The 230,686-nt window shown below is 59.6% G+C and carries 203 protein-coding genes and 4 pseudogenes (1 of these 207 cut by a window edge); 116 read left to right on the top strand and 91 right to left on the bottom strand.

The features are described 5' to 3' along the window. The 13 genes in view from ACSQ8V_RS29815 to ACSQ8V_RS29755 are tightly spaced (at most 52 nt apart) and all read left to right on the top strand, a layout consistent with a single transcriptional unit that may run on beyond the window. A protein-coding gene (locus ACSQ8V_RS29815; protein ID WP_436208170.1) for a recombinase-like helix-turn-helix domain-containing protein crosses the window boundary here: on the top strand, window positions 1-137 show its 3' portion. Its footprint begins 190 nt before the window's first position; the window shows 137 of its 327 coding nt (coding positions 191-327); its start codon lies beyond the left edge, outside the window; the stop codon is at window positions 135-137. Window positions 138-168: 31 nt separating this feature from the next. Then, window positions 169-1,239: an aromatic ring-hydroxylating dioxygenase subunit alpha gene (locus tag ACSQ8V_RS29810; protein ID WP_436208169.1), complete on the top strand. Its 1,071-nt coding sequence runs from the start codon at window positions 169-171 to the stop codon at window positions 1,237-1,239. Further along, window positions 1,232-1,987 carry an SDR family oxidoreductase gene (locus tag ACSQ8V_RS29805; protein ID WP_436208168.1) on the top strand — a complete coding sequence of 252 codons (756 nt, stop codon included), beginning with the start codon at window positions 1,232-1,234 and terminating at the stop codon, window positions 1,985-1,987. Before ACSQ8V_RS29810 ends, ACSQ8V_RS29805 begins: the two co-directional genes overlap by 8 nt. 52 nt (window positions 1,988-2,039) lie before the next feature. Continuing rightward, window positions 2,040-2,567: a cupin domain-containing protein gene (locus ACSQ8V_RS29800; protein WP_436185362.1), complete on the top strand. Its 528-nt coding sequence runs from the start codon at window positions 2,040-2,042 to the stop codon at window positions 2,565-2,567. A gap of 4 nt (window positions 2,568-2,571) precedes the next feature. Then, complete coding sequence (locus ACSQ8V_RS29795; RefSeq protein WP_436208167.1) at window positions 2,572-3,450, top strand: alpha/beta fold hydrolase; 879 nt, start codon at window positions 2,572-2,574, stop codon at window positions 3,448-3,450. Continuing rightward, window positions 3,447-4,310, top strand: a complete 864-nt coding sequence (locus ACSQ8V_RS29790) for an IclR family transcriptional regulator (RefSeq protein WP_436185360.1) — start codon at window positions 3,447-3,449, stop codon at window positions 4,308-4,310. The genes ACSQ8V_RS29795 and ACSQ8V_RS29790 overlap by 4 nt, the downstream gene beginning before the upstream one ends. Continuing rightward, the gene (locus ACSQ8V_RS29785; protein ID WP_436208166.1) at window positions 4,307-5,104 is read left to right on the top strand and encodes an SDR family oxidoreductase; all 798 of its coding nucleotides are present in this window, start codon (window positions 4,307-4,309) and stop codon (window positions 5,102-5,104) included. The genes ACSQ8V_RS29790 and ACSQ8V_RS29785 overlap by 4 nt, the downstream gene beginning before the upstream one ends. Beyond that, entirely contained in the window at window positions 5,097-6,764 is a 1,668-nt protein-coding gene (locus tag ACSQ8V_RS29780) for a thiamine pyrophosphate-binding protein (RefSeq protein WP_436208165.1), read from the top strand. The genes ACSQ8V_RS29785 and ACSQ8V_RS29780 overlap by 8 nt, the downstream gene beginning before the upstream one ends. After that, window positions 6,757-7,581: an aspartate dehydrogenase gene (locus tag ACSQ8V_RS29775; RefSeq protein WP_436208164.1), complete on the top strand. Its 825-nt coding sequence runs from the start codon at window positions 6,757-6,759 to the stop codon at window positions 7,579-7,581. Before ACSQ8V_RS29780 ends, ACSQ8V_RS29775 begins: the two co-directional genes overlap by 8 nt. Window positions 7,582-7,601: 20 nt before the next feature. Continuing rightward, window positions 7,602-9,092 (top strand): aldehyde dehydrogenase, encoded by a 1,491-nt coding sequence (locus ACSQ8V_RS29770; RefSeq protein WP_436208163.1) that lies wholly within the window; start codon window positions 7,602-7,604, stop codon window positions 9,090-9,092. Window positions 9,093-9,102: 10 nt separating this feature from the next. Further along, complete coding sequence (locus ACSQ8V_RS29765; RefSeq protein ID WP_436208162.1) at window positions 9,103-10,068, top strand: VOC family protein; 966 nt, start codon at window positions 9,103-9,105, stop codon at window positions 10,066-10,068. Then, the gene (locus tag ACSQ8V_RS29760; protein WP_436208161.1) at window positions 10,061-11,290 is read left to right on the top strand and encodes an NAD(P)/FAD-dependent oxidoreductase; all 1,230 of its coding nucleotides are present in this window, start codon (window positions 10,061-10,063) and stop codon (window positions 11,288-11,290) included. The genes ACSQ8V_RS29765 and ACSQ8V_RS29760 overlap by 8 nt, the downstream gene beginning before the upstream one ends. Window positions 11,291-11,324: 34 nt before the next feature. Further along, window positions 11,325-12,740, top strand: a complete 1,416-nt coding sequence (locus tag ACSQ8V_RS29755) for an MFS transporter (RefSeq protein WP_436208160.1) — start codon at window positions 11,325-11,327, stop codon at window positions 12,738-12,740. Window positions 12,741-12,821: 81 nt separating this feature from the next. Here the strand turns inward: ACSQ8V_RS29755 and ACSQ8V_RS29750 are convergent, their stop codons facing one another. The 8 genes from ACSQ8V_RS29750 to ACSQ8V_RS29715 all read right to left on the bottom strand — a co-directional run bounded on the left by ACSQ8V_RS29750 (window position 12,822) and on the right by ACSQ8V_RS29715 (window position 21,285). After that, window positions 12,822-13,343, bottom strand: coding sequence for an NADH-quinone oxidoreductase subunit B family protein (locus ACSQ8V_RS29750; RefSeq protein WP_436208159.1), 522 nt, complete (start codon window positions 13,341-13,343; stop codon window positions 12,822-12,824). After that, window positions 13,343-14,893 (bottom strand): NADH-quinone oxidoreductase subunit C, encoded by a 1,551-nt coding sequence (locus ACSQ8V_RS29745; protein ID WP_436208158.1) that lies wholly within the window; start codon window positions 14,891-14,893, stop codon window positions 13,343-13,345. Before ACSQ8V_RS29745 ends, ACSQ8V_RS29750 begins: the two co-directional genes overlap by 1 nt. Window positions 14,894-14,896: 3 nt before the next feature. Continuing rightward, complete coding sequence (locus ACSQ8V_RS29740) at window positions 14,897-16,357, bottom strand: hydrogenase 4 subunit F (protein ID WP_436208157.1); 1,461 nt, start codon at window positions 16,355-16,357, stop codon at window positions 14,897-14,899. After that, window positions 16,350-17,009 carry a formate hydrogenlyase gene (locus ACSQ8V_RS29735; RefSeq protein ID WP_213764928.1) on the bottom strand — a complete coding sequence of 220 codons (660 nt, stop codon included), beginning with the start codon at window positions 17,007-17,009 and terminating at the stop codon, window positions 16,350-16,352. The genes ACSQ8V_RS29740 and ACSQ8V_RS29735 overlap by 8 nt, the downstream gene beginning before the upstream one ends. After that, window positions 17,010-17,960 (bottom strand): respiratory chain complex I subunit 1 family protein, encoded by a 951-nt coding sequence (locus tag ACSQ8V_RS29730; RefSeq protein WP_213764929.1) that lies wholly within the window; start codon window positions 17,958-17,960, stop codon window positions 17,010-17,012. Continuing rightward, window positions 17,957-19,966: a hydrogenase 4 subunit B gene (gene hyfB / locus ACSQ8V_RS29725; protein WP_213764930.1), complete on the bottom strand. Its 2,010-nt coding sequence runs from the start codon at window positions 19,964-19,966 to the stop codon at window positions 17,957-17,959. The genes ACSQ8V_RS29730 and hyfB overlap by 4 nt, the downstream gene beginning before the upstream one ends. A gap of 20 nt (window positions 19,967-19,986) precedes the next feature. After that, window positions 19,987-20,682, bottom strand: a complete 696-nt coding sequence (locus ACSQ8V_RS29720) for a fused MFS/spermidine synthase (RefSeq protein ID WP_436209213.1) — start codon at window positions 20,680-20,682, stop codon at window positions 19,987-19,989. A gap of 207 nt (window positions 20,683-20,889) precedes the next feature. Then, the gene (locus tag ACSQ8V_RS29715) at window positions 20,890-21,285 is read right to left on the bottom strand and encodes a hypothetical protein (protein WP_213764932.1); all 396 of its coding nucleotides are present in this window, start codon (window positions 21,283-21,285) and stop codon (window positions 20,890-20,892) included. Between the two features lie 419 nt (window positions 21,286-21,704). On the opposite strand from ACSQ8V_RS29715, the gene ACSQ8V_RS29710 reads away from it, so the two are divergent. The 8 genes and pseudogenes from ACSQ8V_RS29710 to ACSQ8V_RS29675 all read left to right on the top strand — a co-directional run. Then, window positions 21,705-22,466: a YoaK family protein gene (locus ACSQ8V_RS29710; protein ID WP_436185347.1), complete on the top strand. Its 762-nt coding sequence runs from the start codon at window positions 21,705-21,707 to the stop codon at window positions 22,464-22,466. 281 nt (window positions 22,467-22,747) lie between these two features. After that, window positions 22,748-23,194 (top strand): hypothetical protein, encoded by a 447-nt coding sequence (locus ACSQ8V_RS29705; protein WP_213764988.1) that lies wholly within the window; start codon window positions 22,748-22,750, stop codon window positions 23,192-23,194. Window positions 23,195-23,251: 57 nt separating this feature from the next. Beyond that, window positions 23,252-23,515: an HPr family phosphocarrier protein gene (locus tag ACSQ8V_RS29700; RefSeq protein ID WP_436185346.1), complete on the top strand. Its 264-nt coding sequence runs from the start codon at window positions 23,252-23,254 to the stop codon at window positions 23,513-23,515. 65 nt (window positions 23,516-23,580) lie between these two features. Continuing rightward, complete coding sequence (locus tag ACSQ8V_RS29695; protein ID WP_213764935.1) at window positions 23,581-24,363, top strand: fused MFS/spermidine synthase; 783 nt, start codon at window positions 23,581-23,583, stop codon at window positions 24,361-24,363. 340 nt (window positions 24,364-24,703) lie between these two features. After that, window positions 24,704-24,901: a ribbon-helix-helix protein, CopG family gene (locus ACSQ8V_RS29690; protein ID WP_213764989.1), complete on the top strand. Its 198-nt coding sequence runs from the start codon at window positions 24,704-24,706 to the stop codon at window positions 24,899-24,901. 908 nt (window positions 24,902-25,809) lie between these two features. After that, window positions 25,810-26,118, top strand: a complete 309-nt coding sequence (locus tag ACSQ8V_RS29685) for a hypothetical protein (protein WP_436186495.1) — start codon at window positions 25,810-25,812, stop codon at window positions 26,116-26,118. Then, window positions 26,063-26,329: pseudogene (locus ACSQ8V_RS29680) on the top strand (M20/M25/M40 family metallo-hydrolase); the annotation flags it as partial. The gene ACSQ8V_RS29685 and the pseudogene ACSQ8V_RS29680, both read left to right, overlap by 56 nt. A 97-nt stretch (window positions 26,330-26,426) precedes the next feature. Beyond that, window positions 26,427-26,558: pseudogene (locus tag ACSQ8V_RS29675) on the top strand (transposase domain-containing protein); the annotation flags it as partial. 51 nt (window positions 26,559-26,609) lie between these two features. Here ACSQ8V_RS29675 and ACSQ8V_RS29670 read toward each other — a convergent pair. Further along, window positions 26,610-27,512 (bottom strand): annotated as a pseudogene (locus tag ACSQ8V_RS29670) (LysR family transcriptional regulator); the annotation flags it as partial. A 188-nt stretch (window positions 27,513-27,700) separates the two neighbouring features. Here ACSQ8V_RS29670 and ACSQ8V_RS29665 point away from each other — a divergent pair. Then, complete coding sequence (locus ACSQ8V_RS29665) at window positions 27,701-28,516, top strand: alpha/beta hydrolase (protein ID WP_436208156.1); 816 nt, start codon at window positions 27,701-27,703, stop codon at window positions 28,514-28,516. Window positions 28,517-28,757: 241 nt separating this feature from the next. On the opposite strand, the gene ACSQ8V_RS29660 is transcribed toward ACSQ8V_RS29665, so the two are convergent. The 3 genes from ACSQ8V_RS29660 to ACSQ8V_RS29650 all read right to left on the bottom strand — a co-directional run bounded on the left by ACSQ8V_RS29660 (window position 28,758) and on the right by ACSQ8V_RS29650 (window position 32,126). Beyond that, window positions 28,758-29,357, bottom strand: a complete 600-nt coding sequence (locus tag ACSQ8V_RS29660) for a TetR/AcrR family transcriptional regulator (RefSeq protein ID WP_213764939.1) — start codon at window positions 29,355-29,357, stop codon at window positions 28,758-28,760. A gap of 765 nt (window positions 29,358-30,122) precedes the next feature. Further along, window positions 30,123-31,226 (bottom strand): porin, encoded by a 1,104-nt coding sequence (locus ACSQ8V_RS29655; protein WP_213764940.1) that lies wholly within the window; start codon window positions 31,224-31,226, stop codon window positions 30,123-30,125. Between the two features lie 438 nt (window positions 31,227-31,664). Beyond that, window positions 31,665-32,126, bottom strand: coding sequence for a MarR family winged helix-turn-helix transcriptional regulator (locus ACSQ8V_RS29650; protein WP_213764941.1), 462 nt, complete (start codon window positions 32,124-32,126; stop codon window positions 31,665-31,667). A gap of 1,178 nt (window positions 32,127-33,304) precedes the next feature. Between ACSQ8V_RS29650 and ACSQ8V_RS29645 the strand changes: the two genes are divergently transcribed. Genes ACSQ8V_RS29645 through ACSQ8V_RS29635 form a run of 3 tightly spaced genes read left to right on the top strand, consistent with a single transcriptional unit; the run spans window position 33,305 to window position 39,182 of the window. Beyond that, the gene (locus tag ACSQ8V_RS29645; protein WP_436209212.1) at window positions 33,305-34,435 is read left to right on the top strand and encodes an efflux RND transporter periplasmic adaptor subunit; all 1,131 of its coding nucleotides are present in this window, start codon (window positions 33,305-33,307) and stop codon (window positions 34,433-34,435) included. A gap of 14 nt (window positions 34,436-34,449) precedes the next feature. Further along, the gene (locus ACSQ8V_RS29640; RefSeq protein ID WP_213764943.1) at window positions 34,450-37,584 is read left to right on the top strand and encodes an efflux RND transporter permease subunit; all 3,135 of its coding nucleotides are present in this window, start codon (window positions 34,450-34,452) and stop codon (window positions 37,582-37,584) included. After that, window positions 37,581-39,182, top strand: coding sequence for an efflux transporter outer membrane subunit (locus tag ACSQ8V_RS29635; RefSeq protein WP_436208155.1), 1,602 nt, complete (start codon window positions 37,581-37,583; stop codon window positions 39,180-39,182). The genes ACSQ8V_RS29640 and ACSQ8V_RS29635 overlap by 4 nt, the downstream gene beginning before the upstream one ends. Before the next feature lie 128 nt (window positions 39,183-39,310). Here the strand turns inward: ACSQ8V_RS29635 and ACSQ8V_RS29630 are convergent, their stop codons facing one another. Then, window positions 39,311-39,886 (bottom strand): TetR/AcrR family transcriptional regulator, encoded by a 576-nt coding sequence (locus tag ACSQ8V_RS29630; RefSeq protein WP_436185338.1) that lies wholly within the window; start codon window positions 39,884-39,886, stop codon window positions 39,311-39,313. Between the two features lie 501 nt (window positions 39,887-40,387). Here ACSQ8V_RS29630 and ACSQ8V_RS29625 point away from each other — a divergent pair. After that, a complete protein-coding gene (locus ACSQ8V_RS29625; RefSeq protein WP_213764947.1) occupies window positions 40,388-40,690 on the top strand; it encodes a hypothetical protein in 303 nt (100 codons plus the stop codon). Window positions 40,691-40,707: 17 nt separating this feature from the next. Here the strand turns inward: ACSQ8V_RS29625 and ACSQ8V_RS29620 are convergent, their stop codons facing one another. After that, a complete protein-coding gene (locus ACSQ8V_RS29620) occupies window positions 40,708-40,920 on the bottom strand; it encodes a hypothetical protein (protein ID WP_436208154.1) in 213 nt (70 codons plus the stop codon). A gap of 106 nt (window positions 40,921-41,026) precedes the next feature. On the opposite strand from ACSQ8V_RS29620, the gene ACSQ8V_RS29615 reads away from it, so the two are divergent. The 5 genes from ACSQ8V_RS29615 (at window position 41,027) to cynS (ending at window position 44,681) form a co-directional block, all read left to right on the top strand. Then, window positions 41,027-41,641 (top strand): hypothetical protein, encoded by a 615-nt coding sequence (locus ACSQ8V_RS29615; protein WP_436208153.1) that lies wholly within the window; start codon window positions 41,027-41,029, stop codon window positions 41,639-41,641. A gap of 425 nt (window positions 41,642-42,066) precedes the next feature. Continuing rightward, complete coding sequence (locus tag ACSQ8V_RS29610; protein ID WP_436185334.1) at window positions 42,067-42,657, top strand: TetR family transcriptional regulator C-terminal domain-containing protein; 591 nt, start codon at window positions 42,067-42,069, stop codon at window positions 42,655-42,657. A gap of 101 nt (window positions 42,658-42,758) precedes the next feature. Then, a complete protein-coding gene (locus ACSQ8V_RS29605) occupies window positions 42,759-43,487 on the top strand; it encodes a cysteine hydrolase family protein (protein WP_436208152.1) in 729 nt (242 codons plus the stop codon). A gap of 277 nt (window positions 43,488-43,764) precedes the next feature. Continuing rightward, the gene (locus ACSQ8V_RS29600) at window positions 43,765-44,193 is read left to right on the top strand and encodes a hypothetical protein (RefSeq protein WP_436208151.1); all 429 of its coding nucleotides are present in this window, start codon (window positions 43,765-43,767) and stop codon (window positions 44,191-44,193) included. A 17-nt stretch (window positions 44,194-44,210) separates the two neighbouring features. Next, window positions 44,211-44,681: a cyanase gene (gene cynS / locus ACSQ8V_RS29595; protein ID WP_213764952.1), complete on the top strand. Its 471-nt coding sequence runs from the start codon at window positions 44,211-44,213 to the stop codon at window positions 44,679-44,681. A 416-nt stretch (window positions 44,682-45,097) separates the two neighbouring features. On the opposite strand, the gene ACSQ8V_RS29590 is transcribed toward cynS, so the two are convergent. Continuing rightward, entirely contained in the window at window positions 45,098-46,069 is a 972-nt protein-coding gene (locus ACSQ8V_RS29590; protein ID WP_436208150.1) for an alpha/beta fold hydrolase, read from the bottom strand. A 62-nt stretch (window positions 46,070-46,131) separates the two neighbouring features. Beyond that, on the bottom strand, window positions 46,132-46,800 hold the full coding sequence (locus ACSQ8V_RS29585) for a glutathione S-transferase family protein (protein WP_436185330.1): 669 nt from the start codon (window positions 46,798-46,800) through the stop codon (window positions 46,132-46,134). Between the two features lie 143 nt (window positions 46,801-46,943). Between ACSQ8V_RS29585 and ACSQ8V_RS29580 the strand changes: the two genes are divergently transcribed. Continuing rightward, window positions 46,944-47,552 carry a TetR/AcrR family transcriptional regulator gene (locus ACSQ8V_RS29580; RefSeq protein ID WP_436185329.1) on the top strand — a complete coding sequence of 203 codons (609 nt, stop codon included), beginning with the start codon at window positions 46,944-46,946 and terminating at the stop codon, window positions 47,550-47,552. A 79-nt stretch (window positions 47,553-47,631) separates the two neighbouring features. Here the strand turns inward: ACSQ8V_RS29580 and ACSQ8V_RS29575 are convergent, their stop codons facing one another. Then, window positions 47,632-48,519, bottom strand: coding sequence for an NmrA family NAD(P)-binding protein (locus tag ACSQ8V_RS29575; RefSeq protein ID WP_436208149.1), 888 nt, complete (start codon window positions 48,517-48,519; stop codon window positions 47,632-47,634). 172 nt (window positions 48,520-48,691) lie between these two features. Then, window positions 48,692-49,441 carry an SDR family NAD(P)-dependent oxidoreductase gene (locus ACSQ8V_RS29570; RefSeq protein ID WP_213764991.1) on the bottom strand — a complete coding sequence of 250 codons (750 nt, stop codon included), beginning with the start codon at window positions 49,439-49,441 and terminating at the stop codon, window positions 48,692-48,694. 223 nt (window positions 49,442-49,664) lie between these two features. On the opposite strand from ACSQ8V_RS29570, the gene ACSQ8V_RS29565 reads away from it, so the two are divergent. Next, a complete protein-coding gene (locus ACSQ8V_RS29565; protein ID WP_436208148.1) occupies window positions 49,665-50,279 on the top strand; it encodes a TetR/AcrR family transcriptional regulator in 615 nt (204 codons plus the stop codon). A gap of 378 nt (window positions 50,280-50,657) precedes the next feature. Here ACSQ8V_RS29565 and ACSQ8V_RS29560 read toward each other — a convergent pair whose 3' ends face one another. From ACSQ8V_RS29560 to ACSQ8V_RS29545, 4 genes are all read right to left on the bottom strand, one after another. Then, window positions 50,658-51,503 carry an NmrA family NAD(P)-binding protein gene (locus ACSQ8V_RS29560; RefSeq protein WP_436208147.1) on the bottom strand — a complete coding sequence of 282 codons (846 nt, stop codon included), beginning with the start codon at window positions 51,501-51,503 and terminating at the stop codon, window positions 50,658-50,660. Window positions 51,504-51,576: 73 nt separating this feature from the next. Continuing rightward, window positions 51,577-52,515, bottom strand: a complete 939-nt coding sequence (locus tag ACSQ8V_RS29555) for a quinone oxidoreductase family protein (protein ID WP_436208146.1) — start codon at window positions 52,513-52,515, stop codon at window positions 51,577-51,579. Window positions 52,516-52,614: 99 nt separating this feature from the next. After that, window positions 52,615-53,154 (bottom strand): hypothetical protein, encoded by a 540-nt coding sequence (locus ACSQ8V_RS29550; protein WP_436208145.1) that lies wholly within the window; start codon window positions 53,152-53,154, stop codon window positions 52,615-52,617. 294 nt (window positions 53,155-53,448) lie between these two features. Then, complete coding sequence (locus ACSQ8V_RS29545) at window positions 53,449-54,345, bottom strand: LysR family transcriptional regulator (protein WP_213764961.1); 897 nt, start codon at window positions 54,343-54,345, stop codon at window positions 53,449-53,451. Between the two features lie 143 nt (window positions 54,346-54,488). On the opposite strand from ACSQ8V_RS29545, the gene ACSQ8V_RS29540 reads away from it, so the two are divergent. Then, window positions 54,489-55,622, top strand: coding sequence for an NADH:flavin oxidoreductase (locus ACSQ8V_RS29540; protein ID WP_436208144.1), 1,134 nt, complete (start codon window positions 54,489-54,491; stop codon window positions 55,620-55,622). Window positions 55,623-56,016: 394 nt separating this feature from the next. On the opposite strand, the gene ACSQ8V_RS29535 is transcribed toward ACSQ8V_RS29540, so the two are convergent. The 5 genes from ACSQ8V_RS29535 to ACSQ8V_RS29515 form a co-directional block, all read right to left on the bottom strand. After that, on the bottom strand, window positions 56,017-57,033 hold the full coding sequence (locus ACSQ8V_RS29535; protein ID WP_436208143.1) for a zinc-binding alcohol dehydrogenase family protein: 1,017 nt from the start codon (window positions 57,031-57,033) through the stop codon (window positions 56,017-56,019). Between the two features lie 45 nt (window positions 57,034-57,078). Beyond that, window positions 57,079-57,978 (bottom strand): LysR family transcriptional regulator, encoded by a 900-nt coding sequence (locus ACSQ8V_RS29530; RefSeq protein WP_436208142.1) that lies wholly within the window; start codon window positions 57,976-57,978, stop codon window positions 57,079-57,081. Between the two features lie 256 nt (window positions 57,979-58,234). Next, window positions 58,235-58,966 (bottom strand): glutathione S-transferase family protein, encoded by a 732-nt coding sequence (locus tag ACSQ8V_RS29525; protein WP_213764964.1) that lies wholly within the window; start codon window positions 58,964-58,966, stop codon window positions 58,235-58,237. Between the two features lie 1,140 nt (window positions 58,967-60,106). After that, complete coding sequence (locus tag ACSQ8V_RS29520; protein WP_436208141.1) at window positions 60,107-60,358, bottom strand: hypothetical protein; 252 nt, start codon at window positions 60,356-60,358, stop codon at window positions 60,107-60,109. A 117-nt stretch (window positions 60,359-60,475) separates the two neighbouring features. Then, on the bottom strand, window positions 60,476-61,357 hold the full coding sequence (locus ACSQ8V_RS29515; RefSeq protein ID WP_436208140.1) for an NmrA family NAD(P)-binding protein: 882 nt from the start codon (window positions 61,355-61,357) through the stop codon (window positions 60,476-60,478). Window positions 61,358-61,999: 642 nt separating this feature from the next. Here ACSQ8V_RS29515 and ACSQ8V_RS29510 point away from each other — a divergent pair. The 10 genes from ACSQ8V_RS29510 (at window position 62,000) to ACSQ8V_RS29465 (ending at window position 72,808) form a co-directional block, all read left to right on the top strand. Then, window positions 62,000-64,333 (top strand): bifunctional salicylyl-CoA 5-hydroxylase/oxidoreductase, encoded by a 2,334-nt coding sequence (locus tag ACSQ8V_RS29510; protein WP_436208139.1) that lies wholly within the window; start codon window positions 62,000-62,002, stop codon window positions 64,331-64,333. After that, a complete protein-coding gene (locus ACSQ8V_RS29505; protein WP_436208138.1) occupies window positions 64,330-65,112 on the top strand; it encodes an SDR family NAD(P)-dependent oxidoreductase in 783 nt (260 codons plus the stop codon). Before ACSQ8V_RS29510 ends, ACSQ8V_RS29505 begins: the two co-directional genes overlap by 4 nt. After that, window positions 65,040-65,648 carry a MarR family winged helix-turn-helix transcriptional regulator gene (locus tag ACSQ8V_RS29500; protein ID WP_436208137.1) on the top strand — a complete coding sequence of 203 codons (609 nt, stop codon included), beginning with the start codon at window positions 65,040-65,042 and terminating at the stop codon, window positions 65,646-65,648. The genes ACSQ8V_RS29505 and ACSQ8V_RS29500 overlap by 73 nt, the downstream gene beginning before the upstream one ends. A 34-nt stretch (window positions 65,649-65,682) precedes the next feature. Then, the gene (locus ACSQ8V_RS29495) at window positions 65,683-66,531 is read left to right on the top strand and encodes an enoyl-CoA hydratase family protein (protein ID WP_436208136.1); all 849 of its coding nucleotides are present in this window, start codon (window positions 65,683-65,685) and stop codon (window positions 66,529-66,531) included. Window position 66,532: 1 nt separating this feature from the next. Continuing rightward, the gene (locus ACSQ8V_RS29490) at window positions 66,533-67,738 is read left to right on the top strand and encodes an acyl-CoA dehydrogenase family protein (RefSeq protein WP_436208135.1); all 1,206 of its coding nucleotides are present in this window, start codon (window positions 66,533-66,535) and stop codon (window positions 67,736-67,738) included. Next, window positions 67,735-68,202, top strand: a complete 468-nt coding sequence (locus tag ACSQ8V_RS29485; RefSeq protein WP_436208134.1) for an acyl-CoA thioesterase — start codon at window positions 67,735-67,737, stop codon at window positions 68,200-68,202. Before ACSQ8V_RS29490 ends, ACSQ8V_RS29485 begins: the two co-directional genes overlap by 4 nt. Next, window positions 68,199-68,594 carry a RidA family protein gene (locus ACSQ8V_RS29480; protein ID WP_436208133.1) on the top strand — a complete coding sequence of 132 codons (396 nt, stop codon included), beginning with the start codon at window positions 68,199-68,201 and terminating at the stop codon, window positions 68,592-68,594. Before ACSQ8V_RS29485 ends, ACSQ8V_RS29480 begins: the two co-directional genes overlap by 4 nt. Before the next feature lie 48 nt (window positions 68,595-68,642). Next, on the top strand, window positions 68,643-70,301 hold the full coding sequence (locus ACSQ8V_RS29475) for an AMP-binding protein (RefSeq protein WP_436208132.1): 1,659 nt from the start codon (window positions 68,643-68,645) through the stop codon (window positions 70,299-70,301). A gap of 157 nt (window positions 70,302-70,458) precedes the next feature. Next, complete coding sequence (locus ACSQ8V_RS29470) at window positions 70,459-70,596, top strand: hypothetical protein (protein WP_436208131.1); 138 nt, start codon at window positions 70,459-70,461, stop codon at window positions 70,594-70,596. Window positions 70,597-70,873: 277 nt separating this feature from the next. Continuing rightward, entirely contained in the window at window positions 70,874-72,808 is a 1,935-nt protein-coding gene (locus ACSQ8V_RS29465) for an SMP-30/gluconolactonase/LRE family protein (RefSeq protein ID WP_436208130.1), read from the top strand. 34 nt (window positions 72,809-72,842) lie between these two features. Here ACSQ8V_RS29465 and ACSQ8V_RS29460 read toward each other — a convergent pair whose 3' ends face one another. Next, entirely contained in the window at window positions 72,843-73,973 is a 1,131-nt protein-coding gene (locus ACSQ8V_RS29460) for an MBL fold metallo-hydrolase (protein ID WP_436208129.1), read from the bottom strand. An 84-nt stretch (window positions 73,974-74,057) separates the two neighbouring features. Between ACSQ8V_RS29460 and ACSQ8V_RS29455 the strand changes: the two genes are divergently transcribed. Together ACSQ8V_RS29455 and ACSQ8V_RS29450 are read left to right on the top strand one after the other, a co-directional pair. After that, window positions 74,058-74,672 carry a TetR/AcrR family transcriptional regulator gene (locus tag ACSQ8V_RS29455; protein WP_213764977.1) on the top strand — a complete coding sequence of 205 codons (615 nt, stop codon included), beginning with the start codon at window positions 74,058-74,060 and terminating at the stop codon, window positions 74,670-74,672. Between the two features lie 201 nt (window positions 74,673-74,873). After that, window positions 74,874-75,092, top strand: a complete 219-nt coding sequence (locus ACSQ8V_RS29450; protein ID WP_213764978.1) for a hypothetical protein — start codon at window positions 74,874-74,876, stop codon at window positions 75,090-75,092. A 159-nt stretch (window positions 75,093-75,251) separates the two neighbouring features. Here ACSQ8V_RS29450 and pstS read toward each other — a convergent pair whose 3' ends face one another. Both pstS and ACSQ8V_RS29440 read right to left on the bottom strand, forming a co-directional pair. Then, window positions 75,252-76,343, bottom strand: a complete 1,092-nt coding sequence (gene pstS, locus ACSQ8V_RS29445) for a phosphate ABC transporter substrate-binding protein PstS (RefSeq protein WP_436208128.1) — start codon at window positions 76,341-76,343, stop codon at window positions 75,252-75,254. Between the two features lie 82 nt (window positions 76,344-76,425). Further along, on the bottom strand, window positions 76,426-77,913 hold the full coding sequence (locus tag ACSQ8V_RS29440) for an MFS transporter (RefSeq protein ID WP_436208127.1): 1,488 nt from the start codon (window positions 77,911-77,913) through the stop codon (window positions 76,426-76,428). 1,456 nt (window positions 77,914-79,369) lie between these two features. Here ACSQ8V_RS29440 and ACSQ8V_RS29435 point away from each other — a divergent pair. Further along, complete coding sequence (locus ACSQ8V_RS29435; RefSeq protein ID WP_436208126.1) at window positions 79,370-80,608, top strand: hypothetical protein; 1,239 nt, start codon at window positions 79,370-79,372, stop codon at window positions 80,606-80,608. Between the two features lie 473 nt (window positions 80,609-81,081). On the opposite strand, the gene ACSQ8V_RS29430 is transcribed toward ACSQ8V_RS29435, so the two are convergent. Further along, window positions 81,082-81,345 (bottom strand): hypothetical protein, encoded by a 264-nt coding sequence (locus ACSQ8V_RS29430; RefSeq protein ID WP_436208125.1) that lies wholly within the window; start codon window positions 81,343-81,345, stop codon window positions 81,082-81,084. A 186-nt stretch (window positions 81,346-81,531) separates the two neighbouring features. Further along, on the bottom strand, window positions 81,532-82,428 hold the full coding sequence (locus ACSQ8V_RS29425; RefSeq protein ID WP_436209211.1) for an SDR family oxidoreductase: 897 nt from the start codon (window positions 82,426-82,428) through the stop codon (window positions 81,532-81,534). A 98-nt stretch (window positions 82,429-82,526) separates the two neighbouring features. Here ACSQ8V_RS29425 and ACSQ8V_RS29420 point away from each other — a divergent pair, with 98 nt between their 5' ends. From ACSQ8V_RS29420 to ACSQ8V_RS29410, 3 genes are all read left to right on the top strand, one after another. Then, window positions 82,527-83,393 (top strand): helix-turn-helix transcriptional regulator, encoded by an 867-nt coding sequence (locus ACSQ8V_RS29420; RefSeq protein ID WP_436208124.1) that lies wholly within the window; start codon window positions 82,527-82,529, stop codon window positions 83,391-83,393. A gap of 121 nt (window positions 83,394-83,514) precedes the next feature. Next, entirely contained in the window at window positions 83,515-83,901 is a 387-nt protein-coding gene (locus tag ACSQ8V_RS29415) for an ester cyclase (protein WP_213767825.1), read from the top strand. A gap of 694 nt (window positions 83,902-84,595) precedes the next feature. Further along, the gene (locus ACSQ8V_RS29410) at window positions 84,596-85,342 is read left to right on the top strand and encodes a glucose 1-dehydrogenase (protein ID WP_436185298.1); all 747 of its coding nucleotides are present in this window, start codon (window positions 84,596-84,598) and stop codon (window positions 85,340-85,342) included. A gap of 142 nt (window positions 85,343-85,484) precedes the next feature. Here ACSQ8V_RS29410 and ACSQ8V_RS29405 read toward each other — a convergent pair whose 3' ends face one another. Then, window positions 85,485-85,676: a hypothetical protein gene (locus ACSQ8V_RS29405; RefSeq protein ID WP_436185297.1), complete on the bottom strand. Its 192-nt coding sequence runs from the start codon at window positions 85,674-85,676 to the stop codon at window positions 85,485-85,487. 201 nt (window positions 85,677-85,877) lie between these two features. Between ACSQ8V_RS29405 and ACSQ8V_RS29400 the strand changes: the two genes are divergently transcribed. The 5 genes from ACSQ8V_RS29400 to ACSQ8V_RS29380 all read left to right on the top strand — a co-directional run bounded on the left by ACSQ8V_RS29400 (window position 85,878) and on the right by ACSQ8V_RS29380 (window position 92,448). After that, window positions 85,878-87,719, top strand: coding sequence for an ABC transporter transmembrane domain-containing protein (locus tag ACSQ8V_RS29400; protein ID WP_436208123.1), 1,842 nt, complete (start codon window positions 85,878-85,880; stop codon window positions 87,717-87,719). An 80-nt stretch (window positions 87,720-87,799) separates the two neighbouring features. Beyond that, on the top strand, window positions 87,800-88,285 hold the full coding sequence (locus ACSQ8V_RS29395; RefSeq protein WP_436208122.1) for an ASCH domain-containing protein: 486 nt from the start codon (window positions 87,800-87,802) through the stop codon (window positions 88,283-88,285). A 482-nt stretch (window positions 88,286-88,767) separates the two neighbouring features. Beyond that, window positions 88,768-90,189 (top strand): hopanoid biosynthesis associated radical SAM protein HpnJ, encoded by a 1,422-nt coding sequence (hpnJ, locus tag ACSQ8V_RS29390; protein WP_436208121.1) that lies wholly within the window; start codon window positions 88,768-88,770, stop codon window positions 90,187-90,189. Then, window positions 90,186-91,346, top strand: coding sequence for a bacteriohopanetetrol glucosamine biosynthesis glycosyltransferase HpnI (gene hpnI, locus ACSQ8V_RS29385; RefSeq protein WP_436208120.1), 1,161 nt, complete (start codon window positions 90,186-90,188; stop codon window positions 91,344-91,346). Before hpnJ ends, hpnI (ACSQ8V_RS29385) begins: the two co-directional genes overlap by 4 nt. Before the next feature lie 103 nt (window positions 91,347-91,449). After that, entirely contained in the window at window positions 91,450-92,448 is a 999-nt protein-coding gene (locus ACSQ8V_RS29380) for a flippase-like domain-containing protein (RefSeq protein ID WP_436209210.1), read from the top strand. Window positions 92,449-92,469: 21 nt separating this feature from the next. On the opposite strand, the gene ACSQ8V_RS29375 is transcribed toward ACSQ8V_RS29380, so the two are convergent. The 3 genes from ACSQ8V_RS29375 to ACSQ8V_RS29365 all read right to left on the bottom strand — a co-directional run bounded on the left by ACSQ8V_RS29375 (window position 92,470) and on the right by ACSQ8V_RS29365 (window position 94,850). Continuing rightward, window positions 92,470-93,870, bottom strand: a complete 1,401-nt coding sequence (locus tag ACSQ8V_RS29375) for an ATP-binding protein (RefSeq protein ID WP_213767832.1) — start codon at window positions 93,868-93,870, stop codon at window positions 92,470-92,472. Continuing rightward, complete coding sequence (locus ACSQ8V_RS29370) at window positions 93,870-94,529, bottom strand: response regulator (protein ID WP_436208119.1); 660 nt, start codon at window positions 94,527-94,529, stop codon at window positions 93,870-93,872. Before ACSQ8V_RS29370 ends, ACSQ8V_RS29375 begins: the two co-directional genes overlap by 1 nt. A 177-nt stretch (window positions 94,530-94,706) precedes the next feature. Next, window positions 94,707-94,850: a hypothetical protein gene (locus tag ACSQ8V_RS29365; protein WP_436185293.1), complete on the bottom strand. Its 144-nt coding sequence runs from the start codon at window positions 94,848-94,850 to the stop codon at window positions 94,707-94,709. A gap of 11 nt (window positions 94,851-94,861) precedes the next feature. Here ACSQ8V_RS29365 and ACSQ8V_RS29360 point away from each other — a divergent pair, with 11 nt between their 5' ends. From ACSQ8V_RS29360 to adeC, 6 genes are all read left to right on the top strand, one after another. Further along, a complete protein-coding gene (locus ACSQ8V_RS29360; RefSeq protein WP_213767835.1) occupies window positions 94,862-95,212 on the top strand; it encodes a hypothetical protein in 351 nt (116 codons plus the stop codon). A 12-nt stretch (window positions 95,213-95,224) separates the two neighbouring features. Beyond that, window positions 95,225-96,496 carry a bacteriohopanetetrol glucosamine biosynthesis glycosyltransferase HpnI gene (gene hpnI / locus ACSQ8V_RS29355; protein WP_436208118.1) on the top strand — a complete coding sequence of 424 codons (1,272 nt, stop codon included), beginning with the start codon at window positions 95,225-95,227 and terminating at the stop codon, window positions 96,494-96,496. Further along, window positions 96,486-97,316, top strand: a complete 831-nt coding sequence (gene hpnK / locus ACSQ8V_RS29350; protein ID WP_436209209.1) for a hopanoid biosynthesis-associated protein HpnK — start codon at window positions 96,486-96,488, stop codon at window positions 97,314-97,316. The genes hpnI (ACSQ8V_RS29355) and hpnK overlap by 11 nt, the downstream gene beginning before the upstream one ends. Before the next feature lie 485 nt (window positions 97,317-97,801). Beyond that, window positions 97,802-98,959 (top strand): efflux RND transporter periplasmic adaptor subunit, encoded by a 1,158-nt coding sequence (locus tag ACSQ8V_RS29345; RefSeq protein ID WP_436208117.1) that lies wholly within the window; start codon window positions 97,802-97,804, stop codon window positions 98,957-98,959. Window positions 98,960-99,000: 41 nt separating this feature from the next. After that, entirely contained in the window at window positions 99,001-102,147 is a 3,147-nt protein-coding gene (locus ACSQ8V_RS29340; RefSeq protein WP_436208116.1) for an efflux RND transporter permease subunit, read from the top strand. Beyond that, on the top strand, window positions 102,144-103,592 hold the full coding sequence (adeC, locus tag ACSQ8V_RS29335; RefSeq protein WP_436208115.1) for an AdeC/AdeK/OprM family multidrug efflux complex outer membrane factor: 1,449 nt from the start codon (window positions 102,144-102,146) through the stop codon (window positions 103,590-103,592). Before ACSQ8V_RS29340 ends, adeC begins: the two co-directional genes overlap by 4 nt. Window positions 103,593-103,663: 71 nt before the next feature. Here the strand turns inward: adeC and ACSQ8V_RS29330 are convergent, their stop codons facing one another. Further along, window positions 103,664-104,698 carry a zinc-dependent alcohol dehydrogenase family protein gene (locus ACSQ8V_RS29330; RefSeq protein WP_436208114.1) on the bottom strand — a complete coding sequence of 345 codons (1,035 nt, stop codon included), beginning with the start codon at window positions 104,696-104,698 and terminating at the stop codon, window positions 103,664-103,666. Between the two features lie 327 nt (window positions 104,699-105,025). Here ACSQ8V_RS29330 and ACSQ8V_RS29325 point away from each other — a divergent pair, with 327 nt between their 5' ends. The 4 genes from ACSQ8V_RS29325 (at window position 105,026) to ACSQ8V_RS29310 (ending at window position 108,870) form a co-directional block, all read left to right on the top strand. After that, window positions 105,026-105,955: a LysR family transcriptional regulator gene (locus tag ACSQ8V_RS29325; RefSeq protein WP_436208113.1), complete on the top strand. Its 930-nt coding sequence runs from the start codon at window positions 105,026-105,028 to the stop codon at window positions 105,953-105,955. Between the two features lie 189 nt (window positions 105,956-106,144). Next, window positions 106,145-107,716, top strand: coding sequence for an MFS transporter (locus ACSQ8V_RS29320; protein WP_436208112.1), 1,572 nt, complete (start codon window positions 106,145-106,147; stop codon window positions 107,714-107,716). A 500-nt stretch (window positions 107,717-108,216) separates the two neighbouring features. Further along, on the top strand, window positions 108,217-108,399 hold the full coding sequence (locus ACSQ8V_RS29315) for a hypothetical protein (protein WP_436208111.1): 183 nt from the start codon (window positions 108,217-108,219) through the stop codon (window positions 108,397-108,399). Window positions 108,400-108,627: 228 nt separating this feature from the next. After that, entirely contained in the window at window positions 108,628-108,870 is a 243-nt protein-coding gene (locus ACSQ8V_RS29310; protein WP_436208110.1) for a hypothetical protein, read from the top strand. Between the two features lie 213 nt (window positions 108,871-109,083). Here the strand turns inward: ACSQ8V_RS29310 and ACSQ8V_RS29305 are convergent, their stop codons facing one another. From ACSQ8V_RS29305 to ACSQ8V_RS29255, 11 genes are all read right to left on the bottom strand, one after another. Next, window positions 109,084-110,118: a LysR family transcriptional regulator gene (locus tag ACSQ8V_RS29305; protein WP_436208109.1), complete on the bottom strand. Its 1,035-nt coding sequence runs from the start codon at window positions 110,116-110,118 to the stop codon at window positions 109,084-109,086. A gap of 29 nt (window positions 110,119-110,147) precedes the next feature. Next, window positions 110,148-110,846: a gamma-glutamylcyclotransferase gene (locus ACSQ8V_RS29300; protein WP_436208108.1), complete on the bottom strand. Its 699-nt coding sequence runs from the start codon at window positions 110,844-110,846 to the stop codon at window positions 110,148-110,150. A gap of 551 nt (window positions 110,847-111,397) precedes the next feature. After that, window positions 111,398-111,958, bottom strand: coding sequence for a DUF3331 domain-containing protein (locus ACSQ8V_RS29295; protein ID WP_436208107.1), 561 nt, complete (start codon window positions 111,956-111,958; stop codon window positions 111,398-111,400). A 572-nt stretch (window positions 111,959-112,530) separates the two neighbouring features. Further along, window positions 112,531-113,829, bottom strand: a complete 1,299-nt coding sequence (locus ACSQ8V_RS29290; RefSeq protein WP_436208106.1) for a cation:proton antiporter — start codon at window positions 113,827-113,829, stop codon at window positions 112,531-112,533. A 350-nt stretch (window positions 113,830-114,179) separates the two neighbouring features. After that, window positions 114,180-115,010, bottom strand: coding sequence for an alpha/beta hydrolase (locus ACSQ8V_RS29285; RefSeq protein WP_436208105.1), 831 nt, complete (start codon window positions 115,008-115,010; stop codon window positions 114,180-114,182). Continuing rightward, entirely contained in the window at window positions 115,007-116,293 is a 1,287-nt protein-coding gene (locus ACSQ8V_RS29280; protein WP_436208104.1) for an amidohydrolase family protein, read from the bottom strand. The genes ACSQ8V_RS29285 and ACSQ8V_RS29280 overlap by 4 nt, the downstream gene beginning before the upstream one ends. A 115-nt stretch (window positions 116,294-116,408) precedes the next feature. Then, window positions 116,409-117,578, bottom strand: coding sequence for a Gfo/Idh/MocA family protein (locus ACSQ8V_RS29275; RefSeq protein ID WP_436208103.1), 1,170 nt, complete (start codon window positions 117,576-117,578; stop codon window positions 116,409-116,411). After that, a complete protein-coding gene (locus ACSQ8V_RS29270; protein WP_436208102.1) occupies window positions 117,571-118,353 on the bottom strand; it encodes a sugar phosphate isomerase/epimerase family protein in 783 nt (260 codons plus the stop codon). Before ACSQ8V_RS29270 ends, ACSQ8V_RS29275 begins: the two co-directional genes overlap by 8 nt. A gap of 57 nt (window positions 118,354-118,410) precedes the next feature. Next, entirely contained in the window at window positions 118,411-119,280 is an 870-nt protein-coding gene (locus ACSQ8V_RS29265) for a carbohydrate ABC transporter permease (RefSeq protein ID WP_436208101.1), read from the bottom strand. Then, on the bottom strand, window positions 119,277-120,221 hold the full coding sequence (locus ACSQ8V_RS29260; protein WP_436185273.1) for a carbohydrate ABC transporter permease: 945 nt from the start codon (window positions 120,219-120,221) through the stop codon (window positions 119,277-119,279). The genes ACSQ8V_RS29265 and ACSQ8V_RS29260 overlap by 4 nt, the downstream gene beginning before the upstream one ends. 134 nt (window positions 120,222-120,355) lie before the next feature. Continuing rightward, complete coding sequence (locus tag ACSQ8V_RS29255; protein ID WP_436185272.1) at window positions 120,356-121,651, bottom strand: ABC transporter substrate-binding protein; 1,296 nt, start codon at window positions 121,649-121,651, stop codon at window positions 120,356-120,358. Window positions 121,652-121,970: 319 nt separating this feature from the next. Between ACSQ8V_RS29255 and ACSQ8V_RS29250 the strand changes: the two genes are divergently transcribed. The 5 genes from ACSQ8V_RS29250 to catA all read left to right on the top strand — a co-directional run bounded on the left by ACSQ8V_RS29250 (window position 121,971) and on the right by catA (window position 127,218). Continuing rightward, on the top strand, window positions 121,971-123,875 hold the full coding sequence (locus ACSQ8V_RS29250) for a PAS domain S-box protein (protein ID WP_436208100.1): 1,905 nt from the start codon (window positions 121,971-121,973) through the stop codon (window positions 123,873-123,875). Next, a complete protein-coding gene (locus tag ACSQ8V_RS29245; protein ID WP_436185270.1) occupies window positions 123,876-124,487 on the top strand; it encodes a response regulator transcription factor in 612 nt (203 codons plus the stop codon). A 66-nt stretch (window positions 124,488-124,553) separates the two neighbouring features. After that, complete coding sequence (locus ACSQ8V_RS29240; protein WP_436208099.1) at window positions 124,554-124,940, top strand: response regulator transcription factor; 387 nt, start codon at window positions 124,554-124,556, stop codon at window positions 124,938-124,940. A 182-nt stretch (window positions 124,941-125,122) separates the two neighbouring features. Then, window positions 125,123-126,244 carry a muconate/chloromuconate family cycloisomerase gene (locus tag ACSQ8V_RS29235; RefSeq protein WP_436208098.1) on the top strand — a complete coding sequence of 374 codons (1,122 nt, stop codon included), beginning with the start codon at window positions 125,123-125,125 and terminating at the stop codon, window positions 126,242-126,244. A 65-nt stretch (window positions 126,245-126,309) separates the two neighbouring features. After that, the gene (gene catA / locus ACSQ8V_RS29230; protein ID WP_436208097.1) at window positions 126,310-127,218 is read left to right on the top strand and encodes a catechol 1,2-dioxygenase; all 909 of its coding nucleotides are present in this window, start codon (window positions 126,310-126,312) and stop codon (window positions 127,216-127,218) included. Between the two features lie 164 nt (window positions 127,219-127,382). Here the strand turns inward: catA and ACSQ8V_RS29225 are convergent, their stop codons facing one another. The 3 genes from ACSQ8V_RS29225 to ACSQ8V_RS29215 all read right to left on the bottom strand — a co-directional run bounded on the left by ACSQ8V_RS29225 (window position 127,383) and on the right by ACSQ8V_RS29215 (window position 130,065). Beyond that, a complete protein-coding gene (locus ACSQ8V_RS29225; protein ID WP_436208096.1) occupies window positions 127,383-128,348 on the bottom strand; it encodes an anti-sigma factor family protein in 966 nt (321 codons plus the stop codon). A gap of 251 nt (window positions 128,349-128,599) precedes the next feature. Beyond that, window positions 128,600-129,523, bottom strand: a complete 924-nt coding sequence (locus ACSQ8V_RS29220) for an anti-sigma factor family protein (protein WP_436208095.1) — start codon at window positions 129,521-129,523, stop codon at window positions 128,600-128,602. Continuing rightward, on the bottom strand, window positions 129,520-130,065 hold the full coding sequence (locus ACSQ8V_RS29215; RefSeq protein WP_436208094.1) for an RNA polymerase sigma factor: 546 nt from the start codon (window positions 130,063-130,065) through the stop codon (window positions 129,520-129,522). The genes ACSQ8V_RS29220 and ACSQ8V_RS29215 overlap by 4 nt, the downstream gene beginning before the upstream one ends. 707 nt (window positions 130,066-130,772) lie before the next feature. Between ACSQ8V_RS29215 and ACSQ8V_RS29210 the strand changes: the two genes are divergently transcribed. Next, complete coding sequence (locus tag ACSQ8V_RS29210; protein WP_436208093.1) at window positions 130,773-131,471, top strand: response regulator transcription factor; 699 nt, start codon at window positions 130,773-130,775, stop codon at window positions 131,469-131,471. 39 nt (window positions 131,472-131,510) lie between these two features. Here the strand turns inward: ACSQ8V_RS29210 and ACSQ8V_RS29205 are convergent, their stop codons facing one another. Continuing rightward, entirely contained in the window at window positions 131,511-132,554 is a 1,044-nt protein-coding gene (locus tag ACSQ8V_RS29205; protein ID WP_436208092.1) for a DUF1839 family protein, read from the bottom strand. Window positions 132,555-132,583: 29 nt separating this feature from the next. Continuing rightward, window positions 132,584-133,666: a hybrid sensor histidine kinase/response regulator gene (locus tag ACSQ8V_RS29200; protein WP_436208091.1), complete on the bottom strand. Its 1,083-nt coding sequence runs from the start codon at window positions 133,664-133,666 to the stop codon at window positions 132,584-132,586. A gap of 784 nt (window positions 133,667-134,450) precedes the next feature. Between ACSQ8V_RS29200 and ACSQ8V_RS29195 the strand changes: the two genes are divergently transcribed. From ACSQ8V_RS29195 to ACSQ8V_RS29185, 3 genes are read left to right on the top strand one after another with little or no spacing between them, the layout of a single operon-like run. Further along, a complete protein-coding gene (locus tag ACSQ8V_RS29195) occupies window positions 134,451-134,963 on the top strand; it encodes a YfiR family protein (protein WP_436208090.1) in 513 nt (170 codons plus the stop codon). Continuing rightward, window positions 134,960-136,237 (top strand): diguanylate cyclase, encoded by a 1,278-nt coding sequence (locus tag ACSQ8V_RS29190; RefSeq protein WP_436208089.1) that lies wholly within the window; start codon window positions 134,960-134,962, stop codon window positions 136,235-136,237. The genes ACSQ8V_RS29195 and ACSQ8V_RS29190 overlap by 4 nt, the downstream gene beginning before the upstream one ends. Before the next feature lie 5 nt (window positions 136,238-136,242). Beyond that, window positions 136,243-136,761, top strand: coding sequence for an OmpA family protein (locus ACSQ8V_RS29185; protein WP_436208088.1), 519 nt, complete (start codon window positions 136,243-136,245; stop codon window positions 136,759-136,761). A gap of 316 nt (window positions 136,762-137,077) precedes the next feature. Here the strand turns inward: ACSQ8V_RS29185 and ACSQ8V_RS29180 are convergent, their stop codons facing one another. The 12 genes and pseudogenes from ACSQ8V_RS29180 to ACSQ8V_RS29125 all read right to left on the bottom strand — a co-directional run bounded on the left by ACSQ8V_RS29180 (window position 137,078) and on the right by ACSQ8V_RS29125 (window position 150,916). Further along, entirely contained in the window at window positions 137,078-138,343 is a 1,266-nt protein-coding gene (locus ACSQ8V_RS29180) for an aromatic ring-hydroxylating oxygenase subunit alpha (protein ID WP_436208087.1), read from the bottom strand. Window positions 138,344-138,501: 158 nt separating this feature from the next. Continuing rightward, complete coding sequence (locus ACSQ8V_RS29175; RefSeq protein ID WP_436185259.1) at window positions 138,502-139,407, bottom strand: LysR substrate-binding domain-containing protein; 906 nt, start codon at window positions 139,405-139,407, stop codon at window positions 138,502-138,504. A 190-nt stretch (window positions 139,408-139,597) separates the two neighbouring features. Next, on the bottom strand, window positions 139,598-140,461 hold the full coding sequence (locus tag ACSQ8V_RS29170; RefSeq protein WP_436185258.1) for a cytochrome c oxidase assembly protein: 864 nt from the start codon (window positions 140,459-140,461) through the stop codon (window positions 139,598-139,600). Window positions 140,462-140,669: 208 nt separating this feature from the next. Beyond that, a complete protein-coding gene (locus tag ACSQ8V_RS29165; protein WP_213763823.1) occupies window positions 140,670-141,635 on the bottom strand; it encodes a sterol desaturase family protein in 966 nt (321 codons plus the stop codon). An 8-nt stretch (window positions 141,636-141,643) separates the two neighbouring features. Beyond that, entirely contained in the window at window positions 141,644-142,660 is a 1,017-nt protein-coding gene (locus tag ACSQ8V_RS29160; protein ID WP_436208086.1) for a YncE family protein, read from the bottom strand. A 332-nt stretch (window positions 142,661-142,992) separates the two neighbouring features. Further along, window positions 142,993-143,350, bottom strand: a pseudogene (locus ACSQ8V_RS29155) (ParB-like protein); the annotation flags it as partial. 431 nt (window positions 143,351-143,781) lie between these two features. Next, window positions 143,782-144,546 carry an ABC transporter substrate-binding protein gene (locus tag ACSQ8V_RS29150; RefSeq protein WP_436208085.1) on the bottom strand — a complete coding sequence of 255 codons (765 nt, stop codon included), beginning with the start codon at window positions 144,544-144,546 and terminating at the stop codon, window positions 143,782-143,784. Between the two features lie 167 nt (window positions 144,547-144,713). Next, window positions 144,714-145,877, bottom strand: coding sequence for a porin (locus tag ACSQ8V_RS29145; RefSeq protein WP_436208084.1), 1,164 nt, complete (start codon window positions 145,875-145,877; stop codon window positions 144,714-144,716). A 140-nt stretch (window positions 145,878-146,017) separates the two neighbouring features. Continuing rightward, window positions 146,018-147,304 carry an erythromycin esterase family protein gene (locus ACSQ8V_RS29140; RefSeq protein ID WP_436208083.1) on the bottom strand — a complete coding sequence of 429 codons (1,287 nt, stop codon included), beginning with the start codon at window positions 147,302-147,304 and terminating at the stop codon, window positions 146,018-146,020. Between the two features lie 108 nt (window positions 147,305-147,412). Next, complete coding sequence (locus ACSQ8V_RS29135) at window positions 147,413-148,204, bottom strand: SDR family NAD(P)-dependent oxidoreductase (protein WP_436208082.1); 792 nt, start codon at window positions 148,202-148,204, stop codon at window positions 147,413-147,415. An 81-nt stretch (window positions 148,205-148,285) separates the two neighbouring features. Further along, entirely contained in the window at window positions 148,286-149,269 is a 984-nt protein-coding gene (locus ACSQ8V_RS29130) for a tripartite tricarboxylate transporter substrate binding protein (RefSeq protein ID WP_436208081.1), read from the bottom strand. 138 nt (window positions 149,270-149,407) lie between these two features. Then, window positions 149,408-150,916 (bottom strand): MmgE/PrpD family protein, encoded by a 1,509-nt coding sequence (locus tag ACSQ8V_RS29125; RefSeq protein ID WP_436208080.1) that lies wholly within the window; start codon window positions 150,914-150,916, stop codon window positions 149,408-149,410. A gap of 323 nt (window positions 150,917-151,239) precedes the next feature. On the opposite strand from ACSQ8V_RS29125, the gene ACSQ8V_RS29120 reads away from it, so the two are divergent. The 3 genes from ACSQ8V_RS29120 to ACSQ8V_RS29110 all read left to right on the top strand — a co-directional run bounded on the left by ACSQ8V_RS29120 (window position 151,240) and on the right by ACSQ8V_RS29110 (window position 154,335). Further along, on the top strand, window positions 151,240-152,049 hold the full coding sequence (locus ACSQ8V_RS29120) for an alpha/beta fold hydrolase (protein ID WP_436208079.1): 810 nt from the start codon (window positions 151,240-151,242) through the stop codon (window positions 152,047-152,049). Between the two features lie 240 nt (window positions 152,050-152,289). Next, the gene (locus ACSQ8V_RS29115; protein ID WP_436208078.1) at window positions 152,290-152,757 is read left to right on the top strand and encodes a tripartite tricarboxylate transporter TctB family protein; all 468 of its coding nucleotides are present in this window, start codon (window positions 152,290-152,292) and stop codon (window positions 152,755-152,757) included. 3 nt (window positions 152,758-152,760) lie between these two features. Next, window positions 152,761-154,335: a tripartite tricarboxylate transporter permease gene (locus ACSQ8V_RS29110; protein ID WP_436208077.1), complete on the top strand. Its 1,575-nt coding sequence runs from the start codon at window positions 152,761-152,763 to the stop codon at window positions 154,333-154,335. A gap of 35 nt (window positions 154,336-154,370) precedes the next feature. On the opposite strand, the gene ACSQ8V_RS29105 is transcribed toward ACSQ8V_RS29110, so the two are convergent. The 4 genes from ACSQ8V_RS29105 to ACSQ8V_RS29090 all read right to left on the bottom strand — a co-directional run bounded on the left by ACSQ8V_RS29105 (window position 154,371) and on the right by ACSQ8V_RS29090 (window position 157,560). Continuing rightward, window positions 154,371-155,234, bottom strand: coding sequence for a GntR family transcriptional regulator (locus ACSQ8V_RS29105; RefSeq protein WP_436208076.1), 864 nt, complete (start codon window positions 155,232-155,234; stop codon window positions 154,371-154,373). 391 nt (window positions 155,235-155,625) lie between these two features. Next, window positions 155,626-156,231: a hypothetical protein gene (locus ACSQ8V_RS29100; protein ID WP_436208075.1), complete on the bottom strand. Its 606-nt coding sequence runs from the start codon at window positions 156,229-156,231 to the stop codon at window positions 155,626-155,628. Window positions 156,232-156,597: 366 nt separating this feature from the next. Then, window positions 156,598-157,062, bottom strand: coding sequence for a hypothetical protein (locus ACSQ8V_RS29095; protein WP_436208074.1), 465 nt, complete (start codon window positions 157,060-157,062; stop codon window positions 156,598-156,600). A 45-nt stretch (window positions 157,063-157,107) separates the two neighbouring features. Next, on the bottom strand, window positions 157,108-157,560 hold the full coding sequence (locus tag ACSQ8V_RS29090; protein ID WP_436208073.1) for a zinc-finger-containing protein: 453 nt from the start codon (window positions 157,558-157,560) through the stop codon (window positions 157,108-157,110). A 402-nt stretch (window positions 157,561-157,962) separates the two neighbouring features. Between ACSQ8V_RS29090 and xdhA the strand changes: the two genes are divergently transcribed. The 3 genes from xdhA to xdhC are packed head-to-tail and all read left to right on the top strand — an operon-like array spanning window position 157,963 to window position 162,472. Continuing rightward, window positions 157,963-159,468, top strand: coding sequence for a xanthine dehydrogenase small subunit (gene xdhA / locus ACSQ8V_RS29085; RefSeq protein ID WP_436208072.1), 1,506 nt, complete (start codon window positions 157,963-157,965; stop codon window positions 159,466-159,468). Between the two features lie 27 nt (window positions 159,469-159,495). After that, on the top strand, window positions 159,496-161,880 hold the full coding sequence (gene xdhB, locus ACSQ8V_RS29080) for a xanthine dehydrogenase molybdopterin binding subunit (RefSeq protein ID WP_436208071.1): 2,385 nt from the start codon (window positions 159,496-159,498) through the stop codon (window positions 161,878-161,880). 19 nt (window positions 161,881-161,899) lie between these two features. Then, window positions 161,900-162,472, top strand: coding sequence for a xanthine dehydrogenase accessory protein XdhC (gene xdhC / locus ACSQ8V_RS29075; protein WP_436209208.1), 573 nt, complete (start codon window positions 161,900-161,902; stop codon window positions 162,470-162,472). Window positions 162,473-162,561: 89 nt separating this feature from the next. On the opposite strand, the gene ACSQ8V_RS29070 is transcribed toward xdhC, so the two are convergent. Beyond that, window positions 162,562-163,791 (bottom strand): lipase family protein, encoded by a 1,230-nt coding sequence (locus ACSQ8V_RS29070; protein WP_436208070.1) that lies wholly within the window; start codon window positions 163,789-163,791, stop codon window positions 162,562-162,564. A 410-nt stretch (window positions 163,792-164,201) separates the two neighbouring features. Here ACSQ8V_RS29070 and ACSQ8V_RS29065 point away from each other — a divergent pair, with 410 nt between their 5' ends. Then, a complete protein-coding gene (locus ACSQ8V_RS29065) occupies window positions 164,202-165,419 on the top strand; it encodes an acyl-CoA dehydrogenase family protein (protein ID WP_436208069.1) in 1,218 nt (405 codons plus the stop codon). Between the two features lie 140 nt (window positions 165,420-165,559). Next, complete coding sequence (locus ACSQ8V_RS29060) at window positions 165,560-165,904, top strand: DUF3088 domain-containing protein (protein ID WP_436208068.1); 345 nt, start codon at window positions 165,560-165,562, stop codon at window positions 165,902-165,904. A gap of 79 nt (window positions 165,905-165,983) precedes the next feature. On the opposite strand, the gene ACSQ8V_RS29055 is transcribed toward ACSQ8V_RS29060, so the two are convergent. Continuing rightward, a complete protein-coding gene (locus ACSQ8V_RS29055; RefSeq protein ID WP_436208067.1) occupies window positions 165,984-169,589 on the bottom strand; it encodes an ABC transporter ATP-binding protein in 3,606 nt (1,201 codons plus the stop codon). A gap of 98 nt (window positions 169,590-169,687) precedes the next feature. Here ACSQ8V_RS29055 and ACSQ8V_RS29050 point away from each other — a divergent pair, with 98 nt between their 5' ends. Continuing rightward, complete coding sequence (locus ACSQ8V_RS29050; RefSeq protein ID WP_436185246.1) at window positions 169,688-170,635, top strand: LysR substrate-binding domain-containing protein; 948 nt, start codon at window positions 169,688-169,690, stop codon at window positions 170,633-170,635. 24 nt (window positions 170,636-170,659) lie between these two features. On the opposite strand, the gene ACSQ8V_RS29045 is transcribed toward ACSQ8V_RS29050, so the two are convergent. The 6 genes from ACSQ8V_RS29045 to ACSQ8V_RS29020 all read right to left on the bottom strand — a co-directional run bounded on the left by ACSQ8V_RS29045 (window position 170,660) and on the right by ACSQ8V_RS29020 (window position 178,800). Then, window positions 170,660-171,907, bottom strand: coding sequence for an acyl-CoA dehydrogenase family protein (locus ACSQ8V_RS29045; protein WP_436208066.1), 1,248 nt, complete (start codon window positions 171,905-171,907; stop codon window positions 170,660-170,662). 166 nt (window positions 171,908-172,073) lie between these two features. After that, window positions 172,074-173,468, bottom strand: a complete 1,395-nt coding sequence (locus ACSQ8V_RS29040; protein ID WP_436185244.1) for an LLM class flavin-dependent oxidoreductase — start codon at window positions 173,466-173,468, stop codon at window positions 172,074-172,076. Next, on the bottom strand, window positions 173,465-175,192 hold the full coding sequence (locus ACSQ8V_RS29035) for a dipeptide ABC transporter ATP-binding protein (protein WP_436208065.1): 1,728 nt from the start codon (window positions 175,190-175,192) through the stop codon (window positions 173,465-173,467). The genes ACSQ8V_RS29040 and ACSQ8V_RS29035 overlap by 4 nt, the downstream gene beginning before the upstream one ends. Window positions 175,193-175,244: 52 nt before the next feature. Next, the gene (locus ACSQ8V_RS29030) at window positions 175,245-176,153 is read right to left on the bottom strand and encodes an ABC transporter permease (protein WP_436185242.1); all 909 of its coding nucleotides are present in this window, start codon (window positions 176,151-176,153) and stop codon (window positions 175,245-175,247) included. A gap of 26 nt (window positions 176,154-176,179) precedes the next feature. Then, window positions 176,180-177,127, bottom strand: coding sequence for an ABC transporter permease (locus ACSQ8V_RS29025; RefSeq protein WP_436185241.1), 948 nt, complete (start codon window positions 177,125-177,127; stop codon window positions 176,180-176,182). Continuing rightward, window positions 177,124-178,800 (bottom strand): ABC transporter substrate-binding protein, encoded by a 1,677-nt coding sequence (locus ACSQ8V_RS29020; RefSeq protein ID WP_436208064.1) that lies wholly within the window; start codon window positions 178,798-178,800, stop codon window positions 177,124-177,126. The genes ACSQ8V_RS29025 and ACSQ8V_RS29020 overlap by 4 nt, the downstream gene beginning before the upstream one ends. Before the next feature lie 307 nt (window positions 178,801-179,107). Between ACSQ8V_RS29020 and ACSQ8V_RS29015 the strand changes: the two genes are divergently transcribed. From ACSQ8V_RS29015 to ACSQ8V_RS28950, 14 genes are all read left to right on the top strand, one after another. After that, the gene (locus ACSQ8V_RS29015; protein WP_436185239.1) at window positions 179,108-179,884 is read left to right on the top strand and encodes a GntR family transcriptional regulator; all 777 of its coding nucleotides are present in this window, start codon (window positions 179,108-179,110) and stop codon (window positions 179,882-179,884) included. Next, window positions 179,881-181,632, top strand: coding sequence for a fumarate reductase/succinate dehydrogenase flavoprotein subunit (locus ACSQ8V_RS29010; RefSeq protein ID WP_436185238.1), 1,752 nt, complete (start codon window positions 179,881-179,883; stop codon window positions 181,630-181,632). The genes ACSQ8V_RS29015 and ACSQ8V_RS29010 overlap by 4 nt, the downstream gene beginning before the upstream one ends. 11 nt (window positions 181,633-181,643) lie before the next feature. Next, the gene (locus ACSQ8V_RS29005; RefSeq protein ID WP_213763804.1) at window positions 181,644-181,889 is read left to right on the top strand and encodes a 4Fe-4S dicluster domain-containing protein; all 246 of its coding nucleotides are present in this window, start codon (window positions 181,644-181,646) and stop codon (window positions 181,887-181,889) included. Window positions 181,890-181,938: 49 nt separating this feature from the next. Then, on the top strand, window positions 181,939-183,375 hold the full coding sequence (locus ACSQ8V_RS29000) for an ABC transporter substrate-binding protein (RefSeq protein ID WP_436185237.1): 1,437 nt from the start codon (window positions 181,939-181,941) through the stop codon (window positions 183,373-183,375). Between the two features lie 38 nt (window positions 183,376-183,413). Then, the gene (locus tag ACSQ8V_RS28995; protein ID WP_436185236.1) at window positions 183,414-184,274 is read left to right on the top strand and encodes an ABC transporter permease; all 861 of its coding nucleotides are present in this window, start codon (window positions 183,414-183,416) and stop codon (window positions 184,272-184,274) included. Further along, a complete protein-coding gene (locus ACSQ8V_RS28990) occupies window positions 184,271-185,068 on the top strand; it encodes an ABC transporter ATP-binding protein (protein ID WP_436208063.1) in 798 nt (265 codons plus the stop codon). Before ACSQ8V_RS28995 ends, ACSQ8V_RS28990 begins: the two co-directional genes overlap by 4 nt. 65 nt (window positions 185,069-185,133) lie before the next feature. Then, window positions 185,134-186,129 carry a HEAT repeat domain-containing protein gene (locus ACSQ8V_RS28985; RefSeq protein WP_436208062.1) on the top strand — a complete coding sequence of 332 codons (996 nt, stop codon included), beginning with the start codon at window positions 185,134-185,136 and terminating at the stop codon, window positions 186,127-186,129. Next, window positions 186,126-186,416 carry a gamma-butyrobetaine hydroxylase-like domain-containing protein gene (locus tag ACSQ8V_RS28980; RefSeq protein WP_436185233.1) on the top strand — a complete coding sequence of 97 codons (291 nt, stop codon included), beginning with the start codon at window positions 186,126-186,128 and terminating at the stop codon, window positions 186,414-186,416. The genes ACSQ8V_RS28985 and ACSQ8V_RS28980 overlap by 4 nt, the downstream gene beginning before the upstream one ends. Then, a complete protein-coding gene (locus tag ACSQ8V_RS28975; RefSeq protein WP_436208061.1) occupies window positions 186,413-187,321 on the top strand; it encodes an ABC transporter ATP-binding protein in 909 nt (302 codons plus the stop codon). Before ACSQ8V_RS28980 ends, ACSQ8V_RS28975 begins: the two co-directional genes overlap by 4 nt. A 90-nt stretch (window positions 187,322-187,411) precedes the next feature. After that, window positions 187,412-188,395: an ABC transporter substrate-binding protein gene (locus ACSQ8V_RS28970; protein ID WP_436208060.1), complete on the top strand. Its 984-nt coding sequence runs from the start codon at window positions 187,412-187,414 to the stop codon at window positions 188,393-188,395. A 16-nt stretch (window positions 188,396-188,411) separates the two neighbouring features. Beyond that, complete coding sequence (locus tag ACSQ8V_RS28965) at window positions 188,412-189,161, top strand: ABC transporter permease (RefSeq protein ID WP_213763797.1); 750 nt, start codon at window positions 188,412-188,414, stop codon at window positions 189,159-189,161. Between the two features lie 21 nt (window positions 189,162-189,182). Next, on the top strand, window positions 189,183-190,580 hold the full coding sequence (locus ACSQ8V_RS28960) for an allophanate hydrolase (RefSeq protein ID WP_436208059.1): 1,398 nt from the start codon (window positions 189,183-189,185) through the stop codon (window positions 190,578-190,580). Between the two features lie 283 nt (window positions 190,581-190,863). Continuing rightward, entirely contained in the window at window positions 190,864-191,790 is a 927-nt protein-coding gene (locus ACSQ8V_RS28955) for a family 2A encapsulin nanocompartment shell protein (protein ID WP_213763795.1), read from the top strand. Beyond that, window positions 191,765-193,798 carry a family 2A encapsulin nanocompartment cargo protein cysteine desulfurase gene (locus ACSQ8V_RS28950; RefSeq protein WP_436208058.1) on the top strand — a complete coding sequence of 678 codons (2,034 nt, stop codon included), beginning with the start codon at window positions 191,765-191,767 and terminating at the stop codon, window positions 193,796-193,798. Before ACSQ8V_RS28955 ends, ACSQ8V_RS28950 begins: the two co-directional genes overlap by 26 nt. Window positions 193,799-193,882: 84 nt before the next feature. Here the strand turns inward: ACSQ8V_RS28950 and ACSQ8V_RS28945 are convergent, their stop codons facing one another. The 3 genes from ACSQ8V_RS28945 to ACSQ8V_RS28935 form a co-directional block, all read right to left on the bottom strand. After that, window positions 193,883-194,671 (bottom strand): MetQ/NlpA family ABC transporter substrate-binding protein, encoded by a 789-nt coding sequence (locus ACSQ8V_RS28945; RefSeq protein WP_436209207.1) that lies wholly within the window; start codon window positions 194,669-194,671, stop codon window positions 193,883-193,885. A 186-nt stretch (window positions 194,672-194,857) separates the two neighbouring features. After that, on the bottom strand, window positions 194,858-195,067 hold the full coding sequence (locus ACSQ8V_RS28940) for a dodecin (protein WP_213763793.1): 210 nt from the start codon (window positions 195,065-195,067) through the stop codon (window positions 194,858-194,860). Window positions 195,068-195,102: 35 nt separating this feature from the next. Continuing rightward, window positions 195,103-195,699, bottom strand: a complete 597-nt coding sequence (locus tag ACSQ8V_RS28935) for a nitroreductase family protein (protein WP_436208057.1) — start codon at window positions 195,697-195,699, stop codon at window positions 195,103-195,105. 386 nt (window positions 195,700-196,085) lie between these two features. On the opposite strand from ACSQ8V_RS28935, the gene ACSQ8V_RS28930 reads away from it, so the two are divergent. Beyond that, window positions 196,086-197,150 (top strand): LLM class flavin-dependent oxidoreductase, encoded by a 1,065-nt coding sequence (locus tag ACSQ8V_RS28930; RefSeq protein WP_213763791.1) that lies wholly within the window; start codon window positions 196,086-196,088, stop codon window positions 197,148-197,150. A 53-nt stretch (window positions 197,151-197,203) separates the two neighbouring features. On the opposite strand, the gene ACSQ8V_RS28925 is transcribed toward ACSQ8V_RS28930, so the two are convergent. Genes ACSQ8V_RS28925 through ACSQ8V_RS28910 form a run of 4 tightly spaced genes read right to left on the bottom strand, consistent with a single transcriptional unit; the run spans window position 197,204 to window position 201,605 of the window. Further along, the gene (locus ACSQ8V_RS28925) at window positions 197,204-197,848 is read right to left on the bottom strand and encodes a DUF2894 domain-containing protein (protein ID WP_436208056.1); all 645 of its coding nucleotides are present in this window, start codon (window positions 197,846-197,848) and stop codon (window positions 197,204-197,206) included. Then, the gene (locus tag ACSQ8V_RS28920; protein ID WP_213763789.1) at window positions 197,841-198,488 is read right to left on the bottom strand and encodes an OmpA family protein; all 648 of its coding nucleotides are present in this window, start codon (window positions 198,486-198,488) and stop codon (window positions 197,841-197,843) included. Before ACSQ8V_RS28920 ends, ACSQ8V_RS28925 begins: the two co-directional genes overlap by 8 nt. Beyond that, window positions 198,485-200,851: a DUF802 domain-containing protein gene (locus tag ACSQ8V_RS28915; RefSeq protein ID WP_436208055.1), complete on the bottom strand. Its 2,367-nt coding sequence runs from the start codon at window positions 200,849-200,851 to the stop codon at window positions 198,485-198,487. Before ACSQ8V_RS28915 ends, ACSQ8V_RS28920 begins: the two co-directional genes overlap by 4 nt. A 10-nt stretch (window positions 200,852-200,861) precedes the next feature. Continuing rightward, window positions 200,862-201,605 carry a DUF3348 domain-containing protein gene (locus tag ACSQ8V_RS28910; protein WP_436208054.1) on the bottom strand — a complete coding sequence of 248 codons (744 nt, stop codon included), beginning with the start codon at window positions 201,603-201,605 and terminating at the stop codon, window positions 200,862-200,864. 296 nt (window positions 201,606-201,901) lie between these two features. On the opposite strand from ACSQ8V_RS28910, the gene ACSQ8V_RS28905 reads away from it, so the two are divergent. Next, complete coding sequence (locus ACSQ8V_RS28905) at window positions 201,902-203,824, top strand: PAS domain S-box protein (RefSeq protein WP_436208053.1); 1,923 nt, start codon at window positions 201,902-201,904, stop codon at window positions 203,822-203,824. Window positions 203,825-203,886: 62 nt separating this feature from the next. On the opposite strand, the gene ACSQ8V_RS28900 is transcribed toward ACSQ8V_RS28905, so the two are convergent. From ACSQ8V_RS28900 to ACSQ8V_RS28890, 3 genes are all read right to left on the bottom strand, one after another. Then, window positions 203,887-205,719: a pyrrolo-quinoline quinone gene (locus tag ACSQ8V_RS28900; protein ID WP_436208052.1), complete on the bottom strand. Its 1,833-nt coding sequence runs from the start codon at window positions 205,717-205,719 to the stop codon at window positions 203,887-203,889. Between the two features lie 555 nt (window positions 205,720-206,274). Further along, the gene (locus ACSQ8V_RS28895) at window positions 206,275-207,138 is read right to left on the bottom strand and encodes a hypothetical protein (RefSeq protein WP_436208051.1); all 864 of its coding nucleotides are present in this window, start codon (window positions 207,136-207,138) and stop codon (window positions 206,275-206,277) included. Between the two features lie 55 nt (window positions 207,139-207,193). After that, window positions 207,194-209,467, bottom strand: coding sequence for an alpha/beta hydrolase domain-containing protein (locus ACSQ8V_RS28890; protein ID WP_436208050.1), 2,274 nt, complete (start codon window positions 209,465-209,467; stop codon window positions 207,194-207,196). 349 nt (window positions 209,468-209,816) lie between these two features. Here ACSQ8V_RS28890 and ACSQ8V_RS28885 point away from each other — a divergent pair, with 349 nt between their 5' ends. Both ACSQ8V_RS28885 and ACSQ8V_RS28880 read left to right on the top strand, forming a co-directional pair. Continuing rightward, window positions 209,817-210,482 (top strand): GntR family transcriptional regulator, encoded by a 666-nt coding sequence (locus ACSQ8V_RS28885; protein ID WP_213763784.1) that lies wholly within the window; start codon window positions 209,817-209,819, stop codon window positions 210,480-210,482. A gap of 120 nt (window positions 210,483-210,602) precedes the next feature. Then, on the top strand, window positions 210,603-210,788 hold the full coding sequence (locus ACSQ8V_RS28880; protein WP_436208049.1) for a hypothetical protein: 186 nt from the start codon (window positions 210,603-210,605) through the stop codon (window positions 210,786-210,788). Window positions 210,789-210,798: 10 nt separating this feature from the next. Here the strand turns inward: ACSQ8V_RS28880 and ACSQ8V_RS28875 are convergent, their stop codons facing one another. From ACSQ8V_RS28875 to ACSQ8V_RS28865, 3 genes are all read right to left on the bottom strand, one after another. Next, window positions 210,799-211,740: an alpha/beta fold hydrolase gene (locus ACSQ8V_RS28875; RefSeq protein WP_436208048.1), complete on the bottom strand. Its 942-nt coding sequence runs from the start codon at window positions 211,738-211,740 to the stop codon at window positions 210,799-210,801. A gap of 140 nt (window positions 211,741-211,880) precedes the next feature. After that, window positions 211,881-212,438: a TetR/AcrR family transcriptional regulator gene (locus tag ACSQ8V_RS28870; protein WP_436208047.1), complete on the bottom strand. Its 558-nt coding sequence runs from the start codon at window positions 212,436-212,438 to the stop codon at window positions 211,881-211,883. A gap of 222 nt (window positions 212,439-212,660) precedes the next feature. Beyond that, window positions 212,661-213,260 carry a LysE family translocator gene (locus ACSQ8V_RS28865; RefSeq protein WP_436208046.1) on the bottom strand — a complete coding sequence of 200 codons (600 nt, stop codon included), beginning with the start codon at window positions 213,258-213,260 and terminating at the stop codon, window positions 212,661-212,663. A gap of 851 nt (window positions 213,261-214,111) precedes the next feature. On the opposite strand from ACSQ8V_RS28865, the gene ACSQ8V_RS28860 reads away from it, so the two are divergent. From ACSQ8V_RS28860 to ACSQ8V_RS28850, 3 genes are read left to right on the top strand one after another with little or no spacing between them, the layout of a single operon-like run. Next, window positions 214,112-216,175, top strand: coding sequence for a TonB-dependent siderophore receptor (locus ACSQ8V_RS28860; protein ID WP_436208045.1), 2,064 nt, complete (start codon window positions 214,112-214,114; stop codon window positions 216,173-216,175). Window positions 216,176-216,213: 38 nt separating this feature from the next. Next, window positions 216,214-216,711: a PepSY-associated TM helix domain-containing protein gene (locus ACSQ8V_RS28855; protein WP_436208044.1), complete on the top strand. Its 498-nt coding sequence runs from the start codon at window positions 216,214-216,216 to the stop codon at window positions 216,709-216,711. A 4-nt stretch (window positions 216,712-216,715) separates the two neighbouring features. After that, entirely contained in the window at window positions 216,716-216,904 is a 189-nt protein-coding gene (locus ACSQ8V_RS28850; protein WP_436208043.1) for a hypothetical protein, read from the top strand. 17 nt (window positions 216,905-216,921) lie between these two features. On the opposite strand, the gene ACSQ8V_RS28845 is transcribed toward ACSQ8V_RS28850, so the two are convergent. After that, on the bottom strand, window positions 216,922-217,605 hold the full coding sequence (locus tag ACSQ8V_RS28845) for a class I SAM-dependent methyltransferase (RefSeq protein WP_436208042.1): 684 nt from the start codon (window positions 217,603-217,605) through the stop codon (window positions 216,922-216,924). Window positions 217,606-217,864: 259 nt separating this feature from the next. Between ACSQ8V_RS28845 and ACSQ8V_RS28840 the strand changes: the two genes are divergently transcribed. The 12 genes from ACSQ8V_RS28840 to derI all read left to right on the top strand — a co-directional run bounded on the left by ACSQ8V_RS28840 (window position 217,865) and on the right by derI (window position 230,497). Beyond that, window positions 217,865-218,842, top strand: coding sequence for a sugar-binding transcriptional regulator (locus ACSQ8V_RS28840; protein ID WP_213763778.1), 978 nt, complete (start codon window positions 217,865-217,867; stop codon window positions 218,840-218,842). Further along, on the top strand, window positions 218,842-220,470 hold the full coding sequence (locus ACSQ8V_RS28835; protein WP_436208041.1) for an FGGY family carbohydrate kinase: 1,629 nt from the start codon (window positions 218,842-218,844) through the stop codon (window positions 220,468-220,470). The genes ACSQ8V_RS28840 and ACSQ8V_RS28835 overlap by 1 nt, the downstream gene beginning before the upstream one ends. Next, window positions 220,467-221,978, top strand: coding sequence for a glycerol-3-phosphate dehydrogenase (locus tag ACSQ8V_RS28830; RefSeq protein WP_436208040.1), 1,512 nt, complete (start codon window positions 220,467-220,469; stop codon window positions 221,976-221,978). The genes ACSQ8V_RS28835 and ACSQ8V_RS28830 overlap by 4 nt, the downstream gene beginning before the upstream one ends. 49 nt (window positions 221,979-222,027) lie before the next feature. Then, a complete protein-coding gene (locus ACSQ8V_RS28825; RefSeq protein ID WP_436208039.1) occupies window positions 222,028-222,960 on the top strand; it encodes a sugar phosphate isomerase/epimerase family protein in 933 nt (310 codons plus the stop codon). 26 nt (window positions 222,961-222,986) lie between these two features. Next, window positions 222,987-224,012, top strand: coding sequence for a dihydroxyacetone kinase subunit DhaK (locus tag ACSQ8V_RS28820; RefSeq protein WP_436208038.1), 1,026 nt, complete (start codon window positions 222,987-222,989; stop codon window positions 224,010-224,012). After that, on the top strand, window positions 223,996-224,640 hold the full coding sequence (dhaL, locus tag ACSQ8V_RS28815) for a dihydroxyacetone kinase subunit DhaL (protein ID WP_436208037.1): 645 nt from the start codon (window positions 223,996-223,998) through the stop codon (window positions 224,638-224,640). The genes ACSQ8V_RS28820 and dhaL overlap by 17 nt, the downstream gene beginning before the upstream one ends. A 117-nt stretch (window positions 224,641-224,757) precedes the next feature. Continuing rightward, entirely contained in the window at window positions 224,758-225,414 is a 657-nt protein-coding gene (locus tag ACSQ8V_RS28810; protein WP_436208036.1) for a DUF2291 family protein, read from the top strand. After that, a complete protein-coding gene (locus ACSQ8V_RS28805; protein ID WP_436208035.1) occupies window positions 225,411-226,961 on the top strand; it encodes a sugar ABC transporter ATP-binding protein in 1,551 nt (516 codons plus the stop codon). Before ACSQ8V_RS28810 ends, ACSQ8V_RS28805 begins: the two co-directional genes overlap by 4 nt. A 26-nt stretch (window positions 226,962-226,987) precedes the next feature. Beyond that, entirely contained in the window at window positions 226,988-228,085 is a 1,098-nt protein-coding gene (locus tag ACSQ8V_RS28800) for an ABC transporter permease (protein ID WP_213763770.1), read from the top strand. Between the two features lie 24 nt (window positions 228,086-228,109). Next, a complete protein-coding gene (locus ACSQ8V_RS28795) occupies window positions 228,110-229,111 on the top strand; it encodes a D-ribose ABC transporter substrate-binding protein (RefSeq protein ID WP_436208034.1) in 1,002 nt (333 codons plus the stop codon). Window positions 229,112-229,241: 130 nt separating this feature from the next. Next, window positions 229,242-230,003 (top strand): triose-phosphate isomerase, encoded by a 762-nt coding sequence (locus ACSQ8V_RS28790; protein WP_436208033.1) that lies wholly within the window; start codon window positions 229,242-229,244, stop codon window positions 230,001-230,003. 41 nt (window positions 230,004-230,044) lie between these two features. Next, entirely contained in the window at window positions 230,045-230,497 is a 453-nt protein-coding gene (gene derI / locus ACSQ8V_RS28785; RefSeq protein ID WP_213763768.1) for a D-erythrulose-4-phosphate isomerase, read from the top strand. Window positions 230,498-230,686: the final 189 nt, after the last annotated feature.

Raw genomic sequence — 230,686 nt, 5'->3', positions numbered from 1 at the left:
AACGCGTGTTCGATGCAGGCGCGGTCGAGCTCGATCAGGTTGCCGACGGCTTGAACGGTATCGGCTTTCGCACGCCCGAAGGTGCTGCGTGGACCGGAGAGCGGCTCGCCGCCGAGTTCCGCACGCTGGCCGATTGAACGCCGCCCCTATCAATATCAGGAGTATTGAATGACGTCCCCCAATACAAATAACGTGGCCGTTGAGATCGAACCGGTTCAGGCGTATCTCGATCGAGGCTTGCGTAATTACTGGTACCCCGTCGCGCCGAGCTGGCAAGTGGCGAACGCGCCGATCGGCCTGACGCGCCTGGGCGATCAGATCGTGCTGTGGCGCGACAACGAAGGCCACGTTCATGCGCTTGAAGATCGTTGCCCGCATCGCGGCGCGCGTCTGTCGCTTGGATGGAATCTCGGCGGCAGCGTGGCGTGCTGGTATCACGGTATCGAGGTGGATGGCAGCGGTACTGTGCAGAAGGTGCCAGCCGTGTCCGCGTGTCCGCTTGAAGGGCAGAAGTGCGTGAAGTCGTATCCGGCGCAAGAACATGCGGGCGCGATTTTTCTCTGGTTCGGCGACGACGCCAACAAGGAACCCGCACCGCTGCAATTGCCGGAGGAACTGGTTGGCGAGGAATACGCGAGCTTCCTGTGCATGTCGCACTGGAAGTGCAATTACCAGTACGCAATCGACAACGTCATGGACCCGATGCATGGCGCATATCTGCACGCCACGTCCCACTCCATGGCCGATGGCGACAAGCAGGCCGACATGCGTGTGCGCAAGACGGAGACCGGTTTGATGTTCGAAAAGGTCGGCCAGCGCGACGTGAATTTCGACTGGGTCGAGATCGGTGAAACGGGTTGTCTGTGGATGCGTCTTGCGATTCCGTACAAGAAGAAGTTCGGTCCGGGCGGCAACTTTGGAATCATCGGCTTCGCGGTTCCTGTCGATGAAAACCATTGCCAGGTCTATTTCTGGCGTACCCGCAAGGTCTCGGGCTGGCAGCGTGATGCGTGGAAATTCATGTATCGCAATCGTCTTGAAGGGTTGCACTGGGCGGTGCTGGAACAGGACAGATACGTACTCGAAAGCATGGCGCCGAACGCGCGTGACCACGAGTTTCTGTATCAGCACGATGTTGGCATGACGCGCGTGCGCCGCCTGTTCAAGCAACGCGCGCAACAACATCTTGCCGCGCTCGATGCGCTGAAAGCGCAACAGCCGGAGCACGGTCATGCGTGACGCGCTCGCCGGACGCCGCATTCTTGTCACCGGCGGCGCGCGCGGATTAGGCGCTGCGTTCGTCACGTCGCTGGCTCAAGCCGGTGCGCGCGTGGCGTTTGGCGACGTGCTGGAAGACGAAGGCCGGACGCTTGCGAAGACACTGAGCGAAGCGGGTCATCGCGTGGACTTCGTGCCGCTCGATCTGAACGATCCAGTGAGCATTCAGGCGTGCGTTGCGACGAGCGCCGAATTGATGGGCGGCATCGATGGGCTTATCAATAATGCGGCGATCACGAATTCGGGCGGCAAGAGCGCCGACGAACTGAGCACCGCGACGTGGGACGCCGTCATGAACGTCAACGTTCGCGGAACCTGGCTCATTAGTGTTGCAGCCATGCCGCATCTGCGTGACTCAGGGCGGGGCAGCATCGTGAATATTGCTTCCGATACGGCCTTGTGGGGCGCGCCTAAATTGCTCGCCTATGTGGCGAGCAAGGGCGCCGTCATCGCGATGACCCGGACGCTTGCCCGCGAGTTCGGCGCGCATGGCATCACGGTGAACGCCATTGCGCCCGGGCTGACCGAAGTCGAGGCGACCGCCTACGTGCCGGCCGAACGCCACGAGTATTACCTCAAGGGCCGCGCGCTCAATCGTGCGCAGGTTCCCGATGACGTCAACGGCCCCGTCCTGTTTCTCTTGTCCGATGCAGCGCGCTTCGTCACCGGCCAGCTATTGCCGGTGAACGGCGGCTTCGTCATGAACTGATTCAGTCACTCACTCAGGCAGTAACGAACTCAACACCTTGAAGGAGCAATCAATGGCCGATACGGATATCGAACGCAAGTCGTGGGAACAGCCGGAAGAAGCGAGCTTTGCCCAATGGATGGACTCACGCGTCGCACGTCTTGAAACGCGCAAGTACGACTGGGACGCACTGAAGTTCCAGGCGGATTACGACCCGAAGTATCGCCGGGCGCAGATGCGTTATGTCGGGACGGGCGGCACCGGGGTAGCGAAGGACGTGAACACGGTTCCGGCCGGCGGCTTCACGTTCTCCACCATGGTCATTCCGGCCGGCAACATCGGCCCGAGCCATATTCATATGGACGTCGAAGAAATTTTCTTCGTGATTCGCGGAAAGATGAAAGTGGTGTGCGAGAAGGACGGCGAGTCGTGGGAAACGGTTGTCGGCGAGCGTGACCTGATCTCGGTGCCGCCGGGCGTGTATCGCACGGAAATCAATATTGGCGATGAAGACGCGCTCATGTGCGTGATGCTCGGCGCGGCCAAGCCGATCACGCCGACGTATCCGCCCGATTCTCCGCTGGCCAAGCTGAAGCGTTAAGCCGATGACATCGTCTGCTTTCACACTTACTCACGCTGACGCGCTGGTTCGTTTCCCCGAGCAACGCGTTGATACCGCGCAACGCACGATCGGTTATCGCGAGGCGGGTGACAAAGGTGACAAGCACCTGAGCGCCATGCCGATCGTGATGCTGCACGGTATTGGCTCGGGCGCGGCATCCTGGGTGCGCCAGTTGGAGACGCTGGGAAACGCACATCAGGTGTTTGCGTGGGACGCGCCGGGGTATGGAAAGTCGAGCCACGTTGAGCCTGCATCACCTGTGGCATCGGACTATGCAGACGCGTTGAGCGACTGGCTCGATGCACTCGGGATCGAGCGCTGCGTCCTCGTGGGCCATTCGCTCGGCTCACTCATCGCGGGTTCGTTCGCGGCCCGCGAGGCGGTGCGCGTAGCAGGACTATTGCTGTTGTCGCCGGCAGCGGGATACGGCGCGGCACCGGCGCACGTACGTGAAGAGAAGCGTGATGCGCGCCTTGCGATGCTCGCTGAACTCGGGCCGCAGGGCTTGGCTGAAAAGCGCAGCGCGAACATGGTGTCGGCCGGTGCGGACGATGAAGCGCGAGAGTGGGTGCGATGGAACATGGCGCGTATCAACCCGGCCGGCTACGCACAGGCGACGCATCTTCTCGCCAACGCGGATCTGGCGTCTGACCTGACGCACTACAACGGCCGCATAGCGGTCGCGGTTGGCGCCGAAGACACGATCACACCGCCCGCTGCCTGCGAACAGATCGCGAAAGCCGCCAACGTCGGCCTGCAAGTGATTCCGGGTGCGGGTCATGCGGGCTATATCGAAGCGCCGGTGCGCTACAGCGCCTTGATCGAGGCGTTCAGCGCGCAATGTATGGGAGCTACGCAATGACACTCGGGACCCTCGCCAGAACGGCTGACGACGCTGAGAAGGACGATGGCAATTACATCGTGCCGGGACTCGAACGCGGCTTGAAGATCCTGGCCGAATTCTCACCGCGCGAGCCGGTGCTCGGTGCGCCGGAATTATCGAAACGCCTGAAGATTCCGCGCACAACCGTATTCCGGCTGTTGCAGACGCTTGAATCGCTGGGCTTCCTCGAACGGGCGGACAAGGATCGCAACTACAGACTGGGCGTTGCAGTATTGCGGTTGGGTTTCGAGTATCTCAGCTCGCTGGAATTGACCGATCTTGGCTTGCCGATCATCGAAGCGTTGCGCACCTCGACCGGGCTCACGAGCCACATCCTGATTCGCGATGGCCGCGACGTCGTGTTCGTGGCGAAGGCCCAAAGCCAGGAGCCGATTTTCAGTTCGGTCAAGGTCAATGTCGGTACGCGGTTGCCTGCCCACGCGACCACGCACGGTCACGTGCTGATGGGAGATCTTTCCCTCGATGAACTGCGTGCGTTGTATCCCGAGCCCGTGCTCGATCGCTTTACGCGGCTCACGCCGGAAACGGTCGAGGCGCTGTACGACATGGTTCGCGCTGATGCCGAGCGCGGTTATGCGATCAGCCAGTCATCGTTTGAGCGCGGCATATCTGTTGTCACGGCGCCGGTGCGCAACGACACGGGCCGCATTGTCGCGGTAATCACGACCACGATTCCACGGCCGGAAATCGATGCAACGCTGCTGGACACCGGCCTGGTGGACAAGGTGCGTCATGCAGCGGCCGAGTTGTCTTCGCGCCTGAACTACCGGCCGGGTACGCAAAGCCAATATCTGAAATCGCTAGGACTGAAATCATGATCCAGATCGACCTCACCGGCCAGGTGGCCGTGATCACCGGCGGCTCGTCGGGCATCGGCCTGGCGACAGCGGAACTGTTCCTGCGCGCCGGGGCATCGGTGGCAATTTGCGGACGTCACGCCACGCGGCTCGAAGCTGCGAAAGCACAGTTGAGCAGTCAGTTCTCCGATGCTCAATTGCTCACTGTGCAATGCGACGTGCTCGATGCACAGGATGTCGAAGCATTTGCCACGAAGGTATCTGAACGTTTCGGCCGCGCCGACATGCTGCTGAACAATGCAGGTCAGGGCCGCGTGTCCACCTTCGCCGATACCACCGACGAAGCCTGGCGCGATGAACTCGACCTCAAGTATTTCAGCATCATTCGTCCGACTCGCGCGTTCCTGCCGATGCTGCGCGACGCACCGGCGCCGTCAATTGTCTGCGTGAATTCGCTGCTTGCGCTGCAACCCGAGCCGCATATGGTCGCGACATCGTCGGCACGCGCCGGGGTGTTGAGTCTCGTCAAGTCGCTCGCTACCGAACTCGCGCCTCAGCGCATTCGCGTCAATTCGATCCTGATCGGCATCGTGGAGTCGGGTCAATGGCGGCGTCGGCACGCGGCTCAGGCGCAGGACGGTCAGAGCTGGGAAGCATGGACGGCTGAACTGGCACGCAAGAAAAACATTCCGCTTGGCCGCTTCGGACGTCCCGAAGAAGCGGCGCAGGCACTCTTTTATCTGGCCACGAACCTGTCGTCCTATACGACGGGGAGCCATATCGATGTTTCCGGAGGGTTTGCACGTCATGTCTAACACCACTACCGTTGGCGAAGTGATCGCCGCTTTTCTCGAACAATGCGACGTTCGCACGGCCTTTGGCGTGATCTCGATCCACAACATGCCCATCCTCGATGCCATTGGTACGCGCGGCAAGATTCGCTACGTCGGCGCACGCGGCGAAGCCGGCGCGCTCAACATGGCCGATGGCCTCGCGCGTGTTTCCGGAGGCCTCGGCGTTGCGTTTACATCGACGGGAACGGCCGCCGGCAACGCAGCCGGTGCGATGGTCGAAGCACTGACGGCGGGCACCGCGCTCCTGCATATCACCGGCCAGATCGAGACGCAATTTCTCGATCAGGACCTGGCTTACATTCACGAAGCGCCGGACCAGCTTTCCATGCTGGCATCGATTTCCAAAGCGGCGTTTCGCGTGCGCTCGGTCGACACCGCGCTCGCCACCGTGCGTGAGGCCGTGCGCGTCGCGTTCACCGCGCCGAGCGGACCGGTGAGCGTCGAGATTCCCATCGATATCCAGGCGGCTGAAATCGAATGGCCGGCCGATCTCGCCGCCCCTCACGTGAGCACGCTCACGCATGACAGCGCGCGTGTCGAACAACTGGCCCAGGCGCTGATGCGCGCGAAGCGTCCGTTGCTGTGGCTTGGCGGCGGCACGCGGCACGCACGCCATGCTGTGGACCGGCTTGTTGCGCTGGGGTTTGGCGTGGTGACGAGCGTGCAGGGACGCGGCGTGGTCCCGGAAGATCACCCGGCCACGCTCGGCGCGTTCAATGTGCATCCGGCCGTGGAGAGCTTCTACAAAACCTGCGACGCCATGCTTGTGGTCGGTTCACGTCTGCGCGGCAATGAGACGCTCAAGTACAAGCTGGCGTTGCCGACACCGTTGTATCGGATCGATGCCGATGCGTGCTCTGACAACCGCGGCTATAAGAACGAACTGTTCGTGCATGGCGATTCGCTGTCCATCCTCGATGAACTCGCGACGCGCCTTGAAGGCCATTTGAAAATTGATCCGTCATTCGCCGGCGATCTGGCGGCCGCGCGCGAAACCGCGATAGCCGATGTGGCCAAGGGCCTGGGCCCGTACAAGCGTCTCGTGGAATCACTGCAACGCGTGATCGGCCGCGATTACAACTGGGTGCGCGACGTCACGATTTCCAACAGCACGTGGGGCAATCGCCTCCTGAAAGTCTTCGAGCCGCGCTCGGGCGTGCATGCGCTGGGCGGCGGCATCGGTCAGGGGATGCAGATGGCGATCGGCGCGGCGCTGGCTCACCCGGCTAAGAAAACTATATGTCTCGTCGGTGACGGCGGCTTGATGGTGAACGTCGGTGAACTCGTGACGGCCGTGCAGGAAGACGCGAACGTGATGATCGTGCTGATGAACGACCAGTGCTATGGCGTGATCCGCAACATCCAGGACGCGCAATACGGCGGCCGGCGCATGTTCGTAGATCTGCATCAACCCGATTTCGCACAGTTCTGTGCAAGCTTCGGCATGACCCACCACCGTATTACCTCGCTGGATCGGGCGGAAGAAATCATCCGTCAAGGCTATGAGAAAACCGGCCCCGTGATGATCGAGGTGGACATGGTGTCCGTGGGTTCGTTTGCGACGGCGTTCGCCGGTCCGCCGGTCAAGAAGGAAGAGCCGAAGGAGCCTGAATATGCGTGACGCCCATGGCCACACCGTACCCGTCGATGTCGCGATGATCGGTTTCGGCGCGATCGGCTCGGCGGTGTATCGCGCGATGGCGTCCGATCCGATCGTGCGCGTGTCGCATGTGATCGTGCCGTCGCGCCACGCGGCGGAAGTGCGCGCGCAAGTCGGCCGGGACGTCGACGTTGTGTCGTCCGTCGATGCGCTCAGCCGCCGTCCGCACTTCGCGCTGGAATGCGCGGGACATGGCGCGCTGCTCGATCACGTGGTGCCGCTGCTGAAAGCGGGGACGGACTGCGCGGTGGCATCGATTGGTGCGTTATCGGACGGGCTGCTGCTTGATGCATTGTCGAGCGCCGCCGATGAAGGCGAGGCCACGCTGACGCTGTTGTCCGGGGCTATCGGCGGCGTCGATGCGCTGGCTGCCGCCCGCGAAGGCGGCCTTGACGAAGTGCTGTACACGGGCCGCAAGCCCCCCTCGGGCTGGCTCGGCACGCCGGCGGAAGACTTGTTCGATCTGTTGAACATGACTGAAGAACGCGTGATTTTCGAAGGCAGTGCGCGTGATGCGGCGCGTCTCTATCCGAAGAACGCGAACGTTGCGGCGACCATCGCGCTGGCCGGTCTCGGTCTGGATCAGACCATCGTGCGGCTTATCGCGGACCCGCGCGTGGAACGCAACGTGCATCGAATCGTGGCGCGGGGCGCGTTTGGCGAGATGTCGCTGGAAATGTGCGGCAAGCCGCTTCCTGACAATCCCAAGACGTCCGCGCTGACGGCGTTCAGCGCGATCCGTGCCCTGCGCAACCGTGCAGCGCGCTGCGTAATTTGATTGACCCGAAGGACACTTTAATGAACTCTCCCGAATCCAGTCTTCTTGTATCGAGCGACATCCTGATCGGCGGCGAATGGCGCGCCGGTCGCGGCACGGCTTACACGAGCCTGTACCCGGCCGACCAGTCGATCAACGCCGAGATCAGCGCCGCCAACGCGGACGACGCCCGCGAGGCCGTCGAAGCGGCCGATGCGGCCTGGCGCAAGTCGAACTGGGCGGGGTTGAAACCGCATCAGCGCGCGGCCGTGCTGCATCGCATTGCTGACCTGATCACCGCGCGCCATGAAGCGCTCGCGCAACTGCAACGCCGCGACAACGGCAAGCCGATCACCGAGACGCGCGGACTGGTCACGAGCGCGGCCAACACGTTCCGCTATTTCGCCGCGTGCGTCGAGACGCTTGAAGAATCGCTCACGCCTTCGCGCGGTGACTTCATGACGATAAGCGTGCATGAACCGCTCGGCGTCGTGGCGGCAATCACGCCGTGGAATTCCCCCATCGCTTCCGATGCGCAAAAGCTCGCACCGGCGCTGGCCGCCGGCAACGCAGTCATTTTGAAGCCCGCTGAGGTGACGCCACTGGCTTCGCTGGCGCTTGCCCGCATCTGCGAAGAGGCCGGCGTGCCCAAGGGCGTGCTGAGCGTTCTGCCGGGCAAGGGATCGATTGTCGGCGACGCGCTGGTGCGCCATCCGCTGGTCAGGAAGATCGCGTTCACCGGCGGTACGGAAGTGGGGCGCGGGATCGCGCGGCTGGCGGCGGACAAGCTGATGCCAGTCTCTCTGGAACTGGGCGGCAAATCGCCGACCATCGTTTTCGCCGATGCCGATATCGACCACGCCGTGAATGGCGTGCTGTACGGCATCTTCAGTTCATCGGGCGAGTCGTGCATCGCGGGTTCGCGCCTGTTCGTGCAGCGCTCGATCTACGACACGTTCGTCACGCGCCTGGTGCAAGGCGCGAAACGCCTGCGCGTGGGCGACCCGTCGCGCGAGGATACGCAGATGGGGCCGCTCATCACGGGCCAGCATCGCGAGTCGGTCGAGCGCTACGTGGCGCTCGGACTGGAAGAGGGCGGCAAGCTGCTGTGCGGCGGAGAACGTCCCGCAGGCGAGAACCGCGAACAAGGCTTCTTCTACTCGCCCACGATCCTCGACGGCCTGACCAACGAGGCGCGCATCTGCCAGGAAGAAATCTTCGGGCCGGTCCTCGTCGTGCTGCCTTTCGACGACGAAGCGTCGCTCATGCGCGAAGCCAACGACAGCGTCTTCGGGCTCGCAGCCGGCATCTGGACGAACGACTACAAACGCGCATGGCGAGTGGGCCGCGCGCTGGAAACCGGCACCGTCTGGATCAACACATACAAGCAATTTTCGATTTCGACGCCATTCGGCGGCTGGAAGGACAGCGGCATGGGACGCGAAAAGGGCCACCTCGGTATTCGCGAATACATGCAGCAGAAGAGCCTTTACTGGGGCATGAACGACGCTCCGCTGCCGTGGGCCAACTAGGAAACGAGTCATGACTATTCTTGGCATTGAACAGGTCACCTACGGCGTGACCGACCTCGCAACGTGCAGGACATTTTTCAGCGACTGGGGCCTGAAAGAAGTCGCGCACGACGAAACCCACGCGCGTTTCGAAGCGCAGAACGGCTGCACGATCATGGTCGTCGATGCAAACGATCCAGCGCTCCCACCCGCTTTCGAACCGGGTCCGACGCTGCGCGAAGTGACATGGGGTGTCGCGAGCGTTGCGGAACTCGACGCTTTGCGCGGGAAGTTCGCGGGTCAACCGGGTCACTTCGAAACCAGCGATGCGGTGGGTTGCATCGACCCGAACGGCATGGCTATCCGCGTTGAAGTCACGCGCAAGCGCACGCTTGATATCAAGGGTTCGCCCTCGAATGTGTGGGGTCAGGATCTGCGCATCAATACGCCGAGCCCCGTGTATGAACGCGCGGAACCTATCGAAGTTGGTCACGTCGTGTTCTTCACGAATTGCGTAGCCGAACAGGAAAAGTTCTATCACGACCTGCTTGGCTTCGAGACGTCGGACCGCTATCCGGGGCGCGGCGCGTTCATGCGTTGCGCGCCGCACGGCGGACATCACGACCTGTTCCTGTTGCAACTCCCCGACGGCAAGCGTGGACTGAATCACGTCGCGTTCACCGTGCGCGATATCCATGAAGTCTTCGGCGGGGGCCTGCATATCAGCCGATGCGGCTGGACGACGCAACTCGGGCCCGGCAGGCATCCGGTGTCGTCCGCGTACTTCTGGTACTTCCAGAATCCCGCTGGCGGATTGATCGAGTACTACGCCGATGAAGACGTGCTCACGCCCGACTGGCAGCCGCGCGATTTCGAACCCGGTCCGACGGTGTTCGCGGAATGGGCGGTCGACGGCGGTCTCGACGGCAACACGCGCCGGCAAAAGAACGCGAAGGCACCAGAAGGGAAGTTCATGACGGAGCGTAAAAATGGCTGACGATCTGGCATTGAGCGAGCTGCATACGGTTGTGGTGATCGGCGGCGGGCAGGCGGCGGGATGGATCGTCAAGACGCTGCGCAAGGACGGTTTCACGGGGCGCCTCGTGATGATCGCCGACGAGATTCACTTGCCGTACGAGCGGCCGCCGCTCTCGAAAGCGGTGCTCTCCGGTGACGCCGATATCGACACGGTTCATCTGGTTTCATCCGATGACTTCGCGGCGCTGAACGTAGAAGCATGGCAGCCGGATCGCGCCGTGGCGATCGATCGCGAACGACGGATCGTGCGTACATCGCGGGGCCGCGAGGTACGGTACGACCGGTTGGTGATTGCGACCGGCGGTGCTGCGCGGCGCTTGCCGGAATCGCTTGTGAGGACATCGCACATCGCCTATCTGCGTACGCTCGACGACGCCGTGTCGCTTGGCGCGAGACTGCGAAAGAGTGCACGCGTGCTCGTGATCGGCGGCGGCTGGATCGGCCTCGAGGTGGCGGCGACGGCGCGCAAGCTGGGCGTGGAGGTGACCGTCATTGAAGGTGCGGCGCGTCTGTGCGGCCGTTCGTTGCCGCAAACGGTGTCGGATTTCCTGTTGGCGTTGCATCGCTCGAATGGTGTCGATGTAAGGCTCGATGCGTTGCTCGTCGCGCTGGACGATCACGAGCAAGGGGTGCGCGCCTCGTTCGCGGACGGCAGCACGCTCGATGCGGATTTCGCGGTCGCGGGGATTGGCCTGGCGCCTCATACGGTGCTTGCACAAGAGGTGGGGCTCGATGTGAACGACGGCATCGTGGTCGATGAATTCGGGGCAACATCCGACCCGCTCATCTTCGCTTGCGGCGATGTCTCGAACCATCCGAACGCGTGGCTCAAGCGTCGCGTGAGGCTTGAATCATGGGCTAACGCGCAAAATCAGGCGATAGCAACCGCACGCGCGCTGATGGGCACGCGCGAGCCCTATGCGGAAATTCCGTGGTTCTGGTCCGACCAATACGACGTGAACCTGCAGATCCTCGGCGACATTCCCGCTGGTATCGAACCGGTCATACGCGGCGACCTGAACGCGCGCCGCGCGAGTCTTTTCTTTCTGGAAGCGGGCGTTATCCGCGGCGTGATTTCAATCAACATGCCGCGCGACCTGAAGCTCGCGCGCAAGTGGATGAGCCAGGGCCGCGAGATCGACGTCGCGACCCTCGCCGATACGAGCAAGGCGCTCGCTTAACCCCATGGACGGCATACGAGGACGAGGTACAGACATGAGAACGTTTGGCAATACGTTAGGCAATACGATTGCAGCGCAGGGCGGGGCCGGTGCCCCGGGGGCGCTTACCGCCGGTTCGATCATCGCGCGGATCGAGCGTCTGCCGACCAACCCGATGCAGGTGCGCGCGCGCTTCCTGATCGGCGCGGCGACTTTCTTCGATGGCTTCGATGTCATCACCATCGCGACCACGCTGCCGCTGCTGATCCAGAAGTGGGGTCTTACGCCAGGACAGATCGGATTCCTGATTGCTTCGGGTTCGATCGGTCAGTTGATCGGGGCATTCCTCTTTCCGGCGCTGGCCGAACGTTTCGGTCGCGTGCGCTCGATTGCATGGAGTTCCGGGATCATCGGTGTCACGAGCATTGCCTGCGGATTCGCACCGACGTTTGCCGTTTTCGTCGCGCTGCGGATTGCGCAAGGGCTAGGGCTGGGCGGCGAATTGCCGGTCGCGGCAACCTATATCAACGAGATCACGCGGGCTCACGGCCGGGGACGTTTCGTTCTGCTGTATGAAATCGTGTTCCCGATAGGGTTGCTGGCATCGAATGCACTGGGTGCCTGGATCGTGCCGCGCTTTGGCTGGGAGGCAATGTATATCATTGGTGGCGTGCCTCTGCTCCTGTTCTTCGCGCTGCGCAAGATCGTGCCTGAATCGCCGCGCTGGCTGGCATCGAAAGATCGTATGCACGACGCCGACCACGCGCTCAAGGCGTTCGAAGCAACGGTCAAGGGGCCGTTGCCGCCGCTGTCGGCCACGACCGAGTTTGACGCGATGGCGCATCGTCATCCCAAGCGTCGGGCACGTGATGTCTTCGGGGCTGCTTATATCAAGCGTACGATCGCGGTCGCGTTGCTGTGGATGACCTGCGGCGTCATTCAGTATGGCCTGTCGACCTGGCTGCCGACGATCTACAAGACCGTCTATCACTCGCCCCTGCAACTGGCGTTGAATCTGGCCGTGGCGGCGTCGCTCCTTGGCGTGGTGGGGTCCGTGATCTGTGCGCTGATAGTGGATAAGGTGGGCCGCAAACCGGTCATCAACGTGTCGTTCGTGTTGTGCGCGGTTTCACTGGCGCTCGCCGGTGTGTTCCACAACGAATCGGTGTACGTGGTCGCGGCATGCTGCGCGTTTGCCATCGGGTTCATGTCGTGCGGATTCATCACGGCATACGTCTATACGCCCGAACTGTATCCGACCAGCATCCGTGCGTTCGGTTGCGGCGTAGCCGGCGCGTGGTTGAAGCTGGCGGCCATCTTCGCCCCCGCGATGGTTGGCAAGACGCTCGTCGGCGGTCATCTCGACACGGCTTTGTACCTGCTCGCGATCGTGCCGATGCTGGCCGCGGTAGCGGTTCATTTTCTGGGCGTCGAGACGAAAGGGCGAGTCCTCGAACAGCTTGAGGTATGAGCCCGTAGATGACGCAGTTTGCCGGTCCAGCGCATGAAGCCCATGCCCACGACCACGGTCAGCGCACCTCGCCGGTGGAGATCATGGAGAAAGGTCTTTCACGCGAAGCGCGGTGAGAATGCCCCTCAGGATATCGATGGGAGGCGGGGGGCAGCCCGGGATCGTGACGTCGATGGGAAGCAGAGTCGAGAGCGGTCCGCACACCGCGTAGCTTTCCCTGAAGATGCCGCCCGTGCATGCGCATTCGCCGACCGCGACGACCAGCTTGGGATGCGGCGTTGCTTCGTATGCCCGCCACACCGCTTCCTTCATGTTCAGCGTGAGCGGTCCGGTGACCAGCAGCATGTCGGCATGACGGGGACTGGCAACGAACTTGATTCCCAGGCCTTCGATGTTGTAGTACGGATTGCTAAGCGCATTGATCTCCAGTTCGCAGCCGTTGCAGGAGCCCGCGTCGATCTCGCGAATGCACAGCGCGCGGCCTAGCACGTCGAGGATTTCCTGCTGGATGCGATGGCCCTCGGTACGCCATGCGTCATCGCCCTCGGGCACGCGTTGAGTGGGCGCGTTGGTCCTGGCGATCTGTTTGAGAAGTTGCCACATTACAGGTCGTGTCCCGCGTAGTTCAGATTGAACGACTTGTTGATCAGCGGGAAATCAGGAACGATATTCCCGATGATCGCATGCTCCAGTGCCGGCCAGTTCTGCCACGACGGGTCATGGCAATGGCAGCGCGTAATGGTGCCGCCCGCGCCGGTTTCGAGTGCGACAAAAACATCGCCACGCCAGCCTTCGATCCAGCCCACCCCGCAGGATGGTGAACCGTCGTGTTCGATCCGTGTAACGATGTCGCCGTCCGGCAGATTGCTCAGGAGGGTCCGGATCAGCCGGATGGACTCGTAGATCTCGTTGAACCGGACAGCGACCCGGGCCGTCACATCACCCCGATCGTCGCTGACCATTTGCACCTGAACCTCACGGTATGGCGCGTACGGGTGATCAACTCGCACATCGATCTTCCGGCCGCTTGCACGCCCGACCAGCCCACATACATCGAAGTGCTGCGCTACCTTCGCAGAGAGAATGCCCGCACCCGCGAAACGATCCTGCAGTCCCGACTGGTCGTCGTAAATGGTTTGCATGACACGAACCTGCGCGTCAACCTGGTCGCACTGCGTCGACATCGCGGTGATGAAGCGCGGCTCGAGGTCCGTTGCAATACCTCCGGGCACGATTCGATCCATCAGGTAACGATGTCCAAAAGCCCGGTCGTTCATGCGCAGCCAGTCTTCCTTCAGGCGCGAAAACTGGGCGAGGCCGTACGCAAACCCGGCGTCGTTGCCAAGCGCTCCGAGATCGCCCAGATGGTTGGCGATGCGCTCACGCTCGAGCAACATCGCCCGCAGCCACAGCGCGCGCGAAGAAACGCGGACGTCGAGCGCTTGCTCCACGGCCATGCAAAACGCCCATGAGAAGGCGACCGTGGTGTCTCCAGCGATCCGTCCCGCCAGACGATGCCCGAGCAGCAGCGGCGTGCGCTCGAACAGCCGCTCGATGCCCCGGTGCGCATAGCCCAACCGTTCCTCAAGTCGCAGCACTTTTTCGCCGACGACCGAGAAGCGGAAGTGTCCCGGCTCGATCACGCCTGCGTGGATCGGCCCCACCGCAATCTCGTGGACGCCGTCTCCGGCGACCGGCACGAACGGATAGTCCGCTTCCCGCGACTCAAACCGTTCGGTACCGGAGGACAATTTTTGTAGCGGATAGTAGTCGGCCGGCCAGTTGCCATGGTTCAGCCACGGCCGGATATCGTCGGCGCCGATCGCCCGCAGCCCCAGCAGATCGTAGACAGCCCGTTGCATGCGTGCCGCGCACGGAAAGACGGCCGACAAATCCGGGTATCCGTCCCCGTCGCCTACGGGCAGTTGAAGCCACAGGACGCCGTCTTCCAGCGCGTAAGCGGCAGAGATCACGAATGCGCCCGCAGCCTGTTCGGCGCCCCACACGGAGATCAGCCGCCCGCCCGCCTCGCGTACCGTCCCGGCGGTGCGGGTCCACGTGCCGGCATCGATTCGCGCCAGAAAAGCCGAAGACTTGTCCGCCAATGCAGACAGGCGGACCTGATTCGGAAACTCGAATGCCTCGATGCGCATGTGTTACCCCGCGATCATGGCCGCCGCTTGCCTATACCACGTCGCAAGATACGGCGGAATGTAGAGCCCCAGCATCAGGGCGATGCCGAGATGGACGAACACCGGCAGCAATGCCGGCGAGTGTTCAAGCGTCTTGGCCGTAGTTTCCCCGAACACCATGCCCTGCACGCGCACGAAGATGGCCGCGAACGCCACGGCAAGCGCGAGCAGCAGGAAGGGCGTGGCCCATGGCAGCGTGCTCATCGCGGTGGTCAGGATCAGGAACTCGCTCGCGAACACGCCGAATGGCGGCATGCCCAAAATGGCGAGCGCGCCCAGCATCATGCCCCACCCGACGGTTGGGCTCACGCGCAACAATCCCCGGATGTCGTCGATCGTCTGCGTACCGGCCTTTTGAACCGCGTGTCCGACGGTGAAGAAAATGGCCGATTTGACAAGCGAATGAACCGTCATGTGCAGCAGACCCGCAAAGGTCGCGATGGGACCACCCAGCCCGAAAGCGAACGTCATCAGGCCCATGTGTTCGATCGATGAATACGAAAAGAGCCGCTTGACGTCCTTCTGCCGGAACATGGAAAAGGTCGCGACGAGCACCGAGACCAGCCCGAAGCCGATCAGCAGGCGCCCGGGCAAGCCGTTCTGAAGTGCGCCATCCGCGAGCACCTTGCAGCGCAACACCGCATAGAGCGCGACGTTGAGCAGCAAACCAGACAGCACGGCGGAAATGGGCGTCGGGCCTTCGGCATGCGCATCGGGCAGCCAGTTGTGCATGGGCACCAGGCCGACCTTCGTGCCGTAGCCGATCAGCAGGAACACGAACGCGAGTGACATGATGGTCGGATCGAGGCTTCCCTTGACCGCGTTCAGACTGGTCCAGAGCAGCGCATCGTTGCCGCCGAGTTGCCGGCTCGCGGCAAGGTAGAGAAGAATCGTGCCGAACAGCGCCTGCGCAATGCCGACGCCGCACAGGATGAAGTATTTCCACGCGGCTTCGAGGCTTGCTGCAGTCCGGTACACGCTGACCAGCAGCACGGTCGCGAGCGTGGCGGCTTCCATGGCGACCCAGAGTATCCCCATGTTGTTGGTGAGCAGCGCGAGCAGCATCGCGAAGATGAACAGTTGGTACATGCTGTGATAGAGCCGCATGCGCCCACCGGTCATCTTGCCGCGGTCACGCTCGATCCGCATGTATGGCCTCGAAAAAATCGAGGTGGTCCAGCCAACGAAGGCCGTGAGCGTGACCAGGAACACATTGAGCGGATCGACGAAGAAGAGCTTGCCTAGCGCGAAAGCCGGCCCGTGCGCCACGGTTTGCACGGCGAGCAGCATGGCGGCCGTGAATGTCAGGAAACTGAACCCGACGTTGAGGTTCGGCGCGAAATGGTGCTGTCCGCCAAGCGCGAGACATCCGCCTGCAACCAGCGGGATGCCGAGAACCAGCAGCAGGACGTAGGCATCAGTCATCTTTGAGTTTTTCGAGGTGATGAATGTCGAGGCTGTCGAACTGCTCGCGAATCTGGAACATGAATACGCCGAGGATCAGGATGCCCACCAGCACGTCTAACCCGATACCGAGTTCGACGATCATCGGCATGCCGTTGGTGGCAGCCGCGGCGGCAAAGAACAGGCCGTTTTCCATCGACAGGAAACCGATCACCTGAGGGATCGCCCTTGCGCGCGTAATCATCATCATGAACGACAACAACACGCAGGCGAGTGCAATGCCAAGTGTGCCGCGCGCAACCGACGAGGCAAGCTGACTGATGGGCGACGCCACGTTGAATGCGATGATGACGAGCACAATGCCTATCAGCAGGGTGGCGGGAATATTGAGGAGCGGCTCGACGTCCGTCTTCACGTTCAGACGCCGCACCAGCCTGTAAAGTATCGAGGGAATCACGCCCACCTTGAGCAACAGGGTCAGCGCAGCGGAGATATAGAGGTGCGTATCGGCCGTGATGAACCCCAATATCAGGTTGGCTGAAACAAGCGTCAGGCCCTGCAGCGTATAGAGGTGAATCAACGACTGCATCCGGCGCTGGCTGAGCATCGCAAACGACAGCAGCAACAGGATGGCGGCCAGGAAGTTGATGATCTGCGTGGCGAAGCCGTGCATTCATGCCCCCAGCAGAAAGTGAACGAGCATCCCGATCACCGCCAGGAGGAAAGCCGTCGTGAGAAATTCCGGCACGCGGAAAATGCGCATCTTCGCATTGCTCGCCTCGATCACCGCGAGCACGATGCCGCCAACAAACAGCTTGATGAAAAGCACCGGTATTGCAAGAAGCAGGGCGAGCGGATTGCCCGCTTCGGCAATCCCCCACGGGATGAACAAGGCCAGGCCAATGCAGGAATACGCGAATAACTTGAGGCTCGCGGCCCATTCCAGCAGCGCGAGGTGCCTGCCCGAGTACTCAAGAATCAGCGCCTCGTGGATCATCGTCAGTTCAAGATGCGTGGTCGGGTTATCGACTGGAAGCCGGGCGTTTTCGGCAAGCGACACCATCGTGAATGCGATCCCCGCGAACGCGAGGCTCGGATAGATCGCCAACTCGCGGTGACTGAGCGTTGCCACGATGCTGGTCAGCAAGGTGGACTGCGTGAGCAAGGACGCCGAAAACAACACCATCAACAATGCCGGCTCCGCGAGGAACCCGACCAGCATCTCGCGGCGCGCGCCGAGCGTGCCGAACGCGGTGCCGACGTCCATCGCAGCCAGCGAGATCCAGACCCGCGCCAGTGCGAAAAGGCCCACCAGGGCGATGGCATCGGCGGCCGGCGACAGCGGCAGGTCCGTTGAAAGCGTCGGCACGATCGCGCATGCGAGCGTCATGCACGCCCAGACAATATAGGGCGCGCCGCGGAACACGGGACTTGCGTGCTCCGCCACGACGGACTCCTTGTTGAACAGCTTGTGCAGCATCCGGTAGGGTTGCCAGATGCTCGGCGCCCGCCGGTTCTGCAACCGTGCGCGACACATGTTGACCCAACCCGTCAGCAAGGGCGCGGCCGCGAGTGCAAGCACGATCTCGAGTCCCTGCGAGAGCAGTCCGGAGGGCGTGATCATCGTCTCACCAGGATCAGCAGGACAATCAGCACGAGGAAGCTATGCATCAGATAGACCGCGATGCGGCCCGCCTGCAGCAACCCGGCGAGTGCAGCAACGCGCTTGACCAACCGCGCCACAGGCTCATAGATCAGGGTCCACGTGCGATCTGTCACGGTGACGCTATACACGGGGTGCGTGTCGAACGGCGAAGGGAGTTGCCGATCGATCTTGAACAACGGCGTGAAGATCTCGCGGATCGGCTGTCCGAACCCTTCGGCCGTGTCCTGCATGCGTGCGTTCACGAACGGGTAGCCGCACGCCCAGGGTATGGCCCGACGCAGGCGCCCGTGGTAGAGACGGCGGACCAGCAGCCACGCGAGCCCGCAACAGGCGAAGAAGAACAGCAAAAACACCACCGGCATGTAACTGGCCCGGTCTACGCCAGTGGGCGCCAGCAGCAGCCAGCCATTTTTCGCGACAGTTTGTCCGATGCCGGCACCGACCAGCATCTGCGTGACGCGATCCAGAACGATCACGAACTGTACCGGCAGCAGACCTAGCAGCATGCATATTGCCGCGAGCCACACGAAGCCCACCCGCTCCCACGGGCTCGCATCCCGTGCGTCGCTCAGCTTCGCCTCGCGGGGCTGACCGAGAAAGATGATGCCGAAGAACTTGACCATCGTATAACCCGCAAGCGCGGCCACCAGCGCGATTAGCGCGGCAACGAGCGGCACTACCATGTTCAGGAACGAGTTCGGCAAGCCTGGGGTAAACAGAAAGCTTTGCAGCAGCAACCATTCGGAGACGAAGCCGCTCAATGGCGGCAGGCCCGCACTGGCAAACACACCCACGAGGACCACCCACGCGGTCCACGGCATGAACCGGATCAGGCCGCCCAGGTGTCCGAGATTGCGTTCGCCCGTTGCGTGGAGCACTGAACCGGTCCCGAGGAACAACAGGCTCTTGAACGTCGCGTGACTGGCGATCTGATACAGCAGCGCCGTCAACGACAGGGCTGCCAGCGCGTTCATGCCATACGCGCGAAACAGGATCGCGAGTCCCATGCTGACGAACATCAGACCGATGTTGTCGATGGACGAGTAGGCGAGCAGCCGCTTCATGTCCGTCTGGACGGTGCTGAACACCACTCCGAACAAGGCGGTGAAGAGGCCGAGCGCCAGCATGAACGCACCCCACCACCACAGTTGGACGTGCAGCAGATCGAACACTGTGCGAAGCAGGCCGTAGAGGCCGGCCTTCAGCACGAAGCCGCTCATGAGGGCAGACACGGGCGACGGCGCTGCGGGATGCGCCTCGGGCAACCAGACATGGAGCGGAAAAATCCCCGCCTTCGCGCCGAAGCCGAACAGTGCCAGCAGGAACGCGACGGAAGCCCAGAACACATCCAGATGCTGGAGCCGCATGTTGGCGAACGTATAGTCGCCCGTGTTTGCCTGCAGCAGCCCGAAGCACAACAGCAATGCCAGCGCGCCGACGTGCGAAATCAGGAAGTACAGGTAGGCTGCCCGGCGAATCTCGGCTATGCGGTGATTGGTCATCACCAGGAAGGTGGCCGACAGCGTCAATGTCTCCCACGCAACCATGAAGCAATACGCATCGTCGGCCAGCAGCACGACCGCCAGACTCGCGAGGCACACGTGATACTCAAAACACAGCAACCCGGGCGGAGTGCCCTCGCCCTTGCGGAAATAGCCGGCGGAGAACGCGCTCACGCCTGTGCTCACCACGCCTAGTACGGCCACGAAATACGACGACAGACCGTCAAGCCTTAAATGAAATGGCAGGTTCGGCAACCCGAGCGGCAGGATGGCTTCCTGGGGACCCGCGAAAACGCCAGCCACGCCCAGTACGCACAGCAGCAGGCCGAACACCGCACCGACAGGAAACAGGCCGTGCGCCACCACACGTGTGCGGCGCAGATTGGCCAGCCCCAGCACCCCAACGACCAGCCAGCCCGCGACTACCAGCAGCACATAATGGATGATCAGCAAGTGTTCCATTGGCGTTCTCTCCGGTGCTGTCAAATGTCTTGTCTAACAGTTGCCTTGTCGGACGAAGGGTGTCGTGAGGTTGGCTCACCGCGATGGTGGCGTTCCATTTTTTTGACATACCGGTACAGGTCAAGTCCCATCGATATCGTGATGGCTTCCGCGCGAGCGTAGAGGTCAAGCCATCCTGGCACGTTTGCCTGCTTCACGCCTATGGCGATGGTGTTGCCTTCGCGTCGCGCCATGGTGCGAAACAGCTTTCCGTTGCAGGCACCACGTATCCGGCCGAGGTAGGTGGTGAGCTGCGGGTCGCTGTTCAGCAGGTTGGCCACGAGCACACCTTCGTTACGCAGGGCGCTGTAGCAGGAATCGTAAAAGTACTGGCTCGACAGGCCGGCGGGCAGGCCAAACGCGTCGAAGCCGTCGAGCAGGATCACATCGGCGACGTCAACCTTGTCCGAGAGGTACTCGACCGCGTCGGCGTGCACGATCTGGAATCTTTCTGAATCAGGCGGAATGAAAAAGGATTCGCGTAACGCAATCACTCTCTCGTCGATTTCAACGGTGGTCACGCGTGCCGACGGAAACTTATGGAAGCAGTATTTGGACAGTGATCCTCCGCCGAGACCCACGATCAGAATGTCCTTGGGGTCGGACTGAAAGAGCTGGAATGACATCATGGCCCGCGTATAAGCGAGGTCGAGTTCCAGCGGATTACCTCTGCGCATTGAGCTTTGTATGCTGAAAGCGTCGAAACACAGCGACCGCGTGCATGGTTCATCGCGTACCACGGGCTTTCCAAACGTTTCTCCCCACTGCTCGGCGAGGGCATGCCTGAGTTGATTGTGATCGGCTGACAATCCAATGTTCTCCTGAAACTGCGCGACCGGTTGCCCGAACCGGCGTGGTGCCGCGACCGGTGAGCCGCGACAGTCTTAGTGGATTTCCCCATGCCGGACCGGCGTGGGGAGTGTCCCCGTTACCCGGCGATTTTCGAAACACGACACCGCATGAGCGAGCATACGCGCTGCGTTTTCGAAGAGTGCGTCCGGTTCCAGCATCACCGCTGCTTCAGCGATGCGCTTTTGCGTGATGGCAATGGCAATCACCAGCGCCACGGTATGGAAGCTCGCGTGCGCCAGTTTCAGTTGCAGAAGTTCGGGAGCGTCGTCCCACCGTTGGGCGTCTTCGTGAATCCAGCGTCCGAGCGCGCAGCATCGTTCGTTGCCAAATGCGGACGCGACAAGCCTCACGCGCTTGTGCATTCCCATTCCGTTACGCAACGAGACGCCCGCTATCCAGTGTTCTTCAAGCGTGTCGCCAAGCGACATGGCACTTCTCCTCAAAATGGCGCGCGGGGCGACCGGGATTCTGTCGCCTGCCGGGTTTCGTCCTCCTGCCACCACGAACCGCGTTGACGCTGCGCTGTTGCCGCCGCGTATGCAACCATGGCGGCACGCGCGCCGCTCACCGTCTGGAGGGGGTGTTCGCCCGGGGGATCAAGTTACCAGTTGATGATAATTGCGTTATCATCCTAGCAGCTTTATTGACCCGATTCCACACGTGATGCGCACGTGACGCGCACATGATGAACTGTCGGCATTCGCGAAGAACTCGCCGGCTTCGTTCGAGGCGTCGGGAACGCAGGGTTGCGCCCTGCATGTGGAATTTTGGAAAACCAGCTTGTTGCACCGGTCCTTGTTTGCGCCGAAGCGCGCTTCGGACCCGCGAACACACGAGTCGATACCTGATGCCAGCACACTATTTCCGGACCTTGACGGGAAAGCATCGCAGCACTGACGCCAACAGGCAGCTTGGCTTTTCGCTCGCGTTCGTGGCAGGTGCGACCAACGCTGGCGGCTATCTCGCGGTCAAGCAATACACGTCCCATATGAGCGGGGTGGTATCTGCAATTGCTGACCAGACTGCACTGGGGGACCTTTCACTCGTGCTTGCGGGCGCCGGATCGCTGATCTCGTTCCTGCTCGGTGCCGCCTGTTCCGCGGTACTTGTCAATTGGGGAGGGCGCAGGCGGTTGAACAGCCAGTACGCATCACCCTTGTTGATCGAAGCTGGCCTGCTCCTGTGTTTCGGGCTGCTCGGCAGTCACCTGGCCCTGTGGGAACCTCTGTTCGTGCCCACGACGGTCGTGCTGCTCTGCTTCATCATGGGGTTGCAAAACGCGCTGATCACGAAGCTGTCCGGTGCGGAAATCCGGACCACCCACATGACGGGCATCGTGACGGATATCGGCATCGAACTCGGCAAGCTCTTCTACTGGAATTCTTCCAGGGTCGACGCCACCACGCCTTCCGTACTCGCGAATCGGGCGAAGCTGAAAGTGCTGGGGACGATGCTGACCATGTTCTTCATCGGGGGTGTCACGGGCGCGATGGGGTTCAAGCACATCGGATACGCGGCAACGATTCCCCTGGCAGGACTGTTAACCGTGCTGGCGATCGTGCCGTTGATCGACGATCTGCGCGGCCAGATCTACCGGCTTGACCGCTAGTACGGCAGTTATAAATGGGCAGATGAAGGAACTGGATGCACGAACGCGCACGTTCAGTGCTGACTGAAGGTGCGCCGATCCACTCCTCGCTTGTGCCAGTTCGCTGACGAGGTGGAGAGCGAGTTACAGTCGGTGATGCACATACCATGATAATACGATCATCATTTACTTACGCTACAATACCAATGACGGAAATCAACTGGACTGCTTCCAGTTGATCGAACCTGAATGATCAGATTGAGCGAAGTAGAGCGTTCACGGTGCCTGAGGGGAAGATCGACGTGATTGATGCGAGTGTTCCGTTGTTGTCCCATGACTACACGCACCTGTTTTTACGGGAGGTGACGGGCCGTCGCGGACTGATCGTTATTGGCGTGGGCAAGACAGGCGAGCGTGGATTCCAGATGCTGTACAGATTCTCTGATATCTGCGACCGCCTGGAAAAACGCGGGGTCAACGTCATTTTTGTCTATCGGAAGGAATCGGCGCGCCATGTTCAGGATGCGCCTTCGTTATTCGGCGCGCGATGCAGGCAAAGGCCCTGTCTGTTCCTGGACGATGATGGTCTATTCTTTCGCGGTCCGCCTCACCCAAAATCGCTTCGCGCGTTATATCTGGATCCGGAAATGCGACGACTTGATACGGCCGACATCGCCTTGCGGGACGAAACGTGGGACCCATTGCTGCGCGCCTTTTTTGCGCAGGTTGTCGCGCGTTCCATGCATTGAGCACAACCGGGAGGGGCGCCGCGCCCTGAGTCACGGATCAGGCACGAGGGGAACGGGTTGGTCGAGGCATTGATTCAGGTAGGCGGGCGATCGGGATTGAACGGGCGCGGGTCAGCAAGGCTTGCTACGACTGCCGCCCGGTTTTTGAGCGATATCGTCTGCATGGCGAACGGCCGCTCCGTCAACGCCAAGGATGTTATGTCGGTCATGTCGCTGCGGGCGAAGCCAGGCGCGCATGTGCGTATCCTGGCAACGGGTCCCGACGAAGTAGAGGCTCTTGAGGCGCTTTCGGCCATTCTGCGTGCGCAGGAATCCTCCTGATCTGATCCAGGCAAGACACTACGTGCGCGTCCGTAGATCGGCCTCGCAACCACTCGCGCTCAAATATGTCCAAGAAAAGAAAGATAAATCTGAACAAGCCGGTGGTCATACAGAACGAACAGGTTGTTTCGCTGTACTTCGATGCGCGTGGGGTCCAGAGCACCATGCTGCGGCATGATCCTTATGCCCTTGCGCTGGGTTATACGCGCACCATGATGGGTTTCCTGTTGTTCCGGCCGTCCCCGCGGCGTATCTCGATGATCGGTCTGGGCGGCGGTTCGCTGGCTAAATATTGCTATCGTCATTTGCCGGACACGGCTATTACCGCTGTCGAAATCAATCCGCAGGTAATCGCGCTGCGCGACCAGTTTCATGTGCCTCGTGACGATGAACGCTTCAGGGTGGTTTGTGCCGATGGTGCGAAGTACGTGACTGTGCTGGTTCCCGGTCATCAGCCCGACGTGCTGCTGATTGATGGCTTCAATGCCGATGGCTTGCCGGCCGAACTGGGTAGCAAGACGTTCTATGAAGCCTGTCGTCGACGGTTGAGCGATGACGGTATTCTGGTGGCCAATCTGGTAACGGACGAACCGGACTTCCACCGCTATTTACGCGCGCTCAAGGACGTCTTCGATAACGCGGTGACCTTGGCGCCGTCGGAGGGCAGTCAACACAATGTCACCGTCTTTGCATGGAAGGGTAGCGCCGACGGACTTCCTTCGCTTGCAGTCATGCTTGATCGGGCGCGTGGGCTGGCGACCGGACACGGAGTGAACCTTCATGCCACGGCCACGCGCATCGAATACGGCAAGCGATTTAACTGGAACAGATACGAGCAGACGTGTTGATCGTATTCGCCTGCATTGCGCGGATATCGGCACGCGCACGTTTCCGGCCTTTTGATCAGCCGCATTCTCAAGCAAGGAAGAGGACAGCGGGGTGTGGTAACGAAAGCAGTGCCGTGACTCATTATGGGAAGAGGTATCCGTCTGGAGACGAGGACGAGGTAGTCTCCTGATTACCCAGGCCGGACAGGATGTCTGCACGCGAGGGCAGAGCTTCAGGGTGCTGCCGCCACGTGTTGTTGGCGCCAGCAGATCGAGCGCTGAGCGCTTCTGGCGGCACGAAGATGACTCGGGTCAGGCGATGTATTATAATTCGATTAACATATCTGGACTTCGCCCTGTCATGGAAACAAAAAGCGCTCGACTCACGATTCTGATCGATCCTGTGAAGAAGGAGGCATTCGAAAAACTGTGCGCTGCGCAGGATTTGACGCCCTCACAGGTGGTGCGGCAACTGATTCGCGAATACCTTGAGCAGCACGGTGTCACCTACAAGACAAAGAGCGCCGTTGGTGCGCGCCCACGCCGGAAAACGGCCTGAGGTACATCGGCTTCAGGCTATGACGTGATCCGGTTGAGAAGTTACCGTCCGTTCGTACTGAATGCCGCCGGGTACTCCTTCATGCGGTTACCTTTGCGGCATGCAGGTAAATTACATGTCTTCGTTAAAGCCAGTGCGCGCGTGAACGCGAGCGTCAGATGTGCGGCTTCCTGTTCCCTGAAGGCACGTAGGCGGTCCTATTGAGCTTCGGCGTGGCGGCGCCTCGCGGGGCTCACCCAAGGTCGGTGCGGTTGTCGATCAAGCGCAAGTCCTTTCTGTTATTGCGCGGCTTGCCCCCTAACGTATCAAAGACGGAATACAAGGTATCCGTCTACGAGTTAGCAACCATCTCCGATAAGCGCCGCAGCCGGTGTGTCTCACTGCGCAGCGACTTCTACCTCCGTGGCTATAACACCATCCCATGGCGTTTCGGTGACCATGGCGCTTATATTGACGCATTCATTTGCGACTCTTCGACTTGATCGGCCACAGTTACCTTCGTCGTCAAGGAACAAGGTGAGGAACGTCGGCGGTCGACAAATTGCCATGTTGATACCATGATAATATCGTTATCATAGCGCCCGTATACAGATGCGATGTTCCTGTTACGTGGTTGTGCATTTCCACGAGGTACCAGGTACGGGTCGCTGTTCTTCGGATGGGAATTTTGGCTCTACGAAATGCACGGGAAGCGTGAGGGCGAACCGGCATGTCATGTGATGACGCAGAGCGTCGTTCCGAGCCCCAGTCGACATATACCTTGGAGACACCGCCGTTTGTCGAGTAGCTCTGTTCATCAGGTATGGCCAACCGTCGTCGTCTTGCGCGACCGGCATGCTGATTACGAGCAGGTACGAATGGTCTCATTGTCCATTGCATCTCAATGATTTATCAGAGAGAACAAATCGATGGAATACGTCTACAAGTTTTATCTATCGGACGCACACGGCGTTTCTTCAGAAATTCCTTTTCGTGAGGTTGCCCTTCCCGAACCGCTTGAGCAAATCCATGTCGGAAAATCGGTAGAGCTTCCGGACGTGGGTGACGGAGTTGCTCACTGCCAATTCAGGATCACGCGCGTCGAGTCTGATGCTACGGTCACGAAGGTTCCAATGACGCTGGCGGTCCGCGTCGAAGTTGTGAGGCTTCATCAGACGAGTGGTGAGTTTCACGCCGGCATGCGTCAGCTTCGTGCGACGCGCGGCGAGGGCGCTTGATCTTCCTCATGCCGACATTGTGTCGGGCACCGGACATGATGCCTGCCATCTTGCTCGCATCGTTCCCACGGGGATGATTTTTAAACCGTGCGTGGACGGAACCAGTCATAACGAAGCCGAGTCAATTACGCCGTCCGGGGCGAATGTGTTGCTGCAGGCCGTGTGCTGCAAAGTGCCGGACCCGTTGGCGTGCCAGTGTGATGTTCAATGATTCACCAGAGCATCCGGCCCGAGGATTGGTTCGACACACGAGGCCGGCTTTTTATCTCACTGGTCTCTTGGTGCCGGCATTCGTACAGGCCTTGTATCTGAATGACATCGATCCGCGTGCCTACCGGGACTATGTGCTAACTCACATCGCTGACCACGAAATCAATCGCATCGACGAGTTCCTGCCTTCGCAGAGGCAAGGCGGTCAGCGATGGGGATTTGCTACGTGAGCCCGCGCGTCCGCTTTGAGAAATCACGTTGCGCGAATCGTCATTCCCCTCGGCCATCAGTGGACACTGCTCAAAGAGGGCTGTGAGCCACTCAACGAAGACACGTACCTTTCCTGCTAAATGCCGATTGTGGGGATAAACCACTGCAATTGGCATTGAACGCGGCTTCCATCGCGGCAGTACTTCAACTAACGCACCGGAAAGCAAATGCGTTGCAACCATAAAGCGTGGGGCCTGAATCAAACCGCAACCTTCCAGGCAGCAAAGCACGGCCGCTTCCGCATCGTTCACATATAGAGTGCCAGGAACCTTGACTTCGATCGTCTCGCGATCGATCGTGAAGTTCATATGTGAGACTCGACCTGTAAGGCTGGAGAAGTACTGGATTCCGTGGTGTTTTTCGGCTTCGGCCAGCTTGATTGGTAACCCAAATTGGCCAATGTACGCCGGACTCGCAACGGTTACGGTCTGAAGGTTCCCTAAGCGCCGCGAGACAAGACTGGAATCTTGGAGTTGTCCTACGCGGACGGCGCAGTCTACGCCTTCTTGAATGAGATCGACCTGTCTGTCACCGAATCCGATCATCAAATCAATGTCCGGATATTTTTCGCGGAATGCTGCTATCTTCGGAATTACGATTAGCTTCCCGATCGAGCCGGGCATATCAACGCGCAACTTGCCACGCGGGCCTTTACCCGAATGAGCCAACGCTTCCTCCGTCTCGCTGATGTCAGCCAAAATTCGAAGACAGCGCTCATAGTAATCGGCTCCTTCCGGGGTGAGACTGAGGCGCCTGGTTGTCCGGTGCATGAGTCGAACCTGGAGATGTGCTTCCAAATTCTTGATGATGGTTGTCGCAGACGCATGCGGCAGTTCAAGCGCGTCAGCCGCTCGCGAGAATCCGTTAAGCTCTACCACCTTGGTAAAAACCTGCATCGCTTGTAAGCGGTCCATATCTATTTCCTCAACGCTGGAGAGTTGCTCCGGCATCCTTGCTGCACGTCAACGGCCTCGAAGCTCGGCAATTGTTCGACGCAGCCGAATTATGATCTGGATTATAACCATTTATCAGATTCGCGTATTCGGGCAAAATAGGCACGTTGAAATCCCGGAGGGCCGGCGCGCCGCGTCTCTCAAAACTTATGAAGTCGAAGCTGGACGGCGCGCTATGTGTCGAGGAAGAAGTCATTGCGGGTCATGTTCAAACCTTAACGCTTAGAAGCTATCGGCCTTCGTCCAATGGCAGACAGCTTCCCGTTATCCTCTATTTTCACGGTGGAGGGTTCGTACGCGGAACGCTTGAAGATGGCGACGCAGCAGCTTCTCATATCGCCCGGACCACACCTGCCTGGGTAGTCTCGGTCGGCTATTCCTTGTCACCCGCGTTTCCATTTCCGGCAGCGCTGGAAGACGGCATCCGAGCGGCTCGCTGGGCCGTTGCCAATGCTCGCGCGATGGGGGCCAACGGGCGGCGCATCGGGATTTGTGGGCATGACGCTGGCGGTAATCTGGCAACCTGCATTGCTGCCATGGCGCGCGATCGCGAATCAATAGAGTTTCTCGCGCAGGCACTTATTGCGCCTCTTCTCGATCCAAGCATGACCAGGATCGCCCGTAGCCACGACCTTGCGGGGGCGGACTTTGCAGCACAAGAATATTCACGGTGCTATCGCGCTTACTTGCCGTACGTATCGTTACTGATGCATCCGTACGCGGCACCCATTGAATCACTTCGGCTTTCGGGTCTTCCCCCTGCATTAATTGCAAGCGCCGAAAATGACCGCTTACGTGTCGAGGCAGAGAAGTATGGAAGCGAGCTCATTGCAGCGGGTGTGCCAACAGAGGTGACGAGGTATAAGAGCGCGTCGCACGATTCCTTGGCTAGCCACCCTGGGGCGCTAACCGATATTGGCATGTTCTTTCGCAAGCGGCTTACAACACTAGTTCTTAAGTCTTGATTTTCGTGTGCCGGCGTCGCGGCGTGGCTGCCAAGCAGCAGTGAGATCCAAGCGGCGAAGCGTAACGCCCAAACGAGGGACTGCGCTCTCTTATCGCACACTCAACTGAGCCGCTAAGCAGATGAGGCGCGGCGTCCATCGAGGCGCCGCTCAGCCGTATTCTTGGAAGGGTGACGCGCTGACCTGTAGCACGCGCTAAGCTCTCAGGCGGCTGCCCTCACGCTCGTGGCGGAAAATGTGGCTACGATGCTTCGGCCATTTGGCGCAAATTTACTTTTGGCAATGAATAAAGGTCAATGAGCTCACTCGCTACGCCTTCGAGTATCTCTGCGGATAGGTTTTCATCCGAAATCGCACGTGATACCGAGATGGCGCCCATGCAAGCGCTGAAAAGAACCATCGCTTTTGCTCTGCGGCGAGCAGCGAGGGCCGGGGGGAGCATTTTTTCCAAAACGTCGAACACCCGGCTCACGCGGGCTGTGTAGGCCTCACGCGTCGCAACGTTGCTTCTTGCTACATCGTTCACAAGGGAGGACAGCGGGCAGCTTCTCGACACATTGTTACGATGACTTTCGGAAAGATATCCGCTGATACATCTGCTCAGACTGACAGTCGCGGCGCCCTCCCACGTGTCAAGGTCTTTGAACGCGAGGGACAGTGCCTCAATGACGAGGTCATCCCGCGAAGCAAAATGTTTGTAGAAGCCGCCGACCGTCAGGCCTGCCTCTTTCATGATGTCGGCCACGCTGATGCCTTCAATACCTAATTCCCGAAAGCGACGAGCGGCCACATCTACGATTTTCGCATGTGTTGCAAGTTTCTCAGCCTGAGAATGTCCCATGTCTTTCGCCGTAGTTCCTGAAAATCTAAATCATTATCATAATCCTGTTGTCAAGGAAAAGATAGCTATCGACTAGATAGTTTCCCCCGAGATCCCGAAGTCTCGGGTTGCTGAACCAATGATCAAGCTCTGGAAATTTGTTTGTATTCTCGGCACTGGCGAATAGCGGTGACGGCCGTCATTTCTTCTCGGCGTTGTCGCGCCGGAACGTTCTATCCGTAGTCAGGGATCCCAACTGCGTCTCGACAATGTCACAGCGCGTCAAAGGACCGCAAACGAGGAGATACGGCGTGGAAGTCAAATTGGCATTCTGGATAAAATGAATAATCCATAACGCCGTAAAGAGATACGTCACCTGCTGGCATCGAGTCCATCGTAAGCCCAGACTGGACGATAAATTTTAAGGCGCAGTTCAGAGATGTGGCGCAAAACAACCCTACGTGAGACGGAAAGAAAATTTGTTCGGCCGCGCCGTCAGCGAGAGACCCTTCACGAACAAAGAAGCCTTGCGCGAATTTTCGGATGACGCGGCACCCGGCATTGCCGTGGAATCCGCGATTTCGCCGAGCGGGTTTGTCGCAATGCGACATGGACTATTCAAAATTTTATTCTTGTCGCTCCCGGCACCATGCGCTTTGAATCGTGCCTGGAAAACTGATCTTTTCACAAATCTCGAGCGTACTGGCATCTTGCGAATGGAAGCAGACCACCAGCGAAAAAAGGGGCCCTTATAAAGGCCCCCTTTGCCGTCAGAACGCTTCGGTTTCAGAACAAATGTTGGATACCAGCATACGCCCCTGACTGAGAGTGTCCAGGCAATGGGTTGTCTGTGCCGGTGGTTGACCCGTAGGAGTTCGAGTTGAGTCCAAAGTTAGCGTGCGAGCTGTTTCGTGCAGTTGCAATCTGCAAATCGAGCAATGTCCGCTTCGAAAGATTGTAAGTGCCGCCAACCGTGTAGATGGTGGCATTGCCACCACCGTTGTTTGCGTTCACGTGGTACGCGGCTGCAATGAGCGCCGCCGCTGGCGTCGCTTGCCAGGTTACTCCGCCCCATTCCTGTTTCGTCGTTGTTATGCCGCCGGAATTCGCGCCGCTGCTTGAATGCGCCTGTTGGTAGGTCGCTTGCAGTTTAAACTGTCCCAGGAACACGTTGATGCCGCCAAAGTATTCGCGTGAATAGTTAAACACGTCGTCTAACGTTCCATTTGCGGCATCTCTCCACTCGTCATAGATTCCGCGAAGCTGGAAAAAAGGATTCGTATAGGTCAGTTGGATACCGTCTGCGCGACCCTGGGCCGTGGTGCCATTGCCGTTCCAACTTGTTGCGTTGGAGAGCGCATATTGGCCAAAGACATCAAAGCCAGCAATGTTGGGCGACTGATACGAAATGTTGTTGCTCGAATGGTTCCAGTTACGCCCGCGAACGAGTGATGCAGACGACCAATTGCTTTGGCCAAAGGGATCAAAATCCCAAACACCATTTGATATAAACAGCTCTTTGCCTAACAAGGCTGTACCGAAGACGTCGTTAGATATCCCGATGGTGGCGAATCGGTCGAACAGCCCGTTGTTGGACGGCCCTTGTCCGTTCACGGTGTTGAAGGACCCCTCGAGATGAAAGAGAACTTTGTTGCCACCACCAATATCCTCGACGCCTTTCATGCCCCAAAGACTGGTCCCCCAGTCTCCACTTTCAGCACGAAACCTGCTGCTTGAACCTGTCGGCGCTCCGTTGTTGGGGCCAGTTGGTGCGCCGTTTAGGTATTCCAAGCCAGCGTCGATCCGGCCGTACAAGGTTACGCTACTTTGAGCATGGGCCACTGTGCCGGCCAGGAGCGCGGTTACGCCAGCTAAGATATGTTTTTTCAAGTCTCCTCCATTCACCTTTGTGAGACGAGACTCAACGGCGGAATTATGTTCGCGCTCGGGTCGAGTACTCGCACTAGTCCAAATTAACATCTCGTTTTACATACAAGTTTGGCGTCCTAACACTTGCACGTTTCTCTATATCGCAACTTCACCTTATGCGATGGGAAGACATACCGTTGCCGAAATAGTTAACGTACTGCAAGGAGTTAGGACACGGTGGATTATATATAAACTCCAGATGAACGGGGGACGTCGCAGGTTTTTAATGACTTGTGGCTGTGTTGCAACATACCGTTATCAATTGGAACGGCAGGCTAAACGTTAGCTGCAAACGTCACTTTGTCACTCTGGCTTGAGTGATGCAGGCAGGAAGCACATGCATCGTTAGCATGGGTCGCCGCCAAGCTTCTAAGGAGCGTTTTCGGTCGCGTAAATTTCTTAAGCTGATTCCGTGGAGTGATTTGCGGCATGCGCGAATTGGTCCACGATTGCATTAAGAACATCGAGCCGTGGCTCTCCTGCTGTGGCGTCGAGCCAAAGCGGAAGGGCGGCGTCCAAGACTTGCCGACCGTTTTGAGTCAGCGACAAGCGGCGCTTTCGGTCGCTTGATTCATAACTACCGGTGATCAGCGACTTTCGAGCGAGAATACTGTATTGGGCCGAGACCTGCGGATGGTCTATCCCGATCTCATCGGCGACGTCTTTTACTGTTGGCGGCTCGTCCCTGTAAAGAAGGCTAAGAAGACAAAATTGTGCTGGCGTTATCTTTGCTGGTTTAAGTGCAGAGCTAAGGCGACTGGTAGCCGCCCTCATTGCTCGCTGAGCTGCTACGTGTGCAACGCTCAACAACTTGGCTTTAGCAAGCAACGCGGCGTTATCGGAGATCATCTGGGTTGACATAGTGTGCCTCAAATGTGTCGTCGGCAATTACGCTCATTCTACGCATAGCCCATGTTTGATAGATGACTGTTGAAGCGGATGGTCGACTTATCGCGCACTGGATTCAGGCAAGCGTGTGGGAAGTGCTGTCGCATACTGAACAATCTTTCGGTTTTTTTGTTCGGCTAACCAACTGTAGTCCGAAACATGTGTTGCTTTGGATTCGAGAGCGACACGCGCATCTGCTTGATCTGCGTTGCTCTGGACAGTGAGGGGAGTGGTACCGGCTTTGGCCGATGCGGTCCCGACGGCTTCAGCATGGGCCAAGCAGGTAAAAAACAACAAAGCCACGAGAGACGTTGGTATGAAGGCGCGCATGTTTGTCGGATATCCAGAAACGAAGTTCGCAGACGTGCCGGGCACCAATCCAGCTAGCTGGCCTTGACCGGCAATGTTCGCTGACTTTAAGAGATGCCAGGAAGAAGATAAAGTCGGGTAAAGCGAATAGTCTCATTGCTCAAGACGAACAATCGCTTGTCGACTAAGATCTGCCTCGAAATTCTTTGGCTCTGGATGCTTCTTCGTGCGCCGATGCGGCAAATGGTTGCCGGCTCTAAGCGAGTGTTCCATAACCGCGTGCGCTTGAAGTCAACCCAAAGACCGGCAGTATTTGCGTCGGTCGTCGCAACTTTTTATGGTCGCGCAGACCAAGTCATCGCCGTCGGTCTTCAACCACTCTCGACTACTTAATTTCTTGCTTTGGATGCGGCTGCCCAAGCTTGGGCTGTGAGCGGCAACTGCGCTTCGGGCGCGATTCTACGGCACATGAAGGTATTGCGCTTAGATGCCACGGTATCCGCCCTCGTCGGATTTTCAGCGGTCAATCGATCCGCAAAAAAATGTTGACCTATTAGATGCTACGTGTCATCTTTGCAAAAATCTGGAGTCTGATCGTAATCCATTCGATTTCTGGTCAGCGCGTTAGCACGAAGTGGCCAATCGCTGGCAACGCTGGCAATCGGCTAGCGCCGTCGTGGCCTCATGTGTAACTTCAACCGAATAAGCAACCGAAATTTTAAGGACTTACGAGAGTGGATACAAAGACGAAATTGGAGAATGCGGAGGTCCGGAACGGGTCCCGGTCGAGTACTCGCGGACGCGCACCAAAGAAATCTGTCCTGGTTATCGCGTTGGCAGTCGTGGTCATCGGTGTTGGATGGTTTGTGCACTCGCGCGGTAGCAACGCTGCCGCAGCCAGCGCCAGTCCGCCTCTTGCGCAGGTGACTGTTAGCAAACCGATAGTGCACGACCTCGATACGCGCATTGGGTTTCTCGGTCAGTTTTCTGCGGTTGACCAGGTTGAGCTTCGCGCGCAAGTGGGCGGCACTCTTACTGGCATTTACTTCAAGGATGGGGATGTCGTCCACAAAGGCGATCCGCTTTTTTCAATCGATCCAGTCCCATATGAGATCAAGCTAGCGCAAGCGAAGGCTCAACTGGAAACAGCAAGCGCGCGGGTCGACTTGGCAAATCACGAATTTAGCAGGGCGCAAGAGCTTCAACGTAACGACGCTGGAACGGTTGAAAACGTTGAGCAGAAGACCTCTGAAAGACTTGCCGCACAAGCGGCGGTAGACAACGCCAAAGCGCAGATTCGTGATGCCGAGTTCGATCTTGCGCACTGCCGCGTCGCCGCTCCGTTCACGGGGCGCATCGGCAATCACCTTGTTTCGGTCGGCAATCTGGTGGCCGGAAGCCGCGCGGCGACGAGCCCCACTACGCTGCTTGCTACGCTCGTCTCGCTCGATCCAATCCATTTGGATTTCGATATGAGTGAGGCTGACTTCCAGCTATTTTCGAAGTATCAACAACTGTCGAAAGGAACATCCGCCGATAAGGTTCAGTTCGCTTTGGGTACCGAGCCGACGTTCGAACGGCAGGGCGTCCTCGATTTCATTAATAACGTGCTAGATCGTTCGAGCGGCACCATCCACGCTCGAGCAACCGTGCCTAACCGCGACCTTGCCTTGACACCCGGGGAATTCGCGCGGGTGAGAGTGATCGTCGCTCAAGCCACCCCGACACTTCTGGTTCCAGACGCCTCGGTCTTGCCGGATCAATCACAGCACGCTGTCTTTACGGTTTCGGCTGATGGTGTCGTCACTCCGAAACGGGTTGAGATAGGAGATATTCGTGGTGGTTTGCGTGTCATACGTTCTGGGCTGAACTCGGACGACCGGGTGATTGTGGGCGGCCTTCCTTTCGCGACACCCGGAGCCAAAGTGGCTCCGCAGGACGGCAAGATTAGCTACGCCGCAGGCCAGGAATAGGAACCACCCGAACCATGCGCATCGCACATTTCTTTATCGACCGGCCGCGTTTTGCGACGGTCGTGAGCAGTTTTCTTACGCTGATCGGGCTTGGCGCAATGTTTGTGCTTCCGATTGCGCAATATCCGGAAATCGTTCCGCCAACAGTACAAGTCACGACGTCCTACCCTGGCGCGTCGGCAGACACTATTGCTCGTACAGTCGCAACGCCGCTCGAGCAACAGATTAACGGCGTTGAAAACATGATTTACATGGGTAGCCAGTCAACCGGCGATGGAAGATTGACCGTTACGGTTACGTTTCGCATTGGCACCGATCTGAATGTCGCGCAGATGTTGACGCAGAATCGCGTTCAGGATGCGTTGCCGCGGCTGCCGGAGGACGTACAGCGCTTGGGTGTTCAGGTTCGAAAGTCAACCCCAAGCATCCTTATGGCGATTCACCTCTATTCGCCGGACAAGACTCGAGACACGCTTTATCTCTCCAACTACGCGACGTTGCACGTAAAGGATGCGCTCGCCAGGCTTGAGGGTGTGGGAGATGTGCAGTTCCAGGGCGCACGCGAATACGCTATGCGCATCTGGCTCGATCCCGATAAAGTCGCTGCCAACAACCTGAATGCTGGCGAAGTGCTCAATGCATTGCGTGCTCAAAATCTGCAGGTGTCCGCCGGGGTTCTGAACCAACCTCCAACACATGGTAACGAGGCTTACCAGATCAACGTGGAGGCGTTGGGTCGGCTGTCCACCCCTGCTGAATTCGACGATATCGTGGTCAAGTCCGATAGTCAGGGACGGGTCACGCGCGTGCGCGACATCGGCCGCGTCGAGATCGGCGCAGCCGATTATGGGTCGACGGCGTTCATGGATCGCAGCGACGCTTCTTCGCTTCTAATCTACGCCCAACCAGGTGCAAATTCGCTTGCGGTCGAAGGCGAAGTTTTGTCGACTATGAAAGGCCTTGAGCACGATTTTCCCCAGGGCCTTGGCTATAAGATTATCTACGATCCGACGATCTTCATCGGCAAGTCAGTCGATGAAGTTATTACTACAATTTTTGTCGCCATCTTGCTTGTAGTCGGTGTCGTTTTCATATTCCTCCAGAATTGGCGAGCGACCATTATTCCGGTGGTTGCGATTCCCGTTTCGTTGCTCGGGTCTTTCATCGTTCTCTACGCATTCGGTATATCGCTGAACAACCTCTCACTGTTTGGATTGGTTTTGGCCGTCGGGATTGTGGTCGACGATGCGATCGTCGTGGTAGAAAACGTCGAACGCAACATTCGCTCTGGCATGTCGCCAACCGAGGCGGCGCACAGAACGATGGACGAGGTGGGTGGAGCGCTGCTGTCTATCGCGCTGACGCTGTGCGCAGTGTTTGTGCCTTCAGCTTTTCTGAGTGGGATATCGGGCCTCTTTTTCCGGCAATTCGCGGTTACGATTGCGGCCTCCACGATCATTTCGTGCTTTGTCTCGCTTACTCTGAGTCCAGCGCTGTGTGCCGTGCTCTTTAAGGAGCATGTCTCTCACGCCTTGCACACAAATGCTGCGCAGCGTTTCTTGCACCGCGGCTTTGATAAATTCAACAGAGGGTTCGACAAGCTTTCGTTCGGGTACGGAAAACTTACTCGTCGATTGGTGCGCGGCTTAACGGTCGTTCTTATTATCTACCTGGCCCTGATTGGCATAACGGCCATGGAATTTGCGCGCACGCCTACGGGTTTCATCCCGGAGCAAGACCAAGGGTATCTGATCAACATTGTTCAGCTCCCGGCCGGTTCGTCGCTGGACCGTACGGAGCAGGTGGTTCGGCGAGCGATTGACATCGCGCTTACAACCCGCGGTGTGGAGCACGTTGCTCCGTTTGTTGGCCTGGACGCGACCACCTCTACCGTGGCCTCGAACTCTGGAACAGTATTTTCGGGACTTCCATCGCTCTACAACCACTCTATTTCTGGTGTGACGGCCGCTACAGTGTTGGCAGACCTTCGCCAAAGGCTATCGGTAATCAAGGATGCCTATGTGTTGACGATCCCGCCGCCGCCTGTTCAAGGCCTGGGTAGCGCGGGTGGATTCAAGATGATGCTCGAGGATCGCGGTGGCCTGGGATCTGAAGCGCTTGTGCGTGCTGCGAACGCTCTCGTTGCTGCGGCAAGAAAAGATCCCGATTTCGCCGGCGCATTTACTTTGTTCAACGCGGGGTCGCCCTCGATTTATGCGAATGTCGATCGAGTGAAAGCTGAGAAGGTTGGACTGACGCCAACAGACGTCTTTTCGGCCATGCAGGTCTACCTTGGTTCGCAGTATGTGAACGACTTCAACTACCTTGGTCGGACGTATCAGGTCGTTGTCCAGGCTGATGATCGATTCAGGCACAACGCTGAGGACATTACTCGCCTTAAAGCGCGTAACCAGGCCGGGGAAATGGTTCCGATCGGGAGCGTCGCGACGATGGAAAGCAGGACCATTCCGTATCGTGTTCCGCGCTACAACCTGTATCCCGCTGCAGAGGTTCAAGGGGTTGCGGCGCCTGGGGTTGCCACTGGCACGGCCCTTAAGCGCATGGAAGAGCTCGCTCAACAGGTTCTTCCGCAAGGAATCAGCTTCGAATGGACCGACTTGGCATTCCAGCAGCAACAACGTGGCACTCCTACTCTGCTCGTCTTCGGTGCGGCTGCACTCTTCGTGTTCCTTGTCCTCGTGGCGCAATATGAAAGCTGGAAGCTGCCGCTGGCGATTGTCCTGATCGTGCCGATGTGTATCCTTGCGTCGGTGACGGGCTTGATTACGCGAGGTATGCCGATCGATATCCTGGCGCAGATAGGATTCGTCGTGCTTGTAGGACTGGCGGCGAAAAACGCGATTCTGATTGTGGAATTTGCTCGCCAGAAAGAAGGCGAGGGCTCGTCTCCAGTGGAAGCCGCAGTGCATGCTGCGCGCACCCGCCTGCGCCCGATCTTGATGACATCTTTCGCTTTTATTCTCGGAGTAGCGCCGCTCGCGTTCGCAACGGGGGCGGGGGCGGAAATGAGGCAGTCGCTTGGTACCGCAGTGCTGTTCGGAATGCTTGGGGTGACTTGCTTTGGTCTACTGTTCACGCCGGCGTTCTACATCTTGGTAGGAAAGTTTGGCCGTAAGGAGAGCGTATGACGAACATTTTCGCCCACGCCGACCGCGTCAGTGGCTCTACAGGCACGCCACTGTCGGCTGATTCCTCGCAAAACGGTCCTCAGAGGAAGTCAAAGGAATCGGACAATTCGCCTGGTGCTTTGAGGGGTATTTCGGCAGGCATTGTCTTAAGCCTCGTCTTGGCCGGTTGCGCAGTAGGTCCTGACTATGTCCCGCCCAACTCGCAGTTCGTACCGTTTCATAGTCATATTGCGACGGCGGGACCACAGGCTCCATTACCAGCGCCGCAGCTCGACGTGTGGTGGACGGGATTCAACGATCCGATGCTAACAACCGTTGTTCAGCGGGCATTGGCGCAAAATCTGGATCTTGCCGCGGCGATTGGCCGTGTTCAACAGGCCCGCGCCGCAGCTGCCGGAGCAGGCGCTAATCTGTTGCCTACTGTCGACCTGAACGCGAGCGGGACAGCTGAACATCAGAGTCTGCAAAGCCCATTCGGAACGCTTGCCAAGACTTTTCCGGGCTACAGTCGAGATCAGAAGGAGTACAACATTGGTCCTGCTGCAAGCTGGGAAATCGATCTCGCTGGTGGACTGCGACGAAGTGCCTCCGCTGCCAGGGAGGAGGCGCAAGCGGCGGAGGCTGAGCAGCTCGGTACCCGCATTACCGTTGCGGCTGATGCGGCTGACGCCTATATACAAATTCGGGGTTTTCAGGCTCGATTAGCCGTTGCGCAAGACCAGATCGACACCGATTCGCACCTATTGGACTTGGTCAAAGTTCGCCGTCGCCTAGGTGCGGCGGAAGATCGGGAAACGGCGCAGGCGGAAGCGCTCTTCAAGCAAGCAAGGGCGACAGTTCCGCTGCTGAAAACTTCGTTGGAAGCACAACTTAATCGCTTGGACGTGTTGATGGGAGTTCAACCAGGAACATACGCGAAGGAGCTGGCTCAGCCGAGCGCAATTCCAAGTGTCCCTTCCATTGCAGACACCGACCAACCGCTCGATGTTCTGCGCCGTCGTCCTGACATCATTGCGGCTGAACGGAGGCTAGCGGCGTCAAACGATCGGATAGGTGCTGCCATATCGGACTATTATCCAAAAATATCGCTTTCGGGAGCGTTGGGATTTGATAGTGTGAGCACTAATCATCTGTTCTCTGCGCAGTCGTTTCAGCCCATTGGAACAGGGGCGTTGCGCTGGCGTTTATTTGACTTTGGAAAGGTCGATGCTGAAGTTGCACAGGCGCGCGGTGTGAATGTGGAGGCACTCGCTCAATACCGGCAGGCAGCGTTGAAAGCGACAGAAGATGTTGAGGACGCGTTTACGAGCCTTTCTCAGACTGAAGCACGACGGGTGGAGTTGCAGGACGAAGTCACTGCGTTGGAACGTGCACGAGCTCTATCAGAGCGTGCCTATAAAGCTGGCGCTATTACGCTCACCGACGTTTTGGATGCAGACCGACAACTTTTGGTGGCCCGTGACGATCTTGACAGCACAAAGGCTGATTCAGCGCGTGCAGCCGTGACGACATATCGCGCTCTAGGCGGTGGGTGGGACCTTTCGTCGGCGGGTGGAGTTGTGGCCACGGCTGCGACGGAACAAAAAGCGGCTAACTGACGCGCGACTGCGACGCTGATGCTGGCGTTGTAGTCTTTGATGCGAGATCTGACGTTGCTATGAAACTTGCCAATGCTGGCTGACGTTCAACCAGTATTGGCTCCGGCATCTGTGCGCTGACCTTTTGGTCAGTTGCGCTTTGAGAGATGTTTTTTCGTTTGTTGAAGGATGGTTGCCGACAAACTCGGGTCGTTGACCATTCTCGCAACTGTGACCGCGCCGATAAGCGTGGCCAATATCACCAAAGCTTCCTTTTTCGCTGCCGCAGGAGATCGGTCTTCTAAGTGCGCGGAGAAAATCCCGACAAGCTTCAAGAAGCCAGCGGTGGACGCTTCCCGCAACTCGTCACTACCGCGGGCCATCTCGCTACCGAGGGCGACAAAAGGGCAACCACTGCCCGGATTATCGCGATGCTCCAAAGAAAGATAATCTGAGATCGCACTGTCCAGTGCCCGCGTACGTGTTGAGTTCGACAGGGAGCAAATCATTGTTTCTGCAAATGAACCAGAAGCGACCACGATCGATTCCTCGACCAGGTTCTCCTTGGAAGAAAAATGCTTATAAAAACCACCGTGTGTTAAACCTGCGGCGGCCATAAGATCAGCAAGGCCTGTGTTTCCAATGCCATTTCGTCGAAACTCGCCAGCAGCAGCATCAACGATGCGTTGGCGCGTTTCAGCGGTCTCCCGTCTTGATTTTCTCATATCACCTTCCTTTCGCTAGAACGACAAACACACTTTCTATCGTAGAGCTTAATAAATATGTGATTACATGTCCAGAAACATCTTAATTCCTTGGACACCGACGTTCACGTGAACGTCGCAGGCACGCGAGCCATCATGTCGACACATTGGCATTGTCACCCGTTGCGCAATACTCGTTGCCCTTCTATGGCCAGGTAGCCAAACGAATGGCCCGCACCAGGAACTCAGCATGTGTCGCGCTCGGCGTTGAGGCGAGGCGGTGCGAGCCGGCCATCCATTCCTTCAATACGTCTTTCACGTACTTCGGGTTACCAATGGCGTACGCCGCTCCAGACCCGAGTAGCCCAGCGGGCAGGATACTAGGGTCGGTCATTTGACCGATACCGCTGCCGCGGCGCGGCTGCGATCATTAAGGCCAATCCACCCCCTGGGCGAGATGGCGAGACTTCGGTTTCTCCACCGTGTCATAACGCGACCCGCCCAACATCCTGAATACGCCCTATGAAACGCAACTTCATCACCCCACTCCTGTTCATCAGCACCAATCTTGCTGCGACCGCACTTGCTGTTGTGACGGCACTGCTATCGACAACGGCTGCTGCAAGCGGTTTCGGTCCGCAGCCTTCGTACCAGCCGATAGTGGGTGCGCCTGCGTCACAGCGCGGTCCGAGCGTCCAAACCCTGGCAGCGAAACCGTATGTCGCGGTCATCAATGCAGACGCTGATGGGGGCACATATGACACCTACGTGGAGTCGGGCGGCCCTGCACAGACGGACAACCAGCAACTCCTCGATACGCGCTGACAGTCCCGCAACCCAATCTAAATGTCGTCGTCAGTGAGGTAGCTTTGACCCAGGTCACTATTCATCCAGTGTGGGTCCGCATTTTTCACCAGGTCAATGCCGCTGCCGTTATCGCTTTGTGCTTGAGCGACCGGCAGATGTACGACGCGCGCATCGTTCACTAAGATTCGGATACCTACCAAACTGGGATAAAAAAACCAGAAGCACGTCGGCGCCATCACGGCGACCAATGAATTCTCCGGCGGCTATTTGGAAAACCCGGGATACAACTGGTTCGGCGGTTACTTAGCCGCGAGCCGATGATTTTTTAACCGCAACAAACCATACGGATCACCTATGTCCACTCGCCTCAAACTCGTTGTTTCCTTTGTCGCGCTGACGCTCGCTGGCGCTGCAGTCGCTCAATCTCCCGCCAACAAGCCCGAACGGATCCGGGGCGAAATTTTGGCTTTCTCGGGTAGTACCTTACAGGTACACCGTCGCAGCGGCGACACCGTCACCATTGAAGTGAAGGAGTCGACCGGTCTGAACGCTGTGAAGGCGATCCAGCTTTCGGATATCAAGCCCGGCTCATACGTGGGCGCGGCGGCGATGCCAGCCGTGGACGGCAAGCTGACTGCGAAGGAGGTCCTGGTGTTTCCGGAAGCCGCACGGGGTACAGGAGAGGGCCACTACGCGTGGGATCTTGGCGCGAACAGTTCGATGACGAACGCCAATGTGGATACCGTTGTGCAAAGTACTAGCGGACGAGATCTGAAGCTCTCGTACAAGGGCGGCAGCAACACCATCAACGTGCCGCTCAATGTTCCGGTCGTGACGCTCGTTCCCGCTACACGCGACGATTTGACGACGGGCAAGAAAGTGTTCGTCGTGGCAACTCCCGGGAAAAACGGAGCTTACGACGGGAATCTGGTCGTGGTCGAGAAGGACGGCGTGACGCCCCCGATGTAAATCCGCCCGGTGACGCGATGGCTTCCGGTGTCAGTCTCGGGGTTGCTTCACGCCCGGGCTGCGGAGAGGTGATCGCGTTGTCGCAGGACCTGAGACGTATGGCGCTCATGCGAAGACATCTGTTGGAGAATGTTCCGCGCTTGCAAACATATCCAAATGCTTTCCCGCAAGGGCTTTGAGGTCGTTTAATAATCCATTTGTCCTCGCAGAGGAAGACATTCGATGGCACAGGAACCGCTCGAGATAGTGTTGAGTCACTCCGCTTCCCATGGTGACCGCGCCGTGACGCTGTATCCTGGGTGGTACTTCCTGATTCGCTTATGCGGCAAGGCGCATCTACATTGAAAAACTTCCGGTTGCGGGCTTGACCTTTAATAGATGACCGGTTATCTTGCTAAATTGTTACTCGCCCGAAGATAATTGCAATGCCCAGACCCGCTAATCCCGAAGTGCGTTCCCGCTTGTTGTTGATCGGACGCACTGTAGTCCATGACCGCGGCTTCAACGGGTCCGGGGTCCAGGACATTACGGCCGCAGCAGGCGTGCCCAAGGGTTCGTTCTACAATTATTTTGATAGTAAGGAATCCTTTGCGGCCGAGATTATCGAGGATTACTGGGAGTCCATTGAACGGCGGCACGGCCCCATTCTCTACGACGCACGCCTCAAGCCGCTGGTACGTATCGACCGGTTTTTCAAGGGGTTGTCGCAGGATCACCGCGAACATGGCTTTACGCTTGGCTGCCTGATCGGCAATCTGTCGCTCGAACTGGCCAATGGCAGTGACGAAACACGCGCCAAACTGGCCGACGTGCTTGATAGGTGGGAAAAGGCGCTGGCGGCGTGCCTGCGTGAAGCACAAGAGCGAAGCGAGCTGAACGGCGATACCGATCCTGATCAACTTGCGGCAATCATGATCGAGGCCTATGAAGGCGCGGTCATGCGAGGGAAGGTTGAGCAAAATGGCAATGCGTTCAAGCGGTTCGAGAACTTGGTTTTGCCCCGGCTAATTAGTTAATTTTTTTGCTTTTTTAATAGACGACTGGTCATTTATTAACCAGAGCCGACTCCTTTAGACGGGGCCGGTCCTTCCGCAGTAATCGCCAGATAGAGGGCATCATGAGCAACGAAAGCCAACCAGCGCAAGTCAACGCACATCGCTATGCGGATCCGGTCAACCCGGCGCTGCCGCCAAGCGACTTTAAACTCGACCTATCGCGAGCAGCTTTAGTCGTAGTCGATCCCCAGAATGATTTCCTGAGTCCTGGCGGCGCGAGTTGGGCGTTGTTCGGCGAAAGCATTGTGGAGAACAACACCGTCTCAAACATTGGGCGGCTCTTCAAGGCATCAAAGGAAGCGAGCCTCACCGTCGCTGTGTCACCACATTATTACTATCCATGCGATCATGAATGGCACTTCGGTGGCCCCGTGGAAAAAGTGATGCACAACATCTGCATGTTCGATCGTAAAGGGCCGAATACGCTGGAAGGGTTTGACGGCTCAGGTGCCGATTTCCTCGATGAATACAAGCAATACATCCTGGACGGCAAGACGATTATCGCGTCACCCCACAAGATCTACGGCCCGGAGACGAACGACCTGGCTTTGCAATTGCGAAAAAAGGGCGTGACGCAAATCATTCTCGCGGGCATGGCCGCGAACCTGTGCATCGAGTCGCACTTGCGCGAGCTCATCGAGCAGGGGTTTGAAGTAGCGGTAGTGCGCGACGCGACTGCGGGCCCGCGTCTGCCTGAAGGTGATGGCTACCTCGCCGCGATCATCAATTATCGCTTCCTCGCTCACGCGCTTTGGACCACGGACCATACCGTCGAACAATTATCGAGCTGATGTCCGGAACCGCCGGAGGAAACTGCCATGCGCGGTGTCATTGAAGGTTGCCTGCGTTCTTGGCAGGACGAGTTTCCAAAGCGCTCAGCGCTTTTCAACGGTCTGCCATGCAGTCAGGCAGCACAGGTTTTGTTCATCGCATGCTCGGATAGCCGCGTGGTTCCGGAGTTTTGACGCAGCGTCGGCCGGGAGACTTGTTCGTCATTCGTAACGCAGGAAATATTGTTCCGTCGGACGGAGCGGGTCCGGGTGTGCATCGACTTCGGTCGAGTACGCCATGGACTCGCTGGGAGTGTGCGACAACGCGATCGGCGGCCATTGGGATTGCGGGGCCATTTCCGCCATTGCCACACGCACGTGTCTGGACCACATGGCCGCCGTGGCGAACTGGTTGCAATATACCGGGTCAAGCGGGGTCATCAATGCCGCGCGGACTCATGCCTTGGCGGCGGACCGGCTTCACGCGTTGACCCCTTCAGAATGTCGTTGCGCAGTTCCCAAACATCGAGACCATCCTTGCTTGCATCGCGCTGGCTCTTCCGCAACGAAAGTTGTCGCTTCACGCCCGGCTCTATGGCATTTGGTCTGGAGATATCGACGCGCTGAATTCATGTGGGAACCGTATCGCTTACCGAGCATGCCCGGGTCTATGCCAGAACCCGCCATTCGAAGGTATCAGGAAGCCCGGTCGGACAGTGTATTTTAACTTCGAAGGAAATCGTCATGTTGCAGTCTGAAGTTTCCCGGGATGCACGTCTTGCATTGACGGACGTCATTTTGAAAGCAAAGGCCCTTAAAGACCTGTCATTTGCACAACTCACCGAGGGGACGAACCTCAGCCTCGTTTTTGTCACCGCCGCGCTGCTTGGCCAGCATCCGCTTCCAAAGGAGGCCGCACAGGTGGTGGGCACTCGCCTGGATCTTGAGCCGGACGCAGTGGCTCTACTTCAGACTGTGCCGTTGCGAGGAACTCTGGAGGCCGGTGTGCCAACGGACCCGACTATCTATCGCTTCCATGAAATGGTGCAGGTTTATGGGTCGACCCTGAAGGCTCTGGTCCACGAACAATTCGGAGATGGCATCATCAGCGCGGTCAATTTCACACTCGATATCAAGAAGGTCGAGGATCCAGAGGGCGGTTCGCGGGCAGTCATCATACTCGATGGCAAGTTTCTGCCCTTCAAGCCGTTTTAGGCCGCTTTGGAATACGGTATCCGGTTTGGGCTGGGCGGCCCTGGTCCCCGTGTACTCACCACGACCGCTTCGATTTCCGCGCGGCCACCGTGACTTTGTCATCGAGACAATGCGCGGACTTGCGTAAGCTTTCCCAGGGCGCCTCGGCATAGCGCTTGGGCTGGCGATTTGCGATGAACAACCGAGCGGGCAGGGTGAGCGATGCAATAGCTAGCGTGCAGAGCGGAAGCTTCGACACAGGAATTCCGGACATGACTGTGCAATCAATGCATGTGGTTGACCCGCTGATTGCGATAGTGCCGGCCGCGGCTAAAAAACGGCGCTTGGCCTGGATGTAAGCGGAGCAAAAAGTGTTGAAGCCCATACCGCGAAGTGAGGCGGTATGGGACGCGACTACCGTGTGGACACGGAGCTGCTTACTTTGGCTGGTTCAAGAAGGCGGTAACTTCCTTCAGGAACAGATCGGGATATTGATAGAGCGAGCCGTGATTCGAGTCCGGGTAGATGATCAACTGGGCATCCGGCAGGTTCTGCTGCAGGGTGTAGGAGTTGATCGTGTAGTGGACGATGTCGTTGCTGCCAGCTACCACCAGGACCGGTTGCTTGATCGCCTTGAGATAAGCACTGGAATCCGCGCTCGGGGCACCCCAAGCCGCAAACGCGGCCACTTGCGCAGGAGCCACCTTGGCGTCGATAGCGGCATCCCTATCCACTGTGCGTGCATGGATTCGCGTCAGGAATGCACGTCCGGCAGCTTGCGACGCATCCGACTGGGTGAAGAAGACGTCGAGCAACAAATCGTCCTGCGGCGTACGCTTCTTCGCCAGGAATCCCTGGAACTCCGGAGTCAGCGTCGCCATGCCTGCACCGCCTCGCGGTCCGCTTCCCACCAGCACGACACGACGAACCAGATCAGGTTGTTCGATGGTTACTTCCTGCGCGACGAGACTTCCCATCGAGAAGCCCAGCAAATCGGCCTTCGTAATGCCAAGCGCATGAATGAAAGCGATTGCCTGCTTTGCCATCGCTTCGATCGTGCCGGGCACTTCGCCGCCGGAGCTGCCAACACCGGCGTTGTCGAAGAGGATCACGTCACGGTCGTGTGCGAATCCATCGATGACCTTCGGGTCCCAACTATCCAGGTTGCCCACGAAGTGCTGGAAGAACACCAGCGGAACACCGCCACGTTTTCCGAATCGGCGATAGGCGAGACGCGTGCCGCCGGCATCGATGAACTGGGTTGGGGCTGTTTGAAACGTGTATGACGTGCCGCTTACCGGCGCGGTCCCGGCGCTCGCGGCGCTCGCGGGAGTGAGATAAAAAGCCGTTGCGAACGCAGCCACGATAAGGCCCAGACGAAAGCCGGACGTCTTGCTGAAATGCTTCATGGTGGTTTTTCCAGATACGGTGGGATAGCAAGGCCCCGGGTACGCAAGGGCGTTGCAATGTGTCAGGCCGGCAGTTCCATCACTTGTCCGCTTCGATTCTTCACGCTCGGCCGCTCCGATATCTTTGCCTGCCACGCAGACAAGGCCGAACAATCGTCTGGGATCGCAATGCCTGCGGCGCCGGCGTGCATGAGCGCGGCATAGACCGTGATGTCGGCCATCGAGAAATCATCGCCGGCCACGTAAGGAGTTGCCTTAAGAACCTCATTGAAGTACTTCATGCCGCGCACGAACTTCTCATTGTGCCGCTCGCCCCATTCCTTCCTGTGCGCCCATTCAGGGCTCTTGTAGGCTTCCAGGCGCGCACCAAGTCCCGGCGTTGCATGGTGAAAGTAAATGCCAACAGCATCGATGAGTTGATCGTCAGCCCGTTTCTGCATCATGTGAATGACCGCTTTTTCCTTCGGGGTCCTGCCTGTGAGCGTTGGGTTCCCATCCAGGTTGTCGAAATACTCGGTGATCGCGACGCCTTCCGAGATGAACGTGCCGTCGTCGAGTTCGAGAACGGGAACCGTGCCTGCCGGGTTGATGGCGAGAAATGCGCTTTGCTTGTGCTCGGCCGCAAACAGATCCACCTTCACGAATTCGATTTGGGAATCCAGTCCTTTCTCGGCGAGGACGATACGAATGCGGGCCGGATTCGGGAAGCCAGGGGTGTCGTAAATTTTCATGATCAGTTCCTTCTTGTTATCTATCGATAGCTAAGGCGTGGGGCGAAGCATGCGGCGCTAAGATCACGATGTCAAGAACTATCGATCGATAGATAAGCAGCACGATTGTGCTTATCTATCGATAGGAATATACTTGATAAAACTTGCTTCTAAACAGCACTGCTATTGGTAGACGAAGGCTTTTGATGACCACTCCAGACACCAAAGAACGAATCATGAGTGTGGCGCGGCTCATGGTGCAGGCGCACGGCTACAACGCACTAAGCTTTCGTGAAATCGGAAAAGAAGTAGGCGTGTCCAGCGCGAGCATCCATCACCACTTTCCCACCAAAGGCGATCTTGGCGCTGCGCTGGCGCAACGCTATACAGACGACGGAAGTGCTGCACTCGAAAAATTGCTGGCCAGTTCCAAAGATGCTCACAAATGCATGACCGGTTACACGGGCATCTTTCGCTCGGCGTTGCTCAATGACAATCGGATGTGCCTGGTTGGACTCATGTCCGCCGAGTACGACGACTTGCCCGCAGAGGTGCGAGCAGAGGTCGACCGATTCACTAACGTCAACGTCAAATGGTTGACTGAAATCCTCTCGCTTCGAAAGTCGAAAGCAGGAAAGGATGCAATTCAACATCAGGCGCTTGCGATCTTCGCCGCTATCGAAGGCGCTCAACTTGTCGCGAGAGGGCGGGGTGACATCGCAATGTTCGACCGCGCAGTGACGGCATACCGGGCGGCTGGACTGTTCCCTTGATGCTCCCTTAACCTCGCTTATTCACGCAGCTAAAGTTCACGCCCGGCAAGCGGTTATTCAAGCCGGTTCCTACGATCGTCTAAGCGTGTGATTGGTTGACAGGAGTGAGTACGCTTGGGAGGAATTGCGCGGCTGTCAGGGGCTTTCTGCCAATCAGGCGCTCAAGGTCTCCTGTTATCTCGGCAAACTCCCCGGCGGCAACGGCGGTAAACCATTCGGAAAGAAAGGCGGCAACGAAATCAGGCATACCCGCTGCAGTGCGTGCGGCAATGAATGCGGCAGGCGTGACGTCGGCATACGGCAGGCTTTTTCCCGCGATAGTCGACACGATCGCTGCGATGTCGCCCATTGACACGGCTTCGCTGCCGCCGAGCGTATAGGTGCGGCCCTCGTGACCGGTTCCCGCCAGCACGACTGCTGCAGCTTCGGCCAACTCGGCGCGGGCGGCGAGCGCGGCGAGCGCAGATCCCGCCGGTGCGCGAACGCCGTTCACGAATACGTCATCGCCCAACATAAGCGGGAGTGCGTCGAGGTACAAAGAGTTGCGTAGCAATGTCACCACCATGCTGGACGCGGCCAGCGCTTTTTCGGTCACCTGTTCCCACTCCGTTACCTGCGACATCACAAATTCCGAGTGTTCAGGACGTTGCACACCGATGTAATGGATATGGCGCACGCCTGCGCTTTCAGCCGCATCGACAACGTTACGATGTTGAGTGATCGCATCCGAGAAGGCTGTGGTGGAGACGAACATCAGCTTGTCGACGCCCTTGAAAGCGGATTCGAGCGACGCCAGGTCTTGATAGTCTCCCTGTCGAATCTCGACACCATATGACGCAAGCGTGCCTGCGGCCGATGGATCGCGCACGAGTACTGCGATTGACTTTTCCGGCACACGTTTCAGCAGTTGTTTGACAATTCCATGTCCAAGCTGACCCGTTGCGCCCGTGATCAGGAAGTCTTTCATGTTGGAGTCCTATCTATGATGTGAGTAACGATCCTGCTCATTTCTGTCAGATGGGCGGAGACGAACCCTCGCGAAGATGCCCGGGTCGATGGCTGTTTTGACTAAAGGCGGAAGCGTTGAGGAGGTAGGCGGCGCTGCGCGCGTGATGCGTCCATTCCGCCCCGGGGAATGTTCAAACCTGAGCCATTCCTCCATCGACAAACAACTCTGTCCCGGTGACATAGCTGCTGTCGGTTGAAGCGAGAAACAGCACCGCTTTCGCGATTTCCTCGGGGGAACCGAGACGCCCGAGAGGCACTATTTGTGCGAAGCTGTCCTTGCGCTGCTGGCCTTCGGGGCTATCGCCCAGAAGCTCGCGCAGGCCGGCTGTATCAATAGGACCCGGACTCACTGCATTGACGCGTATCTTGCGATCCTTGAGGTCGGTCGCCCAGGTCCGGGCAAATGAACGGATGGCAGCTTTTGTAGCCGCGTAGGCGGTGTTTGCCGCCAGCCCTTTGCTTCCCACAATCGAACTGGTCAAGACGATGGCGCTGCCATCGGGCATTAGCGGTAGTGCCTTTTGCACGCTAAAAAACAGTCCCTTGACGTTCCCGTCGAACATGCGGTCGTAGTGCGCTTCATCAACCTGACCGAACGGTGCGAACTCCGCTGCGCCTGCATTGGCGAACACGATGTCGAGCCGGCCGGTTTCCTGCTTGATCTGGACGAAGAGCCGGTCAAGATCGCTCAGGATCGCGACGTCGCCTTGTACCGCGGTAACGCCGGCACCAATTTCTTTCACCGTTTCGTCCAGTTTTTCCTGTCGCCGGCCCGTGACATAGACGTGTGCGCCCTCTGCTACAAAAAGCTTGGCCGTTGCCAATCCAATTCCACTTGTCCCGCCAGTGACCAGTGCGATCTTGCCGTCCAGTTTCCCCATGATGTCGCTCCGTTTCTGTGTTGGTTGGATCGATTCTGCCGAGCGGTGAAGGTGACGGCTGCGCATCGCCCAGCAGCTGTAAAGCGATGAAATGGTGCTCTTCGCCATGGTCGTCGTTGACCTCGATTTGGCCTTGACGCCACTTATTCATGTTGGTCAACATGATAATGTTCTAACTAATCAGGTTAGTCAACATGTATATTGGCGTTTTCGGAGGCGTCGCATGAAGGTCAGTCGTGAGCAGGTGGCGAAGAACCGCCTTAACATTCTTGAAGCTGCCAGCCGGCTTTTCAGCGAGCGTGGATTCGATGCCGTTACTATCGTCGACGTCATGAAAGACGCCGGGCTCACGCACGGCGGCTTCTATGGTTACTTCGGTTCAAAGGACGAACTGATCGCCGAGGCTAGCGCGTTCTCCTTGAAGCGCCAGGAAGAGGTCAAAGCCGATACGTTTGAAGACTATTGCGCGGGGTATTTGAGTGCATACCATCGACAGCATCGTGCTGGCGGATGCACCTTCGCGGCGCTAGCGAGTGAGGCGGTTCGTCAGGCGCCCGCAGTGCGCCATGAAATGACCGAGAGCCTCAGGCGGATGATCGAGGTGATTGCTGAGCTGGCGCCTGGAGAAGACGCTGAGGGGCGCCGCCGCACTGCCATCTCCGGATTCTCCGCGATGCTGGGCGGGTTGATCCTGTCTCGCATGGTCGACGATATATCGTTCTCCGACGAACTGCTTGAAGCGAATCGCGAGGTGCTGGACGCGATCGCTATGGACGGCAACGATCAGTTGGGCGCGGCGAAATCGAAGAAGAAGGGCGTGCGTTCATCGAGCCGTTAGCCGGATGTGTCGGCGAACTGCAGATTATTGGGAGTTCAACCGCGAGCATAAGCCGATCCGATTTTCCCCTTCACAATGACCGTTTTCATTTTGAACACAAGCTGCGCTACTGGTTGAGCCCCCATTGCACATGCGGGCTCGTCTCGATGACCTCTCATCCGTGGCGTTCATGGAGTGACACGATCCGCGTCAGCACGCTGCCCAACACGTTCGCAGCCGCGGCTTTAAACCGACTTCACTCCGCCATAGCCTGGTTTCCTTCGTCACGTCTGAAACTAGCGCTAGCGCTGTGCCCGTCGTGCACTCTGTCAGAACGCAGGAATGGGCAAAGTTCTTCCGAGATCCACGCCGAATTGATCCGCAGGCCCTAAATGAACGTCAAATCAGCTTCAGGAATTGCCTGAAGCTGATGGGATCACGTCCGAGGATCTGCTTCACAGTGTCAGTCACTGCCGCCGTCGCGTAGTTGCGAAACGCCCGGTAGAGAGTCAAACCGTATTCGACAGTTTCCGGCGCGAGGCCACGCGATTTATATGCAGCGGTAAGCTCTTCCTCGCTGATGGGCGTGTAAGAAATCGTGCGTCCCATGTTTTCTGTGAGAAGGCGAGCGACTTCCCAGTGGTCGAGGGCTTCGGGGCCCGTGACAAGGTATTCCCCGGTTAATCCCTGTACCAACGCCTCGGCAACGAATGCTCCAACGTCCGCGGCCGCGACAAACGACGACTTGGCATCTCCAACCGCCAGTGTGATGTTGCCACGCTCTACCATCGGAGCATTAAAGCCGGTGACGAAATTGTCCATGAAAAAGCCAGCTCGTACGAAGGTGTGCTTCAGGCCTGAATTAACGATTTGAAGCTCGACCTTTCGTATCGGCAGGTCTACCAGACTTTGCCCCGAGAATGCCGCGAGATAATTTCCGGACATGTAGGCAAGATGGCCGACGTCACGATCTGCTGCGGCGTCAATAATCGCCCCGAGTTTTTTGTGTACTTCTCCGTCCAGGGGCGGACCAATGAGGACGACATCGTTAATGTCTTTGAAGAGAGTATCGAAATCTGTCGTGGTGTTGTTAGCATCATAAGCCCGCGTCTCGACATCCCTGGAAAGCTTCAGATTTTTTGGATCGCGCGCCGTTGCAACGACATTGAATCCTTTGTTCAGCAAGGACTCGACCGTATTACGGCCGGCATTTCCTCCTGCTGCGGTGACTAGAACAGTTCGCATATTTGCCTTTGTTTCTGTTGCCCGATACGGGAGTTGATATGAAGTCTGGTGAAAGGCACAGGCGCCCGCAAGATCAAGCGTCTATCCAGGGCTTTAACACAATTTTGCCCGTTGAACGTCTCGCCTCCATGGTTCTGTGAGCTTCGGCGGCCCCACTCAATGGCAGGCGACTGGCCAACTGCACATTGAGCTTGCCGGAAACAACCAGTTCTATCAGGGCGTTGAATGCGTCGATTGATTGTCGGGGGCGTGCGGCAAACCACTGTCCCACATAATATCCAGTGACCGTTTGATTCTGAGTGAGCAGCGCTCGCGGAGCCAGCGTCGCTGGTTCGCGACTCGCGCTGCCATAGATGACCAGGCGTCCGAACGGCGCCAGTGCGGATAAGCTTTGCTGGAATGCCTTACCTCCGGCCATGTCCAGTACAACGTCCGCGCCTTTACCACTAGTGACCTGCTTTACCTGTTCGGCCCAATCGTCTACGGTGTAGTCAACCGTATGACTCGCGCCGCGCTCCATCAGTAGTTCACGTCGTTCGGCCGTGCTCGCACCTGCGATCACATTAGAGGCGCCAAAGATCCTGGCCAATTGGAGTGCATATGATCCGACTCCGCCAAGGGCGCCAGGTATAAAGACACTTTCACCCGGCTGCAATTGGGCTGCTTCCTTGAGGACTTGGTAAGCGGTGACGCCCGCGACTACCAGCGTACAGGCAATGTCGAGATCGAAGCTCGACGGAAGGGGCATGACTTGAGCTCGATCAGCTACCGCGAATTGAGCGTAACCTCCTTTTCCGCCGCCTCCAAGTAAAGCAAAAACGCGGTCTCCGATTGCCAGATCGTGTACTTCAGATCCCAGTGCTTCCACGAAGCCAGCCACTTCGCCTCCGAGAATTGCCGGCAGGGGCGTGGGCACAGGATAGGGATCGTTTCGACGGCGCACTATGTCTGCATAGTTGACACTAACAGCCTCTACCCGGATCAAGATTTGATTGGGTGCAGGGACAGGCACAGGCACTTCTTCAACGCTGAGTACATCTGGCGTTCCATACGAGTGAATAACGACGGCCTTAATAACGGTTCTCCGATAGGCAGATGAAGGGAGTTTCGCCTACGGCTTGGCTGCGGGAGGGATCGGCAAAGCGATGTCGGTTGCCATTCGCCATCCATCAGGTGTCCTGACCCACTCCAGAATCATCAGAAACGGCTTCGGTACCGGAGTTTGGCCGGCGTATCCGACTGTGATCTGAACTGGCACGTATGTCTGTGCCACGTCCTTGGACAGAGCAACTATTTTCTCCGAAGCGTAGTCGGGATCTATACGGAAGGCACCTTTGAATAATTCACCGAAATGTAAGACTACGGTGTCCTTGCTCCAAAAGCCGGCCCATCCGCCCTCGGCTTGCGTGGCCGTCTTTGCAACAAAAAGAGTAGATGGGGAATCCCATAAAAGATCGCTCACCGCGTGGAGATCATGGTGATTCTCTTTATCAATGAGTGTTTTGTAGAGGTCTCGTATTGAGACGGAGTCTTGGCTGTCAATCATCATTGTGTACTGCGTCGAAACCTCATGTGCCGCCCGCGTGGGACTGGTAAGCAAGAAGCCTGACAGGGTCGCGGCCCCCAAAAAAACACGCATGAGCTTGGACACTCTGAATTCCCTAAGAAATTGCTATTACCTCGACGACTGCAAGGAGCGCAGAACAAAGGGGAATCGTAGTGATGGCATACACGCGTATCAAGCGCAATTCGTGCAAGACGTTCGTGTCAAGCCGGGGGCAATCCCGCTTGATCGTTGTCTCACGAAGCGAGTGGCGCGGAGCAATCGGATTGAGCGAGGCGCAAGGGACGGTGCAGCCGGCGTACCATGCGTCCTGGATGCTTCAGGGCGCCTATGACGTGATCGTGCGATGTTCTCGACCGGGACCATGATCAACGGGCTGACTCACCGCGATGCGTTAAAAGCATCAGTGAACCATTCAATAAATACGCGCAGCTTGCTTGGTAAATGACGGTTCTGTTGATAGATCAAGCTGACTGTACGAGTGGGGGCGCGAAACCCGGAGAGTATTTCCTTCAGTGCACCGCTGCGAATGAACGGCAAAAGCGTATAGTCGGATCCGCTGACAATGCCGAGACCTGCTATGCCGCATGCAAGATATGCATCAGCGTCGTTAACAGCGATTTTCCCGCGGACGGTGACTGACTCCAACGTTTCGTCTACCATGAAATCCCACTCGCGGAGGCGGGCCCCGTTGTTCCAGACGTAGTTCACAACAATGTGGTTGCCGAGTTCTTTCGGTGTTTTCGGCTCGCCGAATTTCTCGATATAGGCGGGTGATGCGCACGTAATTCTGGAGACTTCACCAATATGCTTGGCAACCAGCAATAAGTCTTGCAGGGGACCGACGCGGATTGCGCAATCAACGGCTTCCTCGACGAGGTCCACGCGTCGATCGGACATCAACAGTTCGATGTCAATGTCAGGAAATTGCTCGAAAAAAGAGGGCAGCGCTGGAATCAAAACCCCTTTTGCCAACGAAGCGGGCAAGCTTATCTTCAATCGGCCTTGTGGCGTGCGGCGCGCGTCCGACGCGGCGGCGTCCATGTCTTCCACTTCACTGAGTACTCGAATACAACGCTCGTAATACGCCATTCCTTCGTCTGTGGCGCTTACGTTACGCGTTGTTCGATTCAGCAGCTTGACGCGGAGATGAGATTCGAGCGCCTGCACCATCCTGGACGCAACCCCCGCCGTCACTTGCAAGCTCTCCGCGGCTCGAGCGAAGCTTGACATCTCCACCACACGCGTAAACACCTTCATCGAAAACAGCCGGTCCATCGGATTCCTTTGGTTCGGGCGATGATTTTTTCAATCAACTATGTGCGATTTGACAATGTGATATCGGCAGAAAGTTGCTGAATCATTTCTCAGGGGCAGTCCTATTATGAGGGCTCGCGCTCCAATTTTTTTGGGGAATCGCAGTGGTGCTTTCGGCCAGCCCGACTTACCCTCATATCGAAAAAATGATCCCGCATCTCCTGAAACCATGGTCCTGCAAGACACTATCACTCGAAAACCGGATAGTGATGGCGCCGATGACGCGAAAGAAAAGTCCTCAAGGTGTTCCTGGACCCGACGTTGCGGCTTATTATCGCCGTCGCGCTGAGGGCGGAGTTGGACTTATCATCACAGAGGGAACGACCGTCGACCGGCAAGCCGCCTCTTTTGACTCTAACATTCCCAACATACACGATCCGGTCAGCATTGCTGGCTGGAAAAACGTCGTCTCCGAAGTCCACGCAGCGGGCGGAAAAATCTTCGTTCAATTATGGCACGCGGGCTCGTTAAGACCGATGGGGAGCGGCCCCAATCCCGACGCCCGTTCAGAAGGTCCGAGCGCTACAACGGAGCATATTGACGCGATGTCGGACGAAGCTATCGCGGACACTGTCGAATCGTTCGGCCGGGCTGCGGCTACAGCGCGGCAAATAGGCTTCGATGGGGTCGAAATTCACGCAGCGCATGGTTACCTGATTGATCAATTCCTATGGAGCGAGAGCAACCGCCGCACGGATCGATATGGTGGAACAGCGCAAGGGCGAACGAGGTTTGCAAGCGAGATCGTTAAGGCGGTCCGTGCGTCTGTTGGTCCGGGCTACGTCATTTCTTTGCGAATTTCGCAATGGAAGCTTCAGGACTACGATGCAAAAGTTGCTAGTAATCCAAAGGAACTTGAAGCGATTCTCACACCACTGGCGGATGCTGGCATAGATATCTTCCACGGCTCAGCGCGCCGATTTTGGGACCCGGCATTTTCCGGATCGGATTTAAGCCTTGCCGGTTGGACCAGAGAAATTACTGGCTTGCCGTCAATCACGGTCGGATCAGTCGGGCTTGAAGGGGGAGACGTAATAGGCGCGTTACGCGGCGGTCCGGATCGAGCCACGGCCGCGTCCCTGGCTGATGTTGAGCGTCGCATGGCCATGGGAGAATTTGATCTTGTTGCCGTTGGGAGGGCGTTGCTAGTCGATCCACTCTGGTTGCAAAAGGTCCGCGACAACCGCTTGGAAAGTTTATCGCCATTCGACCGAAGTGCTTTGTTAACGCTAGCTTGAGCAAAGCAAAAGAATACCCACCGTGCAGGCACGCCTGGCAAAACTGTCCCTGGCTCGTATTGGCTTAAGGCTCAACGGGTTATGGGCGGTAATGGCGCAGTTGACTGTCACGCTAATGTATCTTCACTTCCCCTGCTTGCAACTGGGGTCTTGTCCATTGTGACGGCGGTCCAGATTTACATTGCCCGTTCTCTCACCCGTAAAAACACATGAGAACGCAGCCGCGTTTCTTCCCGGAAGAAGGACACGTGTCTCAGGTCAGATGGATCACCCGCGTCGGTAGAACTTCCTTCTCCGAGTGCACAACGAACCTTCGCCCAAGCCACAGGTAATGATCGGAGTACGAATCATTAAAAGAGGGCGCCGCGCTACGGCCGTGCCGCGGGTTTCCCTTCTAGAAACCTGCCAGTGTGAGCTTCCCGATTACCCGTCCTTTCTCGAGAAGACGGTGCGCTTCTCTCACATTTTTGGCGTTGATCAACCCGAGATTGCACCCCAAGGTCGTTCCGATCGCTGTCGCATCAACCAGGTCAGCAATCGTCGAAAGGATGACGTGCTGAGCTATCATGTCCGATGTGCAAAAGGATGAGCGCGTAAACATCGATTCCCAATGGAACGAAACGCTTTTCGCCTTAAGCAATTCAACTGGAAGCGGCCGCTCGTTTTCGACAATCGAGCAAATGGCGCCCTGCGGTTTGATGATATTGGCAGCGGTAGAAAAATGCCTGTCGATGCTGTTGAGAATAAGTACGTAATCAACTGCGTCTATGCCGAGCGCTACCAATTGCGCCAGCATGTCACCGAAGTGATTGATCACGTGATCCGCGCCGAGTTTTTTTACCCAGTTGCCTGATTCCGGCCGCGAGGCTGTTGCGATTACCTCTAACCGCGCGACTTTCTTAGCGAGCTGAATAGCGATCGAACCGACTCCGCCGGCGCCCCCTATCACCAGCACTGATTTGCCGGAGTCCCCTCCGCTTGTGGACACTCCCAGCCGCGAGAACAGCGCCTCCCAGGCTGTGATTGAAGTTAGCGGGAGTGCCGCTGCCATTGAAAAATCCAGGGATTTCGGCTTCTTGCCGACGATGCGCTCATCGACCAGATGGTATTCGCTGTTTGAACCTTGACGTGTGATGCTACCTGCATAAAACACAGCATCGCCCGGGCGAAACAGCGTTACTTTCGAGCCTACCGCTTCTACTACGCCAGATGCGTCCCAGCCGAGCACTCGCGGCGTCTTCTCAACCTGATCCTTGGGAGAGCGAACCTTTGTATCAATCGGGTTTATGCCAATAGCCTCGATCTTGACGAGCAGGTCGTGACCGTCGGCATCTGGTTTTTCGAGCTCGACATCGATCAGCGATTCGGGATCAGAGATCGCCAGATAACGCATTAGTGCGACTGCTTTCATTGTTTGTTGCCTCTCACCTATCGTGATACGAGTGCGGCATTGGCATTAGTCCAATTCGTCGAACATCTCGACGAGCCAGTCTATGAAAATCCGCAGACGCTGACTAAGGTGGCGGTTGCGTGGATACACGACGTGATATGGATAGGGTGGCGGTTGCCACCTTTCGAGGAATGGGACCAGTTGGCCCGTTGCTATGTAGGGCCGAACCTTGAAAGAAAAGATGTGAATGACACCGACTCCAGCCAGACCGGCCGCAAGATGGGCATTGCCCTCATTCACACTTAAAAATGCGTTGGGTTGTACTTCAGTCGCCTCAGCGCCTGTGCCGAACGGTGATGGTACGATGCGCCCCGTTCGTGGTGAGACGTATCGCACGAGCGTATGGTTTTGCTCAAGATCTTCGATATTGGAGGGTGTCCCGTGGCGCTTCACATATTCAGGTGAAGCGCACGTCGTCCAGCTCGCGCGGCCAACTTCTCGTGCCACGAGCGATTCGTCGTGCATCGGGCCGCCTCGAATGGCGCAGTCAATGCCATCCTGAATCATGTCGGTCAAGCTGTCGCGAACGCATAGATCTACTTCAACGTTTGGATACTTCTCATGGAACCGGGAAAGGGCCGGTATGACAAAGCTGCTTGCTAGTGAGGCGCTTATCCCGATCCTGATCTTTCCCGCGGGGTTAGCATTTTGCACCGCAAACGAATTATTGATTTCGTCCAGCGCCTGGATGATAGGCAGCGTACTGTCGTAATAGTGAGCGCCTTCTGGCGTCACTGCGACAATGCGCGTTGTCCGCCGCAGGAGCTTGATTCGCAATTCCGCTTCAAGCTCCTGAATCATTTTGCTTGCGGTTGCCAGAGGAATCCCTAGCGAGTCCGCCGCTTTTGTGAATCCGCCTGTCTCGACTACCCTCGCGAAGACCCGAATCGCCATCAAGTTGTTCAACGGTATCCTCCGACGAAGGTTGCCCTCTGTTTCACTCTCGGCGCGAGCAGGAATATCCACAGCTTGACCGTCAAACATGCTGTGAGTATTGCCCGCCCGGGTTACAGATGACCTGAATGTCCGGTCAACCGGGCAGGAACCAGCTAGATTTTGACTAGCATACTTGAAAAGGCGACGCGTTCACCTTGGTTGTTTAGAACTACTGGCGCCACCGCGACACCCTGGCAGGTTCGTCTCTATGCTTTGAGCCGCCGCATCAGCTCGCGGACGATGCGGCGGCTTTGGCATTAAGATAAGCCAGCAGTGGTTCGAGGCGTGGAAGATCTTCGGCAAGGAGATCCTTGCCGCTACGGTTTTTGATGCCTGGACGCTCGTCCAACCTGGCTCGCCACTCCACCAGGGCGGTATGGTCCGCCGGAACCGTCAATCCTGCGTAATCCCCGTGCATCAAGGCGGCCCAAACAGTGATATCCGCGACGGAAAACTGATCGCCTGCGACGTAGGGTTGAGTTTGCAGGACGCTGTCAAAATATTTCATTCCCGCTATCGCCCGTTCCCCGTGTTTGTCGCCCCATTGTTTGCGGAAAGCCCAGTCTGCACTCTTGAAGGCTTCGTTGGCTTTGCCGAGTCCCGGCGTCGAGTGGTGAAAAAATACCCCTATGCCATCGATCAACTGATGGTCCGCGCGCTTTTGCATCATGTGGATCACCGCTTTTTCCCGAGGCGTGCGTCCGGTGAGGATCGGGTTCCCGTCGAGGTTGTCGAGATACTCTGTGATTGCAATACACTCGCCGATAAACGTGCCGTCGTCGAGCTCAAGAACGGGAACTGTCGAGGTCGGATTCTTCTCGCGGAACGGACCTTTTTGATGCTCTGCATCGTAGAGTTTCACGCGAACAAACTCCACCTGGGAGTCCATTCCCTTTTCCGCTAACACGATGCGAATGCGAGCCGGGTTGGGGAAACCTGTGATGTCATGGATCTTCATTAAAACCACCTTTTAAATGGGTCTGTCGGCAAAAAAGTTTTTGGACGGTGAGGCGATGACCGAACAGGAGCCGCGTCCATTGCGGCAACGCCGATTGCGCAACGCTCGACTCAAGGAGATGAGAGCCAGCTTGACTTGCATGCCTCGACTCTCAGCGGCACGAAGCCGGATTTCATAAAGATGAGGATGCCGAATTACATGGTCACTCATTTGAATGATGTATGTACGCGGTGAGTCAGATATTCAGCGCTAGCATGCATCGCGTCCGGGCATATATCGCGAGGCCGAACGAAGTGTAGGCGCGCGTTGAAACAAAATAAACGCGGTATTCTGGAAACATTATCCACGGTGGTGGATAGTCGAAATGCCGGTTCAACGAGCATGCGGACCTGGAGAACATCTTCATGCGCTTCAGGCGAGCAAGGCTGCTGAACTTGCGGTTCCCAAATCAGCAGGGGTGTTTAGCAAACGGTTGGCGCGGCCGAATTTCCGGGTCAACGGACGTTAAGATTAGCGGGGCTTGAATCAATGCGCAGCAAGTACCTGGTTGTGCAGGCGAGTTCGTGACTGCGGGGCGGCGCCGCCTGCGTCCAAATGACTTGAGGTTGCACAGCGATAGTATTTAGCCTATTTTTCCTTTGATCCGGGTGCAGCATGTTCGGCCCCAGCAGCTTGTATTCGGTACTTGCGCTAAATCTCATCGCGAGCCTACTGATGATTCGTCTTACGACGATGTTGCTTACAATCGGGCGCGGGGAAGGTAGCGGAACGAAAGGGCTCATATCGAGCGTGTCATCGGCAGTCGGACGACCGTTGATGTGGGTGCCAGCCCTGAAAAATTGACGTTCAATTGCTCAGTTCAGGTTTCCTTCTTCGCAAGCGATGTACTCAATTTGCTGGATAAAGCCACGCCCGAGGCCTCCATGCTGTGCCGAAGTGGTGGCAGCCGGCAAGGGGCACGCGCTATCAGCCGCGGTACCATGCGTCGACGCCTGATCACGCATGGAACCGCGGCGTGAATCCCGAAGATCCAAAGAAGAGCGGCATGGACGCTCGGCTGTTCAACTCCTTCAACCGATCTCAGATCGATCAGAGCGGAGACTGGCCCGTTCCACGTGCTGGCGGACAGATATCATCGCTTTACGAATTCAGATCCGTCGAGAAAGCGAGCTCCTTTTGTGAACGCAGAAGTGCAAGACGTTCGATCAGTGAAGCCTCAATATGCTGATACGCATCGCTTCCCAGTACCAGTCTCCGTGGAGCCGGCTTGAGTTCGCAGGAAGCAATCATTGCTTGCGCCATCTTGACCGGATCACCGATGAGAATCTTTTCGCCATGAAGCGCAATCGCGCGACGGAAATCGCCTACGGGCGTGTCCTCATGGATTTTCATGGGAGTGGTGTCGGACAAGGAGGGCTGGCAGGCGTCTCGCTTGCTTGGCGCGCTGCTCGAACTGACAATTCGGCGATCGCTATTTGCGCCACGGCCTTTCTGCATACGTGACAAAACTTACTGCTCGAATACATGACGGTGTGCCTTCACGAAGTCGCCAACGGTTTGGGGAGCTTGTCCGGTGATCTCGCCGATGACACCGTCCACGCCGGCAAAAATTCCGTTCTGGTAATCGATGGCGATCGCGAGGAAGTGCTGGATCAAAAATTCCGGCAGAGCGTATTTCTTCAAATGCTCGCGATATTGTTCGATGGTCGACGGACTGTAGGTGATCTTGCGGCCGAGCACCTTGCCGACCTCATCGGCAATCTCTTGTTGGCTAAGCTCGACGGGCCCGAACAGCGGATAGGTCTTCCCGATATGGCTGGACGGTTGTGTGAGGACGATGGCGATCAGGCGAGCCTGATCCTCGGCAGCGATGGGGGCATGGCGCCCGCTACCGTACGGCAGCGTGATCTTGCCTTCCTGCACGATCTGATCGCGCACCCACGGAAAAACCAGCCATTCGGAGAAGAACGTCGGGCGAATGTGGACGGTTGGCACGCCAGACCAGTCGAGTACACGTTCCGCGATCCAATGATCGCGCGCAGCGTGACTCTCCGAATCTCGCCGGGCGGAAATTTGCGACATTTCGACCACAATTTCGACACCTGCGCGCTGCGCAGCGTCCGCAAAATACGCGGTCGCCTGGATGTAGCCCGGATGCACGGGATAGCACAAGTACGCACCCGTCACGCCGTCCATCGCGCGCAAAACGTCGTCATGCTCGAGAAGATCACCGACGATGACCTCGGCGCCTTCATCCCGCAGCGTTGTGCTCCGCTCGTCTTCCTGATGCACAAGAGCCCGAACCGCATGTCCGTCCTTGAGAAGATGACGAATGGTGTGGACGCCCGTTTTACCGGTGGCACCGGTGATGAGGTATTTACGTTGCTGCATGGTTAATTCTCCAATTAAGGGTACGCGCACGGGTCACACGTGCAGGGGATTGTTAACACCGATATTCGATTCACCGTGGTCAGAAATTCACTTTGGTATGTCGTAAAGTGCATATGCACTTTATGAGTCGAATGATCTCATCGAGGTGTTGCTTGAGTCCTGCAGGACCGGTAATGAAGCGGCGGGGTCTGCAATGATTCGGAACATCGTGACGGTGGGTAGTTGCGACCCCGGATTCGTCACGGCCTTTCGCGCTCCGTGATCCTATTTCATATGGATTATTGTCATAATCCATATGAAAGTCAACGAGTCCTTGAAATTCCATCGTGGCGTAGGTTTCCTGGTATTCGATTTTCCCAAGAACGTTCGTTCGCGCGCCTCGGTCGTCCGGCGCGACGGAAGCCGCCGTGAAGCTACAGGATGCGATGCTGATCCATTACGTGGGTTGGCAGCCGTGCCGCGGACGGCGCCAATCCAACCACTCCCCATTGCGAAGACGTTTGACCCTTCTCATTTTCCGCCGACACCTTTAATTTTTGCGATCAAACCGTCGGGAGAATGATCGGCTTCTTTTATGAATTTACTTGACACCTAAACTATCGAGGCTTAAATTAAAACTGACTCTTCAGCCTGGAGCGCACTATGCGCATCGTTTGTATTGGTGGCGGCCCCGCGGGTCTGTACTTTGGCTTGCTGATGAAGAAGCAAAATCCCGCTCACGACGTGACGGTAGTGGAGCGCAATCGCCCCTACGACACCTTCGGCTGGGGCGTGGTGTTCTCCGACCAGACGCTCGGCAACCTGCGTCGTGCGGACGAGGCGAGCGCGGCCGCCATTCTCGATGCGTTCAACCACTGGGACGACATCGACATCCATATCAACGGCCGCACTCAGCGCTCGTCCGGACACGGTTTCTGCGGCATTGGCCGTAAGCGCCTGTTGAACATTCTTCAGGAGCGGGCGGAGGAACTTGGCGTAAAGCTGGTGTTTGAAACACAGGTCGCGAGTGACGAAGCGTATGAAGCCGACCTCATCATTGCGTGCGACGGCGCCAACAGCGTCGTGCGCACGAAGTACGCGGCCACCTATAAACCTGACATCGATCTGCGCGACTGCCGCTTCGTCTGGCTTGGCACGGACAAGCTGTTCGATGCCTTCACATTCGCGTTCGAGAAGACCGAGTTCGGCTGGTTCCAGGCGCATGCGTATCGTTTCGACGACCACATGTCCACGTTTATCGTGGAGGCGCCTGAGCGGGTCTGGCGTGCAGCCGGCCTGGACGAAATGAGCAAGGAAGACGGCATCGCATTTTGCGAGCGGCTCTTCGCCAGGTATCTCGACGGTCATGCGCTCAAGTCCAACGCACACCATTTGCGCGGCTCCTCGCAGTGGATCCGGTTTCCGCGCATCGTGAACGAAACGTGGGTGCATGACCGCGCGAATAGCGATGGCAGCGTGACGCCGATTGTGCTGATGGGCGATGCCGCGCACACGGCGCACTTCTCGATTGGCTCTGGCACCAAGCTCGCGCTTGAAGATGCGATCGAACTGACGAATAGCATCGCGGCGCATCCGGGCGATCTGCCGGCCGCCCTTGATCACTACACTGACGTACGCAGCGGTGATGTCCTGCGCATCCAGAACGCCGCGCGCAACTCTACGGAGTGGTTCGAAAACGTGGACCGGTACGCGTCCTTCGAGCCGGAGCAATTCGCTTATTCCCTGCTCACGCGCTCGCAGCGCATCTCCCATGAAAACCTGCGTTCACGCGACGCCGCGTATCTTGCCGAGTTTGAAAACTGGATCGCAAAGCGTTCGGGGCTTGATATAGACAGCGGCAGCAAGCGCTCCGTCCCGCCGATGTTCACACCCTTCACCGTACGCGGCGTGACGCTGAAGAACCGCGTGGTGGTTTCTCCCATGGCCCAGTACTCGGCTGTCGATGGCATCGCGGGGGACTACCATCTGATGCATCTCGGCGCCCGCGCCATGGGCGGCGCTGCACTGGTGATGACGGAGATGACCTGCGTTTCTCCCGAGGGTCGCATCACGCCCGGTTGCCCCGGTTTGTACAACAGCATGCAACGCGACGCGTGGCGGCGCATTGTCGACTTCGTGCATCGTGAGAGCGATGCGAAGATCGGCATCCAGTTGGGTCATGCTGGCGCGAAGGCATCGACGCGCGTGAGTTGGGAAGGGATAGACAAGCCGCTTGAAGAGGGCAACTGGCCAATCGTGTCGGCGTCGCGGCAGCAGTATTTGAAAGGCATCAGTCAATGGTCGCGCGCAGCCACCGCCGACGATCTGCACGAGATCAAGGCGCAGTTCGTGCGGTCGACCGAGCTTGCCGCAGACGCTGGTTTCGATTGGCTTGAACTGCACTGCGCGCACGGTTATCTGCTGTCCGGTTTCCTCTCCCCGCTCACGAATCAACGCGACGATGAATATGGCGGTTCGTCCGCGAACCGTCTGCGTTTTCCGATCGAAGTATTCAATGCGATCCGCGCAGCGTGGCCCAAGGACAAGCCCATTTCCGTGCGCATTTCGGCGCACGACTGGGTGGATGGCGGCATCACGCCCGACGACGCCGTGCTGATCGCGCGAGCATTCAAGGAAGCAGGTGCGGACATGATCGACGTATCGTCGGGACAGGTGAGCAAGGAAGAGAAGCCGGTCTATGGCCGCATGTTCCAGACGCCTTTCTCGGATCGCGTGCGCAACGAAGCAGGCATTGCGACCATCGCGGTCGGGGCGATCTCGGAAGCAGATCACGTGAACAGCATCATTGCAGCGGGCCGCGCCGACCTCTGCGCCGTCGCGCGTCCGCATCTTGCCAATCCTTCGTGGACACTCGATCAGGCCGCGAAGCTTGGTTATGTCGATATCACCTGGCCGAAGCAGTATTACGCCGCGAAGTCGCAGCTCGAGCGCAGCTATGAACGTGAGCGCGCGCAGCGTGCGGAGGGCGAAGCATGAACACGGGCACTTATGCGCTCGACGGCCAGCACGCAGTCGTCACAGGCGGTGGGAGCGGTATTGGCGCTGCCATCGCGCATGCGTTGGTAACAGCCGGCGCGCAGGTCACGCTGATGGGCCGGGATGCGGCGCGGCTCGCGTATCAGGCTGAAGTCCTGAGCGAAGCCGGAGTCGTGCATGTGCAGAGCGTCGATGTCACGTCCGCCGATTCGGTCGCTACGGCGTTTGCTGCTGCGCGCGAGCATGGTTTTATCGACATCCTCGTGAACAATGCGGGCCAAGCCGAAGCCGCGCCGTTTGCGAAGACGGATCTGGCGCTGTGGAAACGCATGCTCGACGTGAATCTGACCGGTGTGTTTCTCTGCACGCAAGAGGTCTTGCCAGGAATGCTCGAACGCCGCAGCGGGCGCATTGTCAACGTAGCGAGTACCGCGGGCCAAGTAGGTTACGCCTACGTTGCCGCGTATTGCGCAGCCAAGCATGGCGTGATCGGCATGACGCGCTCACTTGCGCTAGAAGTTGCCACGCGTGGTGTGACTGTCAACGCCGTGTGTCCCGGTTTTACCGAAACCGGACTGCTCGAACAGTCGATCGAAAAGATCGTTGCGCAGACCGGACGTAGCGAGGACGAAGCACGCGAAGCACTGCTGCGATCCAATCCGCAACGTCGCTTCGTGACGCCTGATGAAGTCGCCAGTTCCGCGTTATGGCTCTGCTTGCCGGAGTCGCGATCGATCACCGGCCAGACCATTTCTATTTCAGGTGGAGAAGTAATGTGAACAAGCCCGCTGCCCGCACGGTTAAACCCGCCGCGCCCGAAAAGGCCAAGGCCGCCGGTAACGTTGTCGACCTTGAGATGAGCACGGGCGTAGACAGCCACATGGGACTGCGCTTGTGGCTGCGCATGCTGACCACCACAAATCTTGTGCAGGCCGAGCTGCGCCGCCGCCTGCGCGCCGAATTCGATACCACGTTGCCGCGCTTCGACCTGATGGCGCAACTCGAACGCCATCCCGAAGGCCTGAAGATGAACGAGCTTTCGCGACGGCTGATGGTCACCGGCGGCAACGTGACTGGGCTCACCGACCAGTTGGAGAAGGAAGGTTTTGTGGTGCGCGATACCGATCCGAACGACCGCCGTTCGTTTGCAGTGCGCCTCACTGCCCATGGCCGCGAATCGTTCGATCGCATGGCGCGTGCGCATGAGCAATGGGTCGTCGAATTGTTCGGCGGACTGCCGCTTGCTGACAAGGCGCGCATGCACCAGAAGCTGGGCAAGCTCAAGCAGCACTTGCGCGAGCGCACGGATTCGTGAAGCCTGGCAAAGCACACAGATACGGAGATAGTCGATGAACGACAACACCGCCGCGCTTTTTGCCGGCAACCGCACGACCCTTGGCGACTATCGCGCGCAGCATTTTGGCTGGACGGTAGAGCAAGGCGTGGGGACGATCACCCTTGACCGGCCCGAGCGCAAGAATCCGCTGACGTTCGAATCGTATGCGGAGTTGCGCGACCTGTTCCGCCAGCTCGCTTACGCCACCGACGTAAAGAGCATCGTGATCCACGGCGCCGGAGGCAACTTCTGCTCGGGTGGCGACGTGCACGACATCATCGCGCCGCTCGTCGACTTGCCCATGCCCGAGTTGCTCATGTTCACGCGCATGACGGGAGACCTCGTCAAAGCGATGCGGCATTGCCCGCAACCGATTGTCGCGGCTGTCGATGGCATCTGCGCCGGAGCAGGGGCGATCCTGGCGATGGCTTCGGATATGCGGCTAGGCACCGCGCGCAGCAAGCTTGCGTTCCTGTTCACCCGTGTGGGACTGGCGGGTTGCGACATGGGCGCGTGTGCGATCCTGCCGCGCATCATCGGTCAGGGAAGAGCGGCTGAACTGCTTTTCACCGGACGTTCGGCAAGCGGCGATGAGGGTTTCGCGTGGGGCTTCTATAACCGTCTATGTGAGCCCGACGAGGTTCTGCGTGAAGCTCAATTGCTCGCCATCGATCTTGCCTCGGGGCCGACCTTCGCCCACGGCATCACGAAGAAGATGTTGCATCAGGAGTGGAGTATGAGCATCGACGACGCGATCGAATCCGAAGCACAGGCGCAGGCAATCTGCATGGCGACCAACGATTTCGGCCGCGCGTATCGCGCATTCGCTGCGAAGACGCGGCCCGTGTTCGAGGGAGATTGAGTTGGCCAATCCTCAAACAACATCCGACGCTTTCCACGAAGCCCTCGCGTGGCCGTTCTTCGAAGCAAGGCATCGCGAACTCGGTGTACGCATTGACGCATGGGCGGCGGAACACCTGGCAGACACTCATGCCGACCATGCGAACGTCGATGCGATCTGCCGCCGTCTCGTACGTGAACTCGGTGAGGCAGGGTGGTTGCGTTATGGCATAGGCGGCACCGCTTACGGCGGACACGGTGACACCATCGACACGCGCGCTGTTTGCCTGCTGCGCGAAACGCTTGCTCGTCACAGCGGCCTTGCCGACTTCGCGCTTGCGATGCAGGGACTCGGATCGGGCGCAATTTCGCTCGGCGGCAACGAAGCGCAAAAGCAGCGTTATCTGCCGCGCGTGGCGAGCGGCGAGGCAATCGCGGCGTTTGCGCTGACTGAACCCGATGCAGGCTCGGACGTCGCGGCGCTCGCGCTAAGCGCTCGTGAAGACGGCGATTCATACGTGCTCGATGGCGAGAAGACCTGGATCTCGAATGGTGGCATCGCGGACTTTTACGTGGTGTTCGCCCGTACCGGTGAGGCGGCGGGCGCGCGTGGCATCAGCGCGTTTATCGTCGATGCGGATACGCCGGGACTGCGCATTGCCGAACGGCTCGATGTGATCGCGCCGCATCCGCTAGCGCGCCTTTCTTTCGAAAACGCTCGCGTGCCGCGTACCGCTTTACTTGGCAATCGCGGCGAAGGTTTTAAGCTTGCGATGCGCACACTCGATATCTTTCGCACATCGGTTGCAGCCGCGTCGCTTGGCTTTGCGCGGCGAGCGATGAGCGAAGGTATTGAACGCGCCGCATCGCGCAAGATGTTCGGGCAGACGTTGGGCGACTTTCAATTGACGCAGGCGAAGCTGGCGCAAATGGCGCTCACCATCGACAGCTCCGCGTTGCTGGTTTATCGGGCTGCGTGGCTGCGCGATCAGGGCAAGTCCGTTACGCGTGAAGCTGCATTAGCGAAGTGGCACGCGAGCGAGGGCGCGCAGCAGGTTATCGATGCAGCCGTGCAATTGTGGGGCGGTAGCGGCGTGCAAAGCGGTGCTGTGGTGGAGCAACTGTATCGGGAGATTCGTGCGTTGCGCATCTACGAGGGCGCGACCGAAGTGCAGCAGTTGATTGTCGGGCGAGACCTGCTCAAGGCTCATGCCGTGAGGAACGCATGACGGAATCATCGAGCCATTTCGAGCGGCCCGTGCGTATTCGCTTTTCGCATTGCGATCCCGCTGGCATCGTATTTTTTCCGCAGTATCTCGTGATGACCAATGCGCTGGTAGAGGACTGGTTCAACGAGGCACTCGACATTGACTATGCCGCGATGATCGGCACGCGCCGCGTCGGCTTGCCGATCGTGAAGCTCGATTGCACGTTTTCAAAGCCGAGCCGGATGGGCGACACGCTCATGCTGTCGCTGACGCTTGAACGTATAGGCGCTCGTTCTGTCGGGATTGTGATTGACGCGCAGTCGCATGGCGAAACGCGCTTTCTTGCGCGTCAGGTGCTTGTGACAACGTCGCTTGAGTCTGGGGCGTCGATCGATATCCCCGATGACGTTCGCGCCGCGCTGACACGCTTCAACCCCGCAGCGCTTGCGGAAGTAAGAGAACAGACAAAGGAGACACGTTCGTGAAAAAAGCATTGCTCCCACCCGGCTGGGTCAAGCCGCGCGGATACGCGAACGGTGTTGCCGCGCGTGGCACGCAGGTCTTCATAGCAGGACAGATCGGCTGGGACGCGCAAGGGCGCTTCCAGAGCAGCGAATTCGCGGCGCAAGCGCATCAGGCGCTGGCCAACATAGTCGCGGTGCTCGACGCCGCGGGAGGGCGCCCGGAGCATCTCGTGCGGCTGACCTGGTACGTGACCGACAAGCGCGAATACCTCGCCGCGTTAAGGGACGTGGGGAGCGCATTTCGAGAACTGATCGGCAACTACGACATTGCAATGAGCGCCGTGCAGGTGGTCGCGCTCATTGAAGACGAAGCCAAGGTGGAGATCGAAGCCACCGCCGTTATTCCAGATTAACAACTGTCGCTTATTTCGTCGCTTATCTCGTCGCTTTCGGAGCTCACCATGGAACCTTCGGCTCACGTCGATACGTTTTCTCGCGACAACTTGCCGCCGCCCGGCGAGTGGCCGCAGTTTCTGCTCGACAACCCCGACGTCTCCTATCCGGCGCGTCTGAATTGCGCAGTCGAATTGCTCGACCGGATAATCGATGATCATCCGGAACGTGGGCAGGGCGCACGGCCCGCGATCTGGTCGGACGTCGATGGTACTGCGCACGCGACCACGTACAGCGAATTGCGCACGCGCGTGAACCAGGCAGCGCATGTGCTGACCGGAGTGATGGGGCTGGTGCCGGGCAACCGCATTTTGCTGCGCGGACCGAATACGCTGCACATGGCAATCGCATGGCTTGCGTCCTTGAAGGCGGGTCTCGTGGTGGTGCCTACCATGCCGCTTCTGCGCGCCAAGGAACTGAAGCAGATTATCGACAAGGCTCAGGTTTCAGCCGCCTTATGCGACGCACGACTGGTCGATGAACTCGCGCAATGCAGCGACCCCGCCAACGCGTACTTTTGCGAAAGCCTGCTGAAAACAAGGCTCTTTCATGACGATGGCCCCGATTCCGTCGATACGATCGCCTTGCTTCAACCCACCGAGTACACGGCAGTGGACACCGCTGCCGACGACGTCTGCCTGATCGCATTTACCAGCGGCACGACGGGAATGCCGAAGGGTTGCATGCATTTTCATCGCGATGTGCTTGCGATGTGCGACTTGTTTCCGCGCCATATTCTCAAGCCCACCGCCGACGATATATTCTGCGGCACGCCTCCGCTAGCGTTCACCTTCGGGCTGGGTGGCTTGCTGTGTTTTCCGTTGCGCGCGGGGGCATCGTCGGTATTGATCGAGAAGTTGACGCCGGAGACGCTGCTGCAAGTGGTCGAGCGTTTTCGCGCAACGATCATGTTCACGGCGCCGACGTTCTATCGGCAAATGGCGGGCGTCGCGTCGCGTTTCGATTTGTCGAGCCTTGGAAAAAGCGTCTCGGCTGGCGAAGCGTTGCCGGATGCCACGCGCAAGCTCTGGCGGCAGGCCACGGGTTTGCAAATGATCGATGGAATTGGCAGCACTGAAATGATCCATATTTTTGTGTCGTGCGCCGAGGGACAGACGCGCGACCGGGCGATCGGGCGCGCGGTGCCGGGCTACGTGGTGCAGGCAGTGGACAACAACATGCAGTCTGTTCCGGTTGGCGAGGTCGGAATGCTCGCGGTAAAAGGGCCGACCGGGTGCCGCTATCTAAGCGACCCGCGGCAGCTTAGTTTCGTCCGCGATGGGTGGAACCTTCCGGGTGATTCGGTTCGTATCGATGCCGATGGTTACGTCTTTTATCAGTCCCGCGCCGACGACATGATCATCTCGGCCGGCTATAACATTTCCGGTCCTGAAGTGGAAAGCGCGCTGCTGTTGCATGAAGCGGTGGCGGAGTGCGGGGTCGTTAGCGTGGCCGATGACGAGCGCGGGCAAATTGCCAAGGCGTTCGTGGTTCTTCGTGCTGGATTTGTAGCGAGCGACGCGCTGGTGGTGCAGCTACAAACCTTCGTGAAGGAAGAGATCGCACCGTACAAATATCCGCGCGCGATTGAATTTGTCGATGCCTTGCCTCGCACCGAGACCGGCAAGCTGAAGCGGTTTGCGTTGCGCGCACTGGCGGGGTCTTGATGTGAACACGTAGCTTTCGTTGATGCCCGATCTCGACTGCGGGTGGAGAGATCGGGCCGCTTGCTGGCGGTCCGGCTCGACGCCGAATGCATGATCCCTCCTCGTACGCGCAATCACTTACGTTGATCAAATGCTCGACGCCGAAGGCGCTTGGCCTATGAACATATTTCCGGCAAGTAATTGCATCGGTCAATTCGTCACGCATGGCGCACCCATCATAGTGGTGTTTCGGGCGGCCGTGGCGCATTCATCCATCGCCAATGCCATTACATTAAAGCGCGCCATTTATTTTTGATTTTTTATTGACGGCTTTTCAGCTATTTTCGATTTGCGATCAGTTATCGCAGTATTGCCTCACGATGAGTAAAAAATTACTATCGGACGGTTTTCGGGAAAATCTGCCCTTTTTAAAGCATAAAGGTCACATGGCATATGCGCTGTAGAACTGCATCGATCGTAAGCAACAAAATCCTCCGCTGAACGCGCGCGACGAACCCATGTGAGGTCCGGCCCAAGGGGATTTCATTGCCGCGCATCCTCCACGCTGGATGACCATCAGGAGACCATTGTTCATGTTGAGAAAACGCATTCGTGCCGCATTTGTTGCCGCTGTGCTGATCGCGGCAATTACGCCGGAGTGTCAGGCGCAATACACCACTGACTGGATAGCGAACACGTATGGAACGAATTCCACCTATGTCGGCAATGGTGCTCGTTCCATATGGGTAGCGCCCGAGGGAATTATTTATACCGCTTCCCTGTGGGACGAAAACGAAGGCGGCGTCGCCATATATGGCAACCGCAAAAACATGGGTTCCATCGGTTTGCACAACGAGTTCCAGGGCAGCGCCATTACGGGCAATGCAACTTCAATCTTTGCTGCCTTGCAATACGACAGGACTATCGGCAGTGGCTGGGTAGGGCGATATAACCGAACCAGTAAAACACGCGATCTCTCCATCCCCGTCAGTGCGACAACGACCCAGACCCGCGGCGATGTCGTTACCGGACTAGCAACATCCGGCTCTCTCCTTTATGCGAGTGATTTCCCGGGAAATCGCGTGCGGGTCTTCACCACCGACGGCGTCTGGCAGAGCGATATCAATGTGGCCGCGCCCGGCGCGCTCGCCTTGGACAGCGCCGGCAATGTCTGGGTCGCGCAAGAGAATGCCGGCGCGATTGTCGAATTCAGCCCGGCCGGCGCAGCGTTGAACACGATCCAGATGCCACCCACGTCCCGTCCGAGCGCGCTGTATTTCGACGCAACGGCTGGACAGCTTTTAGTCGGCGATGAAGGGCCGGACATGAACATCAAGATCTACCAGATCGCGGGCGTTTCAACCCAGCCAACCCAGGTCGGCACGTTCGGCATTCAGGGCGGATATCTCGACACCACGACTGGAATCAAAGGCCAGGTCGGGGACAGGCGCTTCACCCGCGTTGCGGGCATCGGCAAGGACTCCGCCGGCAACCTGTATGTCCTCAACAACCCGTGGGGTGGAACCTGGGATCTCGGCCGCAACGGCAATAGCGACATCTACGCCTACGACAGCTCAGGCATTCTGCGATGGAAGCTTCAGGCACTGAACTTTGAAGGCAACGGCGCACCGGACCCCGCTACAGATGGCGCGTATTTCTACGGAGGCTTCAACGTCTACACGGGCACTGCCGGCGGAACGTTCGTGGCGAACACCGTCGATCCGATTGACTACCCGTCCGATCCACGAATCGACATCAACGACACCCAGCGCGGCGAGCACTTCGCGCAAATCGCTACCGTCGGCGCAAACCGGATCCTTGTGGCAGCCGGCCAGAATCCGGGGATCTTTTATTTCTTTCACTTCAACGCGGCCAATGGTTACATCGCCATACCGGACGGGTCGCTGCCTGGCACGGCGTTCAATGCGACCGCATTGATCACGGGAGGATTCAGTCTCGACAGCAATGGAAACGTCTGGGCCGGCCCGGACCGGACGAACCGCATCTATTACTACCCGCTGACCGGCTTTGATGCCGACGGTAAACCGAGCTGGGGAGCAGGCATTGCATACGCCACGCCGAGGACCATCCTGCCATTGACGCGGATCATCTATCTTGCCGATAGCGACACCATGATCCTCGCGCAAGGCATAGTCGGGAGCACGGACTGGACCTCGATAGGAACGCGTGTCGAGGTGTATCACGGTTGGCTCGCAGGCAACCAGCGCTCGCCGAATCCGGTGATCAACCTCACCAGCGCCAATCCGAAATCGATCACGGCAGCCGGCAACTATCTGTTCGTCGGCTACGTAAACACCGCGCCCAACATCGACGCCTTCAATCTCGCCACGGGGAGCCTGGACACTACATTCACCAATAGCAGCCCCACGACAGTGGACGTGGGCAACAACGTTGATTCGATGTACGGCCTGAGGTCATACCTGCGATCGACCGGTGAGTACGTGGTCACGAAGGACAACTATAACAATTCGAGCATCATTGTTTATCGTTGGACCCCGGGGTCATAGCCGGAATCGCTGATTGCAGCGCTTACGTCAATAGTTAGCCCTGCGAATTTGCCTGGTCCGTGCGGCAGGAGAACCATCGGCGCAGCGTCCTGGGCGCTTGCACAACCTCTGTCACCTCGCGCCACCACCGCTGACCGCGGTGTGGCGCGGCCAGATCGAGCCGTTCTCCCATGCGCGGCGTCGCGAGCAAAATGCCTCTTGCCGCGGCGAGCCCCATCACGCGCTCGAACGGCTCTTGCCAGCGATGCATCGCCAGATCGAACGTGCCATTGTGAATTGGCATCAGCCAGTGGCCGCGCAGATCGACGTGGGCCTGGACGGTTTCGTCGGGCTGCATGTGCACGTATGGCCATTGGGCGTCGTAGGCGCCCGTTTCGACCAGCGTTATATCGAACGGACCCAGTCGTTCGCCAATCGTCCTGAAACCGTCAAAGTAGCCCGTGTCGCCGCTGAAGAACACGCGCAGATCGTCGTCGACGATGACCCACGAGGCCCACAAGGTACTGTTGCCATCGAAAAGACTGCGGCCGGAGAAATGCTGGGAAGGTGTTGCCGTGAACGCGAGACCGTCGATCTCCACACCCTGCCACCAGTCGAACTGACGCACCTTCGACGCGTCGATACCCCACTCGATCAGCCGGTCACCCACGCCCAGCGGCGTCAGGAACACGCTTGTCGTGCTGGCGAGGGCGAGCACCGTCTCGCGGTCCAGGTGGTCGTAGTGGTCGTGAGACAGAATCACGCCGCGCAGCGGCGGCAAGTCTGCGAGCGCGATGGGCGGCGCATGAAAGCGTTTTGGACCAAACCGCCGGAACGGCGACGCACGTTCGGCGAAGACAGGGTCGGTCAGCCAGAACTGCCCGCGCAACTTGAGCAGCATGGTTGAATGTCCGAGGCGATACAAGCTGCGGTCCGGCGCCGCGTCAAGCTGTTCACGCGTCAGCGCATCGACGGGCAGGGTGCTTGCAGGCACAGTGCCGTCCGGTTTATGGAACAACACATTCCACACGATGCTCAGGGTCTTACGGATTCCTTCCACGGGACGAGGCTTGACATTACGGAAGCGCTCGCCGTCGTGCTGAGTTGACGAGTCAAATGATTCACGGCCGCGTTGCGCTGCTGTGAATCCCAAAGCGCGGCGGATAGAACCGGTGAACGATGTCATGTAGTGGCGTCCCGATACAGAAAGTAGACTATGCAGTGTAGTTTATCGTAGAAAAAAGTAAACTGCCTGGTGTAAAATTTATTGATGAATGCTACTGCCAACCTGCTACGCCTGACCGATCGCAAGCGCGCCGCCGTGATCGCTGCGGCTATTGAAGAATTTCTCGCAGCGGGTTTCGATGCAACCAGCATGGACCGCATCGCAGCCCGCGCGGGTGTGTCGAAGCGGACGGTCTACAACCATTTTCCCAGCAAGGAAGTGCTGTTCGCGGCCATCTTGCGGCAGTTGTGGGACTCGAGTGACGCGGGAGAAGCGCCCGCTTATTCCGGCTCTCAGCCGTTGCGCGCGCAGTTGCTCCAGCTGCTGTTGAAAAAGCTGAGTCTTTTGAACGACGAGGCATTCCTGTCGCTCGCGCGCGTGGCGATCGCGGCAGGCATTCATTCGCCGGAGCGCGCGCGCGACATGGTGGCCCGCATGGGGGAGCGCGAAGAAGACCTGACCGTGTGGATACGCGCAGCCACTGCCGATGGCCGGCTCAAGACATCGGACCCCGTGTTCGCGTCGCTGCAGTTGCAGGGTCTCGTCAAAGCGTTTGCTTTCTGGCCGCAGGTGACGATGGGGCAGCGTCCTCTCAGCAAGCAGGAACAAAAGCAGGTAGCGGAATCCGCCGCCGATATGTTTCTTGCACGCTACGCATAATGGGTGCGCGACGAGCGTAACGGCTGAGGTTTTCCTTGGTTGCCGGCTTTGTCGATTGCTACCGAACACGCCTCGCAATCTTCAGTTGCAGTGCCTTGGCGATTCCGTGACGGGTTCATGCAAGTGACACCGCATTTCACTATCGTGGTGATGCTCACTCCTATTGTGGATTGGGCCCCGTTGCAGATACTGGAGACTTCCATGAGCGATCAACACGAAGTTCATCACCATCATCACGAAGCAGCCAAGCACCTCGATTCGGCCGCGAAGCATCATCGCGAAGCAGCCAAGCACGCAGAGGCTGGCGACCACGAGGCTGCGAGCCACCATGCTCACCTGGCGCATGGTCACGGGCTGCACGCCGGCGAGCACGCTGAACACGCAGCCAAGAAAGCGGTGCACTTGCACAGCGGTCACTGATTGATCCAGTTGTTCCGGGCAACGCACTCTGTTCGAGCGCGTCGCCCGGATGCCGGCACTTTTCTTATGACGGATGACTGCATACAGTGCGCCGCGATTTGATAACGGAACTACAAACCGCGTTGCCGCATCCGGTAGAATATTTCGCTTATCTGACGCTTACTTGATTGACTGAACCTGCGCCTGGCTCAACTCCCAGGTATGCGGCGGCAGCGGAATAAAGTGGACCGTATCGAGGTACGCCTCATTGGTCTCGGACGGTACGATCGACCACAGCAAGAACCTGCGCAGCGCCGCCGCAGTGGTGGCGTCAGGCTGTTTCGTCGAAACGACCGCGTACTCGTAATTGACGAGCGGGTAGGCGCCCGATGCCGGCGCGAACACAAGGCTCAGACGTTCGTCAGCCGGCGTGCGCGGGCCGAGTGAAGCGGCGCCTGCCGTGATCGTGTCTTTGCTCGGCATAACAAATTCGCCTGCGCCATTCTTGAGTGCGGCGGTGCCGAGATGCGCCGCGGCCAGCGTGTCAGTAAAACTGACGCCGACATAACCGATCGAGTAGGGCGTCGTTTGCAGCGCCTTCACCATGCCCGAGTTTCCCGTTGCAGTAGCACTGCCCGACACGGCCGGCCATGAGATTGACGTGCCATATCCCAGGTTGCTTTCCCAGTTTGGCGTCGAGAACGACAGGAACTGGGTGAACACGAAAGTGTCTCCGGAGCCTTCGGCCCGATGGATCGGCACGATCGGATGATGCGGTAACGCTACGCTCGGGTTGAGCGCGGCGATCTGCGGCGCATCCCAGTTGCGAATCTCGCCTGTGTAGATGGCGGCGAGCACTGGGCCGTCCAGCTTGAGGTGAGTCGCGTTGAGGCCGGGCACGTTGTAGTTGACCGTCTGCGCGGCAATGGCCAGCGGCACGTTGATGATCTGCGGGTGTTGCCGCATCTCGGCATCGGACATATAGGCGTCGGACGCACCGATCTGTACCTTGCCCGCCAGCACCTGCTGAATACCGGCCTCCGAGCCAGTCTCGCCGACGGTAATGTGGATGCCGGGATGCGACTTCGTGTATTCAGCCACCCAGGTTGTGAAGAGCGGATACATCAGGGTCGAGCCGGTTTCGCTCAATGTCAGGTCCTGTGCATTGACCGATGTGCTCGCCATCAGGCTGAACGCAGCCATGCACAGCGGCAGGGCTGCGAACCGGTGCGAGCGCCGCCGCCGTGCCGGGTTTTTATAATGCTTAGTCATGCACGTCTCCGTCGCGATACGGGGAAATACCGGGAAACTATTTTTTGCGTAGGGAACATCGTGTCGGTCTGTGAGCGCGCGCTTATCGTCCAATGTCGTCAAGGCTCACGCCGTTAGTTTCGATGCGAAATAACCAGGTCACCACGGCGCCAAGAATGGATGTGCCCACGAGAATGTAGAGAAGCGGACCGGTGCCAATGCCCGTGAGCAGAATGGGGAAAAGGAATGCGGTCGCGACCGCGCCGATCTTGCCGACGGCTGCCGCGAATCCGGCGCCGGTGCCGCGAATGGCCGTCGGAAACACTTCGCCTGCCAGGAGATAGGTCTGTGCGTTCGGACCCAGGTTGGTCATGAAATTGAAGAGCATGAAGCCGGCAAAAATCACGACAGTCTTGGTCGAACCTTCAAAACTATCGGAGAACGAAGCAATCAGAAGGCCCGCCGCGCAGCCGATGAAACCGACCACTTGCAGCCAGATCCGTCCGACCTTGTCCGCGAAGATGACCGCGAAAATGATGCCGACAATCAGCAGCATGGTGATGAGGGCAGAGCCCTTGGCGGCGAGTATGTCGTTCAGTATCAGGTCGCTGATGCTGCGAACGTGATCCGGCTTGCTGCCGAACGCCGCTGCGAGAATGGTCGGCGTGAAAATGCCGATCCCGTACGTGCCGAGATCCTGCAGGAACCACGGTACCGAGGCCAGGATCGTCGCTCGCAGGTTGCGCCGCGCGATCAGCGCGGCGAAGCTCTGTTTGCCGCCGTGGCCCGTGGCGGCCATTTCCATTTCGCGCGACAACGCAATACTTGTCGGGTACTGCGGGGTGCGCACCAGTAATCGCTGCGCCGCGGCTTCCGCGCGGTCGACCGCACCGCGAATATGCAGCCAACTGGGGCTTTCCGTGATGTAGAAGCGGCCGATGGTCACCGCCAGCGCCGGGATGATCGCCGTGCCGTACATCCAGCGCCACGAATCGAGGGTCGGGATGGTCGACAGGACCAGGAAGCCCACCGCCGTGCCGCCGAGCGCGCCCAACGCCTGGAAGCCGAACGCCGCCAGCACAAGCTTGCCTCGACTGCTGCTGGGGATGCTTTCGGAGATGATCATGTGCGCGGTCGGGTAGTCGCAGCCGAGCGCCACGCCAAGTCCGAACAGGCAGATCACGAGCGAGATGAAATTGGTGCAAAGAACGAGCAGCACCAGGAACGCCACGAAAATGATCATCTCCACGATGAACATCCGCTTACGCCCGAAGTAGTCGGACATGCCTCCGAGACCGACCGCTCCGACCAGGATGCCCATGAGACTGGCGGCGCTGATGAAGCCGTTCTGTGCCGCGCTGATGCCGAACTCGCGCGAGATCAGCGGGAGCGCCACGCCCGTCATGAAAACGACGAATCCTTCAAAGAATTTTCCGGCTGCCGCCAGCGCCCAGATGCGCCATTGCATCGCGGTCATGGGTACTGACGCGAGATGCGTTCCGTCAGGCCACATGGGGTGTTCGTCGATGTACTGCTGGACTGACTTCACACCGTTGCTCTGCGACCTGTCGGAATCTGCCACATCATGCATAACTCACTCCTGGTGCGATTGCGGCTATTGCGATGGCGATAACACGCGGAGGTTTAATCAGCCCCGAGCGTATTCGCTTGGCCTGGCGTGCCTTTTACGGCGCGTGAATCTGGAATCGTGTTGGCTGATACAACGCGTCTCGTTCGATGGCCGAACCGAATTCTTCGCAGAGAATTTGCGGTGCCAGATCGCCATCGTGACGGCGATAGGTGTCGGGCGCATGACAAGAACGGACCGAGGGCTGTCCGCGTTTATAAGCTTGCGGTCAGTAAGGCGGAAAGGCGGATGCGTTCGCGGCTTTGTCGTCGATGAGAACATGGGCGCGTCCCTTGCCGATGTCGTGGAAGCTTGCTTGCCCGAGGGCTCCTTGGCGCTTTAAACGCGCTTGTTGAGCGATGAGGATCGGGGTTGTTCGCTACTCGCTACCCGGGGTAATCGATACGTCGGACTTGGCGAAATATGCTTCTGATACGAGGTATTTATCGGGTTAATCTGTTTGTAAGGATTCCCGCCAAGCAATCTATCTTGCGGGTGTAATAAAACAGCGGCGATCCACAACGAGCAACGCAAGCACAGAATTGCAGCGCTTTCAATTTGTAAGTTATCCATAGCGTTGCATCTTTACGGAGCAGCCTTGACCGATACAGTTCCAGGTCAGCGGCGCGAACGCGGGTGACCTGTGTCGGGAAATGGAATTAGTTAGACTAGCGCGCAGTTAGATAGACACGAAAGTACGGAATTGACTGGACTGCCCGGAATCGGCCGTCGTAGCGACTTATGCGTGCGGCGGCCCGAGAAGTCGTGGGAAGGAAGTGAAAGGCTCTTGACGACCCGAAGCGGCTGGTCAGCCGAGCCGGTCACTCAAGCGCGTGGGAATTTGCCTATTCTTGAATGGCCGGTATCGGAGAAGACGAACGGGTGCAGTCGAACCGCTTTGCCGTTCGATCCAGCGCCAGCACAAACGGGGGCTCTCCGTGTGCCTAGTAACTACACGATCAAACACAGCGGCGTGACTTAAAAGTGATCTTCCGCACAGTCGAGTCCTTATTGCGGCGGCAGCATAAAGGTTCTTGTGTATCACGCAATGAAGCTTTCAATATCCTTTGAGGACATCCACATGCGGGTAATCGGGCGGTTGCAGATTGCGATATCGATTCTCCCGCTATGTGTGGCCGTTCAGGCCATCGCGCAAGGAGCACCTCAACCGGACCTTTCTGGAAACGATCCGCATTGGAAGATAATTGCGACCGGAGACTGCTGGCTTTACGACCCCAGTCCTCATGCTGGGTCAAGGGTCGAGTGGAGCGGCCAGTGCGTTAGCAGAGTCGCTTCGGGGCATGGCACAGAGACCTGGAAAAACTACTTGGGTAACGTAACCCAACTTGTAGACCTAACGCTTGTTAACGGTGTCGGCCAGGGTTCAAGCCAAATAACCATACCCGTACCTGGCGTCTCCATGGAGGAAATAAAAGTACCATTGATCAATGGAGAGGCCACGGGGCAGGGAACGATGACTATCTTTCGAAATGGCAAACTATTTCAAGAGTACGCGGGAGGATTTGTTGACGGTAAAAGGAGTGGCCAAGGCCGACTCACCACTTACGACCCAGGCGGGGCCGTAGTTTCCAATGCAAGTCTCCTGTGGGCCAATGACCAGCCCGCTAACCCAGACGGCGACGATGGCAAATCTGATGCGCGCACGTCCACTCCAAGCTCACCCGTGACGCCCCAAGACCCGGCCCGCTCAATTGTGGTTACCAAGTCCGACGGCTCCGGCTCATCTACCGCTTTGGTTCAAACCCCTCCCGTGAATACCATGGGGAAGCCCCAGAGTACGGTTGGTAACCTAGATCCGCTGAGGCGTACTGAATATGCCGATATCAGAGATCACTTTGAGAGGGGTGCTTTGACAATATGGTACGGAAGTGGACAAGATTACAATTACGAGTTTTCTGGTGATCCGACTGCCAGCAAGTTTGAGACAAAAATTCGCGTTGCCGATGGGTTTCTTTCGCGATCACAGGACGATAGGCGCAATAATCAATTCGCATGGAAAACAGATCTAGCGAAACTGCACGACTTAAAGGCGGCGCGCATCTGGTACAAGATGGCATTTGATCAACTGAGGCAGGAGCATCCAGAGATAGATCCCTCGGTCTACCCCAATCGAACTGGGCTCTCCGACAACTCGTACGGCGTGATGTATTTGGGATACTCGCGCTTCGAACGAACGCCTAATGATTCCGCTATCGAATCCATAGAGGAGAGCCTGCCGCGGGCACAAACTTATGCTCCGGCTCCCGCTCCGGGTAGAGTCACAAATGCAAAAACTGCAGAGCGCGCCGAGGCGTACTTGGTGACATGCAGTGGCTTCAATCAACGCTTGCTATTTTTGAATACAGGACCGAGCTCGTTCGCGGCGGAAGTTTCCGACATCGCATATCCGGTCGCTGCAGGCAAATCATCTGCGGGTGACGCTCTCATAAACCTGGCAGGGCGATTCGGCGTAAACAACTCACGTGCGACAGATCTCTATAGCCAATCTCACACGACCGGTCAGGTTCGTAGACTTGTTCAGGCCGGTGTCGACCAGGCTGACAACATCGCGTCGAATCGTGACCGTGACGGAGCCGTCCAGTACATAAAACAATGCGACAAGATTGGAAAGGACCTCGCGACGGCGATGGATTGGTAGTCGCTCAAGAGCCGATTGCACAGTTATTTGGTGAATGGAGCGCTCCCCGCAACGTTGGCCCGAGCCCTCGCTCCCGCGAGAAATTAGGCGCGCCCGGACAAAGGACTTCTTAAGCGAGCTATGGCACATTGGCTCGCGAACCGCTGTTGCACTTCCTTATCCGAATGTCCGTTGGCATCTATAAGACCTGCCACGATTGTCGAGCGCGCTCAACGACCGCTCGAGGCCGTCTACGCCTATTGATTTTTTCAGCGATCGGCCATTCGGAAATGGCCTGACGACGGGTGATTTGGACGACCGGTTGGATCCGTACCGCTGACGCGACGCTGCTGCACGGCGATTAAACGACCGCTTGTAAAGTGGAGCCGCCACATGAATGTCATGGCAACGCATCGAACGAAGGTCGCTTTCTGGCCGGCAAGCGCCTGATGGCGATCCGCGTCCCCTGAAGCACCACGGGCGAACCGAGCGGACTACGCAGTCGCGGCCGTGACGATTGGTTGGTAATATCCGGTGGTAGATGGCGAAAGAACCCGTACGTCATCGAATCCTACCTGCGAGGCGAGAGACGCCACTTCGTCAGGCGTGATAGCCCGATAGTGGCCGACGAAATGGCTCGATTGCCAGCCGTGGTCACTTGTCTGGCAAGCGATGTACAAGTGAGCTGAGTAACGCCGGTCGTCGTGCCAGTCCCAGACCTGATGCACGATGCGGCGAAGGCCGTTGTCCACGAACATGGCTGGCCCTATCATGCTTGGGCGTTGAATCAGCAACTCGCCATAGTCCCTTAAGCTAATAAACGTCTTTCCGCCTGTTCGTAGACTCCTTCCCCGGCCGTCCTTTCCGATCGAGGGCTTGACCCGTTCAGCAAGCTCAACATCAGACAGCTTCTTGCGACCGGCAATGCGTTCCTGCGTCGAACGTCAGGGATGCGCGTAATAGCCCGGCTGATCGATGTCGGTGAGAAGGTCTGGACCGGTCGGCGCCCAATCCAGCACGGCGCGGGTCCGATCGCTTGATGTCGGCAGGTCCGCGCTCGCGAACATCGCGAACCACCCGAAATGCGCCGCTGCTTCGTCGTGGGACTTGGCGACCACTGGCAGGCCGAGCCGGCGGCCGATCACCTCGGCGATAGCCTTGAACGGCACGCCTTCCTCCGCGATCGCATGATACGGGCCGTCGATAGCGCCGTGCTCGAGCGCGAGCCGGAAGACGCGGGCGGCATCGAAGCGATGCACTGCGGGCCAGCGGTTCAGGCCATCCCTCACATAAGCCGACACGCCTTTCTCGCGGGCGATTCGGATGAGGATGGGGACAAACCCGTGGTCTCCCTCACCGTGGACGGACGGCGGTAGCCGCACGGCGGTCGCACGTATGCCGCGGTCCGCGAGGGTCTGCGCCGCCGCCTCCGACGCGCGGGGAAAGTCGCCGGACGGCGCACGAGGCCGATCCTCCTCGGTCGCCGTGCGGCCATTGCTCAGGAACGCCGTGCCGGACGTGACGAACAACGGGCGCTCGCTGCCTTCGAGCACACTGCCGAGAACCTCGATCGCGCGCCGGTCCTCCTCGGCGCTATCGGCAAATCGGGAGAAATCGTGATTGAAGGCGGTGTGAATGATCCCGTCGGCGCTCGCCGCTCCTCGACGCAGGCAGTCGAAGTCGGTAAGCGATCCATGAACCGCCTCGGCGCCGGCAGAGGCGAGCGTGGCCGCGCCTTCCTCCGAACGCGTGAGACCCACGACCTGATGGCCGTTCGCGAGCAGTTCGCGGACGACAGCGGAGCCGACGAAGCCGGTGGCTCCCGTGACAAAGACGCGCATTTGATGCTCTCCCAAGTGATCGAGAGATCAATGTACGAGGCAAAATCATCCTGTTAAAGTGGTGACATTATCCAGGTATACCTCTTAACAGGTTGCACATGGCCCACGCGAACGAGAGTAAGAGCGAGAGCGCGAACGACAATCGGCTCGGCAATTATCTGAAGAACAGGCGCACGAAGCTCGATCCCGCGACTTTCGGCTTTTCAGGTAGCCGGCGGCGCACGGCGGGACTGCGCCGTGAAGAGGTTGCGCAGCGCGCCAATATCAGTGCGGCCTGGTACACGTGGCTGGAGCAGGGGCGCGGCGGCAATCCATCGGCGGATGTGCTGGAGCGCATCGCGACGGCACTGATGCTGACCGAGGTGGAGCGCGAACACATATTCCTGCTCGGCCTCGGCCATCAACCCGAAGTCCGCTATCGGGGCAGCGACGCGATCACGCCGCGACTGCAGCGCCTGCTCGAGGCGCTGCCCGATAGCCCGGCTATCGTCAGGACGGCGACATGGGACGTGGTTGCCTGGAATCGCGCGGCCGCGGCTGTGCTCACCGACTACGGCTCCCTGCCGCCCGAACAACGCAACATCCTGCGCATGATCTTCTGCGATCCCCGCGTGCGAGCCGCGCAGTTCGATTGGGAAAGCGTGGCCCGCTTCGTGGTGAGCGCCTTCCGGATCGATGCCGCACGCGCAGGCGCTGATGCCGAGGTGGCGCCGCTCGTCGACGAACTGTGCCGGTCAAGCCCCGAGTTCGCCGCCATGTGGCGGGACAATGAGGTGCAGACCTATGGCGAAGGGGTCAAGCATCTGCGCCACCCTGTGCTTGGGCCGATCTCGCTGGAATATTCTTCCTTCGCGGTCGACGGGCGGCCGGATCTTCAGATGATCGTCTACAACCCGGCGACACCGGCCGATCAGGAACGGATCAGATCCCTGATCGAGGGAACGCGGAAAATCGCTGCGGAGTGAACCCGATGCCGCTTCGATTGTGGGCAAATCATCAGCCTGTATGACGATGTGAACGGCTGACGTGGAACTTGAACTCGTCCCGCTTTGCAGCAGGGACCTTGTAAAAGGACAGGCAATTGCCATGAATAAAATCGACCTCTCCAACGTCTATCGAGACTACATTGCCTGCCTGAATAAGCAGGACTGGCTGCAGCTGGAACAGTTCGTTCATGACGACGTGTACTACAACGATCGGCGGATTGGCTTATCAGGTTATCGTGCGATGCTTGAGAGAGACTTTAGTGAAATTCCAGACCTTTATTTCAAAATTCATCTGCTGATTTCCGATCCGCCTTGTGTCGCCAGCCGGCTGGAATTCGTCTGTACACCAAAGGGAAAATTTCTTGGCCTCCCTGTAAACGGCAAGAGAGTTTCCTTTACGGAGAATGTGTTCTATCAATTCCGGGAGGGAAAGATCGAGCAGGTATGGTCAGTTATAGATAAAGCGGCTATCGAAGCTCAGCTTTAGTGCGGCGGCTGACGTGCTAGTCGCTCTTATCTTTCCGCCCAGGGCGATCTGATCGATCTGCTTTGCCGCGCAATACGTGTGATACGCGCAATACGTGTGATACGTGTGATACGTGTGATACGTGTGATACGTGTGATACGTGTGATACGTGTGATACGTGTGATACGTGTGATACGTGTGATACGTGTGATACGTGTGATACGTGTGATACGCTGCGACCGGGGCGCTGGAGTTCGCGACCTCTGCCGGATCGTCTATTTCGCTGCAGCGATGCGCGACAACGGCGGCACGGTGATTTCAAAGATCTTGGCGGCCCTGCTGATTTCGCGCTCATCGATGACTGGCCGCCTGGTTCGGGACCGTCGCTGGCCTGGCAGGTCATCGAGATCGCGGCGTCACAGCTCAGGATCGGCGGCTTCTTGTGATGAACGACAACGGCGAGCCGGACTACGTCGAATTCATTCGAGATCTTTCCAACGGCTTTCTGTCCGTCAAGTTGTCCCTCGAAGGCGGGCCGGAACGACCGGTCAAAATATGCTGAGCTTCAATTGTTCGTCAAATCCCTCCAGTCAATTCGTTTTGCGCCGCTTTATCGCGGCCGAAGAGATGTCTACATTTGCACGAGCGCAAATCGATTGGTCCCAGAAACCGCCAGTCATTTTCCACGGTACTCAATCTCTTCAAGGAAACGATCATGAGCAAGCTCACAGGTAAGGTAGCCGTCGTCACGGGCGCGTCCAAGGGTATTGGCGCCGCTATTGCCAAGGCACTCGCAGCGGAGGGAGCTTCAGTAGTCGTCAACTATGCAAGCAGCAAGGCGGGCGCCGATGCCGTCGTTGCAGCCATTACTGCGGCCGATGGCCGGGCAGTCGCCGTCGGCGGCGATGTTTCGAAGGCAGCGGACGCGAAAGGCATTATCAACGCGGCCATCGAAACATTTGGACGCCTCGACATCCTGGTCAACAATTCGGGAGTCTACGAATTCTCGACGATCGAAGAGATCACCGAAGAACACTTCCACAAACAGTTCAATACCAACGTACTAGGCGTGTTGCTTACCACGCAGGCCGCCGTGGGCCATCTGGGCGAGGGGGCCAGCATCATCAATGTCAGTTCGGTCGTCACCCGCATTACGCCGCCGGCAAGTGCTGTCTATAGCGGCACGAAAGGCGCGGTCGACGCAATTACCGGCGTGCTTGCGCGCGAACTCGGGCCACGCAAAATTCGCGTGAATTCGATTAATCCCGGCGTCGTGGTGACCGAGGGTACCCACAGCGCAGGGATAATCGGGTCCGACCTAGATGCGTGGGCGCTCACCCAGACTCCGCTTGGCCGATTGGGGCAGCCGGATGACATCGCGTCGATCGCAGTGTTTCTGGCGTCGGATGACTCGCGCTGGATGACGGGCGAAAATGTTGTCGCAAGTGGCGGCATGCGCTGATCTGGACGGGTGATTGTGCCCGGCGCGGACCCGCTGTGGTCCCGTCGGGTGCCAAACGCTGCGGCTGGCCGGGCTCGGGGGAGTGAGATCGATTCCAAATCGGCGTCGCGACCGGCACATCTCCTGTTGTCGAGCCGTCGCTCTAGCGACGGCCGCTGCGGCCCCACACGTAGCGTACCCAACGTTGCCACCTGTTCTTCGGCGGCGCGGTGGCGTTGCGCGTTGCCTGCTCTTCGCGGTCGCGCTTGACGCTCTTCTGAACCTGTTCATGGATCTGGCGTAACGTGAGGCCGCCGGGGCCCTTCAGTTTGTCGGGATCGGGATTGTCTGTCATGAGAATGGCTTGTTCCTGATGGGTCCACTTGATCTTGATACAGATGGGCAGTCGCGACAAGCACGTGGCAGGCAGTTAGCCCTGAACGATACGTAGCGTACGCCGAAGCGCTCATCGATCAGCGCGAGGCTCTGACTAGTCCGTCTTCGAATCTGCAGTACTGGCACAATCGGGAAGACCTTCGATCCACTTGGAATCCTGATGCCAGACGCTGTCTCGCCTTCGCCGCCTTCGCGAGCTATAGGTCCCCTGTTTGCGCTGTTTCCGTTCCTGCGCCCTTATGCCGGGCGATGGGCGCTCGCGTTCCTGGCGCTGATAACGTCGGCGGGGGCCACACTGGCGTTGCCGGTGGCGTTCAAATACCTGATCGACCGTGGCTTCGCGGCTGGCGACCGGGCGCATATTGATCGCTATTTTCTCGCACTCTTCGTTGTTTCGCTGATACTGGCCGGCGCCACGGCGCTGCGCTTCTACCTCGTGTCCTGGCTGGGTGAGCGGGTCACGGCTGACCTGCGGCGCGCGGTCTACGACCACGTGCTGGGGATGAGTCCGCAGTTCTTCGAGACCACGCAGACGGGAGAGGTGCTGTCGCGGCTCACCGCCGACACCACCTTGATCCAGACGGTGGTAGGCACCAGCCTGTCGTTGGGATTGCGCAATTTCTTCCTGCTTACCGGCGGCGTGGCAATGCTGGCGGTGACCAGCCCGGTGCTATCGGCCTACATTATTGCCACGCTGGTTGTGGTGGTCGCGCCAATCGTCATCTTCGGCCGGCGCGTGCGGCGGCTTTCGCGCGCGAGTCAGGACAAGGTAGCGAACGCGAGCGCGGTGGCGGGCGAGGTGCTCAACGCCATGCCGACCGTGCAGTCTTATACGCAAGAGCCCTTTGAGTCGCGGCGATTTGGCGGCGCGGTAGAACTGGCCTTCGAAACAGCACTCAAGCGCATTCGGGCGCGCGCCTGGTTGACCGCCGTGGTGATCGTGCTGGTGTTCACTGCCATTGTGTTCGTGCTTTGGCTCGGGGCGCAGGCGGTTCTGGCCGGGCGAATGACTGCTGGCCAGTTGTCCCAGTTCATCCTCTACGCGGTGTTTACGGCCGGCGCGGTGGGGGCAGTCGCCGAAGTGTGGGGTGATCTGCAACGGGCCGCCGGCGCCACCGAGCGGTTACTGCAACTGCTGTCTGCGCGCTCCCCGGTTGTTGCGGCCGAGACGACCGTGCCGCTGCCGACGCGCGGCGAGGGTATCCGCTTCGATAACGTCAGCTTCTCGTATCCGTCTCGCCCCGGTGTCGCTGCGCTTTCCAGCCTCTCACTCGATGTCCGCTCGGGCGAGCATGTTGCGTTGGTTGGACCGTCCGGGGCCGGCAAGACCACCTTGTTCCAACTGCTGCTGCGTTTTTACGATCCGCAGACCGGCGCCATTCTGATCAACGGCGTGCCTACGCGGCAAGTGCCGCTTGTCGAGTTGCGTAGGGAAATTGGGGTAGTGCTGCAGGAATCGGTGATCTTTTCCGGCAGCGTGCTCGATAACATCCGCTACGGCGCGCCCGAAGCCACGCTCGCGCAAGTGCAGCGGGCTGCCGGGATGGCCGCTGCGGCGGGATTTATTGAAGAGCTGCCGCAAGGTTACGACACGTTTCTGGGCGAGCGCGGTGTGCGACTCTCTGGCGGACAGCGCCAGCGCATTGCGATTGCCCGTGCGATTCTGAAAGATCCGCCCATCCTGCTGCTGGACGAGGCCACCAGCGCGCTCGATGCAGCAAGCGAACGGCTGGTGCAAAAGGCATTGGACAATGCCGCGCAGAACCGCACCACGCTGGTCATTGCGCATCGCCTGGCTACGGTGCAGCAGGCGGACCGCATTGTCGTGATGGAACAAGGCCGCATTATTGCGCAAGGCCGTCACGCGGAGCTCCTTCTGAGTTCGCCGCTCTATGCGCAGCTTGCTGCCCTGCAGTTCGGTGAGCATCAAGGGCAGACGGGACGAAGCGGTGGTGTGCTCGATCTACAACCGTCCGCAAAGGGTGGCGCGAATCATCGATAATCACGAGCCAATGCCTCGTTCCGGTTGGACATTCACCGCCAATTCCCAACTTCGGCAGTGCGACTTGAAATTGTGAAGATATGAACTTGATCATCAGGCAGCTCGTCGAGGAATTGCACGAACACGGTATCTACCTGCCAGATGGCGATGTTCGGATCGGCAGTTTTGGCGATTCCGAGGCGCTATCAAATGAGCTCATCCTACTTATCGCGGCCGGCATAAAACGAGCGACCTGCAGTTTGCTGTGGTCTTGGGAATTCGAGGACGACGCGTTGCCAAAAGCCGGGGACATCGAGATTGTTCTTGATTGGCATAGCCGACCCGCGCTAGTTCGGCGAGCAGCGACCGTAGAGATCGTTCCGTTTGCGCGCGTAAGCGCCGGATTTGCGGCTAGTGAAGGTGAAGGGGATCTTTCCCTATCGTATTGGCAGACGGAGCACTGGCGTTTCTTCTCTGAGGAGTGTCTTCGGATCGGACGCGTAGCGGATGAGTCGATGCCTCTCGTGTGCGAGACGTTCGACGTACTTCATGTATTGAGCGGGTTCAAGTCGAAGGTCAGTGACTAAAGGTGTGTAACCGGCATTGGCTGCAAGAGGGAGTTCACCACTGGAGCGAATATTGTTAGCAGTACGAGATAGTGACCGGCGTCCTTGGATGCGATGAGGCTTCGGTTACAAGGCATCCTGGAATCGCATGAATCACCCTTGAAATTGAAACCGCCATATCTATATTGGAAGATTATCGCCTCCATACCTTCAAGGTATAAAGTTCCCCCCGTTTTCCGGACCCTGCCACAGGGTCTTAGTTCGCTGGAAAAATATCCCATAGAAATTCCAAACGGGCTGGCAATTGCATCGCTGGACGGCGGTGTCAAAAACGAGTTGGGAGAGGCAAATCAAAGTCGCCGCGTTGGCCGATCGATTACTTAAGGTTTCCTTCAGCTTTGCTCCGTACTATTTGCGCGTCCGCTTGTTTTCTCACGAGCAAATAGTTCCGATGTTTTCCGCTAGAAAACTGAAAGCGTCCATACAGGTTCGCTGGAGCGTTAATGAAAACCTTGTTCTTGCAGGCGCCGTCCTATGACGGCTTCGATGGCGGCGCAGGTTCGCGCTATCAGGCGAAGCGCGAAGTCCGCTCGTTCTGGTATCCGACATGGCTCGCACAACCTGCCGCGCTCGTTCCCAATAGCCGTGTTCTCGACGCTCCCGCTGACGGACTGTCCGTTGATGCATCGCTCGACATCGCGCAGCAATATGACCTGGTGATCATTCACACCAGTACGCCATCGTTTCCGACCGACGCCCTGTTTGCCGAAGACCTGAAGAAGCGCAAGCCTTCCGTGCGGGTCGGCATGGTCGGCGCGAAAGTCGCGGTCGATCCGCACAATTCGCTGACCGCCAGCGAAGCGATCGATTTTGTTTGCCGTGAGGAATTCGATTTCACATGCCAGGAAGTGGCCGAGGGAAAGCCGCTCGCGCAGATCAAAGGCTTGAGCTATCGCGCCGCGGACGGTTCGATCGAGCATAACGAAGCGCGCCCGATCCTTGAAAATATGGACGAGTTGCCGTTTGTCGCGCCTGTTTACAAACGCGATCTGAAAATCGACAACTACTTCATCGGCTATCTGAAGCATCCGTACGTGTCGATCTACACGGGCCGCGGCTGCCGCTCGAAGTGCACCTTCTGCCTGTGGCCGCAAACGGTGGGCGGGCATCGCTACCGCACGCGCTCAGTCGAGAACGTGCTCGAAGAAGTAAAGTGGATTCGCGACAACCTGCCTGAAGTCAAGGAGATCATGTTCGACGACGACACCTTCACCGACTTCAAGCCGCGTGTCGAGGAAATCGCCCGTGGTCTTGGGAAATTGGGTGTGACGTGGTCGTGCAACGCGAAGGCGAACGTGCCGTACGCCACGCTCAAGATCATGAAGGAAAACGGCTTGCGGCTCCTGCTTGTGGGCTATGAATCCGGCGACGATCAGATTCTCCTGAACATCAAGAAGGGCTTGCGCACGGATATTGCGCGGCGCTTCACCGAAGACTGCCGCAAGCTCGGCATCAAGATTCACGGCACCTTCATTCTCGGCCTGCCGGGCGAGACGCAGGACACGATCCGCAAGACCATCGAGTACGCGAAAGAGATCAATCCGCATACTATCCAGGTCTCGCTCGCCGCGCCGTATCCTGGCACGACGCTCTACAACCAGGCGGTGGAGAACGGCTGGCTCGAAGAGAACAAGGTCATCAATCTCGTCAGCAAGTCAGGCGTGCAGCTCGCGGCGATCGGTTATCCGCATCTGTCGCGCGACGATATCTATCATCAACTCGAAAACTTCTATAAGCGCTTCTATTTCCGTCCGTCAAAGATCTGGGAAATTCTGCGTGAGATGCTCACGAGCTGGGACATGATGAAACGGCGCCTGCGTGAAGGCGTCGAATTTTTCCGCTTCCTGCGCGCCCACCAAGCGTGAGCGCCGTGCATCTGCTCGCCGTCACGCTTGCCTGGGCGTGTGCGGCGGGTGCGGTTTTCGGCATCGCCTATACGGTGCTGGCCGGTGCGCTGATCGGCCGGTTCTTCGCGAGAGCGGTGTCCGAGCCGACCAGTTTTCCGCCGGTCACGATCGTCAAACCGCTGCACGGCAGCGAGTGGGCGTTGCTCGCTAATCTGTCGAGCTTCTGCCGGCAGGACTATTCGGGCCCTGTGCAATTCCTGTTCGGCGTGCACGATTCAACCGATCCCGCCTTGCAAACCGTCGAGGATCTGCGGCGATTGCATCCGGAAGCGGACATCACCGTGGTTGCCGATGCGCGCCTGTACGGTCCGAACCGAAAGATCAGCAACATCCTCAATATGCTGCCGCAGGCCCGGCATGACCTGCTGGTGTTCGCCGACAGCGACGTGAGCGTCGGGCCGGATTATCTGCGCAATGTAATCGGCGAATTACAGAAGCCCGGCGTCGGTCTCGTCACCTGCGTGTATCGCGGTGCGCCCGATCCCGGTTTCTGGCCGCGCCTGTCGGCCAAGGCCACCAACTACCAATTCCTGCCCGGCGTGGTGACGGGACTCGCGCTTGGTCTCGCGCGTCCCTGCTTTGGGCAGACCATCGCGATGCGACGCGATACCCTTGAAAAAATCGGCGGGTTCACACCGTTCGTGAAGCATCTGGCCGAGGACCATGCAATCGGCGAAGCCGTGCGGATGATCGGCGAGAAGGTGGTGATTCCGCCGTTCACGATCGCGCATGCCTGCGTGGAATCGAGTGCGACGCAACTGATCGCGCACGAACTGCGCTGGAGCCGCACGATTCGCAGCATCGATCCGCTCGGCCATCTCGGCTCGGCGCTGATTTATCCGCTGGCTTTCGCACTGCTCGCCATCGCCTTCTCGGGCGGCGCGCTGTGGTCGTGGCCGCTTGCGCTGGTCGCGGTATGCGCCCGGCTCGTGCTGAAACTGCAGTCGGATCGCGCGTTACAGCAGGCACATGGTGACCTGTGGCTGTTGCCGTTATGGGATATCGTATCGTTTTCGATTTTCCTGGCGAGCTTCTGGTCGTCGCGTGTGATCTGGCGAGGCTTCAGTTTCAAAGTGGACGGTGACGGCCTGCTGTCGGCGGCGCAGGACGAATGACGGATGAGCGGCAGGACAGGTCGGCCATGACGCGCAGGTTTTTCGAAGCAGCTATTAAAAGCAGGGCAATGCGTATGAGGCGCGCGCACGAGGTGTCCACGTGATGAAGCATCTCGGTCGCGCAGCCGCGCTCGCCGGCTTGCTGGTGTCGCTCTGGCTGGTCTGGCTGGACAATCCCGGCGCCGTGCTCGGCGCGCTGCGCGCGGCCGGCGCGGGACTCCTGCTGGCGGCGTTCGCGCACGTGCTGCCGATGCTCGCCAATGCCTGCGACTGGCGTTCACTGATTCGCGGCGGGAATCGTCCCGGTGTCCTCGCTATGCTGCACCTCGTGTGGGTGCGTGAATCGGTGAATAGCATGCTGCCGGTAGCGCGTATCGGCGGCGAAGTGGTCTCGTTTCGAATGCTCAAGCGCTGGGGCGTGCGGCCGTCGACAGCGGTGGGCAGCATCATCGTCGATATGCAGCTCACGGTGATCAGCCAGTTGCTCTTCACGATGGTCGGCATTGGCTTTCTGTTCGCGCACGCCCATTCCGGCACGCTGCGGCTCGCCAGTCAGCTCGCATGGGGCGTGGTGGTGCTCACGCCGCTGCTGGTGCTGTTCGCGCTCGTGCAGCACGCCAGTCCATTCGAGCGCATCACGCGTGCGCTCAATCATATGACGAGCGGCAAGCTGGCGGCGTTGGTCGGACAGTCGGCACAGGTCGATCAGGCCATCAAGGAGATCTGGCGCAGACGCGCGGTTGTGTTGCGCTATCTATTTTTCTGGCAACCGCTGCAGTGTTTCCTGACGGCGCTTGAAATCTGGCTGGCGCTCTACTTCCTTGGCGCACCGGTGAGCCTGACCGAGGCGGTGGTGATCGAATCGCTGATTCAGGCGGTGAGCAGCGCGGCGTTCTTCGTGCCGGGCGGCCTCGGTGTGCAGGAGGGAGGTTTCATCGTGATTGGCGGCGCGTTGGGGCTCGATCCTTCGATCTGCCTGGCGCTGGCCGGCGCCAGGCGAATTCGTGATCTGTTGATCTTCGTGCCGGGACTCTTCGCCTGGCAGTTTGCCGAGTCGTCGAATCGCGCGTCCGGACAGTCGGAACGGGCTGAGAGCCGCTAGACCCGGCTTTCATAGCGCGCGTCAGCCCGCTTCGACATAGGCAGGAAACGACAGTTGAACTGCAAGCCCTCTTCCGCCGATACCCGCGCCGATATGCAGGCTTGCATCGAAATGCTCCGCGATCCGCGCGACGATCGAGAGTCCTAGCCCGCTGCCCGAAGCCTGCGTGCCGGTCGCGCGAAAAAACCGGTTCGTCAGATGGGCGAGATCGCCTTGCGCGACGCCAGGGCCGTCGTCGCGCACGGTGAGTTGCACGCGGTCATCCGCATGGTGCACGTCCACCTCGATCCGGCCTCCGGTGCCTCCATACTTGATCGCGTTATCGAGCAGATTGTCGAGCAGGATGCCGAGCAGCACCGGCTCGGCATTGATCTCGGCGTGCAGGTCGCCCGCCAGCGTCACGCGAATATCCCTCTGCTGCGCATTGCGCTCGTTGGCCAGCAGCGCATCCTTCGCGATCGCCGCCGGCTTGAGCGGCTCGGCCGGCATTTTCTCTTGCGCGTCCAGGCGCGCGAGCAGCAACAATTGCTCCGCGAGCCGCGCGCTCCGATCGACGCCTTGCACCACGCGCTGCATCGCCAGTTGCCGTAGTGCGGCGTCCGGCTCGGCCAATGCGACTTGCGCCTGCACCTTGATCGCAGCGAGCGGCGTTTTCAGTTCATGCGCGGCGTCGGCGGTAAACGCGCGTTCGCGCTCAACCGAGTGCCGCAAGCGCGACAGCACGAGGTTGATCGCATCCACCAGCGGCCGCACCTCGGTCGGCACCCGGCCGATATCGACCGGCTCCAGCCGGTTGATATCGCGTACGCGGATGGCGCCCGAGAGGGTCTTGAGCGGCGCGAGGCTCCAGCCGATGCTGAACCAAACCAGCAGTGCAAGAACCGGCAGCGCGAGAAGGGTGGGCCGCGCGATTCGGCTCGCCACGCCGCTTACCAGATCGCTGCGCGTATTGGCCGGCTCGAAAACACGCACCGTGTGCCCGAGCGCGGTATCGCGCAAGGTGAACGTATGCCACAACTGACCGCCCAGCGTCATGTCCTGGGTGCCGCTGAGCGGAGGCACCGGCAGATCCTGCGCCTGTAACGTACGCAATTGCGGGCTGCCGGCCAGCACGGCGCCGTTCGCGCTACGGACCTGGAATAGCGCGTCACGCGGAAGCGCGTCGTCATCGTCACTGTCGCTCGCGCCGGGTTCGCCGCCTTTCTCTTCTTCCCGCACGTCGATGCGGGCATTGGCCAGCGTGGTCAGATTGCGCTGATCGAGCAGCGCGAGGATTTGCGCCAACTCCGCGAGCCGCGCCTCTTCCCATTCGCCAATTTCGTGTTTGGCCTGACGATAGCTCGACACCAGCGCGATGCCCCAGATCAGCACGATGCTGGCGAGAACCAGCAGAACAAGACGTCGGCGTATCGATGGCGACATTACGCTTTCTCCACCACGTAGCCGAGATTGCGCACGGTTCTGATCAGTTTGGCGCCGAGTTTTTTGCGGAGGTTGGACACATGCACCTCGATTGCGTTGCTTTCGATTTCTTCCTGCCATCCATACAAGCTCTCTTCGAGACTCGAGCGCGACTGAGGATTGCCCAGGTGCGTCAGCAACTGCATCAGGATGGCCCATTCCCGTGAGGTCAGGGACACGCGCGTAGTGCCGACTTCAACGGTTTGCGCTGCCGGATTGACCGTCAGATCACGATAGCGAATGACCTCCACACTGCGCCCTTGGGCACGGCGCAGCACGGCCCGGCAACGCGCGATCAGTTCAGTAAGGTCGAAGGGCTTGCTGAGGTAGTCGTCGGCACCGGCTTCCAGGCCGCCAACGCGGTCAGCCACCATATTTCTGGCTGTCAGCACCAGCACGGGGAGGTCCTTGCCCGCATCGCGAAGCCGTTTCAGGACCTCCATGCCCGATACCTTGGGTAAGCCGAGATCCAGTATCACGAGCGCATAGTTGGTGGTAGTGAGGGCCAGGTCGGCCTCGTGGCCGTCGCGTGCCCAGTCGACGGTGAAGCCGGCTTGACGCAGCCCCGCTTCAACACCGTAGCCAATCAGTTCGTCGTCTTCTACGAGGAGTACGCGCATGGGTCAAGGACTCCTTCACATCATTAATGTCGGCCGCCGGTTGGCGCGGACTTTGTAACGGCTACCGGGCCGCATTCGCAGTGTAACCATAGTGGTCACCAGCAGCCGAGTACCGCCGTGCCGCTTAAGGTTTCCTTCAGCTTGGATCGATAGTATCGCTCCTGACAGCACACGCTCTCACGTGACCTGCATGGCGCGAAGCAACGCCAGGTTACTGGAGACCCGCCGTTCGAATGTCAGTGCATCGACTCGACGCACAGCTTGCGGTTTTTGCAGATGAATCGCGCCGAAATACAGGTGCATGTCATCCTGAAAGGTCACGAGACTACGCCATGAAACCGGTCACCGTCGACATACTGCGAGCCCATCTGATGGCCGCTTCACTCACGGCAATGGGCGCCGAGGCGCTCATATTGCTGGTGTTGCTGGTCCTGCCGGTTTCTGAAGAGACCTTCAGCTCCACGCCGTTCAGGCTGCTCGCGCTGGCGCTGATCGTCAGCGGCGTGATCGTGATTCGGCGCCTGGCGCATGCAGCGTTCGAGCAGGCGGTGCAGCGTCGTTACGTCACAACCCATCTCGCGCTCTCGCGGCCTGTATCGGTGACGACCCGTTGTCCGCGGCGCGGGCTTGTCATTCTTCATCTGCGATTGACGGGCAGACCGTTCGTATTAGCCAGCCACTGACGGAACCCTGCGATGGCGGCGCACACGCTGAGTGCATATGAATGGGTGTTGTTAGCCGGCTGCGGTATCGCTTCGCTCTACGTGATGGCAGCCGCCTTAGCCATGCCGTTCTTTGCGATGCGGCGTGCCGGTGCCGCCACGAGCGCTGCGCATCCGGCGGCTGCCGAAGCCACTGCACATCTGTTTGCGCCTGTCGGCGTCAGCGTACTTAAACCGCTTTGCGGCGCTGAGCCGCGTCTCTACGAAAATCTCCAGACCTTTTGCGTCCAGCAGTATCCGCACTTTCAATTGGTGCTCGGCGTATCCTCATCCGATGATCCGGCCGTTGCCGTGGTGCGCCGATTGCAAGTCGCCTATCCAATGCACGACATCGAGCTCGCCATCGACACCCGCGTGCATGGCAGCAACCTCAAGGTCAGCAATCTCATCAACATGGCGGAGCGGGCTCGACACGAGGTGATTGTGATTGCCGATAGCGATATCGCCGTAGAAGCCGACTATCTTGACACCGTGGCCGCGCCCCTCGTCGACTTGAGTATTGGGGTGGTCACCTGTCTTTACGTGGCGCAAGGCGTCGGTGGCTTCTGGCCACGTGTAGGCGCATTGTTTATCAACGAGTGGTTCGCGCCGTCGGTGCGGGTCGCTCACGCGGTCGGTTCACGTCGCTTTGGGTTTGGGGCGACGCTGGCTTTGCGCCGCGCGACGCTCGAGCGTATTGGCGGATTCGAAGCGTTGAAAAACTGTCTCGCCGATGACTATCGGCTCGCGCAGCACGTACGCGGCCTCGGATTGCGCACAGTGCTCTCGCGCGTGATCGTGACCACCGACGTCATCGAACCGAGTTTCCGGGCCTTGTGGCAGCGTGAAACGCGCTGGTTGCGCACGATCCGCTCGGTGAATCCGCTGGGCTTCGCCTTTTTGTTTATCACCTTCCCATCGCCCTGGCTGCTGGCGGGAGCCTGGCTCACAGGCAGCCTCCTGACGGGTCCGCCCGGCGACGTGGACCCGTGGCCGGCGCTCGCGAGCGCCACCGTGACGGCGTGCGGTAGCGTCGCGCGCGTGCTGCTGCATCTGCGCGCCGCGCGTCACGAGCACGCCTTCTGGCGAGACCTACTCCTCGTGCCGCTTCGCGATATCTTGCTGGCCTTGCAATGGCTCGCGGCGGTGTTCGGCTCGCATGTTGTGTGGCGCGGCGCACGCGTACCCGTGACGGAGTCCGTATCGGCGAGGCAAAGCACGGCGTTAGCCGCGCTGGATGTGATTGAAACTTCCGATGGTGGATAAGGTGCCCGGCCTGATCATTACCGCGGACGATTTCGGCCTGCATTCGCGCGTCAATCTTGCGGTCGAGCAGGCGCACCGGCATGGCGTGCTGACGGCGGCCAGCCTGATGGTCGGTGCGCCTGCCGCGGCCGATGCGATAGCGCGTGCCCGGTATTTGCCGCAATTGCGGGTCGGCCTGCATGTTGTCCTGGCCGATGGCAACGCGATCATGCCGCGTGCGGACATTCCGGCGTTGCTCGACAAGCATGGACGCTTCGGCAGCAACATGGCGCGCGACGGTGTGCGTTTTTTCTTTTCGCCGCAGGTACGCAGGCAATTGGCCCGGGAGATTCGCGCACAGTTCGACGCGTTTGCGAAGACGGGTTTGACGCTCGATCATGTCAACACGCACAAGCATTTTCATTTGCATCCGACGGTGCTCGGGTTGATTCTGGAAATCGGGCGCGACTATGGAATGCATGCAATGCGGCTGCCGTTCGAAATGGGCGCGCCGCTGTGGATGAAACCATGGATCGCGATGATGCGAGTCCGGCTCGCGCGTGCGGGAATTGCGCATAACGATTATGTGGTGGGCATCGCGAGGAGCGGGAATATGGATAAGGCGGCGTTGCTGGCCGCCCTTAATGCATTGCCGCGCGGCGTGGTCGAGATTTATTGTCATCCCGCGGTCGATGGGGATTGTCCGTTAAGCGAGGGGATGCAGTTTTATCGTCATGCGGATGAATTGCAGGCGTTGCTGTCATCGTGCGTCAAGACAGCGATCCATGCCACCGCTGTCCGTGTTGGCGGATTCTCCGATGTGCTGCGCAGGCCACCTTGACGATCGGCTTTTCGTTCCGTAGCAGTCAATCACCCTCAGCGATATTGATCCCCTGTGACTCATTGTCAGGTGCCCCGTTTCTAACGGTCAGCGCACCGACGATCCGCCGCGCCGACCCGTCATTCTTTCAATTTGTTATTATTTTGAAATATTTAAGTAGGACAATTGCAGGAAAACTCTCAAACCGGGGATAAAATCGCCCCTCAAGAACGGTTGATCCGTGCGCTCTCCGGCGTACCGCGACGGCTGTAAAAGAACGGCACGCCTTTGCGCGGCGTCTCTTTTTATCTTCGAGCTTCCCTGAAATTCATTCTGGTTTCGTCCCATGCGGTAGTTCGTGCTCAACCAGTGACCCAAGCCGACCGGCAGGCGTGCCTGCTGCCGGCGCCCCTGTCTAACGCGTCGGATGACCCGTGCGAGCGCCCTTGTGGACGGTCCGGGTGCTGGACGTATTCCGCAGTCTTTCAATCATCTAGGAAATCGCAATGCAACGATCGCGTAGCACGCGTGCTTTGATTCCGGGCATGTTGGGCATTGCCCTCGTCACGCTTGCCGGATGCGGCAAACAAGAACAAGCCGCGAAGGCAGCGCCGCCGCAGCAAGTCAGCGTCGTCACCGTGGCGTCCGAGCCGGTCGTCATCGAATCCGTGCTGCCGGGCCGTACCGCGGCGTTCCGCTCGGCTGAAGTCCGGCCGCAGGTCGATGGAATCATCCAGCAGCGCCTGTTCAAGGAAGGCAGCGAGGTCAAGCAGGGGCAGCAGTTGTATCAGATCGACCCGGCAACCTACGACGCCACCTACAAAAGCGCGCAAGCCACGCTGGAATCGAGCAAGCTGCTTGCGCAACGCTACGGCAAGCTGGTTGCCGACGAAGCGGTCAGCAAGCAGGCCGCCGCGGAAGCCAAGGCGTCCTGGCTACAGGCGCAAGCGGCCATGGAGCGCGCCGAGATCAACCTGCGCTACACCAGGGTGCTCGCGCCGATCTCCGGCCGTGTGGGACGCTCGAACGTGACCGAGGGCGCGCTCGCGGTCAACGGCCAGTCCACGGCGTTTGCGACCGTGCAGCAGATCGACCCGATCTATGTGGATGTCACCCAGCCTTCGGCTACGCTGCTGCGCCTGCGCGCGGAACTCGCCGCGGGCAAGCTCGAAAACGCGGGTAACAACGCCGCCAGGGTCACCCTGAGACTGGAAGACGGCAGTGTGTACCCCGTCGCGGGCCGGCTTGAATTCTCCGAAGTGTCGGTTGACCAGAGCACGGGCTCGGTCACGCTGCGCGCCGTGTTCCCTAACCCGAACCATGTACTGCTGCCGGGCATGTTCGTGCATGCGCGTTTGAGCGAAGGCGTGAAATCCAACGCGATTCTGGCGCCGCAAGTCGGCGTGACGCGCGACCTGAAGGGGCAGCCCACCGCGCTCGTGGTCAATGAGAAAGACGAAGTCGAGATGCGTTCGCTGACGACTGATCGCGTGATTGGCGACAAATGGCTGGTCACCTCGGGCCTGAACGCCGGCGACCGGATCATTGTCGACGGCTTGCAGTTCGTCCGTCCGGGCGCCAAGGTCAATCCGGTTCCGGCAGCAAGCCCGGCAACTGCGGTTACCCCGTCGGCAAGCGACGCCGCGTCCGTCACCAAATCGTGATGGCGCGCGCTAACCGGCCAGATCGGGGATAAGGATTCTTCATGTCAAAATTTTTCATCAACCGTCCCATTTTTGCCTGGGTGATCGCGCTGGTCATCATGCTGGCGGGCGTGCTGGCGATCCGCTCGCTGCCGATCAACCAGTATCCGGCCATCGCGCCGCCGACCATCGCGATTTCGGTCAATTACCCGGGCGCGTCGGCTGAGACGGTGCAGGACACGGTCGTGCAAGTGATCGAGCAACAGCTCAATGGTCTCGACCGCTTGCGTTATATCTCGTCGGAAAGCAACTCCGACGGCAGCATGACCATTACCGCGACGTTCGAGCAAGGCACCAATCCGGATACCGCGCAGGTTCAGGTTCAGAACAAGCTGGCGCTTGCCGCGCCGCTTTTGCCACAAGAGGTGCAGCAGCAGGGCATCCGCGTGACGAAGTCGGTTCGCAACTTCCTCGTGATCGTGGGCCTGGTGTCAACGGATCCGAAAGTCGCGCGCGAGGATCTGGCGAACTACATTGTGTCGAACATTCAGGACCCGCTTTCGCGCACTTACGGCGTGGGCGATTTCCAGGTGTTCGGGTCGCAGTACGCCATGCGCGTCTGGATGGATCCGGCCAGGCTGCAAAGCTATCAGCTGACGCCCATCGACGTGAGCAACGCCATCAAGGCGCAGAACGTTCAGATTGCGTCCGGCCAGCTCGGCGGTCTGCCTGCTGTCAGCGGACAGCAGCTCAACGCTTCAGTGATCGGCAAGACACGTCTGCAAACGAGCGAGCAGTTCGGCAACGTGCTGCTGAAGGTGAATCCGGACGGCTCGCAAGTGCGCCTGAAAGACGTCGCCCGTGTGGGACTCGGCGGGCAGGATTACAACATCAACGCACAATACAACGGCCAGCCGGCATCGGGCATTGCGGTGCGTCTGGCAAGCGGCGCCAACGCGCTGCAAACGGTCAAGGCGATCCGCGCGACGCTCGACGAATTGCAGCCGTTCTTTCCGGCTGGCATGAAGGTGGTGTACCCGTACGACACCACGCCGGTGATCGCGGGTTCCATTCACGAAGTGATCAAGACGCTGCTGGAAGCGGTCGTCCTGGTGTTCCTCGTGATGTACCTGTTCCTGCAGAATATTCGCGCGACGCTGATCCCGACCATCGCCGTGCCGGTGGTGTTGCTCGGCACGTTCGGCGTGCTCGCGGCGTTCGGTTACTCGATCAACACGCTGACCATGTTCGGCATGGTGCTGGCAATCGGCTTGCTGGTTGATGACGCCATCGTGGTGGTGGAAAACGTCGAGCGCGTGATGGCGGAGGAAGGGCTTTCGCCACGCCAGGCGGCATTGAAGTCGATGGGGCAGATTCAGGGCGCGCTGGTGGGCATTGCCATGGTGCTGTCGGCGGTGTTCCTGCCCATGGCGTTCTTCGGCGGCTCCACGGGCGTGATCTATCGCCAATTCTCGATCACCATTGTCTCTTCGATGGTGCTCTCGGTCCTCGTCGCACTCGTGCTCACGCCGGCGCTGTGCGCGACCATGCTCAAGCCGATCGACAAGGGCGAGCACGGCGAGCATAAGCGCGGCTTTTTTGGCTGGTTCAACCGCAAGTTCAACTCGACCACGCGCAGCTACGAGCGCGGTGTGAAGGGCATCTTGCAGCGTCGCGTGCGCTTTCTCGTGCTGTACGTCGCGATTGTCGCGCTGATGGCCTTCCTGTTCACGCGCATCCCGACTTCGTTTCTGCCGGAAGAAGATCAGGGCGTGTTGTACGCCCAAGTGCAAACGCCGCCGGGCGCAACCGCCGAGCGCACGCAGAAGGTGCTCGACCAGATGCGCGACTACTTGCTGAAAGAAGAGGGCGACGTCGTCGATTCGCTCTTCACGGTGAACGGCTTCAACTTTGCCGGACGCGGTCAGAATTCGGGTCTTGCCTTTATCCTGATGAAGCCGTGGGCCGAACGCACCGGCGCCCACAGCAGCGTGTTCGATCTCACCGCGCGCGCTCAGGCCAAGTTCGGGGCGTTCCGCGATTCCATGGCGTTTGCATTCGCGCCGCCCGCCGTGCAGGAACTCGGCAATGCGACCGGCTTCGATTTGTATTTGCAGGACCGTGCCGGCCTCGGCCACGTTGCGCTCATGAACGCTCGCGACAAGTTCCTGACGCTGGCGTCGAAGAGTCCGGTGCTCCAGCGCGTGCGTCCGAACGGTCTTAACGATCAGCCGCAATACCTGCTCGATATCGACGACGAAAAAGCGCGCGCGCTCGGCGTTTCGCTGGCGGATATCAACAACACGGTGTCGATTGCGTGGGGTTCGAGCTACGTCAATGACTTTATTGACCGTGGCCGCGTGAAGCGCGTCTATTTGCAGGGCCAGCCCGATTCGCGGATGAATCCGGACGACATCGACAAATGGTTCGTGCGCAACGAGAAGGGCGCGATGGTGCCGTTCTCGGCGTTCGCCACCGGCCGTTGGGGCTACGGTTCGCCGAAGCTTCAGCGCTTTAACGGCGTGCCGGCGGTGGAAGTGCTCGGCGAAGCGGCAGTGGGCCGCAGCTCGGGCGACGCCATGAAAGCCGTCGAAGAAATCATGAAGGAAATGCCGACCGGTATTGGCTACGCGTGGACCGGCTTGTCGTACGAAGAGCGTTTGTCCGGCTCGCAAGCGCCCGCGCTTTATGCGCTCTCGTTGCTGGTGGTGTTCCTCTGTCTCGCCGCGCTTTACGAGAGCTGGTCGATTCCGTTCTCGGTCATGCTGGTCGTGCCGCTGGGCGTGATTGGCGCGCTGATCGCGACGCTGTCGCGCGGCCTGTCGAACGATGTGTTCTTCCAGGTGGGACTGCTCACGACCATCGGTTTGTCGGCGAAGAACGCCATTTTGATTGTTGAGTTCGCGAAGGAATTGCACGACCAGGGCAAGGGTCTTGTGGAATCCGCGGTCGAGGCGTGCCGCATGCGGCTGCGTCCGATCGTGATGACCTCGCTCGCGTTCGTGCTCGGCGTGCTGCCGCTCGCGATCTCCACCGGCGCGGGCGCAGGCAGCCAGCATGCGATCGGCACGGGTGTGATTGGCGGCATGGTGACCGCCACGGTCCTCGCTATTTTCTGGGTGCCGCTGTTCTTCGTGGCGGTCGGTTCGCTGTTCAAGCGCAAGCCGAGTGCCGGCGAAAGCCCCATCAAATCGGAAGCGCTCCAATGAAAAAACACGTTATTAGCGTAGCCGCTTCGGCGTGCTTCCTGGCGCTCGCCGGTTGCAGCCTGATTCCCCGGTACGAGCGTCCGGCGGCTCCCGTCGATGCCGCTTATCCGCAGGGTGCGGCGTACGATTCGGCCGGTGTCAGTATCCAGACGCTGCCGGCCGCCGACCTTGGCTGGCGCGAGTTCTTCGCCGATCCGCGCTTGCGCCGGCTGATCGAAACCGCGCTTGCCAACAACCGCGATCTTCGCGTGGCCGCGCTCAACGTCGACGCTTACCGCGCGCAGTACCGCATTCAGCGCGCAGATTTGTTCCCCGAGGTCGACGCGGGGGCCTCCGGTTCGCGCCAGAGCGTGCCGGCAAGCGTGTCGCCCGCCGGACAGCGCGCGATCAGCAGCAACTATGGCGTATCGCTTGGCACCACGGCATGGGAACTGGACTTGTTCGGCCGTGTGCGCAGCCTGAGCACGGCCACGCTGGAAAACTACTTCGGCAGCCAGGAGGCCATGCGCAGTGCGCGAATTGCGCTGGTCGCAAGCGTGGCCGATGCCTATCTGACCCTGCGCGCCGACGAAGCACTCTTGCAACTGACGCGGGACACGCTCGACGCCTACGCGCACACGTATCGCCTGACCCAGCGCAGTTATGAGGAAGGCGTGGCGTCGCGGATCGATGTGCGCCAGTCGCAAACCAGCGTCGAGACCGCTCGCGCCAGTCTGGCACGCTACACGCGGCAGGTCGCGCAAGACCGGAATGCGCTGTTGCCGTTGCTCGGCACGAGTTCCCTGCCGGCCGATTTGCCGGCCGGTCTGGACCTCGATCAGCCGATGATCGCGGCCTTTCCCGCCGGCGTGCCGTCGGAACTGTTGCAAAGCCGCCCGGACATCCTGGCGGCCGAGCATCAGCTTTTGTCGGCGAATGCGAACATTGGCGCGGCGCGGGCCGCGTTCTTTCCGAGCATCAGCCTGACCGCGTCGGCGGGCACGGCGAGCAACCAGCTTTCCGGCCTGTTCGACGCAGGGTCGGGCACCTGGTTGTTCCAGCCGCATATCAATTTGCCACTGTTCACGGCCGGCAGCTTGCAGGCGAGCCTGGACTACGCGCGAATCCAGAAGGACATAAACGTGGCGCGCTACGAGCGTTCGATCCAGACGGCGTTCCGCGAAGTCGCGGACGGACTTGCCGCACGCGGGACATTCGGCGAGCAGTTGCAAGCGCAAATGCGCCTTGTCGATGCTACCCAGGACTACTACACACTCGCGGAGAAACGCTACCGCACAGGTGTGGACAATTACCTGACGTTGCTCGACGCCCAACGCCAGTTGTTCAGCGCAAAGCAGGTTTTGATTGGCGACCGGCTCAACCAGTTGAGCAGCGAAGTGAATCTGTATAAAGCGCTTGGCGGAGGATGGAAGGACGCAGCAGTGGCGGCAACGCCGGCCTTGTAGGGCTGCATTCCGGCCGCTTCCGAGCAACAATGAACGGCGCGGCGCGGAGTTCTCCCCGCGCCGCGCCGTTTTCAATTCATGTATGCTTCGCGGACTTTCACGACGATCTTGCCGAAGGCGCCGCGCTTCAGGTGGGCGAAGGCTTCCTTGACTTCGGAGAACGAGTACGACGCGTCGATGACTGGCTTGAGCCCGCGCACGTCGACTGCGCGGATCAAATCTTCGAGTACACGACGTGGACCCACTGCAATCGCAACAATCGAAACACGGCTGCCAAGCATCGGCATGATGGGCAAGGTCACCGAATCCGACTCCAGCAGGCCAATGACCGAGATGCGGCCGCCGGGAGCCACAGCCTGAAGCGAACGGCCGAGATTATCGCCGCCAGCCATCTCAAGGATATGCTCGGCTCCGCGACCGTCTGTCAGCCGGCGTACTTCGTTTTGCCAGTCAGGATGCGTATTGCGGTTGATGCCGTGCGTTGCACCCAGTTCCTTGGCGCGTGCAATCTTGCTGTCGCTGGTAGTCGTCACGATGACGTGTGCGCCGTTCGCCGCGGCAATCTGGATCGCAAAGAGTGACACCCCACCCGTGCCCTGAACGACGACCGTCTGACCCGCGTGCAGATTACCTTCCTCGATAAGCGCCATCCAGGCGGTCAGTGCTGCCACCGGTAGAGTGCTTGCCTCTTCCGGGGTCATCGACTTCGGAGCGAGTACGCACCACTCGGCAGGCGTCGCAACATACTCGGCCAGCATGCCTGGAATCGGGCCGCCTTGCGTGGGCGAATCCGCCCACGACAACGGCGCGCCATCGACCCAATTCGCGATATAGGTCGAGATGACCTTGTCGCCCACCGAGAAACGCGTGACACCTTCGCCGAGTGCAACAACGCGGCCCGTCATGTCGGAGGCCGGGGTAAACGGAAAGTTGAGGTCCGAGCCCATGCCATCTGCAGCGACCACCAGATCACGATAATTCAGCGAAACCGCTTCGACCTCGACGAGGATTTCTCCAGCCTTGGGGGTAGGGCGTGCGACTGTATTCAGCGCGAGCTTGTCAACGCCGTAGGCGGGGATTTCCCAGCGCTTCATGGTTTCGGACATCAGAGGTACTCCGGAGTAGTCAGGGGAGGGGTATGGGCTGGAGGCGTTAGCTTCACGCCCATACGTAAAGATCGTAAAGATCAAAGTGGCTGCAATGTATCTGTCGGCACCCCTTAGATAAATGCACTAAAGTCGAATTGATTTTTCGTCTCCATCTGACAAAGGAGTGCGCTCCATACACTTGAACCACCAAACGCTGAGCAGGGAATTGTCCGGCGGCGACGGACAATCAATTCTCCAACGCTCGCTTTTACCGGTCTGCGTAAGGCTTTAAACTACGCGTGCCCCGCTGTCTCCTTCGCGGGCAACATCAACAAGGAGAAGACAATGGTCCAGCGTGCCGATGCCTCGGTAGCCGAAATATCTTCATTTGAGGCGGTGGTGCGCACTGGAAGCTTTACGGGAGCGGCTGAACTTCTGGGCATCAGCAAGTCGAGCGTTGGCAAGAATATCCAGCGTCTTGAAGAACGTCTTGCGACACGGCTCTTCCAACGAACGACCCGCGCCGTCAGGCTCACCGCGGACGGAGAAACCTATCTGCGTGCGACGCAGGTCGCCTTGCGCAGCCTTCGCGAAGCGGAGCAGGAGATTGCCGCGAGCAAGGATGAAATAGCCGGGCGCGTGAGGCTCAACCTGCCCGCCTCGTTTGGAAGACTATTCTTTCCGGCCTTGCATGCGCTGCGCCGCCGGTATCCCAAGCTGACGCTCGACCTCGCGTTCAGCGACCGCATGTCCGACCCTGTTGCAGACGGCTGGGACATCGTGGTCCGGGTGGGAGAGCTGTCAGCGACCAGCGATATGGTCGTGCGCAAGCTGTGCGACACGCGCTTTGGTCTCTACGCTTCACCCGGCTATATTGCGGAACGCGGAGAGTTGAAGTCTGTAGCGGACCTGGATGACCACGACGCCATCATCTTTCGGGGGTCGTCGGGGCGTCTGAATCCCTGGATGCTGAACGACGGCGGTTATGTGCGGCACATCTCTCCTGACGCGGCGATCGTCCTGGAAGACGGGGAGGTGCTTATTGACGCTCTGGTCAACGGAATGGGTATTTCGCAACTCCTTGACCGGATAGCGCAGCCACACGTGGAGGCGGGACGGTTGCGACACCTCCTTCCTGACGCCGACGTCGATGGTCCGCCGGTTCACGCGCTCATTCCTTCTGGCCAGAAGATGGCGTCCAGAACGCGCGTCGTGCTGAACGATCTTGCCGACGACGTGAAGCGTACCTTCGAGCAGAAGCCGAAACATCAGTGAGGTTTGTCGTCGTGGAGCAGCAGGTTTCCGGCCGCAGAAGCTCCACTTGATTGTCAGCCTGACGGAGACGGTCTGGCCACGACAGCGCGGTTTATCTGAAGAGCAATGCATCGCACAATGGCGCCGCTATCTCGCCTCGCACGAACGTCCAGTGGCGTTTAGCGTACCCATCTTCAGATACGGCTCTCAATGAACCCTGCACTCTCACACGTCGCCTCACGTCGCGACAAGCTGCTGATTCTGTTCACCGTGTGCCTCGCTGCGGTCCTGCTGCCGCTTGCACTATCCGGCGGTGCGGTGGCGACCCCCGCCATTGGGCGCGATTTGGGCGGAAGCCCGGCGTCCCTGACCTGGGTCACGAATGCCTACATGCTCAGCTTTGGCAGTCTGTTGATGGCAGCCGGCGCACTGGCCGATCAGTTCGGGCGCAAGCGTCTCTTCGTCATTGGACTGGGCGGCTTCATCGTCAGCTCCTTTGCAATCAGCCTTGCCCCTTCGGTTTTCTGGCTCGACATCCTGCGCGCCATACAAGGGATTGTGTCCGCAGCGTCGCTCGCGGCGGGCTCTGCGGCATTAGCCCAGGAGTTCGACGGGCATGCGCGAACCCGAGCGTTCAGCATGCTTGGCACGAGCTTCGGGATTGGACTCGCATTTGGTCCGCTCATGGCCGGGACGCTCATTGAATACTTCGGGTGGCGCTCTCTCTTCATCACGACGGGTGCGATCGCGGCGGTTGCCTTCATGTTCGGCGTGCCGCGCATGCGCGAGTCGCGCGATCCGAATGCTGCGGGACTCGATTACCCGGGCACCATCACTTTCAGCGCGACGCTCGTGCTCTTCACGACTGCCATCATCCAGGCGCCGGAGAGCGGCTGGGGCAGTCCGCTGATTGTCGGCTTGCTCGCGGCTTCCGTGGTGACGCTGGTGGCTTTCATCATGGTTGAGACTCGTGCCCGACGCCCGATGCTCGACCTGAGCCTCTTCAAATACGTGCGCTTCATCGGTGTGCAGATCCTGCCACTCGGCACCTGCTACAGCTATATCTTGCTGGTGGTCATGCTGCCGCTCCGGCTCATCGGCGCTGAAGGCATGAGCGAAATGGATTCGGGCCTGTTGATGATTGCACTCTCGGCACCCATGCTGGTGGTCCCGATTGCAGTCGCATCGCTCACGCGCTGGGCCTCCCCGGGTGTGCTGTCCGGCCTCGGTTTCCTGATTGCCGCAGCAGGTCTTTACTGGCTGAGCCTGGTTGACTTCAGCGCATCGAAGACAGCACTGCTAATGCCCATGCTCATCATTGGTATTGGCACGGGTATGCCGTGGGGCCTGATGGATGGCCTGTCCGTAAGTGTGGTACCGAATGACCGGGCAGGCATGGCCTCCGGCATCTTCGGCACGACCCGCGTCGCCGGAGAAGGCACGGGACTCGCGATTGGCACCGCAATCCTTGCTGCGCTCGCCAATACGAGCCTCGCGCATCGGGTGCCAGAAGGTGGGCCGGAACTGAGCGCACGGGTGGCCGAAGCTGCGCAGCGGCTGACCAATGGCGACATCGCGGCGGCTGCTGCCGCGCTTCCGGAAGTCAGTCGTCATGCGCTCTCGTTGAGCTATGCCGACGCGTTCGTCGGACTGCTTCACGTGCTGATCGTCATCACGCTGCTTTCTGCTTTCGCGACGTTCGCGTTCCTCAGCCGGACCCGCACGCAGGGCGATGGTTTCGAGCGGGATGAAAAGGGTGTTGAGGCCGCAACGAGTGCCTGAGCTAGTCACAGGACCCGCAGCATTTTCTGTAATCCGACAAATGGCTTTTGATCCTGATCGCCCGCCAGGTGAATCTGAGCGGGCGATAACGCGGTTGATGGGTACATGATCTGGAACGGTTGAGCTCATATACCTTGCGCCGTGAGCCATGCCTGCCACTGCAGCTATCAGACTCGACGTCTTGTATGGCCCATGCCAGCGGTTTGTGCCACCTCGGTGACTGTATAAAGCCGCACGCGAGCCCACACCCCTCAATTCCTACGCCATAACTCCGCAGTCAGCGCTGCGCACTGCTGCCGGTCAAGCGCCGTGATTGTTCGACGGCAAAGAGAAATCAATTCGTTAAACTGATCTTTATCCGATGAGGCAGTGTGATTAAGCTTGTGTTGTCTGGCGGCGAGTTGCCTCCAGAAGCCAACTGAAGGTCATGCCATGACCACGCACTCATGCCGGGGCTTTTCGAGTGGCCGGAGGTTCTGGATATCTTCATGGAGAGAAGAATGGCTATTGCATTGATCGTAGTCGGTTTCCTCGTTACCCTTGTCGGTGGCCCGAGTTTCGTTGACCATGCGTCCAAAACCCAGGTAACGAAGCTTCTGCAGGAAGAGCAATCGTCGCAGCAGGGCGCAACACTCACACCCGCCCCGGCAGTTTCCGTGCGGAACGGCAGCAGCACCTCGTAAGCGAAGGAAGTCGGATTGTTGGCTCCCGTAGCAGGCGCGAGCGTCATTACTCCAGTTTCCCGCGCGAAAATAGCCGCGCTGAAACAGCAACGGCATCGGAGTGACCCGGCAAGACGACAAGCTCGCTCGGCAACAGTCACTGTCGATACAGCGTCAAAGCTGCCGCGTACCCGTTGAATCCTGCGTAGCGGTACCCGCCGGGCTCACCACGACCTGAACAAATTCATCATGGAACATTCTTTATTGGCATTTGGCAAGGCTGCGGGCGGCTTCACCACAACGCCCAAACTCATCGATCACGAAGAGTGCTTCGTCTGCGGCTCGATCGATGTGTCTATCGCGGGTCAGGATCACGCGTCGCGCCTGGAATTCGTGCCCGGCGAGCGCGCGAAGGCGGCCGGCGGCGATATGGTGGCGCCCTCGATCGTCGTCGAGTGCCATAGCTGCGGTGTGACATACACGCTCGGCTAGCCGACGAATATGGCTCATCGTCTTGCACATGTCCAGTATTCCTAATGTTCGAGATGTCCAGTGTTGCTTTCATTGCAGTGCCTTAGCGCGTACGCGCCAACAGGAAAAATTAATCTATTTTCGATGTTGGCATCGTCCACCTAAGCACCGCGAAGATAAATCAAGTGGGTTCGGCAAGACAATTCGATCATATCGAATTGTCCGGGGGGATTCTTATTCGAAGGCGCTCGTGACCATGTCTCGGGCATGGAGATCAGAAAGCCTTGTTGGTCCGGCAGACGACGTGCCCCCAATCGAATGCAAAACGCTGACCGGTAGCTGAAGGTCGCCGGACGGGGTCACGCCCTTGCGCAGCAACTGGCATCGTTCGAAGAGCTCAGCAATCCACTCGACGAAGACGCGCACCTGCGGCGAAAGATGGCGGTTTGCGGGGTATACCGCGGAGACTGGAAAAGGCTGGCGGCGCCACTTTGGCAGAACCTCGATCAGTGCGCCTGACGCAAGATGCGGCAGCGCGAGAAAGTGCGGGACCTGGATTAATCCGTGCCCCTGCAGGCCGCATTGGAGGTAGGCATCTCCATCGTTTGCAGCGAGCTTTGAGCGCATCCTGATTTCAACCGGTTTGCCGCCCACCACGAAGTCCATCTCAACTATCCGGCCGTTGCGGCTCGAAAAATAGTTCACCGCGCAATGGTCTTTGAGGTCATTGAGTGCGAGAGGCACACCATGCTGTGCGAGATAGGACGGGCTTGCGACTGTAACGAACTCTGACACGCCGACGCGGCGTGCGACCAGCGTCGAATCCTGTAGTGGACCCATGCGGATCGCACAGTCGACGCCGTCCTGTACAAGGTCGACCGCCTTGTCACCAACGCCCAGCATCAGGTCGATGTCAGGGTATCGCGCGTGGAACTCGCTGATCGCGGGGACGACCATCAACCTGCCCAGCGACCCCGGCAGTTCCACTTTGAGCTTTCCTCTCGGCGCACCGATACTGGAAAATGAGTTTTCGGAGTCTTCAACGTCCGCAAGAATGCGAGAGCAGCGATCATAGTAGGCGGCGCCGTCCGGCGTGAGGCTGATACGCCGGGTCGTGCGGTTGAGCAGGCGAACCTTCAGATAAGCCTCAAGGTTCTGGACGATGGTCGTCACCGAGGAGCGTGTCATGTCGAGACCGTCGGCGGCGCCGGAGAAGCTATTGCTGTCGACCACGCGAGTGAACACGTGCATTGCCTGAAGTTTATCCATGGTTACTCACTTGGACTGCAAGCCGCGACTCACGCCGTGGCATTGGGCGCACCCTGGGAATCGTGACGCGGGTGCTGATGGAAGCGTTTGAGTTCGCCGGCTAGTGCTTCGATATATCTGTCATGCAGCCCGCACTGCGAAAGCGAGTCATACAGTCTGAAGACATACTCGGCATTACTGCCGATTTGCCCGGTCGCAGCGGCAATCAGGGGCGCGACGGCGCTGATGCATGAATCCGTCCTGTACTGCTCGCCTGCCGTATTCGCGACGAAGGCGATGGCGTGAGTGTGGATGCCGCATTCGAGTGTGACAGGCGCCCACGTCGGACGATAAGAGCCGAGCACCATCTCGCGAATCCAGACCGCCTTGAGATCCTCGCGCATGGTGTTGGGCGTGAGCCTCAATGCGAGGCCCGTTGTGTGTCCGCCGGCCTCGAGCGCAAGCATCCTTCCCGGCATCTCCGGGCTGCCTCTACCGATGGTCATCGACAGGCAGAAACTACGATGCCACTCATGCAGAGTCGCCACGTCCCTGCGATCGAAATCCACCATCGGATTCCACATGAGTGAGCCGTACGCGAAAATCCACACGTCATTGTTCACGCATGCCGGCTGCTCCTTCAGAGTCTCGGCGAGCGAGGCTTCGATTCGCTCCGACGTCCAGAGGTTCGGCAGTGACCGGAACTTCTCCAGGTAGGCGCCCGAGTCAAGCGCCTGTCTTGTCAGCATCGTTATTCCGTTCCAGGTGGGTGCGCCGCGGCCCCAAAAAGGGGCGCAGCATGGCTACGCGTGCCATGGCTGCGCAAGTATGCTGCGCGCGCGTCTGGAGATAAACCCGTCGTTTGGAAACGCATTGACCACTAAAAGCTGACAATTCTGTAGCGCATCATTCCTTGAAGGCTCTATCGCATCGCGAGGTGGAGAACATAAGAAAACCTCCGACGGCTGGCAGCCTCTGAGGCTGAATTAAATGCGGCTGCCACAGAAGGAAAGCATGCGTGTCCGGTGGGTGAAATAAGTTTTCTCATTGCACGGAACGATCGCATTTGCCAGATTGACCCCTGCACGACATCAGGCGAGAGTCGTAACTCGAGTGTCGGTATCGACTTACGGGTTCGTCGGGAGCACCGGATAATGCCATGGCGTTCGACGGTACCTATTCCAACGGACGCATGCTAGCCGGAAGGCCGGCTAGCCCATGGCACCGCAAAACGGGCCAGTCGCTGCTTCGCTGTCCCGGGAGTTGGCCACACCCCGGGACAGCGAGTCGTTACGCCCGTTCACCCGTCGCCTACCTTCCGAAGTGCGGACGCTCGAATCATCGCGTCACCATTGAGGGGCTGGACCAGGCCTCGGGTCCTGGGCTTGTATACCGAATCACCTCTGCTAATGTGTTCTCCCGACAGCGCGCACTGGCCAGAGTGGCGTGCAAGAGCAGGGGACCAAACCTGCTCTTCATAGTTGCAAAGCGTTGGGTCGTGCCAGGAGACGACCACGAGATTGTTAGCCAGGTATTCGAGGACGTTTACGGTAAAGCTCCGGGCGTCGGGGTCGTATGCGGGCTGTCTCGCCGACAGATGCTTCAATTGGAGACATGCGAGTTCCTCACGGAACTCTTCCGGAACGGCGGCGAAGTGCAGGAGTGCAGACAGCGTGCGTGCCCACGGGTCCGTACCAGCCGGCAGCGCACCGCCGAAAGCCGGACGACGATGCCCGACTCGGCCAGGGCCGGCCGTGTATGACTGTGGAGGGCACGCAGGCTGGAGGCTGGCAGGAGTGTGCACCGAGGCTGTCTCTAAAAGAGGCTCCTCGCAAGCATGGCAGGGTTCATTTTTTAACATCACTTCCTCTCATCAGGTAATAGTCGAAGCGGTTATCGAACACCATGAGAAAAAGCCACAGCGGCTATTGACGGCAGACTTTGGAAAAGGCCATGGTTCGCCGGTAGACACTCTTGTTGAGCGAGGAAACGAAGGTACACGCGATATAGGCGTTACAGCCCACGAATAACCAGCTATGCAGAACGTGTGACACGGAGAATTCCTTTTAGACGGTGATGCGTTAAAGGAAAATGGTCAGGAGAAGCGGCAAGCAGGGGAAGGCAAGCCGATCGCGATTCTGCACAGGGGACGGTGAACGGTGTGCGGGATATATCACCTGGTCATCCGGAGCGCATGGGCCGCAATGACTGAAGCGTAGATGGAGCGAGGGGGGGAAGCTATTCTACGGTTGGGTGTAGTGATGCTTCCATAGGGTGTCTTCGATATACGACCGTATAACATAGGTGCCAGGCAGACTGAAGCGCATACGGCCGTATCCAGGGGGAAACGATTAACAGATACTTCACCACCCATATACGGACGTATATACCGGAGAGTGGATGCGGAGGGATTGCCAGGTTCATCATGCCGTTTCAGACGTTTCGCGGTCGCGAACTCGTACCGCTAGCCGTCGTTTCGCGCTTTGCCGATGTCCCGCTGCATCCCGTGAGGTGCCTAACCAGCGAACCGAGAGTGGTAGCCTGTACGAGTAAGCTGAAAACGACTACCAGGTAGGTGACACCTATAAGCATTTCTCGCCCGGGAAACTCTGGAAGCGATAGAGCCAATGCAATAGAGATACCTCCGCGCAGGCCACCCCAAGTCATGATTTTCACCGAATGGGGATTGACTTCGCGGAAGCTGCGCAGCGTTGCTAGCGGTATTGCCACGCTGATGGCACGTGCCACCAATACAATAGGGATTGTGGCCAGAGCTACCCAGAAGACTTTAATCTCGAACGAAACTGCAATGACCTGTAGCCCGATAAGTGCAAACAGGACAAGGTTCAATAATTCATCGAGGAGACCCCAGAAACCAAACAGATGTTCACGTGTCCGCGCCGACATGGCACGTTTGGAGTTTTGATTTCCAACTACAAGACCCATGACTACCATCGCTAGTGGCGCGGAAACATGCAAAAATTCAGACAGGCTGTATCCCGCGGTCGCGAGCGCAAGGGTCACCACGATCTGGACCGCGTAACTCTCGAGGGCGCGCAGCATTCGAAAGCCACCGTAACCAAGGACCAACCCTACAATTGCGGCACCTCCTACCTCACGAACGAGAGTGGTTGCGGCGTGCGTAGCCGAGAATTCCGTTGCCCCTGTCGCCAGACCAACAAGTGTGACGAACGCAACAACGCCGGTCCCGTCATTGAATAGAGACTCACCCGCTATTTTTATCTTGAGGCTCTCGGGCGCACCGGCGTTCTTGAGAACGCTCATGACTGCAATTGGGTCTGTCGGTGAGATGAGAGCGCCGAAGACAAGACTCCATAACCAGCCAACGGGATGCCCAAGAGTAAAGGTAAGCAGATGAAACCCTGTACCGACTGCGACCGTGGAAATGAGGACGCCGGCGGTGGCGAGCAGGAAGACAGGCAGCTTCACTGTGCGCATCTTCGATAAGTCGACGTGAAGGGCGCTCGCGAACAGAAGGAAACTGAGCAGACCGTGGAAGACCACGTCCGAAAAGTCAATGTTACCTACAAGTCGTCTTGCCTTCGAAACGAAATCGGGGTTCCCGTAGCTTGCGACGAGGAAGCAGAGACTGACTAGAAGACCGACCGCGGTAATGCCAAGCGTATCAGGGAGTTTCAGGAATCTCTGGTTTATCAGACCGAAGATCGCGATAAGGGTTAGCAGAACGCCAACCGCTTGGAACATCGTCATTCACGAGTCTCCGTGTGCCCGGTACGCCGCGTATCCGGGGCTTGGGCTACAAGCTGTCGATAAAAATGACACAGCGCCGTGCTGTGCTCGATGACCCTGAACGTCAGGAGAAGGTACAGCATGTCCGTCGCCAGGCACCGCCGACGCTTAGGCCACGCGTTACGCGGCCCTGGAGATAGCATTTGTCGAGCGCAAGGATACTCAAACAGCGGCCACAGAAAAACTCCCCGGCAGCGAAAACACATGTCGTTTCCATCGAACAATATTTCTCGGTGGGTGGATTATGGAACGTGCAAACCTCTACAAGTCCGTTATCTCGGTGCCAGGCACACGTTCAATGAATCGAAGTATCAGCCGCCCGTCTCGCAGCCCTGAATGCAGGCGGTCAGCAGGTCGGCCATGGGCGTTCCGGGGGTTCCCAGCGTACGCACGATCGACATGTGATTTTCGTCGCGGATAGACAGATACCGATCCGGATCGAGTTGGCGGGCCTGATCGTGAAAGGGTGCTGTCTCATGCTCGCCAACGACCAGCAGGGGCATTTTGGCAGGTTCGAAACTGGCATTGAGGGGAGACCAGCCAAAGAGCTCATCTTTCGTCAGGCGGAGTTCAGGCTGGAGAAAACTGCTGGCGACGCAGCGCAGATCGTATAGACCTGAAACGAGCAATAGCGACTGTATTTGCACCGGCCATTTGACGTCATCTAGCGGGCCGTGGGAGACGAGATAACTTGCCAGATGTGCGCCCGCCGAGTGTCCGCTTGCGCTGAGCCGGCCGGGCGAGCCGCCGAGACGCTCGGCATGAGTGACAAGCCAGCGCGCGGCATCGCGCACCTGCCCAACCAGCCGGCCCATGCGGTTCATCGGAAGGTGCGAGTAGTCGACGATTGCCGCAATGGCGCCTGCGTCCAAAATGCTGTCGGCGACAAACGAATAGTCTTTGCGTGAGAATGCGCGCCAATAGCCCCCGTGTACGAACATATGAATAGGATGAGGGCCCAGGCCGGACGGGAAAAAGAGATCCATGCGCTCGCTATCGGCCGTGCCGTAAGAAACGTCGATCAGGGACCGCCGCGTTCGCCGGGTCAGCTCGCTGGCGACACGGTAGTCTTCCAGGAACGCGTCGAAGCCGGCGACATGTGCGCGGATGTTCAGCGGGTCTGGAGAGGCTTCGACTATCACCGGTCAGGCACGGAGAAGAGAAGGGCGCTCGACGAGGGACGCGACGACGCATGCACGATCCCGTCCTTCATGATCATCGACAGACGCTCGGTCCCGACGAGTACCGTCGGATCGTGCAAGGGGTTTCCATCGACCAGCAGGATGTCAGCCAATGCCCCCGCCCGCAGAACGCCGAGTTCACCACCGTAGCCCATCAACTCGCCACCCACCGCAGTCGCGCTTCTTAGCGCCTCGGCGGGGGTATAGCCGAAAAGGTTGATCAGGTGGCCGATATCTCGCGCATTCTGGCCCATCGGGGTCAAGGTGAACCCGTAGTCACCACCGATCACGACGCGAATACCACGTCGGCGCATTTCCTTGTAAGTCGCGACTGTGTGCTCCATCTTGCGTGGCAACTGCATCCGTTGCGCGGTTTCCCGTGATAGTCCGACGCGCTCCCCCTCATACAGCGCGTTGTGCAGCAGGCCGACGGCCGGCCCGACGAACACCCGGTCTTTCACACTCTCGAGCATGTCGAGGGCTTCCTCGTCCGCGAAGTCACAGTGGTAAATGCAATCGACGCCTGCCCGCACCGCCCGTTTAACCGATTCGGCCGCGCGACTGTGGCACGCAACCAACTTCCCCCAGTCATGCGCAACCTCGACACCGGCGCGAAGTTCTGCCTCCGTCATTGAAACCACTTCCGCGCGGGCATGACTGACAAACTCATCACCCGAAACGCAAAATTTGATGTTGTCGACACCCTCGCGACAGCACAGTCGCACGGCCTTGCGAATCTCGTCTTCGCCATCTGCAACGAGACCGAAGCTCTCGGCGTGGATATGTTGCTTGCGCTCGTCACCCAGGCCGCCCGTGACGGTAATTTCCGGTCCGGCTGCCCGATATCGGGGCCCCGCGAGAAAACCATCGGCAATTTCCTGCCGGACGACCACGTCGAGCCGCAACTTCGCGGACGCGGCCGAAAAACACGAGGTAAAGCCGTGTTCGAGAAGCAGCGTCGCGTTTCTGCATGTACCGAGCAGGTGCTCTTCCGGGGGTATCTCACCGAGATCCTGATTGCGTGCAGGACCCACAAAACTCAGATGACAGTGACCGTCGATCATGCCCGGCATCATGAATCGACCGCCGCCGTCGACGACATGCGCGGCACGCGCGGGCTCGATCTTTCCTTGCCCCTCGGCAACCGCGGCGATTCGATTTCCTTCGACGAGCACTTCGCCGTCGAACGGGACATCCCGGATGCCGTCCCAGACGATGACATTGCGAAACAGGTAGGCGCTCATGCTTGCCTCAACGGTGAAAGGCGCGGTGAAGGGCGCGATGACTGTCATCGCGCGAAAAGAATTGCATCGGGTTTTCGATGATTACAAGTGCGTGGCAGCCACGCGCCTGCGAACGCTAATTTCCGACGATCCGGGCGATGTCCTCTTCCGAGGGCATCCGCGGGAGGGACACGTCTGCCGTCGAGAGCGTCACCGGATGTCGTTCCCGGGCGGAGACCAGGATGCTCTCCATGGCATCCAGCACATGCAGAACCAGCGTGGGCGACGTGAAGGGCTCACGATCCGTGCGCACGGCGTCTATCAGGTCCGCTGCCCCGGCCATCCGATAGTTTGTGAGCACGATCTCGCGGTCCAGCTTGTACTTGTCTTTCACTTTCCAGTGAGGCGCGCCTAGTAGAGACTGTGATGAATCAAACGGAGTCTCGTGTCCGTTCCTGTCGCGAACAATAGCTGTGCCGCCGAACATATTCGGATCGGGAACCACGAGCGTTCCTTCCGTGCCGTAGATCTCGATGGGCGCGCCGCGACCGTGGTGCCACACATCCCAGCTCATCGAGAGACTCGCCGTTACGCCGGAGCTAAATTCGAGCAGCGCATGGTAAGTCGTCGGGGTCCCGACCTGTATCACCTGGCCATGATTCCGCCCGTGCGCCGTGACGGTACGTTCTGCGAAGCCGGTGGACGAGATTGCACTGACTGATCGTAATGGGCCGAGCATGCAGACGAGCGCAGCGATGTAGTAGGGGCCAATATCGAAGACGGGGCCGCCGCCCGGCTGGAAATAGTTTTTCGGCGCGGGATGCCAGTGCTCCATGCCGTGCGTCATGAAGACGGCGGATGCAGAAACGATCTCGCCGATGGCCCCATCGCCCAAGAGTTGCCGGCACTTCCGGTGCGCGGCGCCTAGCAGTGTGTCTGGCGCGCCTGCCAGCTTGCAGCCGTACTTTCGCGCGGAATCGACGATACGCTTTGCTTCTTCGAGCGTAACGCCGAGCGGCTTTTCGCTATAGACATGTTTTCCCGCTGCGAAGGCCCGTTCAGATATTTCGGCGTGCGCCGCGGGTGGTGTCAGGTTGACCAGGAACTCGACGTCGTCTCTGCTCAGTAGGGTGTCCAGGTTCATGCCTGGGATTCCGAACTGATCGGAGCGGGCTTTGAGGTTGACGGGATCGTTGTCCACGAGCGCTGCAACCTCGATTGTTGGAAACGCGAGAGATGACGACATATACATGTCGAGCACGTCCCCGCAGCCGATGATGCCGATTTTCGTGCGCCCGTTAGTCATTGCGTTTCGCACCTTTCGAGACGACAAAATCGTGCGCGCGCTGCGCGACGCGGCGCCAGTCAGCCGGGTTGTCGTGCTCGACGACGAGATGATCGGCGGGCGTGGTGGCGAACAGGGGCCAGAGTGCATCCCAGTCCACAATTCCGTCGCCGGGGGGCGTCCAGCCTCCCTCGCTGGACGTACCCGGAGGAGCGGTGTCTTTCAATTGAATCGCGAGAATCCGGGGAGCATATTTCTTTAGCTCTGCGTAAGGATTGGCCCATGCACGTGTCACCCAAGCAAAATCGATTTCAAAACCGACATTCTCTCCGGCCGCTTCGAGCATCAAATCGATCGGCCGGGAACCATCGTCGAGGGGCCGATATTCGAAGTCGTGGTTGTGCCAGGCAACGCGGAGGTTGTTGGCCTGCGCCAGTTCGGCGCCTTTTGCGAGCTGCTCGCCGATTCGGCGCCATCCGTCCGCGTCGAAGGGGCGCTCTTCCGGCACGACGTAAGGCGGGATCATCAGCGGTGAATCCCCCAAGGTGTGCGCGATGTCGATATACCTCATCGGCTCTTCGATAAGGCCCTTCAACGGCATATGAAAACCAAGGCACTCGAGCCCTGCATTGTCGATGCGCTTGCGGAACCCTTTGGCGTCGGTGGCGAAGTCTGGCAGCCAGGGTTCGACCGCGTCATAGCCCATGGCGGCAAGTCCTTCAAGCACATCGTCTTGCGGTGGAAAGTTTCGAGTGGAATACAGCTGAAACGAAAGCTTGTAGGTGGATGGCGTCATGGTGTTGCAATGTCCTGTTTCGGTGATTGAGAAGCGATATAGGTCGATACACGGCGGTCATTTCACGGCGCCCGCGGTTAGTCCCCGCTGCCAATACCGCTGCATGAAGACGAAGACAAGGATGGTTGGCAGGACGCTGATCGTCGCGCCGGTCAGGATGATGGTAAAGAGCGTCTCGCCGCCACTGGCGTTGTGTGCGATGGAGTACCAGTTCGAAAGCCCGACCGTGATCGGCAGGTACTGTGTCGAGTTCAGCACGACGAGCGGCAGGAAGTAGTTGTTCCAGGTCTGTACGAACGACAACAGGAAGACGGTAATCAGGCCGGGCGCCATGAGCCGAAGGGCAATCTTCGAAAAAATCACGAATTCGCTCGCGCCGTCAATACGCGCGGCCTCAAGCAACTCGGTCGGCACGCTTTGCTCGATGTAGACGCGCATCAGGAAAACCCCGGGGACGTACAGCATCATCGGAAGGATGACCGCCCAGGGCGTATCGACCATGCCCACCTTCGCCAGCATCAGAAAGATTGGGATCGCGAGCACCGTCTGCGGCACCATCAGAGCGCCGAGGATCAGGTTGTAAAGTGCATCACGGCCGCGAAACTTGAACTTGGCAAAGGCATAAGCCGCCATGGCGCAAAGTAAGGTAGCGCCAGACGCGCACACGGTTGAATAAAGGAGCGTGTTGCCCAGCCATCGAAAATAGATGCCGCCGTCGTACGCGGCCAGGTCTCGCAAGTTCTGCAGCAGGTGAAATTCGCCGAACGAGAGGCCGAAGGTCGTGTACAACTCGCGAGCGTTTTTCGTCGAGGCAATCAGGAGATAGACGATCGGAAAAATCGAATACACCAGCACGCCGCACATCAGTAGCGTGTTCAGGCGCCGGTAGCGGTAGAAGCTTGCCGTTTGGTAGCCAGCCATTGTCATTGCGATTTTCCTTTTTTGCGGCTGCTCAGCCAGAGGAACAGGTAAGACAAAAGACCGGTTATGAGCGCAATCAGAAAGGAGACGGCACCTGCGTAGTTGTACTGTTGACTACGGAACGCCAGGGAGTACGAGAAAATGTTCGGCGTGAAATTGCTGGTGATGACATCGCGCGCCTCGGGCTGCAACAGGAACGGCTCGTTGAACAGTTGCACGGTGCCGATGATCGAAAACAGAAGTGCCGTGATGACGGCGTCACGGATGAGCGGTAATTTGATGTATAGGGCGGCGGTCCACCGGTTCGCTCCGTCGAGCGCGGCGGCCTCCATCAGGTCCTCTGGAACAGCCTGAAGTGCCGCGTGAAAGATGATGAAGTTGTAGCCAAGGTATTGCCACACCGAGATATTGGCTATGGACGTCACGATGTTGCCGCTGCTGAGGAGGTCAGGTGGCCGAATACCGACCATCTGGCATAGCTGCGTGATCAATCCGTAATTGGGCCCATAGAGGTATCCCCAAACCAGGGTCGCTATGACGCCCGGAATAGCGTAGGGAATGAAAATGCCCACTCGAAAGATAGACGCTCCATGAACCATATCGCTGTCGAGGATCAGCGCAGACAGCAGTGCAGCCCCTATCAGGATCGGTACCATCCAGACGCCGAAGTGCAAGACGTTGAGCACCCCCTCCCAGAAACGTGAATCGTTCAGCGCGCGGACGTAATTTTCCAGGCCGACGAAATGTTGACCGCCGACGATGCCCGTCTTGAAGAGACTCAGGTACCCCGCGTAGAGTGCGGGAAAAATAATGAAGCAAAGAAAGAACAACAAGAATGGAAGTGCGAACAGGTAAGGGGCAAGCCTCAGCTTATCGAAGCGTGCCTTTATAAGGTGGCGACGCGCCGGCGCTTCGTGTGCCATATGCTTTTGAACACCTGTGTTCATCAATGACCGCTCCTTGCATCTGGCTACCGAGATCTGCCGGGTCTTGAAGTGATGCAGTTCCAGCCTGGCGAGATGTCATCCGAAGAGCCGATTCCGCGTGATGTCAGGCAAGGCGGAATCGCGTGTTTCGCCCGCTAAGCTCGAACGGTGAAACCCTGATCCTTCGCATACGCTACAACCCGGTCCTGAATCCGGTCGAACGCTTTCGACAGGGTGCGCGCGCCTTTCGCGGCCTGTGGCAATTCGTCGTTCATCACCTGCTGGACATAGTCTTCGAATGGAGAAAACCTGTAAGGCACGGTCATCTCGCCGATGGCCGCGAAGTTCACTTCATTGACCTTTTGATTGCCGCACATGGGCTGCTCGATCTCGCGGATGCCTGGGTCGCTGATCAGTTTGCGAGTGGATGGTGTGAGAAATTGTTCGCGGACATAGAGTTCGGTGGGTGCTCGGTTGGACATCATGTACCTGATGACTTCGAGCGACTCCTTCGGATGCTTCGTTCCTGAAAACACGCCAAACATCGATCCGCCGAAAGCAGTACTCAGGGTGTTCTGTGCCGAGAGGTGAGGCATCTTGGCGACGCGCCATTTGCCAAAGCTCTTGTTTGCATTGGTGCGGGCGTAGTTAGGGAACCAGCAGCCGGCCATGACCTGCAAATAGCGGCCGGTATCGAGCGCCTGAAAAAAATCGGCCGTCGAATCCGGTTCGGTGCTCACGAGCTTGGCATCGATCAAGCGTTGCCAGTAGTCCGAGAACGACTTGGAAGGTGCGCCATTCAGGTTGATCGAGATCTTGTCGCCATCGATCTCGAAGCCCCGGGCGCCGCGTTGCCAGATCATGCCCGTGGTCCATCCCGCGCTCGTAAGGAACATGTTGGTCAGATACTGGTTGCTCGATTTTGTCCGTACCTTTTCCGCGGCCGCGGCGAATTCGTCCCAGGTGGTTGGCGCGTTGATTCCCCAGTCACCCAGAATGTCCGCGCGGTACATCTGGATCATCGGCGCTACGTCGAGCGGCAACCCGAGCGTCTTGCCGTTCACGGTGCACTGCGAGATCGCGCTGGGCACGAATTGCCCACGAACATCGGCGACGTCCTGTGTGATATCGAGGAAAGCGTTGACTGTATTCAGGGCTGGCAAATGGGCATATTCGAGCATCGCAATGTCAGGGCCGCCGCTATGGGCGGCGAGTGCGTTGCGCAGCTTCAGGGACTGGTCCGCACTATTGGTGACCGGTGCGGTCACCACGCGAATGCGGCTTTGTGATTTGTTGAACAGATCGACTTGATCCGAAAACTTGGGAATCCACTGCCAGATGACAATCTCCACCGGCGCCTGCGCGCGGACCGCGGCAGGAAGACTTGCAGCGAGGGGAACGGCGAGCGAGCTGCCGACGGCTTTCAAGAAGTGACGACGATCTACCGACATATTCTTCCTTTGTCTCACGGTGAATTGGGTCGCCTCGCAGTTCGCGCAAGCGCCTCTTTATGATCCCGATAACCGGCATGCCTGTTTGTTGCGGTGCAATTGTCCCGCGTGCATCGCTGAGGCTTTGCCGGGCGTCTCCTGACGGGTTCATGCCGATAATAGCCACCCTGCGTACCCCTCGCTATCACATGTTTCTATGTCAGTAAAAACACCAAGGCCACAATGCTCGACTCACCTGCATGGCTAAACGATGATGGCAGGAAGCGGTGTTCGACACGCTGCCGCCATAGCTTGCAACCGGGCTCCTTCGATCTTTGCGATGCCATTTCCTCATCTGTCACCGGGCTTCATGTCTTGCGCAGCCTTTGTATTCGGCTTGCTCGTTTCGGGCGTCGCCGGCTTGTGCTTGCACGTCATTTTGCGGCGCACAAAGCCCGACGAGCGTCTGCGACATCTACTGGACGGCGCTCCGATCGGCATCCTGTCGGTCGACACGCTCGGACGGATAACCGAAGCCAACTCGGCAATAGAACGCCTGTTTGACTTTAGTCGTGCCGAGTTGCTGGGCGAACCTGTCTGGTCAATTATTCCCAAGGCGCATCTGGAGCCGTCTGCCGCGTTGCAGGTGTCCGCGGTTCGGCGTGACGGCACGCGTTTTCTCGTCGAGTTTGGCTTTACTCCGGCCCATGAAGGGCGACGCAGATCAGGAACGATCTTCGTCCGGGACCTCAGCCGGCAGAATGCGGCTCGCGAGGCGCTGGTGGCCAGCAATGAAAAATTGAGCTTGATACTTCAAATGCTCCCCGGCTTCGTGTGGAGTGAGCGCGCCGGTGGAGAACTCGATTATCTGAATCAGCAAGGCCCCTATCTGGACGCTCTAGGCGCCGAAGCGCCGTTTGACTGGAATAGCATGGTCCATCCGGATGACGTGGCGCTCAAGCGCCACGCGCTTGAAGAAATGATGCAAACAGGTGAGCCGTGTGAATATGAGTTCCGTCTCCTTGGCGATGACGGCACCTATCGCTGGTACCAGGCTCGCACCGACGCGCTTCACGACGGACGGGGTACGGTCGTTCGATGCTATGGGCTAGCGTGGGATATCGATACACGTAAGCGCGTGGAGGCCGCCCTGGAGGCGAACGAGCGCGAACTTCGCCTGATGGTGGAAACCATCCCCGGAATGGTGACGGTCAACGACGGGAAAGGTCAACTGGAATACGCCAACAAGCGCCTGCTGGATTTTGTAGGCCGGAGTTTCCAGCAACTCTACGACCGCGGATGGCCCATCCTTCATCCGGACGATATGGAGAAAGATGCCGGGGAATGGCGGCGATGCGTAGAGGCGGGCGCCCCAATGGAGGCCACCTACCGGTTGCGCCGCTACGACGGGGAATATCGCTGGTTCGAGGTGCGTGTCCAGCCTCTCCACGATGAGCGTGGCGACGTTGCAAGGTGGTACGGCCTGTTCGTTGATGTCGATGACCGGCGCAAAGCAGAGGAAGCCTTGAGGACGGCGCAATCACGCATTTCTCGCGCGACGAAAATTGCTACGGTGGCCGAACTTTCTGCCTCGATTGCCCATGAGGTGAACCAGCCGCTGGCGGCGATCGTTACGAACGGTCATGCGTGCCAGAGCTGGTTATCAAGCGACCCGCCGAATCTCGAGCGAGCGCGCCAGGCTGCGGAGCGGGTGGTCAGAGACGGCAACTCGGCGGCGGACGTGGTGAGCAGAATACGCGCGCTGTTCAGGCAGACCGCGCCATCGAAGGCCGCGCTTGATCTCAATGTGCTCGTTTCCGAGGTGCTCCGGCTGTTTGAGGACGACCTGGCTCGCAAATCGATCACAGTCGTGTCGGAGTTACTTTATCCTCTGCCGCACGTGTGGGCCGATGGACCGCAAATCCAGCAGATCATCATCAACCTGATCAACAATGCAATCGAATCGATGGAGGGCGTGGGCCTGTCGCAGCGGCAGATCGCCGTTCGGACGTGGTCCGGCCCGGACGAGCGCGCGTGTGTGCAGGTCAGTGATGGAGGGCGCGGCGTCGAAGACGTGGAGAGAATATTCGAACCTTTTTTTTCGACCAAGGAGAGCGGAATGGGGATGGGGCTTTCGATCTGCAGGTCGATTGTCGAGGCACATGGCGGCCAGCTATGGGCGTCGAGCCGTCAGCCTCATGGCACCGCACTGGAGTTCTTCATTCCCCTTGAGGTGCATGGGTAAATGAGCCAGCCCGATCAAATTGTTTATGTGGTCGATGACGATCGTCGCATTCGCGAAGCGTTGTCCGATTTGCTGTTGTCGCTCAATATCGCATCGATTGCCTTTCCGTCCGCCGTGGAATATTTCGAGTACGACCGCGCGGACATTCCGGCATGCCTCATTCTCGACGTACAGCTTCCGGGCGCCAACGGGCTGGACCTGCATGCCAGGCTGATCGAGGGCGACCATCCTCCGGTTATATTCATTACCGGTTTCGGAGACATTCCGTCATCCGTTCGTGCGATCAAGGCTGGGGCGGTCGATTTCCTCGCCAAACCGTTCAGTCAAAGCAGTTTGATGCAAGCGGTCGAGACGGCATTCGAACAAGATAGGAACGCTCGCCGTCACCGCGCGGAAATGGGCGATGTGCGTGGGCGTTTCGCTACGCTCACTCCGCGCGAGCGGGAAGTGCTGCAACTGGTGGTGAGCGGCTTGTTGAACAAGCAGGCGGCTTCACAGTTGGGAATCAGCGAAGTCACCCTTCAGATGCATCGAGGTCAGGTCATGCGCAAGATGGCGGCGGGTTCGCTTGCTGAACTCGTCAAGATTGCTGGGCGGCTCGGTATATCGTGATACACGGTCTCGGCACGAGGGGTGCCCGGCAACGCACGTTCGACAAACGCGAGCGGGACATTAAACATGGATGAGCTGAGGCGGCGTGTCGTATCGGTTGTCGACGACGACTACCGGGTACTCGAGTCTCTCGAAAGCCTGTTGGCTTCTTCGGGGTTCGTGGTTCGCCTGTTTACCTCGGCAGAAGACTTCATGCGCGACTTTGAATCGCTTGCCCCGGATTGTCTTATTTCCGATATCGACATGCCGGGTCTGAGCGGTGTCGAGTTGCGCAGACGCGTGCGTGAACTCCGACCCACGATGCCTGTGATTTTCATCACGGGACGCTACAGGGTCGAGGATTTCGCAGTGGAGCTCAAAGAGGATACCCACCTCTTTTTCACGAAACCCTTCGACGGGCAGAGGTTGCTGGATACGGTGAGGAAGGCGGTGGACGACACGACTGGCGACTAGGCGCATCTGCCCATGACTGCGCTGGAACCGGGAGGCACGTTCGGTTCCTTGTGACGGCTTTATCACTTGTCACTTGGAAGAATACGGGTTTCATACCTTCAGGGTATGAAAGTAGTCGGAAGCGGTGTTGGACTTCCCGGTTCGTTTGTTTCTACCATGTGTGCTTCGGGAGGAGACACACAATGGCAACAGCGGTAAGAATAGAAAGCGTGGAAACGCTGCTGGTTGATGTCCCGACTATCCGGCCCCACCGGCTGTCGGTCGCGACCATGAACTGCCAGACCCTGGTGCTGGTCCGGATTCGCTGCTCGGACGGTATAAGCGGCGTGGGCGAGGGCACGACCATCGGCGGTCTCGCGTATGGCGAAGAGAGTCCCGAGAGCATCAAGGTCAATATCGACACCTACTTCGCACCCTTGCTCAAAGGCCTGGATGCAACGCGGCCCGGTGCGGCCATGGCGAAGCTGCGCAAGCTGTTTCAGGGCAATCGGTTTGCGAAATGCGCGGTGGAAACGGCGCTCTTCGACGCCCAGGCTCAACGGATCGGCGTGCCGCTGTCGGAGTTGTTCGGCGGCCGGGTGACGGACTCGGTTGAAGTCGCATGGACGCTTGCCAGCGGCGATACACGGCGTGATATCGATGAAGCCGAGCAGATGCTCGACCTGCGGCGGCATCGCGTGTTCAAGCTGAAGATTGGTTCGGGAGCGGTGGCCGACGATGTAGCGCACGTCGTGGCGATCAAGAAAGCGCTCGGTGAGCGTGGCGACGTTCGCGTGGATGTGAACCAGGCATGGAGCGAGTCGGACGCTATCTGGGCGTTGCCGCGCTTCGCCGATGCCGGCGTCGATCTGGTCGAGCAACCCATCGCCGCCACGAACTACGCCGGCCTCAAACGGCTTACCGGCCTGGCTCGCGTGCCAATCATGGCTGACGAAGCGCTGCATGGCCCCACCGATGCATTCGCACTGGCGAGCAGCCGTTGTGCCGATGTCTTCGCCGTCAAGATTGCCCAGTCCGGTGGACTGCTGGGCGCGGCCAGCGTCGCAGCGATAGCGCTTGCGGCGCATATTGATTTGTATGGCGGCACGATGCTGGAGGGGGCGATCGGCACGATTGCATCGGCGCAACTATTCAGCACGTTCAGCACGTTGAAGTGGGGGACGGAGTTGTTCGGCCCGCTCTTGCTGACTGAGGAAATTCTCACTGAGCCCCTGCGTTATGAAGACTTTTCGCTGCATCTTCCGCAAGGTCCCGGTCTGGGCATCACCCTCGATTGGGAACGTATCGAACGGTTGCGGCGTTGACCTTAATGATCCTGCAGTAGTCCGCATCAACGAACACCGACATCACATAAAACACGGAGACAAAAATGAACCATCAAGCTATCGACGTGCTGCTCAAGACCATTAACGACAGCGCAACCAGCGAAGGCAATGCGCGCACGAAGGCGATCGTGAATCGCGTTATGCGAGACCTGTTTTATACGATTGAAGATCTCGATGTGCAGCCCGACGAGTTCTGGACCGCGCTCAACTATCTTGGCGAAGCGGGCAAGAGCGGAGAGCTCGGACTGCTTGCTGCGGGCCTGGGCTTCGAGCATTTCCTCGACTTGAGGATGGACGAGGCGGAAGCGAAGGCCGGTATAGAAGGCGGCACGCCGCGCACGATCGAAGGCCCGTTGTATGTAGCCGGCGCGCCGGAGTCGGTCGGGCATGCGCGTCTGGATGACGGCACCGATCCGGGCGAAACGCTCGTGATGCGCGGTCGCGTGATTGGCGAAGATGGCGCACCACTGAAGGATGCGCTGGTTGAGGTATGGCACGCGAATCATCTGGGTAACTATTCATATTTCGACGCGTCGCAACCGGCATTCAATCTGCGTCGAACGATTCGTACCGATAGCGCGGGTAACTATAGCTTTACGAGTGTCGTGCCGGTCGGCTACAGCGTGCCGCCCGCGGGCAAGACCCAGCAATTACTCGATCAGTTGGGTCGCCATGGTCATCGTCCGGCGCATATTCACTTCTTTATCTCAGCGCCGGGTTATCGCAAGCTGACGACGCAGATCAATATTGATGGTGATCCGTATCTATGGGACGACTTCGCGTTTGCCACGCGCGATGGTCTTGTACCCGAGCTTAAGAGGGCGGAAGGGGCGCAAGGCAAACCGTATGGCGTGGAGGGTCAGTTTGTGCTGATCGATTTCGACTTCACACTGTTCAAGCAGCGCGATGATGTGAAGAGCACGGAGGTTGAGCGCGTGCGCGCGGGGGCCTGATAGCGGGAGAGGCGAGGCTACACACCTTGATGCCTGGTTCGCTGTTCACCGCTGCAATGCGGTGCAGCGAACGCTTTACGTTTAGATGACCTCATACGTGACGCTAAGTGCCGGATGCGCCGGTAAAAGACGGGTCCGATCAACAGAACAGCCAGACAATCAATTTATTCCACGCTTGGCGCCACGTTAACCGACGCCAGGGCGGCAGCTACCGGCAACGAGGTTTCCCGGCTGAACAACGGAGCGGTTCTGCCAGCCGATATCTGCTTGCCAAGCACCGTCAACTCGACACTTTCCGGCTGACCGATCAACGCATAGCCCAACCCGGCCTGCCGCCATGTGACAACGGTCATGGAGTCGACCCGCTGATCGGCCACCGCGGCATCTGGCTTGGCCTCCTTCATCACGCACAGCGCAACGGGCGCGCCTTTCTCTGGAAGATAGACAATTTGCACGAGCGGTTTGTTGTTGAACCGCAGACGCTGTACGCGCTTGAATGTGAGGCCGGATGCGCTCAGGTCCGGAATGCGCAGCGCGAGGCCATCGTCCTGGCGAATTTCCTTGACGGTCTTGATCGACAGGTCGGTGTCGGGAACGACGTTCGCCAGCGTCTCGCGGGAATAGAGCTGCTGATAGCCGGCCGCCGCCATCACCCAAGGCGATACGCTCATGCCGACCGACGCAAGCGAAGCGCCGGCATTCGATGCCGGACCCATGCCGGGACCTAGCCGAAGCACCAGTCCGCAGGCAAATGCGCCGGCCAGGAAGGCGACGCCTAGCCACGCCGGCGCAACGCGTAGCCGCGAGCGGATGGGTGACGAGGACGCACTGCCTGGAGTATGGGGAACGACGGGATCGTTGACGCTAACGTCGGGACTGGCGACGGGCCGGGCAGTTTGCGCTTTAGCCACACGCGCCATCTCTTCGATCTTTGCGCTAAGACTAGCCGGCACGGGCGGCAACTTTTGCGCGGCGAACGCATCACGGTACGGTAGCCGCGAGGCGTGCAACAACGCGACACGCTCCGCCGCGTCGGGAGACGTGCGCAGTTCGCGCTCGACTTCCTCGCGTTGGTGCGGCGGGAGTTCGCCGTCCACGTAGGCCATTAGCAGGATATCGTCCGATTTCATAAGACTGAGCAGTTACTTTCGCTGATGATCAAATTCGCGCTTTTTCTCGTGCGCCGATTCGGTAAGTGGTCGGTTTCCGCTAAACAGGCCTGTTATAAGTGTATCTGCGTTTCGCCGATGATCGGCGGGCTGTGTGTTTCGTGCAACCGGACGTGGTTCGACAGACTAAGCATTCCGCCAAGCGCCAACCGGCCTGCACGGCTCAAGGCGTCAGGCGTTCACCAGCTTATAAGCCTTAGGCTGGCCATTGCTTACCCGGCTAGCGGGAACAGCGCTGAAGTCGCCTTGCTAAATAGCTGCTCCACCTCGCGGTTCGAAATACGCTTGCCGAGTGCGTCCAGATCGACGCCTTCGGTCTTGCCGATCAACGCATAGCTAAGTTCCGCTTGCCGCCATGTGACCACGTGCATGGTGTCGACCACCTGTGCTGAAACCGCTTGATCCGACTTCACGTCTTTCATGACGCATAGCGCGACGGGCGGTCCTTTCTCAGGCAGATAAACGATTTGCACGAGCGGCTTGTTGTTGAATTGCAAGCGGCGCACGGACTTGAAAGTCAGGCCCGCGCTGCTTAGGTCGGGAATGCGCAGCGCGAGTTTGTCGTCATGGCGAATGTCATCGACTATTTTTGATGTCGCTGCCGGATTCTCGTCGGCGTAAGCCAGCGTGTCGCGCGTATAAAGCTGCTGATAGCCAACCGCCGCGGTTACCCAAGGCGAGAGGCCGGAGCTTGCCATGGCGGCGCTGCCGGAACTCGGCAAGCCTCGGCTGAGAAGAGCAAACGTTCCGGGCCGCAAAAAGAGTCCACCGCAAAACGCGGCGGCGACGCACGCCGCCGCGAGCCACGTGGGAACCGCGCGCAAACGCGAGCGAACCGGTGCGGCGGCGGGGGCAACGGAGGGCGCTGGAACTGAAGGATCGTTTGCGCCTGCAGCCGCGCTTTTAGCGCTGTGTGCAAGGGCCATCGCTTCGATCTTCCGGGTCAGCGAGTCCGGCACCGGCGGCAATTTTTGCGTAGCGAACGCCTGCTTGTAGTCAAGACGCGATGCTTGCAGCAGCGCTACCAGCTCCGCGGCTTCAGCAGAAGCGCGGATGAGCGCCTCGACTTCCCGGCTCTCTTCGGGAGCCAGTTCGCCGTCTACGTACGCCATTAGCATGAGGTCGTCGGCTTTCATGCGATGGAGTCCTTGCGTGCGACCGAGGCCCGGGCTTTCGAATCAGGCGTGCCTAACAACGCGCCAACCGCCTGACGTGCCCGCGACAACCGGCTCATGATAGTGCCGATGGGTACCTCCAGAACATCGGCCGCTTCCTGATAGCTCAAGCCTTCCACCGCGACCAGCAGCATGACCACACGCTGCGTTTCGGGCAGCCGTTCAACGGCGCTGATGATCTGGCCGTGCATGAGCTGGGTTTCCGGACCTTTGTCGACGGGGTCGGCGACGTTTTCGAGAAAGTCGTCGTCCCAATCCATGCTGGAGCGCTTGCGTACGCTGCGCGCTCGCAGCTCGTTGATCCAGGTGGAATGGACGATTGAAAACATCCAGCTTAGCGGGGATGTGTCGGGCTGCAATTGATGCGCTCGTTCAAGCGCCCGGACGCAAGCTCTCTGGACGAGATCCTCGGCGTCGTGCCGATCGCCTGAAATGCGAAGCGCGAACGCCCATAGTCGCGGCAGCATCGCGGGAAGCATGCCTGGTAAGTCTGCGCCGTTCATTGAACGAATGTCTCCTGTGATCCCGGTGTCGACTCAAGCGACCTTGAGCGCAGGCAGGTGCGTGCTGCATCGCGTTAGTTGGACATTTTAGCGTGAGTCGGCGCATGTCGCTGGACGGCATGTTGAGGCTTGGACGCTTTGGGATAAGGGCGAGCTGCGCGCGCTCCTTTGTGATTTAACTAAGAACTTAATATGTCCGGTGTTTGCTTGAATCCAGATCTCGCTTGCGGCGGTTATAGCGGGATTGATCTTCTGACGCGCGATTAGCTTGTGCCGAAAATTGACGAAGCGCTTGCTCACGCGTCTTCAGCACCCGCCTGGAAATCTGGAATCTCGGCGCTAACGCCACCTTGCATTGATTGACATTTCATCGCGGCTTTTTTGGATATGCTTGATACCGTCATCGATGCAGCATTTGATCAGGCGAATGAACGCGGCAATTCGCGGAAATCAGGGCTCTCTCGCCAGCGCTGGGCACGTCCGCTAACGCCAAGATGCAAGGGGCAAGTTTTAGCACCTCAAAACGGCTCGCTTTAATCGATATCGACAACCACCTTGCGCTGTTTCATCTCTCGCTGGCTTGCGCGAATGCGATGACATGAAAACAGCGAGTACCACTCTCGGCAGTTTGATTGCAGGCATGAACCGGCACTGTTTGCCCATGAGGACCGGCAAAAGATCAACGCGATTATCAAGGACCCGAGGCAATGCGAATCTGCGTGTTAGATGATGACCTTGAGCACAACGATTTTGTGACTCAAACCCTTACGGCGACTGGCCACACCTGTCATATCTTCACCGATGCAAGAGTGTTTATCTACGAGTTGAGGCGGCAGACTTACGACTTGCTGGTGCTCGACTGGAACATGCCGAGCATGTCCGGCGACCTGGTCCTGAAATGGATCAGGGAGAAGTTAAAACCCAATCTCGCCGTCCTGTTCGTGACCAACAGAAGCTTTGAGGCAGATATGGTCGCCATGCTCAATGCGGGCGCCGACGATTACATCGTCAAGCCGGTGTCGCGTTGCATGCTGCTGGCCCGCGTGGAGACCATCCTGAGGCGCGTCTATCCGCTCGTCTCAGCAGAGGCTCACCAAATCTTCGGCGTCTACGATTTCGATTGCGCTACGCAACACGTCTCAGTAGGCGGAATTCCCGTCAGCCTGACGCACAAGGAATTCGAACTCGCCTTGCTGCTATTCCGGAACCTCGCCAGACCCCTGTCGCGTACGCACATACGCGAAACGGTGTGGCGGCGGGATGTCGAGGTGCCCTCGCGGACGATGGATACGCACATCTCCCATATTCGTTCGAAGCTTCAACTGCGGCCCCAGAATGGGTATCGGATCGTCCCGATTTACGGCTACGGGTATCGATTCGAGAGGGTATCAGAGGAACAATCCTGAGCGGTGTTTGTTCCCGCTGTTTATAGCTACAGCGCGCGCCTAACCTATGAGCGCATCGAGGGAACCGATGGTCTGGTCATAAGATGCCGCCAATACGTCGAAGCAGTCGTCGCACAGGTCCGTCCGCTTGTCCAGGTTCGCTCTGGCCACACGGAACTTCATCATCATCGCTTCGCTAGCGATCTTTTGCGCCGCGGCTGAAATGGCTGTGGGGATATCGAATCCTTGTGTGCGCATCCAGTCCAGATATTTCGCCAGGTACTGAAAATTCGCACCTAGTTGCTGCATCAGATTGAATGCGTAGAGTTGGAGGTAAGGGTTTCCACGTTCCAGGATCGTATCCATGTGCCCGGGAAACGCGCTGCGCCAACGATCTATGGGATTGCTTGCCGGGCGCCGGGCCAGATGCACAATCAACAGGTCGGCGGATGCTTCTGCAAGGGCAGTTCCTTCAAGCGCCGGTCGTATCCGCTTGGAAAATTCAACGTAGGGTAATAGCAGATTGGACTGTTTGTAAAACTCGGGTAACCGATGAAGTACCCCGTCGTAGTCCTTACCATACAAAAAGAAATAACCGGCGTTATGAAAATAGCCTAGTTGTCGTGTCCGTGTATTGATGTAGTCAATTCCTATGGTTGTCTTGACGTGGCCGGACCGGTACCACGTCCCCTTCATGTCGGGTAGATAGAAGCCATCCACTTCCATAATGACGGTGTTATCACGCTGTGTTTGCCCAGATAGCCGCTCTTCAAGCGAGTCGTAGATCGCCAGTTCCTGCACTTGCAGGCCGTAGAGGTTATCCAGGTCCGCATGCGGAAACTTGAAGAGCGTGAACTGGTCGCCTTCAAAATCTTGCATTACCGTAAAGCTGAGCGCCGCACACGGATCGAATCCGTAGCTGTTCAGCAACTCGATCCACAGGTCACCACAGGCGTTCGCATTGCGCCAGATGCGAACGCCTTGATGAAGCGCGTGTGAACGGAACCGGCGCAGCCGATGTGGCGCAGGGTCAAGTTGCACCACGCGCGCAGGGCGACGACCGCCGATTGCGCCGAGCCTTGTTTTATTGGTTGCTTCAATCATGGGTTCGAATGGTAGATAGCTGATCTCCGTCACTGCCCGGGAAGCTTGATCGCAACCACGAACCCCACGGGAGCGTGCTGCATCGAAAGATCGCCGCGGTGCTTGAGCGCGGTCATCTTCACAAACGCAAGGCCGAGTCCGAAGCCGTCGTCGGCGGAGTTCGCGCCTGGCTGGATTCTCACGAACGGTTCCACGGCTTGTTGAGTCCCGGATGAAGAAATTCCGGTGCCTGCGTCCTCAACGCTGATTACCCATTCGTTAGCATCGGACACAAGACGGCAACGGACCTCGGAGCGCGCAGGGCCATACTTCAGCGCGTTATCGATCAGGTTGCTGATGGCGCGCGTCAGCATCATGCGATCCGCCAGGTAAAGACACTGCGTGGCAGGAACATCCATGACAATCCGGCTCCCAAATCGACGTGCCTTTTCCCACAACTGATCGACTGCGTCGACCACGATCTCGCTCAGATCCGTCATTTCCAGCGCTTTCGTTTCTGACTGGGCAAGTGTCAGGCGGATGAACCCGTCCGCCAGCGCGAGCGTACGCCGCGCATGCATTTCGATCCTTTCGAAGACGACCGACGCGTGACCAAATTCATCGCGATGGTTGTCGACCAACGCTAGAATTGATACTTGCGGCAAGCGCATGTCATGCGAGAGAAAGTCGAGTGCCTCGTCCCGGTGACGCATTGCCTGGTAGGCGCTCGAGTGATAGCGAATACGTGCAATCAATTCAATTGCGTCGGGTAGCTTTACAAGGTAATCGTTAGCACCCGCCAGAAAGGCGGCGTGCTTCACCGTTGATTCTTCCTCCGTGGACAACACGATGACCGGAACCTTTGACGTAGCCGGAGTCGTGCGCCAGACCCGCACGAGGTCCAGTCCGTCGATACCCGGCATCACGAGATCCTGCAAGATGACGGATGGTTGCAACTGCATCGCCATGTTCAAGGCTCTTCGCGGATCCGTGCAGACGTGAACCTCGATATCGGCTTCGGACGAGAGGGCACGTCTGATGACTTCGCCAACACAGGCTTGATCATCAATCAAAAGAACAAGGACGGGTGAGGCGGGCGGTGCCAGGCGGATATCGTCGGAACTATCAATCATATGCAACCCGAATGAATACGTGCACACATGTTCCAGCACGGGCCGGATAAGCCTGGCGTCCTACGATGCGTAGTGTCGAACGCTTGCTCCGGGGTTCCCGTGGTTGTCTCGCAAGACCTAGTTAGTGACTCCAGGTGGATAATGTGGAACCCTGACTTCTCTTTCCAGAGAAAGATGGATTTGCCATTGTTGCTAAGAAAATTCAATTTTCTTCATTCTAATCATGCACTGGCGAGCGTGTTCGATTTCTCGATAATTTAACCGTATTTAACAGTAGGCTTTATCGGCTGTGCGTTGACTATAGGTCGATTGATGACGCCGGCGATCACCCTCCGACTTGTCCTGAACACTGCCTCAAGGACGGCGATTGTGTGGACGGTGGGCTGCGTCTAACAAAGGTTGACAAACCGCCAACCTAAACAGGATTAGCATGAGGCGGGGAAGGCGTGAAAGAATCACCAATAAGACTGGCTTAGCTGATATGGCCGAGGTTATCAAGGTGCTTTAACCTGACGCATCTTCCTTTCGCTCACGCCAATCCATGGATGTTCTCCCTCTTGGGCAGGCTCGGAAAAAACAGGAAACGGTCTTAAGAAGTCCTGAGCGCATTGACGATCCTGGCCCCGTAAGCCTATAGCAGAGACAAGTGTTAGCTGAGCCTCCCGGATTTATGATTGAGCCACATACGTACACCGATAACCTACCTGTCTCCGGTGGATTGCACGCATTGCGACGCCTCGCTGCTCGGACGCTGTCATATATGGCATTTTGCTCGGTGGTTTTAGTGAGCGGGCTGACGTCATGCGTGGCGCACGGGCAAACGGCAGCGCCTCCGGAGATTGCCGATGGGCAGGCGCGTGCAGATCAGGTGGCGCGCATTATTAAAGGAATCGTCAGCTTTACGCGCTGGCCGGCCAGTTATTCCGTCAGGCGGCTTTGCGTCGTGACTCCCGCGCTCTACGCCGGCAGCTTAAGCCAGTTCACTGCGGAAAACACGGGCCGGCCGGTGGTAACACGGCGCTACGCGATCGCAGACACGCGCCTTGAGACCGACTGCGACGTGCTGTATATCGAAGTGACCGGCGCAGCCGCACAACAACTTTTCCGCCGGCTGGCAGGGCTCCCGGTACTCAGCGTAGGAGGCGATGACGAAGCGTGTGCACAGGGCAGTCTCTTTTGCCTGACGCGCGTGAGCGGTGCGGTTTCGTTTGCCGCGAACCTCGATGGAATCGCCCGTAGTAGCCTGCGAATAGACCCAGACGTGCTGCTGCTTGCGCGTAGGGAGGACAGGAGATGAAACCTCCTGGCATCCGGACCACGTCACCGCCGCTGACGCTCGCGCGTACCTTACGGCGCGTGCATCTCGTGTGTGCGCTCATCGCGGTAAGCCTCACAGGCGGCTCACTGATGATAGTGGGAATGATCAGGCTGCAGGCGCTCGAGAACCATAACCTGCAACTGCTCGCCCGATCAATTGCTTATAGCGCGGAGGCCGCCGTTGTCTTCAACGATCCGCGTGCGGCACTCGATTCAATTGCCCGTATTGCATCGAGTGATGAGGTGGAGTCGGTTTCCGTCTTCGATATCCATGGCGGCCGCCTGGCCACGTGGCAGCGCACGCGTAACGACTCGCACGAGAAGATCTGGGGGCTCGTCGACAGGCTTCCATGGCGCAGTGCGGTTGCCGTGCCGATCCTTAACGAAGGCGTACCGGTCGGTGAAATCCGCCTTCACGGCAGCCCAAACGGACTGCTCGCATTTATCCTGACGGGCTTCTTGTGGATTGCTGCAGGCATGGCCCTGAGCGTGGCGAGCACGCTATATCTTTCGAGACGAATTTTCAATCGCATCACTATTCCACTTGGCGAGCTTGCTCGCGTGACGCATCAGGTGCGTAGCGCCCGCTCGTTCGGGCAGCGAGTGCCGCCTGCGCACATTACGGAGTTGAACGATCTCGCAAGCGATTTTAATGCTCTGCTCGAACAGCTTGAGAAGTGGGAGGCGGGCATGCAGCTCGAAAATAAGTCGCTTGCACATCAGGCCACCCATGACAGTCTGACGGGTCTTCCTAACCGGACGCTTTTCGAGCGTCGCCTCGCGCACGAGGTGGAGCGCGCGACACGGGACAAGCAAAGGTTTGCTGTGCTTTTCCTTGATGCTGATCGATTCAAGGAGGTGAACGACACCATGGGTCATGCAGCGGGCGACAAGGTGCTCGTCGCCGTGGCGGCGCGCGTTCGTGAGCAGCTTCGCGCGGGGGACCTCGTCGCGCGGCTGGGTGGCGACGAATTCGCCGCGCTGCTTTCGCCCCTGCGGGACGCGGAGGATGCCAGTCGCGTCGCCTGGAACATCGCCGTGGCGATGCGGGAGCCTATCGTATTCGATGACGGCACGACGATCATGTCTTCGGTGAGCGTGGGCATGGCGGTCTATCCCGATGATGCGCTGGATGGTATCGGTTTGATCCGCGCGGCCGACATAGCAATGTACCTGGCCAAGGCTCGACGCAACAAGGAGTGGCGTTACAACGCCGCCGGTCTTCGAGGTCGCATGGTTCATTTTAATGAGTAGGGGAAATGCTTAAAACGTTATCGCTGTTTTCGCGCAGAACGCGCCTGCTGGCCGTGGTGCTGCTGTGTGCCGCAGCGCTGAGCGGCTGCAAGACAATCCCTGCGAGCGCGCCACAGGACCTGGCGGGTATGCGGGTGGCGGTCCTGGAGCGGGACGGGTTTGTCAAGACCGAAGACGGGTGGATACTGGGATTATCGGACAAGCTTCTGTTCGACACAGACGAGGACCAACTTACGCCCGAGAGCCGCCAGGTTGTTCTGGAAATCGGGCGTTCGCTCAACGCAGTTGGTCTCGTCGATCTAAGAGTACTGGGTTATACCGACTCGGTTGGCAGCTTGACCTACAACGACGCTCTTTCAATGAGGCGCGCGGCTGCAGTGACCCGTATATTGGTGGATGCAGGCATCGCGCCGAGTCACATCCGACAACAGGGTTTAGGCAAGCGCAATCCTGTTGCTGACAACCGTACGGCGGAGGGCCGCGAGCAAAACCGCCGGGTCGTCATTATTGTGCTAGCCGATTGATTGATGTAATGGGATTGGTCGGCGTTTAAGCTACGTTGCCGCTTGGTGTTGTTGAGCGATTTAGATCATCTACGAATGCGGGTGCCACGCGACCAATGGTGAGTTTGTTAGAAACAGTATCGAAGACGAACAGTCATTTCTATACCTGGGCGAATGAAGGTCGCCAAGCTTGCCGGCTAGTCGAATAGAAGTGTTCGCGAGTTCGTCGACGACCGCGAAAATTTGTATTTGAATAGTATTCCTGTATGAATTAAACGCTAGGCAAATCAATATCCGGTGACCGCGCCAGATCACAGGCGTGACGCGAGTCATGGCGTCAGATGCCGTGCGCTTCCAGCCGCGTCGCGTACCAGCGTGAAAATCGTTCGAGATACGACTCGGTGAAAGGCGAGAAAGGTCCGGGCCGGTAGCCGGGGTCTTGCGTGCCCTGGTGATTGATCGCAACAAGGCGGGCGTCCTGAGCATTGGTTGCCTGCCATACCTCGATCAGATCGGACAGCGCGTAGTCAACGCCCTCGATCGCATCCTCGTGAACGAGCCACTTGGTTCTGACCAGTGTCCGATCCGGTGCAAGCGGGATGAGGTACGAAATGACCGCGTGGTCGCTCATGACATGGGACCACGAGTTGTGCGTCCACAAATGGGTATCGCCGAGATCGCGGCGCGTGTTGTCGCCGAGCAGCCGGGTGCTGGCCACCTTTGTATTCATCGTTTGCGATTCGCCGTTGCCGGCTATGACCAGGCGCTGGGTTCGGAACAGCGTGGCTACGTCATCCAGTCGTTCTACGGCTTCGCTGAGCAGTCCCTCCTTGTGCCAGCTCGCCAGCGAAGCCGCGTTACGCGCCCGATATTCAACGAGCGCGCGCTCCGATTCCTCACTTAAGCCGTCGGGGCAGAAGCCGAAATCTTCGGCCAGGAACGATACGGTGAGCTCGGGATGCGTTGCGCTGCAGTGGTAACACTCGCGATTGTTTTCAATTGCCAGCTTCCAGTTGCCGTTTTCAATGATGTCCGTTTCGTAGGCAATTTTTGTGCGGGCCAGATCGAACGGTTCCAGGCGTGGCGCCATGGTCTCGTCAAGCGCCGCAATGTCCGCGGGCGCTTCGTCGTTCAGGCACACAAAGATCAACCCGCCTATTACGCGTAGGGGGACGGGCATCAGGCTGCGGCAGGTCGGATCGAAATCCTGTCCCATGTGCGCTGCGTGTTTAAGATCGCCGTCGAGGCTGTACGTCCACTGATGGTAGGGGCAGACGAGCATTCCCACGGAACCCTTGCCTTGCTCGCGCAGGCGCGCGCCGCGATGACGGCACACGTTCCGATACGCTCGAACGACGTTGTCATCGTCGCGAACGATGATGATCGAGGCGCGGCCAATATCGACCGCCGAGACATCGCCAGGCTCGCGTACGTCGGCAGTGACACCCGCCATGATCCAGTGCTTGTGGAAGAAGATATCGACGTCGTTCTCAAACACGTCCTGCCGCCCGAACAGGGCGCCGGGCATGCCGTGACCTGAAGCCCGACTGCGAAACAAAGCGCCGTGCGTAGTGCCGTGCATAGTGCCATTGGTGCTCGACATCCGCTGGTCCCTATCAGATTCCCTACGTTGTCAGGCGCGACATGAGTTGCGTGATGAACGGAGTATCGACAGGCCAATTCGAAGCGTCAATGCGCTTTATTTGCTCGCTCGCATAACAATAAGTAATGGCAGCGGTGAGGAGCCGAAACACCCTCGATTCACGCCGCCGGTTCCTCACGAAGCCATTCGATGACGGCATCCACCGCGGGCGTGACGGCGTGTCCGTGCGGCACGACGGCGTAATACGCGTCGGTCATTTTCACGCACGCGTCGCCGAGCGGCACCAGGCGTCCCGACGTCAGCATGTCGCCCAGCATCCGCCGCCAGCCGAGCACGATGCCCTGGCCCTGCAACGCGGCATGAATGGCATCGGTGTACAGGCTGCAACGCAGGACATAATTCAGCCGGCTGCGCTTGATGCCCACTGCGTCGAACCAGTCTTCCCAGCCCATCCAGCCCTCCGACGTGGAGTCGTAGGCAATGAGCGGGGCATCGCTCAGGTCATGCGGCGACTGAAATTCGCCATGTGCTTCGAGCCATGATGGCGAGCAGACAGGCACCACCTCCTCATTGAAGAGCAGCGTTGAGTGACCGTCGCGCCAGTTGCCCGAACCATAGCGGATAGCAATATCCACTTCGTTATGACGCAGGTCCGCGGTGAACATCTGCGTGGTCAGGCGTAGCTTGAGTTGCGGCTGCGAGCGCTTGAGCAGCGGCAGCCTGGGCAAGATGCGGAATTGTGAAAACGCGGCGGTCGCCAGGATGGCGAACTCCTGCTCGCGTGTGTTGCTGCTGAGACTGTCGAAGGTGCCCGCGATCTTCTGGAGCGATTCCGATGTGACGAAAAAGAGGGCTTCGCCTTCTTTCGTGAGCGCGATCGAGCGATGCAGCCGATGAAACAACTGCAGCTTCATGGCGTCTTCCAGAAAGCGGATCTGCCGGCTGACGGCGGCCTGAGTGACACCGAGTTCGTCGGCTGCGAGCGTGAAACTCTTGAGCCGCGCAACGGCTTCAAAGTCGACCAATGCGTTTAGCGAAGGAATCAGGCGACGGTATCCTTTCATTTCTCGCGCTTCCAGTTTTCTTCGGGGACCCGCATGAGTTGCTCGCATGGCAACTTGCGTCCGCACTGCTAATGTTGATATTACCTGTTGTTATGCGAGAGCCAAAATAACGTGCGTTGACCGCATAGTTTTGCCTGCCGATACCGCCGCGGATTTCTAACCGAATGCTTGGGCAGATCTCACCATACCGTCAATTCCCCAGGGCAGGCTTCGCTCGCCGTTTCGCAGGCCTCGGTTTGGGTGGCACACGGGCGGGGAGTTCGGACAGACGCATCAGATGGCGCAAGGCCATCATGGCGCCGATCGCCTCAAGCACTCCGGCCGGCACCCACATGATGAGTCCGCCGAGACTCTGGTCGAGCGTCGCCGGAACCGACGTGAACGCACGGCCGCAAAGCGTAAAGACCGGATAGAGGTCGTGCGCCGAGAATGTAATGATCGCGCCGACCAGAATCTGAGGGGTCATGGTGATGACCGGCGACAGCACTCGCAAGCCGGGCCGGGTACGACTCGGCGGATGCGGTCGATGATCGAGCAGCATCCACCAATACAGCAGCCCGCTCACTGCGACCGACCAGTTCATGAACGTGTAGATGCGCCAGTCCAGCATGGCGACGAACTGCACGGATGGAATCAGCCAGAAGACAACCGAGATGACGAACGCCGCCGAGATGAAGGCCGGATTCAGCACAACGGCAGCGAGTACACGCGCTGGCCTGCGGTATTGCCAACGCCGCAGCGCGCTGCGCCAACGCAACGGCAGGCCGGCCCGGAGTGTGCTGCCTGGATAAGACGACATCAGGATGAGCGGGGCAAGATGGTGCAGTACCAGATGCTGGAGCCGATGTACAAAGAACTCGTGCTCGGCGTAGTAGTCGAGCCGCGTGTGAAGGGCTATGTAGAAGAGCGCAAGACCCACCCAAAACGCTATTCGCCGGGCAATGCTGATACGAACGTGGCGCGACCCTCGCGCATACAGAAAGGCTGTGATAACGAAAACTGCCACGAGCCCGAAAGAAGGTTCCCATGGGACGAGCAGGTTAAGCAGAGACATGGCGGGTCGGAATAGGTAAGAGAGGCTTGACGCGCTCGCGTTTGCGTCTCAGCGACCCGCATGTTAGCAGGTGGGTGGGAGGCTTGCTGATGGGGGAAAAGTGGCGTGAGCTTTGGGCAATGTTCGCGGGTGTCGCGCTCGTCGTAGTACCCGCAGCCCGGCATCGGTTATCAGATGCCGGGCTGCGCACGCGGCCGTGCCAACGCCATCAAGAACTGCGGCGCGCTTTTTTCGATGGCTGCCGGATTTCATCGAGGAAAAACTGCAAACCGCCCAGTTGCTGGGCGAAGTAACCGCCACTTGCCATCGACTCAGGCGCGCGCCGGTCTCCGGTGGGGGGATACTCCGCCGAGAAGTCGGCCGTGCGAAACACGATGTCCCAGATCGGGAAAACAGCGCCGTAATTGCAGGAGTTACGGCCAGCCGCACGCAGTCCATGATGCAGGCGGTGAAAGCGCGGCGAGACAAGCAGCCTGTCACCAAGCCAGCCAAAGGACATGCGGATATTGGCGTGACTCAGGCTTTCGACGAAGCGCATGAACAGGAACAGCAGCGGAAATTGCAGCGGCGGAATACCAATCGCCAGACCGACCACGCCAAACCAGATTGCCGCAACAAGATCGTCCAGCAGGTGGTTGCGGTCGTCGGACCAGAAGCTCATCTGCCGTTGCGCGTGATGCAGCGCATGCAATGCGTACCAGCCGCGCCATGAGTGCGACAGGCGGTGACGCCAGTAGTCCGCGCAGTCGAGAATCAGCGCGTATGCGAAGAACGTGATGATCGGGTGTCCGAGCAGCGCCGGTACGACAGTCTCCAGCGTTGGCGGGATATAGCCATGGTCGACCACGAATCCGTTGACCCACACCTGCACCTGATAGAACAGCAGGAAGCTGACGACCGGCAATACACCGACGCGATTGAGCACCGTATAGAACGCGTCTGTCATCACCGTTTTTCGATCTTTCCAGTGCTCGATCGGAAAAAGTGCTTCCAGCGGCCAGCACACGGCATAGGTGACGACGACAGCGAACATCCCATACACGCACACGAGTACCCAGTCGAAAGACAGCTCTTCCCACTGCATCCAGCCGAAGTGATACAGCAGCGGCAGGACGAGGTACTGATCGATCTCGCCGGCCAAAGCGTTGAACAACCTGTCGAGGAATATCAGCATGGCGTTCTTTACAAAGCTTCCGCAGTGATTGGACCCTTACGGCTCAATTCTGAACTAAGGAAAATGCCATGCGGCGAGCGTCCCACATCGATAGTCTCGTAAGCGCCGCTTTTGGGGTCCAGCACCGCGACCTGTTCGCGAAAGCGCAACGTAACCCATAGCTTGCCATCCGGTGCAATGCCGATGTCGTCCGGTCCGCCCGCGTGGAACGGATACGTGCGTTGTATCGCAAAGGTGGTGGGGTCGAGGGCGACCAGGGAGCCGCCGATACGGTTGGACACGTAGAGCGTGCTGCCGTCCGGCGAGAGGAAAATATTGTGCGGACCAACTCCCGTCTTGACTCGTCGCAGCACGTCACCCGTAACCGGATCGACCTCCGCCACGTGATCGCTACCCATGACGCAGACAAGCACCTTGCCGTTATGCCACAGCACGCCGGCCGGGGTTGAACCCACCTTCGACTTCCACCGTATCGCCATGGTGGTCAGGTCGAACGAGACAAGTGTTCCCGACCCTTGCATGGAATTGAAGCTCCACCGCGAGTCCGGCGAGAAATCCAGATGGCTCGGCATGGAGCCGGGTGAGAAACGCTTGGCGAGGCTCAGGTCGTCAGCGTGATAAACATCGACATAATCGAGTCGAAGCGCGTTGACAACGAGGTAACGATGATCCGGCGTAAAGCCAAGTTGGTAAGGATCGGCAATGACCTTGTGACCGAGCGCGGTACCGGTATGCGGATCGACGATGAATAACGCATTGCCGCTCGCGTCGGCTATATAGAGTTTGTTGCGGTCCTGGGAAAGTGCCCAGTGACTCGGCTCGCGCAGCGTGGGTAAGGTACGAACCACTTTGTGCGACGCCATGTCGATGACCGAGACACTGGCTTCGCCGGAATTCATCACGATGGCTAGCGAGGATGTGGCGGCGTTAGCGATTTCAGACCGGAGCGCCATAAATGGCGACAGACTCAGGCTTAAGGGAACGGCGAGGCCGCGGCCAAGCACTGCGCGACGTGAAAGCTTCATGGGTGTATGCATTTCGGAAATCAGCTTTCTATTTGACGAAGAAGGGGTGCGGCGAACTCAGGAGGAATCATGTACGCAGGAAGATCGGCAAACTAACGACACCCCAGATACTTTCAGTTCCGTAATCGGACTCGTGGGTTCAGACGAATGATGCGTGATTGTCGCATTTTTGCTTGAAACCATACTGCGCCGAATTATGTTTCTGACGCGGCCTTCGTTCGCGGTCGTCGTTCGGTGGGCGACCGTTCAAACCAGCAGGTAACGGGGCGCTTGCATTCCGTCTATCGATGAAATTGCACCCACCCACCCGCGCGGTGCCGACGCAGGTCTGCTCACCGGCAGCTTTCGATCAACCCGGACCCGCCCGGCAGATACAGTGCCTCTAGCGAATGCGCGACAGCTTTCGCACGATCGGTCGCCTTCGCAAAGCTCTTGCGGATCTTGCTCTCCGCGACGCGTGAACGCAGGAAATCCGCCCACAGGAATTCGCCGAACGGGGTCGGGTCTTTCGCGAAGCCAGCCACCCAGCGCAGTTCGCCAGCGAGACTTCTATACGGATCGTCCGCCGGTCCGGTGAGGTCTTGGGGAGATGTTCGTAGTCGTATCGCGAGCCGTCTGCGCCAAACGGATGCACCACAGGCTGGGCTCCGTCATGCGCCAGAAGATTGCCTCATCCAGCCATGAGAGGTCCAGGACATTCACCGTCGAACGGAGGATGGTCTCGCGCTTACGCTGCAGCGAGGCAAAGAAAGGGCCCATCGGACGATCAGGGAACCCCTCGTTGATGACTTGACGCGGGTTGTGAATGAGCACGATCGACAGTTGCGCTAAACCCGCCTACTTGCCATTGTCGAGGCGAGCGAGCAATCGACCAGAACGATAGATTCACTCACCCAAAACGGAAGAGAACTTGTTTCGCCCACGAAGTGGGGACTGTCCTTACAGATCTCAACTGAAAGATAGAAAAGTTTGGCGTAAATGGATTCACGCTGACGGGTTTACGCGGGCTGACGTGCGGCGAAAATACGTTTTCAGAAGCGGAGCGGGATTTCCCGCAGCCGGCGAGCGGTGACCCGATGAGGTGGCGAGACGTCACGCGTCATTCGCCGGTTTTCCCTGCTTCAGGGCGGTGGGTTGCGTATTTTCGGTTCGTCGTCGAGTGTCCCCGGAGCGACCGAAGCGCCGAAGACCCCATGCCGGATCAACGCCTGTTCAACAAACCCGGATCGCTTCATCTCCTCGACGAAGTCCCGTAGAAAATTAGTTGCCGCTTCGCCCCGACATTTCGGTATACCCATTGCCTGCCGGATGATCATGAACCTGCCATCGAGCACACGCAGTCCGGGTTTGACATCGTATTGAAGTTGCTGCCGCACGCTTGCCGCGACTTCGAGGTTGTGCTGCAGAAAAGTCGCGACGACTTCGGCCGACGTGGCAACCCGAACAAGGCTTGCATGGCGCAATTCGCGCGTGAGATACAGGTCGTATGCACTCCCTTCTCCGACTGCAATCCGGTTGTTCAATCTGTCGACCTGATCGTTGCGTGTTATCGACGAGTCATCGCGCACGAGGTAACTCCCCTCGATCAGCACATAAGCCGCGGTAAACGCTATATCCACCTCTCGGAGTGGATCGATCGCAAAGAAGCCCACGTCGGCATGCTCTTCGGCGACAGCCTGCACTGACTTGGCAGCGGCATCGACGACCAACAACTCCACCGGTACGCCGAGATGCGCGGCAAGCGCGACGCTCAGGTCGACTGATACCCCGTAAGGTTGTGCGGCGTCCGGTTTTATGCCCGCGAGCACGCGATTGCCCACATTGATGGACGCCCGTAGCGTACCGGTCGGTGCGAACGCGGCAATAAGTTGCGGGTCCGCTTTCATGATGGAACTCTCCACGGGAATCCGTACGTCTTCTGCCGCTGCGACTGCGTGTTTTTAATCGTATTGCGCCAGTATCCGGTGCCTCTCGCCATGTCCTCTCTCCGTGTCAATAAAGCGCTGCATGCAACCAGGCCCGTTAAGCGGCAAACAGCCGATGCGTGCGACTTTCAGAACGTGTGACAGATGCCGACCCGGACCGCACCTTGATGATCGGTGGTCGATGGCGTAAGCGTCGTGATCGACGCAACGGCGGTCCCTCCATTCGATTGGGTTCCGGATGCCTTCTGATAGACGCCGATGACGTATAGATCGGTTCTCTTCGACAACAGATAGTGGGCGGCCAGTCCGAGCTGGTTGTATTTCGCTCCGCTTTTTCCGTCGATAGAACTTGCATCGGTGTAGTTGTAGGTCACACCGGCATAGACCGCTGGCGTGAACTGATACTTCAGGTTCACTTCAATGTCGTTCAACGTAACCGTGCCCGATGACCCCGCGGGATTGAGGGCGTTGGCGACGCCGCTCAGGCTTTCATATTTGGTGTTGGTATAGAGGATCCCCAGCGTTGCGGAGCCCAATGTGTAGGCGCCGCCCGCAGCGATGATCTGTTGTGTATGAGCGGATGCGAAGCCGCTATAAACAGGCGATGTTTCGTTGTTTACACCTGCTGTTAGCGTCGCGACGCTGTTGCCAAAGAACGAGGTGTTGGGACTGCGAATGTTCAGGTATGCGACTCCCACGTTAAGCGAATGCCCCACGTAACCGGCTCCCAGGGAGAAGATCTGGTTCTGCGTGAAGTTCCCCGCAACACCGCCAAGCGAATACACACCTTCGAAAGTAAAGCCGCTGTAGTTCAGGCTCTTGTACTTGATCGCATTGTTGGTGCGCTGGGTATTGATCGTGTTGTCGAGATCGCCCGGGTGTGAAGTCAGGTAACCACCCCACAGGCTGCCCGAGGAGAGCGGCGTCATGTAATCGACCACTGAGTCATATTGGCGTCCGAACGTGATGGTGCCCACCGGACTGGAGAGACCGACAAACGCCTGGCGCCCCCATTCGAGGCCGCCCTGGCCGGCTTTCCCCGTGCCGAGATCGAAGCCATTCTCCAACGTGAAGATCGCACTCAGCCCTCCGCCAAGGTCTTCCGTTCCGCGCAAACCCCATCGCGTGCCATGCAGTTCGCCACTCGACATTGCATATTGCTGATGACCGCCTGCGTTCGTCGCGAACGTCACGCCTTCATCGATCAGGCCGTACAGCGTGACGCTGCTCTGTGCATGAGCGACGCTGCAAAACGCGCCGAGCGTCGCTACCGAGAGAATCGACTTTTTCATGAGGGTCTCCTGAGGTACAAATTCTTTTTTAAGCGATTTAGATAGTTAGATATACTATTTATTACAAATACACTGGTTTCAATCGAATTGATGTTCTTCTTCAGCGACTACGTTTTCCGGTAGAGGGGAAAAGAAAGGCGCTAGGCGTTCACCGGGTCGCTTCGGGTAATTCTGTCGACGTAGGCAATTGCATCGAATGACCTGGAAAGCGCGTATTCCGGCTGAGGATCAAGATGCGAACGCGTGGTGCGTCCAGTCGATGCCCACGCCGGCGCGCCGCGTAGCGGCAGCATGAATTGCCCGAGACCGACTTCTTCCAGTGCTGCGTCGTTGCTTGCGTCGGCCGATGCCTGCCTGTCAGAATCCGTCGTTGGTACCCCGGCGAGTCCTGCATCCGGTTCGGCACCGTTACGACCGCGTCCGACCGTGCTGCCGATGGCCACATAGTCATTGCCCAGCCAGTCCGACAGATAGCCGCCCATCGATCTAATGGGCGGGCCATCGGGAGCGGAGCGAAACGGCTCGCGCGCGATGTGTATGTTGTGGGCAAGCACGATGATCTTGATAGCGCCCTGAGACTGGCCGCGCATCCATACAAGATTCTCGGCGAACGCGGCGTCGCGCACCCGGTTCGCCTCTGTCAACGATTGGGACCGTATGCTCACGATGCCATGCGCCTGCAGCAAGACGACGACCTGGCGAAGCGCCCATTCGAATTCCGCAGCCGAAGTCCGGAACGAATAAGCACAGCGGTTCTGTTCCAGTTGCGCGACAAGCTCGGTGCAGGCAAAGCGAAACTGTTCCTTGTCGGTGGGATTCAGGCTTTCGTAGACACCGGTCGAGCCCCATACGGCCGATTTCGCTGCGCTGTCCAGCGGCACGGCCAGTAACGCGTGCTCGATGGTTAGAAGCAGATCGCGATAGGGCACGCGATAGTCAGGCTCGACGCGGTCGAGAAACGACAACACAGATCCAATCGCCGCACCGGGATAGGCGGGGTCGACGCCAAACGCACGAATCTGGTCTTTTGCTGCACGCGAGGTATTTCGCGCCCGCAGCGATTCCATGATTTCCACTGTCTGCGGATTCAGCCACATTGGCTGGCCGAATTTGCGTAGCGCTGCTATGGCACTCGTGGCGTCGCCGCGCAGATAGGCATCGACGTCGGTCGAGCCAGGAACCCCGCCTTCAAAGACAATTACGTTGAAGCCGAAATGATCGACGAGGGCGTGCACTAGCTGGTTTTTCATCGCCAGCAACTGGCCGCTGCTGTGCCAGCTCTCGCCCAGACCGACGATGCTCGCGTTTCCGACGATTGCCCGGAGCGGCTCGAGGTCGACGGTGCCGGTCTTTGCGTCGGCGCTCAGGAGGGGATGGCACGCGCTGCGTGCCCATCGGATGAATTCGTTACGCTCGGAATCTGCCATTTTGTCATGTCCCAAGAAATGTCGTGAGGCACACGTGCCGACCCGCGCAAGCGAATTGGCGTGCCAGTCTCGATCGTGTTTGACGACCTCGTTCACTTCGCCGTGCAATCAAGCGGGAAAGGGGAAGCCGAACTTGTGTTGCATGACATATCGTCCGCCGTCCACGAGCAGTGTGTGGCCGGTAATAAACGAAGCGTCATCCGACGCGAGGAAGGCGATTGCGGCTGCGACTTCTTCGGGCTTGCCGAAGCGGCCGAGCGGAATACCTTCTTCGCGGATCTTCCGTTTCTCGCTGGTGATCGCCGCGGTAAGCGGCGTGTCGATCTGAGCCGGCGCTACCGTGTTGATCCGGACACCGCGCCGCGCCAGTTCGATCGCGAACGTCTGCGTCATCGAGATCACTGCAGCCTTGGCGGAGTTGTATGCGACCGAGCCCGGCGCGGCCCGCAACGCATTGATCGACGAGATCGTCACGATGCTGCCCTTGCCCGCGTCTGCCATGTGCTGGGCAGCGGCGCGGGCCGGATAGAACGCACCCAGCAGATTTACTTCGAGAACCTTGTTCCACTCTTCGGTAGTGGAATCAAGCACCGACAGCGGTTTGCTTGTGCGAATCCCGGCGCCGCAGACCATCACATCAAGGCGGCCAAACTCGCGGATCGTCGTTTTGACGGCATCTTCCACTGCCTGTTGGGAGCCGACGTCGACCGTCAGTGCAATGGCAGTCCCGCCTTGCGCCTTGACTTCCTGCACGGCAGCTTCGGCGAGTTCCGGGCTGTAGTCGGAAATTGCGACGCGGGCGCCTTCGCTGCTTAACCTCAACGCCGCTGCCTTGCCGATACCGCCGCCGCCGCCAGTGATGAACACGACCTGATCCTGAAACCTTCCTAGATATGACATGTTGCTGGTCTCCATAACGCGGTGAGTGATGAACCTGATGAAGCGACGCGGGCGACGGCGTTGTCCGATGCGCCCGTGATGCTATTGAGTGGGCTTGAGGTTTGATGTCTTGACGATTTGCGTGTACCTGGCGAGATCGGAACTCATCAAGCCGCCGAACTGGGCGGGGGATGTGGTCAGCACCTCCATCCCCTGATCAGCAAGCGCTTTCTTTATGTCAGGCATTGCCTGCACCTTGGCGATGTCGGCAGAAATCCTGTCGACGACCTCTTTGGGCGTATGGGCGGGCGCCAGAATGCCGTACCACTGGCGCACATTGAAATTGGGGAGGCCCGACTCTGCGAATGTGGGAATTTGCGGAGCGGTGGCAAGCCGGTGATCGCCGGAAATGGCGAGCGCCCTCAGATTGCCGGCCTTGATATAAGGCAGCACGGCGGGCGCGGCCACGAAGAACAGTTGCACCTGACCACCGATCAGATCTGTCAGCGCAGGACCGCCGCCCTTGTACTGAATCGAAACCATCTTGACACCGGCCATGTTGTCGAACAGCTCGCCCGCGAGATGGTTTGGATCGCCGAGTCCGCCCGAGGCGTAATTGAGTTGACCCGGCTTCGCCTTGGCGAGTGCGATGAGTTCCTTAAGCGAGTTGGCGGGCACAGAAGGGTGCACGACCAGCACAAGCTCAGAACTGCTTAATGTCCCAATCGGTGAGAAGTCCTTGATTGCGTCGTACGGCAGTTTCAACAGGCTCGGGATGATGACGTGTGAACTCGATGTCAGCAGTAACGTATATCCGTCAGGCGTCGACTTCGCCACCACTTCCGCGCCAATGATGGTATTGCCGCCGGGACGATTGTCTACGATCACCGGTTGTTTCCAGAGCATAGCCAGCTTCTGGCTGAACAGGCGCCCCAGGACGTCGTTCCCGCCGCCCGGCGGGAACGGCACGACCAGATGAACTGCGTGAGTCGGGTAGGGCTGCTCGGCATAAGCGGTGACCGTCGCAACGGTCGCGAGCAGACCGATGCAGAGCCGGCCCACGATTGCGAAACATGACTTCAGCATGGTATTCGGATTCCTTATCTTGCACGGCGTTGATCGCTCTGCAGAGGCGACAGGGTCCGGTCGTCCAAGGTGCCAATCGCGGCGATGTTCCGCGCGTGCGGGTGGCACTCCGGAAGAGCGTGGATACAGTCTGTGCGCCTACCGTGACGAACCACCTTCCAGTAACGACGTGAGTTCGCGAATCGAGTCAAGTCGTTCAAGGTTTGCAACCATGTCGATGATCTGCTGCTGACGTTGGGCTGGCAGTACGCTGACTGTGAGGCTGCGGAACTTCGCCTGGACGTCTTCCCTGCTAATCGGGCGGTCTGGCGAACTGCGCGACTCGATGACGGTGCTCGTGAGTTCCTCGCCGTTGCGCAGCCGTATCCGCACGCCACCCGCGACCTTGCGGGGAAAAATCGATTCGAGTTCGGGATCGATCACCGGTTTGACGAGATCGGCGAGACGCAGCACGTCTGCGCGGCCGATCGCGTCGTCCGCGAAAGAATCCGGATGAGTGGGATCGAGCAGGATCACGGCCGCGCATGTGTACGGCAGGCTGTACTGCGCGGCCATGGTGGATTCCGGGCGGTAAACCATATGCGTGTCGATCATGAAGCGCGGGCCGAACGGCTCGATCGCAACGACTTCATCGGCGGTGAACGGTCGCTCGGCGCGGCAGTTCATCATGGCCTCGATCATTGAATGGAAGAGCTTGCAGCACGCGTACAGCTTGATCGTCATCCGCTCGATTTCGAAACGTCCACCGGAATCCTGAGTCATGCGATCGAGATCGCCGCTTCGTCCAGCAAACATTTTGGCGAAACCGTAACGTCCTTCAATGGCTTCCTTCGGTCCAAGGAATCCGTCTGCGGCCAGTCTCGCGGCGAGAATGCCGCGCTCTGCCGGCAGCCCGGTATGCAGGCGCTTGATCATGGTCCCGGCCGGGTCTTCGGCGAACTGCATGGTGCCGCCGTTCATCGATGCGCCGGAACCGTATGCGCTGACGAGCGTGGCGGCATCGAGATTGAGCAGAAGGCCGGCCGCGGTGACAGCGCCATATACGCCACCGACACAGGGTGGATGAAAGCCGCGGCGGAGCAGATCGTTGCCGAGCGCGGCCCCGATGCGACCATGCACTTCGTAGGCCGCGACCACTGCCGTCAGAAATTCGGTGCCGCTGCGATCGAGCGCTTCGGCCATCGCGAATGCCGCCGGCAAGACGACACTGCCGGGATGACTCAACGATTCGTCGTGCGTGTCGTCGAGCTCAATCGCGTGGGCGGCCGCCCCATTGACCAGTGCGGCTGAGCGCGCAGGGACGCGGTGTGAGCCGTAGATCGTGCTTTGCTCGCGTCCTCCTTCGCTTAATACGAACTCGCGTATTTTCTGTGTCCATGGCAGTTGAGTGCCGTAAAGCGCGACACCGAGGTGGTCGAGCACGAGATCTTTCGTGCGTTCGATTACCTGGGGACGCAATGCCTCCCATTTCAGCCCGGCGGCGAGGCTCGCGAGCGCTTCGGTCGGGCCGGTCGGCAGGGTTTCTGCGCCGCGCTGTCCAGGTTGATTCGTCGCTTTCGGGTCTTGCTGAAGTGACGACACTTTCGGGTCGTCAGAAACAGATCCTGCGGTTCCCGCCTGCGCCGAAAAACTATCCTGATGTGACATTCGCTGTTCCTCCATCCTTATCTGTCTGGTCTCGTCCGGCCGTTCCGCCGCACTTTTAATTTTTTAATTACATTGCATTGTGTCGACACTTTAGGTCTGCGGTTAGCTGATGTCAAGGCTTTACATGCATATCTGAACTGGTTGTTTATGCCTATTACATACAGGTAGTAGCCGTTTATAAGGGTTTTTACGATGTTGCACGATGTCATCGTCTCGTTTGTCGCCCGGAAAGGTTTCTTGACGCACCAAAGATCAGTACCTATAGTGTCGACACTAACGCTAAATTTTGGATTCGCGTAGATACCTCACAACGCGCCAAGACCTTGTTCAAACAACCGGGTGCCGACTTGCTGAAAATTGAACGCATCAACATGGCTTGGGGACAGCTTGCGTATCGGAGGGCCGGAAGCGGCACGCCTTTCGTCCTCGTTCATCCGCTCGCGCTGGGAGGCCGTCTGTGGGAGCCTTTTCTCACAGAGCTTCTGCCGGGCCACGATCTGGTCATGCCGGATTTGCGAGGTCATGGCGAGAGCCACTGGGACGGCAGCGCTTTTTCCATCGACGACATGGCCACCGATCTTCGCGATCTGCTTGACGCACTCGGAATCGAACGCTGTCATATGCTCGGCATGTCGATGGGCGGCTCGGTCGCGATGACGTTCGCGTGCCGGTATGGCGCGCGGCTGGATCGCCTGATGTTGTGCGATACGACCGCTTGGTATGGCGAAAACGCGGTGGCGACCTGGGGCGAGCGGGCGCAGTCGGCACGGAGCAAAACGCGTGAGGAACAGTTGCCGTTTCAGACTGAGCGCTGGTTTAGCGATGCTTTTCGGGCGGCCCATCCAGAAATCGTGAAACATGTCTGTGACATCTTCACTGAAACGAAGCGCGAGGCGCATGCGCAGGCCTGTCTCGCGATGGGTGCGCTCGACGTGAGGCAAAGGCTCGGTTCGATCGACACGCCGACGCTCGTCGTCACAGGCGAAGAAGACTATGCGACGCCGCCGTCGATGGGCGAGGCAATTGCGCAAGGGATTCCTGGCGCACGCTTCGAGCGCTGGCCTGCGGTAAGGCATATGGCGGTGGTAGAAAGTGCTTCGCTGCGTACCGCGCTCATGAGGTTCGCGAGCTGAAGGTATCGCTGCATGAAATGTCGTTGAGCAAGGCTGCCTGCCAAGCGAAGTACGGCAGCTTCATGGGAACAAGGCCGGGCGCGGACCGAAAGTAATTGCCGCACTTCGCGGTCCGTTCTGGCCGTATGTATTGCCGCTGATTGCGGGCTGTCAGCGGCTCGAAAGACAGGCGGCGATCGCCCGCTGACAACTGGCGAAGCAGCGCGTTGTCCAGCGCTGGTGACTAAAACGGAGACACGCATGTTAAAAGCGGTAACGGGTATTCCCAGAGATTATTTCGCTGGCGGGTTGATGTTCCTGCTTGGACTTGGCGCGAGCGCGCAGGGCGCGTCCTACACGATCGGCACGCTTACCGATATGGGCCCGGGCTTTTTCCCGGTCGCGCTCGGCACGATCCTCATGCTCGCTGGCATTTCCATCGTCATGGTCACGAAGCTGTCCGCCGCACCCCGCGACGACGGGGTACGACCCGCGCCGGAATGGGCCGCCTGGGGCTGCATCCTAGCCGGTATTGCTGCGTTCGTGATCCTGGGAAAGTACGGCGGCCTGGTGCCGGCGACATGCGCGGTGGTATTCATCTCCGCGCTCGGTGACCGCCAGAACACATGGAAAAGCGCGTTTGTCCTTGCCGCTGCAATGGGCGTGATCGCGGTCGTGGTCTTCTGGTGGGCGTTGCAGTTGCAGTTCCCTCTGTTTTCGTGGGGCTAGGCGATGATCGGACAGTCTTTGCTCGACCTGTGGCACGGCTTTGGTGTCGCACTGGAAATTCACAACCTGATGTGGTCATTTTTCGGTGTCCTGATGGGCAACCTGATCGGCGTGTTGCCCGGCATGGGACCGTTGTCGGCGATTTCGGTCCTGCTGCCACTGACCTACACCATGCATCCGATCCCGGCCATTCTGATGCTGGCTGGCATTTTCTACGGATCGCAATATGGCGGTGCAATCGGCGCGATCTTGCTGAATCTGCCGTGCCATCCCCCGCATGCAGTGACCTGCCTCGACGGCTATCCGTTGACAAAGAGCGGCAAGGGCGGAACCGCACTGGGCGTGACGATCATCTCGTCGTTTTTCGCGGCGTCGGTCGGCATCCTCGTGATGGTTTTCGCGTCGCCCTTGCTGGTCAAGGTGGCCTTCAAGTTCGGTCCGGTCGAGCTCTTCTCGATCATGCTGCTCGGGCTACTGGCCGGCGGCACGATGTCGCGCGGCTCCCCGCTCAAAGGTGGCTCGATGACGGTCTTGGGGTTGTTGCTCGGCGTTGTCGGCACCGATGTAAATTCGGGGGTCATGCGCTACACGTACGGCATGTACCAGCTATCGAGCGGCATTGAGCTTGTGGCGCTCGCGCTGGGGCTATTCGGCGTGGCGGAATTCCTGCGCAACGTGAACCGCATGCAAGTGACAGGGAGCGGCATCAAGCTTCGACTGCGCGACATGCGTCCTAGCAGGGGCGAGCTTAAGCAGGCATTTTTTCCAATGGTCCGCGGTACGCTGATTGGTACGCTGTTCGGCGCAATGCCTGGTACAGGGCCCACCATTACGACGTTCCTGGCGTATGCAGTGGAAAAGAAAATATCCAGTACACCTGAGCGTTTCGGGCATGGTGCGCTGGAAGGCGTAGCGGCGCCCGAAGCCGCTTCGCATTCGAAGACACAAGTCGATTTCATTCCGACGATGAGCCTCGGCATTCCCGGTGATCCCGTGATGGCGCTGATTCTCGGCGCGCTGCTGATACAGGGTATCCAGCCGGGGCCACAGCTCATCACGGAACATGCGGACCTCTTCTGGGGCCTCATTGCGAGCTTCTGGGTCGGCAATGTTCTGCTGGTCGTGCTCAATGTCCCGCTGATCGGTATCTGGGTGAAGTTCCTGCAGGTGCCGTATCGCTATCTGTATCCGGCTGCGCTATTTTTTATCGCCGTCGGCGTATATAGCACGAACAACAGTCTGTTCGAAGTGGGCGAGGTGCTGGTGTTCGGCGTGGTAGGCGCGGTGCTACTCGCCCTCGATTTTCCGGTGGCGCCGATCCTGCTCGGCTTTGTGCTGGGTCCGCTTGTCGAGGAAAACTTTCGCCGTTCGCTGCTGCTCTCGCGCGGCGACATGACCATATTTCTGTCACACCCGATCAGTGCCGTGTTTATCGGCATATCCACGCTCCTCGTCCTCTTGCAGATCGTCTTCGCGCTTCGCCGTGCAGTGCGAAAGGGGAACAAACGGGACGCGCCTGGACCAGCCAAGGCGGTTGCGAAGCCCGGCGATGCGGCACATCTGTTACGGGGCAAGTGAGATCTTGCGTAGCGGCGGCGTTTCGCCGGCTGCCGTTAGTCGGTGGCGCCGTCCGCAGGTAACGATCGCGACGCGTTCAGAAAGCCGGACCGTTCGATGGTCCGGAAACCGGCCATGATCAGCGCGCGGGTCATGCTCACTGCCGTGACCTTGTCCCGTTCTTCATACGCGACGAGCAAACGTCGATGGTCCTGTACTGAACGTTGCAGTCGACCGGGCTGCGCGAGGCTGAAATGACGAAATTGCAGCGTGCGCACACCGAGTGCGCCGATGCTGCGCAATAACTCTTCGTTGCCCGCGAGTTGTGCCTCGATCAACCGGAATCCGACGTTGTGCCAGAAGTAGTTGTCAGTCAACCCGCGCGCGACGTCGTCCTCAAGGGCCGCTTGCCATTTCCAGAGTTCCGCGAGGCGTTCGGTTGGGCAAGTGTCGACGATAAGCTCGCTGACGAGCGAAAACAGACAGGCACGCAGGTCATAGATGTCTTTCACTTGCTTGAGGGTGACGGGCGCGATGTAGGGTCGTCGGCGCTGCGGGACAACGACAATCCCCTGGCGCTCAAGCTCAGCGAGCGCTTCTCGGACCGGCGTGCGGCTAGTGCCGAACCGGCGCGCCAGTTCAACGGAATTCACCCCGTCGCCAGGCGCCAGCCTCCCTTCGACGATGTCGAGTACCACGTCGTCGAAGATCTTCCGCGCCAGTGGCGGCCGGTCGTCCGCGTTGCGCACGCTCATCAGCACCAGGGCGCGCCGGTCGCGAACTGCGGTTTCGGGAGTGAGGGACCATCCAGCCGATGCGCTGCCTTCATTCGCAGACGGCGACGTACTAGATCCGGCATCGAGTGAAGACAAGCGCGCCGATGACGGAATCGCCGGTTCGAGCTCCGTGGTGTCCGTCATGGATCCTGCCTGGATAGCTGAAAGAGTAGAGTCGGATTCATAGTGTCGACACTATAGAATCTCGTTTAGACCCAGTCAAGGCGGCTCTGGTACGTTGCCGGGGGTGTCGCGTAGATTGTGCGATGAAGAATCCGAAACCACTTTATCAAGGTCGTCGTTTCCCGGCGGCAGTCATCGGTTGCCCCGTACGTTATGCATCAGTGGTTGAATTCGGCATGCGAATCAGAAATTCGAAACAGTATGATTGCGCGATATGGCGCGAACGGAGTGAATGGCTCCCGGCAACTGGTGAGAATATGGGGAAAGCCTGTCTGTCCTTACAGGCTGTTGAGGTCCGCACACGGCAACACCAAACGCAGCCTATGCATGATCACCAGCGACAAACGTAGACCTACGCCGAGCCGCCCACGGCGAGTCCCCTTCCTCTGTTTCCAGAACGGTGCGGACTTTGAGTCACGTGTGAAGGAGCGGGGGCTCTTTCGTTGCGGACTTTATGGCGCTGTTCCCATGCCGTGTATCGGCTGAGTGCTGCGTCGAACTCGATCAGGTAGTCGTGGTCCTTGACCGCGCCCAATTCGTTTTCTTCGCGCAGTTCAACTGCCATCAGCCATGCGCGTCGTCCGAATTCAGCGCAATGCCCTTTGATGTAGGCGGCGAACTCGTCAACATTCGAGCATCGGTCATTCGACTGGATCCGCTCGGCGTTATGCGTTTGATCGGCGCTGAAGGCCCGAAGGTACGATGCCTTTCCGGCGTCGAGATCGCGCCACTGGATGTCATTGGAAAACGCAAAAGGCGGTATCTCTATGTCGCCCAACTGCACATGCCGCTGCTCTGACAGGTCTCTGCGTTCTGCGCGATCGATGGTCACCTGACAGCGGTGGGCAAACTCTTCGAGGACGATGGCCGTAGCCAATGCGGTATGACGACCGGCATGGACACGCTCGGTGGCGCTGCGCGTTGAGCTGCGCTTGCGAGCAACCGCATTGCAAGCCACGTTGACGACTGCGCTGAAAACTCCAGCGCCTAAGGCGACGGCTAACCAAGGCGACATAGTGCTCTCGCTAGATTTGACCGGCGCGTCTTCTGCCGATCTTCACAGATGCCAATGCACAACAAGACGACTCTCCGCAGGCGGTGCAAGTCCGGTCACATCGGGAGCAGCCGGATCAATTTAATCATTTTGCTATGACCCATGTCACTTTATTTCACGAATGACGCATGCAGTGTTGTGAAGTTTTGACACCGTGGAAACCCGCTCGTGCGGACAAGGCAATTGGCTTATGGGTGGCGCGGCGAATCCGGTAGGCAGCTTCAAGGGAAATTCGGAGCGAGTCCAGGAAGGCCAGACAGATTTTTCCGTTCACGCCCTCTTTAGTTTTGGCATCGGGTCCGCTTCGCCAGCTTTAAGGCGCTCAAGCCGCTCGCTGGCCGCGGCGAGTACGCCCAATGGGGCGTTGTGGAGTTGCGCATCGTGCACGCACACGATGCCGGCGAGCTGCTGGCAGCTTGCGTCGTCCAGTTTCCAGACGCCCGTGGCCTGGCCTTGCGCAAACGCGGCGTTAATCGCTATCTCGCCCTGCAGCCACGCCTCGCGGGTGATGTGCCCGTATCCCGCCTCGGTGACGTACGCCGTCAGGATCAGGACTTCTGCAAGGGACTGGGTTCCGGCCATCCATCCGGTGCCGTCGCGCAGCGCCTGCAGCGCGCAATGAGCGTGCAATGAAAGTGTGTCCGCCTCCGCCCTGGGCATCGGAAGAAGCTGCATTTTGGACAGGCGGACACGCGTTGCTTGCGCGCTGCGGTTAAACGGTAGGGTACGGGCCATGGAGTTGTCAGGAGAGTTGTCCACAGGTTAACGTACAGGTCGCGGTTATTCTGAAGGGGTGGCAGTCCGGCGATTTTGTTCGAATTCTTCGATTACGCCGACAGCCGCCTTGCATTGCTCAAGGGCCAGCAAATTGATGTTGCAGGCTTTTGGCTCTATCTTCAGTTCCCCCGCCAGCCACTTATAGCCCTTTGATCTTGCCTCGAAGATGCTCACGCCGTCGCGCCTGGCCTTTGCCTCAGCCATGGGTTCCAGCGCGGCGTGGAGTTTCGCTTTCCATTCCCGCAATTCGGCATTCGCCAGCCGGCCGAGCGGGAGGTTGCGAGTACTGCGTGCGAATATCCCGATCCAGGCCTCGCACGGTGCGCATAGCCATAGCGGTCCGTGTCCGTCCTGATAGGGGTAAGCCGCCTCTCCGGGCCGCACAAGCGTCGCCTTTGCGCCGCAATAGTCGCAATTCGGATGAGGCAGAGCTTGAACCGGACGGCCGACTCGCATGATTTAAAGATTGCCAGAGAAAACAGGGAATATAGCAAAAGCGGTGATGGCGCATGACGGCATGGGCGGCAGGGTGGCCGGAATGTCGACGACAGCGCCCAAATGCGTCCCTGGATTCATCACGACAGCTTTGCCGATCGCGCGGACCGCGAGATCCCGACGGTTTCCGTTGAGCGGCGTCCACCCAGAAAGACGCGTCGATATACCCCAACCCTCCGCGCAGCCCGTGACTTATCGCCGCAGCGATATGACGCGCATATCTCCCCCGCTATGGGTTCCAAATATTGACAGTGATACTTTTCGAACCGTTACTGCGTCGGCGGTCAGGCCAGCCGGAAAAAAGCCGCGGGACGCTACACCTACCTGCAGAGCAATAACGCAAACCAACGCGAGCATCGAGACATGAGCCAGCCCATCCGCTTTTACCACCGCAACGCGATCCGCGAAGTCAGCGACGCAGCCGTCACGCGCACCGTCCTCCAGTACCTGCGCGAAGACGCGCTCTGCACTGGAACGAAAGAAGGCTGCGCCGAAGGCGATTGTGGCGCGTGCACGGTCGTTCTCGGCGAACGAGACGAAGCGGGCGGCATCAGCTTCAAGGCGGTCAACGCATGCATTCAGTTTCTGCCGACGCTCGACGGCAAAGCGCTATTCACCGTCGAAGACCTGCGTCAGCCCGACGGTTCGCTGCATCCGGTGCAGCAAGCGATGGTCGAATGCCACGGCTCGCAGTGCGGCTTCTGCACGCCCGGTTTCGTGATGTCGATGTGGTCGTTATACGAAAAGCACGGCCACGAGCATTCGTGCGCGCACAAAACCGTACCGTCACGCGCCGATATATCCGACGCGTTGACCGGCAACCTGTGCCGCTGTACCGGCTACCGGCCTATCGTCGATGCAGCGGTACGGATGTTCGAAGTCCCCGCGCCCAAAGCGCCGGTCAATCTCGCCGCGTTGTCCCGCACGCTCGCTACGCTCGAACGCGAAGACATGTTCCGCTACGAACATGCGGGCCAGCGCTTCGACGCGCCGCGTACCGTCGATGAACTCGCGCGTATCAAGGCCGTGAAACCATCGACGCGCATTCTCTCCGGCAGCACCGACATCGGCCTGTGGGTCACGAAACTGATGCGCGATCTGGGCGATATCGTCTACGTCGGGCGAATCGGCGCGCTGCAGAAGATCGAAACGTCGAATGACTGGATCGAAATTGGCGCGGGTGTCACCGTGGAGCGGGCCTACGAAGAACTCGCGAAGCACTATCCCGAACTGAAGGAAATGTGGAAGCGCTTCGCGTCGCTGCCGATCCGCAACGCCGGCACGCTCGGCGGCAACATCGCGAACGGTTCACCGATTGGCGACTCCATGCCGGGCCTGATCGCACTCGGCGCACACGTGATCGTTCGCGGAAACGATGTCGAGCGCGAGATGCCGCTCGAAGACTTGTACCTCGCGTATCAGAAGAAGGACATGGCCGAGCACGAATTTGTCCTCGGGTTGAAAGTGCCGACGCGCACCGGCGTGCGCGTGAATCTGCAGTTCCGCACCTATAAGTTGTCGAAGCGTTTCGACTCGGATATCTCGGCGGTATGCGCGGCGCTCTCTTTTATCGCCGACGGCAACACGATTCGCGATCCACGCATCGCGTTCGGCGGAATGGCCGCAACGCCCAAGCGCGCGACGCATGTAGAAGCCGTGCTGCGCGATGCCGACTGGCACGAAGCCACCGCGCAGGCAGCCATGCTCGCGCTCGCGAAGGACTACGCGCCGTTGTCCGACATGCGTGCGTCGAGCGACTACCGGCTCGAAGCCGCGAAGAACACGTTGCATCGATTCTGGCTCGAGACACGTCCGAATAATCCGTTGCCGAAAGCGGCGCTCGACGTACGCGCAGTGACGGCTTCCTGAACCTCAAAGGACACGGAGAACAACAGAATGAATCAGCAAGCCGAACCGTTCCTGAAGGACATGAAGGAAGCAAAGGATCTCCTCGAAGCAGACTTCGCGCAGGTCCACGTTTCGCGCCCGCACGAATCCGCGCATCTGCACGTCAGCGGCCGAGCGAGCTACACCGACGACATACCGGTGGTCGCCGGCACGCTGCACGCGGCCCTGGGTTTGTCGGCGAAGGCGCATGCAAGGATCGTATCGATGTCGTTCGACGCCGTGCGGGCGACACCCGGCGTGGTCGCCGTCCTCACTGCCGACGACATCCCCGGCGCGAATGATGTCGGCCCCATCATCCACGGTGACGACCCGATCCTCGCCGATGGCGTCGTGCAGTTCGTCGGTCAGCCGATGTTCATTGTCGTCGCGATGTCGCACGACATCGCCCGCCACGCCGCGCGCCGGGCGGAGGTCGTGTATGACGAGTTGCCGGCGATCCTCACGACGCAACAGGCGCGCGCGGCCAACGCGCACGTGCTGCCCCCAATGAAGCTCGCGCGTGGCGACGCCAGTGCGAAGATCGCGTGGGCCGCGCATCGCGAAACCGGTGAAATGCTGCTCGGCGGCCAGGAACAGTTTTACCTGGAAGGTCAGATTTCGTACGCGGTGCCGAAGGACGACGATGGCATGCACGTGTGGTGCTCCACGCAGCATCCGTCGGAAATGCAGCACATGGTCGCGCACATGCTCAACGTCGCGTCGCACACCGTGCTGGTCGAATGCAGGCGGATGGGTGGCGGCTTCGGCGGCAAGGAGTCGCAATCGGGACTGTTCGCGTGTTGTGCGGCGCTCGCTGCATGGAAGCTGCTGTGCCCCGTGAAATTGCGTCCGGATCGCGACGACGACATGATGGTCACCGGCAAGCGGCACGATTTTCACTACACGTACGAAGTCGGCTATGACGACAGCGGCCTGATCGATGGCGTGACCGTTGACATGACGTCGCGTTGCGGTTTTTCGGCTGACCTTTCAGGTCCGGTGATGACCCGCGCGCTGTGCCATTTCGACAATGCGTACTGGCTGCCGCATGTGTCTATCGACGGGTTCTGCGGCAAGACCAACACCCAGTCGAACACGGCGTTTCGCGGCTTTGGCGGACCGCAGGGCGCGTTTGCGATCGAATACATTGTCGACAACATCGCGCGTTCGGTGGGGCTCGATTCGCTCGATGTGCGCCGCCGAAATTTGTACGGCAAGACGGAGCACAACGTGACACCGTACGGGCAGGCGGTCGAAGACAACGTGATCCACGAACTGCTTGACGAGCTCGAAGCGACCAGCAATTACCGCGCTCGCCGCGAGGCTGTGCGCGAATTCAACGCGAACAACGATGTGCTGAAAAAGGGGCTCGCGCTGACGCCGGTGAAGTTCGGCATTGCGTTCAATGTGACTCACTTCAACCAGGCCGGCGCACTGGTGCACATTTATACCGACGGCTCGGTGCTCGTGAATCACGGCGGCACGGAGATGGGCCAGGGGCTCAATACGAAGGTCGCGCAGGTAGTCGCGCACGAGCTCGGCATCCGTTTCAACCGTGTCCGGGTCACTGCGACCGACACGAGCAAGGTCGCGAACACGTCGGCGACCGCGGCGTCGACCGGCAGCGATCTGAACGGCAAGGCGGCGCAGGACGCCGCCCGGCAATTGCGCGAACGGCTTGCGGCGCTGGCTGCGGAACACTATGGCGAGGGGCAGGTCGATGCGCACGACGTGCGTTTTGTCGACGACCGGATTGTGGTCGGCGACAAGGCGATCCCTTTCGACGAAGTGATCATGCAGGCGTACCGCGCGCGGGTGCAGTTGTGGTCCGATGGTTTCTACAAGACCCCTAAGCTCTACTGGGACCAGTCGAAGATGCAGGGTCGGCCGTTCTCTTACTACTCTTATGGCGCGGCGGTTTCCGAAGTCGTGATCGACACGCTGACCGGCGAAATGCGCGTGCTGCGCGCTGATGCATTGCACGACGTGGGCGCGTCGCTCAATCCGGCTTTGGATGTGGGGCAGGTCGAAGGCGGTTTCATCCAGGGAATGGGCTGGCTGACGACCGAGGAACTGTGGTGGAACGCGGGCGGCAAGCTGATGACCCATGCGCCATCCACATACAAGATCCCGACCGTCAATGATTGCCCGCCTGTGTTCGACGTCCGGTTGTTCAAGAACCGTAATGCGGAGGACAGCATTCATCGGTCGAAGGCTGTCGGCGAACCGCCCTTGTTGCTGCCGTTTTCAGTGTTCTTCGCGATCCGCGATGCAGTGGCGAGTGTAGGCAATAACACCGTGAATCCGCCGCTGAATGCACCCGCGACCAGCGAAGAAATCTTGAAAGCAGTGGGCGCCGTTCGCGCTGCAGTGGCTGCGGCTGCAGCTCGTTGATTCGAGGCTTGCTATGGAAATGCTCCAGGAATCTGTTGTTATCGGACGTCGTCGCGGGTTGTCGACGCCACCGGCTTCGCCGCCGACGCATATCGTCCTGTTTGGCGCGGGGCACGTCGGGCATGCACTCGTTACCTTGCTGGGCATGCTGCCTTGCGTGGTCCAGTGGGTCGATGCACGCGACGAACTTTTTCCCGACGAAGTGCCCGGCAACGTGCAGATCGAAGCGACTGATACGCCGGATGCGATTGTCGATTCGGCGCCGGCCGGCGCCTGCTTTCTGGTGATGACGCATGACCATTCGCTGGATTTTTCGTTAGCGTTCCGAATCATGCGACGAAACGATTTCGCTTACTTCGGCATGATTGGATCGAAGACGAAACGCGTGAAATTCGAGCGGCGGTTAACTGATCGAGGTGTGGACCCCGGGCGATTGACGGAGATGACTTGCCCGATCGGCGTGGAGGGGATCGTGGATAAAGCGCCTGCTTCCATCGCTGTCGCTGTTTGTGCGCAGTTGATGCAGGTCAGGGCTTTGTCGCAGTATGGCGCACGGCTATGCCTGGAACGCGAAGACGAACGGCTTTGCTGATGAAGCAAGACCCGTGAACGGGCATCCGTGGTGACGCTGGGAGGCCATCATCGGTTAGCGATAGGGCCTCCCTTCGGGAATGAATCCCGCTAAAGCTTGGGTAAGGATTCGCAATTGCCGATAATATGCTCGCCCGCAAATGCCCTTGCGACAAACTGCGTGGAATCGGGAAGCGAGCCGTTGACGGTTCCGGAATGGTCAAGCCCCGGATATACATGCCATTCGATTCTGTCGCCAACCTCGCATGCGTTGGTGACGAGCGCGACCTGGCCGGGCACAAACACATCGCGATCCTTTCCGCCCGTTCCGATAAAGATCGGGATGTCCGACTTCAGCGTCGGGTACGCCGCTTCGCGGTTGATCGCAGCGAGCGCCGGCTTCGGCGAGCGCTTGAAGCTGCTGTCGAACGTGAGCCCGTCTGCCACGATCCTCTGCTCAATTGCGTGCAAGCATGCTCGCTGACTGGTTTCGAACGCCGGCATCGCGCGGTCGTTCAGATAGTCAGCGGGTACGAACGACGGATCGAGCAGCGTTGCGGTGCTGAGTCGCAGCATATCGTACGCGAAGGTCGGGACAACTGACTTGCGTGCGTTCGCCAGCTCCGTGTCATCCGCGTGCTCATGGGCCGCCGCGTACGGCGTGCCGGTCGCTACCACGCCGACAATGTTCAGCTCGGGCGCATAGGTCTTTGCATAGACGGCCGTCGCGAACGCGGCGCGACCACCTTGCGACTGCCCGAATACAACCACCCGCGCCGACAGGTCGAAGCCGCCACCGATAACCGCGCGGATGCTGTCGAGCACGCCGTACGCGAGAGGGCGTGTGAGCCCGTACGGATGCAGGCCGGGTGTCCCTAGACCTTGATAGTCAGTCGCGACGATTGCGTATCCCTGCGCGAGCCAGTAATCCAGGTAGCGCGTGTCCCGTTCGCTGCGGCCAGCAAACGACGGCGCACACACGTCGGCGCTGCCGACAGTGCCGTGCGCCCACGCCATCAGTGGCCAGCCGCCTTGCGGCGGCGTTCCCTTCGGCACAAACAGCGCACCGGACACGACAATCGGGGTGCGGTTGTCGAGACCATCGGTTGACGTATACAGGATCCGGATATTCTGGCCGGCTTCGGCGAGGCTTTGCGGCGGCGTCAACTGCCCGGTGCGCAGCATTTGCCCGGGCGTTGGCGGCACTTGCTCCGTCCAGGTGTAGAACGCGGGGACACCGCCGTCGCCTATGACCAGCAGCGGCGCAGCAACTACCGCCGATGTGCCGATGGCGGTCGCGATGGCCAGCATGAATAGTCGTCTGAACTTTGCACTGAACATCAGATAGTTTCCTTTGTTTTGAGGACACGTCGGCCGACTGAGAATTCACCTGGAGATCGAGGAAGGCGATACCTGTGGTTGATTTTATTTTAAGGTCGCTCAGTCAATGAGTGTCGGGAAATACCCCAAAGGCGTTCAGCGTCGACGGCATCAAGGGCGTAAGGCACGACACCTCCATCTAAATTGGCCGGACGCTGGGTGACCGCGGGCGATTCGGCGCAACCCGTGGATCACGCTGGTCTTCACAGAACAATGCATATGCAAAGCTGAAATCGATAGAGCGACGCAGTGAACCCACGACTACATTATTGCGCTGTCACAGTGCGATCCACTCTCGGGATAACAGTTCAGGTGACGTCTTGCCGACTGCGCGTTGTAAGCCCGGTAAGTTACCAGAAGGATTAAAAATTATGAATGCACCCTCTGAAGTCCCCGCAACGTCGCGACTGCACGCGGCGTTAGCCGCGCTGCCGGCGTTGGCACATGAAATAGGCGAGGACGCGGCGGCGCGCGAGGCAAGGCGCGAATTGCCGTTCGATGGTTTCGCGCTGTTTCGCAAGTCCGGCCTGGGCTTGCTGCGACTCCCGGTCGAATGGGGCGGACTGGGCGGCTCGCTGGAAGACCTCTTTCATGTAATCGCGACCCTTGCTGCCGAGGAATCGAACGTAGCCCATGCGTTGCGCATCCATTTCGACCTGACCGAGTCGCTCCTTCTGTCGCCGCGTTCAGCGTTCAACGACACGCAGATCCAGCGCTTGCTGGAGGGAGCAATATTTGGAGGCGCTTCAACCGAGCGCGGCACATCGAGGCCGGGTGAAATCGGCACGATATTACGACGTGACGGCGAGAACTACCGCGTGACAGGCAAGAAATACTACTCGACCGGAACGGCATTTTCCGACTATGCGCGCATCAACGTGCAGGATGAAACCGGCAACACCGTGGTTGCCGTCGTTCCTGTTACTCGGGAGGGCATCCAGATACTGGATGACTGGGACGGCATGGGTCAGCGGATGACCGCCAGTGGCAGCCTGGTTCTCGACAACGTGCAGGTCTATGCGAGCGAAGTCGCGCCGCGCGGCAATACGACCCTGGCAGGGCGGCATGGCGGGGCGCTGCGGCAACTCCACTTGGTCGCGGTTGCCGCCGGCATAGTCCGCAACATTCTTGCAGATGCTGAAAACTACGTGCTCAAGCATGGACGGCCGGTGCTTCACAGTCCGGCTGCATCGGCGCGCGAGGATCATTTCATTCAACAGGTGGTGGGCGATCTTGCGGCACACAGTCACGCGATCGATGCGTTGGTGCAGCAGAATGCGCGCGTACTGGACCGGTCGGCCAACGCCATTCGCGCTCAGGCTGACGATGCCGAAGCATGGGTGTTGGAGGGCGCGCTGGCTACGGCCAAGACACAGTTGGTGGTGAGCAAGCTGGCGTTGCATGCGGGAGAACGTTTGTTCGAGGCGGGCGGCGCGTCCGCCACGTCGCGTGTGCACAATTTCGATCGTCACTGGCGCAACCTGCGTACGATCTTCAGCCACAACCCGTTGTTGCACAAGGCACGAGTGATCGGCGGTTATCAATTGAACGGCGATACCACGCATCTGACTGAAGGCCGCGTGTTCTAGAGGTCTCGGGATGTGAGACACGCAGTCGGTTCACATGCATCGGCGTGCAGTGGTTCGAGTTGTCGATTTATTCACAGTGACTCCGCTCCAATGGAGCGGAGTCACTCGATTCGTCACTCTTCTTCGAGGATTGTCACATCGTGAGCCAAGACCTTTTATTGCTGCTGGAACCCGGTTTCACCGATCCGAAATTTCCTGGTGAGCGTTTCATCTGCCCGGACGGGGCACCTATCGAGGGCCTGCTGGCGAGCGATCCGTCGAAAACCTCACGCCTCGATATTCATCGCCTGCCGTTTGCGCGCCCCCGCGAGGCGGTCGTCGCTGCGCTCGACGAGGACCATCAGAGCTTGCCCGTGCTGATTCTCGGAGATGAGCATCCGGTGCCCGCCGACGCACAGACGCTCGGCGACAAACGCTTCGTGACCGATACCCGTCGCATCCTCGATCTGCTCGCCGAGCGCCACGGTTTCCCCAAGGTTCATTGACGCACCGGGAGGCAGCCGGCAGCGTTGGCCAGCGTTCGCATATCGCTATAAGCAGCCGTGGCGCCCAGGACCAATCGCCTCACGCGGACTGCTGCACGCCGTTGCCAACCTGTTGCCGGTTGACGAGCTGCGCATAGATCGAGTTATTGGCGAGCAGTTGCGCATGGGGTCCCACTTCAATGACCGAGCCCTGGTCCAGCACGATGATCAGATCGGCCTCGCGTACGGTCGCGAGACGATGCGCAATGATCAAAGTCGTGCGGTTGGCCATCAGGGTTTTCAGCGCGGCGTGTACCTGTGCTTCGCTGATGGCGTCCAGATGTGACGTTGCTTCATCCAGAACCAGTACCGGTGCATCCTTGAGAAAAGCCCGCGCGATGGCAACACGCTGACGCTGGCCTCCCGACAACTGGACGCCACGTTCACCGACCCGTGTGGCGAGTCCTTCCGGCAACGTTGCCACGAAGTCGGCAAGCGACGCTTGCGCCAACGCGAGTCGCAGCGCTTCCTCGCTGGCGTCGGGCCGGGCGAGACGGATGTTGGCCTCAAGCGTGTCGTTGAACAGATACGTGTCCTGTGACACGAGGGCAACGTGAGCGCGTAGCGAGTCGAGCCGCAAGCGCCGCAAGTCGACACCATCCACTTGCACCGAACCTGTATCCGGGTCCCAGAACCGCAACAGCAGATTTGCAATGGTGCTCTTGCCGGCGCCTGAGGCCCCCACAAGCGCCGCGGTAGAGCCGGCGCGCACGCGAAAAGACACGCCGTTCAATACGGGTTGCGTGCGCTCGGCGTAGGCGAAACGCGCGTCTTCAAAGCGAACCTCCGAACCACCCGGCGCTGCATGCAAGTCGAGGTCTCCGTCGAGTACCTGAACCGGCTCGTCATGCACGACCCTTAACCGCCTCGCCGACGCGATCGTATCGGCTAGTTGCCTGCCCACTTGCGCGATCTCCGCCACGGGCATGAAGGCCGCTATGGCGAGCAGAATCAGCATCGGCAGCCAGGCTGCGGAAAGCTGCCCGGCCGAGACCAGAAACGCGCCCCCTACCGCGATTGCCAATCCGCCGAGGCCGGTCGCGACATCCAGTAGCGCGGTTTGTCGAGCCAGATCCGCCAGCAACGCGAGCCGGGTCACGCTGTATTCGCGCGCCAGCGTCATGAACGCTTCTCGCCGGCGCCCGGTCGCCTGGAAGGCGAGCAGATCGGACAAACCCTGGATGGTCTCGGTCATATGCGCGCCGAGCAGGCCCAAGGATTCACGTGCCTTGCTGCCCAGCACATCGATACGGCTGCGCCCGCGCACCGGCGAAAGCATCGCGTATGCGAGGAACGGCAGCAGTGCGAGCGCAAGCGGCCAGGCTGCCAGCGCGAGGACGGCTATCACCGCGGCCGGGACCAGCACTGCGACGATCGCCGGGGCGACCGTATGCGCATAGAAATATTCGATGGTCTCAACGTCTTGCGTGGCCAACGTGACGAGGTCACCGGAGCGACGGCGGAGCAGGTAGCCGGGCGCGAGACGGTCAAGTTGGGCGAACAGGCGTATTCGCAGATCCGCGAGCAGCCGGTACGCCATGTCGTGTGCGAGCCAGGATTCAAGCCAGTGCAGAATGGCCGCCAGCGGGGCCACGAGCAGCAGCCACACCTCGATCGTCTGATGCGGGCTGCCGGCGCGCAGTGCGGCGACCAGCCATGCGCCCAGCACACCGACGCCGATGAAGGCCGTCACTCGCCCCACGCCCAATAGAATGGTCAGCACCAATCGTACTCGCCAGGGGTGGATCGCCGTGACCAGGGACGCCAGGGTCGCCTTCCAATCCAGGGTCTTCGCATCAGCATCCAGCTCGCGCGGACCTTGCACGGAGTCTTCTTCCGTCTCGCTCGTTAGCGCGGTTTTTGTTCCGGGCGCGCCTGCCTGAGGACCGGGTGCAGCGGCATCGGAGCGCAATGCAGATACATTGTGAGGCGTCGCTTGAGCCGCCATCAACCGGTGATACAGCCCGCTTCTTTTCATCAGTTCGTCGTGCGTACCACTCTCCGCGACAAGGCCATCGTCCAGCACCAGGATACGATCAGCGTCGATCACGCTCGACAGCCGGTGCGCGAGAATCAGCGTGGTACGGCCTTGCATCAGACGATCCAGCGCCCGTTGAATCAGCGCCTCGTTTTCCGCATCGACGGCGGAGAGCGCTTCATCCAATATGAGAATCGGGGCATCGCGCAGCAGCGCCCGGGCAATGGCAAGCCGTTGGCGCTGGCCGCCCGAAAGCTGAACACCGCGTTCGCCGATAGAGGTCTGATACCCGTCAGGCAGACTCGCGATAAAGTCGTGAGCGTAAGCTGCCCGCGCGGCCGCTTCTACTTCATCAGCGGTGGCGTCAGGGCGCCCGAGCCGAAGGTTTTCGTCGACGGTACCCGCGAACAGCATGGTGTCCTGCGCGACCACCGCAATCTTCGCGCGCAGCGCATCCGGGTCCAGCGACCGCACGTCCTGTCCTGCAATGCGGATGCTGCCGCCCTGCGGATCGTACTGACGCAGAAGCAGGCGAACGATCGACGACTTGCCTGCGCCGCTCGGCCCCACGATGCCGATGCGCTCGCCTGCCGCCACCGAGAATGTCAGTCCGCGGTGCGCGAGTCCCCGACCGCCGGCATAGGCGAAGCGTACGTTGTCGAAATCCAGCGACGAAGGGGCGTCGCGCAACGCGTCCGTGCCGGCTTCCGGCATGGGTGGGCTCGCCTCCAGCAGCGAGCGAATGCCCGCCGTCGCGGCCTGCCCGAGCATGCCCTGGTGCAAGACGCTGCGCAGGTCGCGCAGCGGCCGGAAAATCTCCGTACCCGCCATCAGGACGATCAGGAGCGTGGTCAGGCCCATCTCCCCGTGGGTCACGCGCCACGCGCCAAGAACGAGCGCCAGCGCGGCGCCCAGCGCTGCTCCAAGGTCAACGATGCCGCGTGTAAGAAGGCCCGCTGCGAGCACCCAGAAGGTGTTGTCGGAGACAGCGCGGGCCTGCGCGGCGAGGCGTTCGCCCCATACGCGGCTTTGCCCGAACGCTTTGAGCGTCGGCAGGCCCTGGACCGCGTCGAGAAATGTTTCACCGAACTCCTTGAATGCCTGGGCGCGCGCGAGGCTGGTGCGGCGTTCATGCATATGCACGGCGATCGGTCCGAACAACGCCACCAGCGCCGCAACCAGCAGCACGGCGGCCACGGGCAGATCCCAGAATGCGATGAAACCGAAGATGGCAAACGGCGCACAGAGGGCCACGGCCAGTTGCGGCAGATATTGCCCAAAGAAGGTCTGCAACTGCTCGACGCCGTCGATGACCGACAACATCACGCCGCCCGTACGTTGTTCGGCGAACCAGGCCGGCCCAAGCGCCACGATGCGGTCGTACAACTGGCCACGCAGGGTTTCCTGGGCTCGTGCTGCGGTGCGACAGGCGATGCCCGCACGCCAGTGATCCAGCAACGCGCGCAGCACGATAGCCGCCGCCACGGCGACCGAGGGTGCTATCCACGATTGCCACTGACTGCCTCGCAAGACCAGTGCGAGCAACTGGCCGAGAAACACAAAGCGTGCGATACCGGCCACCAGGGCCAGCAGCCCGACGACGATGCTGAGCACCATGTGCCCGCGTAGCCCTTTAGTCAGTTGCCAAAGGCGAAGATCGAAATACATCAGGGTGACTCCTCAAGGTATTGGATCATCGTGGCATGGACCCGCGCTGCGCGCGAGCGATGCTTTCTCAACCGGGGTTGAGCTAAACTTTACCCATCATGCCAAGACCCTCTCCGCACATTCCGCCTATTCCCCCGTTAGCCGCCCTGAAGGCGTTCGAAGCCGTGGCCAGACTTGGCAGCCTGAGCCGCGCGGCGGAAGAGCTCAACGTTACCAAGAGCGCCATCAGTCATCAATTGCGCGCGCTGGAATCCGCACTGGGTACAACGTTGATGCACCGTGGCGGTACGACTTCACGCGCGCAACCCACGTCCGCCGGGCAGGAGTTGCTGGCGGCTATTGAGGCCAGCCTGATTCCGCTGGGCGAAGCCTGCGAGCGGTTGACCATGCGGCGGCGCAAGCGTCGCCGCACGTTGACGGTCTCCGCCAATGCGCCATTTTCATCGCTGTGGCTCGCGCCTCATGTGGTTGAATTCTCGACGCGCTATCCGGAGATTGCGGTGAACCTGAGGGTGTTTGACGACGAGCCCGACTGGCAGAATGACACTATCGATATCGCGATTCTGCGCGTGCCGTTGACAAGCTCGTCAGGCGATGAGCCGGACCCGCACCCGGGCGATCGGGCGCTGGTCCGGGAGACCGTGTTCCCCGTGTGCAGCCCGCTGTTGATGGACCCACGGACCGCTACTGCGCAGACACTGACCGAGCATCGGCTGCTGCAGGAGGAACACCACGCATCGAGTCGTGAAATAGACTGGCAGACGTGGTTTGCGCTGCTCGGCGCGGGAGCGCTTCCAGAGCAGAACCTGGTCCGGTTGAGCAGTTTCAGCCCGATCATCGGCGCTGCGATTGCGGGGAAGGGTGTTGCGCTGGGCCGTTCACCGCTGATCGATTTTGACTTGGCCCACGGCCGTCTGGTTCGCCTGTTTCCGGAGCATGAATTACCGGGGTCGTGGCAGTTTGTTATTCGCCTCCATCCCCACCGCTCATCCGATCCGACGCTGATTCAGTTTCAGAATTTCATGCTTGAGCGCTCGGCGATCTGACATGGGCGGCGAGGTTCCGCTTCGTCAAAGCTCATCGAGCACGCCGAGATACGCGCGGCCGATGACCTCATGCGAGGCGTCGGCATTCGGCGGATGAAATGCGCCAGCGCGGACATCGCGATACAAACGCTCGAGTTCGTGCCGCCGCGACAAAGACGCCGCGCCCGCTATGCCCAGCGACAGGTTTACCACCCGCAGCGCGCCGTCCACGGCATGCTGTTTTGCTGCCAGCAATTTCGCGATCCAGAGTTCATCCTCGGCATAACCTTCCCACCACTGCGCCGCCACGCGCTCGATCAACGCTTCGATACTGTCGAGCTCGATCGCAGCTTCTGCCACCGCAGCTTGCGTGAACGGCTTATGCGCGTAGGTCTGCCCGTGCAGTGCCGCCGACTTGCGGTTGCGCGCTTCGCCTACGGCCAGGTTGAACGCGCGCTTCGCAATGCCGTAATACACCGCGCCGAGCCCTGGCAGCACTGCACCCAGGATGCCGTCCACGAACGGATCGTTGGGTATGCCGGCGGGCAGCACGCGCGTCACATGTTCCCGCGCTGCGATGGCTCCTTCAAGATAGGTATCGTCGCTGCGTGTGGCGCGCAACCCAAGAGCGTCCCAGGTCTGGACCGAGCGATGCCCCGGCGATTCGCGCCGGATAAACGCATGCACGATCTTCGGGTGCGCCGGATCGGAGTCATCCAGGCCATGCACGCCGAGCCAGTCCCATGCCGGTGCAAGCGAGGTCATGACCTTGTGGCCGTTGAAACGATAACTCCCGTCGGGTAGCGGCGTCGCCGTGACGAAGGAATGAGCCAGGCCCAGGTCGTTGCCGGGTTCGCCATGTCCGGCGGCGAACACCTTGCCGGCGCTGGCTTCTTCGAGTATCCATTGCGCGGAGGTATCGCCCTTGCGTAACAGATGAAGCGCGGTACCGATCCAGTATTGATGCATGTTCAACGCGAGGGCGGTCGCCGGCGCGCGATAAGCGAGGCGGACTTGTTCTCGCAGCAACTCCGGTAGCGTGAGGCCGAGCCCACCCAGTGAAACAGGAACGGCGGCGTGGAGAAAGCCGGCGCGTTGCAGGTCGTCGAGGTCTTCGGTGAAGAAGCGGTTTTCTCGGTCATAGCCGGCGGCGCGTTCGCCGATGCGCGCGAGCAACGCGTCGCTGAGTAATGGGGCGCGGGGGGCGCGAGGGGTACGGGACGTTACGGACCCTTTTGCCTGAGCAGTCCGTGAAACGGGCAACGCGTCGACTTCGCTTGGAACGTTTGACATCCAGCGGCTCCTTATATGAACCATTGCGTTCAGCGATTATGGCGACGCGCTGGATGAGCGCGCCACCATCAATTGATGATTTGCAAATCAGGATGTCTGCTGGACGGTACTCGATCTGGTTTTGCCTTCGGGTTTCGGTTATGACGGCGACTATCGGCGTGCAGGTTCAGGACACCGCCTCCACATTCCTCGATGAAAACGTCCGTACCGCCGAGCGTGTAACGCGTGCCGGATGATGGTCGGGTAAGTAAGGCCCGTGTCCCTGAATCTTCTCGCGCAAGGTCCCGGGCGCGTATTCTTTCTGCATCAGGCCACGCCTTTGCAGCACGGGCACCACATGGTCGACGAATTCGCTCCACCAGCCCAGGGTCGTCACCGGCACCACGTTGAATCCGTCCACACCGGCGTCGGCATAGCGCTGGACTTCATCGGCGATCTGTTCCGGCGTGCCGGCAAAACGGCCGGACACGGTCTCGCGCAACAACTCGCCGAATGTCACCACATGGTCCGGCGCGGCCTCGATGAAAGCCCGCACGTTGCCGCGCACGTGGTTCGTCAGCAGCAGTTCGGAAATGGGCCGTGCGGGGTCGATGTTCGACAGGTCCACGCCAAGACCGCCGCTCCAGAACGACTGCAATGCTTCCACGCTCAGCCACTCTTTCAGTTCGCGACGGCGCGCGAGCGCTTCGGCTTCGGTGGAACCAATAACCGGCGCAAGCGACACGATGATCTTCAGCTCGTCCTCGGCACGACCGAAGGCACGCGCGCGTGCCCGCAGATCGGCAGCCGTCAGGGCGGCGCTTTCAGGTGTGCGCGAGGCAATGAACGTGGCTTCGGCATGGCGTGCCGCAAACGAGCGCCCGGCTTCTGATCCCCCGGCCTGGAACAGGAGCGGTGTGCGTTGCGGCGAAGGTTCGGAGAGGTGAGGTCCCTCGACCGAGTAACGCTGCCCGCGATGATGGATCTTATGCACCTTGGCGGGATCGGCGAATACTCCTCGCTCCGGGTCCGTCACTAGCGCATCGTCTTCCCAGCTTGCCTCCCAAAGCTTGTAGGCAACATCGGCATATTCCTCCGCCCAGCGGTAGCGTTCATCGTGTTCCGTCAACGCGCTTTGCCCATGATTGCGGGCGGCGTTATCGAGGTATGACGTGACGATGTTCCATGCCACGCGCCCGTCCGTCATATGGTCGAGCGTGGACATCTTGCGGGCGAAATCGAAGGGATGATCCTGGATGACGGAGCTGGTGACCGCAAAGCCCAGGTGCTCGGTCACCGCGCCCAATGCCGAGACGAGGCTGGCCGGGTCGAGGCTCGGAAACTGCATCGCTGTGCGAATCGAGGTGTCGCCGCTGCCGCGGAATTTATCGTAGACGCCCACTACATCGGCGAGGAATACGGTATCGAACTTGCCGCGCTCGACCGTGCGCGCAAGATCCAGCCAGGGTTGCAGCCGCTTGTAGTCGAGCTGGATGCGGCCTTCGGGGTGACGCCAGTAGCCGTGGCTGTGGTGATTGGGCGTGACATGTGTGAAGGCGTTGTAGATCAGGCGTCGCGTCATGGCGTGAACTCTGCGGCAGGGGCATTCTGGGTCGAGCCGGCGCCTGACGGCTTGCGCGACGGCGAAGGCAAGGACAGCACGGCGTCGATCAGGGTGCGGGTGGAAGATTTGCGTGCATTGGCGTTGAGATCAGCGGCATTGAAGGTCTCGATGATCCGGCCGTTCTCCATCACCGCCACGCGGTCGCACATGAATTCGATCACCGGCAAGCTATGGCCGATGAACAGATAGGTCAGATCGAGGGTCTGTCGAAGTTCGAGCAACAGGTTGAGTATGTCCGCCTGAATCGATACATCGAGCGCGGAAGTCGGTTCATCGAGCACAATGAATTCGGGCTTTACAACCAACGCCCGGGCGATCCCGATCCGCTGCCGCTGCCCGCCGGAAAACGCGTGGGGAAAGCGCCGGAGATGCTCGGCTTTCAGCCCGACGCGCTCAATGGCTTCAACGGCAAGTTCGTAAGCGTGAGCCTGGTCGCGGGCCGCGCCGAGCCGCAGCGCCGGGTCGCAAAGTTGCTCGCCGATCGTGCGGCGCGGATTAAGCGATGACGTACTGTCCTGGAACACGAACTGAAAGCGTTGACGGAAGCGCCGTAGTGCGACGGCGTCGAACTGTGCCAGGTCAGCGCCCGCAAAGTGCACGCTGCCGCCAGTCGATGCAAGCAGGTGCGCGACCAGGCGCGCCAGTGTCGACTTGCCGGAACCCGATGTCCCGATCAGGCCAAAGATCTCGCCACGGCGGACTTCGAAATGGACGTCGCTTACAGCATCGAGTGTGCGCACACGCGAACGCAGCCATGATCTTTCAATAACAAATGTTCTGGACAGTCCCTCGACTTTCAGCAACGTCTCAGACGTGCGTGGCTTCGAAACAGTCGATCCCGAGGCTTCGCTACCAGCGCTTTCCCCAAGCCGTCGTGCAGGCGATGGGTCCAGGCGCCGCAGCCCCAGTTCCGGCACCGCTGCAATAAGTTTCGCCGTGTACGGATGGCGAGGCGCGGTCAGCACTTGTGCTGTTGGCCCATGTTCAACGATCCGCCCGGCCTTCATTACGGCCACCCGATCGCTCAGGTATGACACCACGCCGAAGTCATGCGTGATGATAAGAATGGCCATTCCGAACTCACGGTTCAGACTCTTCAGCAGCGCGAGAATTTCCTTCTGAAGCGTGGCGTCGAGCGCGGTAGTCGGTTCGTCGGCAATCAGCAGACGGGGTTGACCCATCGCCGCCATTGCGATCATCACGCGCTGCCGCATCCCGCCGCTCAGCTCATGCGGCCATGCGTGCAAGACCCGTTTTGTATCGGCGATACCCACGCGCTGGAGCCACGTGGCCGCTTGCTCAAGCGCCTCGGCCTGGCTGACATGTCGACGATGCCGTGCGACCTCCTGAAGCTGCGCGCCCACCCTGAACGACGGATCGAGTGAACTGAGCGGGTTTTGAAAGACCATCGCGATGCCGTTGCCACGAACTTGTTCGAGTGCGGCTTCCGGCATGCCCAACAGCGCGCTCCCTTCGAACTCAACCGTTCCGCGCACGCTCGCTTCACGCGGCAGAAGGCCGGCAATGGCTGCCGCCGTGACGCTCTTGCCCGAACCGGATTCCCCGACCAGCGCGACGATTTCTCCCGCTTCGATACTGAGGTCCAGACCGCGCACGGCGCTTTCAAGGCCGCGTCGTCCAGTGAAATCCACCTTCAGTTGTTCAATCTTCAGCAGTGGCACATGGATCTCCGCAAGGGCGTGTGACGGTTAAGCGGGTTCGTTCAAGGACCGGTCAATCGCGTGGATCAAGCACATCGCGCAGACCGTCCCCGAACCAGTTGAACGCAAGCGCGAAGGCGACGATCACCAGCGCGGGAAGGGTTGCCACATGACCGCCGCCGAGTAGCATCACTCGAGCGCCTTCGCCGACCATGCGGCCCCAATCAGCCGTGGGCGGCTGTACGCCAAGCCCTAGAAAGCTCAGGCCCGCGAGGAACACGATCATTCCGCCGATCAGCGTCGTGCCATACACCACTACCGACGTCAGCACGTTCGGCAGGATCTCTCGCGAGACGATCTCGAAGGACGATGCACCCAGCGCACGCGCAGCCTCCACATACTCCTTATCCCGCTCTGCCCGCACTTCGGCATAGACCACCCGCGTGACATAGGGCAGCGCGCAGAACAGCACGGTCGCGGTCACCGTAAAGATGCCCGGTCCGAACGTCGTGGCGAGATTGATCGCAAACAGGATCATCGGAAACGCAAACAGGATGTCGATGAAGCGCATGACGACCGCACTCGCACGGCTTCGTGAATAGCCGGCGTACAGACCAAGCAGGAGACCGAGCACGCAGGCTCCGAGCACGGCGGGGATCACCACGACGAGCGACGTCCTGCCGCCCCAGATCAGGCGGCTCAGCATGTCGCGTCCTTGAGCGTCGAGGCCAAGGAGGTGCCCCGGTGTGCCGATGCCGCCAAGGCGCAGCACCGGGTCGGCGGCGTTCGGGTCATAGGGCGCGAGCCAGGGTGCAGCTGCCGAAACGGCGAAGACCAGCAGGATGAAAATCAGTCCACCGAACGCAAGTCCATTCGATGCCAGTCGCGTGGCGGCTTCGCTCATGCGCGACGGCGCGAGCCGCTCGCACGCGCTGCAGCTCTCGGCGTATGCTTTTTCCCGAACCAGTTCTGACGGTGGCATCGAGTAGTTCCTATGGAAGATCTGCGTTAAGCGCCAAGGCGCGGGTTGAGCAGGTCGAGCGCGATGTCGGTCACAAGATTCACGCCCACAAAACATGCTGCGATCAGCATCACGCCAGCTTGCGTCATTGGATAGTCCCGGCCGGCTGCTGCCACATAGAGTTGCGAACCCAGGCCGGGCCACGCGAACACGTTTTCCACAAGAATCACGCCGCTCAGCAAATAGCCTATCTGCAGGCCGGTGACGTTGATCACCGGACTAAGCAGGTTGCGTCCCATGTGACGCCGCAGAATCCGGGCGCGTGAAAATCCCAGCGATCGATAGGTCCTGATGTAATCCGCCCCTGCGATGTCGATCACGCTTGCCCTGACTAGCCGCGCAAGAATGAGCATCGAAATGAGCGCCGCCGAAAACGCCGGCAGGAGGAGATGGCGCAGCAAGTCCGGCAGGCCGCCGTCGCCACGCATGTCCGCAATGCCGGATGACGGCAGCCAGTGAAGCTTGAGCGCGAACAGCCACATCAGCACGAGTCCGAGCCAGAATACCGGCATGTTGTGGCCAATCTGAATCACGAACATGGAGACGGAATCGCCCTTTGATCCTCGATTCAAACCGGACACCACGCCCACGGCGACACCGAACACGACGCAGATCAGCGTTGCTGCGGCGGTGAGGATCGCGGTATTGATGAACGCGCGGCCGAGTACGTCCATGACCGGCACCTTGAGGACGATGGAGTCGCCCCAATGGCCGCTCAGCAAATGCGACAGCCAGATGAAGTACTGCGTAACCAGCGGCCGGTCGAAGCCGTATTCATGCCGAAGGGCGTCAATGGACGATTGCGGCATCTGCCCCGTGAGCGCGTTCGAGATCGGATCGCCCGGGGCCAGATGCGCCGAAAGAAACACCAGCACCGAGATGGTCAGGAAGACCGGAATGGCCTGCGCCAGGCGACTGATGATGGTGCGCGTCATGTTGACAGCCACACGTGGCTCAGGTCGTACCAATTCTGCGCCGGCACGTTAAAGCCCCTGACCTTGGGGCTGGTAGAAAAGTAACGGGTGAACGAAAGCAGCGGCACGACACCGGCCTGCTTCTGCAGCAAGCCATTGGCGCTCTTCCATAGAGGGATCGCGCGGGCCTCGTCGGGTTCTACTGACGCCACGTCGATCGATGCCGCCAGTTCCGGCCCAAGCAGGTCCTTGCCGCCGCGCGCCACAACATACCCTTGATACACAATACGCAGCCACAGAGGGGTGACGAAGCCCCATTCCATGCTGGCGAGCGCGATGTCGTCGGACAGGTGCGGGAGATTGGACGTATAGGTCAGCCACTCCTGCGAGAGGATCTTCACGTTGATGCCGACCTTCGCGAGATCGCGCTGTATCCATTCGATGCTCGGTTGATTCGCCTCGTCGGTCGCAATGGTGAAGCTGATGTCGCCATCCTTGAAGCCCGCTTCGCTCAACAGCCGGCGCGCAGCATCGGGATCGTAGGCGAAGTCCTTCTGGGCAGGATCGTAGGCGGTGTTGCCGGGGTTAAGAATGTTGTACGACGCAATGGCGTGACCTTTGAAGAGCGTTTTGGCGAGCCCTTCGCGATCAATCGACTGAATGATCGCCTGCCGGACGCGCACATCTTGTGCGAACTTGTTCTTGAAATTCCAGCCTAGATAAAGCAATCCCGCGCCCGTGCCCTCGGGCACGGCATAGCCGTTCGAGGACAACGGCTGAACCGCGTCGGCCGGCGTGCGGGTAAGGATGTCGATTTCACCCGCCTGGAGCGCGGCGAGGCGCGTGGAGTCGTCAATGATGGGCCGGAATACAATTTTGTCGAGGTAGGGACGTGACCCCCAGTACTGTTCGTGACGCGCCAGTTCGGTCTTTTCCCCGTGAACTCGTGTGACCAGCTTGAACGGCCCTGTGCCTGAAGCATGTTCGGCAAGACCATCCTGGCCCCAGGTCTTCAGCGCCTCGGGACTAAAGATCCCTGACACGTAATTGCCTTGCGGCAGCATGCGCGGAAAGTCGCGAAACGGTTTGTTGAAGACGTAGCGCACGGTGTAATCATCGACCACGTCAAAGGACTTCAGATCGCCGTACACCGCTTTCATGAAGGCGTTAGCCTTGACGTCGTAGTACTCGAAGCTCTTGTCATGGAAGCGGCGCACGTTGAACTCCACGGCGTGCGCATCGAACTGAGCGCCATCGTGGAATTTCACGCCGCGGCGCAGCTTGAACGTGAACGTGGTCGCGTCATCGCTGACCTGCCAGCTTTCAGCCAGCGCCGGAATCAGAGGCGGCGGCCCATCGGAGGAGGGTCTGCTGAGATCTTCGCCTATCAGCGACTCGTAGATATGCCGGTCTACCCGGTACGTTTCCCAGGAGTATTGATGATTGGGATCAAAGACGGTCGGCTCCTGATACTCGCCCACGACAAGTGTGCCGCCCACCCGAGGCGTGCCGTCCGATGCAGCATGAATGAGCGCCGCCGGATTGACTGAACCTTGCGTACCATGCCTGCTGATCAGCCCATAGCCGATCGCACCGACACCCAGTAACGCGCCGCCAACAATGAAGCTCCGACGTCCGGTCGATTTTCGTTTTTGGTCCGGTGGCGGCGAATCCTTGGGATGACTATCTGACATCTGCTGATTCCTTCTATTTTTTTGATGGAGCGCGGACACGCCGTGCCGGTGTCTGCTTGAAAGGCGGTTCCGTCAACGTGACGATGCGCAACGATGCGCGACGGATGACAAACGTAAACCCTACGGTTCACATGGACGTATCGCAACGAAGGATTCGTGCGAAAGATATGACGCTCGTGGCGCGACCGCTGTGCTGAAAGCTCTGCTGAAAATCAGCCACTCTGCTTTGATCGATATCAGAAAATCTTCGTTGGTCGGATTTATCGGCGTGTTTAGACTCCGTTTCATCTTGTCATAACAAGTTGAAATGACTGCTCCCACTGCCACCTTGTTGCCGCTGTCCGCCGCCCCGCTCTATGCCCGGTTAAAGGAAGTGCTGCGCGCTCGCATCCTTGATGGGACGTACGCGCCGCATGGGCAGATGCCATCCGAGCACGAGCTCTGCGCAATGTTCGAGGTCAGCCGCATCACCGTGCGTCAGGCGCTTGGCGACCTGCAGAAAGAGGGCTTGCTGTTCAAGATCCATGGCAAGGGAACTTTCGTTTCCAAGCCGAAAGCCTTTCAGAACGTAACGTCGCTACAAGGCTTTGCAGAGGCGATGTCATCGATGGGATATGAAATCGTCAACCAGTTGCGCACGTTCAGGGTGATCAAGGCTGACCGCCACGTTGCAAGCCGCCTGAATGTTGCCGAGGGCTCGGGGGTAGTCGAAATCCATCGGGTGCGGCTGCTCAACCGGGCGCCCGTGTCGCTGGAAATTACCTACGTTCCGGAGGCGCTCGAAAAGCGTCTGGCCAATGCCGACCTCGTGACCCGCGACATCTTTTTGATCCTTGAGAACGACTGTGGACTTTCGCTCGGCCACGCCGATGTATCGATCGACGCGATTCTCGCCGATGACGAAATCGGCGCCGCGCTGCAGGTAGAGGAGGGCAGTCCGGTGCTGCGGATCGAACGCCTCACGCACTGCGCTGACGGCACGCCTATCGACTATGAATACCTTTATTTTCGCGGCGATGCATTCCAGTACCGGATGCGTATCGACCGGGAAAAGAAACGCAGGAATGCGAGGAAAGCGCGATGAATACACATGTTCTCGAATACGACGTCGTGGTGGTGGGAGGCGGAACAGCCGGACCCATGGCCGCGGTCAAAGCGAAGGAACGCGATCCCTCGCTCAGGGTGTTGCTGCTGGAGAAAGCAAACGTCAAGCGTAGCGGCGCAATTTCCATGGGCATGGACGGTCTCAACAACGCGATTGTTCCCGGGCACGCAACGCCTGAGCAATATACGCGGGAGATCACGATCGCGAACGACGGTATTGTCGACCAGTCAGCGGTGTACGCCTATGCGCGGCATAGCTTCAAGACGATCGAGGAACTGGATCGCTGGGGTGTGAAATTCGAGAAGGACAGTACTGGCGACTACGCTGTCAAGAAGGTGCATCACATGGGTTCCTATGTGCTGCCCATGCCGGAAGGGCACAGCATCAAGAAAGTACTTTATCGTCAGCTCAAGCGTTCCCGGGTCGCCATTACCAACCGGATTGTCGCGACACGCCTCCTGACCGATGCAACGGGACGCGTCTGCGGCGTAATGGGTTTCGACTGCCGCACCGCCGACTTTTATATCGTGCGCGCGAAGGCCGTGATCCTGAGTTGTGGCGCCGCAGGCCGGCTGGGGTTGCCGGCGTCGGGATACCTGATGGGCACTTATGAAAACCCGACCAACGCAGGTGACGGTTATGCCATGGCCTATCACGCCGGCGCCGCGCTTTCCAACCTTGAGTGTTTCCAGATCAACCCTTTAATCAAGGACTATAACGGTCCGGCTTGCGCTTATGTGACCGGACCGCTTGGCGGCTTCACGGCGAATGGCAAGGGCGAACGCTTTATTGAATGCGACTACTGGAGCGGTCAGATGATGTGGGAGTTCTACCAGGAACTGCAAAGCGGCAATGGGCCGGTGTTCCTGAAGCTCGATCATCTGGCGGAAGAAACGATCAAGACGATCGAAGACATCCTTCATACCAACGAGCGTCCGAGCCGGGGGCGTTTCCATGCGGGACGAGGCACTGACTACCGGCAGCAGATGGTCGAGATGCACATCTCGGAGATCGGCTTTTGCAGCGGCCACAGCGCGTCGGGCGTGTATGTCAACGAGCGCGCGGAGACCACGGTGGCGGGTTTATATGCAGCGGGCGACATGGCTGCGGTGCCGCACAACTACATGCTTGGCGCGTTCACTTATGGCTGGTTCGCGGGATGGAACGCGGCCGGCGATGTCGCAGGCCGCGAGTTTTCACCGCTCGACGACGAACAGATAGCGGCAGAGCGTCAACGCATCTACGCACCGCTCGAACGCGAATCGGGGCTTGCCCCGGCGCAGGTCGAATACAAGTTGCGGCGCATGGTGAACGATTATCTGCAACCGCCCAAGGTCACGCGAAAGATGGAGATCGGGCTGCAGCGGTTCGAGGAAATCAGCGCCGATATCGATGAGATGAAAGCCGATAACCCGCACGAACTGATGCGCGCCGCAGAAGTGCGAGCCATCAGGGACTGCGCGGAAATGGCCGCACGTGCGTCGCTCTTCAGGACCGAGAGCCGCTGGGGGCTTTATCACCACCGGGTGGATTATCCGCAGCGTAACGACAGCGAGTGGTTCTGCCATACGCACCTCTTCAAGGATCAGTTCGGCAGGATGACGAGCGCGAAACGCGCGGTCGAGCCCTATGTGCTTCCGCTCGACAACGACGAAAGCGATGCCTATCAAAAGTTGCGCATTGGCGAGCGTGTGTCCGTGCCCGCAGCCGTGCCGGAATCCGCCTGAACGGAGTCTCCATGTCCTATACGTCTCATGAAATTTTCCAGCGAAGCTCGGCGCCTGTCACCGTCGACGAAGACAAATGTATCGCTGACAAGGGCTGCACCGTCTGTGTGGATGTCTGTCCGCTCGACTTGCTGGCGATCGACCTCTCGAAGGGCAAGGCCTTCATGAAGTTCGATGAATGCTGGTACTGCATGCCGTGCGAACAGGATTGCCCGACCGGTGCGGTCAAGGTAGAGATTCCTTATTTGCTGCGCTGACGCGGCGTTCAGATTCGCGGCGTAGTCACTATCTACTCGGGGTTGAGTAATGAACATTCGGAATATTCGAAAACTGCTTCGGGCTTCCACGGCGTTAGGCATCGTCATGGCGTCATTGAGCGCCGCGCAGGCGGAAACGATCCGCGTGGCTATCGGCACGCAGGACACCACGATCAACTGCGCGACCGGCGGTCTCATGATCCGGGAGCTGCATCTGCTCGATAAGTATCTTCCGCACGACGGCAAATACAAGGACGTCCAGTACGACATCCAGTGGAAGGACTTCACATCCGGCGCGCCGCTGACTAATGAAATGGTCGCGGGCAAACTCGATTTCGGCGCGATGGCGGATTTTCCTGGCACGCTCAACGCGGCGGCATTCAAGAAAGCCGGCAAGCGGAGTGAGTTCATCACGGTTCTGTCGGGGAGCATCGAGGGCAGCGGCAATGGCATTGTCGTCCCGATCGGGTCCCCGATTCATTCCTTGGCCGACCTGAAGGGCAAGACAATCTCGGTGCCGTTCGCATCGACCGCGCATAGCATGTTGCTGCGCGCTATCAAGGCGCAAGGCTGGGATCCTGAGACCGACGTCAACATCATCACGCAAGCGCCGGAAGTGGCGGGCAGTGCGCTCAAGGCGCACAAGATTGACGCGCATGCCGACTTTGTGCCGTTCGCCGACCTGTTTCCGTATCGCGGCTTCGCGACCAAGATCTATGACGGTTCGCAAAGCCACGCACCGACTTTTCATGGTGCGCTCGTCGACGCGGACTACGCAAAGAAGTACCCGGAAATTGTCGTTGCCTATTTGCGCGCGACCATTGAGGCGAATCGCCTGATGGCGCAGGACCCGGAAAAGTACAGCCTGCTGATAGAGAAAGTGACGGGCATTGAAGCGCCGGTCGATTACCTGTATCACGGGCCGCTCGGCTTGCAGACCCGCGACCTGACCTGGAAGCCGGAGTATCGGCAGGCCGTGGCGAGCGCGATCGACACACTCAAGCTGCTGAAAAAGACGGACGTCGAGCTCGATGCGAACAGCATCATTGACGACCACTTTATCCGCGAGGCGTTCAAGCAGTCCGGCCTCGACTACGACGCCGCGCTCAAGAACTACGCGAAGCAGCCGTTGACGGCCAATGACGCGCAAACGGGCAAGAGAATCACCGATTTCAATGACGTTGCTCAAGTGTGGGTCGAAGGTGAAGACGCCGTTCGCAGTTACGCGCAACCGCAAGAAGCTCTCACTGCGCAGGAAGCGTTGACGAAACAGGGCAAGACCGTGCGCGCGGTGTTTGTGCAGGATCACACGAGCGGGCTGAAGCTGTTGGCGGGCCAAGCCTGGTATGTCCGCTCAGGCACCGGGCAGATTGCGGCTTTCCTGCTGCGCGCCAGTGCGGACGATTACGCGAAAAAGGTCAGTGGCCAAGTCTCGGACTATGCATCGGTTCGCGCTGGTGCGGCTCAGGCCGTGGCCGCACGCTGACGCGCAGCAGGTTCGACGCCTTCTACAGGAAATCGATAATGGCCACTTCGCTCGAAAGCATCGAAAGCCGCGACTTGCCGGCGCTTGACGGACAACGTTCGTCGGCGGTGTTGACGCGCACGCCTGTCAGCCGTTCGATCTGGCGTTGCGCGTCACTTGTCGCCTGCCTCGGCCTGTGGCAGATCGCTACGCAGTACAAGGTCTCGCTCGGCTTCGTGACAATGGCGAATGTGCCCGCACCGACGGAGGTCGCACAGGCGTTCTGGCATCTGCTGCATTCACCCAAGCTGCCGATGCACCTCTTCGCCAGCATCATGCGGGTGCTGGTCGGATTCAGCGCGGCGGCTTTGGTTGGGATCGGCTTTGGCCTGGCCATCGGACGGTATCGCGCGTTCGAAGATACAGTGCTGCCGTCGCTGGAAGTGCTGCGGCCCATTCCCGCTGTTGCATGGATTCCGCTGGCGATCCTGATGTTTCCGTCGTCGGAGGTGAGCATGATGTTCATCACGTTCATCGGCGCGCTGTTTCCTATTCTGCTCAATACCATTCACGGCGTGGAAGGCGTCGATCCACGCCTGGTCGCCACCGCGCGAAGCCTTGGCACGCGCCGCCTCGCCCTGTTCAGCGAAGTGATCCTGCCCGGCGCGGCGCCGGCGATCCTGACCGGTTTGTCGATCGGCATGGGCACTGCGTGGTTTTGCCTGATCACGGCCGAGATGATCGCGGGGCAGTACGGGATCGGCTATTTCACGTGGGAGTCGTACACCTTGCAGAACTACGCCGATATCGTCGTCGGCATGCTGCTGATCGGCGCGCTTGGCATGGGCAGCAGCGTGCTTGTCAAAAGGCTCGGACTGATGCTGATGCCGTGGCATCGGCTGAGCGAGGCACGTCGATGAGTATCGCGGTAACCGAGGTGTCGACCGAGGCCACCCTGGGCCGTGTGGACGTGCGTTCGCTAAGCGTTGAGGTGGGGTTGCCGAGCGAACGATTGACGGCGCTCGATCGCCTCGATTTCACCGTCGAGCCGGGTGAATTCGTCTGCGTGCTCGGACCGTCAGGTTGTGGCAAGTCGACCTTGCTGGGCGCTATCGCGGGACATGTGGTGTCCACCCGTGGCGAGATCGCGGTGGATGGCGAACGGGTCGAAGGGCCGCATCGAAACCGTGGTCTTGTGTTTCAGCAGCACACGTTGTTTCCGTGGAAGCGGGTGATCGACAACGTTGCGTTCGGACTGAAGATGAGCGGGCTCGGTCTCGCGGAGCGGCATCGCGAGGCACGTGCGCTGCTCGAACTCGTCGGCCTGCAGGGATTCGAAGCGCGTTATCCGGCGCAACTGTCGGGCGGCATGCAACAGCGGGTGGAAATTGCACGCGCGCTGATCAATCGGCCGCGCATCCTGCTGATGGACGAACCGTTCGGTGCACTCGACGCACAGACACGCCGGATGATGCAGAGCCTGCTGCTTGATGTGTGGGCGCGTATGCGCACGACCGTGATGTTCGTGACTCACGATATAGACGAGGCATTGTTCCTGGCCGATCGCATTCTGGTGCTGTCACGACGGCCCGCGCGAATCGTCGCCGATATCGTGGTGCCACTTTCCCGTCCACGCGATGATGAAAGCACGGTGGCGGCGGAGTTCGTCGACATCAAGCGCCGTTGCCTTGCACTGCTGCGCGAGACGACATGAAATTGCGCGCCACGCCATTCTGAATATTCATTGCTTCAATCGCTCATTTGACAACCCATCCACTCATGACTGTTTTCTCTCCGCTGACCTTCGACCCGGACGCGCTCGATCCCGAAGCAGCGGCCGTGCTGCCGCGCCTGTCCAGCGCCGACCCCGTGGTTCGCCGCATCGCGCTCCTTGAACTCGCGGATCTGGAGGACGAGAATCTCTTGCCGCCGATCGTCCATGCACTGCGTCATGACGATTCGGCTGATGTCCGCCGGGAGGCCGCGCGTGTGCTGGCGGCCTGGGAAGGGGCGGAGGTTGTCGACGCGCTGTGCCGTTCCCTTCTCGACGCCGATGAAACGGTGCGCCTTGCTGCCGCTCAAAGCCTCTCGGAACTCAAGGAAGCAACGTCCGGCCACGTGTTGCTTGAATGGGTCGCCAATCCCGACCCGTTCGTGCAGGCCGCGATACTCCGCGCATTGCGTGAATTGCGCCTGTCCGATGCACTGGACCCCGCCATGCGAGCACTCTCGCATCCGCTTGCGTCGGTGCGCCTGGAGGCCGTCGGCGTCGCAGGCTGGCTCAAGGACGAGCGCGCACTTGCGCAACTCGCGCAAGTGGCCGCAGGCGATACCGATCCCGATGTGCGCCGGGCCGCAGTGGGGTCGTTAGGACTGGGCTCGGAGCCGGCGCAAGCCATTGTCGACGCGTTGCTCAGTGCGTTGCGCGACGACGCGTGGCAAGTGCGTGAGGAAGCCGCCGCGACACTGGGCAAGCTGCGCGCGGGCCAGGCACGCGACGCGTTGATCGCGTCGCTCGACGATCCTTACTGGCAGGTGAGGTTGAAGTCCGCGCGAGCGCTCGGACGGTTGCGTGACCCGGGCGCGGGAACGGCGCTTGCCCGGCTGCTGTCGCACTCCATCAGCAATCTTCGCAAGGAAGCGGCGCTTGCACTCGGCGAGCTCGGCGACCGTGGTTTGCTGCCGGCCCTGCAAGCTGCCCAAGGCGACCCGGACCCGGAAGTACGCAAGGCCATTCGCATCGCGTTGCAACAGATCGAAGGTCTTGCAGCATGAACGTACCCGAACGCATCGACCTGGACTCGCGCGCCCATACCCTGACGCTGCACTGGCCCGGCGCGCGGGCCCAGTGCGTCAGTCACGCGGCCTTGCGCCGTGCATGCCCTTGCGCCGCGTGCCGCCGTATTCGCCTCGCCGCGAGTTCCGTGCAGGCAGCCGAGGACGTCGCAATCGTGGACATTCATTCGATGGCTTATGGCGTGCAGATCATCTTCAGCGACGGTCACGCGCAGGGAATTTTTCCTTGGCCGTTTCTCGAAGCGCTTGGGGCGGTTGCGGCATGACACAGGCCCTCGGACACCTTAGGGTCGACCGGCTCTCGGTCGAATTCGCGCACCGCGCGGGACGCTGGCCGTGGCAGCGCGCAGGCGTAGCGACGCGAGTGCTCGACGACGTTTCGATCGAAGTCGCACCCGGCGAATTCGTCGTCGTGGTGGGGCCCTCAGGGTGCGGCAAGTCTTCGCTGCTCAACGCGGTCGCCGGATTTCAGGCGCCAGCATCAGGCAGCGTCACCATCGACGGTCAGCGTGTGATATCGCCGGGAGCCGACCGGGGCGTCGTGTTCCAGCAATATTCGCTGTTCCCCTGGATGACCGTACGTTCGAATGTCGAGTACGGCCTCAAGCTGAAAGGCGTGCCGTCGGCGCAACGCCGTGACCGCGCCCGCTCGTTACTGGCGATGGCCGGGTTGTCGAACATCGAAACGTATTTCCCCGAGCAGCTTTCGGGCGGCATGAAGCAGCGCGTGGGCATCCTGCGCGCGCTGGCGACCACACCACGCATCCTGTTGATGGACGAGCCGTTCGGCGCCCTCGACGCGCAGACCCGCACGATCATGCAGCAGTTGCTGACGACCATGTGGCGCAGCCTGAACTTGTCGGTGCTGTTCATCACGCACGATATTGACGAAGCGGTGTTTCTGGCCGATCGCATTTATGTCATGACGGCTCGTCCCGGACACATCAAGGAGATCGTGCCGGTGCCGCTTGCCCGCCCACGCAGCGAAGCTACGATGGAGTCGATGGAGTTCTTTTCGATCCGGTCCCGGCTCCTTTCGCTGATTCGGGAGGAGAGTCAGAAAGCATTCGATACAGAAGCTCAGGCATTGCCGCCAGGAAGGGCGGCCGGCGAGGGCGGTGATGTCGGCGAGGCAAGTCTTCCGTCTGTCCTGACAACGACGCTTGACTGAAAAGCCATTTTTGGCGGCAAGTGCTTGCAGTTCCGCTTTAAAGCAACGACACCTTGACACGTTTGCCAATGCCATCGGGAAATTATAATTATGCTTAGTATCACAAAACAATTGTTCGTTTCGGGAATTCTGATCACCGCGCTGCAGGCAACGGGCAACGCGGCCGAAACCGTTCGGCTTGCGCAAAATCTGGCCCCCATATCCGGCCTCGTGATTATCGCGCAGGAACAACATTTCTTCGAAAAGAACGGACTCGATGTTCAGGTCAGCAACTTCAGCAGCGGCCGGCAGGCACTGGAAACCGTGCTTGGAAATGGCGCAGATGTGGCCACCACTGCCGAAGCGCCGATTACGGCGGCGGCACTCGCCGACCAGAAGATCGCAGTGCTCGCAAGGATGGAATACTCCGACGACAAGACACTCACTCGCAGCGCCGCGCGGATCACAACGCCGGCCGATCTCAAGGGCAAGCGCATCGGGTTTTCGGCGGGTACGGGCAGCGAAATCTATACGGGCATGTTGCTCAAGCGCGCAGGACTGACTCCCGCGCAGGTTCAACTGGTGAACTTGCGCCCGCAGGACATGCCGGCCGCGCTCGCCGGCGGCAGTATTGACGCTTACAACAGTTGGGAGCCGTTCATCGCGAACGGCAAGAAAGCGCTCGGCGACGAGGCCCGGGAGCTTCCGGCCAAAGGCGTTTATGCCGAGACGTTCAACCTTGTTGTCCAGCAAACTTATTTGCAGGCACATCCCGCAACTGTGGTCGCGTTTTTGCGCTCGGTCGTCGAGGCCGAAACGTGGCTGAAGGCGCATCCCGACGACGCCATCACTACTATCGCGCAGGCGACCCATATGGAGCGTGCCGATCTTGCCTCGATCTGGCATGACTATGTGTTTGATGTGGTGCTCGACCAGCGTACGCTCGACACGCTCACGCAACACGCGCAATGGCGCTTGGCGAGCGGCAACGCGCCGGCCGGGGCGACGCTCCCGGATTTCCGCCGCATTATTTTCAGTGCGCCGCTGGCTCAGGTGGACAAGGCGCGGGTACGGTTGCCCGCAGCGTCGGACTAGGCCGCGGATAACCAGCATGAAACACGCTCCATTTGTCGCGAAACTGCTTTCGCTGCCGTTATTCCTGCTGTTATGGCAGGCGCTGTGCCAGGCGCATCTCGTCAATCCTCTGCTGTTTCCTCCGCCTACGCGCGTGATCGCCGCGTTATACCGCTATCTCGGCGCAAAGGAAGGATGGGTTGATATTGGTGCGAGCGTCGAGCGGGCAGTTATCGGCTACGCGGCCGGTGCCCTGGTCGGCATCGCAATCGGATTACTTAGTGGTTCGAACCGTGTTGCGGCGGGTTTGCTCACGCCCGTGTTCCAATTGCTGCGCCCGATCCCGCCAATCGCATTCGTGCCGATTGTGATCGTCTGGTTCGGACTGAGCGAACTGGGCAAGTGGTTCCTCGTATTCTGGGGCGTGTTTTTCACCGTGTGGCTTGCCACGCATCTCGGTTTGCAACGGGCAAATCCTACGTATGTGCGCGCGGCGCAGGCGCTGGGTGCGACTCGCCGCCAGTTGTTGTGGACCGTGCAGTTGCCCGACGCACTGCCGTTTGTGTTCGTCGGGTTACGCACCGCGATCACGATCGCTTTTTATGCGCTGGTATCGGCGGAACTGGCGGGCGCGTACGCGGGCGTCGCCTACCGTCTTGAGATCACACAACAGAACCTGCAGATCGCCACGATGATGGCGGGGTTGCTGGTCTTGGGCTTTTTATCATCGCTGGCGGATCGTCTGTTCGAGATGATTTCGCGCCGTGTCGTTCACTGGTCCTCCTGACTCTTCCCGATCCAAGCCTTTATGCAATCTTCGCCACTGAGCCTCGATTTCAACAGCCTGAAGCGCGCCTATGCCGATGGTTCCTGGACGCCGTCGAGCGTAATCGATGAGGTCTATCGACGGCTCGCGCATCGTACCGGCGATCACGTCTGGACCCATGTCGTGTCGCGCGAGGTCGCATTGGCCGCAGCGGCCCGGCTCGAACGATTGGGGAACGGCGGTTCGAGCTTGCCGTTGTACGGCATCCCGTTCGGGCTGAAAGACAACATCGATGCAGCCGGATTGCCGACGACCGCGGGATGCCCCGCGTTCGGCTACGAAGCCACACAGTCGGCGGCTGTTGTCGAGCGCCTGGAGGCCGCCGGCGCCATCCTGATCGGCAAGCAGAACATGGATCAGTTCGCCACGGGTTTGGTCGGCATCCGCTCATTGTCAGGCTACTGTCGCAATCCATTCGACTCCCGCTACATCCCGGGTGGCTCGAGTTCTGGCTCGGCGGTCGCGGTCAGCACGGGCCAGGTCTCGTTTTCGATCGGGTCGGACACCGGTGGCTCGGGGCGCGTTCCAGCGGCACTGAATAACATCGTCGGGTTGAAGCCGACGCCGGGGCTCGTCAGCATGCGCGGATTTGTCTATTGCAACCGTAGTTTCGATGTCGCTCCGGTATTCGCGCTCACCGTGCAGGACGCCTCCGATGTGCTCGACGTCATTGCCGGATACGATCCGACGGACCCGTTCTCGGCCGACCATCCAACAACCATATTGCATCGTAGAACACCGCCCTTGCGCTTCGGTGTGCCACACGCTGAAGACCTGAAATTCTTCGGCAATGATGCGGCCCGTTCGTCGTATCTTGCGTCGCTCGACGTGCTTCGCTCGCTGGGGGCGCAAGAAGTCCGGATCGACTACAAACCGTTCGTCGACGCTGGCCGGCTTGTGTTCGGGAGCGCGTTCATCGCTGAGCGCTGGCTTACCTATCACGATGTGATTTCGCGCTATCCCGACGCGGTTCACCCGGCGGTGCGCGCGTCGATCGACGCGGCGAAAAACTACAACGCCGCCGATGCATTCCAGGCGCTCTACACGCAACGAACGCTGACGCGCTACGCAGCGCAGCTTTTTCAAACTGTCGATTTTCTTGCGCTGCCTACTGTCCCCACCATTTACCGTTGCGATGACGTTGAACGCGATCCACAACGCCTGAATGCGAACATGGGGTATTACACGTACTTCGCGAATCCGCTCAACCTGGCGGCACTGAGCGTGCCGTCCGGTTTTACGCCGGACGGCTTGCCTTTCGGCTTGTCCCTGGTTGGCCCCGCATTTAGCGAACGCGCGCTGGTATCGACTGGGCGTGAAATCGAAATGGCCATCGCGGGCTCGCTTGGAGCGACCGGTTTGCGCGTGACGCCCGATTAACGCGATCCTCACACGCTTCTTTTCCAGAGAATGTCAGCCCGAATTTCCCCTCGCATCGGTCTCGCGATAAAGCCCATTAGCCTCACTGACAATCCTCATATCTATCGATCCCGCTCGATGCGCCAGGCGTACTCCGCCCAATGTTTTCCACCGAACGCAGAGCCGGCGTTTATCGCCACGTAATCCTTGCCGGATCAAAAAAGACGAAGTACCTTTGCTACTCGTTCCAGATCAATTTTGCCTATAAGCATTCCCGTATTTCTTACAGAAAGGGGGTTTGAAAATGGCAACACCCGGTCACAGCGCACTCGGCGACCATGCCGCACGGCAGTTGGCGAACGCCACCAAAACTGTCCCGCAGCTTGCAACCATTACACCTCGCTGGCTCACGCATCTGCTGCAGTGGGTGCCGGTCGAGGCAGGCATCTATCGTCTGAATCAGGTGAAGAATCCGGAAGCCGTGACTGCCACATGCACCGCGCGCGAAGACGAAAGCCAATTGCCGACCACCTTTGTGCCTTACGAAGAGGAGCCGCGCGAATATTTCCTGAACGCCGTGAGCACAATTGTCGAGGTGCACACGCGCATCTCCGATCTTTACAGCAGTCCGCACGACCAGATCAAGGAACAACTGCGCCTGACGATCGAGACGATCAAGGAGTTGCAGGAGAGCCAGTTGATCAACAACCCTGACTACGGGTTGATTGCGAATGTCGCGGAAGAGCAGCGCGTGCTGCCGCTGACCGGCGCGCCGACTCCCGATGATCTCGACGAACTGTTGACCAAGGTATGGAAGGAACCAGCGTTTTTCCTGACCCATCCGCTGGCGATCGCCGCCTTCGGCCGCGAGTGTACGCGCCGTGGCGTGCCGCCTCCAACCATCAGCCTGTTCGGCTCGCAATTCCTCACGTGGCGTGGCATCCCGCTGATTCCGTCAGACAAGGTAACCGTGGACGACGGCAAGACCAAGATCCTGCTGCTGCGAGTCGGCGACAAGCGCCAGGGTGTGGTCGGTCTTTATCAGCCGGGCGTGGCAGGCGAGCAGGGGCCGGGGTTATCGGTGCGTTTCATGGGGATCAACAATCAGGCAATCGCTTCCTACCTGGTGTCGCTGTATTGCTCGCTTGCAGTGCACACGCCGGACGCGTTGGCGGTCCTCGAGGACGTTGAGGTTGGCAAGTACCATGACTATGCCCACACCTACCAGTAGTTCGGCGACAGCTTATCCCGACCCAACGTCAGCGCTTCCTGCCGGTTTGCCCGATCCAGCGATGCTGGCGCGTCTTGCAAACGCGTTTTTTGCCGCGTTGCCGGGCAGTACGCTTGGCGGCAACGGTGTGCCTGGCAGTGCGCCCTCCGAGCTTGCCGCGGCGGCGCCCGCTTTGCCGGCTTCGACGAATCCGGTGCCCCCGGGCTCTCCGATGGCGGGACCGTCCGGCGCAGGCAGCGGCATACCGGGTGCAGCCATACCGCAAGGCAAGGTGCCGGGTGCCAACCTTGCGCCTTCAGCGCCGACCCACGTTCTATCGCTCGGCAATCGTGCGCCTGCCTTGTTGCCGCATGCCGCTGCGCAGAACGGTTTGCCCGACAATCTGGTGACGATCGCACCCGCGCTTGACAGTCGCTACGGGGGTACCGCGCTCGGTGTGCCGGAAGCCGCGGCGGCGAATCTGCCGACCGATGGGGCTGCCGGTCGCAGCAGCGCATCACCTTACTATTTCATCGATATCGCCAGGCCTCCGTCGTATGGCGTTGAGGACGGACCACTGCCCGCGGCATCGCTGCTCGATCCGTTGGGTGTTCCGTCACTGCTGCCTGCTGGAGAGTCCGCGAACGCTGGCCCGCCGCAAGGATCGTCGTTTGGATTGCCGCGCGGTTTTGCGGAGTCGGCTCCCGCCCGGCCGGACGCCACCGAGCGTTATTTTCTCGAGGATATCCGCTCGCCCGGGACGCCGGCATCGGGCCGCACATCGGACCCTGCAGCGCAGGCGCAGTCCGGCCATCCCCAGTTCGATGTAAACGCGATCCGACGCGACTTCCCGATCCTGCAGGAGCGTGTGAACGGCCGGCAGCTTGTATGGTTCGATAACGCGGCCACTACACAAAAGCCGCAGACCGTCATCGATCGTCTCGCCTATTTCTATCTGCACGAGAACTCGAACATTCATCGCGCGGCACATGCGTTGGCGGGTCGCGCGACTGATGCCTATGAGGGAGCCCGCAACAGGGTTCAACGCTTTATCGGCGCCTCGCAGCCCGAGGAGATCGTGTTTGTGCGCGGCACGACCGAGGCGATCAACCTGGTGGCAAAGTCGTGGGGAGTGCAGAACGTCGGGGCGGGCGACGAGATCGTCGTGTCGCATCTTGAACATCACGCGAACATCGTGCCGTGGCAGCAACTGGCTTCGCTGACTGGCGCGACGCTGCGGGTGATTCCGGTTGACGATTCGGGCCAGGTGCTGCTCGAAGAGTACAGCCGGTTGTTGAACGACAAGACGAAGATCGTCGCGGTGACGCAGGTGTCGAATGCGCTCGGCACCGTCGTACCGGTCAAGGAAATGGTGGAGATGGCGCACCGCGTCGGCGCGGTTGCATTGATCGACGGCGCGCAGTCGGTGTCCCATATGCGCGTGGATGTGCAGGCACTCGATGCGGACTTCTTTGTCTTTTCGGGTCACAAGGTGTTCGGGCCGACCGGAATTGGTGTGGTCTATGGCAAGCGGGCGCTGCTCGATGCAATGCCGCCGTGGCAGGGCGGCGGCAACATGATCTCGGACGTGACATTTGAGCGGACGGTGTTTCAACCGGCGCCACATCGCTTCGAGGCGGGCACCGGGAACATCGCAGATGCAGTCGGCCTGGGCGCTGCTATCGACTATGTGACGCGCGTCGGCATAGAAAACATCGCGCGCTACGAGCACGAGTTGCTCGACTATGCCACCGCGTTGATGAAGCCGATTCCGGGCGTGCGCCTGATCGGCACGGCGCAGGACAAAGCGAGCGTGCTGTCATTCGTTCTGAACGGCTACACGCCCGAAGAGGTGGGGCGTGCGCTCAGTGAAGAGGGTATTGCAGTACGGGCCGGGCATCATTGCGCACAGCCTATCTTGCGGCGCTTCGGCGTGGAGGCGACCGTGCGGCCGTCGCTCGCGTTCTACAACACGCCGGAAGAGGTCGACCGGATGATCGCCGTGGTGAAACGGCTGGCCAGGCACTGAGCGGCGAGATTGCCCTTGCGGCATGACGCATGTGCGTATGCGCATGAAGGCTTGGACCGCCGCCGCAGCCTGATCTGCCGGGTATTAAAACGCCGGTATGATCGCGCCTTTATAGCGCGTGAGAATGAAGTTGCGCACTTCGTCGGATTGATATGCCTTGACGATCTGCTGAACCCACGGCTTGCCGGCATCCTGCTCCCGAACGGCAATCAGGCAGGCATACGGCCCATTCGCATCCTCTACCAGGATGGTGTCGTGACCGGGATTCAGACCGGCCTTGATCGCATAGTCGGCGTTTATCGTGGTCGCATCGAAATCGTCGAGTGTGCGCGGCAGTTGCGCAGCGTCGATCTCAGTGAACTTGAAATGCTTCGGATTGCTGATGATATCGCGAGGGGTCGCGTTGATGCCCGCGATGGGGTCGATCCCGGAGCGCAGTTTGATCGCGCCTGCTTTCTGCAACAGCAGCAGCGTTCGGCTCTCATTTGCCGGATCGTTTGGAATACCGATGCTGGCACCATCGGGAAGCGCTGAGAACTGCTTGTACTTTTTTGAGTAGATGCCAATAGGGCCGATCCACGTACGCCCGACGCCCACCAGCTTATAGCCACGTGCACGAATCTGGGAGGCGAGAAAAGGACGATGCTGATAACTGTTGGCGTCAAGATCGCCCGCATCGAGCGCGGCGTCCGGCTGTATGTAGTCGCTGAAGGTCACAATCCGGATATGCAGGCCGTAATCGCGTTCCGCCACCTTTTTGACGGCTTCGAAAATCTCTTCGTGGGGCCCAGTCGTCACACCGATCTTCAGAACTTGCTCTTCCGCGTTCGCATTCAGGCTGCCTGTCAAGACGAGGCAGGCGAGTGAAAACAGGGCGATACGTCGGGAGAAACGCAGCAAAAAGGCCACCTTATATTCCTTCACTGGGTACTTGGTTGTTGAGCGTGCAAGTTAACGCCGCCTCGCACGCGCGCGAACCAAGTATTTCGGCTATGGAAAGCATCGTCCTCTTGAGCCAAGGTTCCTATAACGTGCGCCGACGCGGCCACCGTGACTAGTCTAGTCGTCGAGACGAATGCCGACCTTTAGCGTCACTTGCCAGTGCGCAACTTTGCCGCCCTCGACATGACCACGCGTTTCGATGACCTGAAACCAGTCAATGTTGTGCAAGGTTTTGTTAGCCCTTGCCAGGGCGACCGACACCGCGTCGTCACTCGATTGCGTTGACGAGCCGGTCAGTTCAATTTGCTTGTAGACGTGATGGGACATTGGCGTATTTCCTTGAATAAGTCAGGCTGCATAAGTCAGGCGGCAAATCGACCTTCGGTGGCGATTTCGCCAAGGGGTTTGCGCGGACTGGGCGTTTCTCGCGCCTGTAGCGCCTCCGACAGCGAAGCCTTGTCGCCGAGACGGCCTATCGCGATCCCCGCTTCAATCGAGTAGATATCCGGGATTTTCAACTCTGTCCGGATTCTGTCTCGCTCGATTCCGGCCAGCCCGTGCGCATGCCATCCGGCCAGACTTGCCTGCAGCGCAAGATAGCCCCACGCGGCACCCGTATCGAACGAATGACTGATGGTCGGCACCTCGTCTGTTCCGCCCGGGGGGACAAACGTACTCTTTGAAAGGACGATGACCAACGCCGCTGCATGATTTGCCCAGGTGCGATTGAAATCGTTCAGGAAACCCAGAAATTGCGGCCAGTGCTCACTGTCGCGCGTCGCGTAGACGAACCGCCACGGCTGCGAGTTATACGAGGACGGCGCCCAACGGGCGGCCTCGAGAAAGGTCAGCAGCGTCGCATTGTCTATAGGTTCCTGGCTAAAGGCGCGGGGCGACCAGCGATTGACGAATTGCGGATCGATAGGGTGATCTGCGCTGCGAGGGTTCGGCGTTGTCATGATGGGTAGTCGCTCGCTGGGTAGTCGTTCACAAGGGAGTCGCGAAGGAAACGGCACGGTGAAGCGGTTGAGTGGCTCGGTTCGAATCAAGCAGTTACGTGAGCGAGTATAAGAACCAGGCACGATTTGATCTAACAATAAATCGGCTGAACCTTATCGCCATAACGCAGCAACGTGATTTCGTGTTCGGATATAAGGAACTGAGAAGATGCGGAGAGACGGAAACTCTCACCAGGAATGGCCGTATTGCAGACGAATTGTCATTCCGGTTTTCCTTCTATCGATATGCGAACAAACTGGAAGCGTCGCATTGACCTGCGCGATGTGGTCGACGCATGCTTGCAGGTTCTGATTCTTGTTTTTCTCAATCCACATTAGGTCGACTGATGCCTTCGTCAACTCCCCGCTTCGGCATTTGGGCGCTGGTGCACGGTAGCCGCGCCGCGCTGCAGGATCCTGACGAGCCCTACGATGCGTCATGGGCTCGCAACCGCGACCTCATCCTGGAAGCCGAGCGACTCGGTTTCGACTCGACCCTGGTCGCGCAGCATACGATCAATCCCCATGACGAAAAGCTTGATCAGCTAGAGGCCTGGACTGCCTCGGCAGCGTTGGCTGCTTTAACTACGCGCATCGAGATCATCACGGCGATCAAGCCCTATCTCTATCATCCCGTCACCCTGGCCAAAATGGCCATGCAGATTGAAGACATCAGCGGTGGGCGATTCGCGATCAATCTGGTCAACGCATGGAATCGTCCTGAGCTGGCCAAGGCCGGTATCGGCTTTGCTGAGCATGACGAACGATATGCATACGGCCGTGAATGGATCACGGTTGTGAATGACCTGATGCTTGGAAAGCGTACCAATTTCAAGGGGCGGTTCTTCGACGTGGAAGACTATGTCTTGCGCCCGGCCGACCGCTTTCGGGAGAGACCGCGCATCTATGTCGGCGGCGAGTCGGAGCCGGCGAGAGCGCTCGTGGCTGAACGCGGCGATTTCTGGTTCATCAACGGCCAACCGTTGCCCGATGTGCGCCGGCTGATCGAAGACGTGGGAGGGCGTGCCCGTACCGGTGCGCCATTGCGCTTCGGGCTTTCCGCCTTCGTGATTGCGCGGCCAACGGACGGGCAGGCGCAGGAGCATCTCGATCACCTGTTCGCGCTTGCTGCGAAGGATGCTCCCTTGCGTGCATCGCAGAAGGAAAACATCGATCCGAAGGCGGTCATGCACCAGACGTTCGCCAAGTCAGCGCGCGTTGGATCGAATGGCGGGACCGCAGCGGGGCTGGTTGGCAGCTACGAAACGGTAGCGCGGCGTATTGTCGAGTTTCATCGAGCGGGAATCGAATTGTTCATGCTGCAGTTTCAGCCGTTTGAAGCGGATATGAAACGGTTCGCACAAGAGGTCATACCGCTCGTCCGCGAACTGACAGCGCGGGACGATGAGTGAGACACGGGCAGTACCCAAGCGTCGTCGCAACCCTTTGACTTCTACTCGTGGCGCTAGCGCTGTTTGCCGCGCGTGCTTTTCCGAGGGCTCCCGGAGCGAGGCGCATCTTTATCCGGCAAGGCGCCGCCGCCGTTCATCTGCTCCACCCACGACAAGGCGTCGAGGTACGACAAGAACTGCTGCAGATACCCAGGTGACAACTCGCGCATTAGCGAGAGCGAGCGATGCACTAGGCTACTCGAGTTGAGCGGCCCGGCATTCCCGGGCACTTGTGCAAGCGACTGCCGGAACTGTCTCTCGGCACTGATCTTGGTCCAGGTTTTTCGGAAGTAATCGAGCACCTCCATTTCTGGATAGGAGGCGCGGGGCAAGGTGTGACCCGTGGTGGGGCCGTCGCCATCCACCGGCGCGCGGTGGCTCATGTACTCGATCAGCCCGGCAAGCGCCCCGCGAGCGGGCTCGCCGGCATGGGCGGTTTGGGACGCGGCGTTCTCGAGATCGCGAGCATAGGCCGCGAGCAGTGTGGACAGCCTGTCATCCAGAATCCGTCGCGCCTCGCCGCTGTGGCTGGCCGCTCGCCGATCCAGCGCTTCGATAAAATGAAAGCGGACGGGATCCAGCCGATCGGCGCCGCGCTCGCGCCATGCATCGAGCGTCGAGCGGATGCTAACCGTCACATCACTCGCTTCGCTATTCACCGGGCTTCACCGTTGCGTTCGACAGCCTGGGGACCGGCGCAATTTCCACTCGCCGATTCCTCGCCCGTCCCTCGTTGTCGGCATTCGAGCTGACGGGCTGCTGTGAGCCGAACGCGGCCGCGAATACGGAGGAGGAGGGGACGCCTGCGTCGATCAACGCACGGGTTACCGTCAACGCGCGCTGCGCTGACAGCTCCCAGTTGTCGGCAAAGCGGCGGTTACTCTCCCGCAACTGCCGGTCATCGGTAAAACCACTCACCATCAGGATCTGGTCGTTGGCCTGGAGATAAGCGGTCAGCGGCCCGGCCAGGCTCTTCAATACGTCCCGGCCCTCGGGCTGCAATTGATCGGAGTTGAGCGCGAACAACACGCTGCCGTTGATGCCAATACGCCCGTTGACCAGCGTCACCCGCCCCGCTGCCAGCGGCCCGGCCAGCGCCTGCTCCAGGGTCTTGCGGCGCTGCGTTTCCATCTGCCGTTGCTTGACCTCATGCTCAAGCTTGGAAGACAGCTCCAGTTGCATGCCGATGACGCCCACCATGATCAGCATGAACGCGCCCAGCAGCACCGACATCAGATCGGCGAAGGCAGGCCATACAGGCGCGATCGTCTCCACGCCGCCGTCGATATCCTCGCTCATGCGACCGTGGCTCCATCCCCGGCTTCGGCGGACGCACGCCGGCCGGCGAGCTGTTGCAGGTCTTCAACAATCTGCTTCTGCGACATCATGCTCAGGTCGATGACTTCCCGAGCCTGCGCCACGTAATAGGCAAGCTGTTCGTCACTGCGGGCGAGTGACTTGTCCAGCGCGACTTCAATACGCTGGAGGTGAGTCACCAGCTTCTCGTTCGAATCGCCGAACAACTGCACGGCCATGCCGAATGCTTCGCCCAGGCTCGCCACTTCGACCGCGCTGCCGGTGACCTGCGCGGCAACGGCGCCGAGCTTGCCGGTTTCGGCTTCAACCTTGTCGGCGAACTGGGTGCCCACACGCTCCAGCAGACCCGCCGATGTCGCGACCAGCGCGTCAACGGCTGCGCGCTGCTCGGTGGACGCATGGTTCACGGCATCGAGCAGGGTTTCCAGCGTTGCCAGCAGACGGCTGCGTTCCTCAAGCATCGCGGTGTCGCGGACCATGCTGTCGGAGAGCTTCTGGCGCAGTTCGGCGACGACTTCAGCGGCGGCCTTGGGGGCTTCCGATGCCGCTTGCACGAGCCGGGATATCTCGGCGATCGTGTCGCTTGCGTGCGCCTGCGTCCGGGCCGATATGTCGTGCGCGGTCCGCTCCAGCGTGTCGCAAATTTCCTGCTGCCGGGTCGCGGTGCGCGTGCCCGCCAGTTCCCATTCGCGGCTCAACGTGGCGGCCATCGAAGCAAGCGTTTCGGTCCATGCCGCGAGCCGCTGCTGGTCCCGCGATGCCAATTCCGCCTGCAGGTTCGCCGCGGCCTTGGGCGCTTCCGACGCAGCTTGTACCAGCCGGTCGATCTCAGCGATCGTGTTGCTGGCGTGCGCTTGCGTCTGGGCCGATATATCGCGTGCAGTTTGCGCCAGCGTGTCGCACATCTCCTGTTGCCGGGTCGCGGTGCGCGTGCCCGCCTGCTCCCACTCGCGGCTCAACATAGCGGCCATCGAACCGAGCGTCTCGGTCCAGACCGCGAGCCGTTGCTCGTCCCGCGATACCAATTCACCCTGCAAGTCCGCCTGCGACTGGCCGACCGTGAGCAGGAGCGACGCCGAATGCTGCTCGAAGGCCGCTGCGGCCTCGGTCAAGGCTTGCCGGTTGTGACTCGCCAGCGTCTCGCCAGCGCGTTCTTGCCGTGACAGCGCTTCGTTCCACGCCGCAGACACACTGCCGGCCGTAGCGTCCAGGCGCGCGGCGACGCCTTCCAGCAGGCCGGCCGAACGTTGCTCGAAGGTGTCGGTGAATCGATCCAGTGAGGTGCTTAGCTGCTGGACCAGCGCCTCGCTCGATCGCTGATGTCCCTCTAGCGCCTGATTCCAGATACCGGCCACGGTAGCGGTACTCGCCTCGAATCCGCTCGACAGCCCGTCCAACTGCCGCTCTACGGCCTGCGTGACGGTCGCATGCAAGGAAGCCGTCTCGCGGGCAAGGCCTTCCATCGTGGCTTCCATGACCGGCTGCAGCGCCGCGCCGGCGGCGCGGGTGCTGTCGGCGACGCTCTCCTTCAACGACCGCTCCACCGACGAAGCGAGGCGGGCGTAAGTTGCCTCGGCCTTGCCGTGGAAGGCTTCCTGGCTGGCGATTTGCCGCGCGTTGACGGCGAGGTTTTGTTGCTCGATGGCCGCCATCATCATCTGCAGCCGATCGACCAGTTCAGGCATCCCCTCGGCCTGCCGCTGCAGGAGCTTGAAAGTTTCCTCGCGCTGATGGGTCTGCGAGTAGATGCGCAATGTGGTCGCGATCTTCACGTCGAGCATTTGCCCGGCCTCGATCCGCTCGCGCCGGCACAGCGCGGAAAGCAGTCCGAGCATGGCGGATGTGGCTACGCCTGCAATCGAGGTGCCGAACGCAAATCCCAACCCCTTGACCGGTGCGGCCAGCGAGTCGCGTATAGCCTGCAGGTCCGTCGCGCTTTCCAGCGCCATGCCCGTGCCCCTCAGGGTCGCCACCATGCCCAGGAGCGTGCCCAGCATGCCCAGCAACACGAGCAAGCCAACCAGATAGGGCGCAAGCGCCGGGCCGGGCAACGCTACCCGCTCGCCTTCGATGCGCAGGCGCACCGCATTACGCAAGCTGGGATGCAATCGGTCGAGCCAGGCGGCGAGGCTTGGCGGAGGTTTGGACAGGTCCGCCAGGGCACGCGCCAGGGTGGAAGTGGCCTGGCTGTAGCGTTGCAATTCGAGCGCGCCCGCCAGATAGCAGGCCCCCACGAGCATGGTGACGGCCAGCGCAAGCGCGTTCGAGCCGACGTAACCGGCGCCGATCCAGCACACAGCGGCCAGACCCACCAAAAAAACGACAAGATTCAGATATCTGGACATAGCGTCCCAGTTAGCGGGTGCGAAGGGCCGCGAGCAACCCTTCGACCGGTTGAAAACGAAGATCCAGTTCGGCCAGCAACACGCTCTGCATATCTTTGCGGAACACGTTCAGCCACGCGCCCGGCGCGATCGTCGGGGTGTCCTCCGACGCCTGAGCGTCGGCCAGCGTTTCCCGCTCGGTCTTGCGCAACCGTTCGAAATGCGCGCCGAGCAATGCCGGTACGGTGGCCAGCAGACTCCGCTCGCGCGGACTCAGTGCACGCTCCATGACGGCATCCACCTCCGCGAGCCGGCTCATGCCGGGTGTTCTGGCAGCCAGCTTTGCCCGCAAGCGGCTACGCAAGTTGCCGATGCCCGTTTCCATCGTCTGCTGCATGGATAGATACATCTGACGAAAAGCCGGATAGTCGACGGCAGCGTCCAGGGAAGCTCCATGAGAGGCCGTTTGCGCGGACCCGTGGCGCTTGGCGGCGGCAGGCGCACTACCGCTAACGATCGCATTCACCAACGTGCTGCGCACGCGGGCGCACTCGGTCTCCTCCGCGCTGCCCAGGGCTTGCGCGCCGGGGGCTACGGCAGGCGGATTACCGTTGAGCGCCGTGGACAGCGCGATGGCGTCTGTCCAGTGGAGCCATTGGCTCAGCCTGTCCGAGAGCGGTTGTCTGGATTCGGTAACATCGGCATCCGCCAGGCGAGCCAGCAAGCGAATGAGCGTCGGTCCGTTGAAAGCTGTGCGCTGAGGGGCTTGCACCATACCACCAGAGTCAAAAAGTTCGCTAGTTTACACGCGGACGCGGTGGGAGCCGCCGTGTCCTGATCAACGGGGCTGCCGAGCGCGGAATTTCAGGCGATCCGACACGCCGCCTGCGACGTCGACTGACCAGACCGCGCCTCTTCCTTTTCGCCTTGCTCGTCACCTGCCGATACGTTTCCGTAAGACGTGTCGATAAATGAATCAATCCAGTACTATCATCGGTGAACAAGCATCGCGTGATGCGATACAGCCTTCTTGGACGACAACTAAAATTACGACACGTGGAAGTCTGAACAATGAAAACCGACGACCGTGCGAAGTTGTGTGGCGTGAGCGAAGAAAAGCGCTTTGAATTGCTCGTCACGAGCATCAGCGATTACGCCATCTACATGCTGAACCCCGAGGGGATTGTCAATAGCTGGAACGCCGGGGCGGAACGGTTCAAAGGCTATGCCGCCCACGAGATCATCGGCCAGCATTTTTCCGTTTTTTATACGGAGGAGGACCGGCGCTCAGGCAAGCCGACCCGGGCGTTACAAACCGCCCGCGAACAAGGTAAGTTCGAAGATGAAGGTTGGCGGGTGCGAAGAGACGGCACGCGATTCTGGGCAAGCGTCGTGGTTGATCCGATCCGCACTCCCTCCGGCGAGCTGATCGGCTTTGCCAAAATCACGCGCGACATTACCGAGCGCAAAGCGACCGAAGAGGCGCTGCGTGAAAGTGAGGACAGGTTCCGCCTGCTCGTTCAGAGCGTGACCGACTATGCGATCTACATGATCTCCCCAACGGGGGTGATCACGAACTGGAACGCCGGCGCCGAACGCATCAAGGGCTACAAGCAAGAGGAAATTGTCGGTTCGAATTTCGCGGTCTTCTACACGGAAGAAGACCGTGCTAATGGCATGCCTGCCCAGACGCTGGCAACGGCCGCGAGCGAAGGCCGGTTTGAACAGGAGAGCTGGCGTGTGCGCCGAGACGGAACGCGATTCTGGGCGCACGTGGTGGTCGATTCGATCCGCGACGAAGCGGGGAAACTGCTGGGATTCGCGAAGGTTACGCGAGATATAACAGAACGAAAGCAGGCAGCGGAGGCGCTTGAGCGAGCCAATGCGGCGCTTTTCCAGTCGCAGAAAATGGAAGCGATCGGCCAGCTCACGGGGGGCATTGCCCACGACTTCAATAACCTGCTGGCGATCGTTTCAAGCAGCGTGGATGTACTGGCCTCGCGCGCGCAGAATTATGCCGATACAAAGATACTGGACGCCATGCGACGCGCCGTCGAGCGCGGGGCGCTCCTGACTCAGCAACTGCTTTCGTTCGCCCGTCGGCAACCGCTCAAGGTTGAAAAATATGACGTGAACGCTGTGATCAGCAATTTCGAACCCGTGCTGCGCCGCGCGGGAAATTCCGCTATCGAAATGGACATCCGGTTGGCACGCCACGCCCGGACCATTTTGCTGGATGCCGCCCGCTTCGAGGCGGCGTTGCTGAACCTGGTCGTCAATGCCCGCGACGCCATGCCCACTGGCGGAAAGCTGGTAATCGCCGTCGACAACGTAGAGCTGGGTGCCGTGGAGGTCGGGAGTCTGGCGCCGGGTGCTTACGTCCGGGTCTCTGTCTCCGATACAGGCTCGGGTATGCCGCCAGCGGTTGTTGCACGCGCGTTCGAGCCGTTCTTCACGACCAAGGAGGTGGGCAAGGGCACGGGACTTGGCTTAAGCCAGGTCTATGGATTCATCGCGCAATCCGGCGGCGACGTCGTGATCGACAGCGAAGAGGGCAAGGGTACGACCATCAGCATGTACTTGCCCGTGATTGAAGGCGCGCCAGACGACAGGATTGCCGCGGCCGGCGACAACGTGGATACGGTTCTTATCGTGGAAGATGAGCCCGACGTGCTCGACGCGGCGGGGCAGCTTTTTCGCAGCATAGGCTACGAGGTTGCGACAGCGGCCAACGGCGTCGAAGCCATGACGATCCTTGAACGCCGTTCCGACATCGACCTGCTGTTCACCGACGTAGTCATGCCGAAGGGCATGAGCGGTATTCAACTGGCACGCCTGGCGCGCGAGCTTCGGCCCGGTCTCAAGGTGATAGTGGCCTCGGGATATCCCATTCCGGCATTACGCGAGCGGTACGGGCGTATCGAGAATTTTGCCTTCGTCAACAAGCCCTATCGGCTGGCTGAACTTGTAAAAGCGCTAAGAGCGGTGACATAGACCGGGCGGTTTGCACAATTGACGCGAAGGGGGATATCCGTATCCCCCTTCGTATCTCAGCATTACTGTAGCAAGCCGAACACCGCAACGCCGTTCGTCGCTCCTACATACACCTTCCCCTCCGCGATCATCGGCGTGATGAACTTGTTGCCCGCGCCAAACTGGTCCCGCGTGCCGGCCTGATTGCTGTTGTACAACTCGTGCGCAAGATTGGTCGAGTCGTATGCGTGAAGCGCCCCAATCGTGCCGTTTTCTGCCGCCCACACAATGCCGTTGCTCGTGCCGTTCGCCGAAACGGCCGGCGTCGCGCCGGGATAAGGAAACTGCAACGCGGTCTGCGAAGACGGTGCGGTGGCGAGCAGTGCGTTGGTGACAGGCAGCGCCTTGAGCGTATCGGTCTGGCCTCCGTAATAGACGACATGGTTGAAGTACGCCGGCGAGCCCCAGATACCGTCAGCCAGGACGCCGATCAGCTCCTGCCAGATGTTGTTGGTCGTTGGGTTGAACTTGCCCATGTTGTCGCGATCGACGACGTAGATATTGGTGTCCTTGCCTGCTCCTAAAGCCAGATGCTTGACCGTGCCGTCCGCAGCGGTTTGATCGGGGAGCAGCATCGGTCCGCCGGAGCCGAAATCGCCATCCACGTCGGATTCGGCTACGGTGTTATACATCGCGAAGTAGTCGGTTACGACCGGCGTCGGGAGAGCAGACAGCTTGACGAACGTGTCGCCAAAATCGCCATCGGATGGAAATCCCTGCGCGTTGAGCGTCGTGCCGAAGGTGCCGTTGCCATCGATAAAATAGATCGATGTCCCGTCCGACGCCATGCCCGAGCCCGCCATCCAGATCGATCCCTTGGTGCCGTTTGGCGTAACCGGAAGCGCGCCGGTTTGCTTCAACGTATCGGCGCTGTAGGCCATCAGCCAGCCGTTATAGTTGCCGGACATGCAGTGAGCGGTCCATCCCATGTAGATAGTGCCGTTGACCAACGTCAGTGCCGAGCGTACGGTGTGCAGCGCCGGATTGAAGGTAAGGACGCCGTTCGCACCTTCCGAACCGCTGCCTGGATAAGTAGCGGCAATTTCGGTCGGGCCGCCGAACAGTTCGGCTCCTGTCGCAAGATCGATCGCGTGCAGGCGATGATGCACGTTCCCGCTGCCGTCCGTGGTCATGGCGACGGCATATAGCGTCCCATTCGGACCGCGCGAGCGGTCGATGACCGGCGTCGACGTGATACCTATTTCCGGCGTGATGTCCGTGCAGCCGACGTCAGCGCTCGAGGATTCGCCCGCAGGCGCCAGCGATATTTGCCACAACGCGGCACCGCTGTCGGCGTCGTAGGCGTAGATGCTGTCGTGCTCCGTCACAACATAGACGACGTTATGCGCGACCGTGCCCATCGTGAGATTCGTCACGAATAGCGGCTGCCCGTCGACTTTGCCGTCGGCAGGCAGGAAGCGCAGCTTCCCGAACGTTGTGGAGTTGACATTGGTCAGCGTGAGCGTCGTTTCGGAGAGCATCTGGCCGGTTCGTGCGAGGTCGTTGTGGTGCATCAGCACGTCTGTCGCGTAGGCTGCCACAGCCGTTGGCGTCGAGCCGGTAGTCGTTCCGGCGGGTGTGGTCGTGCTCGGCGCGGGAGTGGTGGCAGGGGTTGTCGGGGCCGGCGTGGGTGTCGTGCTGTTTGGCGTGGTCGTGGACGGCGCGGGTGTCGCGCTTGGGCTCACGGGCGTACTGCTGGCGCCGCCTGCACTGGTGGTCGTGGTGGTGGTCGGGCTGTTGCTTGAGCCGCCGCCGCATGACCCGAGGCACACCGCTATCAGCAATTGCGTACATGTTTTGAACAAGTGGCGACGAGAGGCTGGGCAAAAAGCGGATTTGCGTTGCAGAGATTTCATGGCGATTCTCCGGCGGCTGTCGAGCGGTCCACAACACATCATATCCACAGCGTGCAAGCGCGAATCGCTCGCTGCAGCCCAGCGTAACAACGCGAGGTACGGCGTCCTGCATCAGCAAGAAAAGCGCCTGAGGAGGCGGGACGTTCTCCTCGCTCTCTTGCATTGAACGGTTTTGTATTGAACTGCTGACGCAGTATGGGTTGCAGCGCCGAGGTCAGATGAATACCCAGTCCAAACAGGAACTCAAAAGGTCAAATATCTGAACAATGGGGTCGAGCAAGACCTGCTGGCATGTCTGCCATTTAATATGATAAGTAATGCTTTGTATATTCGATATTCTCGTCGAAAAAGAAACCATCGACGACAAATTTAGCGCCCGGATCGATGGAGGATGGTGACCTTTCCGCTCGGGTGATGCATGTGAAGGAGAGGTAAATAGCGCTGCGCGAGCGGCGTTGAAACGCGCCAACTGCCGCGCGTGGTGGTATCGGATAGAAGATGGAAAGGGTTCTCGGCGGCCTTCGTTGTGAACCTGCAGTCCGTTGTCGATCGGTCTTACCGCTGAAAATAGATCGCAACAAAACCAGGATTTGCGTTGGTCGCGCCGCTGGCCGGAATGCCTTGCTCAACGAGAAGTGTCTGCTTGGCAGCGTTCTGGAATACCTTCAGGCGAATGGTCTGCGGATTGTCAGCCTGGCTCGCATCGAGATAACCGGCGTCCGTGAGCATCGACGCGGCCTGTGTCGAACTGAAGCTTTGATCGACGATAGTAACTGTCGTGGAGGGGTTGCCGTCGAATACGTTGTCGGAGAAGCTGCCGTCCGCATTGATCGTCAAGGTGGACGACGGCGACGGACTGCCTTCCGCTTTGGCTCCGCAGTTTTCCGAGCCATCAAACACTGCGGCGCTGGCGCCAAGAGCACTCCAGTTTGCATCGGGGGTGGTCGATGCTGTCCAGGAGCCATCCAGCATCACAGCAACACTCTTGATGTTCACGCCGGCGTTGACGCCTGTCACCGTGCCAATACTGTTCGTTGGCGCAGAGATACAGGCTATGCCCGCGCCGGGAACAGTGCCCGGAAAATAGCTCGATACAAGCGGGGTGTTGCCGGCGGCAACGAGCGGCGCGGCCGCAGGACTCACGATCATGGCGTTCACGGTCGTTGTTGCCGGAACGAAAGACAATGATTGCGGAGTGACGCTGCCGAGCATCAAGCTGTCCTGATAGACGATTACGCTCGGCGCGGCCGGTGCAGGCGCACCGGGGTTCGCTGTGTCAGAACTACCTCCGCCCCCGCCGCAGCCATTGAGCGCCATCATTGCGGCAGCGATAAACCCGGCGGCTGTGCGTCTTCTCGTTCCGGTCATCGCTCCATCCTGTTCATCGTGCGTCGCGGTCAGGAAGTCAGGAATCGGCATGGGGAGTCAGCCGTGACGCCGGGTGGCGCCACGATCCGGCTCCCTCATTTTCGCGTCAGGGCAAGGGCAACAAGGTAGGCGAAATGCTTGCGGCGTTGGCAACGAAGACGTTGTCGGCGTCGGCCTGCAACAGATAGCCCTGGCTCACGAGCGCATTGGCCGCTGCCGATACGGCAGCCTGGTACTTCGACCTGCTGGCGCCATAGAGCGTCGTGAGCGTGGCGCGGGAATCCGTCCCGCCTGCTTCTGCGGCAGCGTTCGTGGCTAACGGAATTGCCGCGCCGTTCGAGATGCAGCCGTCGCCTATTGCATGGCCCAACCCGCGGTAATTCCAGCCGGTGTAGGTGGCGAGCGGCACGCTGACATCGGGTACGAGCACGCCGGTTGTCTCGTTGCCGTTGGCATCGACTTTCGGCACAAGAATGGTGTACTGCTGCGCGGTATTGACCACCGGCACGGCGTTGCTGTAGTCGGTCACGAACAGCTGGTTGTACTCACCGTTAAAGGTCAGTTGCAACTGGACTGGGGTGGCCGCCGGTCCGCTCGGTACAAAGACGTTCGTCAGGCTCGGAAACCCGGTAGCGGTCTGGGTTGGCGCTACAAGCGTGCCGGCTGCAACGGTCGGATACTGCGACGCCGGCGGCGGGGTGCCATTGGCGACCCAGTTCACAAGCGCGGGAATAAGCGCTCGCTCGATAGGCGTCTCTTCGACCGGTGAAGCCGGGAACTGGCACTGACTGCCGGTCGCAGGTACGACAAAGTTGCCCGTGGTTACCCCACTGCCGCCGCCGTGTTGCGTTCCTGGCACGAAGTAGTAACGAACATTGGGCGGGAGCTGGATGTCGTTGCCGCGCCCGTCGGTGACCACCAGCGACGCCGCGCCACCCCACCATTCGAACGCGCCGTCGAGTTGCATGATCTTCGGGCAGGTGTTGGTCGCCGAGCATTGCTTGAGCAGGCCATCCGTCGCGCCGCTGACGGGGTCGGTGAGCGTCGCGTAGGTGAACGGAAACTGGAAGCCGGGCATGAAATGGTCTTCATGCTGCTTTGACCAGCGGCCGGGCTGCGCGAATGCCGCGTTGGTCCACGTACGGCGGGCAGCGGAGATGATCGGGAACATGCCGTCGAAAACGATCTTGCCGTTCTTGTCTACATTGAAACCCTCATACAGGAAGTCCTTCATGAACCGGCCCGATTGCGAGATGCCTTCTCCAATAGCGATGTCGAAGTTGGTGTTCTGCGAGCAAGAGGCCGTGGCGCAAGGGGCAGTCTTCAGATCGTTGAGCGGATTGGCGACGCCCTGAGCATCCGTCGAGTCGTATCGAAGGAACGACACCAGGTCGCGCAATGCCGCGAAACCAATGCCGTCGACGGTGGGCGCGGCCGCCATATAGACAAAGCTGTAGATGGTGCCTGCGTCGGGCGCGACACTCGAGCCGTTGGGCCCGGGCACGGTGGCCGGCGGCGTAAACGTCACTGAGTAATTACCCTCGTAGACATTGTTTGGTGTACTGACATAACTCCAGGTGGGTACCGATACCGATGGCGCCGTGTACGTCTGGAATCCACCGGGAATGCTGCCATAAGCTGTCAGCCACGACTGCCGCGCGGTAAACGTCACGGAAGTCTTGTCGTTCAGATTGGCGGGTGCATAGGTCAACGGGATCGTGGTGGCGGGGCCGCCCGCGTAGTCAGGGATGAACTCCTCGCGGCTCAGCGCGGTCATTGGCGTGCCATCCTTGTTGGTCGCAACCGGAAAGCTGGTGCCCAGAAGCCCGGCGCCGGCGAGCGTACTGTTGCCGGTGAGTGGAACATCGCCTTGCCAGCCGCTCCACAGGACGGTGTAGTTATTGCGCAATAGCGAGGGAAAACTGGACGTGGGGGCCGCGCCGGTATCGAGCGCGCCACCGCCAACGAACGAAGCGTCGCCAATTTTGCTGCCGCGGTTGACGACGTCATAGAACAGAACGCGGTTTGCGGTCGATGCGCTCTGGGGCCGCAGGATCACGACATCGGTCGCGTAGGCCACATACCCGTCGGAGCCCACCGGCGCGTTCTTGATGTTCACGATACCGGCGTTGAGCGGATTGTTCGGATCAAGCTCGCCGTGCACGACGGCTGTAATGACCTGATAAGGGCCGGCTGCTCCGGCCGGCGTGGCGCCCCCGAAAGCGGGCGCGCTGGAGATGATCTGGAAGCTGTTGATAAAGCCCGCGCCCTTGCTGGTATTCGCCGAACCATTGTCGCTGTGCCCGCATCCACCGATCAACGCTACGCTCACACCCATCACACTCATTCCCAGTAGTACACCTACTGATTTGACTTTCATGATCAGTTTCTCCGAACATGGCCAGCTTCATGGAACAAGGATCTCGAATCGGATTGCGCTTAAGGACGCCCCACGTCCGCAAACGGAAAGAGATAAGCGACGCCGGTTTCGCATAGGCAAACGGGCGCCCGTTTCTGGCGAGCGCGAGCAAACTTGAAGGACACAATGAACCTCGGGAAGAGGACCATTGAAACCGTCGCAAAAGCTTTGTAAGCTGTGTGACGTTTAGAAATATATTTAAAGGAACCTTGTGTATTTATAATTCTCCCCACCGCATTCTCAACTATCGTTTACGCGTACTGTCTGGCCTTGAGTGCTCCGGCCAACCCGCAACCGTAAAAGGTCGATCATGACGAACAAGCTCACTCGCGCCGATCAGCTTCGCGAATCCATCGAGGAAGACATCGCAACCGGGGTCCTTCCGCCGGGCGCCTCGCTGGATGAGTCCGAACTTACCGCGCGTTTCCAGGTGTCTCGTACGCCAGTTCGCGAAGCGCTTTTGCAGCTTGTTGCAGCCGGCATGGTAGAAATGCGGCCACGACATGGCGCGGTGGTGGCAAAGATCAGCTTGCATCGGCTGATCGAGATGTTCGAAGTGATGGCCGAGCTTGAGGCAATGTGCGGCCGGCTTGCCGCAAGGCGGATGAGCGCCGGGCAACTTGAGGCGCTTGGTGCGGCGCATCTTGCCTGTCTGGAAGCGCGCGATTCGGACGACCCCGACGACTATTACCATTTGAACGAGCGTTTCCATTGCCTGATCTATGAGGGCAGCCATAACAGCTTCCTCCATGACCAGGCGAAGGCATTGCATAAGCTGCTAAGACCGTATAGACGGCTGCAGCTACGGGTGAAGGGGCGCATGACCTCGTCCTTCGACGAGCATCAGGCAGTGGTGGACGCTCTCGCCAAAGGCGACGGCGAAGCAGCTGCTGTCGCGTTGCGCGGGCACATTGTGGTTCAGGGTGAACGCTTTGGTGATTTGATTGCGGCGCTTTCGCAGGTCAGCCATGAGTAGGAGGGCATACACAGGGGGGCTTCCCAAGGCGCTGATACAGGCATACGGGTGAGATACGCAGGTATTTAGTTCGCGGTTGTTTATTCGGTGTCCGAAGATAACGAGAGGCGACCTGCTTGAGTGGCGAACCTTGGTGCGATTCTCGGCGCCCTCTATATTGCGGTTGGCATCGCCGCTATCGCAGGTGGCAGCATCGGCGGATTGCTGTTTGATATTTACCAGAGCTACGGCTTGTTCATCATGATTGCCGGAGGGCGGAAGGCCGCGCTTCCCGTGTTAAGGCCCTCGTCGGAGGCTGTGGAGTGACCGGCTGGGATCAGCTAAAGAAGGCGGTCAGTTCGGCTGCGACCGCTGCCGGTTGTTCTTCCGGAAGAAAGTGGCCGCAGAACGCGATCGTGCCGCCGTGAACGTCTTCGGCAAAAGCCCTGAGCGGAGCAGCCATGTCCGGAATGGACCCTTGGTCGGAGCCTAGCGCCAGCACAGGCATTTTCAATTTTCCCTTGGCGCATAGTGCGCGATTCTGTTGCGCAGACAGGGCTGCGGCGCGGTAATAGGCGAGCCCCGCTCGTAAGCCGCCGTCTTTCTTGAAGACGCGCAGATATTCGTCCACGTCGGCGTCTGAGAATGACTCAGGGTTCGCTGTCTTTCGGCGTAAAAACCAGTCCAGATATTCGCGCTCCCGGCCGGCTATCAGCATCTCGGGAAGGTCGGGTATGGCATGAAACGCGAAGTGCCAGGTGCGCCATGCCCGCTCCGGGGCAATAGGCAAGGCGTCCGGCAAGGTGATGCCCGGAATTCCCGCATCCAGCAACGCGAGCCGCCGGACTTCGTTGCCAAAAAGCGCTGCGTAAGGATAGGCGACCCATGCGCCTACGTCGTGGGCGGCCAGGAAATACTCGCTAATACCAAGTTGCTGAAGCAGGCCGTGAACCATGCCTGCGAGACTCTGTGTGTCGTATCCGTGCGCAGGGCGGTCGGAGTCGCCCTGCCCGGGGAGGTCCAGGGCAACGATCTTATAGCGCTCGGCAAGCAGCGGCATGACCTTACGCCATGCGTACCAACTCTCCGGGAAACCTGCGAGCAGAACGACGGTGTCGCCGTCGGTTCTGCCGCCGGAAACATAATGCAATCTCACACCGTTGACGGTTTCGAAACGATGCTCGAAGCCAGTCAACCTGGCGTCGGACCGGGACGCCGGTAAAGCTTCGATCGTGCGGAGTGCAGGTTGTAATGCTGATTCTGTTTGCGGTTGCGTCATGAGTGGTACTCCTTTCCTAAAGTGAGATCGGTTGCCGCTGCCACGAAGACTGATAGTGAGTGGCTGTCGGTTCCTCTAATGAACGCGGGTTACAGTCCTATCTATATGGAAATAATCGTTTCCTAAATCAGGAAATTTTTTTAAGCAAGCAATCGCATGGCTTGATCGACTGCTGCGATCATGTCGGCGCGCGTGCGCCCGGTCTTGCCGATAACGCGAAAACCTTGCATCAGGCAGAGCAAGACCCGGGCGGTGGCTTCTACGTCTATGTCAGAAGGGATCGAACCGTCGGATTGGCCAAGCTGGATGAGGGTGCGCAACGACGTTTCCACGCGCCGCAAGGCCGTTGTCACTCGTGCGGCCATTTCCGAGTCGAAGGTTGCAAGCTCTGTTGCGCTACCTGCCACAAGGCAGCCGCGCCGTCCTTCAACGCCATGCGACGACTCCGCGTAAAAGGCGAGCATGGCCCTGATCTTGTTGAGCCCGCTCACTTCGACTTCGAGCAGTTGCTGCAGGCGAGCGTTGCGTCGGCTTGTGTAGCGGTCGAAGGCGGCGAGAAAAATCGCGCGCTTGTCGCTGAATGCCTTATAGATACTGCCGGCGGTGAGATCCATCGCCGAGCTGAGATCGGCGATGGACGCGGCGTGGAAGCCTCGTTCACGGAACGTCAGGAGCGCCCCATCCAATGCTTTCTCCATGTCGAACTCGCGAGGGCGGCCCGGACCACGGGGGTGTTTTGACGACTGGAGCAATGTCATATTGGACTTTAATAGGAAACGATCACTTCCCATATTAGGAAATGATCGTTTCCTTGTCAATGGCTGACCTTCTATTTAAGCGCCGTTTGCGAACTGCCCGATGCTGGGATCGTGTCAATTGAGACGGCCAGGCGACGTGCGCCAAGCCTGAACCCATGCCACTTAGTGCAATGCCGCCCACGCAAGAGACAAGGAAAAGGCAGCGAGAATGATCGACGCACAACGTTGCACATGCACCGGACTGATCCGCATCAGGCGGCCGCTACCGAGTTCCGCGCCAAATGCGATCCAGGCCAGACCGATTGGAATCAGCAGGATCGTGAAGATTGCCATCGCTTCCAGATAGGCCGCCAAATTTTCGAACGCGGCCGCAGGAAAAATCGTGCCAGCGAACAGGATTGCTTTCGGATTGAGCAAGGTAGCGATGAACAACACGCGCAGGCCGATCGTCCCTTGCGCCGGCGAAGGAAACGAGTTCGCCGTGTGCCACATGCGGACCGAGAGGTAGGCAAGATATAGACCGCTCGCAATACGCAAGAGCGTTGGTAGCCAGGTTAGCGAGGTAGCCGCATGCGAAAGGAAATATCCCCAGCCTGAAATCGACACGAGATAGCCGGCGAATTCGGCGCCAGTCAGATGAGCCGAGCGCCGGACACCCGACCTCAGACCTGCGGTGGCGAGCAACGTGTTTGTGGGACCCGGCATGACCAACACGATAACGCTACCTAACGTCATCAGTGTGGCGCTTGAAGTTGAAAGCATGGATTGGCGGTCGGAGGGCTGGATTCAGGTTATCGGAAACATTGCGCATTTCAGTACTGTGATAGCTGTGCGGAAAGTCTTCCTTCGGCATTATTTTGCGCAAAGCGGATCGAGAGGTTTTGGATGTGTGGTCGCCGGGAAGCACCCTATTTGTGATTGTCGGCGATCTGGACCGCAATGTCGAACGGTCGAACTGAGCCGCCAGGGCCGCGATGACTCCGTGAAGAACAGGGGCGCGACCTTGGTCGAAGCCCCGCATGGCGCTGGTCAGGCAGCACGGTTCAGGCGGCTAAAGTACTCTAAGCCGATGACGGGCCGTAAGCGCATGAGCGGGCTGTTTCAAAGCATCAAGCGTGAGCCATACGATTCGGATTCCTATGGATTATTCTCCTGCGTAGTGAATTATGGACGCGACGGCCGCCGGCCTAGCCAGCCATTTAAACAAGGCATGGCACTGCCCCGTCGGGAAGTTTCGCGAGCTACGGTGTGGGAGACATTGACATGCTGGTGCTCACTTTCGACCTTTTCCCTGACCGCGGGCCATTGCTCGATAAACACATTGCACGCATCCAGTCTTGTGACGCAAAAGTATCACTTGATTTTTTAAACAAATACGAATATAAACGCGAATCATTCGTATTTGTTAAGTGAATGGGAATGCGCATGTCCTCATGTTGGCCTGAACCGCCGGCATTCGGGATCGCGCTCACACGCTCATTCGGGGGTTTGTATATATGTGTCGCAGAAAAGGGGCGGGCAGGCGCTTGCCGCTTGGTAGAAAAAATAGAAGAGCTCCGCTCGTCAGTGCTTTGCTTGCGGTGGGCTTGTTTGGTATCTCAGCACGGCCTGCGATGGCCGATATAACCGGCAGCGCAGCAGTTCCCACGACTGATGAGTCCAACGCTCCGCAGCTTCCTCAGGTAACGGTCACCAGCCAGCGGGCACACGGTTTTGCGCCCGCATCCGTCGAAACGGGCCCGTATCGTGGAATGGATGTGCTGGACGTGCCCGCAACCGTGAATGTCGTGACGCGCAGCGTGATGGATGCTCAAGGCGACACCGGTCTTTACGACGCGTTGCGCAACGTGGCGGGCGTGACCCGCCAGCAACTCAGCGGTCTTGCTTACGATAACCTTTCCATTCGCGGTGTCCCGCTCGATAACCGCGCAAGCTTCTACTTCAACGGGATCCTTCCGATCGACAACAACATCTGGATGCCGATGGAGGACAAGGAGCGCGTCGAGGTACTGAAAGCGGCGTCCGCGCTCTATTACGGCTTTGCCGCACCGGCCGGCATCGTGAACATGGTGACCAAGCGCGCCGGCACCGAGCCGGTCACGAGCGTGTCGCTACTCGGTGATTCGCGAGGGTCGTATGGCACGCATGTCGACATTGCCCGGCGGTTCGGAACGGACGACCAGTTCGGCGTGCGCGTCAATGCGATGGATGAGCATGTCGAGACACCGATCGAGGGTGATCACGGCTATCGAAAGTTCATCAGCGCGGCGCTCGACTGGCGTGTGAACAGCCGCCTTACACTGCAGTACGATCTCGAACACATCGAGACCAGTGTTGTCGAGCAGGCGGGTATCGTGCCGCTCGCGGCGAACAAGCAGGGCGTCATCTCCCTGCCCGGTATTCCGAATCCGAACAAACTGCTGTCGGGCGCCGGCTATCCGACGCGTTCAAGCGCAGACACGAACCTGTTCCGGGCTAACTACGCTTTATCGGACAACTGGAGCGTGAACCTCGCCGCAGGCGAGTCGATCACACGGCGCGACCGCTGGAACTGGGTCTTCCAGAAATACAACGTGACAACGGGTGCCGGCACCGTGCAGGCCACCCAGCAGAATGGCCAGCGGTATCAGAACGAGACGGTCCGCCTTGAGACGAATGGCGTGTTCAAGACTGGATCGATCAGTCACGACCTGACGATGGGCGTCTCGCAGGACTGGATGTATCAGCCGAATTTCACGTCCTACACATTCACTGCGCCGCAAAACCTTTACAACCCCGTCGACATCACCGCGCTCACGCCAAGCGGCACGCCAAAGCAATTCTTCGCGCAGCATGTCCGCAACGGTGGCGCCTATGTGTTCGATCGGATCGACCTGACTTCGCGGCTGCAATTCATCCCGGGGCTACGGCAATCCGAATACATCACGTCGCAGGCGGGAACGCCCAACTCGGACATCAGCAGGACAACACCATCCGCAAGCCTGAGCTTCAGGGTGACGCCAAACACCAGCGTCTACGCGAGCTATGTCGAGGCGCTGGAGTCCGAAGGCAGCGCACCGGCCACCGCCGAAAATGCCAACCAGATCCTGCCTGCGGGTGTCAGCAAGCAGGAAGAAATCGGCATCCGGACCCGGGTCACGAACAACATGCTTGCGTCGGTGGCGTTGTTCAACCTGCGTCAGCCATCGGCCGATACCAATGCCGACAACGTCTTCGTGACGAACGGCAATGCGCGGTATCGAGGCGTCGAATTTTCGCTGCAAGGGGATCTGACGCGCGATCTGTCGGTCATCGCTTCCGCGGTCTATCTTGATGCGACGCAGGTCGATTCGCCCGATCCGACGCTGGTAGGCAAGACACCTGAAAACGCTGCTCACGTCACAGCGAGCCTGTTTGCCGACTACCGCATACCAGCCGTCGCTGGACTCTCGATCAACGGCGGCCTGTACTACATCGGGCCTCGCGCTGTGAACGATCTCGACCAGGCCTCGATCGGCGGCTATACGTTGTTGACCGCCGGCATGCGCTACACGACGCGCATTTTCGGCAAGCGGGCGACGATCCAGGCGAACCTCGAAAACGCGACCAACAAGCGTTACTGGAGCGCAGTCGGATCGAACCAGATCGGCGTCGGCCTTGGGCGCACGCTCGAGCTTAGTTCGACATTCGATTTCTAGCGCTTCGCGCCTTCCCCCAAGCAAACCCGGACGAAACCATGCACGCAAGCACACTGAAAACCAACGTCGAACCGGCGGCGGGACCCCAAGACAGGGCGCAGAAATCGCGCTCTCGCCGCAGCACCTTTCTTAAGTGGCTGCGCCGCGTCCACGGCTGGATTGGATTGTGGGGCGCGGTACTCGGCCTGCTCTTTGGTGTGACAGGGATTCTCCAGAATCATCGCGCAACGATGAAGATCAAGGTCGGCGGTCAGAGCGTATCGACAATCCAGGTCGCCATTCCGACGCCGCCGCCGAAATCGCCTAACGAGCTTGCGCAGTATCTACAGGCCGAATTGAAGCTCGACCGGCCTGCCGAGCGAGTGACGCGGGAAAAGGCTAAACCCGTCACGTGGGGCGACCAATCCGTGATCCAGCCCGAACACTGGGTGGTCCGCTTCATCGCGCCGCATTATCTGGTCACGGCGGATATGTGGAAAGGTAGCAACGCTTGTCAGCGTCGAACGCCGCGATCAGGGTTTGATAAGCACTCTTGAAGGCTTGCATCGTTCCGAAGGAGCCGGTGTCGGCTGGATCCTGTTTGCGGATTCGATCGCGGGCAGCCTCATTCTGCTGTCTCTCACCGGCGTGCTGCTCTGGACCGAGCTCACTCGCCGCAAAACGATTGGCGCCTCGATCTTCGTCGTGTCTCTCGTAACCATGATCGTATTGGCGTTGCAGTCCGCGTAGCGCGTAGTTGAGGTCAGTCATCCAATCCGATGTGCACGAAACACAACGGATGCTGGCCTGCGAGTTCGCGGGTCTATCGGTTCTTGCAGTGCGCGAAGCGTCAGTCCGCTAGTCCCTATGAGTTCGAGCCACGTGCCCAATGTCCTGAAGTACCAGGGCGGGGCATCGCTGAATTCGGGACCAAACCCTGCCCATGAACCTGTCCGCCAGCCGTCGACGTACGGCAGATCACCGCACGAAATAAGCGGATGCAGCGTTTGTACGATCAAGGCCCCATCCGGCGTGAGCAACATTGGAATGGTCCGCAGCAGACCCTCTACCGATTCCTTGCCGAGCAATGAGAAATTGCAGACCACGACATCGGCGCCAAGTTTGAGCCGCCCTTCTGCAATCTCTTCGTAAGACATCACGCGGCTGTCGATGACGCCCGCCTGCTTCGCGGCAAGGGCTAATGCCGGCACGCCATCTATTGCCGTTACCTCGATCCCATTCTGCTGGAGCGCAAGGGCAAGCCAGCCTTCGCCACAACCGATATCTATAACGGTACGCGGCCTGCACGCGAGGACCGCGTCCAGGATTGCGCGATCGGTCACCAATCGGCGGCTCTCGATTTCGCCGGCACGTACCGCATTCGTCCAGGGCGAAGCGTTCTGCTTCCATGACTCGATTATCTTGCCGTCGCTCAAAGGGTCGATGTTCATCGCTCGTCCGTCCGTCATGCCGAGCGCAAATCATCCCACGCAGCCGGCCTGTTCAAACGGCCATCAAAAAAATCCCTGAACCGCGCCATTGCCGCCTGGACCCTCGATCCAGGCGGCCAAGCTTTCGGGAACATGACGCATATCGAGTAAGGGTTATAGCGGATGGCAACCGAGCATTTGCTTGCTATCCTTGGCAAAGATGAAATAAATTACAGCAGACGAAAAAAAAATCACTTTTCGTTTTGCACGTGGAGAAGACATGACGAAATCCGCCGACAGGCGTGATGCCGAAGACAGTCTCGCTATCAGAGCGGCGTGGTTGCATTACGCCGCGGGGCAGACGCAGGCCGATGTCGCCATGCGCCTTGGGGTAAGCAACGTCAAGGCGCATCGGCTTATCACGCGCGCCAACCAGAGCGGCGCGGTGAAGGTCACGATCGATGGCGACGTGGCGGAATGCGTCGTGCTGGAAGCGGAAATTGCCGACCGCTACGGGCTTGCGTATTGCGAAGTGGTGCCGGATCTGCACGAGGTTGGCCTGCCGCTGCGTGCCTTGGGCGTAGCCGGAGCGCACTTCCTGCAACGCGAGATCGCGGCTCGCCAAGGGGGGGTAATCGGCATGGGGCATGGCCGTACGCTTGCGGCCGTCGTGGCCGACATGCCGCGCATGGATGCCGGCAAGGTGCGTTTCGTATCGCTGCTGGGCGGGGTGACGCGCAACTACACGGCGAATCCGTACGACGTGATCCACCGTCTGGCGGAAAAAACCGGCGCCGTATCTTACGTTTTGCCACTGCCATTTTTCGCCAATACGGCTGAAGACCGGGAGGTATTGCTGTCGCAGCGCGGCGTGCGCGAGGTGTTCGATCTGGCCGCGCATGCGGACCTGATGATCGTCGGTATCGGCACCGCACAGCCCGACGCGCAACTCGTTGCGTCGCAGATGATCGAGCCGGCAGAAATTCACGAAGTGCGCGACATGGGTGGCCTGGGCGAGGTGCTGGGTCACTTTTTCGATCACGCTGGCAAATCGGTTGAAACATCGCTGGCTGCGCGTACGGTGGCCCCCAATCTCGCTGATCTGACCGGCCGGCGAATCGTCGCCATCGCCGGCGGCGCTGAAAAAATAGAGGCGATCCGTGCCGTTCTGAACAGCGGCCTTCTCAGCGGGCTGATCACCGATGAAGCCACTGCCCTGGCGCTGAATGACGGAACACTCAGCGAGGAGGCAGCGTGATGGCTAGCGCCGGACGCGATCTCCTGGTCGGTATCGACGCCGGCACCTCGGTCATCAAGGCGGTGGCCTTCGATCTGGCAGGGCGGCAGATCGCCGTTGCATCGGTTCCTAATCGATACACCACGAGCGCCGATGGCGCAGCCTTTCAGTCGCTGGACCAGACCTGGGCGGATTGCGCGCAGACGCTGCGTGATCTTGGCGCCAAGGTCGAGGGCCTGGCACGGCGCACCGCGGCGGTGGCGGTGACGGGGCAGGGCGACGGTACGTGGCTGGTCGGCGCGGACAACAAGCCCGCAAGCGACGCCTGGCTATGGCTGGACGCGCGCGCCGCAGATACCGTGCTGCGGTTACAGGGCAGCGCGGAAAGCCGTGCTCGATTCGAGGCCACCGGTACCGGGCTGGCGGCGTGCAGTCAGGGCGCGCAGATCGCGCATATGGCGGCAACGACGCCCGAGGTGCTCGATCGCTCCGAAGTCGCGCTGCATTGCAAGGACTGGCTCTATCTCAATCTCACCGGGGTGCGCGCAACGGATCCATCGGAGGCGAGCTTCACTTATGGCAACTTCCGCACCCGGCGCTATGACGACTCGGTGATCGAAGCCCTCGGGCTGACGGCGCGGCGAGGCTTGTTGCCCGAGATCGTCGATGGCACCGAGCTCACCCATGCGCTGTCGCCTGAAGCCGCGGCGGCGACGGGCCTGCTGGCCGGAACGCCGGTGTGCCTCGGATTCGTCGACATCGTGCTGACGGCGTTGGGCGCGGGCATCCATACCGCTGGTGCCGTCGGCGCCACCTGCTCGATCATCGGATCGACGGGAATGCATATGCGTGCAGTGCAGAACAGCGACGTGTACCTGAACGCCGAGAGCACGGGGTACGTCATCGCGCTGCCAATACCAGGCATGTCGGCGCAGGTTCAGTCCAACATGGCTGCGACCCTGAACGTCGACTGGGTCTTGAATCTGGCGTGCGACCTGCTCGCGGAATTCGGCACGCAGCTGTCGCAAGTTGATCGGGTGAAACGCATCGATGGATGGCTGCAAGCCGGCCGTCCGGGCGCGCACCTTTACCACCCCTATATCTCCGATGCGGGCGAGCGCGGCCCGTTCGTGAACGCCAACGCGCGCGCCAACTTCATAGGACTCACAAGCGAAAGCCGTTTCCCGGATTTGTTGCTTGCCGTAGTCGAGGGGCTCGGGATGGCCGCGCGCGACTGCTACGCGGCAATGGGCGGCGCGATGCCGGCGGAGTTGCGACTGACCGGCGGTGCAACCCGGTCGCGTGCGTTGCGCGCGGTGCTCGGCGCGGTGGTTGGCGCTCCGGTGCGAACGTCCACGCGCGAAGAGGCGGGCGCGGCCGGCGCGGCCATGATGGCAGCGGTCGCGCTTGGCGTTTATCCCGACATGCAGGCATGCATTGCCGAGTGGGTCACGCCGCTGTTGGGACCGGTCGAGACGCCCGATCCGGACCTTGTGATGACCTACTCGCAGGCGTTCCCTGTGTACCGGGAGGCGCGACGCGCTTTGGAACCCGTGTGGGATGCAATGGCACGGCAGGCGAGGGGCAGGAGTCATCTCGACGCCATTGGCGCGGTCAGGCAAGAAGTCGAACGGAGGGTGGTGAGATGAGCGACAGCCAGATGGTCGACCTGTTCGTCATTGGCGGTGGCATCAACGGCGCGGGCATTGCGCGCGATGCCGCGGGCCGCGGGCTGTCGGTGATCCTGTGCGAGAAGGATGACCTGGCGCAGGGTACCTCGTCGCGCTCGGGCAAGCTGGTGCATGGCGGGCTGCGCTACCTTGAGTACTACGAATTCCGGCTCGTGCGCGAGGCGTTGATCGAGCGCGAAGTGCTGCTCAACGCCGCACCGCACATCATCTGGCCGATGCGTTTCGTGCTTCCGCACAGTCCGGACGATCGCCCGGCGTGGCTGGTTCGGCTGGGCTTGTTTTTATACGATCACCTTGGCGGACGCAAGAAGCTGTCGGGCACGCGAACCCTCGACCTGCTTCGCAGTCCCGAAGGCGCGCCGATCAAGGACCAGTACCGCAGGGGTTTCGAATATTCCGACTGCTGGGTCGATGACGCGCGCCTCGTGGTGCTCAACGCGGTGGATGCGGCGCAGCGCGGCGCGCAGGTGTTCACGCGCACAGCGTGTACCTCGGCGCGGCGCGAAGGTGGCGCGTGGCGCATCGAGTTGCGCAACACGCGCACCGGCGCCACACGTGTGGTCACCGCCCGGGCCCTGGTCAATGCCGCGGGGCCTTGGGTGGCCGATGTCATCGAGCGCGTGGCAGGCGGTCATTCGACCCGCAAGGTGCGACTGGTCAAGGGCAGCCATATCGTCACGCCGAAGTTCTGGGACGGTCCGCATTCCTACCTCGTGCAGAACCATGACAAGCGGGTGATTTTCATCAATCCCTATGAAGGGGACAAGGCGCTCATCGGCACCACGGATATCCCCTGGAACGGCGCGCCGGAAAACGTGGCGATCGATGAAGCGGAAGTCGACTACCTGCTGGCCGCGGTGAATCGTTACTTCAAGCAGCCGCTGCGGCGCCAGGACGTGGTGCAGACCTTCTCGGGTGTGCGCCCGCTTTACGACGACGGCAAAGGCAATCCTTCAGCGGTGACGCGCGACTATGTGTTCGATCTCGATACCACGGGCGGCGCGCCTCTGCTCAACGTCTTCGGCGGCAAGATCACGACTTTTCGCAAGCTCTCCGAGCACGCGCTGCAACACCTGCGGTCGACTTTTCCTGACATGGGGAAAGACTGGACGGCCACGGCGACGCTGCCCGGCGGTGAGATCGAGAACGCCGACGTGCCGCAATTCATTGCGCGTTTGCAGCGCGAGTTTGCCTGGCTGCCGCGGGCTTTGATGCTTCATTACGCGCGAACCTACGGTGCACGCACGGCGCAGGTGATCGACTCCGCCAACTCGGTTGCCGATCTCGGTCGACAGTTCGGACCGAATTTCTACGAGGCGGAAGTGCGCTACCTCATGACGAATGAGTGGGCCGAGACGGTGCCGGACATCCTGACGCGGCGTACCAAGCACGGACTGCACATGAGTACTGAGCAAACGGCTGCGTTCGGTGCCTGGTTCGACGGCCTCGACAGAAAATCCGCCTGAGCCGAAACACGATCGATCCGCATATAACACGAGACAACACGAGACGAACATGGCTTTCACGCTCGCACTCAACACCAATCCACTGGTGAATCGCTTCGCCGAGCCGGATGATCTCATCGACGCCATCGCGTACAAGATGAAGATCCGCGACGTACAGCTCACGCACGAGTTCATCAATCCATCGTGGCCCGCTGCAGTGACGCGACGTCTGACGCGCCAGGTGCGCGCGGCGATGGCGCGAACCGGCGTGCGGATCACCTCGGGCATGACCGGCCCCTACGGGCGGCTCAACCACTTCGGGCATCCGGATCCCGACGTGCGGCGCTATTACGTCGACTGGTTCAAGACTTTCGCTGACATCACTGCCGATCTGGGCGGCAAGTCAATCGGCACCCAGTTCGCCATCTTCACCTACCGCGACTACGACGATATCAACCGGCGCGAGGCGCTGATCCAGACCGCCATCGATTGCTGGACTGAGGTCGCCGAACACGCCAAGACCGCCGGGTTGCAATACGTGTTCTGGGAACCGATGTCGGTCGGGCGCGAGTTCGGCGAGACGATCGCTGCGTGTTTGGCGCTGCAAAAACGGCTGAGCGCTGCAAACATGGCGGTGCCAATGTGGATGATGGCCGACATAGATCACGGCGACATTACCAGCGCGAACCCCGATGACTTCGATCCGTATGCCTGGGCACGCGCTGTGCCGCGTGTCTCGCCCATCATCCATATCAAGCAGTCGTTGATGGACAAGGGCGGCCATCATCCGTTCACTGCCGAGTTCAACGCGCGTGGCCGTATCCAGCCTGATCCGCTGATCTCAGCGCTTCAGGAAGGCGGTGGAAAGGATAACGAAATATGTCTGGAGTTGTCGTTCAAGGAACGCGAACCGAAGGATCGACAGGTCGTCGAGCAGATCGCTGAGTCGGTGGCGTTCTGGGCTCCGCATTTCGATACCGGCGTTTCCGACCTGAACATTTGAAGGACGTGACTGCGATGCAAGGCGCGATGACACAGAAACTGATCAACGACGGCAATGCCGCCGTCGACGAGATGCTGGACGGCGTGATGGCCGCACACGGCGACTTGCTGCGGCGCCTCGACGGTGCGCCGCGTGCGATCGTCGCGCGCCACGGATCGCGCCCCGGAAAAGTGGCGCTGGTGATCGGCGGCGGGTCGGGGCACGAGCCGACTTTTTTGGGTTTTGTCGGCAAGGGATTGGCCGACGCAGCGGCGGTCGGCAATGTTTTCGCCTCGCCGCCGCCGCAACCGGCTGTTGATGCTGCGCTAGCCACGCACAGAGGTGCCGGGGTGCTGTTCATGTACGGCAACTATGCCGGCGATGTGATGAATTTCGACATGGCCACCGAGTTGCTCGAGTTGGAGGGCGTCGAGGCGCGCACGGTGCTGACCACCGATGACATTGCCTCCGCGCTGCGCGATCAGCGCGAACAACGACGCGGCGTGGCAGGCAACGTGTTCATTTTCAAAGCTGCCGGTGCGGCGGCCGATCTGATGATGTCACTGGACGAGGTGGAGCGGGTGGCGCGTCACGCCAACGCCCGCACCTTCACGTTAGGCGTAGCGCTTGCGCCGTGTTCGTTGCCTCAGACGCGGCGCGCGAATTTTGACATCGCCGCGGGCGAGATGGAAATCGGCATGGGCATTCACGGCGAGCCGGGGATGCGCCGCGAGGCGCTACGTCCAGCCGATGCCGTGGTTGACGAGATCATGGACGCCATCCTGGCTGAGATGGGCCCGGCGAAGGGAGACCGCGTGGCGGTGCTGGTGAACTCGCTTGGCGCAACGCCGCTGATGGAGCTGTACATCATGAACCGCCGCGTCTCGCAGCGATTGGCCGAGGCTGGGTTGATCGTGCATCGCACGCTGGTCGGGCCGCTGTGTACATCGCTCGAAATGGCCGGCGCCTCGATCACCCTGATGCATCTTGACGAGGAACTGCAGCGCTTGCTGGATCATCCGTGCAAGTGCGCGATGTACCAACAGGAGGCTGGCGATGCTGACGACCGGTGACATTGCGCGCTTGTTCCGCCAGCTCGCGGAAACCATTGGCGCGGCGCGAGATGAGCTGTGCCGGCTCGACGGTGTGATCGGCGATGCTGACCACGGTATCGCGATGGCGGACGGATTTGCTGCGGCATCCTCTGCGATTGATGCGCTGTCTGAGGAAGCCACGCTTGCCGATCAATTCAACGCGGCGGCAAAGGGATTCCTGAACGCGGTCGGCGCGTCGTCGGGGCCGCTTTACGCCACCGCGCTCATGCGTGCGGCCAAGGCGGCCGGAGCGCGCGCAGAAATGCCGTTGATCGAAGCGCCGACGCTGATCGTCGCGATGGCCGAAGGTATCCGGTCGCGTGGCAAGGCGGAGCAGGGCGAAAAGACCATGGTCGATGTCTGGACTCCTGCCGCCGCAGCGGCAGAGCAAGGCATGGCGAGCGGGCTGCCGCTGCGCGAGATCATGACGCGGATACGCGACGCAGCAACGGAAGGCGCCGAGTCCACCAAATCGATGGTCGCCACCAAGGGGCGATCGGCGCGGCTCGGCGAGCGCAGTCTCGGACATATCGATCCGGGGGCGGCGTCCGCGACGATAGTACTCAATGTGATCGCTGAAGATTGGGGGCAACGTGGCACAGCATGAACTGACAGACGATAAGCGTGACCGGGACAGTAACCCCTTATGCGCGGTGGATGCGGAAGCATTCAGCACCACGCCAGCTTTGCATTTCCGTAGTTCAGAAGGTCAGGAGGTGTTCCCATGAGCACAATTGCCCCAACGATAAATCGTCGCTCCCGGCGCGGCGTTCGCGCAGCAATCGCCGCAGTGCTGGCGGTGATTCTGATCGTAGCGATGGCCTTGAGCACCAAGGCCGTGAAGATCGGGTCTGCCAGCGATACGCAAGTCAAGACTTTCGATCCCGCTGCCTACGGCGAGGCGCAATTTCCGAAAACACAGGCGGCAATCGAGAGTCGCGCGGTCAGCGCCGACACACTGGCCGCCGCAATTGCGAAGGACCAGGACGCCGCCGGCAAGCAGTACGGCGTGGCAGGCGGTGGCATCGGCCCTGAAATCTCGGTCAAGTTCGACGGCGTGGCAGGCAGTGAGGACAGCGGGATCTATACCGTGAAGGTGCCGAACGTGCCTGACTCGGTGATCATCCGCGTGCAGACCGGCCCGGCGATCAACGGCACCGACTTGCGCGACGCAACCGGCACCATCAGCTTTGAGCAATTCACCAACCAGATCGACTATCAGAACGCCGGATACGCGATCAACACGGCGATGAAAAAGGCGGTGCTGTCGAAGGTCGATGCGGCCAAGCTGACGGGCAAGACCATCTCCGTTGTGGGCGTCTTCCAGTTGATCAATCCGAACGGCTGGCTGGTGACGCCGGTGAAGTTGGACGTGAAATGAGCACCCTGAACCAACCCTCCCAAACCCAACCCGCGGCCGGCGAAGTCCTGCTGTCGGCACGCGACATCGTCAAGTCGTATGGCGGCGTGCATGCGCTGAAGGGTGTGAACTTCGACATCCATCGCGGCAAGGTCACCACTTTGTTCGGCGAAAACGGCGCGGGAAAATCGACCTTGATGAAGATTCTCGCCGGAGTGGAGAGGCCCACATCGGGACATATCGAACTCGATGGTCAGCGCGTCGCTTTTGCTTCGTCAAATGATGCGCGCGATCACGGTATCTCGATCATCCATCAGGAGTTGAGCCTCGCGCCCAACCTCAGCGTGCGCGACAACATCTTCATGGGCCGGGAGCTGCGCTCGGCGACCGGCGTCAACTTCGCCGAAGAAGCACGGCAGGCACGGGCGCTGATGGCCGATCTTGAGGAGGAAATCGACCCATTGACGCGCGTGCAGGACTTGCGCCTGGGCCAGCAGCAGGTCGTTGAAATTGCTCGTGCGCTCTCCGTTCAATCGCGCATCCTCATCATGGATGAGCCGACTTCGGCGCTGAGCGCGTCCGAGGTCGAGGTGCTGTTCAAGGTGATCCGCGACCTGACCAGCCGCGGCGTGTCGATTGTCTACATCTCGCATCATCTCGAAGAGGCGCTGCAAATCACCGACTACGCGGTGGTGTTGCGCGACGGCAGGATGACGGCAACGGCCGAAGCCCGCGATATCGACCTCGCATGGATCGTGCGCAACATGGTGGGAGAGAACTTCGACCTCGGCTCGCCGCCGACAGGCTACGCGTTCGGCAACGTAGCACTGGCTATCGAAGATGTCAGCGTTGCCGATGACGCCGGGTCCGGCATTTCCGTGGTCGATCATTTGTCGCTCGAGGTGCGAGCGGGCGAGATCGTGTGCATCTACGGATTGATGGGGGCAGGGCGCACGGAACTGCTTGAGGCTGTGGCCGGCCGTTCAGCGGTGACCGGTGGAAAGGTCCTTCTCGAAGGCGAGGACATTGCCCCCTTGAGCATCGCCGGGCGTATTGGCAGGGGCCTTGTGCTGGTGCCGGAGGATCGCCAACGCGATGGCCTGGTGCCGACCATGAACGTTGGCGCCAACCTGTCGCTCGCGAGCATCGGCACCTTCGTCAGAGGGTTGCTGCTGTCCTTCTCCCGCGAGCGTGCGCTCGTCGACCAGTCGATCCGGAACGTTCATGTCAAGACGGCGGGCCCGGGCGCACCTATCGGCTCGTTGTCGGGCGGCAACCAGCAAAAGGTTGTCATCGGCAAGATGCTCGCCACGCGTCCAAAAGTCATTCTGCTCGACGAACCCAGCCGTGGCATTGATATCGGCGCCAAGGCAGAAGTCTTTCGCCTGCTCAGCGAGAGCGCCACGAAAGGCCTGGCCGTGGTGTTTTCCACGTCCGAAGTGGGTGAATGCTTGAGCATCGCACATCGCATCGTCGTCATGCGCCGCGGCAAGATTTCCGCCGAATTCGGCACCGATGCCACCAAAGACCAGATCATGGCCGCCTCCGGCGAAGCCGTGGTGATCTGATCATAGAAATGCCTGGAGACCTGAACATGAACGACTCCGCCAAAACTTCCACGTCAACCCGCGCCAGCCGGTTCGGCGACGGTTTCGACATCGGCAAGATGCTGCTCGAAGGACGTGCATTCTTTGCGCTGATCGTGATCATCATCGTATTTTCGTTTCTCTCGCCGTATTACTTCGCAGTCGAAAACTTCCTGACGATGGCCTCGCATGTGGCCATCTACGGCATCCTCGCAATTGGCATGCTGCTGGTGATCATCAACGGCGGAATCGACCTGTCGGTCGGGTCCACGCTCGGCCTGTCCGGCGTGGTCGCGGGGTTCTTCCTGCAGGGTGTGACGCTGAACCTGTTTGGCGTCGTGCTGTATCCGGCGGTCTGGGTCGTGGTGGTGCTGTGCTGTCTGCTTGGCGCTTTCATCGGCCTGGTTAATGGCGTGCTTATCGCGCGCTTCAAAGTGCCTGCGTTCGTCGCCACGCTCGGGGTGATGTATGTGGTGCGGGGACTTGCTCTCCTGATGACCAACGGCCTGACCTACAACAACCTGGGCGGCCACGCGGATCTGGGTAATGTCGGATTCAACGGGCTTGGCTTTGATCGTCTGTTCAATGTTCCCGTCGGCGTCCTGATCCTCGCGGTCATCGGGATCTTGGGCAGCGTCATGCTTACCCGTACGGCCTTCGGTCGCTGGCTCTACGCCTCCGGCGGCAACGAGCGCGCAGCCCAGCTCTCCGGCGTTCCGGTGAAAAGAGTGCAGATCAGCGTGTACATGATGTCCGGCGTCTGTGCCGCCATCGCCGGGTTGATCCTGTCCTCGCAGCTCACGTCCGCAGGTCCGACGGCCGGCACGACCTATGAACTGACGGCCATCGCCGCCGTGGTGATCGGAGGCGCGTCACTGATGGGCGGCACCGGCAACATCCGCGGAACGCTGCTCGGCGCCTTCGTGATTGGTTTCCTGTCCGACGGTCTCGTGATCATCGGAATTTCCTCCTACTGGCAAACGGTGTTCACCGGCGCGGTCATCGTGCTCGCGGTGTTGCTCAACGCCATTCAATATCGCCGCCGTGTCAAGCGTCCTGCGCCGACCGCCGGTCAACCCACTTCTCCACAAGGCGGCAAGGCCTGAGCCGTGCCACCGGACCCGAGAAGAATGTCTTATCCCGACGCCATCACTAATCAAAAAAGGAGACTTACCATGACAACCAAGAGAAGAACCCTGCTGCTCGCCGCCGCCGTCGCCTTGGCCGCGCCTTTGTTCGCAAGCCAGGCTCATGCGGCGGGAGGGCTCGTGACCATCATCGTCAACGATCCCTCGAACCCCTACTGGCTCACCGAAGGCAACGTTGCCGCCGCCGAGGCGAAGAGGCTCGGATACACCGCGAACGTTGCGGCTTCGAAGGGCGACACCAACGCCGAGAGTCAACTGATCGACACCGCCATCACCAACAAATCGGTCGCGATCATTCTTGATCCCGCGAACGCCAGCGGGTCCGTTGGTGCGGTGAAAAAAGCGGTGGCCGCCAATATTCCGGTTTTCCTCGTCAATGCCGAGATCAACCAGGAGGGCCTGGCCAAGGCGCAGCTCGTTTCCAACAACGCACAGGGTGCGGCGCTGGGCGCGCAGCAATGGGTGAAGGACGTCGGGTCGAAGGGCAACTACGTCGAGCTGCTCGGCTCGCCGTCCGACAACAATGCCGCCACGCGTTCCAACGGCTACACGTCCGTGCTCAGTCAGTATCCCGATCTGAAGAAGGTCGGATCGCAAGTGGCTGACTGGGATCGCACCAAGGGCTTTAACGCCATGCAGAGCCTGTTGCAAGCGCACCCGGACATCATTGGTGTGATCAGCGGCAACGACGAGATGGCGCTGGGTGGGATTGCCGCGCTTAAGCAAGCGGGCAAACTCTCGAGCATCAAGGTGGGTGGTTTTGACGGTTCGCCGACGGCGGTTGCAGCGGTCAAGGCCGGCGAGTTGCAGTACACGGTGCTGCAGCCGGTTGCGACATTTTCGGTCAAGGCGGTGCAGGAGGCCGATCAGTTTCTGAAGACCGGCAAGACGGGCGCCAAGACTGAAAAGCAGCTCTTCGATTGCATTCTTATCACCAAGGCCAATGTGGATAAGTACACCTCTGCATTTACGCTTTCGAAGTGATGCTACGGCTTGAACCCGCAGCGCGCCGAAGGGCGCTTGCGGTTTTTCACCCTGCGCGCCGGGGTAGTCCGACTCACCCCGGCGCGGCGTGCAGCAGCACCAGTTCGTGCATCTGATTGACGACATCATCATGACCCATTCCCCTTTCTGGATCGGTACCAGCTGGAAAATGAACAAGACCCTGGCGGAGGCCCGCGCTTTCGCCGAGGGTCTGCTCACCGGCACCGCCGACCCGCGGATGCAGCGCTTCGTGATTCCGCCCTTCACTGCGATCCGCGAGGTCAAGGCAATACTCGCGGATACCACGGTGAAGGTCGGCGCGCAGAACATGCACTGGGCCGATCATGGCGCCTGGACCGGCGAGATCTCACCGTCGATGCTGGTCGATTGCGCCATGGATCTGGTCGAACTCGGTCATTCCGAGCGTCGCGAACATTTTGGCGAGGCCGATGCCACGGTAGGACTGAAGGTCGAGGCGGCGGTGCGCCACGGGTTGACGCCGCTGATCTGCATTGGCGAGACGCTTGCCGATCGCGAAGGCGGGCGAGCAGCCGACGTGCTGGCTGCCGAAGTACGCGGCGCGCTGGCTCGATTGAAGCCGGAACAACACACGGCCCCGATCCTGCTCGCGTACGAGCCGGTTTGGGCTATCGGCGAGCGCGGCATACCGGCCAGTGCCGACTATGCCGATGCTCGCCAGGCGGAGATCATCGCGGTGGCGCAAGACATTCTTGGCCGCCGTGTACCGTGCCTTTATGGCGGCTCGGTCAACCCCGGCAACTGCGCCGAACTCGCTGCCTGCGAACATATTGACGGACTGTTCATTGGGCGCTCTGCCTGGGACGTGAATGGGTATCTGGACATCCTGGAGCGTGTCAGGGCGGTGCTCTGAGCTGTCCGCATGCGTGGAACTTCAAACTGAAGGAGATCATCATGAAACTTGCAATTGCCGGAGATAGCGCGGGGGCGGGACTGGCCCATGTGCTGGCTGAACACCTTAAGGACCGCTTTGAGGTTTTTGAGGTTTCGACCAATGAGGCAGATCCGAAGGAGTTCTATGCGAATTTGTCTGACCGTGTGGCTTCGGGCGTGATACGCGGTGATTACGACCGGGCTATTCTGGTCTGTGGCACGGGGATCGGTGTCAGTATTTCGGCTAACAAGATACCGGGAATCCGTGCTGCGTTGTGTCACGATACCTATTCGGCGGAACGAGCGGCGCTGTCGAATAATGCGCAGATCATCACGATGGGTTCGCGGGTGATTGGGACGGAGGTGGCCAAGAGCATTGCCGATGCTTTTCTGGCGCAGGCCTTCGATGAGAATGGCCGTAGCGCGGGCAATGTGGCGGCGATTAATGAGGTTGATTCCAAGTACCATCGGTGAGGGGCCCGGGCGCGGGCGCTGTCGCCGGAGGGGTTTTGTGGTGGGGGGATGGGATGTTGGGGTTAGGGGTATGCGCCGGGGTAGTGGTTTCAGTGTTAGCGGTCAGGGGTTGATGCCGGGGTGGTCGGTTCTGGGGTTAGCGGTCGAGGTTAATGCCGGGTTGCTGCTTTCGGCGTTAGCGGTCTGCCT

Source organism: Caballeronia sp. LjRoot31 (genome assembly GCF_964253885.1).
Taxonomy (GTDB): domain Bacteria; phylum Pseudomonadota; class Gammaproteobacteria; order Burkholderiales; family Burkholderiaceae; genus Caballeronia.
Note: the sequence above shows the minus strand (reverse complement) of the source record. Positions and strands in the feature narration are given on the sequence as shown.

Bases quoted from the DNA above. Each gene is read 5' to 3' on its own strand.
- ACSQ8V_RS29810 (WP_436208169.1), top strand. From the start codon at position 169: ATGACGTCCCCCAATACAAATAACGTGGCCGTTGAGATCGAACCGGTT.
- ACSQ8V_RS29805 (WP_436208168.1), top strand. From the start codon at position 1,232: ATGCGTGACGCGCTCGCCGGACGCCGCATTCTTGTCACCGGCGGCGCG.
- ACSQ8V_RS29800 (WP_436185362.1), top strand. From the start codon at position 2,040: ATGGCCGATACGGATATCGAACGCAAGTCGTGGGAACAGCCGGAAGAA.
- ACSQ8V_RS29795 (WP_436208167.1), top strand. From the start codon at position 2,572: ATGACATCGTCTGCTTTCACACTTACTCACGCTGACGCGCTGGTTCGT.
- ACSQ8V_RS29790 (WP_436185360.1), top strand. From the start codon at position 3,447: ATGACACTCGGGACCCTCGCCAGAACGGCTGACGACGCTGAGAAGGAC.
- ACSQ8V_RS29785 (WP_436208166.1), top strand. From the start codon at position 4,307: ATGATCCAGATCGACCTCACCGGCCAGGTGGCCGTGATCACCGGCGGC.
- ACSQ8V_RS29780 (WP_436208165.1), top strand. From the start codon at position 5,097: ATGTCTAACACCACTACCGTTGGCGAAGTGATCGCCGCTTTTCTCGAA.
- ACSQ8V_RS29775 (WP_436208164.1), top strand. From the start codon at position 6,757: ATGCGTGACGCCCATGGCCACACCGTACCCGTCGATGTCGCGATGATC.
- ACSQ8V_RS29770 (WP_436208163.1), top strand. From the start codon at position 7,602: ATGAACTCTCCCGAATCCAGTCTTCTTGTATCGAGCGACATCCTGATC.
- ACSQ8V_RS29765 (WP_436208162.1), top strand. From the start codon at position 9,103: ATGACTATTCTTGGCATTGAACAGGTCACCTACGGCGTGACCGACCTC.
- ACSQ8V_RS29760 (WP_436208161.1), top strand. From the start codon at position 10,061: ATGGCTGACGATCTGGCATTGAGCGAGCTGCATACGGTTGTGGTGATC.
- ACSQ8V_RS29755 (WP_436208160.1), top strand. From the start codon at position 11,325: ATGAGAACGTTTGGCAATACGTTAGGCAATACGATTGCAGCGCAGGGC.
- ACSQ8V_RS29750 (WP_436208159.1), bottom strand. From the start codon at position 13,343: ATGTGGCAACTTCTCAAACAGATCGCCAGGACCAACGCGCCCACTCAA.
- ACSQ8V_RS29745 (WP_436208158.1), bottom strand. From the start codon at position 14,893: ATGCGCATCGAGGCATTCGAGTTTCCGAATCAGGTCCGCCTGTCTGCA.
- ACSQ8V_RS29740 (WP_436208157.1), bottom strand. From the start codon at position 16,357: ATGACTGATGCCTACGTCCTGCTGCTGGTTCTCGGCATCCCGCTGGTT.
- ACSQ8V_RS29735 (WP_213764928.1), bottom strand. From the start codon at position 17,009: ATGCACGGCTTCGCCACGCAGATCATCAACTTCCTGGCCGCCATCCTG.
- ACSQ8V_RS29730 (WP_213764929.1), bottom strand. From the start codon at position 17,960: ATGATCACGCCCTCCGGACTGCTCTCGCAGGGACTCGAGATCGTGCTT.
- hyfB (WP_213764930.1), bottom strand. From the start codon at position 19,966: ATGGAACACTTGCTGATCATCCATTATGTGCTGCTGGTAGTCGCGGGC.
- ACSQ8V_RS29720 (WP_436209213.1), bottom strand. From the start codon at position 20,682: ATGCGCAGAGGTAATCCGCTGGAACTCGACCTCGCTTATACGCGGGCC.
- ACSQ8V_RS29715 (WP_213764932.1), bottom strand. From the start codon at position 21,285: ATGTCGCTTGGCGACACGCTTGAAGAACACTGGATAGCGGGCGTCTCG.
- ACSQ8V_RS29710 (WP_436185347.1), top strand. From the start codon at position 21,705: ATGCCAGCACACTATTTCCGGACCTTGACGGGAAAGCATCGCAGCACT.
- ACSQ8V_RS29695 (WP_213764935.1), top strand. From the start codon at position 23,581: ATGTCCAAGAAAAGAAAGATAAATCTGAACAAGCCGGTGGTCATACAG.
- ACSQ8V_RS29690 (WP_213764989.1), top strand. From the start codon at position 24,704: ATGGAAACAAAAAGCGCTCGACTCACGATTCTGATCGATCCTGTGAAG.
- ACSQ8V_RS29685 (WP_436186495.1), top strand. From the start codon at position 25,810: ATGGAATACGTCTACAAGTTTTATCTATCGGACGCACACGGCGTTTCT.
- ACSQ8V_RS29665 (WP_436208156.1), top strand. From the start codon at position 27,701: ATGAAGTCGAAGCTGGACGGCGCGCTATGTGTCGAGGAAGAAGTCATT.
- ACSQ8V_RS29660 (WP_213764939.1), bottom strand. From the start codon at position 29,357: ATGGGACATTCTCAGGCTGAGAAACTTGCAACACATGCGAAAATCGTA.
- ACSQ8V_RS29650 (WP_213764941.1), bottom strand. From the start codon at position 32,126: ATGTCAACCCAGATGATCTCCGATAACGCCGCGTTGCTTGCTAAAGCC.
- ACSQ8V_RS29640 (WP_213764943.1), top strand. From the start codon at position 34,450: ATGCGCATCGCACATTTCTTTATCGACCGGCCGCGTTTTGCGACGGTC.
- ACSQ8V_RS29635 (WP_436208155.1), top strand. From the start codon at position 37,581: ATGACGAACATTTTCGCCCACGCCGACCGCGTCAGTGGCTCTACAGGC.
- ACSQ8V_RS29630 (WP_436185338.1), bottom strand. From the start codon at position 39,886: ATGAGAAAATCAAGACGGGAGACCGCTGAAACGCGCCAACGCATCGTT.
- ACSQ8V_RS29625 (WP_213764947.1), top strand. From the start codon at position 40,388: ATGAAACGCAACTTCATCACCCCACTCCTGTTCATCAGCACCAATCTT.
- ACSQ8V_RS29615 (WP_436208153.1), top strand. From the start codon at position 41,027: ATGTCCACTCGCCTCAAACTCGTTGTTTCCTTTGTCGCGCTGACGCTC.
- ACSQ8V_RS29610 (WP_436185334.1), top strand. From the start codon at position 42,067: ATGCCCAGACCCGCTAATCCCGAAGTGCGTTCCCGCTTGTTGTTGATC.
- ACSQ8V_RS29605 (WP_436208152.1), top strand. From the start codon at position 42,759: ATGAGCAACGAAAGCCAACCAGCGCAAGTCAACGCACATCGCTATGCG.
- ACSQ8V_RS29600 (WP_436208151.1), top strand. From the start codon at position 43,765: ATGGACTCGCTGGGAGTGTGCGACAACGCGATCGGCGGCCATTGGGAT.
- cynS (WP_213764952.1), top strand. From the start codon at position 44,211: ATGTTGCAGTCTGAAGTTTCCCGGGATGCACGTCTTGCATTGACGGAC.
- ACSQ8V_RS29590 (WP_436208150.1), bottom strand. From the start codon at position 46,069: ATGAAGCATTTCAGCAAGACGTCCGGCTTTCGTCTGGGCCTTATCGTG.
- ACSQ8V_RS29585 (WP_436185330.1), bottom strand. From the start codon at position 46,800: ATGAAAATTTACGACACCCCTGGCTTCCCGAATCCGGCCCGCATTCGT.
- ACSQ8V_RS29575 (WP_436208149.1), bottom strand. From the start codon at position 48,519: ATGAAAGACTTCCTGATCACGGGCGCAACGGGTCAGCTTGGACATGGA.
- ACSQ8V_RS29570 (WP_213764991.1), bottom strand. From the start codon at position 49,441: ATGGGGAAACTGGACGGCAAGATCGCACTGGTCACTGGCGGGACAAGT.
- ACSQ8V_RS29565 (WP_436208148.1), top strand. From the start codon at position 49,665: ATGAAGGTCAGTCGTGAGCAGGTGGCGAAGAACCGCCTTAACATTCTT.
- ACSQ8V_RS29560 (WP_436208147.1), bottom strand. From the start codon at position 51,503: ATGCGAACTGTTCTAGTCACCGCAGCAGGAGGAAATGCCGGCCGTAAT.
- ACSQ8V_RS29545 (WP_213764961.1), bottom strand. From the start codon at position 54,345: ATGGACCGGCTGTTTTCGATGAAGGTGTTTACGCGTGTGGTGGAGATG.
- ACSQ8V_RS29535 (WP_436208143.1), bottom strand. From the start codon at position 57,033: ATGAAAGCAGTCGCACTAATGCGTTATCTGGCGATCTCTGATCCCGAA.
- ACSQ8V_RS29525 (WP_213764964.1), bottom strand. From the start codon at position 58,966: ATGAAGATCCATGACATCACAGGTTTCCCCAACCCGGCTCGCATTCGC.
- ACSQ8V_RS29520 (WP_436208141.1), bottom strand. From the start codon at position 60,358: ATGAAAATCCATGAGGACACGCCCGTAGGCGATTTCCGTCGCGCGATT.
- ACSQ8V_RS29515 (WP_436208140.1), bottom strand. From the start codon at position 61,357: ATGCAGCAACGTAAATACCTCATCACCGGTGCCACCGGTAAAACGGGC.
- ACSQ8V_RS29510 (WP_436208139.1), top strand. From the start codon at position 62,000: ATGCGCATCGTTTGTATTGGTGGCGGCCCCGCGGGTCTGTACTTTGGC.
- ACSQ8V_RS29505 (WP_436208138.1), top strand. From the start codon at position 64,330: ATGAACACGGGCACTTATGCGCTCGACGGCCAGCACGCAGTCGTCACA.
- ACSQ8V_RS29500 (WP_436208137.1), top strand. From the start codon at position 65,040: ATGGCTCTGCTTGCCGGAGTCGCGATCGATCACCGGCCAGACCATTTC.
- ACSQ8V_RS29495 (WP_436208136.1), top strand. From the start codon at position 65,683: ATGAACGACAACACCGCCGCGCTTTTTGCCGGCAACCGCACGACCCTT.
- ACSQ8V_RS29485 (WP_436208134.1), top strand. From the start codon at position 67,735: ATGACGGAATCATCGAGCCATTTCGAGCGGCCCGTGCGTATTCGCTTT.
- ACSQ8V_RS29475 (WP_436208132.1), top strand. From the start codon at position 68,643: ATGGAACCTTCGGCTCACGTCGATACGTTTTCTCGCGACAACTTGCCG.
- ACSQ8V_RS29470 (WP_436208131.1), top strand. From the start codon at position 70,459: ATGAACATATTTCCGGCAAGTAATTGCATCGGTCAATTCGTCACGCAT.
- ACSQ8V_RS29465 (WP_436208130.1), top strand. From the start codon at position 70,874: ATGTTGAGAAAACGCATTCGTGCCGCATTTGTTGCCGCTGTGCTGATC.
- ACSQ8V_RS29460 (WP_436208129.1), bottom strand. From the start codon at position 73,973: ATGACATCGTTCACCGGTTCTATCCGCCGCGCTTTGGGATTCACAGCA.
- ACSQ8V_RS29455 (WP_213764977.1), top strand. From the start codon at position 74,058: ATGAATGCTACTGCCAACCTGCTACGCCTGACCGATCGCAAGCGCGCC.
- ACSQ8V_RS29450 (WP_213764978.1), top strand. From the start codon at position 74,874: ATGAGCGATCAACACGAAGTTCATCACCATCATCACGAAGCAGCCAAG.
- pstS (WP_436208128.1), bottom strand. From the start codon at position 76,343: ATGACTAAGCATTATAAAAACCCGGCACGGCGGCGGCGCTCGCACCGG.
- ACSQ8V_RS29440 (WP_436208127.1), bottom strand. From the start codon at position 77,913: ATGCATGATGTGGCAGATTCCGACAGGTCGCAGAGCAACGGTGTGAAG.
- ACSQ8V_RS29435 (WP_436208126.1), top strand. From the start codon at position 79,370: ATGGAGGAAATAAAAGTACCATTGATCAATGGAGAGGCCACGGGGCAG.
- ACSQ8V_RS29430 (WP_436208125.1), bottom strand. From the start codon at position 81,345: ATGTTCGTGGACAACGGCCTTCGCCGCATCGTGCATCAGGTCTGGGAC.
- ACSQ8V_RS29425 (WP_436209211.1), bottom strand. From the start codon at position 82,428: ATGCGCGTCTTTGTCACGGGAGCCACCGGCTTCGTCGGCTCCGCTGTC.
- ACSQ8V_RS29420 (WP_436208124.1), top strand. From the start codon at position 82,527: ATGGCCCACGCGAACGAGAGTAAGAGCGAGAGCGCGAACGACAATCGG.
- ACSQ8V_RS29415 (WP_213767825.1), top strand. From the start codon at position 83,515: ATGAATAAAATCGACCTCTCCAACGTCTATCGAGACTACATTGCCTGC.
- ACSQ8V_RS29410 (WP_436185298.1), top strand. From the start codon at position 84,596: ATGAGCAAGCTCACAGGTAAGGTAGCCGTCGTCACGGGCGCGTCCAAG.
- ACSQ8V_RS29405 (WP_436185297.1), bottom strand. From the start codon at position 85,676: ATGACAGACAATCCCGATCCCGACAAACTGAAGGGCCCCGGCGGCCTC.
- ACSQ8V_RS29400 (WP_436208123.1), top strand. From the start codon at position 85,878: ATGCCAGACGCTGTCTCGCCTTCGCCGCCTTCGCGAGCTATAGGTCCC.
- ACSQ8V_RS29395 (WP_436208122.1), top strand. From the start codon at position 87,800: ATGAACTTGATCATCAGGCAGCTCGTCGAGGAATTGCACGAACACGGT.
- hpnJ (WP_436208121.1), top strand. From the start codon at position 88,768: ATGAAAACCTTGTTCTTGCAGGCGCCGTCCTATGACGGCTTCGATGGC.
- ACSQ8V_RS29380 (WP_436209210.1), top strand. From the start codon at position 91,450: ATGAAGCATCTCGGTCGCGCAGCCGCGCTCGCCGGCTTGCTGGTGTCG.
- ACSQ8V_RS29375 (WP_213767832.1), bottom strand. From the start codon at position 93,870: ATGTCGCCATCGATACGCCGACGTCTTGTTCTGCTGGTTCTCGCCAGC.
- ACSQ8V_RS29370 (WP_436208119.1), bottom strand. From the start codon at position 94,529: ATGCGCGTACTCCTCGTAGAAGACGACGAACTGATTGGCTACGGTGTT.
- ACSQ8V_RS29360 (WP_213767835.1), top strand. From the start codon at position 94,862: ATGAAACCGGTCACCGTCGACATACTGCGAGCCCATCTGATGGCCGCT.
- hpnI (WP_436208118.1), top strand. From the start codon at position 95,225: ATGGCGGCGCACACGCTGAGTGCATATGAATGGGTGTTGTTAGCCGGC.
- hpnK (WP_436209209.1), top strand. From the start codon at position 96,486: ATGGTGGATAAGGTGCCCGGCCTGATCATTACCGCGGACGATTTCGGC.
- ACSQ8V_RS29345 (WP_436208117.1), top strand. From the start codon at position 97,802: ATGCAACGATCGCGTAGCACGCGTGCTTTGATTCCGGGCATGTTGGGC.
- ACSQ8V_RS29340 (WP_436208116.1), top strand. From the start codon at position 99,001: ATGTCAAAATTTTTCATCAACCGTCCCATTTTTGCCTGGGTGATCGCG.
- adeC (WP_436208115.1), top strand. From the start codon at position 102,144: ATGAAAAAACACGTTATTAGCGTAGCCGCTTCGGCGTGCTTCCTGGCG.
- ACSQ8V_RS29330 (WP_436208114.1), bottom strand. From the start codon at position 104,698: ATGTCCGAAACCATGAAGCGCTGGGAAATCCCCGCCTACGGCGTTGAC.
- ACSQ8V_RS29325 (WP_436208113.1), top strand. From the start codon at position 105,026: ATGGTCCAGCGTGCCGATGCCTCGGTAGCCGAAATATCTTCATTTGAG.
- ACSQ8V_RS29320 (WP_436208112.1), top strand. From the start codon at position 106,145: ATGAACCCTGCACTCTCACACGTCGCCTCACGTCGCGACAAGCTGCTG.
- ACSQ8V_RS29315 (WP_436208111.1), top strand. From the start codon at position 108,217: ATGGCTATTGCATTGATCGTAGTCGGTTTCCTCGTTACCCTTGTCGGT.
- ACSQ8V_RS29310 (WP_436208110.1), top strand. From the start codon at position 108,628: ATGGAACATTCTTTATTGGCATTTGGCAAGGCTGCGGGCGGCTTCACC.
- ACSQ8V_RS29305 (WP_436208109.1), bottom strand. From the start codon at position 110,118: ATGGATAAACTTCAGGCAATGCACGTGTTCACTCGCGTGGTCGACAGC.
- ACSQ8V_RS29300 (WP_436208108.1), bottom strand. From the start codon at position 110,846: ATGCTGACAAGACAGGCGCTTGACTCGGGCGCCTACCTGGAGAAGTTC.
- ACSQ8V_RS29295 (WP_436208107.1), bottom strand. From the start codon at position 111,958: ATGTTAAAAAATGAACCCTGCCATGCTTGCGAGGAGCCTCTTTTAGAG.
- ACSQ8V_RS29290 (WP_436208106.1), bottom strand. From the start codon at position 113,829: ATGACGATGTTCCAAGCGGTTGGCGTTCTGCTAACCCTTATCGCGATC.
- ACSQ8V_RS29280 (WP_436208104.1), bottom strand. From the start codon at position 116,293: ATGAGCGCCTACCTGTTTCGCAATGTCATCGTCTGGGACGGCATCCGG.
- ACSQ8V_RS29275 (WP_436208103.1), bottom strand. From the start codon at position 117,578: ATGACTAACGGGCGCACGAAAATCGGCATCATCGGCTGCGGGGACGTG.
- ACSQ8V_RS29270 (WP_436208102.1), bottom strand. From the start codon at position 118,353: ATGACGCCATCCACCTACAAGCTTTCGTTTCAGCTGTATTCCACTCGA.
- ACSQ8V_RS29265 (WP_436208101.1), bottom strand. From the start codon at position 119,280: ATGACAATGGCTGGCTACCAAACGGCAAGCTTCTACCGCTACCGGCGC.
- ACSQ8V_RS29260 (WP_436185273.1), bottom strand. From the start codon at position 120,221: ATGAACACAGGTGTTCAAAAGCATATGGCACACGAAGCGCCGGCGCGT.
- ACSQ8V_RS29255 (WP_436185272.1), bottom strand. From the start codon at position 121,651: ATGTCGGTAGATCGTCGTCACTTCTTGAAAGCCGTCGGCAGCTCGCTC.
- ACSQ8V_RS29250 (WP_436208100.1), top strand. From the start codon at position 121,971: ATGCCATTTCCTCATCTGTCACCGGGCTTCATGTCTTGCGCAGCCTTT.
- ACSQ8V_RS29245 (WP_436185270.1), top strand. From the start codon at position 123,876: ATGAGCCAGCCCGATCAAATTGTTTATGTGGTCGATGACGATCGTCGC.
- ACSQ8V_RS29240 (WP_436208099.1), top strand. From the start codon at position 124,554: ATGGATGAGCTGAGGCGGCGTGTCGTATCGGTTGTCGACGACGACTAC.
- ACSQ8V_RS29235 (WP_436208098.1), top strand. From the start codon at position 125,123: ATGGCAACAGCGGTAAGAATAGAAAGCGTGGAAACGCTGCTGGTTGAT.
- catA (WP_436208097.1), top strand. From the start codon at position 126,310: ATGAACCATCAAGCTATCGACGTGCTGCTCAAGACCATTAACGACAGC.
- ACSQ8V_RS29225 (WP_436208096.1), bottom strand. From the start codon at position 128,348: ATGAAATCGGACGATATCCTGCTAATGGCCTACGTGGACGGCGAACTC.
- ACSQ8V_RS29220 (WP_436208095.1), bottom strand. From the start codon at position 129,523: ATGAAAGCCGACGACCTCATGCTAATGGCGTACGTAGACGGCGAACTG.
- ACSQ8V_RS29215 (WP_436208094.1), bottom strand. From the start codon at position 130,065: ATGAACGGCGCAGACTTACCAGGCATGCTTCCCGCGATGCTGCCGCGA.
- ACSQ8V_RS29210 (WP_436208093.1), top strand. From the start codon at position 130,773: ATGCGAATCTGCGTGTTAGATGATGACCTTGAGCACAACGATTTTGTG.
- ACSQ8V_RS29205 (WP_436208092.1), bottom strand. From the start codon at position 132,554: ATGATTGAAGCAACCAATAAAACAAGGCTCGGCGCAATCGGCGGTCGT.
- ACSQ8V_RS29200 (WP_436208091.1), bottom strand. From the start codon at position 133,666: ATGATTGATAGTTCCGACGATATCCGCCTGGCACCGCCCGCCTCACCC.
- ACSQ8V_RS29190 (WP_436208089.1), top strand. From the start codon at position 134,960: ATGAAACCTCCTGGCATCCGGACCACGTCACCGCCGCTGACGCTCGCG.
- ACSQ8V_RS29185 (WP_436208088.1), top strand. From the start codon at position 136,243: ATGCTTAAAACGTTATCGCTGTTTTCGCGCAGAACGCGCCTGCTGGCC.
- ACSQ8V_RS29180 (WP_436208087.1), bottom strand. From the start codon at position 138,343: ATGTCGAGCACCAATGGCACTATGCACGGCACTACGCACGGCGCTTTG.
- ACSQ8V_RS29175 (WP_436185259.1), bottom strand. From the start codon at position 139,407: ATGAAAGGATACCGTCGCCTGATTCCTTCGCTAAACGCATTGGTCGAC.
- ACSQ8V_RS29170 (WP_436185258.1), bottom strand. From the start codon at position 140,461: ATGTCTCTGCTTAACCTGCTCGTCCCATGGGAACCTTCTTTCGGGCTC.
- ACSQ8V_RS29165 (WP_213763823.1), bottom strand. From the start codon at position 141,635: ATGCTGATATTCCTCGACAGGTTGTTCAACGCTTTGGCCGGCGAGATC.
- ACSQ8V_RS29160 (WP_436208086.1), bottom strand. From the start codon at position 142,660: ATGAAGCTTTCACGTCGCGCAGTGCTTGGCCGCGGCCTCGCCGTTCCC.
- ACSQ8V_RS29150 (WP_436208085.1), bottom strand. From the start codon at position 144,546: ATGAAAGCGGACCCGCAACTTATTGCCGCGTTCGCACCGACCGGTACG.
- ACSQ8V_RS29145 (WP_436208084.1), bottom strand. From the start codon at position 145,877: ATGAAAAAGTCGATTCTCTCGGTAGCGACGCTCGGCGCGTTTTGCAGC.
- ACSQ8V_RS29140 (WP_436208083.1), bottom strand. From the start codon at position 147,304: ATGGCAGATTCCGAGCGTAACGAATTCATCCGATGGGCACGCAGCGCG.
- ACSQ8V_RS29135 (WP_436208082.1), bottom strand. From the start codon at position 148,204: ATGTCATATCTAGGAAGGTTTCAGGATCAGGTCGTGTTCATCACTGGC.
- ACSQ8V_RS29130 (WP_436208081.1), bottom strand. From the start codon at position 149,269: ATGCTGAAGTCATGTTTCGCAATCGTGGGCCGGCTCTGCATCGGTCTG.
- ACSQ8V_RS29125 (WP_436208080.1), bottom strand. From the start codon at position 150,916: ATGTCACATCAGGATAGTTTTTCGGCGCAGGCGGGAACCGCAGGATCT.
- ACSQ8V_RS29115 (WP_436208078.1), top strand. From the start codon at position 152,290: ATGTTAAAAGCGGTAACGGGTATTCCCAGAGATTATTTCGCTGGCGGG.
- ACSQ8V_RS29110 (WP_436208077.1), top strand. From the start codon at position 152,761: ATGATCGGACAGTCTTTGCTCGACCTGTGGCACGGCTTTGGTGTCGCA.
- ACSQ8V_RS29105 (WP_436208076.1), bottom strand. From the start codon at position 155,234: ATGACGGACACCACGGAGCTCGAACCGGCGATTCCGTCATCGGCGCGC.
- ACSQ8V_RS29095 (WP_436208074.1), bottom strand. From the start codon at position 157,062: ATGGCCCGTACCCTACCGTTTAACCGCAGCGCGCAAGCAACGCGTGTC.
- ACSQ8V_RS29090 (WP_436208073.1), bottom strand. From the start codon at position 157,560: ATGCGAGTCGGCCGTCCGGTTCAAGCTCTGCCTCATCCGAATTGCGAC.
- xdhA (WP_436208072.1), top strand. From the start codon at position 157,963: ATGAGCCAGCCCATCCGCTTTTACCACCGCAACGCGATCCGCGAAGTC.
- xdhB (WP_436208071.1), top strand. From the start codon at position 159,496: ATGAATCAGCAAGCCGAACCGTTCCTGAAGGACATGAAGGAAGCAAAG.
- xdhC (WP_436209208.1), top strand. From the start codon at position 161,900: ATGCTCCAGGAATCTGTTGTTATCGGACGTCGTCGCGGGTTGTCGACG.
- ACSQ8V_RS29070 (WP_436208070.1), bottom strand. From the start codon at position 163,791: ATGTTCAGTGCAAAGTTCAGACGACTATTCATGCTGGCCATCGCGACC.
- ACSQ8V_RS29065 (WP_436208069.1), top strand. From the start codon at position 164,202: ATGAATGCACCCTCTGAAGTCCCCGCAACGTCGCGACTGCACGCGGCG.
- ACSQ8V_RS29055 (WP_436208067.1), bottom strand. From the start codon at position 169,589: ATGTATTTCGATCTTCGCCTTTGGCAACTGACTAAAGGGCTACGCGGG.
- ACSQ8V_RS29050 (WP_436185246.1), top strand. From the start codon at position 169,688: ATGCCAAGACCCTCTCCGCACATTCCGCCTATTCCCCCGTTAGCCGCC.
- ACSQ8V_RS29045 (WP_436208066.1), bottom strand. From the start codon at position 171,907: ATGTCAAACGTTCCAAGCGAAGTCGACGCGTTGCCCGTTTCACGGACT.
- ACSQ8V_RS29040 (WP_436185244.1), bottom strand. From the start codon at position 173,468: ATGACGCGACGCCTGATCTACAACGCCTTCACACATGTCACGCCCAAT.
- ACSQ8V_RS29030 (WP_436185242.1), bottom strand. From the start codon at position 176,153: ATGCCACCGTCAGAACTGGTTCGGGAAAAAGCATACGCCGAGAGCTGC.
- ACSQ8V_RS29025 (WP_436185241.1), bottom strand. From the start codon at position 177,127: ATGACGCGCACCATCATCAGTCGCCTGGCGCAGGCCATTCCGGTCTTC.
- ACSQ8V_RS29020 (WP_436208064.1), bottom strand. From the start codon at position 178,800: ATGTCAGATAGTCATCCCAAGGATTCGCCGCCACCGGACCAAAAACGA.
- ACSQ8V_RS29015 (WP_436185239.1), top strand. From the start codon at position 179,108: ATGACTGCTCCCACTGCCACCTTGTTGCCGCTGTCCGCCGCCCCGCTC.
- ACSQ8V_RS29010 (WP_436185238.1), top strand. From the start codon at position 179,881: ATGAATACACATGTTCTCGAATACGACGTCGTGGTGGTGGGAGGCGGA.
- ACSQ8V_RS29005 (WP_213763804.1), top strand. From the start codon at position 181,644: ATGTCCTATACGTCTCATGAAATTTTCCAGCGAAGCTCGGCGCCTGTC.
- ACSQ8V_RS29000 (WP_436185237.1), top strand. From the start codon at position 181,939: ATGAACATTCGGAATATTCGAAAACTGCTTCGGGCTTCCACGGCGTTA.
- ACSQ8V_RS28995 (WP_436185236.1), top strand. From the start codon at position 183,414: ATGGCCACTTCGCTCGAAAGCATCGAAAGCCGCGACTTGCCGGCGCTT.
- ACSQ8V_RS28990 (WP_436208063.1), top strand. From the start codon at position 184,271: ATGAGTATCGCGGTAACCGAGGTGTCGACCGAGGCCACCCTGGGCCGT.
- ACSQ8V_RS28985 (WP_436208062.1), top strand. From the start codon at position 185,134: ATGACTGTTTTCTCTCCGCTGACCTTCGACCCGGACGCGCTCGATCCC.
- ACSQ8V_RS28980 (WP_436185233.1), top strand. From the start codon at position 186,126: ATGAACGTACCCGAACGCATCGACCTGGACTCGCGCGCCCATACCCTG.
- ACSQ8V_RS28975 (WP_436208061.1), top strand. From the start codon at position 186,413: ATGACACAGGCCCTCGGACACCTTAGGGTCGACCGGCTCTCGGTCGAA.
- ACSQ8V_RS28970 (WP_436208060.1), top strand. From the start codon at position 187,412: ATGCTTAGTATCACAAAACAATTGTTCGTTTCGGGAATTCTGATCACC.
- ACSQ8V_RS28965 (WP_213763797.1), top strand. From the start codon at position 188,412: ATGAAACACGCTCCATTTGTCGCGAAACTGCTTTCGCTGCCGTTATTC.
- ACSQ8V_RS28960 (WP_436208059.1), top strand. From the start codon at position 189,183: ATGCAATCTTCGCCACTGAGCCTCGATTTCAACAGCCTGAAGCGCGCC.
- ACSQ8V_RS28955 (WP_213763795.1), top strand. From the start codon at position 190,864: ATGGCAACACCCGGTCACAGCGCACTCGGCGACCATGCCGCACGGCAG.
- ACSQ8V_RS28950 (WP_436208058.1), top strand. From the start codon at position 191,765: ATGACTATGCCCACACCTACCAGTAGTTCGGCGACAGCTTATCCCGAC.
- ACSQ8V_RS28940 (WP_213763793.1), bottom strand. From the start codon at position 195,067: ATGTCCCATCACGTCTACAAGCAAATTGAACTGACCGGCTCGTCAACG.
- ACSQ8V_RS28935 (WP_436208057.1), bottom strand. From the start codon at position 195,699: ATGACAACGCCGAACCCTCGCAGCGCAGATCACCCTATCGATCCGCAA.
- ACSQ8V_RS28930 (WP_213763791.1), top strand. From the start codon at position 196,086: ATGCCTTCGTCAACTCCCCGCTTCGGCATTTGGGCGCTGGTGCACGGT.
- ACSQ8V_RS28920 (WP_213763789.1), bottom strand. From the start codon at position 198,488: ATGAGCGAGGATATCGACGGCGGCGTGGAGACGATCGCGCCTGTATGG.
- ACSQ8V_RS28915 (WP_436208055.1), bottom strand. From the start codon at position 200,851: ATGTCCAGATATCTGAATCTTGTCGTTTTTTTGGTGGGTCTGGCCGCT.
- ACSQ8V_RS28910 (WP_436208054.1), bottom strand. From the start codon at position 201,605: ATGGTGCAAGCCCCTCAGCGCACAGCTTTCAACGGACCGACGCTCATT.
- ACSQ8V_RS28905 (WP_436208053.1), top strand. From the start codon at position 201,902: ATGAAAACCGACGACCGTGCGAAGTTGTGTGGCGTGAGCGAAGAAAAG.
- ACSQ8V_RS28900 (WP_436208052.1), bottom strand. From the start codon at position 205,719: ATGAAATCTCTGCAACGCAAATCCGCTTTTTGCCCAGCCTCTCGTCGC.
- ACSQ8V_RS28895 (WP_436208051.1), bottom strand. From the start codon at position 207,138: ATGCCGATTCCTGACTTCCTGACCGCGACGCACGATGAACAGGATGGA.
- ACSQ8V_RS28890 (WP_436208050.1), bottom strand. From the start codon at position 209,467: ATGAAAGTCAAATCAGTAGGTGTACTACTGGGAATGAGTGTGATGGGT.
- ACSQ8V_RS28885 (WP_213763784.1), top strand. From the start codon at position 209,817: ATGACGAACAAGCTCACTCGCGCCGATCAGCTTCGCGAATCCATCGAG.
- ACSQ8V_RS28875 (WP_436208048.1), bottom strand. From the start codon at position 211,740: ATGACGCAACCGCAAACAGAATCAGCATTACAACCTGCACTCCGCACG.
- ACSQ8V_RS28870 (WP_436208047.1), bottom strand. From the start codon at position 212,438: ATGGAGAAAGCATTGGATGGGGCGCTCCTGACGTTCCGTGAACGAGGC.
- ACSQ8V_RS28865 (WP_436208046.1), bottom strand. From the start codon at position 213,260: ATGCTTTCAACTTCAAGCGCCACACTGATGACGTTAGGTAGCGTTATC.
- ACSQ8V_RS28860 (WP_436208045.1), top strand. From the start codon at position 214,112: ATGGCCGATATAACCGGCAGCGCAGCAGTTCCCACGACTGATGAGTCC.
- ACSQ8V_RS28855 (WP_436208044.1), top strand. From the start codon at position 216,214: ATGCACGCAAGCACACTGAAAACCAACGTCGAACCGGCGGCGGGACCC.
- ACSQ8V_RS28845 (WP_436208042.1), bottom strand. From the start codon at position 217,605: ATGAACATCGACCCTTTGAGCGACGGCAAGATAATCGAGTCATGGAAG.
- ACSQ8V_RS28840 (WP_213763778.1), top strand. From the start codon at position 217,865: ATGACGAAATCCGCCGACAGGCGTGATGCCGAAGACAGTCTCGCTATC.
- ACSQ8V_RS28835 (WP_436208041.1), top strand. From the start codon at position 218,842: ATGGCTAGCGCCGGACGCGATCTCCTGGTCGGTATCGACGCCGGCACC.
- ACSQ8V_RS28830 (WP_436208040.1), top strand. From the start codon at position 220,467: ATGAGCGACAGCCAGATGGTCGACCTGTTCGTCATTGGCGGTGGCATC.
- ACSQ8V_RS28825 (WP_436208039.1), top strand. From the start codon at position 222,028: ATGGCTTTCACGCTCGCACTCAACACCAATCCACTGGTGAATCGCTTC.
- ACSQ8V_RS28820 (WP_436208038.1), top strand. From the start codon at position 222,987: ATGACACAGAAACTGATCAACGACGGCAATGCCGCCGTCGACGAGATG.
- dhaL (WP_436208037.1), top strand. From the start codon at position 223,996: ATGCTGACGACCGGTGACATTGCGCGCTTGTTCCGCCAGCTCGCGGAA.
- ACSQ8V_RS28810 (WP_436208036.1), top strand. From the start codon at position 224,758: ATGAGCACAATTGCCCCAACGATAAATCGTCGCTCCCGGCGCGGCGTT.
- ACSQ8V_RS28805 (WP_436208035.1), top strand. From the start codon at position 225,411: ATGAGCACCCTGAACCAACCCTCCCAAACCCAACCCGCGGCCGGCGAA.
- ACSQ8V_RS28800 (WP_213763770.1), top strand. From the start codon at position 226,988: ATGAACGACTCCGCCAAAACTTCCACGTCAACCCGCGCCAGCCGGTTC.
- ACSQ8V_RS28795 (WP_436208034.1), top strand. From the start codon at position 228,110: ATGTCTTATCCCGACGCCATCACTAATCAAAAAAGGAGACTTACCATG.
- ACSQ8V_RS28790 (WP_436208033.1), top strand. From the start codon at position 229,242: ATGACCCATTCCCCTTTCTGGATCGGTACCAGCTGGAAAATGAACAAG.
- derI (WP_213763768.1), top strand. From the start codon at position 230,045: ATGAAACTTGCAATTGCCGGAGATAGCGCGGGGGCGGGACTGGCCCAT.